At 41.7% G+C, this 230,686-nt stretch carries 193 protein-coding genes, 1 tRNA gene, 12 pseudogenes, 1 CRISPR repeat array and 1 riboswitch (2 of these 208 running past the window's edge); of the genes and pseudogenes, 173 read left to right on the top strand and 33 right to left on the bottom strand.

The window, feature by feature from the left end; all coding sequences use genetic code 11:
• The 7 genes from ftsZ to ileS form a co-directional block, all read left to right on the top strand.
• Positions 1–358 carry the 3' portion of a cell division protein FtsZ gene (ftsZ, locus tag ACFSN5_RS07920; protein ID WP_165211387.1) on the top strand. 944 nt of this gene lie to the left of the window's left edge, so the window shows 358 of its 1,302 coding nt (coding positions 945–1,302); its start codon lies beyond the left edge, outside the window; the stop codon is at positions 356–358.
• Between the two features lie 2 nt (positions 359–360).
• Positions 361–1,035, top strand: a complete 675-nt coding sequence (locus tag ACFSN5_RS07915; RefSeq protein ID WP_165329378.1) for a YggS family pyridoxal phosphate-dependent enzyme — start codon at positions 361–363, stop codon at positions 1,033–1,035.
• A gap of 9 nt (positions 1,036–1,044) precedes the next feature.
• Positions 1,045–1,647 carry a cell division protein SepF gene (locus ACFSN5_RS07910; protein ID WP_165211381.1) on the top strand — a complete coding sequence of 201 codons (603 nt, stop codon included), beginning with the start codon at positions 1,045–1,047 and terminating at the stop codon, positions 1,645–1,647.
• 2 nt (positions 1,648–1,649) lie between these two features.
• Positions 1,650–1,904, top strand: a complete 255-nt coding sequence (locus ACFSN5_RS07905) for a YggT family protein (RefSeq protein ID WP_165211378.1) — start codon at positions 1,650–1,652, stop codon at positions 1,902–1,904.
• Positions 1,904–2,689 carry an RNA-binding protein gene (locus tag ACFSN5_RS07900; protein WP_165211375.1) on the top strand — a complete coding sequence of 262 codons (786 nt, stop codon included), beginning with the start codon at positions 1,904–1,906 and terminating at the stop codon, positions 2,687–2,689. Before ACFSN5_RS07905 ends, ACFSN5_RS07900 begins: the two co-directional genes overlap by 1 nt.
• Positions 2,690–2,952: 263 nt before the next feature.
• The gene (locus tag ACFSN5_RS07895; RefSeq protein WP_004226202.1) at positions 2,953–3,816 is read left to right on the top strand and encodes a DivIVA domain-containing protein; all 864 of its coding nucleotides are present in this window, start codon (positions 2,953–2,955) and stop codon (positions 3,814–3,816) included.
• A gap of 292 nt (positions 3,817–4,108) precedes the next feature.
• Positions 4,109–6,904, top strand: coding sequence for an isoleucine--tRNA ligase (ileS, locus tag ACFSN5_RS07890; RefSeq protein ID WP_165329379.1), 2,796 nt, complete (start codon positions 4,109–4,111; stop codon positions 6,902–6,904).
• 104 nt (positions 6,905–7,008) lie between these two features.
• Here the strand turns inward: ileS and ACFSN5_RS07885 are convergent, their stop codons facing one another.
• The 3 genes from ACFSN5_RS07885 to ACFSN5_RS07875 all read right to left on the bottom strand — a co-directional run bounded on the left by ACFSN5_RS07885 (position 7,009) and on the right by ACFSN5_RS07875 (position 10,600).
• Positions 7,009–7,311, bottom strand: a complete 303-nt coding sequence (locus ACFSN5_RS07885) for a DUF1827 family protein (protein ID WP_165211366.1) — start codon at positions 7,309–7,311, stop codon at positions 7,009–7,011.
• A 66-nt stretch (positions 7,312–7,377) separates the two neighbouring features.
• Positions 7,378–7,830 carry an NUDIX hydrolase gene (locus ACFSN5_RS07880; protein WP_165211363.1) on the bottom strand — a complete coding sequence of 151 codons (453 nt, stop codon included), beginning with the start codon at positions 7,828–7,830 and terminating at the stop codon, positions 7,378–7,380.
• A 481-nt stretch (positions 7,831–8,311) separates the two neighbouring features.
• Positions 8,312–10,600, bottom strand: a complete 2,289-nt coding sequence (locus tag ACFSN5_RS07875; RefSeq protein ID WP_165211360.1) for an ATP-dependent Clp protease ATP-binding subunit — start codon at positions 10,598–10,600, stop codon at positions 8,312–8,314.
• A 219-nt stretch (positions 10,601–10,819) separates the two neighbouring features.
• Between ACFSN5_RS07875 and argF the strand changes: the two genes are divergently transcribed.
• From argF to ACFSN5_RS07820, 11 genes are all read left to right on the top strand, one after another.
• A complete protein-coding gene (argF, locus tag ACFSN5_RS07870) occupies positions 10,820–11,785 on the top strand; it encodes an ornithine carbamoyltransferase (RefSeq protein WP_165211357.1) in 966 nt (321 codons plus the stop codon).
• A gap of 253 nt (positions 11,786–12,038) precedes the next feature.
• The gene (locus ACFSN5_RS07865; protein WP_004228013.1) at positions 12,039–12,269 is read left to right on the top strand and encodes a DUF1797 family protein; all 231 of its coding nucleotides are present in this window, start codon (positions 12,039–12,041) and stop codon (positions 12,267–12,269) included.
• 896 nt (positions 12,270–13,165) lie between these two features.
• Positions 13,166–14,188 carry an alcohol dehydrogenase AdhP gene (adhP, locus tag ACFSN5_RS07860; RefSeq protein WP_165211354.1) on the top strand — a complete coding sequence of 341 codons (1,023 nt, stop codon included), beginning with the start codon at positions 13,166–13,168 and terminating at the stop codon, positions 14,186–14,188.
• Positions 14,189–14,795: 607 nt separating this feature from the next.
• A complete protein-coding gene (locus ACFSN5_RS07855; protein WP_165211351.1) occupies positions 14,796–15,488 on the top strand; it encodes an amino acid ABC transporter permease in 693 nt (230 codons plus the stop codon).
• Entirely contained in the window at positions 15,485–16,219 is a 735-nt protein-coding gene (locus tag ACFSN5_RS07850; protein ID WP_004226865.1) for an amino acid ABC transporter ATP-binding protein, read from the top strand. The genes ACFSN5_RS07855 and ACFSN5_RS07850 overlap by 4 nt, the downstream gene beginning before the upstream one ends.
• A 189-nt stretch (positions 16,220–16,408) precedes the next feature.
• Positions 16,409–16,891 carry a ferrous iron transport protein A gene (locus tag ACFSN5_RS07845; RefSeq protein ID WP_165211345.1) on the top strand — a complete coding sequence of 161 codons (483 nt, stop codon included), beginning with the start codon at positions 16,409–16,411 and terminating at the stop codon, positions 16,889–16,891.
• Positions 16,888–19,041, top strand: coding sequence for a ferrous iron transport protein B (gene feoB, locus ACFSN5_RS07840; protein ID WP_165211342.1), 2,154 nt, complete (start codon positions 16,888–16,890; stop codon positions 19,039–19,041). The genes ACFSN5_RS07845 and feoB overlap by 4 nt, the downstream gene beginning before the upstream one ends.
• A 17-nt stretch (positions 19,042–19,058) precedes the next feature.
• A complete protein-coding gene (locus ACFSN5_RS07835) occupies positions 19,059–19,217 on the top strand; it encodes a FeoB-associated Cys-rich membrane protein (protein ID WP_165211339.1) in 159 nt (52 codons plus the stop codon).
• 506 nt (positions 19,218–19,723) lie between these two features.
• Complete coding sequence (locus ACFSN5_RS07830; RefSeq protein WP_398600561.1) at positions 19,724–20,896, top strand: IS110 family transposase; 1,173 nt, start codon at positions 19,724–19,726, stop codon at positions 20,894–20,896.
• Positions 20,897–21,689: 793 nt separating this feature from the next.
• The gene (locus ACFSN5_RS07825) at positions 21,690–22,547 is read left to right on the top strand and encodes a bifunctional methylenetetrahydrofolate dehydrogenase/methenyltetrahydrofolate cyclohydrolase (protein WP_165209828.1); all 858 of its coding nucleotides are present in this window, start codon (positions 21,690–21,692) and stop codon (positions 22,545–22,547) included.
• Positions 22,544–23,386: an NAD(P)H-hydrate dehydratase gene (locus ACFSN5_RS07820; protein ID WP_165209830.1), complete on the top strand. Its 843-nt coding sequence runs from the start codon at positions 22,544–22,546 to the stop codon at positions 23,384–23,386. The genes ACFSN5_RS07825 and ACFSN5_RS07820 overlap by 4 nt, the downstream gene beginning before the upstream one ends.
• A 15-nt stretch (positions 23,387–23,401) precedes the next feature.
• Here the strand turns inward: ACFSN5_RS07820 and ACFSN5_RS07815 are convergent, their stop codons facing one another.
• Positions 23,402–24,058, bottom strand: a complete 657-nt coding sequence (locus ACFSN5_RS07815; protein WP_165209833.1) for a prepilin peptidase — start codon at positions 24,056–24,058, stop codon at positions 23,402–23,404.
• Between the two features lie 294 nt (positions 24,059–24,352).
• Here ACFSN5_RS07815 and ACFSN5_RS07810 point away from each other — a divergent pair, with 294 nt between their 5' ends.
• From ACFSN5_RS07810 to ACFSN5_RS07615, 40 genes and pseudogenes are all read left to right on the top strand, one after another.
• Positions 24,353–24,877 carry a Dps family protein gene (locus ACFSN5_RS07810; RefSeq protein ID WP_165209836.1) on the top strand — a complete coding sequence of 175 codons (525 nt, stop codon included), beginning with the start codon at positions 24,353–24,355 and terminating at the stop codon, positions 24,875–24,877.
• Between the two features lie 145 nt (positions 24,878–25,022).
• Positions 25,023–25,244, top strand: coding sequence for a YqgQ family protein (locus ACFSN5_RS07805; RefSeq protein ID WP_165209839.1), 222 nt, complete (start codon positions 25,023–25,025; stop codon positions 25,242–25,244).
• Positions 25,237–26,202 carry an ROK family glucokinase gene (locus ACFSN5_RS07800; RefSeq protein ID WP_165209842.1) on the top strand — a complete coding sequence of 322 codons (966 nt, stop codon included), beginning with the start codon at positions 25,237–25,239 and terminating at the stop codon, positions 26,200–26,202. Before ACFSN5_RS07805 ends, ACFSN5_RS07800 begins: the two co-directional genes overlap by 8 nt.
• Positions 26,203–26,274: 72 nt before the next feature.
• Positions 26,275–26,667: a rhodanese-like domain-containing protein gene (locus ACFSN5_RS07795; RefSeq protein WP_165209845.1), complete on the top strand. Its 393-nt coding sequence runs from the start codon at positions 26,275–26,277 to the stop codon at positions 26,665–26,667.
• 90 nt (positions 26,668–26,757) lie between these two features.
• Positions 26,758–26,828, top strand: a tRNA-Thr gene (locus ACFSN5_RS07790).
• A 422-nt stretch (positions 26,829–27,250) separates the two neighbouring features.
• Positions 27,251–28,030, top strand: a complete 780-nt coding sequence (locus tag ACFSN5_RS07785; protein ID WP_004227971.1) for an alpha/beta hydrolase — start codon at positions 27,251–27,253, stop codon at positions 28,028–28,030.
• Positions 28,027–28,965 carry an AEC family transporter gene (locus tag ACFSN5_RS07780; RefSeq protein ID WP_004227149.1) on the top strand — a complete coding sequence of 313 codons (939 nt, stop codon included), beginning with the start codon at positions 28,027–28,029 and terminating at the stop codon, positions 28,963–28,965. Before ACFSN5_RS07785 ends, ACFSN5_RS07780 begins: the two co-directional genes overlap by 4 nt.
• A gap of 50 nt (positions 28,966–29,015) precedes the next feature.
• The gene (locus tag ACFSN5_RS07775; protein WP_004225777.1) at positions 29,016–29,270 is read left to right on the top strand and encodes a DUF1912 family protein; all 255 of its coding nucleotides are present in this window, start codon (positions 29,016–29,018) and stop codon (positions 29,268–29,270) included.
• An 847-nt stretch (positions 29,271–30,117) separates the two neighbouring features.
• A complete protein-coding gene (locus ACFSN5_RS07770) occupies positions 30,118–30,456 on the top strand; it encodes a hypothetical protein (protein WP_165329533.1) in 339 nt (112 codons plus the stop codon).
• Positions 30,457–30,700: 244 nt separating this feature from the next.
• Positions 30,701–31,303 (top strand): DUF1349 domain-containing protein, encoded by a 603-nt coding sequence (locus ACFSN5_RS07765; protein WP_398601185.1) that lies wholly within the window; start codon positions 30,701–30,703, stop codon positions 31,301–31,303.
• Between the two features lie 11 nt (positions 31,304–31,314).
• Positions 31,315–31,899, top strand: coding sequence for a GNAT family N-acetyltransferase (locus ACFSN5_RS07760; RefSeq protein WP_165209854.1), 585 nt, complete (start codon positions 31,315–31,317; stop codon positions 31,897–31,899).
• Positions 31,892–32,536, top strand: a complete 645-nt coding sequence (locus tag ACFSN5_RS07755) for an HD domain-containing protein (protein WP_165209857.1) — start codon at positions 31,892–31,894, stop codon at positions 32,534–32,536. Before ACFSN5_RS07760 ends, ACFSN5_RS07755 begins: the two co-directional genes overlap by 8 nt.
• A 95-nt stretch (positions 32,537–32,631) precedes the next feature.
• A pseudogene (locus ACFSN5_RS07750) lies at positions 32,632–33,181 on the top strand (DUF1349 domain-containing protein).
• Positions 33,182–33,272: 91 nt separating this feature from the next.
• Positions 33,273–33,416 (top strand): annotated as a pseudogene (locus ACFSN5_RS07745) (DUF4336 domain-containing protein); the annotation flags it as partial.
• A gap of 40 nt (positions 33,417–33,456) precedes the next feature.
• Positions 33,457–33,669: a hypothetical protein gene (locus ACFSN5_RS07740; RefSeq protein ID WP_350018441.1), complete on the top strand. Its 213-nt coding sequence runs from the start codon at positions 33,457–33,459 to the stop codon at positions 33,667–33,669.
• Positions 33,670–33,974: 305 nt separating this feature from the next.
• On the top strand, positions 33,975–34,565 hold the full coding sequence (locus tag ACFSN5_RS07735; protein ID WP_165329531.1) for a hypothetical protein: 591 nt from the start codon (positions 33,975–33,977) through the stop codon (positions 34,563–34,565).
• 11 nt (positions 34,566–34,576) lie between these two features.
• On the top strand, positions 34,577–34,972 hold the full coding sequence (locus ACFSN5_RS07730) for a hypothetical protein (RefSeq protein WP_165209866.1): 396 nt from the start codon (positions 34,577–34,579) through the stop codon (positions 34,970–34,972).
• Between the two features lie 12 nt (positions 34,973–34,984).
• The gene (locus ACFSN5_RS07725) at positions 34,985–37,633 is read left to right on the top strand and encodes a valine--tRNA ligase (protein WP_165329530.1); all 2,649 of its coding nucleotides are present in this window, start codon (positions 34,985–34,987) and stop codon (positions 37,631–37,633) included.
• A 263-nt stretch (positions 37,634–37,896) separates the two neighbouring features.
• Positions 37,897–38,949: an ATP-binding protein gene (locus tag ACFSN5_RS07720; protein ID WP_165209872.1), complete on the top strand. Its 1,053-nt coding sequence runs from the start codon at positions 37,897–37,899 to the stop codon at positions 38,947–38,949.
• A gap of 77 nt (positions 38,950–39,026) precedes the next feature.
• A complete protein-coding gene (locus ACFSN5_RS07715) occupies positions 39,027–40,010 on the top strand; it encodes a WYL domain-containing protein (RefSeq protein ID WP_165209874.1) in 984 nt (327 codons plus the stop codon).
• A 242-nt stretch (positions 40,011–40,252) separates the two neighbouring features.
• Positions 40,253–42,652, top strand: a complete 2,400-nt coding sequence (gene cas3, locus ACFSN5_RS07710; protein ID WP_165209877.1) for a CRISPR-associated helicase Cas3' — start codon at positions 40,253–40,255, stop codon at positions 42,650–42,652.
• A 238-nt stretch (positions 42,653–42,890) separates the two neighbouring features.
• Positions 42,891–43,619 (top strand): type I-C CRISPR-associated protein Cas5c, encoded by a 729-nt coding sequence (gene cas5c / locus ACFSN5_RS07705; RefSeq protein ID WP_165209879.1) that lies wholly within the window; start codon positions 42,891–42,893, stop codon positions 43,617–43,619.
• Positions 43,619–45,496 (top strand): type I-C CRISPR-associated protein Cas8c/Csd1, encoded by a 1,878-nt coding sequence (cas8c, locus tag ACFSN5_RS07700; protein ID WP_165209882.1) that lies wholly within the window; start codon positions 43,619–43,621, stop codon positions 45,494–45,496. Before cas5c ends, cas8c begins: the two co-directional genes overlap by 1 nt.
• A gap of 3 nt (positions 45,497–45,499) precedes the next feature.
• A complete protein-coding gene (cas7c, locus tag ACFSN5_RS07695) occupies positions 45,500–46,348 on the top strand; it encodes a type I-C CRISPR-associated protein Cas7/Csd2 (protein WP_165329529.1) in 849 nt (282 codons plus the stop codon).
• A 1-nt stretch (position 46,349) separates the two neighbouring features.
• Positions 46,350–47,021, top strand: a complete 672-nt coding sequence (cas4, locus tag ACFSN5_RS07690; RefSeq protein WP_165329528.1) for a CRISPR-associated protein Cas4 — start codon at positions 46,350–46,352, stop codon at positions 47,019–47,021.
• Positions 47,018–48,043, top strand: coding sequence for a type I-C CRISPR-associated endonuclease Cas1c (gene cas1c / locus ACFSN5_RS07685; RefSeq protein ID WP_165329527.1), 1,026 nt, complete (start codon positions 47,018–47,020; stop codon positions 48,041–48,043). The genes cas4 and cas1c overlap by 4 nt, the downstream gene beginning before the upstream one ends.
• A 10-nt stretch (positions 48,044–48,053) precedes the next feature.
• Positions 48,054–48,347: a CRISPR-associated endonuclease Cas2 gene (gene cas2, locus ACFSN5_RS07680; protein ID WP_165209893.1), complete on the top strand. Its 294-nt coding sequence runs from the start codon at positions 48,054–48,056 to the stop codon at positions 48,345–48,347.
• A gap of 147 nt (positions 48,348–48,494) precedes the next feature.
• Positions 48,495–50,735: direct repeats of the CRISPR family, unit length 32 nt; unit sequence GTCGCACCCCACACGGGTGCGTGGATTGAAAT.
• 62 nt (positions 50,736–50,797) lie between these two features.
• Positions 50,798–51,298: pseudogene (locus tag ACFSN5_RS07675) on the top strand (hypothetical protein).
• A 7-nt stretch (positions 51,299–51,305) separates the two neighbouring features.
• Positions 51,306–52,982 carry an SWIM zinc finger family protein gene (locus tag ACFSN5_RS07670; protein ID WP_165329526.1) on the top strand — a complete coding sequence of 559 codons (1,677 nt, stop codon included), beginning with the start codon at positions 51,306–51,308 and terminating at the stop codon, positions 52,980–52,982.
• A 283-nt stretch (positions 52,983–53,265) separates the two neighbouring features.
• Positions 53,266–53,508, top strand: a complete 243-nt coding sequence (locus tag ACFSN5_RS07665) for a hypothetical protein (RefSeq protein WP_350018440.1) — start codon at positions 53,266–53,268, stop codon at positions 53,506–53,508.
• A gap of 107 nt (positions 53,509–53,615) precedes the next feature.
• The gene (locus ACFSN5_RS07660) at positions 53,616–54,548 is read left to right on the top strand and encodes a TOTE conflict system archaeo-eukaryotic primase domain-containing protein (RefSeq protein ID WP_398600547.1); all 933 of its coding nucleotides are present in this window, start codon (positions 53,616–53,618) and stop codon (positions 54,546–54,548) included.
• 8 nt (positions 54,549–54,556) lie between these two features.
• The gene (locus tag ACFSN5_RS07655; RefSeq protein WP_398600545.1) at positions 54,557–55,981 is read left to right on the top strand and encodes a DEAD/DEAH box helicase; all 1,425 of its coding nucleotides are present in this window, start codon (positions 54,557–54,559) and stop codon (positions 55,979–55,981) included.
• Between the two features lie 713 nt (positions 55,982–56,694).
• Positions 56,695–58,041: an MFS transporter gene (locus ACFSN5_RS07650; RefSeq protein WP_165329525.1), complete on the top strand. Its 1,347-nt coding sequence runs from the start codon at positions 56,695–56,697 to the stop codon at positions 58,039–58,041.
• Between the two features lie 280 nt (positions 58,042–58,321).
• Complete coding sequence (locus tag ACFSN5_RS07645) at positions 58,322–59,254, top strand: TIGR01212 family radical SAM protein (protein ID WP_165329524.1); 933 nt, start codon at positions 58,322–58,324, stop codon at positions 59,252–59,254.
• A 55-nt stretch (positions 59,255–59,309) separates the two neighbouring features.
• Complete coding sequence (locus ACFSN5_RS07640; protein WP_165329523.1) at positions 59,310–59,756, top strand: hypothetical protein; 447 nt, start codon at positions 59,310–59,312, stop codon at positions 59,754–59,756.
• A 127-nt stretch (positions 59,757–59,883) separates the two neighbouring features.
• Positions 59,884–60,585 (top strand): hydroxyacylglutathione hydrolase, encoded by a 702-nt coding sequence (gene gloB, locus ACFSN5_RS07635; RefSeq protein ID WP_165329522.1) that lies wholly within the window; start codon positions 59,884–59,886, stop codon positions 60,583–60,585.
• A 37-nt stretch (positions 60,586–60,622) separates the two neighbouring features.
• On the top strand, positions 60,623–61,186 hold the full coding sequence (locus tag ACFSN5_RS07630; protein WP_165329521.1) for a class I SAM-dependent methyltransferase: 564 nt from the start codon (positions 60,623–60,625) through the stop codon (positions 61,184–61,186).
• 157 nt (positions 61,187–61,343) lie between these two features.
• A complete protein-coding gene (gene relB, locus ACFSN5_RS07625) occupies positions 61,344–61,559 on the top strand; it encodes a type II toxin-antitoxin system RelB family antitoxin (RefSeq protein WP_165209911.1) in 216 nt (71 codons plus the stop codon).
• A pseudogene (locus ACFSN5_RS07620) lies at positions 61,556–61,818 on the top strand (type II toxin-antitoxin system RelE/ParE family toxin). The gene relB and the pseudogene ACFSN5_RS07620 overlap by 4 nt, the downstream one beginning before the upstream one ends.
• A gap of 134 nt (positions 61,819–61,952) precedes the next feature.
• Positions 61,953–62,141, top strand: a complete 189-nt coding sequence (locus tag ACFSN5_RS07615; protein WP_165329520.1) for a DivIVA domain-containing protein — start codon at positions 61,953–61,955, stop codon at positions 62,139–62,141.
• A gap of 68 nt (positions 62,142–62,209) precedes the next feature.
• On the opposite strand, the pseudogene ACFSN5_RS07610 reads toward ACFSN5_RS07615, so the two are convergent.
• Positions 62,210–62,325, bottom strand: a pseudogene (locus ACFSN5_RS07610) (type II toxin-antitoxin system PemK/MazF family toxin); the annotation flags it as partial.
• A gap of 122 nt (positions 62,326–62,447) precedes the next feature.
• Here ACFSN5_RS07610 and ACFSN5_RS07605 point away from each other — a divergent pair.
• On the top strand, positions 62,448–63,953 hold the full coding sequence (locus tag ACFSN5_RS07605; RefSeq protein ID WP_165329519.1) for a type I restriction-modification system subunit M: 1,506 nt from the start codon (positions 62,448–62,450) through the stop codon (positions 63,951–63,953).
• Positions 63,943–64,479 carry a restriction endonuclease subunit S gene (locus ACFSN5_RS07600; protein WP_165329518.1) on the top strand — a complete coding sequence of 179 codons (537 nt, stop codon included), beginning with the start codon at positions 63,943–63,945 and terminating at the stop codon, positions 64,477–64,479. Before ACFSN5_RS07605 ends, ACFSN5_RS07600 begins: the two co-directional genes overlap by 11 nt.
• On the opposite strand, the gene ACFSN5_RS07595 is transcribed toward ACFSN5_RS07600, so the two are convergent.
• Positions 64,464–65,129, bottom strand: a complete 666-nt coding sequence (locus tag ACFSN5_RS07595; protein ID WP_165329517.1) for a restriction endonuclease subunit S — start codon at positions 65,127–65,129, stop codon at positions 64,464–64,466. The genes ACFSN5_RS07600 and ACFSN5_RS07595 overlap by 16 nt on opposite strands.
• A gap of 74 nt (positions 65,130–65,203) precedes the next feature.
• Here ACFSN5_RS07595 and xerA point away from each other — a divergent pair, with 74 nt between their 5' ends.
• From xerA to ACFSN5_RS07555, 8 genes are all read left to right on the top strand, one after another.
• Positions 65,204–66,190: a site-specific tyrosine recombinase/integron integrase gene (xerA, locus tag ACFSN5_RS07590; protein WP_165329516.1), complete on the top strand. Its 987-nt coding sequence runs from the start codon at positions 65,204–65,206 to the stop codon at positions 66,188–66,190.
• 13 nt (positions 66,191–66,203) lie between these two features.
• Positions 66,204–67,313, top strand: a complete 1,110-nt coding sequence (locus ACFSN5_RS07585) for a restriction endonuclease subunit S (protein WP_165329515.1) — start codon at positions 66,204–66,206, stop codon at positions 67,311–67,313.
• Between the two features lie 44 nt (positions 67,314–67,357).
• Entirely contained in the window at positions 67,358–68,185 is an 828-nt protein-coding gene (locus ACFSN5_RS07580; RefSeq protein ID WP_165329514.1) for a macro domain-containing protein, read from the top strand.
• Positions 68,185–68,685, top strand: a complete 501-nt coding sequence (locus tag ACFSN5_RS07575) for a TIR domain-containing protein (RefSeq protein ID WP_165329513.1) — start codon at positions 68,185–68,187, stop codon at positions 68,683–68,685. The genes ACFSN5_RS07580 and ACFSN5_RS07575 overlap by 1 nt, the downstream gene beginning before the upstream one ends.
• 29 nt (positions 68,686–68,714) lie before the next feature.
• Positions 68,715–71,801 carry a type I restriction endonuclease subunit R gene (locus ACFSN5_RS07570; RefSeq protein WP_165329512.1) on the top strand — a complete coding sequence of 1,029 codons (3,087 nt, stop codon included), beginning with the start codon at positions 68,715–68,717 and terminating at the stop codon, positions 71,799–71,801.
• 123 nt (positions 71,802–71,924) lie between these two features.
• On the top strand, positions 71,925–72,323 hold the full coding sequence (locus ACFSN5_RS07565) for a hypothetical protein (protein ID WP_241154275.1): 399 nt from the start codon (positions 71,925–71,927) through the stop codon (positions 72,321–72,323).
• A 175-nt stretch (positions 72,324–72,498) separates the two neighbouring features.
• The gene (locus ACFSN5_RS07560; protein ID WP_241154272.1) at positions 72,499–73,344 is read left to right on the top strand and encodes a type II toxin-antitoxin system antitoxin SocA domain-containing protein; all 846 of its coding nucleotides are present in this window, start codon (positions 72,499–72,501) and stop codon (positions 73,342–73,344) included.
• A gap of 114 nt (positions 73,345–73,458) precedes the next feature.
• Positions 73,459–73,782 (top strand): helix-turn-helix transcriptional regulator, encoded by a 324-nt coding sequence (locus ACFSN5_RS07555; protein WP_165329509.1) that lies wholly within the window; start codon positions 73,459–73,461, stop codon positions 73,780–73,782.
• Between the two features lie 227 nt (positions 73,783–74,009).
• On the opposite strand, the gene ACFSN5_RS07550 is transcribed toward ACFSN5_RS07555, so the two are convergent.
• Positions 74,010–74,792: an ABC transporter ATP-binding protein gene (locus ACFSN5_RS07550; RefSeq protein WP_165329508.1), complete on the bottom strand. Its 783-nt coding sequence runs from the start codon at positions 74,790–74,792 to the stop codon at positions 74,010–74,012.
• 139 nt (positions 74,793–74,931) lie between these two features.
• Between ACFSN5_RS07550 and ACFSN5_RS07545 the strand changes: the two genes are divergently transcribed.
• From ACFSN5_RS07545 to smc, 6 genes are all read left to right on the top strand, one after another.
• On the top strand, positions 74,932–76,269 hold the full coding sequence (locus ACFSN5_RS07545) for a hemolysin family protein (protein ID WP_004226540.1): 1,338 nt from the start codon (positions 74,932–74,934) through the stop codon (positions 76,267–76,269).
• Positions 76,270–77,130: 861 nt separating this feature from the next.
• Complete coding sequence (locus tag ACFSN5_RS07540) at positions 77,131–77,772, top strand: deoxynucleoside kinase (protein WP_004228304.1); 642 nt, start codon at positions 77,131–77,133, stop codon at positions 77,770–77,772.
• A 161-nt stretch (positions 77,773–77,933) separates the two neighbouring features.
• Complete coding sequence (gene pflA, locus ACFSN5_RS07535; RefSeq protein ID WP_206222669.1) at positions 77,934–78,737, top strand: pyruvate formate-lyase-activating protein; 804 nt, start codon at positions 77,934–77,936, stop codon at positions 78,735–78,737.
• Positions 78,738–79,018: 281 nt separating this feature from the next.
• A complete protein-coding gene (locus tag ACFSN5_RS07530) occupies positions 79,019–80,191 on the top strand; it encodes an IS110 family transposase (protein ID WP_398600534.1) in 1,173 nt (390 codons plus the stop codon).
• Positions 80,192–80,932: 741 nt separating this feature from the next.
• The gene (gene rnc, locus ACFSN5_RS07525) at positions 80,933–81,625 is read left to right on the top strand and encodes a ribonuclease III (protein ID WP_277423771.1); all 693 of its coding nucleotides are present in this window, start codon (positions 80,933–80,935) and stop codon (positions 81,623–81,625) included.
• Position 81,626: 1 nt separating this feature from the next.
• Positions 81,627–85,169 (top strand): chromosome segregation protein SMC, encoded by a 3,543-nt coding sequence (gene smc / locus ACFSN5_RS07520; protein ID WP_165329501.1) that lies wholly within the window; start codon positions 81,627–81,629, stop codon positions 85,167–85,169.
• A 543-nt stretch (positions 85,170–85,712) separates the two neighbouring features.
• Here the strand turns inward: smc and ACFSN5_RS07515 are convergent.
• Positions 85,713–86,186 (bottom strand): glutathione peroxidase, encoded by a 474-nt coding sequence (locus ACFSN5_RS07515; RefSeq protein ID WP_165209943.1) that lies wholly within the window; start codon positions 86,184–86,186, stop codon positions 85,713–85,715.
• Positions 86,187–86,423: 237 nt separating this feature from the next.
• On the opposite strand from ACFSN5_RS07515, the gene ppc reads away from it, so the two are divergent.
• The 31 genes and pseudogenes from ppc (at position 86,424) to ACFSN5_RS07360 (ending at position 119,636) form a co-directional block, all read left to right on the top strand.
• A complete protein-coding gene (ppc, locus tag ACFSN5_RS07510) occupies positions 86,424–89,228 on the top strand; it encodes a phosphoenolpyruvate carboxylase (RefSeq protein ID WP_165329500.1) in 2,805 nt (934 codons plus the stop codon).
• A 209-nt stretch (positions 89,229–89,437) separates the two neighbouring features.
• Positions 89,438–90,694 carry a cell division peptidoglycan polymerase FtsW gene (gene ftsW, locus ACFSN5_RS07505; RefSeq protein ID WP_165329499.1) on the top strand — a complete coding sequence of 419 codons (1,257 nt, stop codon included), beginning with the start codon at positions 89,438–89,440 and terminating at the stop codon, positions 90,692–90,694.
• Between the two features lie 306 nt (positions 90,695–91,000).
• Positions 91,001–92,089: an NAD(P)-dependent alcohol dehydrogenase gene (locus tag ACFSN5_RS07500; RefSeq protein ID WP_165209952.1), complete on the top strand. Its 1,089-nt coding sequence runs from the start codon at positions 91,001–91,003 to the stop codon at positions 92,087–92,089.
• 229 nt (positions 92,090–92,318) lie between these two features.
• Positions 92,319–93,515: an elongation factor Tu gene (tuf, locus tag ACFSN5_RS07495; RefSeq protein WP_165209955.1), complete on the top strand. Its 1,197-nt coding sequence runs from the start codon at positions 92,319–92,321 to the stop codon at positions 93,513–93,515.
• A 117-nt stretch (positions 93,516–93,632) separates the two neighbouring features.
• Positions 93,633–94,877, top strand: a complete 1,245-nt coding sequence (locus tag ACFSN5_RS07490) for a diaminopimelate decarboxylase (protein ID WP_165329498.1) — start codon at positions 93,633–93,635, stop codon at positions 94,875–94,877.
• 854 nt (positions 94,878–95,731) lie between these two features.
• The gene (locus ACFSN5_RS07485) at positions 95,732–95,971 is read left to right on the top strand and encodes a YneF family protein (RefSeq protein ID WP_165209961.1); all 240 of its coding nucleotides are present in this window, start codon (positions 95,732–95,734) and stop codon (positions 95,969–95,971) included.
• Positions 95,972–96,023: 52 nt separating this feature from the next.
• Positions 96,024–96,818: a glutamate racemase gene (racE, locus tag ACFSN5_RS07480; RefSeq protein WP_165209963.1), complete on the top strand. Its 795-nt coding sequence runs from the start codon at positions 96,024–96,026 to the stop codon at positions 96,816–96,818.
• The gene (locus tag ACFSN5_RS07475) at positions 96,815–97,786 is read left to right on the top strand and encodes a nucleoside-triphosphate diphosphatase (protein ID WP_165329497.1); all 972 of its coding nucleotides are present in this window, start codon (positions 96,815–96,817) and stop codon (positions 97,784–97,786) included. The genes racE and ACFSN5_RS07475 overlap by 4 nt, the downstream gene beginning before the upstream one ends.
• On the top strand, positions 97,765–98,286 hold the full coding sequence (locus tag ACFSN5_RS07470; protein ID WP_165329496.1) for a metallophosphoesterase: 522 nt from the start codon (positions 97,765–97,767) through the stop codon (positions 98,284–98,286). Before ACFSN5_RS07475 ends, ACFSN5_RS07470 begins: the two co-directional genes overlap by 22 nt.
• The gene (gene cbpB / locus ACFSN5_RS07465) at positions 98,283–98,756 is read left to right on the top strand and encodes a cyclic-di-AMP-binding protein CbpB (RefSeq protein WP_165210540.1); all 474 of its coding nucleotides are present in this window, start codon (positions 98,283–98,285) and stop codon (positions 98,754–98,756) included. The genes ACFSN5_RS07470 and cbpB overlap by 4 nt, the downstream gene beginning before the upstream one ends.
• A complete protein-coding gene (gene xerD, locus ACFSN5_RS07460) occupies positions 98,731–99,480 on the top strand; it encodes a site-specific tyrosine recombinase XerD (RefSeq protein WP_165209972.1) in 750 nt (249 codons plus the stop codon). Before cbpB ends, xerD begins: the two co-directional genes overlap by 26 nt.
• Entirely contained in the window at positions 99,470–100,186 is a 717-nt protein-coding gene (locus ACFSN5_RS07455; RefSeq protein ID WP_165209975.1) for a segregation/condensation protein A, read from the top strand. The genes xerD and ACFSN5_RS07455 overlap by 11 nt, the downstream gene beginning before the upstream one ends.
• Entirely contained in the window at positions 100,186–100,740 is a 555-nt protein-coding gene (gene scpB / locus ACFSN5_RS07450; RefSeq protein ID WP_165209978.1) for an SMC-Scp complex subunit ScpB, read from the top strand. Before ACFSN5_RS07455 ends, scpB begins: the two co-directional genes overlap by 1 nt.
• 15 nt (positions 100,741–100,755) lie before the next feature.
• Positions 100,756–101,481: a pseudouridine synthase gene (locus tag ACFSN5_RS07445; protein WP_165209981.1), complete on the top strand. Its 726-nt coding sequence runs from the start codon at positions 100,756–100,758 to the stop codon at positions 101,479–101,481.
• On the top strand, positions 101,478–101,723 hold the full coding sequence (yidD, locus tag ACFSN5_RS07440; protein WP_165209984.1) for a membrane protein insertion efficiency factor YidD: 246 nt from the start codon (positions 101,478–101,480) through the stop codon (positions 101,721–101,723). The genes ACFSN5_RS07445 and yidD overlap by 4 nt, the downstream gene beginning before the upstream one ends.
• Positions 101,724–102,231: 508 nt before the next feature.
• Positions 102,232–102,597: an EXLDI protein gene (locus ACFSN5_RS07435; protein WP_165209987.1), complete on the top strand. Its 366-nt coding sequence runs from the start codon at positions 102,232–102,234 to the stop codon at positions 102,595–102,597.
• Positions 102,598–103,133: 536 nt separating this feature from the next.
• Entirely contained in the window at positions 103,134–104,030 is an 897-nt protein-coding gene (locus tag ACFSN5_RS07430) for an ABC transporter ATP-binding protein (protein ID WP_165209990.1), read from the top strand.
• Entirely contained in the window at positions 104,017–104,763 is a 747-nt protein-coding gene (locus ACFSN5_RS07425; protein ID WP_165209993.1) for an ABC transporter permease, read from the top strand. Before ACFSN5_RS07430 ends, ACFSN5_RS07425 begins: the two co-directional genes overlap by 14 nt.
• A complete protein-coding gene (locus ACFSN5_RS07420; RefSeq protein WP_165209996.1) occupies positions 104,763–105,860 on the top strand; it encodes a sensor histidine kinase in 1,098 nt (365 codons plus the stop codon). Before ACFSN5_RS07425 ends, ACFSN5_RS07420 begins: the two co-directional genes overlap by 1 nt.
• The gene (locus ACFSN5_RS07415) at positions 105,857–106,453 is read left to right on the top strand and encodes a response regulator transcription factor (protein WP_165209999.1); all 597 of its coding nucleotides are present in this window, start codon (positions 105,857–105,859) and stop codon (positions 106,451–106,453) included. The genes ACFSN5_RS07420 and ACFSN5_RS07415 overlap by 4 nt, the downstream gene beginning before the upstream one ends.
• A gap of 294 nt (positions 106,454–106,747) precedes the next feature.
• The gene (gene pnuC, locus ACFSN5_RS07410) at positions 106,748–107,569 is read left to right on the top strand and encodes a nicotinamide riboside transporter PnuC (RefSeq protein ID WP_165210002.1); all 822 of its coding nucleotides are present in this window, start codon (positions 106,748–106,750) and stop codon (positions 107,567–107,569) included.
• Between the two features lie 759 nt (positions 107,570–108,328).
• Positions 108,329–108,627 (top strand): annotated as a pseudogene (locus ACFSN5_RS07405) (chorismate mutase).
• Positions 108,628–108,946: 319 nt separating this feature from the next.
• Positions 108,947–110,302 carry an anthranilate synthase component I gene (gene trpE / locus ACFSN5_RS07400; protein WP_165210005.1) on the top strand — a complete coding sequence of 452 codons (1,356 nt, stop codon included), beginning with the start codon at positions 108,947–108,949 and terminating at the stop codon, positions 110,300–110,302.
• Positions 110,299–110,868, top strand: coding sequence for an aminodeoxychorismate/anthranilate synthase component II (locus tag ACFSN5_RS07395; protein ID WP_004226843.1), 570 nt, complete (start codon positions 110,299–110,301; stop codon positions 110,866–110,868). The genes trpE and ACFSN5_RS07395 overlap by 4 nt, the downstream gene beginning before the upstream one ends.
• Positions 110,869–110,911: 43 nt before the next feature.
• Positions 110,912–111,916 carry an anthranilate phosphoribosyltransferase gene (gene trpD / locus ACFSN5_RS07390; RefSeq protein ID WP_165210008.1) on the top strand — a complete coding sequence of 335 codons (1,005 nt, stop codon included), beginning with the start codon at positions 110,912–110,914 and terminating at the stop codon, positions 111,914–111,916.
• A complete protein-coding gene (gene trpC, locus ACFSN5_RS07385) occupies positions 111,913–112,680 on the top strand; it encodes an indole-3-glycerol phosphate synthase TrpC (protein WP_165210011.1) in 768 nt (255 codons plus the stop codon). Before trpD ends, trpC begins: the two co-directional genes overlap by 4 nt.
• Complete coding sequence (locus tag ACFSN5_RS07380; RefSeq protein ID WP_004229900.1) at positions 112,667–113,248, top strand: phosphoribosylanthranilate isomerase; 582 nt, start codon at positions 112,667–112,669, stop codon at positions 113,246–113,248. The genes trpC and ACFSN5_RS07380 overlap by 14 nt, the downstream gene beginning before the upstream one ends.
• Positions 113,245–114,453 (top strand): tryptophan synthase subunit beta, encoded by a 1,209-nt coding sequence (gene trpB, locus ACFSN5_RS07375; RefSeq protein WP_165210014.1) that lies wholly within the window; start codon positions 113,245–113,247, stop codon positions 114,451–114,453. Before ACFSN5_RS07380 ends, trpB begins: the two co-directional genes overlap by 4 nt.
• 3 nt (positions 114,454–114,456) lie before the next feature.
• Positions 114,457–115,239, top strand: a complete 783-nt coding sequence (trpA, locus tag ACFSN5_RS07370) for a tryptophan synthase subunit alpha (RefSeq protein WP_165210017.1) — start codon at positions 114,457–114,459, stop codon at positions 115,237–115,239.
• A gap of 885 nt (positions 115,240–116,124) precedes the next feature.
• Positions 116,125–116,382 carry a bacteriocin gene (locus ACFSN5_RS07365; protein ID WP_206222668.1) on the top strand — a complete coding sequence of 86 codons (258 nt, stop codon included), beginning with the start codon at positions 116,125–116,127 and terminating at the stop codon, positions 116,380–116,382.
• Between the two features lie 800 nt (positions 116,383–117,182).
• Positions 117,183–119,636 carry an FtsK/SpoIIIE family DNA translocase gene (locus ACFSN5_RS07360; protein ID WP_165210020.1) on the top strand — a complete coding sequence of 818 codons (2,454 nt, stop codon included), beginning with the start codon at positions 117,183–117,185 and terminating at the stop codon, positions 119,634–119,636.
• Between the two features lie 206 nt (positions 119,637–119,842).
• On the opposite strand, the gene ACFSN5_RS07355 is transcribed toward ACFSN5_RS07360, so the two are convergent.
• From ACFSN5_RS07355 to ACFSN5_RS07340, 4 genes are all read right to left on the bottom strand, one after another.
• Positions 119,843–120,145 (bottom strand): acetate kinase, encoded by a 303-nt coding sequence (locus tag ACFSN5_RS07355; protein WP_165210022.1) that lies wholly within the window; start codon positions 120,143–120,145, stop codon positions 119,843–119,845.
• Complete coding sequence (locus tag ACFSN5_RS07350) at positions 120,138–120,485, bottom strand: cupin domain-containing protein (protein ID WP_165329495.1); 348 nt, start codon at positions 120,483–120,485, stop codon at positions 120,138–120,140. Before ACFSN5_RS07350 ends, ACFSN5_RS07355 begins: the two co-directional genes overlap by 8 nt.
• 12 nt (positions 120,486–120,497) lie before the next feature.
• A complete protein-coding gene (locus tag ACFSN5_RS07345) occupies positions 120,498–121,253 on the bottom strand; it encodes a class I SAM-dependent methyltransferase (RefSeq protein ID WP_165210026.1) in 756 nt (251 codons plus the stop codon).
• A 400-nt stretch (positions 121,254–121,653) separates the two neighbouring features.
• Positions 121,654–121,845, bottom strand: a complete 192-nt coding sequence (locus ACFSN5_RS07340) for a hypothetical protein (RefSeq protein WP_165210028.1) — start codon at positions 121,843–121,845, stop codon at positions 121,654–121,656.
• Between the two features lie 393 nt (positions 121,846–122,238).
• Here ACFSN5_RS07340 and ACFSN5_RS07335 point away from each other — a divergent pair, with 393 nt between their 5' ends.
• The 7 genes from ACFSN5_RS07335 to ACFSN5_RS07305 all read left to right on the top strand — a co-directional run bounded on the left by ACFSN5_RS07335 (position 122,239) and on the right by ACFSN5_RS07305 (position 131,045).
• The gene (locus ACFSN5_RS07335; RefSeq protein ID WP_165210030.1) at positions 122,239–122,946 is read left to right on the top strand and encodes an O-methyltransferase; all 708 of its coding nucleotides are present in this window, start codon (positions 122,239–122,241) and stop codon (positions 122,944–122,946) included.
• A gap of 115 nt (positions 122,947–123,061) precedes the next feature.
• Positions 123,062–124,141 carry a peptidyl-prolyl cis-trans isomerase gene (locus ACFSN5_RS07330; protein WP_165210032.1) on the top strand — a complete coding sequence of 360 codons (1,080 nt, stop codon included), beginning with the start codon at positions 123,062–123,064 and terminating at the stop codon, positions 124,139–124,141.
• A 232-nt stretch (positions 124,142–124,373) separates the two neighbouring features.
• The gene (locus ACFSN5_RS07325) at positions 124,374–124,874 is read left to right on the top strand and encodes an LURP-one-related/scramblase family protein (protein ID WP_165210034.1); all 501 of its coding nucleotides are present in this window, start codon (positions 124,374–124,376) and stop codon (positions 124,872–124,874) included.
• Positions 124,875–124,909: 35 nt separating this feature from the next.
• The gene (gene alaS, locus ACFSN5_RS07320; protein ID WP_165210036.1) at positions 124,910–127,528 is read left to right on the top strand and encodes an alanine--tRNA ligase; all 2,619 of its coding nucleotides are present in this window, start codon (positions 124,910–124,912) and stop codon (positions 127,526–127,528) included.
• Positions 127,529–128,364: 836 nt separating this feature from the next.
• On the top strand, positions 128,365–128,922 hold the full coding sequence (locus ACFSN5_RS07315; RefSeq protein WP_165329494.1) for a DUF3267 domain-containing protein: 558 nt from the start codon (positions 128,365–128,367) through the stop codon (positions 128,920–128,922).
• A 154-nt stretch (positions 128,923–129,076) separates the two neighbouring features.
• Positions 129,077–129,859 carry a carbon-nitrogen family hydrolase gene (locus ACFSN5_RS07310; protein ID WP_165210040.1) on the top strand — a complete coding sequence of 261 codons (783 nt, stop codon included), beginning with the start codon at positions 129,077–129,079 and terminating at the stop codon, positions 129,857–129,859.
• Positions 129,860–129,869: 10 nt separating this feature from the next.
• Entirely contained in the window at positions 129,870–131,045 is a 1,176-nt protein-coding gene (locus ACFSN5_RS07305) for a pyridoxal phosphate-dependent aminotransferase (RefSeq protein ID WP_165210042.1), read from the top strand.
• A 135-nt stretch (positions 131,046–131,180) separates the two neighbouring features.
• On the opposite strand, the pseudogene ACFSN5_RS07300 reads toward ACFSN5_RS07305, so the two are convergent.
• Positions 131,181–131,412, bottom strand: a pseudogene (locus ACFSN5_RS07300) (IS3 family transposase); the annotation flags it as partial.
• Positions 131,413–131,950: 538 nt separating this feature from the next.
• Between ACFSN5_RS07300 and ACFSN5_RS07295 the strand changes: the two are divergent.
• The 3 genes and pseudogenes from ACFSN5_RS07295 to ACFSN5_RS07285 all read left to right on the top strand — a co-directional run bounded on the left by ACFSN5_RS07295 (position 131,951) and on the right by ACFSN5_RS07285 (position 138,651).
• Positions 131,951–132,502: a DUF3267 domain-containing protein gene (locus ACFSN5_RS07295; RefSeq protein WP_165329493.1), complete on the top strand. Its 552-nt coding sequence runs from the start codon at positions 131,951–131,953 to the stop codon at positions 132,500–132,502.
• 881 nt (positions 132,503–133,383) lie between these two features.
• A pseudogene (locus ACFSN5_RS07290) lies at positions 133,384–134,865 on the top strand (putative cross-wall-targeting lipoprotein signal domain-containing proteiin); the annotation flags it as partial.
• Positions 134,845–138,651, top strand: a complete 3,807-nt coding sequence (locus ACFSN5_RS07285; protein WP_398601183.1) for an antigen I/II family LPXTG-anchored adhesin — start codon at positions 134,845–134,847, stop codon at positions 138,649–138,651. The pseudogene ACFSN5_RS07290 and the gene ACFSN5_RS07285, both read left to right, overlap by 21 nt.
• 181 nt (positions 138,652–138,832) lie before the next feature.
• Here the strand turns inward: ACFSN5_RS07285 and thiT are convergent, their stop codons facing one another.
• Positions 138,833–139,405 (bottom strand): energy-coupled thiamine transporter ThiT, encoded by a 573-nt coding sequence (gene thiT, locus ACFSN5_RS07280; protein WP_004227545.1) that lies wholly within the window; start codon positions 139,403–139,405, stop codon positions 138,833–138,835.
• An 85-nt stretch (positions 139,406–139,490) separates the two neighbouring features.
• A riboswitch (TPP riboswitch) is annotated at positions 139,491–139,638 on the bottom strand.
• Positions 139,639–140,019: 381 nt separating this feature from the next.
• Here thiT and ACFSN5_RS07275 point away from each other — a divergent pair.
• From ACFSN5_RS07275 to ACFSN5_RS07245, 7 genes are all read left to right on the top strand, one after another.
• Positions 140,020–144,741, top strand: a complete 4,722-nt coding sequence (locus tag ACFSN5_RS07275; RefSeq protein ID WP_165329491.1) for an antigen I/II family LPXTG-anchored adhesin — start codon at positions 140,020–140,022, stop codon at positions 144,739–144,741.
• Between the two features lie 485 nt (positions 144,742–145,226).
• Positions 145,227–145,634, top strand: coding sequence for a MarR family winged helix-turn-helix transcriptional regulator (locus ACFSN5_RS07270; protein ID WP_398601180.1), 408 nt, complete (start codon positions 145,227–145,229; stop codon positions 145,632–145,634).
• Positions 145,600–145,959: a rhodanese-like domain-containing protein gene (locus ACFSN5_RS07265; RefSeq protein WP_165329489.1), complete on the top strand. Its 360-nt coding sequence runs from the start codon at positions 145,600–145,602 to the stop codon at positions 145,957–145,959. The genes ACFSN5_RS07270 and ACFSN5_RS07265 overlap by 35 nt, the downstream gene beginning before the upstream one ends.
• A gap of 436 nt (positions 145,960–146,395) precedes the next feature.
• On the top strand, positions 146,396–146,824 hold the full coding sequence (locus ACFSN5_RS07260; RefSeq protein WP_165329488.1) for a MarR family winged helix-turn-helix transcriptional regulator: 429 nt from the start codon (positions 146,396–146,398) through the stop codon (positions 146,822–146,824).
• Between the two features lie 4 nt (positions 146,825–146,828).
• Positions 146,829–147,224: a hypothetical protein gene (locus tag ACFSN5_RS07255; protein ID WP_241154268.1), complete on the top strand. Its 396-nt coding sequence runs from the start codon at positions 146,829–146,831 to the stop codon at positions 147,222–147,224.
• A 525-nt stretch (positions 147,225–147,749) separates the two neighbouring features.
• Complete coding sequence (locus tag ACFSN5_RS07250) at positions 147,750–149,306, top strand: DEAD/DEAH box helicase (RefSeq protein ID WP_165329487.1); 1,557 nt, start codon at positions 147,750–147,752, stop codon at positions 149,304–149,306.
• 1,125 nt (positions 149,307–150,431) lie between these two features.
• Complete coding sequence (locus tag ACFSN5_RS07245; RefSeq protein ID WP_165210543.1) at positions 150,432–150,683, top strand: hypothetical protein; 252 nt, start codon at positions 150,432–150,434, stop codon at positions 150,681–150,683.
• Positions 150,684–150,734: 51 nt separating this feature from the next.
• On the opposite strand, the pseudogene ACFSN5_RS07240 reads toward ACFSN5_RS07245, so the two are convergent.
• Positions 150,735–151,028: pseudogene (locus ACFSN5_RS07240) on the bottom strand (transposase); the annotation flags it as partial.
• A gap of 633 nt (positions 151,029–151,661) precedes the next feature.
• Here ACFSN5_RS07240 and ACFSN5_RS07235 point away from each other — a divergent pair.
• From ACFSN5_RS07235 to ACFSN5_RS07210, 6 genes are read left to right on the top strand one after another with little or no spacing between them, the layout of a single operon-like run.
• Entirely contained in the window at positions 151,662–152,363 is a 702-nt protein-coding gene (locus tag ACFSN5_RS07235; protein ID WP_165329127.1) for a lantibiotic protection ABC transporter ATP-binding protein, read from the top strand.
• Position 152,364: 1 nt separating this feature from the next.
• Positions 152,365–153,114: a lantibiotic immunity ABC transporter MutE/EpiE family permease subunit gene (locus ACFSN5_RS07230; RefSeq protein ID WP_165329126.1), complete on the top strand. Its 750-nt coding sequence runs from the start codon at positions 152,365–152,367 to the stop codon at positions 153,112–153,114.
• On the top strand, positions 153,114–153,860 hold the full coding sequence (locus ACFSN5_RS07225) for a lantibiotic immunity ABC transporter MutG family permease subunit (protein ID WP_165329125.1): 747 nt from the start codon (positions 153,114–153,116) through the stop codon (positions 153,858–153,860). Before ACFSN5_RS07230 ends, ACFSN5_RS07225 begins: the two co-directional genes overlap by 1 nt.
• Positions 153,861–153,902: 42 nt before the next feature.
• On the top strand, positions 153,903–154,742 hold the full coding sequence (locus ACFSN5_RS07220; RefSeq protein ID WP_165329124.1) for a TraX family protein: 840 nt from the start codon (positions 153,903–153,905) through the stop codon (positions 154,740–154,742).
• Between the two features lie 38 nt (positions 154,743–154,780).
• Positions 154,781–155,449 carry a response regulator transcription factor gene (locus tag ACFSN5_RS07215; protein WP_165210066.1) on the top strand — a complete coding sequence of 223 codons (669 nt, stop codon included), beginning with the start codon at positions 154,781–154,783 and terminating at the stop codon, positions 155,447–155,449.
• Entirely contained in the window at positions 155,431–156,822 is a 1,392-nt protein-coding gene (locus tag ACFSN5_RS07210; RefSeq protein WP_165329123.1) for a sensor histidine kinase, read from the top strand. The genes ACFSN5_RS07215 and ACFSN5_RS07210 overlap by 19 nt, the downstream gene beginning before the upstream one ends.
• Positions 156,823–156,927: 105 nt before the next feature.
• Here ACFSN5_RS07210 and ACFSN5_RS07205 read toward each other — a convergent pair whose 3' ends face one another.
• Together ACFSN5_RS07205 and ACFSN5_RS07200 are read right to left on the bottom strand one after the other, a co-directional pair.
• The gene (locus tag ACFSN5_RS07205; RefSeq protein ID WP_165329122.1) at positions 156,928–158,199 is read right to left on the bottom strand and encodes a 2-hydroxycarboxylate transporter family protein; all 1,272 of its coding nucleotides are present in this window, start codon (positions 158,197–158,199) and stop codon (positions 156,928–156,930) included.
• A gap of 21 nt (positions 158,200–158,220) precedes the next feature.
• Positions 158,221–159,843, bottom strand: coding sequence for a malolactic enzyme (locus ACFSN5_RS07200; protein WP_165329121.1), 1,623 nt, complete (start codon positions 159,841–159,843; stop codon positions 158,221–158,223).
• 154 nt (positions 159,844–159,997) lie between these two features.
• On the opposite strand from ACFSN5_RS07200, the gene ACFSN5_RS07195 reads away from it, so the two are divergent.
• On the top strand, positions 159,998–160,879 hold the full coding sequence (locus ACFSN5_RS07195; protein ID WP_165329120.1) for a LysR family transcriptional regulator: 882 nt from the start codon (positions 159,998–160,000) through the stop codon (positions 160,877–160,879).
• A 686-nt stretch (positions 160,880–161,565) separates the two neighbouring features.
• Here ACFSN5_RS07195 and ACFSN5_RS07190 read toward each other — a convergent pair.
• Positions 161,566–163,530 (bottom strand): KxYKxGKxW signal peptide domain-containing protein, encoded by a 1,965-nt coding sequence (locus ACFSN5_RS07190; protein WP_165329119.1) that lies wholly within the window; start codon positions 163,528–163,530, stop codon positions 161,566–161,568.
• 677 nt (positions 163,531–164,207) lie between these two features.
• Positions 164,208–165,206: a GIY-YIG nuclease family protein gene (locus ACFSN5_RS07185; protein WP_165210084.1), complete on the bottom strand. Its 999-nt coding sequence runs from the start codon at positions 165,204–165,206 to the stop codon at positions 164,208–164,210.
• Positions 165,207–165,465: 259 nt separating this feature from the next.
• Between ACFSN5_RS07185 and ACFSN5_RS07180 the strand changes: the two genes are divergently transcribed.
• From ACFSN5_RS07180 to ACFSN5_RS07090, 19 genes and pseudogenes are all read left to right on the top strand, one after another.
• Entirely contained in the window at positions 165,466–165,717 is a 252-nt protein-coding gene (locus ACFSN5_RS07180; protein ID WP_165329118.1) for a bacteriocin-type signal sequence, read from the top strand.
• Positions 165,718–165,754: 37 nt separating this feature from the next.
• Positions 165,755–166,117 carry a hypothetical protein gene (locus ACFSN5_RS07175; protein WP_165329117.1) on the top strand — a complete coding sequence of 121 codons (363 nt, stop codon included), beginning with the start codon at positions 165,755–165,757 and terminating at the stop codon, positions 166,115–166,117.
• A gap of 912 nt (positions 166,118–167,029) precedes the next feature.
• Positions 167,030–167,280: pseudogene (locus tag ACFSN5_RS07170) on the top strand (hypothetical protein).
• 951 nt (positions 167,281–168,231) lie between these two features.
• The gene (locus tag ACFSN5_RS07165; RefSeq protein ID WP_165210093.1) at positions 168,232–168,435 is read left to right on the top strand and encodes a hypothetical protein; all 204 of its coding nucleotides are present in this window, start codon (positions 168,232–168,234) and stop codon (positions 168,433–168,435) included.
• Positions 168,436–168,563: 128 nt separating this feature from the next.
• Entirely contained in the window at positions 168,564–168,716 is a 153-nt protein-coding gene (locus ACFSN5_RS07160; RefSeq protein ID WP_241154193.1) for a hypothetical protein, read from the top strand.
• A 1,746-nt stretch (positions 168,717–170,462) separates the two neighbouring features.
• Complete coding sequence (locus ACFSN5_RS07155) at positions 170,463–171,752, top strand: peptidase U32 family protein (protein WP_165210096.1); 1,290 nt, start codon at positions 170,463–170,465, stop codon at positions 171,750–171,752.
• A 105-nt stretch (positions 171,753–171,857) separates the two neighbouring features.
• Complete coding sequence (locus ACFSN5_RS07150) at positions 171,858–172,070, top strand: YdbC family protein (protein WP_165210099.1); 213 nt, start codon at positions 171,858–171,860, stop codon at positions 172,068–172,070.
• Positions 172,071–172,314: 244 nt separating this feature from the next.
• Entirely contained in the window at positions 172,315–173,142 is an 828-nt protein-coding gene (locus ACFSN5_RS07145) for a hypothetical protein (RefSeq protein WP_165329116.1), read from the top strand.
• Positions 173,143–173,508: 366 nt separating this feature from the next.
• A complete protein-coding gene (gene xseA / locus ACFSN5_RS07140; protein WP_165329115.1) occupies positions 173,509–174,837 on the top strand; it encodes an exodeoxyribonuclease VII large subunit in 1,329 nt (442 codons plus the stop codon).
• A complete protein-coding gene (locus ACFSN5_RS07135; RefSeq protein ID WP_165210108.1) occupies positions 174,827–175,051 on the top strand; it encodes an exodeoxyribonuclease VII small subunit in 225 nt (74 codons plus the stop codon). The genes xseA and ACFSN5_RS07135 overlap by 11 nt, the downstream gene beginning before the upstream one ends.
• Positions 175,044–175,910, top strand: coding sequence for a polyprenyl synthetase family protein (locus ACFSN5_RS07130; RefSeq protein ID WP_165329114.1), 867 nt, complete (start codon positions 175,044–175,046; stop codon positions 175,908–175,910). The genes ACFSN5_RS07135 and ACFSN5_RS07130 overlap by 8 nt, the downstream gene beginning before the upstream one ends.
• On the top strand, positions 175,903–176,730 hold the full coding sequence (locus ACFSN5_RS07125) for a TlyA family RNA methyltransferase (RefSeq protein ID WP_165329113.1): 828 nt from the start codon (positions 175,903–175,905) through the stop codon (positions 176,728–176,730). Before ACFSN5_RS07130 ends, ACFSN5_RS07125 begins: the two co-directional genes overlap by 8 nt.
• Complete coding sequence (locus tag ACFSN5_RS07120) at positions 176,717–177,187, top strand: arginine repressor (RefSeq protein WP_004228949.1); 471 nt, start codon at positions 176,717–176,719, stop codon at positions 177,185–177,187. Before ACFSN5_RS07125 ends, ACFSN5_RS07120 begins: the two co-directional genes overlap by 14 nt.
• 13 nt (positions 177,188–177,200) lie before the next feature.
• On the top strand, positions 177,201–178,856 hold the full coding sequence (gene recN / locus ACFSN5_RS07115; RefSeq protein ID WP_165210117.1) for a DNA repair protein RecN: 1,656 nt from the start codon (positions 177,201–177,203) through the stop codon (positions 178,854–178,856).
• A 451-nt stretch (positions 178,857–179,307) separates the two neighbouring features.
• The gene (locus tag ACFSN5_RS07110; protein ID WP_004228956.1) at positions 179,308–179,832 is read left to right on the top strand and encodes a DUF6287 domain-containing protein; all 525 of its coding nucleotides are present in this window, start codon (positions 179,308–179,310) and stop codon (positions 179,830–179,832) included.
• Between the two features lie 201 nt (positions 179,833–180,033).
• The gene (gene argC, locus ACFSN5_RS07105) at positions 180,034–181,056 is read left to right on the top strand and encodes an N-acetyl-gamma-glutamyl-phosphate reductase (protein WP_165210120.1); all 1,023 of its coding nucleotides are present in this window, start codon (positions 180,034–180,036) and stop codon (positions 181,054–181,056) included.
• 233 nt (positions 181,057–181,289) lie between these two features.
• Positions 181,290–182,483: a bifunctional glutamate N-acetyltransferase/amino-acid acetyltransferase ArgJ gene (gene argJ, locus ACFSN5_RS07100; RefSeq protein WP_165210123.1), complete on the top strand. Its 1,194-nt coding sequence runs from the start codon at positions 181,290–181,292 to the stop codon at positions 182,481–182,483.
• Positions 182,484–182,507: 24 nt separating this feature from the next.
• Positions 182,508–183,242 carry an acetylglutamate kinase gene (gene argB / locus ACFSN5_RS07095; RefSeq protein WP_004226142.1) on the top strand — a complete coding sequence of 245 codons (735 nt, stop codon included), beginning with the start codon at positions 182,508–182,510 and terminating at the stop codon, positions 183,240–183,242.
• Between the two features lie 56 nt (positions 183,243–183,298).
• Positions 183,299–184,432 carry an acetylornithine transaminase gene (locus tag ACFSN5_RS07090; RefSeq protein WP_165210126.1) on the top strand — a complete coding sequence of 378 codons (1,134 nt, stop codon included), beginning with the start codon at positions 183,299–183,301 and terminating at the stop codon, positions 184,430–184,432.
• A 536-nt stretch (positions 184,433–184,968) separates the two neighbouring features.
• Here ACFSN5_RS07090 and ACFSN5_RS07085 read toward each other — a convergent pair.
• The 5 genes from ACFSN5_RS07085 to ACFSN5_RS07065 all read right to left on the bottom strand — a co-directional run bounded on the left by ACFSN5_RS07085 (position 184,969) and on the right by ACFSN5_RS07065 (position 190,266).
• On the bottom strand, positions 184,969–185,664 hold the full coding sequence (locus tag ACFSN5_RS07085) for an LrgB family protein (RefSeq protein ID WP_004228315.1): 696 nt from the start codon (positions 185,662–185,664) through the stop codon (positions 184,969–184,971).
• A 299-nt stretch (positions 185,665–185,963) separates the two neighbouring features.
• Entirely contained in the window at positions 185,964–186,326 is a 363-nt protein-coding gene (locus tag ACFSN5_RS07080) for a CidA/LrgA family protein (protein ID WP_004226975.1), read from the bottom strand.
• Positions 186,327–186,684: 358 nt separating this feature from the next.
• A complete protein-coding gene (gene nrdF, locus ACFSN5_RS07075; protein WP_004225500.1) occupies positions 186,685–187,653 on the bottom strand; it encodes a class 1b ribonucleoside-diphosphate reductase subunit beta in 969 nt (322 codons plus the stop codon).
• Positions 187,654–187,775: 122 nt separating this feature from the next.
• Complete coding sequence (gene nrdE, locus ACFSN5_RS07070) at positions 187,776–189,935, bottom strand: class 1b ribonucleoside-diphosphate reductase subunit alpha (RefSeq protein ID WP_165210129.1); 2,160 nt, start codon at positions 189,933–189,935, stop codon at positions 187,776–187,778.
• A 106-nt stretch (positions 189,936–190,041) separates the two neighbouring features.
• Entirely contained in the window at positions 190,042–190,266 is a 225-nt protein-coding gene (locus ACFSN5_RS07065; protein WP_165210132.1) for a redoxin NrdH, read from the bottom strand.
• A 401-nt stretch (positions 190,267–190,667) separates the two neighbouring features.
• Between ACFSN5_RS07065 and ACFSN5_RS07060 the strand changes: the two genes are divergently transcribed.
• The 4 genes from ACFSN5_RS07060 (at position 190,668) to ACFSN5_RS07045 (ending at position 195,075) form a co-directional block, all read left to right on the top strand.
• Complete coding sequence (locus tag ACFSN5_RS07060) at positions 190,668–191,171, top strand: hypothetical protein (protein ID WP_165210135.1); 504 nt, start codon at positions 190,668–190,670, stop codon at positions 191,169–191,171.
• Positions 191,172–191,400: 229 nt separating this feature from the next.
• The gene (locus ACFSN5_RS07055; protein ID WP_004225852.1) at positions 191,401–191,664 is read left to right on the top strand and encodes a phosphocarrier protein HPr; all 264 of its coding nucleotides are present in this window, start codon (positions 191,401–191,403) and stop codon (positions 191,662–191,664) included.
• 4 nt (positions 191,665–191,668) lie between these two features.
• Positions 191,669–193,402, top strand: coding sequence for a phosphoenolpyruvate--protein phosphotransferase (gene ptsP, locus ACFSN5_RS07050; protein WP_165210138.1), 1,734 nt, complete (start codon positions 191,669–191,671; stop codon positions 193,400–193,402).
• Positions 193,403–193,644: 242 nt separating this feature from the next.
• Positions 193,645–195,075, top strand: coding sequence for an NADP-dependent glyceraldehyde-3-phosphate dehydrogenase (locus ACFSN5_RS07045; RefSeq protein ID WP_165210141.1), 1,431 nt, complete (start codon positions 193,645–193,647; stop codon positions 195,073–195,075).
• A gap of 114 nt (positions 195,076–195,189) precedes the next feature.
• Here ACFSN5_RS07045 and ACFSN5_RS07040 read toward each other — a convergent pair whose 3' ends face one another.
• Complete coding sequence (locus tag ACFSN5_RS07040) at positions 195,190–195,948, bottom strand: glucosaminidase domain-containing protein (protein ID WP_165210144.1); 759 nt, start codon at positions 195,946–195,948, stop codon at positions 195,190–195,192.
• A gap of 210 nt (positions 195,949–196,158) precedes the next feature.
• Between ACFSN5_RS07040 and ACFSN5_RS07035 the strand changes: the two genes are divergently transcribed.
• Complete coding sequence (locus ACFSN5_RS07035) at positions 196,159–196,893, top strand: PHP domain-containing protein (protein WP_165210147.1); 735 nt, start codon at positions 196,159–196,161, stop codon at positions 196,891–196,893.
• A 111-nt stretch (positions 196,894–197,004) separates the two neighbouring features.
• Positions 197,005–197,763, top strand: coding sequence for a triose-phosphate isomerase (tpiA, locus tag ACFSN5_RS07030; RefSeq protein WP_165210150.1), 759 nt, complete (start codon positions 197,005–197,007; stop codon positions 197,761–197,763).
• A 259-nt stretch (positions 197,764–198,022) separates the two neighbouring features.
• On the opposite strand, the gene ACFSN5_RS07025 is transcribed toward tpiA, so the two are convergent.
• The 4 genes from ACFSN5_RS07025 to ACFSN5_RS07010 all read right to left on the bottom strand — a co-directional run bounded on the left by ACFSN5_RS07025 (position 198,023) and on the right by ACFSN5_RS07010 (position 202,894).
• Positions 198,023–199,255, bottom strand: coding sequence for an aminoacyltransferase (locus ACFSN5_RS07025; RefSeq protein WP_165210152.1), 1,233 nt, complete (start codon positions 199,253–199,255; stop codon positions 198,023–198,025).
• Positions 199,255–200,466 (bottom strand): aminoacyltransferase, encoded by a 1,212-nt coding sequence (locus tag ACFSN5_RS07020; RefSeq protein WP_165210155.1) that lies wholly within the window; start codon positions 200,464–200,466, stop codon positions 199,255–199,257. Before ACFSN5_RS07020 ends, ACFSN5_RS07025 begins: the two co-directional genes overlap by 1 nt.
• Positions 200,466–201,275 (bottom strand): sugar-phosphatase, encoded by an 810-nt coding sequence (yidA, locus tag ACFSN5_RS07015; protein WP_165210158.1) that lies wholly within the window; start codon positions 201,273–201,275, stop codon positions 200,466–200,468. The genes ACFSN5_RS07020 and yidA overlap by 1 nt, the downstream gene beginning before the upstream one ends.
• A 326-nt stretch (positions 201,276–201,601) precedes the next feature.
• Positions 201,602–202,894 carry an HD domain-containing protein gene (locus ACFSN5_RS07010; RefSeq protein WP_165210161.1) on the bottom strand — a complete coding sequence of 431 codons (1,293 nt, stop codon included), beginning with the start codon at positions 202,892–202,894 and terminating at the stop codon, positions 201,602–201,604.
• Positions 202,895–203,015: 121 nt separating this feature from the next.
• Here ACFSN5_RS07010 and ACFSN5_RS07005 point away from each other — a divergent pair, with 121 nt between their 5' ends.
• The 4 genes from ACFSN5_RS07005 to ACFSN5_RS06990 all read left to right on the top strand — a co-directional run bounded on the left by ACFSN5_RS07005 (position 203,016) and on the right by ACFSN5_RS06990 (position 211,228).
• The gene (locus ACFSN5_RS07005) at positions 203,016–203,408 is read left to right on the top strand and encodes a DUF1934 domain-containing protein (RefSeq protein WP_165210164.1); all 393 of its coding nucleotides are present in this window, start codon (positions 203,016–203,018) and stop codon (positions 203,406–203,408) included.
• Between the two features lie 318 nt (positions 203,409–203,726).
• Positions 203,727–206,408, top strand: a complete 2,682-nt coding sequence (locus ACFSN5_RS07000) for a cation-translocating P-type ATPase (RefSeq protein ID WP_165210167.1) — start codon at positions 203,727–203,729, stop codon at positions 206,406–206,408.
• Positions 206,409–207,112: 704 nt separating this feature from the next.
• Positions 207,113–209,350, top strand: coding sequence for a 5-methyltetrahydropteroyltriglutamate--homocysteine S-methyltransferase (metE, locus tag ACFSN5_RS06995; protein ID WP_165210170.1), 2,238 nt, complete (start codon positions 207,113–207,115; stop codon positions 209,348–209,350).
• Positions 209,351–209,365: 15 nt separating this feature from the next.
• The gene (locus tag ACFSN5_RS06990) at positions 209,366–211,228 is read left to right on the top strand and encodes a bifunctional homocysteine S-methyltransferase/methylenetetrahydrofolate reductase (protein ID WP_165210173.1); all 1,863 of its coding nucleotides are present in this window, start codon (positions 209,366–209,368) and stop codon (positions 211,226–211,228) included.
• A gap of 124 nt (positions 211,229–211,352) precedes the next feature.
• Here the strand turns inward: ACFSN5_RS06990 and ACFSN5_RS06985 are convergent, their stop codons facing one another.
• Positions 211,353–211,991 (bottom strand): MBL fold metallo-hydrolase, encoded by a 639-nt coding sequence (locus ACFSN5_RS06985; protein WP_165210176.1) that lies wholly within the window; start codon positions 211,989–211,991, stop codon positions 211,353–211,355.
• A 154-nt stretch (positions 211,992–212,145) separates the two neighbouring features.
• Between ACFSN5_RS06985 and ACFSN5_RS06980 the strand changes: the two genes are divergently transcribed.
• Both ACFSN5_RS06980 and ACFSN5_RS06975 read left to right on the top strand, forming a co-directional pair.
• Positions 212,146–213,324, top strand: coding sequence for an ATP-grasp domain-containing protein (locus tag ACFSN5_RS06980; protein ID WP_165210179.1), 1,179 nt, complete (start codon positions 212,146–212,148; stop codon positions 213,322–213,324).
• A gap of 55 nt (positions 213,325–213,379) precedes the next feature.
• Positions 213,380–214,132 (top strand): esterase family protein, encoded by a 753-nt coding sequence (locus ACFSN5_RS06975; protein WP_165210182.1) that lies wholly within the window; start codon positions 213,380–213,382, stop codon positions 214,130–214,132.
• Between the two features lie 513 nt (positions 214,133–214,645).
• Here ACFSN5_RS06975 and ACFSN5_RS06970 read toward each other — a convergent pair.
• Positions 214,646–215,476, bottom strand: coding sequence for an alpha/beta hydrolase (locus tag ACFSN5_RS06970; protein ID WP_165210185.1), 831 nt, complete (start codon positions 215,474–215,476; stop codon positions 214,646–214,648).
• Positions 215,477–215,654: 178 nt separating this feature from the next.
• On the opposite strand from ACFSN5_RS06970, the gene ACFSN5_RS06965 reads away from it, so the two are divergent.
• On the top strand, positions 215,655–216,419 hold the full coding sequence (locus ACFSN5_RS06965) for a (S)-acetoin forming diacetyl reductase (protein ID WP_165329112.1): 765 nt from the start codon (positions 215,655–215,657) through the stop codon (positions 216,417–216,419).
• Positions 216,420–216,473: 54 nt separating this feature from the next.
• Here ACFSN5_RS06965 and ACFSN5_RS06960 read toward each other — a convergent pair whose 3' ends face one another.
• A complete protein-coding gene (locus ACFSN5_RS06960) occupies positions 216,474–217,157 on the bottom strand; it encodes a CPBP family intramembrane glutamic endopeptidase (RefSeq protein WP_165210191.1) in 684 nt (227 codons plus the stop codon).
• A gap of 480 nt (positions 217,158–217,637) precedes the next feature.
• On the opposite strand from ACFSN5_RS06960, the gene ACFSN5_RS06955 reads away from it, so the two are divergent.
• The 11 genes and pseudogenes from ACFSN5_RS06955 (at position 217,638) to whiA (ending at position 229,993) form a co-directional block, all read left to right on the top strand.
• On the top strand, positions 217,638–220,109 hold the full coding sequence (locus tag ACFSN5_RS06955; RefSeq protein ID WP_165210194.1) for a bifunctional DnaQ family exonuclease/ATP-dependent helicase: 2,472 nt from the start codon (positions 217,638–217,640) through the stop codon (positions 220,107–220,109).
• A 38-nt stretch (positions 220,110–220,147) separates the two neighbouring features.
• The gene (locus ACFSN5_RS06950; RefSeq protein ID WP_165210197.1) at positions 220,148–220,627 is read left to right on the top strand and encodes a cell wall elongation regulator TseB-like domain-containing protein; all 480 of its coding nucleotides are present in this window, start codon (positions 220,148–220,150) and stop codon (positions 220,625–220,627) included.
• On the top strand, positions 220,624–221,805 hold the full coding sequence (locus ACFSN5_RS06945; RefSeq protein WP_165210200.1) for a pyridoxal phosphate-dependent aminotransferase: 1,182 nt from the start codon (positions 220,624–220,626) through the stop codon (positions 221,803–221,805). The genes ACFSN5_RS06950 and ACFSN5_RS06945 overlap by 4 nt, the downstream gene beginning before the upstream one ends.
• Position 221,806: 1 nt before the next feature.
• A pseudogene (locus ACFSN5_RS06940) lies at positions 221,807–222,179 on the top strand (VOC family protein).
• A 63-nt stretch (positions 222,180–222,242) separates the two neighbouring features.
• The gene (gene asnS, locus ACFSN5_RS06935) at positions 222,243–223,589 is read left to right on the top strand and encodes an asparagine--tRNA ligase (protein WP_165210203.1); all 1,347 of its coding nucleotides are present in this window, start codon (positions 222,243–222,245) and stop codon (positions 223,587–223,589) included.
• Between the two features lie 456 nt (positions 223,590–224,045).
• A complete protein-coding gene (locus tag ACFSN5_RS06930; protein ID WP_165210206.1) occupies positions 224,046–225,140 on the top strand; it encodes an iron-containing alcohol dehydrogenase family protein in 1,095 nt (364 codons plus the stop codon).
• 17 nt (positions 225,141–225,157) lie between these two features.
• Positions 225,158–225,535: a RidA family protein gene (locus tag ACFSN5_RS06925; RefSeq protein ID WP_165210209.1), complete on the top strand. Its 378-nt coding sequence runs from the start codon at positions 225,158–225,160 to the stop codon at positions 225,533–225,535.
• Positions 225,536–226,179: 644 nt separating this feature from the next.
• Positions 226,180–226,938, top strand: coding sequence for a DUF1003 domain-containing protein (locus ACFSN5_RS06920; protein WP_165210212.1), 759 nt, complete (start codon positions 226,180–226,182; stop codon positions 226,936–226,938).
• A 285-nt stretch (positions 226,939–227,223) separates the two neighbouring features.
• Positions 227,224–228,111 (top strand): RNase adapter RapZ, encoded by an 888-nt coding sequence (gene rapZ / locus ACFSN5_RS06915; RefSeq protein ID WP_165329111.1) that lies wholly within the window; start codon positions 227,224–227,226, stop codon positions 228,109–228,111.
• Positions 228,108–229,085 (top strand): YvcK family protein, encoded by a 978-nt coding sequence (locus ACFSN5_RS06910; protein WP_165210218.1) that lies wholly within the window; start codon positions 228,108–228,110, stop codon positions 229,083–229,085. Before rapZ ends, ACFSN5_RS06910 begins: the two co-directional genes overlap by 4 nt.
• On the top strand, positions 229,082–229,993 hold the full coding sequence (gene whiA / locus ACFSN5_RS06905; protein ID WP_165210221.1) for a DNA-binding protein WhiA: 912 nt from the start codon (positions 229,082–229,084) through the stop codon (positions 229,991–229,993). Before ACFSN5_RS06910 ends, whiA begins: the two co-directional genes overlap by 4 nt.
• Before the next feature lie 158 nt (positions 229,994–230,151).
• Here the strand turns inward: whiA and ACFSN5_RS06900 are convergent.
• Positions 230,152–230,232, bottom strand: a pseudogene (locus ACFSN5_RS06900) (IS3 family transposase); the annotation flags it as partial.
• Positions 230,233–230,359: 127 nt separating this feature from the next.
• Between ACFSN5_RS06900 and ACFSN5_RS06895 the strand changes: the two are divergent.
• A protein-coding gene (locus ACFSN5_RS06895; protein WP_165329110.1) for a zinc ABC transporter substrate-binding protein AdcA crosses the window boundary here: on the top strand, positions 230,360–230,686 show its start. Its footprint extends 1,194 nt past the window's final position; the window shows 327 of its 1,521 coding nt (coding positions 1–327); the start codon lies at positions 230,360–230,362; its stop codon lies off the right edge, out of view.

The raw sequence follows: 230,686 nt of genomic DNA, 5'->3' as shown, positions 1-230,686 counted from the left end.
TGTTCGTCCAGATAAGTTTGAACGGGTATCTGGTGTCAGCTCACAGCCACGAGTCTTCAAACAAACTGGGTCTACTAATGAACAAGCGGTTCCAAATAATGGTAGCTTTGAACGTCGTCCAAACAACTTTGAATTTGATATGGCTGAACATCGCGAAATGCCACAAGCAACACCGCGTCATACACAGCCAGCTCAACCAAGTTCGGCTTTTGGTGACTGGGACCTGCGCCGTGATAACATCAGCCGTCCAACCGAAAACCAATTGGATAGCCAATTAGATGTTTCTTCTTTCTCAGCTTCTGATGTTGATACTGGTGATGATGAACTCGAAACACCACCATTCTTTAAGAATCGTTAATCATGGATTTAGAAAAGAATAAAAATTTCGTCTATGAACAAGTAGCAGCTGCGGCTGCTGAAGCAGAGCGCCAGCCTTCTGATATTTCTATTATTGCTGTTACTAAGTATGTTAACAGTCAAGTCGCTGAGCAACTAGTTGATCTAGGTGTGAAACACATCGGTGAAAATCGCGTTGATAAATTCCTTGATAAATATCAGGCACTCAAGGATAGAGATGTCACTTGGCACCTGATTGGAACCTTACAGAGACGTAAGGTCAAGGATGTTATCAATTTACTGGATTACTTCCATGCCCTTGATTCACTCAAACTAGCTGCTGAAATTCAAAAGAGAGCAGACCATACCATCAAGTGCTTCCTTCAAGTTAATATTTCTGGTGAGGAAAGTAAGCATGGCTTTGACCCAGCAGAAGTAGATAGTATACTCGAAGAATTAGCGGCTTTTGACAAACTTGAAATTGTCGGGCTCATGACTATGGCTCCGATTGATGCCAGCGATCAGGAATTGGATGAAATTTTTAAACAGACAAATGATTTGAGACAGCGTCTCAAAGAGAGAAACATAAAGAATATGCCTTTCGATGATTTGAGCATGGGGATGAGCAGAGATTTTCCAATTGCTATCTCAAATGGCTCAACATTTGTCCGAATCGGAACATCATTCTTTAAAGAATAGGAGAGAATCATGGCTATAAAAGATAGATTTGAAAAAATCGTTTCCTACTTTGATACGGATGATGCTAGCGAAGTAGAAGAAACACAGGAGACTGAGCCACAAGGTCCGCGTCCTTTACGTCAACCGGAGCCGCAGCAGGCTCAGCAACGTCCGCAGCGTCAACCACAAGTAGCCTCATCACAGCAACAACCGCAAGTTCGACCCCAACAAAGGCCGCAAGCGGCTCAAAATCGGCCTCAGGCTCGACCCGCTCAAGAAGAAGCTGTCCGCCCAAGCTCTCGCCCTGCAGATGTATCAATTCCGGCTGGAGCAGGGGGAACAACCATCGCTCTTAAGTTTCCTCGTAAATATGAGGATGCTCAAGAGATTGTTGACCTACTTATCAAACATGAATGTGTCTTGATTGACTTCCAATATATGTTGGAAGCGCAAGCTCGTCGTTGTTTGGACTTTATTGATGGAGCTAGCCGAGTTCTCTACGGTAGTTTACAGAAGGTCGGTTCGTCTATGTATCTTTTAACACCAAAGGATGTTGTTGTAGATGTAGAAGAAATGCACCTGTCAAACGCTAGTCAAGAAGTTCCTTTTGACTATGACATGAAACGCCGTTAGTTATGGTATTTTTTCTAGTTGCTTTTAGTTATTTAGTCAGGATACTGACACTTCTTCTGGTTGTCTATGCTCTATTATCCTGGTTTCCAGGAGCTAGAGAGTCTTGGCTAGGTCAGGCTTTGGAAGAGTTCTTAGAACCTTTGCTCAAGCCTTTACGACGTCTACCTCTGCAAATTGCAGGTTTGGATTTTACCATAATTGTGGCGATTTTTATCCTGCAAATGCTCGCGAGACTGTTACCAATTTTATTGTTTTGATGGTTGAAAATGATATTTATCAGCACTTCCGCAAGGAGGAAAGAACCTTTATTGATAAGATGAGGGACTTAGCTGAACGGGTTGAGGATACATATACTTATCAGCTGACGGATTTTTTAGATCCAAGACAGGTAAAAATTGCCGAGAGCGTCTTCGGACAAATGGGGATAAAGTATTACTTATCTACAGCCTATTTGAAAACTGAATATGCTAGAGTAATTGCAGCGCCGGATTATTATGAATTGGAACTGCAAGATTTTGAAATAGCTCTCTTAGAAATTAGCTATAATTCCAAATTCAATCATTTGACACATGCCCAAATCATGGGAAGTTTCATTAACAAGTTAGGTATTCAGCGTAATGTTTTTGGTGATATTATCTTAGCGGAATCTCGGGCTCAAATTATTGTGACGCAACCTCTTGTTAGCTATTTTTCAACGGTCGAAAAGATTGGCCGTGCAGCTGTTAAGATTAAAGAAGTTGATCTTTCACAGCTTTTATCGCCTACCAATAGGGCTAAAGAGCTTGATATTCTAGTTTCAAGTTTGAGGCTTGATAAGGTTATTGCATCAGCTTTTAAATTATCAAGGTCACTAGCCAGTAAATTGGTAGAGCAAGAGAAGGTTAAACTCAACTATGGCCTACTGACCAGACCTGCTGAATTACTAGAGTTGGGAGATTTGGTAAGTGTGCGGGGTTATGGTCGTTTTCAGATTTACCGAGATAATGGCTTATCTAAAAATAAAAAGCATAAGTTAACACTAAAAAAATACGCTAATAAATAAAGAGATTCCCCTAGTCTCACGAAGTCAAACACATGATGAAGTTAGACTTAAACTTGAGTTGAGACTACGAAAAAGAAGGCCAATCAGTTGAACGCTTGAACGCCAATTAAAACTGATAGGCCGATGCAGTAGTGTTAACACGATCTGAAGATGAATGACAATTGGGAGATTGTCGAGGTCTTAGATGGTGTGAACACTACAAAGTTTGTTAGGATGATTTATCGTCAGATAAATGAATATTAAAAATAAATAAGGAGGGTGACATGGCATTAACAGCACTCGATATTAAAGACAAAACTTTTCACACAAAATTCCGCGGCTATAATGAACGGGAGGTTGACGCCTTTCTCGACGACCTTGTAGACGATTTTGAAGATTTAACACGTAAAAACCGTGATCTTGAAGCGAAGATTAAAAATCTTGAAGAAAAACTGGTTTACTTTGATGAAATGAAGGAATCATTGAGTCAATCAGTTATCTTGGCTCAAGAAACTGCTGAAAAAGTTAAATTCTCAGCCAACACACAAGCTACTAACTTGCTCAGCAAGGCCAACTATGATGCTAACCAGCTGATCGATGAAGCTAAGACACGGGCTAACAAGATTTTACGTGACGCAACAGATGAAGCCAAGGCCGTTGCCATCGAAACAGAAGCCCTCAAACGTCAAAGCCGTGTCTTCCACCAACGCCTGTTGAGTACTATTGAAGGTCAGTTGAACATGATTAATTCACAAGAGTGGAGTGAACTCTTGCAACCGACTGCCGTTTATCTGCAAAATTCAGACGAGGCCTTTAAAGAAGTTGTTGAAAAAGTTTTGGATGATAACCAAACCCTTACGAGTGCTGGGACAACAACACCGATTGCAGAATCAGAATCTACTGATGATGCAACTCGCCAATTCACTGAATCTGAAATGGCTGAGCTGCAACGCCGTGTCGAAGAAAGCAACCGTATTCTTGAAGAAACACAAAAACTTGATTTGGGTGAAATTTCTGCAGCGATTGATGCAGCAGATAATACGCCTCAAGCCAAACAAGCCCCAACTATTCAAGATACTTCTGAAATGTCAGCTACAGAATTGGCTGGCGGCGAAGCCCAAACCTTTAAATTGAATATTCAAGACTAAGGAATGTCCCTAGTCTGGAGGAAAACGCGAGCAAGTCCTAATATTTCCAGCGAGCAGGTGATGGTGGAAGACCTGCAGTCCCTTAGGAAAAGCTTATCATTTCCTAGTGTTCTAGCTGAATTTATAGTAGGTTAGGAGGGTGACCCCCTTATCGTCACAAGAGAGAAAAGCTAGTTAAATCTAGTTTTTCTGAATTAAGGTGGTACCACGAGCTTTCGTCCTTATGCAGACGAAGGCTTTTTTATATTTTTCTAAGTCATTAGAAAATCTTATCAAAATGGAAGGTGTATTTATGAAATTAAAAGAGACTTTGAATCTTGGGAAAACAGCATTTCCAATGCGGGCTGGTCTGCCCAATAAGGAACCTCAGTGGCAGGCAGCTTGGTTGGAAGCTAATATTTACGGGAAACGCCAAGCCTTAAATGCCAATAAACCGGCTTTCTTCCTGCATGATGGTCCTCCCTATGCCAATGGAAATATCCATGTTGGGCACGCTCTTAACAAGATTTCTAAAGATATTATCATCCGTTCTAAATCTATGATGGGCTATCGCGCTCCTTATAATCCAGGTTGGGATACGCATGGCCTTCCTATCGAGCAGGTTTTAGCTAAGAAGGGCGTAAAACGCAAGGAGTTAGACCGTGCAGAATATCTTAAACTGTGTCGTGATTATGCCCTTTCCCAAGTAGATAAACAGCGTGAAGATTTTAAACGTCTGGGTGTTTCAGCCGATTGGGACAATCCTTATGTAACCTTGACGCCTGACTATGAAGCTGCTCAGATTCGTGTCTTTGGTGCCATGGCTGATAAGGGTTATATTTATCGTGGAGCCAAGCCAGTCTATTGGTCTTGGTCGTCAGAATCTGCTTTAGCTGAAGCTGAAATTGAATACCATGACCTGGTTTCAACTTCTCTTTACTATGCTAATAAGGTTAAGGATGGTAAAGGAGTTCTGGACAATGATACCTATATCGTTGTCTGGACAACCACCCCATTCACCATCACGGCTTCACGTGGGCTGACTGTGGGGGCAGACTTTAGCTATGTGACTGTTCAAGTGTCTGGTCAAGACCGTAAATATGTCGTAGCCGAGGAACTTTTGGATGATTTGGCTGAGCGTTTTGGTTGGTCCGATTTCCATGTTTTGGAGCGTCATACTGGTGCTGAGTTGGAAATGATTACCACCGAACACCCTTGGGACGGTGAGGTTGAAGAATTGGTCATGGTCGGTGACCATGTTACCCTTGATTCTGGTACAGGAATTGTCCATACCGCTCCGGGCTTTGGTGAAGATGACTATAATGTTGGTATCAAATATGGATTAGAAGTCTCTGTAACAGTTGACAGTCGCGGTATCATGACGCAAGAAGCTGGGCCAGATTTCCAAGGTCAATTCTATGATAAGGTCCTGCCAACAGTTCTTGAAAAATTAGGGGATTTACTCCTTGCTCAAGAAGAAATCACCCACTCCTACCCATTTGATTGGCGGACTAAGAAGCCAATCATCTGGCGGGCTGTTCCCCAATGGTTTGCCTCTGTTTCTAATTTCCGCCAAGAAATATTGGATGAAATTGATAAAACAGTATTCTACCCATCATGGGGAAAGACACGTCTCTATAATATGATTCGTGACCGCGGTGATTGGGTCATTTCACGTCAACGGGCCTGGGGTGTGCCGCTTCCAATCTTCTATGCTGAAGACGGTACAGCAATCATGACCAAAGATGTGACAGACCACGTAGCTGACCTCTTTGCGGAACATGGATCAGTCATTTGGTGGGAATGGGATACTAAAGATCTTCTTCCAGAGGGTTACACCCATCCAGGTTCACCAAATGGTAAATTTACCAAAGAAACGGATATTATGGATGTCTGGTTCGACTCAGGCTCATCATGGAATGGCGTCATGAATCAACGAGAAGGTCTAGGTTATCCAGCTGATCTTTATTTGGAAGGATCTGACCAGTATCGTGGTTGGTTTAACTCGTCTTTGATTACCTCTGTTGCTGTTAACGGGCACGCACCATACAAAGCTATCTTATCACAAGGTTTCGTCCTTGACGGTAAAGGTGAAAAAATGTCTAAGTCACTTGGCAATACTATCCTTCCAAGTGATGTTGAAAAGCAATTTGGTGCTGAAATCCTGCGCCTTTGGGTTGCCTCTGTTGATACAAGCAATGATGTCCGTATTTCAATGGATATCTTGAAACAAACCTCAGAAAGCTATCGTAAGATCCGCAATACGCTTCGCTTCTTGGTAGCTAACACATCTGACTTTAATAAAGCTGATGCAGTCGCTTATGAGGAACTTCGCCCGGTTGACCAATATATGATGATTAAGTTCAACCGATTGGTAGCAACTATCCTCGAAGCTTATAATAATTATGACTTTATGAGTGTCTATAAGGCTGTCAATAATTTCTTGACAGTTGACTTATCAGCTTTCTACTTAGATTTTGCTAAAGATGTTGTCTATATTGAGGCAGCGGACAGTCATGTTCGCCACCAGATGCAAACTGTCTTCTATGATATTCTCGTTAAGATTACTAAGCTTCTGACTCCTATTCTTCCTCATACATCTGAAGAAATTTGGTCTTATCTTGATCAAGAAGCTGAGGACTTTGTTCAATTAGCTGAGATGCCAGAAGCTCAAACCTTCGTAGATCAAGAGCAAGTTCTTGAAAGATGGGAAGCCTTTATGGCCCTTCGTACCCAAGCACAAAAAGCTCTGGAAGAAGCGCGCAATGACAAGTTAATTGGTAAGTCCTTAGAAGCTCATCTCATAATTTATGCAGATCAAGAAACCAGAGAGCTCTTGGATAGCCTTCAAAGTGATATCGCTCAACTTCTAATTGTCTCACAATTAACAGTGACTGACCAAGCAGCACCAGCTGATGCTGTCAGCTTTGACGGTATAGCCTTTAGTGTTGAACATGCAGCTGGAGCAGTTTGTGATCGTTGCCGCCGCACAGATGAAACCACTAAGGAACGTTCTTATGGCGTAACCATCTGTGACCACTGTGCAGAAATTGTCGAAAGCAATTTCCCAGAAGCTGTCGCCCAAGGTTTTGAAGTGAAAGCAAAATAAAAGGCCACTATAGACTATTAAAAAAGGTTTTACAATCTTACTAGGTTGTAAAGCCTTTTTATATCTAATATTTAGAGTAAAAAAGCCACTCATTTAAGTGACTTTTAGTTTGTGGTTGGAATTGAAATTTCAATCAACTTTTCTGTATGACTCGATTTGATTTGATCGGGAATAATGATATCCGGATTAATTTTGCGCTTGAAGAAAAACTCACGAATTTTCTCAATTTCTTCATCTTTGATAGCCCGATGGCGGTTAGAAATCAGGAGTTCATAGTGACCGGGTGCTTTGGAAAAAACAACATCGCTGTTGCCAGCAGAATAAACTTCAACTAATTCAGCATCAGTATTACGCAGCTGATTACGAACAAGTGACGGGTGGCTGCTCGTGGTATTGATTAGTCTCATCGAAGACCTCCTTATCGACTTTGCATAGTAACATTATAGCACGATTTTTTGAAAATAGCGGCTCGCTTATAAGGTTCTATGAGATTTTTTCCACTCTTCAATGCCCCATTTATGACTGCCTCGTTTGAGCTTGCTAATAGCTTCTTCGACTGGGAACCAAGCCAGATGGTTGAAGTCTTCTAAGGGCTTGCCAACAGTTGTATAGCCAGTAACTTCATAGATATAAGCAGGATTGTAAAAGTAGGTATCGCGGTGACTGGAATAGAAATATTCATCAGCCTGGCCATAGTACTGCCCAACCTGTGCCGTAAAGCCCAGCTCTTCAATCAATTCTCGTCCCAAGGCAGTTAGCTTGTCTTCATCAGACTCAATCTCACCGCCCGGCAGGAACCAGGCTCCATTGGGGGCTTGGACCAGGATGATTTCTGTCTGATTCTGATTGGGGATGACAGCATAGACCCCATAGCGGGCAACATAGTTTTTTCCAGCCTCTTTTTGGCCAAAAGTAGGAGTGGACATGGGAATTCCTCATCTTTAGATTTTCTGAGTTTATTATAACATAAGAGAGTCAGATGCTTGCTCATATTTGCCGAAAAACTTGTTAAAAGGAGTCCTTATAAGAGATGCAGAACTGCTCTCTTATTCTCAAGATAAGGATGTTCAATAACTGCTGTGGCAACCATTTAATACTACATAAATAGAATGAATAATAAATAAAAAGGAATGGGATCAATCCAAAAATTGAAAATTTTGGATTGTATTCCCACCCCGCAAGTTGACTAGGTTTTCCGTTTTGGCACAAGGCCAAAACGGAAAAATCAGTTACAGTGGTTCATTGCTGCTAAAGTACCTCAGAAACTGGGTAAGACTAGGTTGGCATGGCCAACAAGTCTTACTCTCACCACTGCACCTAGACAATAAAAATAAGGCTGAGAACTTTTGTCTCAGCCTCACCCTATACAGTTGGCTGTTTTTTGCCCAGCCCTCTAAGGTATTTTACTTAGTCTGTAGAAGAACTTTCTTCCTTACTGGCGATGTTTGCCTCAGCTTTTTTAGCAGCCTTAATGCTAATCTTACCATTTGAGGCCATGACAGCTTTAAAGTTCTTTTCACTTGGATTTTCCAAATAAAAGTCAGTGATCGCATCTTCAATATACTCTTGAATCGTTCGACGCAAAGGCCTTGCTCCCATCTTAGGATCATAACCCAGATCAACTAATTTTTCTTTAACTTTATCCGTTACATCAAGGTGGAGATCATTGCTGGACAGACGCTGATTGACATCGTCTAGCATCAGGTCAACGATATGAAGCAGATTTTCCTTACTCAAGGCCTTGAATTCAATAATACCATCAAAACGGTTCATGAATTCTGGACTGAAGAAGTTACTGAGTTCGCCAAGGACAGAGTTGGTCCGACCTTCACGGGCCGCTCCAAAACCAACAGAAGCTTCTGCTTTACCAGTACCAGCATTAGAGGTCATGATAATAATGGTATCCTTGAAGCTAACAGTCCGGCCTTGACCATCTGTCAGACGACCATCATCCAAGACTTGCAGGAACATGTGCATAACATCAGGATGAGCCTTTTCAACTTCATCTAGGAGGATGAGGGAGTAAGGATTGCGACGAACCTTTTCGGTTAATTGCCCAGCTTCTTCATAGCCAACATATCCTGGAGGGGCACCGACCAATTTGGACACAGCGTGTTTTTCCATGTATTCCGACATATCAAAGCGAATCATGCTGTCGGCTGAACCGAAGAGCTCAATAGCCAATTGTTTAGACAGTTCTGTCTTACCAACACCGGTAGGTCCGACAAAGAGGAAGCTACCGATTGGCCGATTGGGAGCACCCAAACCAACACGATTTCGACGGATGGCCTTAGCAATCTTATCAACAGCATCGTCTTGACCGATAACGTGAGCCTTGAGGTCACTAGCTAGATTAACCAGTTGAGACTGCTCTTTTTCTTTGAGATTACCTACTGGAATATTGGTTTTTTCTTCAACAATGGCTTCAATATGTTTTTCGGTGATGACAGGAATATCTTGCTCATCCAGCTGTTGGGACTGCATTTCCTTATATTTAGCGATTTGATCGCGGAAGTAAGCTGCTTTTTCAAAATCTTCTTCACGAGTGGCTTGGGCCTTGAGATTCTCAGCTTCCACCAACCTTTTGTCAATTTCTTTAGGATCAACAAAATTAAGAGTCAAGTTCATCTTTGAGCCAGCTTCATCCAAAAGATCGATAGCTTTATCCGGCAAGAAACGGTCTTGGATATAACGGTTAGAGAGGACGGCAGCAGCTTCAATAGCGTCATCGGTGTATTTAACATGGTGATAGTCTTGATATTTTGGCTGAATACCACGCAAAATAGTGATAGTTTCTTCCACAGAAGGCTCATCTACCTTGACAGGCTGCATTCGTCGTTCCAGAGCGGCATCTTTTTCGATGATACGATATTCATTGAGGGTAGTTGCTCCAACCAGTTGCAGATCACCGCGAGCTAGGGCTGGCTTTAAGATATTACCAGCATCCATGCTGCCATCTGTTGTACCACCAGCACCTACGATTTCATGGATTTCGTCAATGAAAAGAATAACATCTTGCCGCTGGCGAATTTCTTCCATTAGCTTTTGCATGCGCTCTTCAAATTGACCTCGGATACCAGTTCCTTGAACCAAGCTGACCACATCCAAGCGGATAACCTGCTTGCTCTGCAATTTTTGTGGCACATTACCATCAACGATCTTTTGCGCTAGGCCTTCAACAACAGCGGTTTTACCAACACCAGGTTCACCAATTAGGACAGGATTATTCTTGGTCCGCCGGTTGAGGATTTCAATGACGCGGACAATTTCCTGATCGCGGCCGATGACAGGATCGATATCGCCACGACGGGCCATATCAGTAATATTGATACCAAACTCCTCCAAGATACCTTCGGGTTGCTGAGGCTGAGCCTGAGAACGACGTCCCCTATTAGCTCCACCATTATTGCCTCCACGGTTACCACCATCGCGTCCTGCCTGTGTTTGTGGGGAATTAGGCAAGTCTGGGTTAAAAGCCCTGAAGTTGTTTAAATCGCCAAAGAAATCATCAAAGAAAGAATCCATGGATTGATTCTGTGGATTTTGGCTAGTTAAATTACTGTTGAGAATATTTTCTGGATCAGCTTTCATAATTCGGTAGCAGTTTTGACAGAGATCAATCTGCTTTTGCTGACCATTAACGTTTGCATAGAGATGTATGCTCGCATCGTTGAGCTTACAATTTTGACATAACATAGTAAACCTCCGATCTTGACCTATAGTCAATATTGGTCAAAGTCTATGCTGTTATTATAACATTCAAACTATAGAAAGCAAGCAAAAAGATTGAATTTTAGCAGACAAATCTCAAGAGTGCTAAAAACAAAAGCTAAATGAATAAAATACAGATATTCCTTGACAAATAGCTGAATTATTGTAAAATTATTGTATAAAAATACAAGAAAGAGAAAATATATGGCTAAATCATTTTTAAAAGAGATAGATTTTACTAAAGAAGAGCTGCTGGAACTGATTGAATCAGCTGCTAAATTTAAGAAGCTTAAGAAACAAAAGCAGGTTCACAGATACTTGGAAGGACTCAACATCGCCCTAATCTTTGAGAAAACGTCAACCCGGACACGTTCCGCCTTCACAGTAGCCGGTCAAGATTTAGGAATGAATGTAACCTATTTAGGAGCAGGTGAAACCCAGTTAGGCAAGAAAGAGTCGGTGACTGATACGGCCAAGGTCTTGGGCTCCATGTTTGACGGTATCGAATATCGGGGCTTTAAACAGGATGATGTCGAAACCTTGGCTAAATATTCTGGCGTACCTGTTTGGAATGGCTTGACTGATACCTGGCATCCAACCCAGATGATTGCAGACTTTCTAACCCTTAAGGAGCATTTTGGAAGCTTGGAAGGTCTGAGTATCGCTTATATCGGAGATGGCCGCAACAATATGGCTAATTCTCTCCTAGTCACCTCTGCCATCCTTGGTGTTAACTGCACCATTATTGCTCCTGAGAGTCTGCAGCCGGATCAAGCGATTGTCGATCTGGCCAAACAGCACAATACTGGAGCCAAACTGCTGATAACTGACGATCCAGCAGCTGTTAAGGGTGTAGATATGATTTACACTGATGTTTGGGTTTCTATGGGAGAAGATATAGATTTTAAGGATAGAATCGATTTGCTTCTGCCCTACCAAGTTAATCAGAAACTCCTAGATATGACGCAAAATCCAGAAACCATCGTCATGCACTGCCTACCTGCCTTTCATGATCTCAATACAAGCATTGGTCAGGAAGTCTACGATAAATATGGTTACAGCGAGTTAGAAATCACCGACCAGATTTTTCAAAAATTTAGCCCAATCATTTTCCAAGAGGCTGAGAACCGCCTGCATGCCATCAAGGCCATTATCTACCAATCTTATTAATAGGAAAGAATTGATCCTTAAAACCTTGTGTATGGTTCTGCTTTACAGAGAATAAGTGAATTTCAGTTTAATATAAAGGATAATACTGGCAAAACAGGGCAAATTTGGCTATTTTAGGGTTTCCACCTATCCCATTCTCCTAGTTTATGGTAAAATGAAATTGATTAAAAGATTAATGGAGCAAGGAGCAAAAGTAGTAGCTGGAGATATTTAGATTTCCAAGCTCCTTGTATCTTAGCTAAGGAGAATTTACATGGAATCACATTTGGTGAGAATCATTGATCGTCTCAATTTGATGACGACAGATGGGAGTAATCTGAAACGAAATTTTGAACGTGACGGTGTTGTTGTTGCGGAAGTTTCTTTTGCGAACGATCCTGAAAATGGTCCTGTTTTCACGTTGCGTGATGTCAAGGCACGTGAGACTTACACCTTCGATAGCATTGACCTAATCGCTATGGAAATCTATGACCTGCTTTATTAAGATAATCATAGAAAAATCGGGCTTTTTAGTCCGATTTTTTTATGGCTTCCAGCCAGTTTTTCTCAGAGAGAAAAACAAGAAAACCACCAGCTAGGCTGGTGGCAGATAAGGCTTTTAGTTTCCATTTATTTTTAGTCCGAGAGTGGGGCTCAATCAGTAAATTGTGATAATATCGCGATTTTGATTTTCCCCGTTCTCTATTTTAGGGCTCAGATCTCTGCCACATTCTTGTTTTTAGGTGGCAGGCTTTGGCAGTCTATCCCCAGACTACCAAAGTCCACTGGAGTATTTCAATCCCACCTAGGTACAGTTGATCTTGGTTTTCTCAAACAGTCTCCCAGACTGTTTGACCTATCACTTGCACAGTACTTAAACCAGTTACAGAAAGCCAATCAGCAGTGGTTCATTGGTGCTAAAGCACCTCATGAACTTGAACTGTGCAGAGATGAGACTTCTTGGCGTATCCAACAAGTCCTACTCCCAACAACTGCATCGATCTGGTAAATCTAGAACAATGTTAACGAGTCTGGACTTTTGCCCCAGACGCAAATAAACCGCCTATTTAAAGGAGAATCATAATTAGATGTTCATCAAGAAATAATAACAGGCAAATTTAAGTGGTTATCCTTATCTAAAACTATTGTGGACTTGGAGGTATCTTAGCTAATGGTAGATTTGAAGTTTTAGCAATGGCTGTTTTGTATGATTAATGATACAAGAAAAACCAATCTTTACGAGAAATTTTAGTACCTAGATCTCTTGTTTTAGATGAAATTTGGAGCAGTATGATTCTGTTCCTCTGCTGATTTACAGAAAATACTTGACAGTATTGTGAAATAATGTACAATATTCCTGTAATCGATTACAAAAAATAATTATATATAGGAGGAAGTGATATGAAAGCAGTTGTTGTAAACCAAGCATCAAATGGTGTTGAGGTAGTGGATCATGCTTTACCGACGGTTGAATATGGAGAGGCACTTGTGAAAGTTGAGTACTGTGGTGTTTGTCATACCGACTTGCATGTTGCTCATGGAGATTTTGGTCAAGTGCCTGGACGTATTCTTGGTCACGAAGGTATTGGTATCGTCCAAGAAATTGGCGAAGGTGTTGAATCGTTAAGAGTCGGTGATCGTGTCTCTATTGCATGGTTCTTCGAAGGATGCGGCCATTGTGAATACTGTACAACAGGTCGCGAAACCCTCTGTCGTTCTGTTAAAAATGCTGGCTATAACGTGGATGGCGGTATGAGTGAATATGCAGTTGTTACTGCTGACTACGCTGTCAAAGTGCCTGAAGCTTTAGATCCTGCTCAAGCCTCATCGATTACCTGTGCAGGTGTAACTACTTACAAAGCTATTAAAGAAGCAGGAGCAGCTCCTGGTAAATGGATTTGTATCTTTGGGGCTGGTGGTCTTGGCAACTTAGCGGTTCAATATGCTAAAAAAGTTTTCAATGCGCAAGTTGTCGCTGTAGATATCAACCAAGATAAGCTCAATCTGGCTAAAGAATCTGGCGCAGATATTATTGTCAATGGCAAAGAAGTTGACGATGTTGCTGCCTATATTCAAGAGAAAACAGGTGGTTGTCACGGGGTAGTGGTAACCGCAGTTTCAAAAGTTGCCTTTAACCAAGCTATTGATAGTGTCCGTGCGGGCGGTACAGTAGTGGCTGTTGGCCTTCCATCAGAATATATGGAACTTTCTATTGTAAAAACTGTTCTTGATGGCATTCGTGTTGTTGGTTCGCTCGTAGGAACACGAAAAGATTTGGAAGAAGCCTTTGATTTTGGTGCGCAAGGATTGGTTGTACCGATTGTTGAAACAGTTGATGTGGATACAGCACCTGATGTCTTTGATGAAATGGAAGCAGGCAAAATTCAGGGTCGCAAGGTTCTTGATTTCACTAAATTAGCTTAAGCATTAACCAGACTGCCTAGTAATTTGTGGTAATCCACGATTAATACTGGTGAGCAGCACTTACCCATTCCGTATCACTGAAAAACGCTCTAGGTATTTATCCTTAAAGTTGGACTAAACTATAATCTAACAGTGAGGATACAGTCCATAGTGGAGCGTTTTTTTTTACGATTGTCAAAGAATATTAAAAGGTTTCTTGTTGTAGATGCAACGACAAGAAATGGAAATATAGCCATGCATAGGAAAACACGGCTGCTGACAAAGAGGGAGAAAATGAAGAAAGAATCGCAGATCCAATAAAGGCAGAGGGACACTTTGTCTTCTAAATCCATCTAAGTTAACAATAAAATACTACAAAGGCAATTGATGATTTTCTTTGCGCCAGCTCAGAAAAATTCCCAATGGCTTTTTATTTACCTTCTAGTTATTTTTTCCAGAAAAATATGCAGGAATTTTGAGGAATTTCGAAAATTATAAAATAACATTGTATTATTATACATTTTATGGTAGAATGATTTACAAATTTATTGATGAGGCGTCTTCTTTTAAGTCAGTTGCCCGTCATTAGGAAACAGCCGATTGGCTATTTAAAAATAGGAGTAAATCTGTGCATTTCGATTTTTCTTTTTTACCCAAGTATTGGGGTTATTTTAACTATGGTGTTCTTGTCACCATTATGATTTCTATCTGTGTGGTTTTCTTTGGGACCATTCTTGGTGTACTGGTAGCTCTTGCTAAGCGTTCGTCTATCAAAGTTTTGAACTGGTTGGTGAGCTTTTATGTCTGGGTCTTTCGCGGGACTCCTATGGTGGTGCAAATCATGATTGCCTTCTTGTGGATGGACTTTAAAAACGCACCTTCTATTGGATTTGGAACAGTCGAACTAGACTTTTCACGCCTAATTCCAGGTATCATTATCCTCTCGCTTAACAGCGGGGCTTATATCTCTGAAATTGTTCGAGCAGGGATTGAAGCCGTGCCTAAGGGACAAACTGAAGCTGCCTATTCTTTGGGAATTAAGCCTGGAAAGGCTATGCGCTATGTGGTCTTACCACAGGCCTTTAAAAATATCCTGCCGGCCTTGGGTAATGAATTTATCACCATCATTAAGGATAGTTCGCTCTTGCAAACCATTGGAATTATGGAATTGTGGAATGGTGCCCAAACTGTTTTGGCAACGACTTACGTTCCTTTGGAGCCCCTCTTGTTTGCAGCCTTCTACTACCTCATGCTGACAACCATCTTAACGGCTGGTCAGAAGTGGCTTGAAAATCGTCTCGGGAAAGGACAAAAAGCATGACAGATACCTTGATTAGCATTAAAAATCTGCATAAGTATTTTGGACAAAATGAAGTTCTTAATGGGATTGATTTAGATATTAAAAGAGGCGAAGTTGTCGCTATTATTGGTCCGTCAGGATCTGGTAAATCAACCTTTCTTAGGACCATGAATCTGTTAGAAGTTCCTACCAAAGGGACTGTCAGTTTTGAAGGTGTTGATATCACTGACAAGAAAAACGATGTTTTCAAAATGCGCGAAAAAATGGGGATGGTTTTCCAGCAGTTTAACCTCTTCCCAAATATGAATGTACTGGAAAATATCACCTTGGCGCCAACTAAAATCAAGGGCCAATCCAAGAGTCAGGCGGAAAAGAAAGCCTATGAGCTATTGGAGAAAGTCGGACTCAAGGACAAGGCTAAGGCTAATCCAACCTCACTTTCAGGTGGTCAGCAGCAGCGGATTGCTATTGCCCGTGGTTTAGCTATGGATCCAGATGTTCTTCTCTTTGACGAACCCACTTCTGCCTTAGACCCTGAAATGGTCGGAGAAGTTTTGGCGGTTATTCAAGATTTGGCCATGTCTGGTATGACCATGGTCATCGTCACTCATGAAATGGGGTTTGCCCGTGAGGTCGCTGATCGTGTTATTTTCATGGACGGCGGTATCATTGTCGAAGAGGGCAGTCCTCAAGAAGTATTTGAAAATACTAAGGAAGAGCGGACTAAGGACTTCCTCGGGAAGGTCTTATAAGCAGCCTAGAGATTAGAGTGATCTAGTTTTTGGTCTAGTTTGGATAATAATCGGAAAAAGGAGCGAAAGATTATAATTTTTCGCTCCTTTTTGAAATGATTCCAATCTTCTTTAAACGCCTATCTAATGGGCTTTTCTATGGTATAATAGTAACAGTAAAATTTTTTCTTGTCAGCAAAGGAGGTCCTGATGATTTTACAAGAGGCAGACTTAAATAAGTCCTATCAAGTTGTCAGTATTAATCTGCCAGAAGATAGCCTGCGTCACCTCTCTAATCTGGGCCTCAGGGTAGATACGACCTTAAAAGTCCTGTCTAAGACCAAGTCCAGTGCCATTATCCTCTTAAAAGCTAATCGTTTGGCTTTTGACACATCAATATTAGCTAATATTGATGTAGCTGATTTAGCTGAGGAGGAAGAAATTCTCCCCTTATCGGAATTGAAAGTCGGTCAGTCTGCGTATGTTGAAAATATATATGCTCTCAATGAGGCCAAGCGCCGCTTAATGGATATGGGCTTGACCAAACATACTAAGATTTATTTGCGTAAAGTAGCACCGCTTGGGGATCCTATCGAAATCAGTCTGCGAGGTTACGAATTGACCTTGCGGAAATCAGAAGCTCAAATGGTTAGTGTTATTAGAATCAAGGATGAGGAAGGAGACAGGGAATGACAGAAATTGCTCTTATTGGGAATCCCAATAGTGGTAAAACCAGCCTGTTTAATCTGCTGACGGGAACCAACCAGCAAGTGGGGAATTGGCCTGGTGTTACCGTTGAGAGAAAAAGCGGTCAGGTTAAAAAATTATCAAGTGTAACTGTTCAGGATTTGCCAGGCATCTATTCGCTTTCTCCTTATAGCCCAGAAGAAAAGATTGCCCGCGATTATCTCCTTAGCAACCATTCGGATGCTATTTTAAATGTGGTTGATACAACTAATTTGGAACGAAATCTCTATCTGACGACCCAATTGATTGAGACAGGCATTCCAGTTACCCTTGCTCTCAATATGAGTGATGTGCTCAAGAGTCAAGGGAAGGCTATTAATGCTGAAAAACTATCCTATCAATTAGGCTTACCAGTCATCGCAACCAGTGCCCTGAAGAATACTGGTGTTGACAAGGCCATTAAAAAAGCCAGTCAGACTACCAAGGCTAGTGTGGAGACCATCCAGTATCCAGCCTATGATGATAAATTTGAGGCAGCTTTGGCCCAAATTATTCAAGTGCTTGGTCAAACAGTACCTCAGAGGTCCAGCCGCTTTTATGCCATCAAACTCTTTGAGAGGGATCAACTGGTTCAGGCAGAAGTCAACCTCTCCCCTTTCCAAAAGAAAGAGATTGATGACATTATCAAGATTACTGAAGAAGTCTTTACCGAAGATTCAGAAACGATTGTTGTTAACCAGCGTTACGCTTTTATTGAACGTGTCTGTCAGATGGCTCAGAGTCAGGATGACGACTTTAAGATGACTCTTTCTGACCGTATTGATAAGATTGTGACCAATCGGATTTTAGCCTTGCCGATTTTTGCTATGGCTATGTTCATGGTTTATTACCTCTCTATTCAGACGGTGGGCACCTTTGGAACAGATTGGGTCAATGATGTCCTCTTCGGTAGCTATATTCCTGATTTAGTCACCAACATTTTACAGGATTTACGGGTGGCCGACTGGCTCCAGTCCTTAATTGTGGATGGGATTGTTGCTGGGATTGGGACTGTACTGGGGTTTTTGCCCCAAATTTTTGTTCTTTTTGTCTGTCTAGGCATTCTGGAAGACATTGGGTATATGAGTCGGATTGCTTTCGTCATGGATCGAATTTTCCGACGTTTTGGTTTGTCAGGAAAGTCCTTCATTCCGATGCTGATTTCAACAGGTTGTGGTGTACCGGGAATTATGGCCAGCCGAACTATTGAAAATGAGCGGGATCGTCGTATTACTATTATGACAGCAACCTTTATGCCTTGCTCAGCTAAACTGTCCATAATTGCCCTGATTGCAGGAGCTTTCTTTCCCAACAGCCCTTGGGTTGCTCCAAGTACCTATTTTATGGGGATGCTGGCTATCATTTTTTCAGGGATCGCCCTTAAGAAAACCTCCTTCTTGGGTGGTTATACCAGTCCCTTTATTATGGAATTGCCTAGCTATCACCTGCCTAAGACTAGAGCCGTGTTGCGTTATGCCTTGGGGAAGGCTATGAGCTTTGTCAAACGAGCTGGGACTATCATCTTTAGCTTGACTGTCCTGATTTGGTTTATGTCTTCCTATAATTTTGCTTTCCAAGCGGTTGAAACTGACCAAAGTATCTTGGCCAGTCTCGGTCGTCTCTTAGCTTGGATTTTCACACCGCTGGGATTTGGAAACTGGAAAGCGACAGTTGCAGCCATTACTGGTCTAGCAGCCAAGGAAACAGTGGTAGCGACCTTTGGGATTCTCTACCACAATCCAGATGCGACCGAGACCAGTCATGCTCTTTGGTCCAGCCTTCAAGGAGATTATACAGCTCTAGCTGCCTATTCCTTCCTGACCTTTAATCTCCTCTGTGCTCCATGCTTTGCGGCCATCGGAGCTATTCGCCGGGAAATGGGCAACCTCAGATGGACCTTGCTGGCCATTGGTTTCCAAACTGGTCTAGCCTATTTAGTCAGTCTAGTTATCTATCAATTAGGTTTGGTCTTGCTTTATGGTAGGACTTTCACTGTTTGGACAGGTCTAGCTCTATTGATTGTTGGGGGCATGGTTTATTTTATCCTGAGGAAACCGAGTCAGGTCAAGGAAAAAGTCATTACCTTGGAAAATCTTCCTTTAGCAGATAAACTATAAATGTGGAGGTTTAATTTATGTCAACCTTTATTATTGCAAGCTTGATTGCCCTAGCTGTTCTAGCTGGTCTGCGTCATTATATTAAACAAAAAGGATCCTGTGGCGACTGCGATTGTGCCTGTCCTATTAAAGATGAAATGCATAAGGTTAAAAAAATCAACCAGAAGATTTCTTAATCAGAAGGGTCCTAGCAGGGTTAGCCTATCAACACGAACGAGGATAGACAGCCATGATGATTTAGCTCTCACCTATGAAGTATTGTAACCTCTGAAGAGTTACAAAAGATTGGTAAATCTTCATAAAATGGCGATTGCGATTTTCCTAGCTCTCCCATTTTAAGGTTCTAACTTCTACTGTTCTCTTGTTTTACGGCAGCAAGTTTTGACAGCTTATCTCCAGACTGCCAAACGCTCCTTAAGCCAATAAGTCCATGAGGTTGGGCAAGACATCCATGATGGCTCCGCCCTCACCCACAGAATAATGAAAACGGACACACAGCCCTCACTAGGTGTATAATCTTAGTGAGGGCTTTGTGGTTGACGAGTTAATGATTCTAGTAATCGAGGGCAAAACTGATCCACTCTACTGACGAGCACCCCAAAATATGCGATAAGCATGAGTATAAAAATACGACTAAAATTCGGTAGATAAGCTCTCTTATTTTAGGAAGGAGGGAATTGTCATGGATGTTCTCTATCAATCTTGTGCAGGTATTGATGTCCATCAAGCCAATATTGTTGTTTGTATTTTACATGGGTCACTCACCTCAACTCGTCCAAAGCGTGAGATGGCAACTTTTGATACAACAACTAAAGGCCTACGTGCTTGCCACGATTTTCTTAGACAATTTCATGTGGAAGCCGTTGGTCTGGAAAGCACCGGTGTTTATTGGCGACCTGTCTGGCATGCTCTATGTGATGACTTCGAGTTGATACTCGCTCAACCAGCTCACATGAAGGCCATTCCGGGTCAGAAAACCGATAAGAAAGATGCTCACTGGATTGCTAAATTAACACGGATTGGTCTGCTTCCTCGGAGTTTCGTTCCCGATGAAACCATCCAAGAATTGAGAGAGTTGACCAGACAACGAAAACATTATGTGGAAAGCCGTAATCGTGAAACCAATCGTATTCATAAAATTCTTCAGTCAGGCGGCATTAAGATAACGACGTATATCGAAGATATTATGGGTGCTTCTGGTCGTCATCTCCTTCAACTATTGATTGATAAGACGCCTATTACTCCTCGCATTGTCCATCAATCAGTTTATACCACCTTGAAGAAGAAAGTGCCACAACTTCTGGAAGCCTTGGATGGTTATTTCTCTGACCATCATTGCTTTATGTTAAAGCAGTCCTTGGAGATTTATGATTTTTATCAGAAGCAGATTGAGTTGTTGGAAGAGCGAATCAATAGCTATCTATCACAATACGAGAAACAAGTAGAAGTTTTGGATTCTATTCCTGGTATCGATGTGATTACAGCTTCTGTCATCATTTCTGAGGTTGGTGTTGACATGAGCCAGTTTCCAACTGCTGGACATTTAGCCTCTTGGGCAGGACTTTGTCCTGGTAATAATGAGAGTGCTGGCAAGAAACGCAGTACCAAGATTCGACATGGTAATTCCTATTTGAAAAAATGCTTATGTCAAGCCGCTTTTGCCGCTAGGAATCAAAAAGGAAGTCCCTTAGTGGAACGATTTTATCAGATTCAAAATCGGCGTGGTCCACAGAAAGTAACAATTGCCCTAGCACATCAATTATTAAAAATAGCCTATATCCTCTTAAAAGGACAGATGACTTATTCTGAATTTTTAGCACAGAAAAAGACTACTAGGGACGAGCTAGTAGTCTAAATATAATTTTTTTCGCTTTGATTATATCATAGGGAGGGAATTTTTGCATTCTTTGTAGTTTTCGTATAAAAAATTTGTCCAGGCTTTCTGCTTTGGAATAAATTTTTGACGCAGTAGTTGGGAGTAAGAATTGTTAGTTATGCCAAGAGTCTTACCCCTGCACAGTTCATTAGGTTCTTTAGCACCAATGAAACACTGCTGGTTGGTTTTACTTTTGTCGCAAGGCTAAAACGAAGCGGAAAGCCTAAACGAATGTGATGAACAGCGTTCATCTTATTTCCCACCTCCGCATAGCTGATATTGGTTTTCTCAAACAGTCTCCCAGACTGTTTGACCTATCTCTTGCGTGGTAGTTAAACGGTCCAGTGGACTGTTTCAGGGAGTACCTGACGATGGGACTACACCCCAAGATAAGGACTGCCAATCAACCACTGCTCAATCTGGTAAATCTCGAACAATGCTAATGAGTCTGGACTTTTGTCCCAGACTTTTTGAGCTGTGTGGGGGTGGAGTGAAACGGTCTGGGGAGAGACCGTTTCAGGTCACCACTCTAAAATCAGGACGTTGTGAGAATCAAAATTTTCAATTTTTGGGGTGATTCCACTCCCTTTTTGGTATAATAAAAAAACAAGGTCAAGCTGGTAGGCTTTGGAAGATTTGACTTCAAGTACAGAAAAAGACTTTCTTGCCTAGAATAAGGCCATTCAGCAGATTCTGCGTACTGCTTGCCGTGGCAAGCACATAAAGTTTGCGCAGTCTGCATGCACGATAATATAAAATATTGGGAGTAACAATGACAGCGAAAATCATTGATGGTAAGGCTTTGGCCAAGAAAATGCAGAGCCAGTTAACAGAAAAAGTAGCTCAGCTAAAATCTAAGCATGGTATTGTACCAGGTCTGGTGGTCATTTTAGTGGGGGATGATCCTGCTAGCCAAGTTTATGTTCGCAATAAGGAGCGGTCTGCCTTAGCGGCAGGATTTACCAGTAAAACTATCCGTCTATCAGACAGCATCAGTCAGGAAGAGCTGCTGGCTATTATTGAAAAATACAACCAAGATTCCAACTATCATGGGATTTTAGTCCAGCTGCCCCTGCCTAACCATATCAATGACAAGAAGGTGATTTTGGCCATTGACCCTAAAAAAGATGTTGATGGTTTCCATCCTATGAATACTGGTCACCTTTGGTCTGGTCGTCCTCTTATGGTTCCTTGCACGCCAGCCGGCATCATGGAAATGCTGCAGGAGTATCAGGTTGATTTGGAAGGTAAGAATGCTGTTATCATCGGTCGTTCCAATATTGTCGGTAAACCCATGGCTCAGTTGCTCCTAGATAAAAATGCGACAGTCACCTTGACCCATTCCAGAACTCGCCATCTGGCTGAAGTCTGCAAAAGAGCAGACGTTTTAATTGTGGCTATTGGTCAGGAAAATTTTGTGACCAAGGACTATGTTAAGGAAGGAGCTGTGGTCGTCGACGTTGGCATGAATCGTGATGATAATGGCAAGCTGGTTGGTGATGTTAAATTTGATGAGGTGGCTGATCTTGCTAGCCTGATTACTCCAGTTCCGGGTGGTGTCGGCCCTATGACCATCACCATGCTTCTGGAACAGACCTACCAAGCAGCCTTAAGAAGTGTGAGCTTATGATTATTGATGAAAAATTAGTCGCAGACCTTATACAACCCCGTCCCCTTAAAAGCCATAAGGGGACTTTTGGTCGTACCCTCCTTATCGGTGGCATTTATCCTTATGGTGGGGCTATTATTATGGCTGCCTTAGCTACGGTCAATAGCGGAGCAGGTTTGGTGACAGCTGCTACTGACCGGGCTAATATCACAGCCTTGCATAGTCACCTACCGGAGGCTATGGCCTTTGATTTGGCAGACCAGTCACTCTTAAAGAGACAAATCCATGCGGCTAATGTCATTCTGATTGGCCCAGGTCTGGGAAATTCCCCTCTAGCTCAGAAAACTTTAGAGCTAGTCTTGACCCAAGCTGAATCAGAGCAAACCCTTATTATTGATGGATCAGCCTTGGATTTACTGGCTCAAAAGGAGCAGATTGATTGGCCTACGGAAAAAATTGTCCTGACGCCCCACCAGAAAGAATGGGAGCGCCTGTCAGGCATAGAAATTTCTCAACAAGACCAAGAAAATACCCAAGCAGCTCTAGTCCGCTTTCCCAGTCAAACGGTTCTAGTGGCTAAGTCCCACGAAACAAAAATCTATGATCAGACTGGCCATATCGGTCAATTGACAGTTGGCGGCCCCTATCAGGCAACTGGTGGCATGGGTGATACCTTAGCCGGCATGATTACAGGTTTTGTAGCGCAGTTCACAGATAACCTCTTTCAGAGTGTCGGCGCAGCCAGCTACCTTCATTCGGCCATTGCAGAGGATCTGGCCAAGGAAGCCTACGTCGTCCTCCCAACCAGCATCAGTCAAGAAATTCCCAAGTGGATGAAAAGGATGAGCGATGAGACGTAAAAAGGCTGCCAACTTTTACCACATCCTCAGCAAAATCAATTCAACCAAATAAGCAAGACTCAAAAAGGGCAGGAAGGGAACAGCCCTTTTTTCTTTGCGGCTAATGATGAACAGGATGGCTAGCAGACTCCCCAGTTGAATTAGCCAGAGAAGGGAATGAAGGTCCGTAGTCAGGGCCAAGAGGGCCAAATAATAGAGGTCTCCCTCTCCGATTCCCAAGGGCAGAATTTGAGCCAAGACTCCCAGTAGAAGAAGAATCAAAGCTGTGGTATTACTGCCGCAGAAAGAACAGGTAACTAGGCCTGCTAGTAAAATAATAACCAAGGGGTAGTTCTGGTTTTTCAAATCGTAGAGACTCAGTAAAAGACTGATCAGGATTAAACAGACCTGGTTCCAGCTCAGTCCGCCAATCCAGCCCAACCAGAAGGTCAGAGCAGAGGCAATTTCTAAGAGACAATAGCTGATCGGCAATTTTGTCCCACAGAAACGACAGGCAAAACCGTTGCCTATCTCCGAAAGAATGGGAATCAAATCTCTGATGGCCAAAGCTCGGCCGCAGCTGTCACAATGACTGGGAGGCCAGATAATAGATTTTTCTGGGAAGCGATCCAGCACCAACCCCAGAAAGGAGCCTAAACTGGCCCCAAGAAAAAGTATTAAAAGAGTTTCCATACTTATTATTCCGAAAATAATTCAAATATTTGCATATTTGCTAAGCTTGAATTAGAATAAAGATGTCAGTAAATAAGAATCATTCTAAATAAGAATCCCTTCAATTACCGACAAGATAACTTGAGACTGAGCAAAAACTTGTCCGATATTCCTATTTTGGAATAAACTCTTGGTGCAGTGGTTGGGAGCAAGACTTGTTGTCTATGCCAACTTAGTCTTTTTCTGCAAGTTCATTAGGCGCTTGAGGCGCTTAACGTAACGGCTTAGTAACTTAAATAAATAGGAGGTTATATCATGTCATATTCTGTAGATGCAATTGCAAAACAAGTAGCTCAAGCTGCTGATAGCCAATCTGGTTCTCGTCCAAAGACCAAGGCCGTCCTCAACCAAGCTGTTGCTGATTTGTCTAAGGCCTATTCAATCGTTCATCAAATTCATTGGTACATGCGAGGACGTGGCTTCCTTCATCTTCATCCCAAAATGGACGAATACATGGATGCCATCAATGCCAATCTTGACGAAATCAGCGAACGGCTGATTACTCTGGGTGGCTCTCCTTATTCTACTTTGGCTGAATTTGACCAAAATTCAAACTTGACTGAAGAAAAAGGTACATGGGATAAATCTATGGAGGATCACCTGCGTCGCCTCGTTGACGTCTATACCTACTTGGATAAACTCTATCAAGTTGGTTTGGATGTTACTGATGAAGAAGAAGATGCTCCAACCAACGATATCTTCACAGCGGCTCAGGCTGATGCTGAAAAGACTCTTTGGATGGTTCAGGCCGAACTTGGCCAAGCTCCAGGGCTGGAATAAGCTTGATGCGTTTTATAGATATAGGACGGCCTTTCTAGGTCGTTTTATTTTTGTGAAAATTTTTGGTTTGATTTTCCTCAGAAAATTTCAGAAAACGCTTTCTAATCAACTTGAAAGCGTTAGCTTTTTTTGTTACAATTTGCTTATGAAAACTTTGTATGATGTTCAGCAGCTACTCAAACGCTTCGGGATAATCGTTTATCTGGGCAAGCGGCTCTATGATATCGAAATGATGAAAATCGAGTTAGAGCGGCTCTATCAGTCTGGCCTTATAGAAAAACAGGATTACCTGACAGCCGAATTGATTTTACGGCGGGAGCATCGTTTGGAAAAGCAAAGAATAGAAGAAGGAAAAACACATGACTAAAAAATTATTGGGTATTGACTTAGGTGGTACAACCATCAAATTTGGTATTTTGACAACAGAAGGAGAAGTCCAAGAAAAGTGGGCAATTGAGACCAATATTTTGGAAGAAGGCAAGCATATTGTGCCTGATATTGTAGAATCTCTCAAGCACCGTTTGAACCTCTATGGCTTGACAGCTGAGGACTTCATTGGTATTGGTATGGGATCACCTGGTGCTGTTGATCGTGAGAAAAAGACGGTAACTGGGGCCTTCAACCTCAATTGGGCTAAGACTCAAGCAGTTGGTTCGATCATCGAAAAGGAGATTGGTATTCCTTTTGCTATTGACAATGATGCTAATGTTGCAGCTTTAGGAGAGGCTTGGACCGGTGCCGGAGGCAACAATCCCGACGTTATTTTGGTGACGCTAGGGACTGGTGTTGGCGGTGGTATCATTGCTGATGGCAACCTCATTCATGGAGTGGCCGGTGCTGGTGGTGAAATCGGTCATATCAATGTCCAACCCCTTGATGGATTCGAATGTACCTGCGGTAACAAGGGTTGCTTGGAAACTGTTGCTTCCGCAACGGGTGTCGTGCGTGTGGCTCGTCAGCTGGCAGAAGAATACGAGGGTGATTCACTAATCAAGAAAGCTATTGACAACGGGGAAACTGTGACCAGTAAGGACGTCTTTGTCGCTGCACAAGCTGGTGATGCCTTTGCCGATTCTGTCGTTGAAAAGGTAGCCTTCTACTTGGGGTTGGCAGCAGCCAATCTTGGGAATACCCTCAATCCGGATTCTCTCGTTCTGGGTGGCGGTGTTTCAGCAGCAGGTGAATTCTTACGCAGTCGGGTTGAAAAATACTTCCTGCAATTCGCCTTCCCAGCTGTTAAGACGTCAACGAAGATTAAGATTGCTGAGCTGGGAAATGATGCTGGTATCATTGGCGCTGCCAGTCTAGCCCGTCAATTTGCCTAATCGATTGAAAATGGTCCGCTAGTGTTATTGGCGGATTTGTCTAGCCTAAATTTATTAAAGGAGAATTTTTTCATGAGGTCACAAATGCTTATCAACTGGATTTTAGTTGCTGTTATTGTTCTTGCCTTTCTGGGCTGGTCAGCTTGGCGGTATTTGCGGATTCGTCGTGCGGCTAAATTTATTAACAACAGCGAATTTCAGCAGCTCATGCATCAAGGACAAATTATTGATCTGCGGAGTTCTAAGGCCTTTCAGGATAAGCATATCCTAGGAGCCCGTAATTTCCAAATTCAACAGTTTAAGGAGTCTCTCTCTGCTCTTCGCAAGGATAAGCCTGTTTTGCTCTATGATAATATGCGCAGTCAGGCAGTTGCTCGGGCTGTTCCAATTCTTAAAAAGGCTGGCTTTACCAATGTCTATGTCCTTGAATCTGGTTTTGAAAATTGGGATGGCAAGACCAAGTAAATACTTGAAAAAGATAGCTTGAAAATCTTGTAAAATTTTTCAAATTTATATCTTGTCAGGAAATAGGGACTATGGTATTATAAATAGGTAGCCGCTGTAGTTAAATGGTATAATAGAGCAATGGTAATGCTCCGTTCCGAGTTCGATTCTCGGTGGTGGCAGATCTAGTGAGAGGAGACTGGGACAATAGTTACCAGTCTCCTTATTTTTTAGTGTAAGTAGCAAGCTGCAGTGGTTGGTTTGTGATGATGAGCTTGATGCTTTAGTTTTTAGCCTATCATGTGCCAGCGGCGGTAAAGTCAAGTTCTCATCCCTTGTCAAGTAAGATGAGCAAACAGGCTGGAAGACAGTTTGAGAAGGCTAAAATCAACTATGGGGAGGTGGGATGACAAAATCGATGGTTTTGCCGTATCCATACCGATTTTTGTCTCACGCCCTTCTCTTGCTATTGATTTTGTTTAATTGAACAGGCTTACAACTCTGTGGAAAAAGATAACCATTTTAGATGCTAGTGTATCTTCGGCAAGGTTCCTATTTTCCTTTGAGTTGTTTAACAGCTTAGTATCTTACGAGGAGGTGCAAGATGACTGTCCAGGATTTATGGCTCAAACGAGATCAGTTCAATCTCTATGGTAAATTTTATCTACCCGATCAAAGAAAAGGGAAACTTCCCCTAGTTATCATGTCCCATGGCTTTAGGGGAAATCATTTAGGAACACAAGTTTATGCTCAGCAGGCTTATGAAGCTGGCTATGCCGTTTATTCCTATGATTTTGCTGGCTCTGGGGATGGCTCAGAGAAGCAAAGTGATGGTAATTTCCTTGATATGTCAGTACTGACTCAGGCTGATGACTTACAGGCTGTTTTTGAGCAACTGCAGGAACGGCCTGAAATTAATCCCAATCGAATTTACCTTATGGGTGAGAGCCAAGGCGGATTTGTATCAGCCTATGTGGCTGGTCAACTTTCTGAGCAGCTTGCAGGTTTGATTCTCTTTTATCCTGCCTTTGTACTTCAAGATGATGCCAAGGAACGTCTCGCGAAATACGGTCTCGGACCTGAATCTCGTGTTGTCATGGGAACTCAAATTGGAGCCATCTACAATCAGGATGCGACTTCTTTTGACATCTATCAAGAGATGGTGGCCTATCAAAAGCCTGTGCTTATCGTCCACGGAGACAGCGACAAAATTGTCCCCCTCAGTTATTCTGAGCGGGCAGAAGAAACCTACGCTCAGGCTGAACTGCTGGTCTTGCCCAATGCTGGTCATGGCTTTCATGGCGATGACGTTCGTAAGGCTGGTCAAGCTATGTTGGCCTACCTGAACCAAAGACAAGCGGACTTGCGAGGTGAGGAAATTTGAGCGTCTTTCTGCAGAGTATTTCAGGTATTGTTACTATCCTGATTATGGTGTTGGTTGGTTATGTTTTAGCTGAGCGGGGATGGTTTGATGATAAATCTTCCAGTATACTGGCTCGCTTGGTCACTCAAATTGGTCTGCCCTGCTACATGATTGAAACCATCTTTGGACGATTTTCGGCCCATGATCTTAGAGTTATGCTGCCTCAACTGCGTTATCCAGCCCTGTCCATGGTTATCCTCCTAGGGATTGCTATGGCTGTCGCCCAGATCTTTCAGGTCAAGAAGTCTCACCGCGGTCTCTTTACCTCTATGTTCTTCAACTCCAACACGGTCTTTGTTGGTCTGCCGATCAATCAGGCTCTCTTTGGCGACAAGAGTATTCCCTATGTTTTGGTTTATTATATGTGCAATACGACCTTCTTTTGGACGATTGGTCTCTACCTGATTCAGCGAGATGGTGAAACAGAATCAGGGCTTAACTGGCAAAATAGCTTGAAGAAGATCTTCTCCGCTCCCCTGCTTGGCTTTATGGCCGGTGTAGCCTTGGTACTCTTAAAAGTCCAGCTGCCAGATTTTCTCTTGTCAGACCTGACCTATTTGGGCAATATCACTATCCCTCTGTCTATGATTTTTATCGGCCTATCCATTTCCAAGGCGGGCCTCAGCCACCTGCGCCTAGGGAAGGACCATCTTCTGATTCTTCTGGGACGCTTTGTGGTGGCTCCTCTGCTCATGACCCTCATGGTTCTGCCAGCCAAGATGCCTCATCTGATGAAGGAAGTCTTTATCATCCAGTCGGCCATGCCTGTTATGACGAATGCCCCCGTTGTTTCCAAACTTTACGGTGCTGATGCAGACTATGCAGCTATTATGGTAACAGAGACAACGCTCATGACCTTAATTGTCATTCCAATCTTAATGGTCTTGCTGGGGTAGGGATATGATATAATGGTGATTAGCCAAGGCAAAAGAAAAGGAGTCGTCAGATGACCTACGAACAAGAATTTTTAAAAGACTTTGAAGACTGGCTCAATAGCCAAATTCTAGTGAATCAGACAGCTGTTAAAACCAGTCAGGACGTTTGGAAAGAAGATGGGGATGAGCGGGCTAAAGAAGCTGCCATCCGCTATGAGAGCCGTCTAGATGCCTACCGATATTTGCAAGGGAAATTTGCCAATTACCACCAAGGCAAGTCCTTCCACGACCTGCCAGATAATTTGATGGGGAAACGGACCTATTAAGCCCTAGTGCGTATCAGCGAAACGATAATATTCAACAGACCTCAGCAGAAACCGCTGCTCAGGTCTTTTATCTATTCCCAAAAACGATTGGTAGTGATTGCTTGTTCAAAAGCTGTTTACAAATACTTAAGAAGTCAAAGTCAGACTGGGAGAAGAGCCAGAGACAGCTTAAACTACCCAGTGGATAGCTTAAGTTTGGAAATAAGATAGGCCTAGTTTGTGTTATTGAAGGATAGCAAGGTGAAGTCAACAAAATAGTATTGTGATTTTGAAAAAGTATAATAGTTGCCAGCTGAAATAGCTGTTTTACGATAAATGCCTAAAAGAGTTTAAGTCCAAGTCGCATAGAATGAAGCAGGCGCGATAACTATTCTTAAAAAGATGAGCTTGTTCAGTGCTTGACTCTAGGGTATTGTTCTCTTTCGTTTTTAACTCAGTTTGACAAAATATATGATAAATAAGATTCTGACCCTGAAAGCCTAGGCAGTCAGAAAGAAAGCGGAAGTTTTCATAAGGTAGAAGGTGGTACTAAAATCTATCAGACCTCACTCCATAAGCAAGGTTTCCGATTATCATAACCACCAAGCAACTGTTTTTATCATATCAATAACCACAAAACTTTCTCCCTTGAACCATGGTGATCATTCTCTACACAGCGCACTATCTTGTCAAAAATTTGATTGGAGTGCTATTTTGGCAGGTTATTTAAGAAAAATGTAAGTATTTGTCTGGGTTTTAGATTACAATTTTGTAAAGAATGGCCTGAAATTGCCATTTCTAGGCCTTTTGGTGTTTATTTTCTGAAAAGAACCTGCTATAATAATAAAAAAAGTTTTTGGAGTATAAGATGTCTCAAAAGAAAAATCGCAAAAAAGCATTGAAGTTGAAAATGAAACGTCAAGGCCTGCTCAAAGGCCAACCAGCTCAAGAAGCTGCCCCTGCTAAACCAGCGGCTCCTAAGAAACCAGCTCAAACGACAGCAGAAGTTAAGCCAGCCCCTAAAGTAGACCAAGTCGATATCTTTGCTGGTCTCGGTGCTGCTAAACAAGCCAGTCTTGAAGAAGCAGGTTTTAAGACTTTGGCCGATTTTGAAAAGGCTTCTGAAAAAGATGTTTTGGCTGTTAAGGGTATCGGTCCAGTAGCAATCACTAGCTTGAAAGAAAACGGGGTCAGCTTCAAAGCCTAAGTTTTGAAGTCATCATCTATATCAGAGGAGTAGAGCAGATATCTGTCACAGAGAGCGGTGAGGTTGAGAAATCCGCACAGGTAGCTTTTACGGGTTGCTGATATATCATAAACAGCATAGCAAAGTTGCAGATAGAGCTCAGCTCCATTTCTGAATATGGGTGGTACCGCGGATTATACATTCGTCCCTGTCTGGCATGATGCCAGATAGGGACTTTTTTGTTGTGAAAGGAGACGATAGAATGATGTCCTTAGATCTAAACCAATTCAAATGGACACGCCAGCCAAAATCTTATCAGATATCTGATAAGGAAATTACCATTGAAACCCTGCCTCATACTGACCTTTGGCAGAGAACCTACTATCATTTTTGCAATGATAATGCACCGGTTTTGCAGATGTCTACGGATGAGCAGTATTTTTCCTTTGTCGTTAAGACTAGCTTTGACAGCCAGCACCGCTTTGACCAATGTGGTGTGGTGGTTTATCTGGACAGTGACAACTGGATTAAGGGGTCAATTGAGTATGAAAATGAAACCTTTCAGCATCTAGGTAGTGTTGTCACTAACCAAGGCTATTCAGACTGGGCGACAGTGGAAATTCCTGCTGAAACCAACAGCATGTGGTACCGTCTCAGCCGCCGCGGTCAGGATTTTCGGATTGAAAATTCGCTGGACGGTGTGACCTTTAAGCAGATGCGAATTGCCCATTTAGCTAAAGCAACAGATGAGATTGCTTTTGGCATCTATGCCTGCAGTCCAGAGGATTCCTCTTTTAAAGCCACATTCACCGATTTTGCTTTGATGGATTGTCAATGGCAGGCTCATGATGGGCAGCAGCCGGATTAGAGAAAATTGCCATGCTAAAGATTTTAGAAGAATTTGATGGAAAGATTCTGCCCAACGTGGAAACGGAACGTCTGAATTTGCGTCAGCGGACAATTGCAGATGCTGCAGATATCTTCACTTATGCCAGTTTGCCAGAAGTAGCCTACCCAGCGGGATTTCCGCCGATTGAAAAAATTGAGGATGAAGTTTATTATTTGGAGCATGTCCTGCCTAAAAGTCAAGCAGAGCAGCAATTGCCTTCTGGCTATGGCATAAAGCTAAAAGGAGAGGATAAAATGATTGGCTCTGTGGACTTTAACCATCGTCATGCAGATGATGTGTTGGAAATCGGCTATACCCTGCATCCGGATTATTGGGGACAAGGTATTGTGTCGGAGGCATCAGCAGCTCTGATTGAACTGGGCTTTACCCTCCTCAACCTTCATAAGCTTGAATTAAATTGCTATGATACGAATAAACAAAGTCAGCGTGTGGTAGAGAAATTGGGATTTACCTTAGAAGCACGAATTCGAGATCGTAAGGATGTCCAAGGAAATCGCTGTGATGACTTAAGATATGGGCTGCTTAAAAGTGAGTGGGAGTCAGCTCATGGATAAGGAAAAGATTCTTGCCAGCACGCGCCAATTCGTGAAAGCTACTTTAGCTGGTGAAGCCAGCGGTCACGACTGGTGGCATATTGCGCGTGTCACTAAGACTGCTCTGACTATCGGTCAGGCTGAGAATGCCGACCTCTTCACCGTGGAGATGGGAGCTCTCCTGCATGACATGGCTGACAGTAAGCTCTTTGATGAAGGTAAGGCTCTGGCTGAGGTTGAGAATTTTCTTACTGAGCAAGGTTTATCACAAGTCCAAATCACTGAAATCACCAGTATCATGACAGGTATTTCCTATAAGGGCGGGCACAACACCGCCCAGCTTTCCCTAGAAGGTCAGATCGTTCAAGATGCTGATCGCCTCGATGCCATCGGCGCTATCGGCATTGCGAGGACTTTTGCCTATTCAGGCAACAAAGGACGCCTAATCCATGATCCTAACATGAAGCCAAGGGAAAATCTTAGCCTAGAGGACTACCGCAAGGGCGAGGACACCGCCATCATGCACTTCTACGAAAAACTCCTCAAACTCAAAGACCTCATGAACACAAAAGAAGGCAAACGCCTAGCCCAAGACCGCCACGAGTTTATGGAAAGCTACCTCCAGCAATTTTATGCTGAGTGGGAAGGGATGCGTTAAAGTCTCGCATAACTGTGCCCCATAAAAAGGAGGAGAATATGGAAAAATTTGATACCAAGAAACTGATCTAGACACGCCAGCTCAAAGCCTATGAAATTCCAGAGGATAAGATTGTCATCGAAATCCTGCCTCATACTGATCTCTGGCAGCGAACTTATTACCATTTTCAAAAAAATGATAATGCGCCGGTCTTGCAGCTGACAACAGGTGAGTAGTATTTCTCCTTTGTCGTCAAGACCAGTCTTGACAGTCAGCACCGCTTTGATTAATGTGATGTGGTGGTTTATCTGGACAGCAAAAATTGGATTAAGGGGTCATTGAGTATGAAAATGAAGACTTTCAGCACCTAAGCAGTGTCGTGACTAATAGCGGTTACTTGGACTGGTCAACCGTTGAAATCCCTGTGGAGACTAACAGCATGTGGTACCGCCTCAGCCGCCGTGGTATGGTTTTCCGTATCGAAAATTCACTGGATGGTGAGACCTTCAAACAGATGTGCAGGCCCATCTAAACAAAGTGACCGATGAAATTTCTTTCGGTCTCTATGCCTGTAGCCCAGAAGACTCCTCCTTTAAAGCTATCTTCACTGACTTCCAAATGCTAGACTGCCAGTGGCAAGCCCATGATGGGCAGCAGCCGGATTAAAAAGAAAATCCCTATTAAATGATACCATCCTCTAAATCCTTTGAAGTCTGTCGCGCAAAATATCTGGATTGTAAATGAAGATATTGCGGAGATGAGCGCGAGGATAGCTAAGATTCCCTTTTCTACTCGTATGACAGTTGTACGCTTATCAGACAGCAGGCTCTGGTGCCATTCTCCCATCAATCCCCATGCAGAGTTTTTTCAGGCTTTGGAACAACTGGGAGAAATCAGCTATCTGATTGGCCCAAACAGATTTATTATGCCTATATCGAAGCTTGGACAAGGCGTATCCCAAGGCAGAGGTCTGGCTGGCACCGAGGATTGCCGATCGTGCCCAATCTCAGAAAATTACTCTGTCAGCAGGACAAGAATTAACAAATCGAGCATCCGTAGCTTGGTCAGCTAATCTGGAACAGCATCTTTTCAAGGGAAACCGCTATATGCAGGAAGCTGTCTTTTTCATAAGGCAAGCAAAACGCTCATCTTGACTGATGTGATTGAAAATATTGAAACACAGGAAATCTCACCAGCGGCTGCTTTATAAAATCGTAGGCAATGCTTATCCCAACGGCGTGACCTGCGCCTAACTTTTACAGGATATAAAAAGAAGCTAAAACCAGCTTTCAAACTCTGAAAATTGGGCGCCTAAAATATCATTCTAGCCTATGGTCGCTGTCAATTTGGCAATGGACAGGAAGCATTGGAGAAAACTTTTGAGTGGGTGAAGTAGGAAAAATGCAAAATTAGTATGGTTGAGATTTGGACTATTAAAAGGTGAGTGGAGAGAAATAACATGAATACTTTAAAAAACCATAAAAGAATGATTAAAAATTGCTTTAATACTATGCTTAGTTGGTCTATAAATTTTTTAAATGGATTAAGAAATAATATTTTAACTTTGTTATTTAGTATTTCATTAGGAGGAGGACTCAGCCTAGAATTATCTGTATTACTAAGAAAACTAAATTTAAATCACATGAAAACACTTATATTTACTTTACCATTCAATAGTGTTGAGTTAAGTACTATAATTGTAGCACCGGTTCTACTAATTATAGCTTTTTTAAAACTTCCAAAAATTAAAAAAAGATTCAAAGTCTCTATAGTAAGTCTGTCAATGATTTTAGTGGTATTTGGAATCTACACGATTATTTATTTAAATAATACAGAACATAATAAAATTAGTGTGGGTAATTCATTGTCCATATTGTTAATTTATCTATGCTTTAAAATTATTTATATTATAATTGAATTATTATTATATTTATATAAGCGGATGTATGATTGGCTACTAGATACAAACAGTACTGTTGAACCAGCAAAACTAACCTTAATATGGACAATTATAGCATTTATATTAGGGATATTTATTTCAAAGAAATGAGGTGATTTGTTATGAATATAAAGGATATTGAAAAATATATATCAAATATATGGTTACTTGGTTTTACTACATTAATTGAAATAGGTATCAGTTTTTGGACTTGGTCTTTTAAGAATAGCCAGTTGGTTAAAAATATAACTAGTGATGAGAGTCTAAATACAATTTCAAAATCTTTTAAAATAATTCAATTAAATGGTTATTATTTTCATTTGATTTTTGGAATAATTTGGATATTTTTCTTGTTAGGATTGATTCTATACTCCTTAAAACAAAGGAAGTATGTAGGAGTATTATGGTATATTTTATTTATCGTTATTTTTTGGCTGATTTTTTGGGATCCTATTTTAACTTCATTCTTAATAGTAGGTTCCCTAGGAATAGCTGCAATGTATTCGTTTGACAATTAGAGGAGAACTAACATGAAACAACTTTCACCAAAATACAATCCAGCCGAGGTTGAGGCTGGGCGTTATCAAACTTGGTTAGACCAAGATGTTTTCAAGCCATCTGGCGATAAGAAAGCCCACCCGTATTCTATTGTGATTCCACCACCAAATGTCACAGGTAAATTGCACTTGGGACACGCTTGGGACACGACACTTCAAGATATTATTATCCGCCAAAAACGCATGCAAGGCTTTGATACCCTGTGGCTGCCCGGTATGGACCATGCGGGTATCGCCACGCAGGCCAAGGTCGAAGCCCGCTTGGCTGAAGATGGCATTTCTCGTTACGACCTCGGTCGTGAGAAATTCTTGGATAAGGTCTGGGAATGGAAGGACGAATATGCCGCAACCATCAAGGAACAGTGGGGGAAGATGGGAATTTCTGTCGATTACTCACGTGAGCGCTTCACCCTTGATGAAGGACTGTCAAAGGCTGTTCGTAAGGTCTTTGTTGAGCTTTATAAAAAAGGCTGGATCTACCGCGGTGAATTCATCATCAACTGGGATCCTAAGGCTCGGACAGCCCTGTCTGACATCGAAGTCATCCACAAGGATGTGGAAGGTGCTTTCTACCACATGAACTACATGCTGGAAGATGGTTCACGCGCCCTTGAGGTTGCAACGACCCGTCCGGAAACTATGTTTGGGGATACGGCTGTCGCTGTTAATCCAGAAGACCCACGCTACAAGGACTTAATTGGCAAAAATGTTATCCTGCCAATCGTTAACAAACCAATCCCAATCGTGGCCGACGAACACGCTGATCCAGAGTTTGGTACAGGTGTCGTTAAAATCACACCTGCCCATGACCCTAACGACTTCTTGGTCGGTCAGCGCCATAACCTGCCGCAGGTCAATGTCATGAACGACGATGGAACCATGAATGAACTGGCTGGTGAATTTGCCGGCATGGATCGCTTCCAAGCCCGCAAGGCGACGGTTGCAAAATTAGAGGAAATCGGCGCCCTTGTCAAGGTCGAAAAGATGACCCACTCGGTCGGTCACTCAGAACGTACCGGTGTCATGGTGGAACCCCGCCTGTCCACCCAATGGTTCGTCAAGATGGATCAGCTGGCTAAAAATGCCATTGCCAACCAAGAGACTGATGATAAAGTGGACTTCTATCCGCCGCGTTTCAACGACACCTTCCTGCAATGGATGGAAAACGTCCACGACTGGGTAATCTCCCGCCAGCTTTGGTGGGGTCATCAAATCCCTGCTTGGTATAATGCAGACGGTGAAATGTATGTCGGTGAGGAAGCACCGGAAGGCGATGGCTGGACACAAGACGAAGATGTCCTTGATACGTGGTTCAGCTCTGCCCTCTGGCCCTTCTCAACTATGGGCTGGCCTGATACGGATAGCGAAGACTTCAAGCGTTACTTCCCAACCTCAACCCTTGTGACAGGTTACGACATCATTTTCTTCTGGGTGTCTCGCATGATCTTCCAATCTCTGGAATTCACAGGCCGCCAACCGTTCAAGAATGTCCTCATCCACGGTCTTATCCGCGATGAGCAAGGACGCAAGATGTCCAAGTCGCTCGGAAACGGAATCGACCCTATGGATGTCGTTGATAAATACGGTGCAGATGCCCTGCGCTGGTTCCTTTCAAACGGTTCTGCGCCGGGGCAAGATGTCCGCTTCTCTTACGAAAAGATGGATGCTGCTTGGAACTTCATTAACAAAATCTGGAATATTTCCCGCTATATTCTCATGAACAATGAAGGCTTGACTTTGGATCAAGCGACAGCCAATGTCGATAAGGTCGCTGCGGGAACGGCAGGCAACGTGACAGACCGCTGGATTCTCCACAACCTCAATGAAACGATTAGCAAGGTTACGGAAAACTTTGACAAGTTCGAGTTTGGTGTGGCCGGTCACATCCTCTATAACTTCATCTGGGATGAATTCGCCGACTGGTACGTGGAGTTGACCAAGGAAGTCCTCTACAGTGACAATGAAGACGAAAAAATCATCACGCGCTCAGTCCTCCTCTACACACTGGACAAGATCCTGCGTCTGCTGCATCCAATCATGCCGTTTGTGACGGAAGAAATCTTTGGACAATATGCAGATGGCTCAATCGTGACAGCAACTTACCCAACCGTTAACCCTGCTTTTGAAAATGAAGCTGCGCATAAAGGTGTGGAAAGTCTCAAAGATCTGATCCGTTCAGTGCGAAATAGCAGAGCCGAAGTCAACGTGGCACCAAGCAAGCCAATCACCATCCTTGTCAAAACCAGTGACAGCGACTTGGAAAGCTTCTTTAATAGCAATGTCAACTACATCAAGCGTTTCACCAATCCTGAAAAGCTTGAAATCAGCTCAACCCTTGACACACCTGAACTTGCCATGTCAGCAGTTATCACAGGTGCTGAAATCTTCCTCCCACTCGCAGACCTGCTCAACGTCCAAGAAGAGTTAGATCGCCTCAACAAAGAGTTAGCCAAATGGCAGAAAGAACTGGATATGGTCGCCAAGAAACTCAGCAACGAAAAATTCGTCGCCAACGCCAAACCAGAAATCGTTCAAAAAGAACGCGACAAACAAACCGACTACCAAGCCAAATACGATGCAACAGTCGAGCGGATTAAAGAGATGGAGAAGCTTGAAAAATAAGATTTGCTTATCACCCATCAACCCCATGTTCAAAATGAGCATGGGGTTTTTGATCCATGAATAATCATTTTAATTTGGAAAAAGTTATATAAAGTTATATAATAAAGTGAAAGTTATATAAAGTTATATACGAAATAAAAAGTTATATAATTAAATATCAGTAGCGAATTGTGCAAAAAGGGAAGATTTTTCTATTTCGCTTGATCCGTAGGCGTCCTAAATTTCTTTGGGTCGCTTAATATCTTAATATAAGGAGAATTTAGATGGCAGCTAATCCTTTTACATTGGGCTTTGGAAAACGCCCTCATACCTTCATTTCTCGAACATCTGAGATTCAATCGGTTATAAATGACTTTAATGAAGAGAATTCCGCCTCCCAATCCTATCTTATAACCGGTGTACGCGGATCGGGTAAGACAGTAACCATGACGGCTATTGCTAATAGTTTAAAGGAGTCCGGTGACTGGATTGTTATCAATCTTAATCCTAATCGCGACTTACTTAAAAGTTTAGTTGCCAAACTTTATGACATTCCCGAACTCCATCAGTTATTTATCAAAGCTAAGTTTAATCTTACTTTATTTGGTATTGGTGCTGCTATTGAGAATGTGCCTCCGATCAATGATATTGAAGTGGCGTTGGAGAAGATGCTGGCTCAAGTAAAACTATTAGATAAGAAAGTTCTTGTCACTATAGATGAAGTAACGAAGACTGAAAATATTAAAATTTTCACCAGTAGCTTTCAGCTCTTGATACGTGAGGATTATCCTATTTTTCTACTTATGACGGGGCTTTATGAGAATATCTATGAGTTGCAGAATGATGCCACACTTACCTTTCTTTACCGTTCGCCTAGACTGGATCTAGCTCCACTGGATAAGATTTCTATCAAGAAGCGTTATCGTAAAATCTTTAATCTTACCGACGAAAAAGCAATCAATATGGCCAATCTGACTGCTGGCTATTCCTTTGCTTTCCAAACTTTAGGTTATCTCTGCTGGAAAAATAGAAACTATTTAGATAATCGTAAAGCCTTGCTTGAAGCTTACGATGAAGCCTTACAGAGTTATGTTTATCAAAAGATCTGGTCAGAACTCTCAGGTCAAGATAAAAAAGTCTTGAAAGCCTTGTCTAGGCAGTCAAAGACTCGTGTTAAGGATCTCAGAGAAAGTCTCAATTTTACCCCAAGTCTTCTATCTGTATATCGTGAACGCCTCAAACGCAAAGGTCTAATTGATACGTCAGAATATGGCTATATTTCCCTGACGCTACCCCGCCTAAGCGACTTTATCCTAGAGTATGAAGGGTTGGAGTAGAGCAATAACACTATGATATGAATTAGGCCGTTGGTAATAGAATAATTTGTATAAAAGAAATAGCGAGGTTAAATGATATGGCTGAGTCAAAGACGAAACGATTACTTTATTTTATGTCTGAGTTAGAAAAGGGAAATCAGATCAATAAGGATGCGTATCTGTCTAAGTTCAAGATTAGTGATCGAACAATGAAGGAAGATATCAGTGAACTGAAAGCCAATTTAAAAGAATTGCGTCCTAACATGCATATCAAATTTTCACGAAAATATGCATGCTATTATGCAGACTATGAACAAGGGTATGGAAATTTAAAGTATAATCAAGCAGTCATTCTCTCAAAAATCTTATTGGAGAGCCGAGCCTTACGAAAAGATGAAGTCTCTGAAATCATTAATATTTTTGTGGAACGCGCAGTTGATGATAAAGAACGTACAAGAATTAAAAAATTAACTCAGTTTGAGCTCAATAGCTATCAGGAATTAAAGTTTTATCGAGAATCTAATAAGTCTATTTTGCCGATTATTTCCGCTATTTTTGATGCGATTGTTGATCAGCGTCCACTAGCTTTTAGCTATGCAAAGCCCTCTAGCAAGATTGAAGAGTACATTGTTTTGCCGATTTCTGTTATTTTTGATAGTCATTATTTTTACTGCATTTCTTACAAATTAGATGAGAATTTTAAGAGTCAATATAAACTGCAGGAATTAAGGTATTTTCGGGTGGATAGATTTAAAACTATTCATAAGTCTACTGTAAATTCTGCCTTTTCACTAACTGAAGAAGAGCAAAAACGTCTTATTAAGGATGAACAAGTTCGATACCAGACTTTCTCAATGTTTTCTGATCAGAAATGGGTGAAGATTCAGTTTAAGTATACGGGTAAATTTAGGGATGTATTAGAAGCGGATATTCCAAAATTGAAAATCATTAATGAGTTGGAAAATGGTATTGTCTATGAGATAGAAACCCTGAGTTTATTTGGCTTTCAGAAATATATTCAACGTTTTGATGGAGATTTTATATTTCTGGATATAAAAAGCATAAAAAATAACTATGATTAATACAGAAAATATTTTTTGAGATTCAAGTAGAAGTACATATTTTATGTGCTTCTATTTGTATTTTTAAGGGAAAAGTTATATAGAATACGTAATTTAAACTAAGATGCCGAAAAACATGTTTATTTAATGTATTTTTCTGATATACTTTAGATGTTGAAAGGATATAGGCCTATACGAATCATTTCGATATTGTTTATTTAAAGTGTCGATTTGTTTATATAAGTAGTTTGTGAGGTGGATGAATGATTTTAGCACATTATGAAGATGAAACAGGTAAGAAACAGTCATTAGAGGAACATTCTTTTAATGTAGCTAACAAAGCAAGAGAAGATGCTGACTCTATTGGGCAGGGAGATTTGCTTTTTTTGCTAGGCCTTTATCATGATCTAGGAAAAGCCGATCAAAAATTCCAAGATAAATTAACCAAGAATCCCGCTATGCATGTTGACCATTCCTATGCTGGCGCTAAGTATTTGTTTGAAAAAATCAAAATAGGTCTCTCTGCAAAGGGGGTTGACAAGGCAGCGCGTTTACAATTCAACGATATTATTGCTTATGCCATTTCTGCCCATCATGGTATGTTTGATATTTACTACTATGATGAAGAAGCGAATCAATATAATTATAATAAACTTAGAAATCGCATTACTAAGCAGATGTCAGATTATCATTTTGATAGTGATGTAAAAAATTATGCTACCTTTTTAGAATTAAAATTGAAAGATTATGGCTATCAAGATTTAGATGATTTGATTTTAAAAGCCTTTGAAAATTATCAAGAAGCTACGTCAAAGTTGGACTGTCGGGATAGCAGTGAGGAAGCTTATTATCAATCATGTTTTGTACGGCTATATCTATCATTATTAAAGAATGCTGATATTCTAGACACAATCAATGCTTATGGTTTACTCATTAATCCTTTAAAACGAAGTGAGAAAATAAAACTAAATGAATCCTATCTAAAATCTATTGAGGAAAAATATCGCAGTTTTAGTCACCCAACGACTAAACTAAATGTCATTCGTACACAGATTGCGGACCGTGTTAAAAATAGAGGAGAAAGCGATTCGACAGGTATCTATCGCTTAGATTTACCGACCGGTGCGGGTAAAACGAATCTCAGTATGAGATATGCCTTTCACCAAATGGTTAATCAAAATAAGACTAAATTTTTCTACATTACACCATTTTTATCTGTTTTAGAGCAAAATGCCGCTGAAATTAGGAAAGTAATTGGTGACGCAGGTGTATTAGAACATCATTCTAATGTTATTAGGCAGGTTAATGATAATGACGAAAAAGAAACATTAATGTCTGACTATTTGATTGATAGTTGGGATAGCCAGGTTGTCTTGACATCAATGGTGCAATTTTTTCAAACCTTGTTTAAAACAAAGTCATCTAATATCAGACGTTTCTCAAGTCTTATTGACAGTGTTTTGATTTTAGATGAGGTGCAATCCTTGCCTATCGAAGTGACCACTTTATTTAATCTCACTATGAATTTTTTAAATAAAGTGATGAATACAACCATTGTTCTATGTACAGCTACACAGCCAGCCTATGATTCTGCCGCCATTAATCATAGAATTGTTTATGGAGGTAAAAATGATGAATCTACTGATATTGTTGATTTAACACGTGACGAAAAAGAAGTCTTTTCAAGGACGGAGCTTAGAAAATTTGATGAAAATGATCAAAACTCAAAGCTATCAGATTTAGTAGATTTTGTTTTGGAGAATAATGAATCAACCCTTGCAGTTTTCAATACTAAAAAGACAGTTGATAAATTTTATACTCTACTTGAAGAGCTGACAGAGAGGCCAATTTATCAACTGTCAACTAATATGTGTGCACAGCACAGATTAGATATCATTTCGGAAATGAAGCAGCAATTAAAAGATGACCTACCTATTATTTGTATCAGTACACAGCTAATTGAAGCAGGTGTTGATGTCGATTTTAATCGTGTCATTCGCTCTTACGCAGGAATTGATTCCATTGTGCAAGCTAGTGGACGTTGTAATCGTGAAGGTAAGCGTAACACGGGCCAAGTTACCTTAGTTAATCTAACAAATGAAGAGGAGAATATCTCATCACTCAAAGAAATAAAAGCTAAGAAAGACGCAACAGAATATATTTTACATAAGATTTCATCGCCCATTGATACTTCTCTTTTAAATCGTGATTTCTTTGAATATTATTATGCTAATAATCAAGATTCAATGGACTATCCTTTGGAACATGATAGTGAATCTGTTTATGATTATCTGAGTATTAACGAATATCAAAATAGGCCAAGGTTTAAAGGTAAGTTAAAGCAAGCTTTTAAAACTGCGGGTTCAAAAATGAATTTGATAAATAATGACACTATAAGTGTATTAGTTCCTTATGGCGATGCAATTGAAAAATTATTGGTTTTGGAAGAGTTATGTGGCTCCGATTATCCATCTGTTGAAGACTATCAAGCTATAAAAGGCCTTCTAAAGGAATTGCAGCCTTATACGGTAAATGTTCGTGAGCACGATCAAATACTTGAAGCAACAAAATCTTATCTTCATGAACAAATTTATATTTTATCTGAGGGTTATTATAATGAAAGAAAGGGTATCACACTGGAAACAGGCAGTTTCCAGTTTTAGATGAAAACAGGCCAACGAAAGTTAGTAGAGAACTCCGTTGACCTGATATTCAATATAAATAATCACTAAATATAATTTCAATCCACATAGGTACACTATGATAATTTAAATTATAATAAAAATATTTATTTAAATCAATTGTTTTTTTCATAAACACTAAATATAGAATAAAAATTTTGACTTTTGAAATTCCAAGTGCTAAGATAGGTTTATAAAATCACAGAAGGAGGTTTTAACTTTGTACAGATCAAGAAATTTTTATGTCAGAATTCGTGGCGATCGGGGACTCTTTACAAACCCGGCCACTAAAGGAGGCTCAGAAAGATCATCGTATTCTGTACCTACGCGACAAGCTTTGCAAGGAATAATTGATAACATCTATCATAAGCCAACATTCACAAATGTTGTTACGGAAGTTAAGGTTGTCAATCAAATTCAGACAGAGTTGCATGGCGTCCGTGCTTTGTTACATGATTACAGCGCAGATTTGAGCTATGTTTCATATTTGAGTGATGTTGAGTATCTTGTAAAATTTCATTTTATTTGGAATGAAAATCGTGAAGATTTAATTCAGGATAGGCTGCCTAATAAGCACGAAGCTATTATGGAACGCTCCATTCGAAAAGGAGGACGACGAGATATTTTTCTCGGCACAAGGGAGTGCTTGGGTTTGGTCGATGAAATTAGTCAGGAAGAGTATGAAACTATCCCTTCTTACTACGATGGCATTACTATTGATTTAGGTATCATGTTTCATTCTTTTGCCTATCCAATAGATAAAACAAGGCCGTTGAAATCTTATTTCACCAAAACAGTGATGGAGAATGGAGTGGTTAAGTTTAAGCCTCAGTCTGAGTGTGAGATTGAAAATACCCTGTCTAGTTATGCCTTTAAAGCGCCTGGCCAGATTAAGTCAGCTGATGATGAATACAATGAATATGAAGACATGGAGAAAGGGGAAAATTAATGGATTTTTTTACTTCTCTCTTAAATGCTTATGAAAAAGCAGAAGAAATAGGCTTAGTTGACCAACAAACGGGCGATAATGAGGCCGTTTTGCTTCCGATTTATCATACCAGTTTAAAGTCAAATGGGAAAAATATTATTACAGTCAAATTGGATCAGAACGGTAGCTTCTATAAGGCTGAATTCATGGCTAATAACCAAATGATTATTTTTCCTGTGACTGCGGATTCTGTCGCGAGATCAGGCAACAAACCTGCTCCCCATCCTCTTGTTGATAAGCTTTCTTATTATGTTTCAGAGGTGAATCAGTCACAGTATGATGATTTTCATAAGCAATTGACTGCTTGGATTGATTATTGTGAGGAAGGTAAGGTTAAAGAATTTTTAATGGAAGTCCAGCATTTTATCCTTCAATCGGATTTTTTAAGTAATATTCTTCATTCTTTATTTGGGGAGCATTATCGAAGAGAAGGCCTGAAAATTACCTATCCTGATTCTAGTGGAAAAGATAAAACCATTGATTTATCAGCCTATTTCCTAGAATTTTCAATTGTACAATTTCACAGCCTCAAAGACGAATCAGTGACCAGCTACAAGGCACTACATCAGTCGTTTATTTCGTTTATAACTGCCAACCAAGATAATTTAGGAACTTGTAATATTAGTGGACGCACAGAACAGATTACCAATAAACATCGGGGACTAATGGGGAATGCTAAAATTATTTCAGTTAGTAATAAAATAGAAGCCTATAAAGGGCGCTTTAAGGAGCGAGAAGATGTTTTTAGCGTTGGCTATGAAACTTCTGAAAAAATTCATTTAATGATCAAGTATCTCTTGGAAAATAAAAACAGCAGTACTTGGCTAGGTTCGTCACAGTATCTCATAAATTGGTTTAGTGATGATTTAGCAAACAAGAGTCAACTGGATATTGTGAAGCCAGTATTTAATGATTTTTTTGAAGATGATGAGGACGAAGAAGACAGTCTGGTTTCCATTAAACCGAATGAAGAAAATAAACAAATAGGTTCTTCGTTCATTAGGGGGCAAAAATTATTTGGTAATGATGCAACCTACTATGTTGCAATATTGAATAAAACAAGTAATGGTCGTATTGCTTTAAAATATTTCCGCCAACTTAAAGTTTCTCAGTTGTTGAAAAATTTGGAAACGTGGCAAGAAAATTATTCTTGGGTAGTAAGAACTAACTCAGGAAAAAAAGTACCTACCTTTAATGAAATAATCAGTGCTGCCTATGGTGTTGACAGAGAACGTTATTTGGAATTGGATAATGACAGTTTTCAAAGCGATCAATATCAACAATTAGTAACAGCTCTGATTGATGGACGCCCTTTACCAAATACAATTGTCAAAAAATTCGAGACTAATATTAAACAACGTCAAAGATATCCTAAACACTGGTACCAAGTCCAACAAGTTAGTCTTGGAATTTTACATAAACAATATGGAAAGGAATTTACACCAATGTTAGACCACCAAGAAACAGATCGTTCTTATTTATTTGGACGCTTGCTTGCCATTTATGAACTGTTCGAGGCGCAACGCTATGCTTTAGATGGTGGCAGCCAGGAACGCATCACGAATGCTGAGCGTTATTGGAATGCCTATACAGGTCAACCAGCCAAGATGATGAATCATTTAGAAAATAAAATTAAGCCTTATGAGGAAGTTTTGAAGTTGAATAAACCTGGTATTTGGCATAAATTGGATAAGGAAAGAAAAGAAATTATTCAACTATTGACACCAATGTATGCTTATAAAGAGTTTACACAGCCTTTGGACTATAAATTTATCTTTGGCTACTATGCTGAAAAGCAATTTTATTACACTAAACAAACTAAAGAAAACGAGGAATAAGATATGCTAGAACACAAAATTGATTTTATGGTGACCGTTGAAGTGAGAGAAGCTAATGCAAATGGAGATCCCTTATCAGGGAATATGCCAAGAACAGATGCTAAAGGTCATGGCTTGATGAGTGATGTTTCAATTAAGCGCAAAATCAGAAATCGTATGCAAGATATGGGACAGTCTATATTTGTACAGGCAGGAGACCGTATCGAAGATGAATTCAAATCTTTAGAAAAACGCTTTTCAAATCAGTTTACGTCTAAAACTCCTGACAGTGAAGTTGAGGAAAGGGCTAACCAATTATGGTTAGATGTTCGTTCTTTTGGCCAAGTCTTCACTTACTTGAAAAAATCAATCGGTGTAAGGGGGCCAGTTTCCATCAGCATGGCGAAAACCTTAGAGCCGATCGTAATCTCCAGTCTGCAAATCACTCGCAGTACCAATGGTATGGAAGCTAAAAACGAAAACGGCCGTTCATCTGATACCATGGGAACCAAGCACTTTGTCGAATACGGTGTCTATGTCATCAAGGGGTCTATTAACCCTAATTTTGCTGAAAAAACCGGATTTTCTGATGAAGATGCTGAGGTGATTAGAGAAGCGCTCGTTAGTCTTTTTGAAAACGATGCGTCATCGGCTCGTCCTGAAGGGTCAATGCGTGTGCGTGAGGTCTTTTGGTTTACGCATAGCAGTAAGTTAGGGAATGTATCCAGTGCACGTGTCTTTGACTTGTTAGAATTCGATAAAGAAAAACAGGACAAAGACAGCTATGAAGACTATGCTATCCATCTCAATCAAGAAAAACTGGCAGACTATGAAGCTAAAGGATTGAAAGTTGATATCTTAGAAGGACTTTAATATGGTCTATTCAGAGAATGATTATCTGATGTTATCGGGAATTCAGCACTTCCAATTTTGTAAAAGGCAATGGGGACTGATCCATATTGAGCAGCAATGGGCTGATAATGAAGCAACAGCCCATGGGCAGATTTTGCACCAAAAGGCAGATAATCCCTATATTAAGGAAAAACGAAAAGATGTTATCACTTCACGAGCTATGCATGTCTCATCAAAAATGCTTGGTCTTTATGGCATTCTTGATGTTGTGGAATTTCATAAAAATGACAATGGTGTTGTTCTGAATGGTAAACGAGGGAAGTGGCTACCCTGTGTTGTTGAATATAAACGAGGGAAACCTAAAAGAGATACTCGTGATATTGTTCAATTGGTAGCGCAGACTATTTGCCTTGAGGAAACTTTTGGGTGTCAGATTGAGACTGGCTGTCTTTATTACCATAGCGTGAATCAAAAGAAGATAATTGAAATCACTGAAGAATTGCGCCAAAAAGTTTTTGATTTAGCTGAACAAATGCATTATTATTATGATAATAAAATCATAGATAAGGCAGAGTATTTTAAAAATTGCCCTTTGTGTTCTTTAGTGGATATTTGTAAACCACGTCTGAGTAAGAAGTCTCGCAATGTGGAAAATTACATTAAACGGTCTTTAGCAAGTGAGGATAGTTTATGAAAAAATTGCTAAATACTTTATATCTCACGCAAGATAACTTTTATTTAACGCGTGAGCGGGATAATATTGTTGTCAAACAGGAGGGAAAGGTTGTTAGTCGTTTTCCTTATCGGATTATTGACGGTATTGTTTGCTTTTCATACCTAGGTGCCTCACCATCTTTGATCGAACTTTGTGCAAAAAATCAAATTAACCTTTCTTTTCATACACCTCAAGGTCGTTTTTGCGGTCGTTTTGTAGGTCCGACTAATGGCAATGTTTTGCTCAGGCGTGAGCATTATCGCTTAGCGGATCATGATCTTTCGACGGAATACGCTAAGCGCTTCATCTTGGCAAAGGTATCTAATTCCAGAAAATATTTACTTCGTTTTAAGCGTGATCATCGTGATAAGATTGACACTCAATTATTTGAAGATATCAATACAGAATTGACTTGGGCTTTGGAGCAAATTCAATCTGCACCCGACAAGGAAACTTTGTTGGGAATTGAAGGCCAGGCAGCTAATCAGTACTTCAGGGCATTCAATGAGTTAATCCTAACGGATAAAGAGACCTTTAAATTTAATGGCCGGACACGAAGGCCACCACAGGATTACGTCAATGCTCTGATGTCATTTGGCTATAGTTTGCTGACTTACGAATGCCAATCGGCTTTAGAAGCAGTTGGATTGGATAGTTATGTTGGATTTTACCATACAGATAGGCCGGGTCGTGCCAGTCTAGCTCTGGACTTGGTGGAAGAATTTCGTTCTTATATTGTTGATAGATTTGTTTTTTCGCTGATAAACAAAAGGCAATTAAATAAAAAGCATTTGGACATCAAAGAAAATGGCAGTGTTATTCTAACAGAAAAAGGACGTGCTATTTTTATTGAAGCATGGCAGAAGCGTAAGCATACAGAAGTTGAACATCCTTTCACTAAGGAAAAAGTCAAGTTAATGCTCTTGCCTTATGTTCAAGCTCAGCTATTGACTAAAGCAATTCGTGGGGAATTGGAATCCTATCCGCCATTCTTAATTTAGGAGTCAGTTTATGATGGTTTTAGTGACTTATGATGTGAATACAGAGACTGCTGCAGGCAGGAAACGTCTCCGTCACGTTGCGAAGCTCTGTGTCGATTATGGTCAGCGCGTGCAGCATTCAGTCTTTGAATGTTCTGTGACACCGGCTGAATTTGTCGAAATAAAAAATAAACTGTTGACAATCATTGACCAAGAATCAGATAGTATACGATTTTATCTTCTTGGCAAAAATTGGCAAAATCGTGTAGAAACTCTTGGTCGAAACGACAGTTATGACCCTGATGCGGGGATATTACTTTTATAAAAACTTGAGTGCGAACCTAGGTTGCACATCAAAACCTAGGACACTCGCGCACAAAAATACAGAACTGAGTGGCAAAAAGTGTTTTTTACTGATAAAATACCATCAGTGACTAATAACATTTAGCCCCAAACGGTGCAACTACGCGCCGTCGCACCCCACACGGGTGCGTGGATTGAAATACTTTAAAGCAAGCATCGACTTTGATATCCAATCGGTCGCACCCCACACGGGTGCGTGGATTGAAATGTTTTGAGATAAACAGTGTTTTCGTCACTTCGCGTCGCACCCCACACGGGTGCGTGGATTGAAATAGTGAAAGTAAAAACGCTTTAATTAAAGCTACAGGTCGCACCCCACACGGGTGCGTGGATTGAAATGACAGCAACCATCATACTAGGTTTATCAACTACAGTCGCACCCCACACGGGTGCGTGGATTGAAATTAAAGACATTTTTTTACTCCTTTTTTATGTCATGTCGCACCCCACACGGGTGCGTGGATTGAAATTCGTCCTCCCTAGGCTTTTTGCTATAAGTCTTATGTCGCACCCCACACGGGTGCGTGGATTGAAATCAGCACGCGATTGCCAAGCCTGTGGACAGCGAAGGTCGTCGCACCCCACACGGGTGCGTGGATTGAAATAGGATCTGCTAAAATTTTTAATTTTATTTTTTTGTCGCACCCCACACGGGTGCGTGGATTGAAATACCAAAATATCGAGTCCGTAGCCTTGTTTAGCTAGTCGCACCCCACACGGGTGCGTGGATTGAAATACTTTTGCGAAAACTTAAGAGACACCGAAGGTTACGTCGCACCCCACACGGGTGCGTGGATTGAAATGTCACGGTCATCCAGGAGATTTTGCATAAGCACATCGGTCGCACCCCACACGGGTGCGTGGATTGAAATAACAACTGGCTAAAAAGCAAACAGACCCTATGCTTGTCGCACCCCACACGGGTGCGTGGATTGAAATAGGTCCACTTTTACAGGTTGTTGAACTCGCTGTCGTCGCACCCCACACGGGTGCGTGGATTGAAATACCAGTAGGAGATACAGCGTATAACCGTTACGGTGCGTCGCACCCCACACGGGTGCGTGGATTGAAATTGACGTTTCTCCACGCTTTTGTCTTATAAAACTTGTCGCACCCCACACGGGTGCGTGGATTGAAATTGTCGCTCTATAAACAAACATATTATCCGCTCCTGTGTCGCACCCCACACGGGTGCGTGGATTGAAATCTGGGCATAATAATATCCGTAACGGGTATGACAATCGTCGCACCCCACACGGGTGCGTGGATTGAAATCAGATGAGAGTTATCCTAAGCCGCCCGTCGGAGTTGTCGCACCCCACACGGGTGCGTGGATTGAAATCAAAACACGATGAAATTCGGCGGCTTTGGTAACAGTCGCACCCCACACGGGTGCGTGGATTGAAATAACACGCGATTGCCAAGCCTGTGGACAGCGAAGGTCGTCGCACCCCACACGGGTGCGTGGATTGAAATATACAATTTAGTGTCTTTGATACTACCAAAAATCCGTCGCACCCCACACGGGTGCGTGGATTGAAATATTTTATAATATAAAAAAAAACAAAGGGAAGTAAAAAGTCGCACCCCACACGGGTGCGTGGATTGAAATCAAATGAGAGTTATCCTAAGCCGCCCGTCGGAGTGTCGCACCCCACACGGGTGCGTGGATTGAAATTTGTAAATGGCCGACACCATTGTTGTTGCTGTTACGGTCGCACCCCACACGGGTGCGTGGATTGAAATATAGTCTCCATCTGTGCCTTTTTTGTAGCCCAAGATAGTCGCACCCCACACGGGTGCGTGGATTGAAATAAGGTCAAAATAGAGTTAGGCACTGTATCTACAGTCGCACCCCACACGGGTGCGTGGATTGAAATAAGGTGACAAGTGTCGAGAGCGACCCAATCGCAACTGTCGCACCCCACACGGGTGCGTGGATTGAAATCTGTTGATCCTCTGTCGCTTGGGCAATAGAAGGGAGTCGCACCCCACACGGGTGCGTGGATTGAAATCTTTTGGGTTAGGCCAGCTTCTAAACGTAGGGCTTGTCGCACCCCATACGGGTGCGTGGATTGAAATTATCAAAAAGATTATGAGCAGGCGCTTTTAAAAGGTCGCACCTCATACGGGTGCGTGGATTGAAATATAATAAGACATCAGGTCTATGGGAGCTTCTGCAGTCGCACCCCATACGGGTGCGTGGATTGAAATAGAGTTTGAGGGATGTTTTTGTTACGTTAGATTTAGTCGCACTCCACACGGGTGCGTGGATTGAAATCCATAGCAAGGCTCAAAGCGTTATTGAAGAATTTTGTCGCGCTCCACACACGGGTGCCTAGATTGAAATTTGGTGGCGGGATCATTTACAAGTGCACGGCTTCGTTGTCCCCCTACCTCAAAAAACAGTCTATGTTCCACCAGATCCTTAACAGAAAAATACGGTATTTAGCCGTATTTTTTGCTATAATGATGGCAAAAAATAGAGGGAGAGCATGGATGACACAGAATAAACAGGCTTGGATGATTTCGGTTAAACTTGGAAAGGGCTGTTATCGTCATTTGCAGGTTCCCAAGACGACGACTTTAGAGGATTTGGCGGAGATTATTTTACAAGTTTTTGACTTCTATAATGATCATGCTCACGCTTTCTTTATGGATAATCGTGTGTGGAGCGATGATGCCTATTACTTGACTGCTGTTGATTTAGACTAAGAATTTCTGCATACAGAGGATTATAACCTAGAGGTTTTGAGTCTGAGGCAAAAGTTCAAATTTCTTTTTGACTTCGGAGACTCTTGGGAGTTTGACTGTCAGGTTTTACGTGAAGTGAGCGATGACGGGGAGGTCTATATTATCCGCTCAGTAGGGCAGCCGCCTGAACAATACCCTGAATACGATAAAGATGAGTAGGAGTTTTATGACGAATGACACAATGTGGTTTGATAAATTTTCAAATAAGATATTAGAGAGGGGATTTGATTATTATCAAGCCGGCTGTGTTTTTGGTCTGGCCAAAACTTCAAGGGGTTATCACGCCTTTGTGTCTGGAAGTGAAGATTACGAAGTTATTCTAGAGATTGATGATGATACTTTGGAGCAAATGTGGTGTGACTGTCCCTATGCCTTAGAAGGGCATCATTGTAAACACATGGCTGCGGTTTTATACGCCATCGACGATGATGATACTGAAGTCAAGAATTCAGATATAGAAGAAACTGACGCTGCAATTGAGCTAATTGCGCAGCTGACGGAAGAAGAGTTACGAGATGCTCTGTCTTATTTATGTCAAACAGATCAATCACTTGAAATGTTACTTGTGACGCGTTACAGTAACAAGATTAGCCAAAAACAGATTGCTCATTTAAAAGCCGAGTTTACGTCTTTGTCTAATAAATACAGCGACCGGTATGGCTATATTGATTGGCCTAAAGGGAAAAGCTATAAACGTGATGTTGTTAACTTTCTCAACCAGAAGATTTTAAATTTGATTCAAAAACAGTTTAATAGAGAAGCATTTGAATTGCTTGGCTTTATATTTGCAGAAATTGACGAGCAACAAATTGAAAATGGTGAGATTATCGGAGCGCTTTTCAGCCATTGTTCCCAGCTTTGGGAGCAGATCTATCATCAGGCTGACAGCGATTTCAGACAGGAGATGTTCATCTGGTTTAATCAGTATCAGCTTAGCCATTTGAACGATAGTTTTGCACAAGAGTGTGTTCAAGATTTTTTGGAAGAACACTTTCAGACACCAGAATATTTGGAAGAAAAACTAGTGGCTCTGGATCAAGTTATTGCGCATCTGGAAGAGCGGCAGGCTGATAATGACTCACGGTATCCTTCTTATCAATTTGAGGATTTCGTGGTAAAACGCTTGAAACTGATGGAGGATCTTGGTTATAGTCAAGAAGCCATTGAATCTTACCAAAAAGACTATTGGTTTATCCCACAGGTTCGTATGGCAGCGGCTCATAAAGCCTTGTCTGAACAGCGATTAGATCGTGCTGTTGCCATCCTTAAAGAGAGTAAAATCTTGGATAATCATTATAAGGGGCTGGTGCTTCGTCACAGCGAGCTTTTAATGGCTATTTATCAGAAGCAAGGGGCTGGTAAAGATTATAAGGATGAGCTGGTTAAATATGTCTTGGAATATGATGAAGATAACTTAGATAAGATTGGAGAACTAAAAGAGGTCTCCAGTCACGACGAATGGCTAGACTATCGTTCGCGTTTACTGTCTCAGATGAGCATAAGGGGACGTTTAGCGCTGTTAGACAAAGAAGGCTTATATCGTCAGCTGCTGGATGCCATTCTATCTATACCTTTTCAGCGACACTATTACCTTGATCAGTATGAACAAACGTTAAAAAATTTATTTCCAATCCCAGTCAGGGATGCTTACGTTAAAGAGGTGTCGAAAATGATAATGTCAGCCTCTGATCGGAAGACCTATAGACTTTTGGCTGACTACTTAAAAAAGATAGCCACCTACCCTGATGGTCAAGTGATCGGCAGTAAAATAGTCCATAATTGGAAGGAGACTTATCCTCGTAAGCGTGCCCTGTTAGAAGAACTACGTCAGGCTGGGTTTTAATGGGGGTACTCTATGCTCCTATGGAGTCTAGCAGCTTGGAGATAGGCTAGTGCAGCTTGTTGCCTAAAAATAAGAAAGCAGCAAGGGCTAAAAGAGAAAATTGACTGTTTATGAAGTTTCATTGAGCAACTTCCCTTAGGCCTTTCAATGATCATTGTCCGCAAACCTTATTGACCACCTTGAATAGTTCATTGGACTCTTTGAGTAGTCTCGTATCTTGATGAAGCCTAGTGGTAATGCCTCTTAAGTTATCAGATGTTAAAGAGTGTTTTTATATGGCTGATTGGGAGTTTCAGTACTATTTAATAGGCAGTCTGATAGCCTTTTACGGATTAATGACAATAGAGTTAAAGGAACAATTAATGAGTATATTCCTTTGCCAAGCCAATTTGATATTGACGACTATAAAATGATGGCGGATTTTATTGAACAGTTGCCATCAGGGAAAGCTCAAGAATCCTTAACAAAAGCAGTACAAGGGCGTGGTGCTTTTAGGTGCTTCAGAGAGCTGCTTGTATTCCTTTGATTTAGAAGAAACGTGGTAAGCTTTTCAAGAGCAAGACGATGTCAAGATTGCACGAGATTGGTATCACGGGTATGGTATTAGAGTGATTGAAGAGTGATGAGGAGGAGATGTTAATGACGGCTGTATATTACGAAAAATCCACGGGCAGGCAGGTTAAACAGCTTGCCCGTTTTCCATATTATAAGAGCGATGAGCAGCTGAATTTATTGGAATATCAAGATAACAAGGAAAGATTTCTTATTAACGATAACCAGCTACAAGCCGACTTTGCACTCCAGTATTCACAGTTTACGACTCGCCAAAAGCTGCAACTATATTTCTCTCTTTTCAAGGGGCGTAGAGATGTCTATGCTAAATCCTATATTAACCAAGAGGGGAACATTCAGTATTATCCTTCTTATCACTACGGTTGGCGCAATCTTCCTCCTGAAAAAAGGATCTATGCTCCTTTAACAGATGAGGTACTGAAAAATCATTTGCGCGACAATAGCAGAATCGGCCTCTTCCCTATCAGCCAATCAGACACCTGCTCTTTTTTAGCTATTGATTTTGATAAGAAAGATTGGCGTGATGCAGTAACGGCTGTAAGACAAGCGGCTGATCAGCAAGGCGTAGAAGCTTATGTAGAAATTTCGCGTTCAGGAAATGATGCCCATGTCTGGTTTTTCTTTGACAATGACATTCCTTGTAAACAAGCTCGAGATTTTGGAAAGACCATAATAAAACTAGCCATGCAGAAGTCTAAATCCATCTCATTTTCTTCTTTTGATCGTATGTTTCCTAATCAGGATCTTCTTCCTAAAGGTGGTTTTGGAAACCTGATTGCTTTGCCCTTGCAAGGAGACAGTTATAAGGAAGGGCGGACTGTATTCGTTGATCGTGATTTTAAACCTTATGAAAATCAGTGGAAGTACTTACAAGATGTTAATAGGATAAGTTCAAAACAGTTGGAAAACGTGCTAACTATAGAAAATGAATCAAAAAAGGATAGCAAAGAACTGTCCCTTGCGCAGAAACGGGATTTGGAAAAACCGTTTTAGGAGCAGCTTTGATTGCTCGTCTTCAAAAGAGAACGATTGTTTTGGTTCATAATCGTCAACTACTAGAACAGTGGTTAGATAGACTTTCCGATTTCCTCTACTTTGAAGAAGATGAAGCTGTGCGCTATACACCATCTGGACGAGAAAAACGGATTGATCATATCGGACAATACCAAGCTGCTAAAAAATGGACAAGCGGACTTGTTGATGTTGTTATGATTCAATCGCTTTTTAAGCATGATAATATTGATAAATTTCTTAGCTCCTATGGGATGATGATTGTAGATGAATGTCATCATATAACCGCTCGCCAGTTTGAGAGAGTTGTTGCTCAGTTCTCTGGACAGTATCTTTATGGTTTAACAGCAACACCAGAACGCAAGAATGGACATGAACCTATTGTTTTTCAGAGAATCGGTGAAATCTTACATATTGCAGATAAAGAAGACACTAATTTTGAAAAATACCTTGCCCTTCGTTTAACGTCTTTTGGGAAACTGAATATTGAAAAATCTAAGAGTACGAATTTTTCAGAACTCAACCGATGGATTGCTGAAGATGTCACCCGGAATAAAATGATTGGTCAAGACATCTATCGGTCCTATCAAGAGGGAAGAAAAATTCTGGTACTTGTCAATCGTGTCGAACATATCGAACATTTAAGAGAATTACTTCAGCAAAAACAGTTGATGCATGTTTTTTATTTGAGTGGTAGAACAAAGAGAAAAGATGTGCAAAAAAATTTGGAAAACATTAACGGTTTAGACGACAATCAAGCATTTGTCCTTTTATCAACTGGCAAATTTATTGGTGAAGGATTTGATTTACCAAAATTGGATACTCTTATTTTAGGGGCTCCTTTATCTTGGAAAAATAATCTTATCCAATATGCTGGAAGATTGCATCGTCCATATAAAGGGAAAGATAAAGTAAAGATTTTTGATTATCTTGATATTTACATCCCTTACCTTGAAAAAATGTATCAAAAGCGGCAAGTTGCTTATAAAAAGATGGCTTATCAACTAGAAGGAGATAAGAGGGAACAAAGTCTATTCGATGCATCTTCCTATGAAAAAGTATTTAAAGAAGACTTACAAGAGTTGCAGTCAAGTATTTTACTAAGAATAAACTCTTTTACCTCTCGTAAGGTATATGACTTACTGCGACTTTTATCGGGGAAAAAGCTAGAATTCCAAATTCCTAAGGAACACCGCCTAGCTTTATGGTTAAAAGGCTTCGAACAAAAAATGGTAAGAGTAAGTCTAATAGACGAAAAATTTTCAACGAATTTGTTAGTCATTGATGAAAATATCGTATGGTATGGCAGTCTTTCGCCATTAGCTGACAATTTTAAAAACGATATGAATTTATTGAGACTGGAAAGCCAAACAATTGCTAGAGAATTTTTAACTGAAATAGATAAGAAAAGGTGAGAAGAGACTAGGATGAATGTTCTGTTTCATGTTAACTATTTTAGATAGAACAGTTTAACGCAGAACAGGTGATGGTTAAACAATATCTCGAGGAACAGAACACCCTGTAACATTGGCTTATCTTGTGAAGATGGGCAAAAAACTCGTCCAGTCTTGTTGTTTTGTAATAAAATTTTGGCGCAGTGGTTGGCTGATTTCCCCTTTGCCACAAGGCCAAAGCGGAAAAACTAGCTAACTGCTCGGGAGTGGGGTAAAAAGGTCTGGGAGACCTTTTTAATCGGGAAATGAAGTTTGCAGAGCAAGTGTCAAAAACGGTCTGGGGATCGTTTTAGATCATTTCAGGTCGCCACCTTAAAATCAGGACGTGGTGAGGACCGAAATTTTCAATTTTTAGGTTGATGCCACTCCCTTTTTAGAAAAAATAGAATGTTTTCGTTTGTGTAATTTTTGCTCATGCTTTGTTGAAAAACGAATTAGTAAGCACTATAATGAATGCGCATACATCCTAGAGGGTGAAATCCTAAAACTCTGATTATCCCTGATTAGGGGATAAGGACTGACACTTTCGCGTGATGAAACGGACACGGGCCTAATTTCCTCGAGGAACAGAGAACACTCCTTGTGTGCCAGCACATGGCGCCGTTCCCTCATTTTCCTGTCGAACATTTTCGCTAAAGCGAATCGGCCCCTAGTTATCTTATAGGAGGCAGCTTATGTTTTCATTTTTGCAACCGTCACCTGATGCTACAGAAAAAGTTCCTGCTGAAAAAATAGCCCGCAGCTATCGCTGGCACCAGATTGGCGTTTTAGCCGCACTGTGCTTAGGCTATATTGGCTATTATATTATTCGTTTGATCTTCACCACCGAGCAAAATGATATTATGAAGGTCTACGGTTATACAACCGCTCAGATTGGTCTTGTTTTGTCTTGTTTTGGCGTAGGCTATGGCATTTCAAAGCTTTTTATGGGAGCCCTCAGTGATAAAAGTAATACCATCCGCTATTTAGCAACTGGATTGATCATTTCGGCTCTTCTTAATCTAGGTCTGGGGTCAACGCGCAATTTTTATGTCATGATGGTGCTCATGCTGGTGATGTCAATCGCTCAGGGCATGGGAGCAGCGGCCTGTCAGCGAACCATCCAACTTTGGTGGGGCAGGCGCTGGCGTGGAACCATTTTTTCCATCTGGTCCTCGGCTCATAATGCGGGTGCTTTTTGTTGTGTTGCAGTCGTCCAGATCGCCAGCTTCCTTTTTTCAGGCTCTATCACAGCCGTCTTTTACACAGCCTCAGTTGTTTCTTTCTTAATAGCGGCTTTTGTGCTTTGGGCTGGTTCGGAAAGACCTGCTGCGGTGGGACTTCCTTCTATTGCTGAATATACAGGTGATGCGGTTGTTTTAGAGAGCGGAGAAGCAGCTGCGGATGACTTAACAGACCTTCAGCTTTGGAAAATTTTTGTCCAATATATTTTAAAAAATCCTATGGTCTGGGCTGTAACATTAACCTCAATGTCCCTCTATATTGTTCGCTACGGCGTCATGTCTTGGATTCCTAGTTATTTGGTTCAGTCAAAGGGCTTTGAGCCTAGCTTTTCCAAATGGTTGGTTGGTATTTTTGAGTTAGCCTCTGTACCTGGTGTGATTCTCCTAGGAGCAATTTCTGATTCTCTAAAAAATCGCCGTGCCTTGGTCTGTTTAGCGAGTGTTATAGGATTACTGATTTGTTTAACGACTTATTTCTATAGTAAAAATGCTACCTTGATTGTTGTTGTTCTCTTTATTATGGGGACTCTAATTTATGCTCCCCTAACATTGGTAGGGCTGATGGTCAATGAAGTCGTTCCTAAATTTGCCGTCGGTTCCTCGACAGGCTTCATGGGCTTTTTCCAATATATATTTGGTGAAACCTTAGCAACCGCCCTGATTGGTATTTTAGTTGCGAGATTTGGCTGGGTAGCCAGTGATACTGTCCTTTACGGTGCCTGCATCTTAGCGGTATTTTTACTGATCTACATCATGATCCATGAAGCGCGAATGAGGAAAGCTTTGGCCAATCATTAGTTGGGTTAATGCTGAAAAATAGAGCAGATTTAATTGGGTACATATCGATGCCTGATGGCATGTGAGAGGCTGGATATTTAGTATTTGTCATCTATGCTATCAAACTTTAAAAACAGAGGAGGCGGGGCATTTTTCTGTCCTGCCTCTCTTTTTAGTCCCTTATAGTAACGAACTGAATTCAAGTGCTGTTTAAGCAGACTGTTTGCGCAATTCTCTTGAAAAGGAATAAGGCTTGTGAATAGATTTTTGTCTCAAAAATGAAAGTGTTATAATAAGAGGTATGAAAAAACGTTATAATACTGTCAATGATTATTACCGTCAGTTGTTTGGCGAAAAGATTTTTAAGTTGCCGATTGACGCAGGATTTGACTGTCCCAATCGGGATGGTACGGTCGCTCATGGCGGCTGTACTTTTTGCACCGTATCGGGTTCAGGGGATGCCATTGTGGCACCAGAAGCACCCATTCGCGAGCAGTTTTATAAGGAAATCGACTTCATGCACCGCAAGTGGCCAGATGTTAATAAATACCTCGTTTATTTTCAAAATTATACCAACACGCATGACAAGGTCGAAGTCATTCGTGAGCGCTATGAGCAGGCTATCAATGAGCCGGGTGTCGTTGGTGTCAATATTGGGACGCGCCCTGACTGTCTGCCAGATGAAACCATTCTCTACCTAGCTGAGCTCTCAGAGCGTATGCACGTCACGCTTGAGCTAGGATTGCAAACGACTTACGAGAAAACTTCCGAGCTGATCAACCGTGCTCACAGCTACCAGCTCTATATCGATATTGTCAAGCGCGTGCGGGAGCTAGCTCCCAAGGTAGAAATCGTCTCCCACCTCATCAATGGTCTGCCCGGAGAAACGCATGAGATGATGGTGGAGAATGTCCGCCGTCTGGTGCGGGATAATGATATCAATGGAGTCAAGCTCCATCTCCTCCACCTCATGACCAATACCCGCATGCAGCGCGACTACCATGAAGGACGCCTCAAACTCCTCAGTCAAGAGGAGTATGTCTCTATCATTTGCGACCAGCTGGAGATTATCCCTAAGGATATCATCATTCACCGCATCACAGGCGATGCCCCGCGCGATATGCTCATCGGCCCCATGTGGAGCCTTAATAAGTGGGAAGTCCTCAACGCCATTGATAAAGAAATGGAAAGACGAGGGAGTGTACAGGGGTGTAGGGCAGAGGTAAGAGCCTAGAACGAACTTATTTTATGAGATTAGTACTGCAAAGGATAAGATGTGGGGAAGGCTTATGTTCTATGATTTAACACTGTTGCTGACGGCTGTGATTGCTGGGTTTATGCTGTCCTATTCGGTCACATTGGGTGCTTATTTTAATTATTTATTGCGCCAAGAGCTAGATCAAGGTTTTTCACATTTTTACAGCCAATTTAGACGGAATACTGCAGTTGCCAGCCTCTATCGTATGTGTGTCGGTTTGCAGTTTTTCTTAGGGTTAGTGTCTCTTTTAGTAAGCAGCCCTTTAGTAACCGTTCGTGTATTAGGGATTATTCCTCTAATGGTATTACTGGTTTGCCATCATGTGACAGGCTTTGCAAAAAGTGAAGAGGCCATCAATAGCGGTAAGCCAATTTCAACTGATATGAGACAGAATTATCTCAAATGGAATTTACCCCTTCATTATTTCTACTTTGTTATCTATTTCGTGAGTGCCTTACTGCAATTGTACTATCGTTAAATCCCAAATAAGGGAAATGGTTTGTCTATTCCCCTTTTGCACCTGATAAGGAACCGTGCTCATGAGGTTAACCGCAGAATGTGAACCATAAACTATGCCAAAAGTAAGAACAAATTAGGAGAAATTTATGAAACTCAATGCAATACCAGCCTTAGCCGATAATTACATTTGGGTATGGTCTCAGGGGGACGAAGCCATTATCGTTGACCCCGGGGAGGCCAAGCCAGTCTTAGATTATTTGGAAGAAAATCATCTCAAAGCGGGTGCTATCTTAATCACTCATGTTCATGCTGACCATGTCGATGGCATGGGTGAGATTGTAGCCCAATATCCTAACGCCAAAACTTATGGGCCCAAAGAAGTCAGTCATTTGGTAGACACTGTCCTGAAAGACGGCGACACCATTGAACTCTATGGCTCTCAAATAGAGGTCTTTTTAACGGGAGGCCATACGGAAGACCACATTTCTTATCTTGTGGATAAGCAGCACCTCCTGTCTGGTGACGCTCTTTTCTCAGCAGGATGCGGCAGAGTCTTTACAGGAGACTATAAGGCTCAGTACAAGTCCATGGTCTTCTTCAGAAATTTAGCGGATGATGTTAAGGTTTATGCAGGTCATGAATACACACTGACCAATTTACAATTTGCTCTGACACAAACGACAGATGTTTTCGTCAAAGACTATTATGACAAGACGAAAGCCCTTGTCGAGCAAGGCCTTCCAAGCCTGCCACCTACCATAGGAGTAGAAAAACAGATCAATGTTTTTCTCATGGCCAAGGATGTCCAAGAATTTACAAGGCTGAGAACCTTGAAGGATAATTTTTAGAAAAACATACCAAGAACGAACAAGTAAGGAAACTTTTATGATCAAACGCCCTATTCAGCTCTCCCATGATTTTTTGGAAGAAGTATTAGACCAAGACAGTATCGCGGTCGATGCGACCATGGGAAATGGTAATGACACTGCCTTTTTGGCTAGTCTGGCTAAAAAAGTCTACGCTTTTGATATTCAGGAGCAGGCCCTTGAGAAGACGCGGGAGCGCTTGGCGCATCAAAACCTGACCAATGCCCAGCTGATCCTAGATGGCCATGAAAAAGTGGATACTTATGTTTCAGAGCCTATCCGCGCAGCTATTTTTAATCTGGGATATCTGCCCAGTGCTGACAAATCGGTCATCACCAAGCCAGATACAACTTTGATTGCTATTGAAAAGATTTTAGAGCGCCTAGAAGTTGGCGGCCGCTTATCCATCATGATCTACTATGGCCACAAGGGTGGCAATCAGGAAAAGGATGCTGTCCTAGACTATGTCCGCCAGCTGGACCAGAACCGCTTCACAGCCATGCTCTACCAGCCTCTTAATCAGGTTAATACCCCGCCTTTTTTAGTCATGATGGAGAAGTTGAATAAGGCAACCCCCCTTTGAAAATCAAAACGATAGGCTGTTGGCTTCAGCTTACCCTACAAAAACACTGTGATGCCTTATCTATTCTTGATTTTCTTTTGTCAGGCTATTGAAGCTTGGAAATTTAGCGTAAGCTCATTTATAATTGAAATACAATGTATCCAAGGAGGCGATATTGATGGCTACAATGACTTTAAGGATCAATGAACAAGATAGTGATTTGATCAAAAATTATATTCACCTGCACGGTCTCACTATTTCTGAATTTGCAAGGCAAGCTATGCTAGAAAGAATAGAAGATGACTACGATTTACAGGTTTTACGTCAAGCAATAGCAGAAGATGATGGAAAGCGACTATCTCATGAAGACATCATGAAAGAATTTGGATTATGAGCTATAAAGTTACCTACACTAAAAAGGCTTTGAAACAGCTAAAAAATTAGACGTTTTTACACGTTCATCTATCTTGCTTTGGGTAGATAAAAATCTTCAAGGAACGCATAGTCCAAGGCAACATGGGAAAGGACTGACTGCCAATCGATCTGGGGAGTGGCGTTATCGTGTAGGTGATTATCGAATACTAGCCAATATTCTTGAAGATGAAATCATTATAGAAGTGTTTGCGGTTGGTCATCATAGAGATATTTATTAGCGGGTATGTTTACTCTTGCCATTAACGACAGGCCTGCTCTGTCCTAGTGAAAAAGTGTTTCCTAGCTAGGTTAATAGAGCTTTAAAGGAAGCCTATCAGAAGATAAACAAAGGCATTATTAAGGAGGAGCCCAAATGATCACCAAGCAGGAAATCTTGGATAAAAAGTTCTCTACAGAATTTAGAGGCTACAATAAGGAAGAAGTTGACGAATTTCTCGATGAGATTATAGCCACCTTAGATGCTTTGGAGCAGGGAAAGCCATCCTCCAACGATGGCATCAAGGCATTGAAGTCGGAGATAAATGATTCTCTGTTTTATTAGATTTGATAACCCAAAAAGCTGTCAGAGCAATGACTCTGGCAGCTTTTGTGATGTAGCGTTAAGAGAAATCATCTCTCTTTAAAAATATAGGTGTAGAGTGGCACTACCTTTTGAAAGCCCAAGTATCCAGCTGCCCGATTTTCTGAATATCACGAGCTCTGTAGTCAAATGTGCGAAGTTGAAAAATCAAATGGTTTTCAGAGGGAGTGTTGAGGAGCTAAGCAAAAATAGTCAAGTCTTGATATAAATAGCATTTTATAGTGCTATAATAATAGGTGTAATAAAATTGTTAAAAAGAGGAAAATAATGGCAAAAAAGACAAATGCTAATATTGGATTTGAAAAAGAATTATGGAATGCTGCAGATGCCTTGCGGGGACACATTTCTGCATCTGATTATCGAAAAGTCGTTATCGGGCTTATTTTCTTGAAGTACGTTTCAGATGCTTTTGAAGAAAAGTATAACGAGCTAGTGGCTGAGGGTTCTGGTTTTGAAAATGATCCAGATGCCTATGCTGAGGACAATATTTTTTATGTACCGGAAAAAGCTCGCTGGAAATTTGTTGCCAGCCATGCACATTCGTCAGAAATTGGAACGATTTTAGATGAAGCCATGCGTGAGATAGAAGACGATAATCCAAGTTTGGACAACGTTCTTCCTCAAATTTATGCTAGCCCCGACTTGGATAAACGGGTCTTAGGTGAAGTCGTTGATATTTTTACTAATATCAATATGTTTGAAGGCTCAGAAGAAAAAGATCTGCTAGGCCGCGCTTATGAATATTGTATTGAACAATTTGCAGCCCATGAAGGGAAACGCGGTGGTGAATTTTATACACCGACCAGCATTGTTAAAACGATTGTTGAAATTCTAAAACCTTTCCGCGGGCGTGTCTATGATCCTGCCTGTGGTTCAGGAGGTATGTTTGCGCAGTCAGCTAAATTTGTAGAGAGCCACAGTGGTAATATTGCCAACTTATCTATTTTTGGTCAAGAATCTAATGCAGATACTTGGAAAATGGCTAAGATGAACATGGCCATTCGAGGCATTGATGCCAACTTTGGCGAACACCAAGAAAATACTTTTTATAATGACCTGCACCCAACCCTAAAGGCTAATTACATTATGGCTAATCCGCCCTTTAATATTTCAGGCTGGGGTGCGGACAAGCTCAAAGATGATATTCGCTGGAAATATGGGACTCCACCAGATGGTAATGCTAACTATGCTTGGATTCAGCACATGATTCATCACATGGATCCAAGTAATGGAAAGATTGGTCTAGTGTTAGCTAATGGCTCTCTGTCTTCCACCACAAAAGGTGAAGGAGACATTCGTCAAAAGATTATTGAAGATGATTTAATTGAGGGGATTATTGCCTTGCCATCTAACCTTTTTTACAGTGTGACTATTCCAGCTTGTCTCTGGTTTATCAGTAAAAACAAAAAGCAAAAAGGGAAAACAGTATTTATCGATGCTCGCAATATGGGTGAAATGGTTGACCGCAAGCACCGTGATTTTAGTGATGACGATATTAAAAAACTAGCTGATACTTTTGAAGCCTTCCAAAATGGGAAATTAGAAGATGTTAAAGGCTTCTGTGCAGTAGTTGACACATCAGAAATTGCTAAGCAGGATTATATCTTAACACCGGGACGCTATGTCGGTATTGAAGAGCAAGAAGATGACGGTGAGCCCTTTGAGGAGAAAATGGAGCGCTTGACCAGTGAACTATCAGAACTCTTTACCAAATCGCATGAGCTAGAAGATGAGATTCGTGAAAGACTGGAGGCAATTGGGTTTGAAATCTGAAAAAACAAAATTATCCGATATCCTAGAAATAATTGGTGGAGGTACTCCTAAAACCACCATAGCTGAATATTGGAATGGAGATATTCCATGGCTTTCAGTGAAGGATTTTGGGAATGATGATAGATATGTTTATAAAACAGAAAAGACAATTACTAAAAGTGGTCTGGAAAATAGTTCAACAAAACTTCTTCAAAAAGACGATATAATAATATCAGCTAGGGGAACGGTAGGTGAACTATCTATGATTCCCTTTCCAATGGCCTTTAATCAGTCGTGCTATGGACTTCGTCCCAAAGATGATAGTGTTGACAAAACTTTTTTATATTACCTTCTTAAAAATAGTTTGCGGACTTTGAAGAAAAGTGTGCACGGATCAGTTTTTGATACTATTACTCGTGATACGTTTAAAAGTATAGAAGTCACTATTCCGCCATTTCGTGAACAGTATATAATCGCCAAAGTATTAAAAGCTTTAGATGACAAAATTGAGAATAATAAAAAGATAAATCATCATTTAGCGGCTTGATCGATGGAAAGCTCCCCAGAGAGAAGTTTTGGTAGAAGGGTATCACGTATTGATTGAAGTTTAAAAATCTCTGTTATATTTGATCGAATTTCCTCAAAAATTGGTGCGATAATTTCATGGAAATTTCTAAGAACAATATCACTTGGTTTAGTAAAAGGCATACTTTTAATTGTCTTTGAATTTACAGCTGTTGCAATCGATGAAGTGTTTCCAAGTGTTTCAAATTCAAATTGTTTAAGATAACAATAAAGATATTCTAAAATATTAGTATCAGTAGTTTTAAAATGCGCTATTGCTTCATTACTTACCATTTCTGTGTCTGTAATAGCTATTCTTCCAATTGTTAATTTAAAACTAAGTAATACTGTCTTTTTGGGAATAGTTTTAATATTAAATCGTTCTACAGCTTTTTCCGTCAAGTATTCAGAACTATCACTGATGAACATTCCACAACTTCCCATATCAGATATGGATACCCACTTTACACTATTTGAGTCGTTAGTAAACCACTCAGTCTCCTTACGGGGAGGAGTCTTTCCAATTCCAATTTCAAAGTACTCTTCAGCTTTTCCTGTATTAAAATCAGACGGCTGAATACCACCAAACGGTTCAAAATCAACAAACCAAGATTTAAAAATAGCTTGCGCCATCTCTTCTAAATGATGATTTATCTATGTGCCTACCTGTGAACTGTAATAAAATAGTGGAGAAAGGTAGGTTGCTTATGAAAGATAAATTAATTACACAAATCACATCTAACATGGCGAAAAGCTTGACAGTAAAGCAGTTAGAGGATTTAAAAAAGGTTTTAACGGCCGTATTTACAAGGGTAGAAGTGGCAGAAGTCAAATCTGTTACAGAGCAGGAAACTAACAGCCATTTGCTAGAGTTATTTATTTCAGCGAAACGAATTGAAGGATGTAGCGAAAAGTCTCTAACCTATTATAAAATGGTTATTAAAAATATGTTGGTTAGTTTAAAAAAGGCGATAAGAGATCTTACTACCAGTGATTTACGGTCTTATCTCGCGGATTATCAGCAGGATCGCAATTCTAGTAAGGTAACGATTGATAATATGCGTCGGATTTTTAGCAGTTTTTTCAGTTGGTTAGAAGATGAGGACTATATTCTTAAAAGTCCTGTTCGTCGCATTCATAAGATAAAAACGGATAAAACGATAAAAGAGACATTTTCTGATGAAGGTCTTGAACTTTTGAGAGATGCCTGTGACGAGATTCGTGATTTGGCCATGATTGATCTACTGGCTTCAACAGGCATGCGTGTAGGTGAGTTAGTAGGGTTAAACAGAGAAGACATTAATTTCTATGAAAGAGAATGTGTGGTCTTCGGCAAGGGAAATAGTGAACGGATTGTTTATTTCGACGCTAGGACGAAAATCCATTTGATAAACTACCTAGATAGCCGAACTGATGATAATCCCGCTCTATTTGTTTCCTTGTCTTCTCCTCATGATAGGTTATTGATTGGTGGAGTAGAGACAAGATTGAGACAATTAGGACAAAAAGCGGATTTAAACAAAGTTCATCCGCACAAATTCAGACGGACATTAGCAACCAGAGCGATAGATAAAGGCATGCCCATCGAGCAAGTTCAGCACTTGCTAGGTCATGTCAAGATAGATACAACCATGCACTATGCCATGGTCAACCAAGCGAATGTCAAAAATTCGCACCGAAAATATATAGGGTGAGGAGAAATAAAAATTGAATAATTGGAAGAAGGTAAAACTTTCGGATATTATAGATTTTAATCCAACAGAGCGTTTACCTAAAGGAACGACAGCGAAAAAAGTAGCTATGGAAAAAATAGAACCATTTACTCGTGATATTCCTGAATTTGAACTATTAGAGTATAAAGGTGGAACTAAATTTAGAAATGGTGATACTCTAATGGCTCGTATTACACCTAGTCTTGAAAATGGTAAAACAGCTAAGGTAAGCTTACTGGGTGAAGGTGAAATAGGTTTTGGTTCAACGGAATTCATCGTAGCAAGGGCAAAAAAAGGAATCAGCGACGAAAATTTTGTTTATTATTTAATGCTTGACCCAAATGTTAGAGAAGTTGCTATCAAATCAATGGTAGGAACGTCTGGAAGACAAAGAGTTCAACTAGACGTTGTTAAGAATTATGAGATTTCATGTCCTCCATTGGAGCAGCAGATTGAAATAGGCTTAACACTAAAAGCAATTGATGACAAAATTGAAAATAACAAAAAGATAAATCATCATTTAGAGCAGGTAGCTATCTCAATATTTGAAAATATGTTTCCAAATGCTTCTTCAGGAGAATTCACAATTGGTGAATATCTTACTCCCAAACGTGGCAAAAATTTACTTTCAAAAGATGCAATAGATGGAACAGTTCCAGTTGTAGCTGGAGGTCTACAACCTTCAACTTTTCATAATATTGCAAATACAAAATCACCTGTTCTTACCATTTCAGCTTCTGGTGCTAATGCGGGATATATTAATTTATGGCATGTCCCAGTTTGGTCATCTGATTCCTCATATATTGATTCTAGTATGACTGATGATGTTTATTTTTGGTATGTAATGCTTAAAAAGCGCCAACAAGAGATATATGACTCTCAAACGGGTTCGGCACAACCTCATATTTATCCTAAGCATATTGAAATTATGCCAACTATCGAATTAAAAGAAGAAGATATTAGGAGCTTTACAAAACAAGTGACGCCTTTGTTTGAGACTATTGGAGACAATTTAGATGAGATTAACAGACTTAAGAATCTTCGAGACACTCTTCTCCCCAAACTTCTTTCAGGTGAAGTCTCCGCTAATCAAGCAGCTAAATGATGATTTATCTGTCATCTTGACTATATTCTTAAAGAGGTTAAAAAATGAAAGTAAGTATCTTTGATAAGGATATTTTAAAGCAGTTTTCTAATATATGTGCTACGATTACTGCGATTTTATCGGCCGTATTGATTTTTCTTGATATTCCTAATCAATGGAGGATTACTTCTGGCGTTGTATACGTTGTATTTCTCAGTGTTATCTATATCTTTTTATGGATAAGGGCAAATAGATTAAGACAAATTGATATTAAAATAGGTATTACAACCGTTGTTATAAAATCAGGCGATATTTTTAAAGAAGATGGGCTAAAAGCAATCGCTTTTAATGAATATTTTGATACGAGAGTTGATGATGAAATAATTGCTAAGAAATCTTTGAACGGACAGTTTATTTTAAATCATATTGATGATGTTGATAAATTAAATTCCGACATTGAAAGTGATGATGATTTAAAAAATAGTATTATAGGGAAGGAAGTAAAACGAAAGCAAGGAAAAACGACTAAATACAAGTTAGGAAGTTCCATTTTGATAGATGATGAATATATTTTAACTGCTTTTAGCCGATTTAATAAAAATAATCAAGCAGAACTGACTATTCAGGAATACGTCAATTTTCTTTTAACGTTTTGGAATGAGATTAATAGATTGTATGCTCAAAGGTCAGTTACAGTTCCAGTATTTGGTGCAGGAATAACGAGATTTAAAAATGGTTTTGAAGATATTGATATTAATGAACTACTGCGTATCATGATTTGGACTTTCAAAATCAGCAAAATAAAATTTGCGTATCCTGCAAAGCTAACTATTATTGTACATGATGACTTACTTAGTCAAGTGAACTTATATGAATTAAGGGAGAATGAATAATGGCTTATCGGAATAAAACTTATGTTGCTTTTGATGGTGATAATGATATGCGTTATTACCAGTTAATGAAAGCTTGGAAACAAAATGACAATACGTCATTTAATTTTTATGATGCTCACGATATTAATAACTCTAGGGATTCTAGTCAGGAAGAATCCATTAAACGACAACTTCGTGAAAGAATGGCTAATAGTAAGGTTTTTGTCCTATTGATTGGTGAACATACCAAATATTTAAGAAAATTTGTAAAATGGGAAATTGAACTTGCTATTAAAAAAGGCTTACCAATTATCTGTGTCAATCTGAATGGGAATAGAAGTAAAGATTCATTATGCCCATCAAGTTTAGATGGACAGTTAGCTATATTTATTCCTTTTGGAAGTAAAATTATGCAGTATGCTCTTGAAGACTGGCCGAGTTCACATGAGCAATATCGAAAAGAAGGCAAAACGGGAGCTTATTCTTATAAAGATATAGTTTACCAACGATTAGGCATTTAAATTTAGAATTTATCTAGGAGACAGATCTTATGGGATTCACTGAAAACAACTACGAAAATGCGGTTATGGAGCTTTTTCGTGATGGTCTGGGTTATTCATCTATTTATGGACCGGATGTGGAGCGCGATTATAGGGACCCCCTCTATTTAGATGAGCTCTATCCTGCCTTGGATAGGATTAATGCCACGTTGCCTGATGTTGCTATTAGAGAAGCGATTGACAAACTGCGGCGTTTTGAGACAGGCTCCTTACTTCAAAAAAATAAGGCTTTTACGGATTATCTGCAAAACGGTATAGAAGTTTCTTATTTTTATCAAGGTAAAAGGCAATCTAGTCTTGTTTATCTGGCTGATTTTGAAAATGTTGATAATAATATCTTTACCGTTATTAATCAGTGGACAGTTGTAGAAAAAAGTAATAAGCGTCCGGATGTTATCGTATTTTTGAATGGCTTACCCGTTGTTGTTTTTGAGTTGAAAAGTCCGTCTCGTCAGGAAACAGATGCTTCAGCGGCCTATCGTCAGCTTAAAGCTTATCAGAAGGAAATCCCAAGTTTATTTACTTACAATGCCTTTTGTGTCATGACTGATCTCGCAACTTCAAAGGCAGGGACGATTACTGCTGGTGAAGATCGTTTTATGGAGTGGAAGACTACAGATGGCAGTTTTGAAGACAGGGAGTATGCTAATTTTACGACCTTTATTGAGGGAATATTTGATAAGACAAGGTTCTTAGATATCCTAAAGAATTTCATTTGCTTTTCTGAGGATGCAAAGATTTTAGCGGCCTACCATCAGTATTTTGCCGTTAATAAAGCTGCTGTTTCCACCTTGAAGGCCACTAAAAGCGATGGTCGTGGCGGTGTCTTTTGGCACACACAAGGAAGCGGAAAATCCTTATCAATGGTTTTTTACGCTCATTTATTACAGAAGGTTCTGGATTCACCGACTATTGTTGTCTTAACAGATAGAAATGATTTGGATGACCAACTCTATGGTCAATTTTCAAAATGCAAAGACTTCCTCAGACAAACACCTATTCAGGCAGAGAGTCGTCTCCACTTGAAAGAATTGCTGGCAGGACGACAGGCTAATGGGATTATCTTTACCACTATGCAGAAGTTTTCAGAATCTGCCGAAGCTCTTTCTGAGAGAAGAAACATTGTCGTTATGGCAGATGAAGCGCATCGCGGTCAGTATGGTTTGGAGGAAAAGGTTGATGCGAAAAGCGGTCGCTTAGTCATTGGTACAGCTAGAGTTATCAGAGACAGCCTGCCAAATGCGACTTACATTGGCTTTACTGGGACACCGATTTCCAGCAAGGATAAGTCAACAACCGAAGTGTTTGGCAATTATATTGATGTCTATGATATGACCCAAGCGGTTGAAGATGGTGCTACGCGTCCTGTCTACTACGAGAGCCGTGTTATGCATCTAAAGCTTGATGAAAATATTTTGCGCCTGATTGATGCTGAGTACGATTTAATGGCAGAAAATGCGGAATCTCATGCGATTGACAAGAGTAAAAAAGAGTTAGGACGCTTAGATAGTATTTTAGGAGCAGATCAAACAATTAGTGCGCTATGTGATGATATTATCCAGCATTATGAAGAAAATCGTGCACAGGAACTGACTGGCAAGGCGATGATTGTTGCCTATTCGCGTCCTATTGCTATGAAAATTTACCATCAATTACTCGAAAAGCGTCCTCATTGGACAGAGAAAATTGGTGTTGTCATGACCTCCAGTAATAATGACCCAGAAGAATGGCACGATATTGTTGGTAACAAACGCCACAAGGAAGAAATGGCTAAAAAATTTAAGGATAATGACAGTCCATTTAAGATTGCCATTGTTGTTGATATGTGGCTGACAGGATTTGATGTACCAAGTCTGGCAACTATGTATGTTTATAAGCCTATGCAAGGCCATAACTTAATGCAGGCTATTGCGCGGGTTAATCGTGTTTATCAAAATAAAGAAGGCGGTTTAGTCGTTGATTATATTGGTATTGCCGGAGCTTTGAAACAGGCTATGAACGATTACACTAATCGGGATAAAGGGAATTTTGGAGATACCGATATTGCTAAGACGGCCCTGCCAAAATTCATTGAAAAACTAGAAGTTTGTCGGGATTTGTTTTATGGTTTTGATTATTCAGCATTTATGAATTCAGAATCGGGCGATTTGGTCAGAGCACAAACGATTAGTGGCGGAGTTAATTTCTTATCGGCTGTCGATAAAGAAAAGAAAAAAGAGCTGTTTATCAAAGAAGCCATGCTGCTGCGTCAAGCTCTATCACTTTGCCGCTCTTTGCTGACACCTGAACAACGATTTGAAGCAGCCTATTTTGAGGCAGTGAGAACCTTGTTGACACGAATTACAGGCGATACTAAAAAATTATCCTTGAAGGATATTAATGACCATATTAACGAACTCCTGAAAGCTTCGATCAAGAGTGAAGGTGTCATTAACCTATTTTCAGATATTGATACAGGATTTTCTTTATTTGATCCAAAATTCTTAGATGAAATTTCTAAGATGAAAGAGAAAAATTTGGCTGTTGAACTTTTGAAAAAACTATTGGCTGAACAAATTGCCCTGTACCAGAGGACAAATTTGGTAAAGTCAGAGAAATTTTCAGAGATTTTATCGCGTTCTATGCGGGCTTATCTAAATGGCATGCTTTCAAATGAAGAAGTAATTGCTGAATTGATGAAGATGGCCAAAGAAATGGCAACAGCTCATAAAGAGGGGGACTCTCTAGGTTTATCAGATGAGGAATTAGCCTTCTATGATGCCCTGACACAGCCGCAGGCTGTCAAAGATGTCTACGAGAATGACGAATTGATTGCTCTTACTCATGAGTTAACTGATATGTTAAGAAAGAGTAGGACAATTGACTGGCAAAAAAAGCAATCAGCGCGTGCTCGGATGCGAATGCTGGTCAAACGCCTCTTGAAAAAATACAAGTATCCACCAGAAGGTGAAGAAGAAGCCCTTGAAACAGTAATCAGTCAATGTGAGTTATGGGTTGATAATGGAGAGGATAACTATGAAAACTATGGTCAACCCGAAGAATTAATGGTTGCAGAAGAAAATGCAGATTTATTGTGAAAGTAAAATCCAAAGGAATAAAAGGTACTATTTTTATAAAATAGTGCTTTTTTGTTGAGTTTAGAATAAAAAATGTTAAAATTATAGTACAAAGTCTAGCAAAGGAGTCATAATTTATTGTCAGTGCAAGAATATTCAGAACAGGAAATTGAAGATATTTTAGGACAGATTAAACTCTTGATTTCAGAAGGAAGGTTTATCATCAGCACTGGCGAAAATAGACGAAAGAATGATGAATTTGCCGATGAATTTAATCTGGATATTACTAAGCGAAAAGAGCTTATTTTAAGGATAGAGGTTAAGGATTTCTGTGATTGTGTTCAGTCATCTAATGTCTACAAAAATCATGATGATTATTTTATCTTTGGACCTCGATTTACTTTAGAAGACTTTTTAGGAGATGAGAGAGAAGTACAGGTTTACGCAAAATTTGTACTTGCGACTAGCCGAACCTCTGGCCTAAAAACAATTGTTGTTTCCTTTCATGAAGCTGAAAGGCCGCTGAGCTATTATTTTCAATGATGATAATAAAGGAGTTGAACATATCATGGCAGAAAAAAGAGTTTTTTGTGAACATTGTTTAGATGATGTGACTTATCATGTTGAAGAACGCAAGTTCACGCGGAAATTAAAAGGAGAAAATTATACTTTTAAGGGGCAGGAAGCTATTTGTGATAATTGCAATAAGCCTGTTTTTGTGGAAGAAATTGATAATGCTAACAGAACAGCTCTTTATGCTTCTTTTAAAAAGGAAAACAATATTATTTCTGTTGCTGAAATTAAAGCTATTCTTAAAAAATATAATATTGGAGCTAAGCCTTTATCGGAACTTTTAGGTTGGGGTATTAATACCATTCCTCGATATTTAAAGGGGGATATTCCTAAAGCAGATTATTCAGATAAGCTTCGCAGGATTGCTGTTGAGCCAGATTATTTCTTATCTCTTTTGAAAGGAGCATCTGATATTTTAAAACCAGTAGCCTATGAGAAAAGCATGAGAGCTGCCGAGGAAGCGATCAAAGCAGGAGGGGTAAGCAAAGAATCTTTAGCAGCGGATTACCTGCTGTCTAAAAATGATGAGATAACACCACTGGCTTTGCAGAAACTGCTTTATTATGTTCAAGGCTTTTCTTATGCCTTTACTGGGAAATTCATGTTCAAGAATGATTGTGAAAGCTGGGTGCATGGACCTGTATACAGAGATATTTATAATAAATATCAAGAATTTGGCAGAGAACCGATTGTTTTAGAAAAGAGTTATGATTTCAGTCATTATTTCACGTCTCAGGAAATACAGCTGTTAGACAGTATTATCAAACATCTCAGTGTTTATAATGGTAAGGTATTGGAGAAATTCACTCATGAAGAAAGTCCTTGGCTGTTAGCTCGAGGAGATTTGAAAGAAGATGAGTCTTCCACTAATATTATTGACAAGGAAACTATTGCGGATTTCTTTACCAAAGTCAAAGAAAAGTATAATATGCTCACAGCAGATGATATCTCATCTTATGCACAAGCACGGTTTGACAGTTTGAGTATTTAGACCGTTGAAAAAATTAAGGCTTGTCACCTATATGATGAGCTGTCGGTTGAGAAATCTGAGATCGTCACCTTATCTATCCTTGGTATTGAAGATTACCATTAGGAGGGCTGCTTTATGTTGAACAAAAACAATAGAATTATAACTCCGGCTGTGACGTCTGCCGCAGATACTTTGGCGGAACTTTTAGCTTACCACCATATCAATCAGGGTGATTTTGCTGACCGTATTGGTGTCTCTCAAAAACATGTATCTGATTTGCTGAATCGTAAAAAATTTCTTACGGCAGATCTGGCTGTTCGGGTGGAACAGGTGACAGGACTTTCGGCAGGTTTCCTACTTCGTTTGGATATAGCCTATAAATTAGCACATCGCAAGGAAGATAACCTTGGCTCTGGTCACTCAGATAAGTTTTTGCAAGCCTATGATTGGGTCGTGTGAATGATTTTTCCATAACAAAAACGCTCCTAGTTCTAGTTTACTAGATTTCAACAGGAGTGTTTTTCTTGTGTCTCATTTGTTGGGTGCAGTACCTAGTACCGTTGTTTTTAGTTAGTTGAGATTGTTTAGGCTCCCAATCTCCTACGAAATTTATAGCAAACGTTCTTAGGTACAAGTCGCCATAGACAGATTTTCTATCTTCGTCCGATCTGCATTCGCCCTTTGTATCATAGTTCCGGCTTGATAAAAAAGCGATGGTCGTCAATCGGAATGATAGAAACCTGATTATCAAAGAATTCGGTCAGGGTTGGCAGGGTAATGATGTCCTCTTTCTTGCCTTGAGCAATGATTCTCCCTTGTTTCAGCAGCAGGACATGGTCCATCTTTTGGGTGATTTCTTCGGCGTGATGGGTGACGTAGAGAACCGTAGGTGCCTGCGGCAGGTCGGTGATCCGATCGATTTGCTTGAGTAGTTTCTCTCTGGCAAAGAGATCCAGCCCTACAGTAGCTTCATCAAGGATGATGATATCCGGCTCTTCCATGAGACAGCGGGCAATCATGATCAGCTGGCGCTCCCCCTGGGATAAGGTGTGAAGTCGGCGTCCGATGAGCTTTTCGCCATCTAAACGTGTCAGCATGTCTCTAGCTTCCCCTAGCTCTTTTTTCCCATATTCTTTATAGAGTATGGAAGACTTGTACTTACCGGTTAAAACGGCCTGTTCGGCCACCATCTGCAGGGAGAGGCGGTCGCTGATAAAGCCCGAGACAATACCAATGCGCTTGCGGATTTCAGAGATGTCTCCTTGGCCAAATGGAACGTCTAAGATCTCCGTTTGACCATCGGTAGGGTAATGCTCAGCCATGATGAGCTTGAGCAGGGTTGTTTTACCAGCCCCATTAAGTCCCAGAATAGCCCACGTTTGACCTTTCTCGACAGTCCAGTTGATACCTGTCAGCAGATTTTTCCCTTGCTTACGTAAGCTGACATTTTTCATGGAAATGATAGCCATACATTACCTCCGACTATAAAAAATTAGCTACATTATAGCATGCTTTGTCTGAAAAATTAAGGGCTGGGGCGACTTTTCAACATGCTTTTTGAAATTATGCTATAATGAAGGCAATCTACATTTTAGGAGAAAGAATTTAATGGAAGACCCGAGCAGTCAGCATTTGCTTTTTCAATTGCTTTTACTTGTTGTCCTCACATCGTTGAATGCCTTTTTTGCAGCATCCGAGATGTCCATGGTATCACTCAATCGGGCACGTGTGGAACAAAAGGCAGAAGAGGGCGATAAAAAATATATCCGTCTGGTCAAGGTACTGGACAAGCCCAATAATTTTCTATCAACCATTCAGGTGGGTATCACCTTTATCTCACTCTTGCAGGGGGCTAGTTTATCCGCTTCTCTGGGTAAGGTGATTGCAGGCTGGTTTGGCAATTCTGCTGCTGCCCAGACAGCAGGTAGTATCATTTCGCTGATTTTCTTGACCTATATTGCTATCGTTTTAGGGGAACTCTATCCCAAGCGCATTGCCATGAACCTCAAGGATAATCTGGCCATCTATTCTGCCCCTGTTATTGTGGGACTAGGCAAGATTGTCAGCCCCTTCGTCTGGTTCTTGTCAGCCTCGACTAATCTGCTCAGTCGGATCACACCGATGACTTTTGATGATGCGGATGAGAAGATGACGCGTGACGAGATTGAGTACATGCTGACCAATAGTGAGGAGACTCTTGATCAGGAAGAAATCGAAATGCTGCAAGGGGTATTCTCGCTGGATGAACTGATGGCGCGTGAGGTTATGGTTCACCGGACCGATGCCTTCATGGTTGATATCAACGATGATCCTCAGGAAATTATCAAGGAAATCCTAAAGAAAAGCTATTCACGAATTCCTGTTTATGATGATGACAAGGATAAGGTTCTCGGTTTGATTCATACCAAGAAACTGCTGGAAGTGGGCTTTAATAACGGATTTGAGACCATTAATCTGCGCCGTATTTTACAGGAGCCCCTCTTTGTACCGGAGACCATCTTTGTGGACGATCTGCTTAAAGAATTGCGTCGGACGCAAAATCAGATGGCGATTCTGCTGGATGAATACGGCGGTGTGGCTGGTCTAGTGACATTGGAAGATCTCTTGGAAGAGATTGTCGGAGAAATTGATGATGAAACCGACCAAGCTGAGGTTGAGGTTCGTGAGATTGCCCCTGATACCTATATTGTCCTCGGTACCATGACCCTCAATGATTTCAACGAATACTTTGAAACCGAATTGGAAAGTGATGATGTGGATACTATTGCCGGCTACTATCTGACTGGTGTCGGCAATATTCCATCACAAGAAGAAAAAGAAAGCTTCCATGTGGACAGCGGTCAACGTCACCTAGAAATCATCAATGATAAGGTCAAGGAAGGCCGAGTCACCAAGGTTAAGGTGCTTGTCAGTCCGCTCGAAGAAGCAGACGACGTGAAAGAATAAAATAGGACTCGTAGTCGCTGGCTGCGAGTTTTTAGTGATAAGGATGAGGCTGGACAAAAACTTGTCCAGTATTCCTGTTTTGGAATAAATTCTTGGTACAGGAGTTGGGAGCAAGGCTTGTTAGCTAGACCAAGAAGTTTTACCCCTATACAATTATTAGGTGCTTTAGCACCAGTGCCCCGCTGCTGGCTGGTTTTTTCTCAAAGAGTCTCCCAGACTGTTTGATCTATCACAGGGGGATAAGGACTTCCAATCAACCACTGTGTCAATTGTTTATTACTGTACAAAAGAATCAAGCTTAGGACTTTTGTCCCAAGCTCTGTTTCTAACCTCAAAAGGCCCTCCAGACCTCTTGAGCTGTGCGGGAGTGGGTTAAAAAGGTCTGGGAGACCTTTTTAATCGGGAAATGAAGCTGGCAAAGCAAGTGTCAAAAACGGTCTGGGGAGAGACTGTTTCAGGTCACACCTTAAAATCAAGACATGGTAAGAATAAAAATTTTTAATTTTTTGGTTGATCCCACACCCAAATAATGAAAATCATTTTCATAGTTTTGGTGCTTGAATTACCCCCGCAAATCAGATAGAATAAAATAGCTAAAAGGAGCTGTCTGGACTTTGCCGCCTTGTCTATTTTTGAGTATTACTTAGTAGGGCGTGAAGACGGATGGTTACTGACAGTGTTTAACGGCTTAGTATTTTTGTAATTGAACACGGACTAAAAGCCTAGTGAAAAAGATGAAGGTCTTGAAAATCAGGATTTTACATCCCTTCCCTATTTTCATACGGCTTTTGTAACGCCCTTTGTATCGTATGTAATTGAACACGGGCTAAAAGCCCTTTGTATTTTATTTTTAGGAGCATAATGTTGATAGTTTTAGCAGGCACAATTGGTGCTGGTAAGAGTTCGTTGGCGGCATCTTTGGGGGAACACTTGGGGACGCAAGTGTTCTATGAAGCAGTTGATAATAATCCTGTTTTGGATCTCTATTATCAGGACCCTAAGAAGTATGCTTTTTTATTGCAAATATTCTTTTTGAATAAACGCTTCCAGTCCATCAAGGAAGCCTACAAGGCTGATAATAATATCCTGGATCGCTCGATTTTTGAGGATGAACTTTTCTTGACCCTCAATTACAAGAATGGTAATGTCACTAAGACAGAGCTGGATATTTACAAGGAGCTCTTGGCTAATATGCTGGAAGAATTAGAAGGCATGCCTAAGAAGAGTCCTGATTTGCTGGTCTACATTGATGTTTCCTTTGATAAGATGTTGGAACGGATTAGCAAGCGGGGACGCAGCTTCGAACAGATTTCTGACAATCCTGAACTCTATGAATACTATCAGCAGGTTCACGGAGAATATCCAGATTGGTATGAAAATTACAGTATTTCTCCCAAGATCCGCATCGATGGTGACAAGCTGGACTTTGTCAAGAATCCAGAAGATTTGCAGACTGTCTTCGATATGGTTGATCAGGAATTGAAAAAATTGAATCTGCTCTAAGCTTTTTCTCAAGCACCTTAGTCCTATTGGGTTAGGGTGCTTTTATGGACACAATGCTAGATTTTTAAAGGGAAAAACGCTATAATGAAATTACCGTAAAAACGGTTACAAATGTTTTCACTAAGGGACTTCCTCTAGTCCTTTCTGATAGAAAAGAGCTTATTATGGCAGATGAAATAGATTACCGGCAAGTGACCGGCATGATTCACTCGACTGAGAGTTTCGGGACTGTTGATGGCCCCGGTGTGCGTTTTGTTGTTTTTATGCAGGGCTGTAAGATGCGTTGCCAATACTGCCACAACCCTGACACTTGGGAGATGGAGACCAATCGTTCTACCGTACGGACGGTAGATGATGTCCTTAATGAGGCTCTCCGTTATAAAGGCTATTGGGGCAACAACGGCGGTATTACAGTGTCTGGCGGTGAAGCCATGCTGCAGATTGATTTTGTGACGGCCCTTTTCACCGAAGCCCAAAAATTAGGTATCCACTGTACCCTTGATACCTGTGGTTTTGCCTATCGGCCAACGCCTGAGTATCATAAAATCGTAGATAAGCTTTTGGCCGTGACAGATCTAGTGCTTCTCGATATTAAAGAGATTGACCCTAAGCAGCACATTGTTGTAACCCGCCAGCCCAATAAGAATATCCTGCTCTTTGCCCAATACTTGTCTGATAAACAGGTACCTGTTTGGATTCGCCATGTCTTGGTACCGGGTCTGACCGATTTTGATCAGGATTTGATTGACTTAGGAAAATTCGTTGAGACCTTGAATAATGTGGATAAATTTGAAATCCTACCTTATCATACTCTAGGTGAATTCAAATGGCATGAGTTGGGCATTCCTTATACTTTGGAAGGGGTTAAGCCACCGACCAAGGAGAGGGTACAAAATGCTAAGGAACTCATGCATACCGAGACTTATCGGGATTATATGAAACGAACCAAGCGTGTCCAGGCTTAAAAGAGTCTGACAGTAGAAGAAAAATATCTAGGAGGCCGAGCAAGACATCCATGATGGCTCCGCCCTCACCCACAGAATAATGAAAACGGACACACAGCCCTCACTAGGTGTATAATCTTAGTGAGGGCTTTGTGGTTGACGAGTTAATGATTCTAGTAATCGAGGGCAAAACTGATCCACTCTACTGACGAGCACCCCAAAATATGCGATAAGCATGAGTATAAAAATACGACTAAAATTCGGTAGATAAGCTCTCTTATTTTAGGAAGGAGGGAATTGTCATGGATGTTCTCTATCAATCTTGTGCAGGTATTGATGTCCATCAAGCCAATATTGTTGTTTGTATTTTACATGGGTCACTCACCTCAACTCGTCCAAAGCGTGAGATGGCAACTTTTGATACAACAACTAAAGGCCTACGTGCTTGCCACGATTTTCTTAGACAATTTCATGTGGAAGCCGTTGGTCTGGAAAGCACCGGTGTTTATTGGCGACCTGTCTGGCATGCTCTATGTGATGACTTCGAGTTGATACTCGCTCAACCAGCTCACATGAAGGCCATTCCGGGTCAGAAAACCGATAAGAAAGATGCTCACTGGATTGCTAAATTAACACGGATTGGTCTGCTTCCTCGGAGTTTCGTTCCCGATGAAACCATCCAAGAATTGAGAGAGTTGACCAGACAACGAAAACATTATGTGGAAAGCCGTAATCGTGAAACCAATCGTATTCATAAAATTCTTCAGTCAGGCGGCATTAAGATAACGACGTATATCGAAGATATTATGGGTGCTTCTGGTCGTCATCTCCTTCAACTATTGATTGATAAGACGCCTATTACTCCTCGCATTGTCCATCAATCAGTTTATACCACCTTGAAGAAGAAAGTGCCACAACTTCTGGAAGCCTTGGATGGTTATTTCTCTGACCATCATTGCTTTATGTTAAAGCAGTCCTTGGAGATTTATGATTTTTATCAGAAGCAGATTGAGTTGTTGGAAGAGCGAATCAATAGCTATCTATCACAATACGAGAAACAAGTAGAAGTTTTGGATTCTATTCCTGGTATCGATGTGATTACAGCTTCTGTCATCATTTCTGAGGTTGGTGTTGACATGAGCCAGTTTCCAACTGCTGGACATTTAGCCTCTTGGGCAGGACTTTGTCCTGGTAATAATGAGAGTGCTGGCAAGAAACGCAGTACCAAGATTCGACATGGTAATTCCTATTTGAAAAAATGCTTATGTCAAGCCGCTTTTGCCGCTAGGAATCAAAAAGGAAGTCCCTTAGTGGAACGATTTTATCAGATTCAAAATCGGCGTGGTCCACAGAAAGCAACAATTGCCCTAGCACATCAATTATTAAAAATAGCCTATATCCTCTTAAAAGGACAGATGACTTATTCTGAATTTTTAGCACAGAAAAAGACTACTAGGGACGAGCTAGTAGTCTAAATATAATTTTTTTCGCTTTGATTATATCATAGGGAGGGAATTTTTGCATTCTTTGTAGTTTTCGTATAAAAACTTGTCCAGTATTTTTGTTTTGGAATAAACTCTTACTCTTGCACAGTTCATTAGAGAGTGGAACAGAAGTCAATTTATATAAAAAATTGACTTCTGTTCCACTCCAATCAACTATTGCGTCAAACTGTTATTACTGCACAAATAGAAGGTTGGAATACCTTTTACCAGCCTCGATAAACCGCTGCTGAGCGTCTTTCCTTTTACCACAAGGTCAAAGTATAAGCCTAAACGAATGTGATGGCCATCGTTTATCTTATTTCTAAGCTCAACAGGTCTGGAAGACCTGTTGAGCTGTGCAAAGGTGGGGTAAAAGGCTTGGGAGACCTTTTAATCGGGAAATGAAGCTTACAAAGCAAGTGTCAAAAACGGTCTGGGGAGAGAGCGTTTCAGGTCACCGCTTTAAAATCAGGACGTGGTGAGACCCAAAATTTTCAACTTTTAGGTTCTTTCCCACTCCCTTTTTGATATAATAAGAAGGTCTGTGTAAATAGACAACATGCAATGAGTAACTTTCCGATGAAGGGTGAGAAGAAGTCACCAATTCAAAGTGATTTCCTTTATCAGTTCCAAAACTCAGGTGGATATGGGGAATGATCGATCTCCAGATTAGTTTATATCCAGTCCTGCGGAAAAGAACTCAATATGTTACGAAAGGCTGATGATTGAATAATGCAAGCGTTAGAAAAAAAATTACAGGAAGACTTTGGGATTGTTTTTAAGGATAGCTCCCTTTTGGAAACTGCGTTTACCCACACCTCTTATGCCAATGAGCATCGCCTCCTAAACATTTCACATAATGAACGTCTGGAGTTTTTAGGAGACGCCGTTCTGCAACTTTTGATTTCGCGCTACCTATTTGCGAAATTTCCTAAGAAACCAGAAGGCGACCTGTCAAAGATGCGTTCGATGATTGTGCGCGAGGAAAGTTTAGCTGGATTTTCTAAGGACTGCGGTTTTGAGTCTTTTATCAAATTGGGCAAGGGTGAGGAAAAATCTGGCGGTCGTGACCGCGAAACCATCCTAGGTGATCTTTTTGAAGCGTTTTTGGGGGCCTTGGATTTAGACCAAGGGATCGGCGTTGTTGAAAAATTTCTCAACCAAGTTATGATTCCTAAGGTGGAAGCTGGCGACTATGAGCGAGTTAAAGACTATAAGACAGCTCTCCAAGAGAAATTGCAGGTCAATGGCCCTGTCCAAATTAGTTACAGGGTCATCAATGAAACGGGACCGGCCCACAATAAGAAATTTGAAGTGGTTGTATCTGCTGATGGTCAAGACCTCAGTCAAGGGCAAGGAAAATCCAAAAAGTTGGCCGAACAAGCGGCTGCTAAGACAGCTCTTGACCAGCTAGGACGAGGTTAATATGTTTCTAAAAGAGATTGAAATGCAGGGATTCAAGTCGTTTGCGGACAAGACTCGCATTGAATTTGACTCTGGCGTAACAGCAGTTGTTGGACCCAATGGTTCAGGAAAATCGAATATTACTGAGAGCTTGCGCTGGGCTTTGGGAGAATCTTCAGCGAAGAGCTTGCGCGGTGGTAAGATGCCCGATGTCATCTTTGCCGGAACCCAGGATCGCAGTCCCTTAAATTTTGCTCAGGTGACAGTGGTTCTGGATAATGCTGATCACTTTATCAAAGACAGCGGCGATGAGATTCGTGTTGAGCGGCATATCTACCGCAATGGGGACAGCGACTATCTGATTGATGGTAAGAAAGTGCGCCTGCGGGACATCCACGACCTTTTTATGGATACTGGTTTGGGGCGAGATTCCTTCTCCATTATTTCCCAAGGGCGTGTTGAAGCCATCTTTAATAGCCGACCAGAGGACAGACGAGCGATTTTTGAGGAGGCGGCAGGTGTCCTCAAGTATAAAACGCGTAAGAAAGAGACCCAGAGCAAACTGGATAAAACTCAGGATAACCTCGACCGTTTGGAAGACATTATCTACGAATTGGAAGGCCAAATTAAGCCACTGGAAAAGCAAGCGGCGACTGCCAAGCAATTCTTGGTTTTGGACGAAAAGCGCAAGTCCCTCAATCTTAACATCCTGATTGAAGATATTAAGACTTATCGGTCTGACTTGGATGAGCGCAATCAGCAGATTGCAGCGGCTAAGAATGATTTAAAGGATTACTATAGCCAGCGTAATCGCTTGGAGATGGAGAATCAAAGGCTTAAGGAACGCCGCCAAAATCTATCGCAAACCATGGATGCTCAGCAGTCAGAATTGCTAGAAGTGACTCGTTTGATTGCAGATCACCAGCGGAAAATCGAAGTCATTTCTCTTGAATCCAGTCAGAAAGCTGAGAAGAAAGCTGATGCCCAAGGACGATTAGCGGATTTGGAAAGCCAAAAACAGGCTCTGGAACAGACTCTGGCAGATAAGCAGGCCCAGCAGACTCAGCTCGCTGAAAAGTTAGCGGATTTAAGACAAGAAATTGCTAAGTTGGAAAAGGAGCAGTCCCGCTTTTCGACTAATCCTGACCAAATTATTGAGGACTTGCGAGAAGAATTTGTCGGTCTCATGCAAAAAGAAGCCGACCTCTCTAACCGTTTGACGGTTCTTCAAGCTGATATTGAGCAAGAAAAAGCAGCTCAAGCCGAACAGTCTGCCGAACGCCAACAGGCTGAGAAAGACTTAGCGCAGGCTAAGGAGGTGGCTCAGACAGCCCTAGCAGAATTCCAAACAGCGAAGGACAGGGTCAAGGAGCTTTTGGAAGCCTATCAAGCCCAGGCTAAGGCATTGAGTCAAACTGACAGTAGCTATCGTCAGGAACAGACCCAAATGTTCGCTCTTTTGGATCAGATCAAGGAAAAAGAAGCCCGCCAGCGTAGCCTAGAAGCTATTCAGAAGAACCACTCTAATTTCTTTGCTGGAGTCAAGGCAGTCCTCCAAGAAGCTGCTCGTTTGGGTGGGATAATTGGGGCAGTCTCTGAGCATCTGACCTTTGAACAGGATTACCAGACGGCTCTGGAAATTGCCTTAGGCGGCAGCAGTCAAAATATTATCGTAGAAGATGAAGCGGCAGCCAAGCGAGGGATTGCCTTCCTGCGGCAGAATCGTTCAGGTAGAGCGACTTTCCTACCCTTAACAACGATTAAACCGCGTCAGATAGCCGCCCATAATCTGACTAAGATTGAAGCGGCTCCTGGTTTCCTAGGTCTAGCCAGCGATTTGGTAAGCTACGATCCTAAGCTGACTAATATTTTTCAAAACCTACTGGGTGTGACAGCCATTTTTGATAGCATTGATCATGCCAATCAAGCAGCCCGCGAAGTCCGCTATCAGGTCCGCATGGTGACTTTGGACGGCACAGAATTGCGCCCGGGCGGTTCCTTTTCAGGTGGAGCTAATCGTAGCCGTAACACGACTTTTATTAAGCCGGAATTGGATAGCTTAACGGCTGAAATTTCAGACTTGAAGGAAAAGCTGACTCAACAAGAAGCTGCTGTAGCCAATCTCAAAAGAGCTAAGACCCACGGGGAAGAAGAACTGACCGGTCTTAAGGAAGCGGGTGAAGCGGCCCGTTTGGCTGAGCAGAAGGCAGAACTGGCCTACCAAAGTCAAGCCAGGCATCTGGCCGATTTGAAGCAATTGCTTGCTGGTTTTTCAGCAACCGATACAGAGGATACCGCCACATCCTTGTTGGAAGAGAAGGCTAAGGTTGAGTCTGGCCTTCTTGATATTCAAAATCAAAAGGCTCATATTCAAGAACAGCTGGACCAAATCAAGGATGATAAAGATACTATCACGGCTCAAGTGGCTAAGCTTAATGAAGATCTATCTCAAGCCCGCTTGAGCGAGCGTGACCTGTCTGGTGAAGAACGCTTTACCAAAAATGAGTGCAACCGTCTCAATTTGGAATTGGCTGACTTGGAAAGGGAAATTTCTAATCTGACTCAGCTGCTCTCCAGCCAAACTGGCGATCTCTCACAAGAGGAACTGCCTAAGTTGGCTCAGCAGCTGGAAGAAGCAGAAGCCAAGAAGTCTGACTTGGAAACTAGCCTCATTCGCCTTCGTTTTGAAATAGAGGACTGTGATGGCCAGCTGGAAGATATTGAAGAACAAGTTCAGGCGGCTGGTAAACGCAATGAAGAATTAATTCGTCGGCAAGCTCATCTGGAAGCTGAAATTGGAAACCTGTCAGATAAGCTGCGTGGATTTGCCCGCCAGTTAACCGAAGATTATCAGATGAGCTTTGAACAAGCTAAGGAGCAGGCTCAAGCAGTAGAAGATTTACCGGCTGCTCGCCAGAACTTGACTCAGCTTAATCGGCAGATTAAGGCCTTGGGTCCAATCAATCTGGACGCTATTGAGCAGTATGATGAGGTCAATAGCCGTCTGGAATTTCTCAACAGCCAACGTTCCGACTTGGTAGAGGCCAAGAACCTCTTGCTTGAAACTATTAACGATATGGATGATGAGGTCAAATCGCGTTTTAAGACGACCTTCGAGGCCATTCGGGAAAGTTTCAAAGAGACTTTTGTCCAGATGTTTGGCGGAGGTTCTGCTGACCTGATTCTGACCGAGGGTGACCTTCTAACAGCTGGAGTAGAAATTTCAGTTCAACCGCCTGGTAAGAAAATTCAGTCCCTCAATCTTATGTCAGGTGGGGAAAAGGCGCTTTCAGCCTTAGCTCTGCTCTTTTCCATTATCCGAGTTAAAACCATTCCTTTTGTCATTCTGGATGAAGTTGAAGCGGCTTTGGATGAGGCTAATGTCAAACGCTTTGGGGATTACCTCAATCGCTTTGATAAGGCTAGCCAGTTTATCGTGGTTACCCACCGGAAGGGAACTATGGCAGCAGCCGACAGTATCTACGGGGTTACCATGCAAGAATCTGGTGTCTCAAAAATCGTCTCTGTTAAACTCAAAGATGCTCAGAAAATGGTGGAAACGTAAAAGAGTCTGTAACAGACAGTTCTGCACTCCTATCCATAAGCTGACAAAAAGTCCGATAGTAAACATAAAAACGAACAAGGTTAGATTCCTAATAATGGAAGTGCTAATGTTGTTCGTTTTTTTGATTTTCTGGATTAAGAAACATGGATGCCAAGTCTTTTCCAAGTAAAAGCCTTGCTGTCTTGACGCATTATTAAAACTTACTCGGAGCCCCAAAAACTGCCAGCATTGTGAAATGAAAACCTTCTGGGAAAAATGCAAAGCTCAGATTAGAACAGTCAGCCTATTGTTGGGAGCATAGCCTGGATAGGTTGATCATTCTTTCAAATGAACCTTTTGAAAGAATGACGGGACTGTGTGCTTCTTGATTGTGATATAAACTAAATGATCGAACATTGTGTACAGATGCGAAAAAATTTCAAGATCCAAACAATTAATAATCGGAGAGATACCGAACTGTAAGAAAGTATATCTTCTTTACTGTTAAGAATAAATAGAGACTGAGATAGTTTTATCTCAGCCTCTATTTAAGGAATAGTCTTACTATAATAATTGTTCAATGTCGCTGGCAATAGTTTCAGGCTCTGTCTTCGGAGCATAGCGATTGATAACCTGACCTTCGCGGTCGATTAAGAACTTAGTGAAGTTCCATTCGATAGGCTCTCCGACTAAACCACGTTTTTGCTCTTTAAGCCAGCGATAGAGAGGATCAGCTTCCTTGCCGTTGACCTTGATCTTAGCAAAGCGCGGGAATGTCGTTTGGTAGTTGAGACTGCAAAATTGATTGATTTCTTCTGCACTGCCAGGTGCCTGACCAGCAAATTGGTTGCAAGGAAAATCTAGAATTTCAAACCCTTGACCTTGGTAACGATCATAGAGAGCCTGAAGTCCATCATATTGGGGTGTAAAGCCACAGCCTGTTGCCGTATTAACAATTAAGAGAACCTTATCTTTATAATCGCTCAAAGAAATGGATTGTCCGTCTTGTCCGGAAACGGTAAAATCATAAATGGTCATGGTTTTCCCTCCTCATTAAGTTTTTCTTTAGTGTAACAGAAAAAAAGAAATTTGTCTCTATAAATAAATGAGTTTATGCGAAGAAACCCGAACGTCAGGGCTTTTCTTTTGAAAAAATCTTTAGTTTTAAGGTTAAAAGTGATATGATAGGGAAGAATTGTGAGAAGCTAAATAAACTGATGCTTCTATCCCGATAAAGCTACAGTGCTTGGGACATTTAGATAATGGAGGAAGAAGATGACCATTAAAAAATTAGAGGCCAGCAGTGATCAGACCATTGTCACTGAAGAGGTTCAGATTTTAAAGGGGATTCTCGATGATACGACGCGCCAGATGATCGGTGATGAGGTCTTCGCTAAGATTCAAATCTTGATTGATTTATCTAGCAAGGAAAAATACGGCAAATTAGAACAGGCCATTCACACTATTTCTAATGATGATATGGTCGTGATTGCCCGGTATTTCTCAATTTTGCCTTTGCTGATTAATATTTCAGAAGATGTTGACTTGGCTTATGAGGTTAATCACCAAAATAATACGGACCAAGATTATCTGGGTAAAATTTCGACCACCATTGATTTGGTAGCTGAGAAGGACAATGCTCAAGACATTCTGCAGCACGTCAATGTAGTTCCAGTCTTGACGGCCCATCCGACACAGGTACAGCGCAAAACTATGTTGGAACTCAACACGAAGATTCATGACCTCCTGCGCAAGCACCGCGATGTCAAAAGAGGCTTGATCAATAAAGACAAATGGTATGCTGATCTGCGCCGCTACATTGAAATCATGATGCAGACCGACATTATTCGAGAGCAAAAGCTCAAGGTCACCAATGAAATCACCAATGTTATGGAGTATTACAACAGCTCCCTGATTAAGGCTATCACTAATCTTTCGACTGAGTATCAACGCTTGGCGGCTGAGCGAGGCATTAAACTGGATAATCCTAAGCCTATTACCATGGGGATGTGGATCGGGGGCGACCGCGATGGGAATCCTTATGTGACTGCTGAAACACTCCGGATTTCAGCTACGGTTCAGAGCGAGGTTATTCTCAACTACTATATTGAAAAACTCAACGATCTGTACCGTTCGTTCTCCCTGTCCACTCACCTAATCAAAACCTCTGAAGCAGTTGAACGTTTGGCTGCTCTGTCCAATGATACCTCCATCTATCGAGAGCATGAACCTTACCGAAAAGCCTTCAATTATATCCAATCCAAGGTGATTCAAACCCTCTTGAATTTACAGGATCGTGCTGATCACAATCAGGAGCGTAAGCAGGCTAAATTTGCCGGTCCAAGCAGTAGCATCATAGCTAGCTATGTCCCAAATAAAGCTTCTCAGGCTGTATCTGATCTGGAAGATGAGCAACCGGATTATTATCAGACGGCTCAAGAACTTAAAGAGGACTTGCTGGCTATTAAGGAATCCCTTATTGGCAATGGTGATCAAGCTCTTTTGTCTGGTGATTTTGAGGAACTTTTGCAGGCTGTAGAAGTTTTTGGTTTCTACCTAGCTAGTATTGATATGCGGCAGGATTCCAGTGTTCAGGAGGCTTGTGTGGCAGAGCTGCTCAAGTCAGCTAATATTGTTGCCGACTACAGCAGCCTCTCCGAGGAAGAAAAGTGTCAGGTTCTGCTCAAAGAATTATTGGAAGACCCTCGAACCTTGTCTTCGACCCATGCGCCTAAGTCTGAGCTCCTGCAAAAGGAATTGGCTATCTACCAAACAGCGCGTGAGATGAAAGACCTGTTGGGTGAAGATGTTATCAAACAGCATATTATCTCGCATACCGAATCGGTCTCCGACATGTTTGAGTTGGCTATCATGCTCAAGGAAGTCGGCCTGATTGATAAGGAATCTGCCCGAGTACAAATTGTTCCTCTCTTCGAAACCATCGAAGATCTGGACAATTCTACAGGCATCATGGAAGACTATCTGAGCTACGATATTGTCAAGAAATGGGTGGCTTCCAAGAACAATTATCAAGAAATCATGCTGGGCTACTCTGACTCCAATAAAGATGGCGGCTATCTAGCTTCTGGCTGGACCCTCTATAAGGCACAGAATGCTCTGACTAAATTAGGTGACGATCACGGTATCAAGATTACCTTCTTCCATGGCCGTGGAGGAACGGTTGGCCGTGGAGGTGGCCCATCTTACGAGGCTATTACCTCACAGCCTTTTGGCTCAATCAAGGACCGAATTCGTTTGACCGAGCAAGGTGAAGTGATTGGCTTTAAGTATGGCAACAAGGACGCTGCCTACTACAATCTGGAAATGCTGGTATCGGCCGCTGTCAATCGGATGGTCACTCGGATGTTGGCTGATCCTAATGAGATTGAAGGCTTCCGAGCTGATATGGACGCTATCGTAGCTGACTCTAATGTCATCTATCGCGATTTAGTTTTTGGGAACCCGCACTTCTATGATTATTTCTTTGAAGCCAGTCCGATTAAAGAGGTCTCCAGCCTTAATCTGGGCTCTCGTCCAGCTGCCCGCAAGACCATCACGGAAATTTCTGGTCTTCGAGCAATTCCATGGGTCTTCTCGTGGTCACAAAACCGGATAATGTTCCCAGGTTGGTACGGAGTCGGTTCCGCCTTCAAGCACTTCATAGATGCGGACGAAGGTAACCTTGCTAAGTTGCAGCACATGTATAAAACATGGCCCTTCTTTAATTCTCTCCTGTCCAACGTTGATATGGTGCTGTCCAAATCCAACATGAATATCGCCTTTCAGTACGCTAAATTAGCAGAACAAGAGGAAGTACGAGATGTCTTCAATGTTATCTTAGACGAATGGCAGTTGACGAAAAACGTTATTCTGGCCATTGAAGGAGAAGAGGACTTCCTAGCGGAAAATCCAGCCCTCAAATCCAGCTTGGATTACCGTCTGCCTTACTTCAATGTCCTCAATTACATCCAAATCGAATTGATTAAACGTCTGCGCCACGAAGGCTTAGATGAAGATACTGTTAAATTGATTCATATCACCATCAATGGTATTGCCACAGGTCTGCGTAACTCAGGCTGATGAAGGTAAACAGGTTGGCTCACCTAACTACTTTGTGAATAAAATCAAGAGAGCTTGACTGAGTTCAGGCTCTTTTTGTACCTGCTGAAGAGGTCCAGCGGGCACTTTGCAATGCAGTCGGAAGACCGAACCGCAAGTCTCCGTCTTTAATTTTACTCTCAAACATGGTATACTTTTAAACGTATGATTTGTTAAGTATTGGAGCATTCATGAAAATAGATAAAAAGCACTTGTTGAATTATTCCATATTAATTCCTTATTTGGTGCTATCTGTGCTTGGCTTGATTGTGGTTTATTCCACGACCAGTGTCTCTCTGATTAAGTTCGGTCTGAATCCTTTTAGTTCGGTTCTTAACCAAGGAGCTTTTTGGCTGGTCAGTCTTTTTGCCATCACTTTTATATATAGATTAAAACTAAACTTTTTAAAAAATAAGCATGTCCTAACAGCCGCTCTCTTAGTTGAAGTGGTCCTCTTAGTTGTCGCTAAGTTCTTCTCGGAAGAGATCAACGGAGCTAACGGCTGGATTTCTTTAGGCCCTATCACCTTCCAGCCTGCCGAGTATCTCAAACTCATCATGGTTTGGCTCTTGGCTTTTACCTTTTCCAGACGACAGACAGATATCGAGACCTACGATTATCAGGCCCTTACGAGACGGCGCTGGTATCCTCGCAGCCTAGATGACCTCAAGGATTGGCGGGTCTATTCTGCCATTATGGTTGGTTTAGTTGTCATCCAGCCTGACTTGGGGAACGCCTCTATCATTGTTTTATCCGGTGTTATTATGTTTGCGCTCAGTGGGGTTGGTTATCGCTGGTACACCGCCTTGATGGGACTAATCGTAGCGGTATCCGGTATCTTTCTTAGTATTATCGGTGTCGTTGGTGTTAAGACCATGTCTAAGGTGCCAGTCTTTGGTTATGTCGCTAAGCGTTTTGCCGCTTTCTTTAATCCTTTTAAAGATCTGGCTGATTCTGGTTTACAGCTGGCCCATTCCTATTATGCCATGTCTAATGGCGGTTGGTTTGGCCGAGGATTGGGCAATTCTATTGAGAAGAATGGCTATCTGCCTGAAGCAACGACAGACTTCGTTTTTTCTGTAGTAATCGAGGAGCTGGGACTGATTGGTGCCGGGCTTATCTTAGCATTGGTTTTCTTTCTCATTCTGCGGATTATGCTGGTTGGCATCAAGGCTAAGAATTCTTTTAATTCTATGATGGCCTTAGGTATCGGTGGTATGCTCCTGATGCAGGTCTTTGTTAATATCGGCGGCATCTCAGGCCTGATTCCTTCAACAGGGGTTACCTTTCCCTTCCTTTCTCAAGGCGGAAACAGCCTCTTGCTCTTATCGGTTGCTATCGGTATTGTTCTCAATATTGATGCCAATGAAAAACGTGAAGAAATCTACAAGGAAGCAACTGAAGAAATTCGGCGAGCTGAAACCCAAGAATTCAAGGTCATTAGTTGAAGTAGGAAGTGGGACATTGCATATGATGGTATATCATATCTATGTTCCAACTTCCTTTTATTATGGCTTCAGGTCAGTTTTCTAATAGAGAGAAACAGTCATAACTACCAGTTCAGCTGCTAACTGATAAGACTTAGAACGTCCCTTGATTTCCTGATTTTAAGTGCAACCTTCAAGAAGGAAGGAGCAGAACGAGTAGAACTATAGACATAGATATTTTTAGTTGCAACTGTAGATTAAAGATGCTATACTGCTCACGAAAACGCATTCATAAAACGCACTTAATTAAGCTAGGAGGCCATAGAAATGAAAATTACAGCCGCACTTGCTAAAGAACAAGGGCAAGATCTAAAAACAGAAGAGCTTGAACTTCGTGAACCTCGAGCTGATGAGGTATTGATTAAAATCGTTGCGACCGGTATCTGCCATACAGACGCTATTGGACGTGATTTCGGTGTCACCCCTTATCCGGTTTTACTGGGACATGAAGGATCTGGAATTGTTGAGAAGGTTGGGGACTTTGTTACTAGTGTTGAACCGGGAGACCATGTTGTGCTGTCTTTTGCCTATTGCGGTCACTGCGTCAACTGTTTAAGCGGTCATCCAGCCAACTGCATTCACTGTGGACCAATAAATTTTGGGGGACGTTTCTTGGATGGTACAACCCCTCTGACTCAGAAGGGTCAGGAAGTCTCTAATTTCTTTGGGCAATCGTCATTTGGAAGCTATTCTATTGCCAAAGAGAATAATGTTGTTAAGGTAGATAAGGAGGTTGACGTCGCTCTCTTGGGCCCGCTAGGCTGTGGCATTCAAACCGGAAGTGGTACCGTTTTGAACCGTTTAAGACCTGAATTTGGTTCTTCAATTGTGGTTTATGGAACTGGCGCGGTTGGCTTGAGTGCCATAATGGCTGCCAAACTCATTGGCTGCAAGAACATTATCGCTGTAGATATTCATGATAATCGCTTGGCGTTGGCCAAAGATCTAGGTGCAACTCACACTATTAACAGTAAAACCGAAGATATTGTTGAAAGTGTTAAAGCCATTACAGGAGATGGTGCAGAGTATGGTGTTGATACGACAGGAGTCCCTATTGTTGTCAGATCAGCCTTACGAGCCTTGATGCCTATGGGTAGTCTCGCGGTTGTTGGCTTTACGCCTGAAATGGAAATCGATATTCACAATGAAATTATGGCAGAAAGCAAGTCCTTGATTGGTGTTGTAGAAGGCGACGCTGTACCGCAAATTTTCATTCCTAGTTTAGTGGACTTCTATAAAGAAGGGCGCTTCCCATTTGATAAATTGGTTAAATTTTATGATTTTAATGAGATTAACCAAGCCTTTCTGGATTCTGCTGATGGTTCGGTCATTAAGCCTATTGTCAAAATGTCCTAGAGAGATAACGCTAACCCCTTGAGCCGCTAACCTAATTTTTCTGCTTATTTGGGTCGAAAGAAGTGCAAGGGATTTTTGAGCCTGCCATCTTATTTTTTGATAAAAAGCCTTTGACAATTATGTAAAAAGCTTGCAATTCTAAAACAATTTGTTAGAATAGTAGGGTAAAGTTAGACTGTATTGCCTACCGTCTATCTATAAAATATATTTTATTGGAGGCTTTTCCTAAATGGCAAAAGAAAAATACGATCGTAGTAAACCACACGTTAACATTGGTACTATTGGACACGTTGACCATGGTAAAACTACTTTGACAGCAGCAATCACTACTGTATTGGCACGTCGCTTGCCTTCAGCAGTGAACCAACCAAAAGATTATTCATCTATTGACGCTGCTCCAGAAGAACGTGAACGCGGTATCACAATCAACACTGCACACGTTGAGTATGAAACTGAAAAACGTCACTATGCTCACATCGACGCTCCAGGACACGCGGACTATGTTAAAAACATGATCACCGGTGCTGCCCAAATGGACGGAGCTATCCTTGTAGTAGCTTCTACAGATGGACCAATGCCACAAACTCGTGAACACATCTTGCTTTCACGCCAAGTTGGTGTTAAGAGCCTTATTGTCTTCATGAACAAGGTTGACTTGGTTGATGATGAAGAATTGCTTGAATTGGTTGAAATGGAAATCCGTGATCTTCTTTCAGAATACGATTTCCCAGGTGATGATATCCCTGTTGTTCAAGGTTCAGCTCTTAAAGCTCTTGAAGGTGATACAGCTGCCGAAGACAAGATCATGGAATTGATGGACATCGTTGATGACTACATTCCAGAACCAAAACGTGATACTGATAAGCCATTGCTTCTTCCAGTCGAAGACGTATTCTCAATCACTGGACGTGGTACTGTTGCTTCAGGACGTATCGACCGTGGTACTGTTAAAGTCAACGACGAAGTTGAAATCGTTGGTATCAAGGACGAAATCCAAAAAGCAGTTGTTACCGGAGTTGAAATGTTCCGTAAACAATTGGATGAAGGTCTTGCAGGGGATAACGTTGGTGTGCTTCTTCGTGGTATCCAACGTGATGAAATCGAACGTGGTCAAGTATTGGCTGCGCCTGGTTCAATCCATCCACATACTAAGTTCAAGGGTGAAGTTTACATCCTTTCTAAAGATGAAGGTGGACGTCACACACCATTCTTCAACAACTACCGTCCGCAGTTCTACTTCCGTACAACTGACGTAACTGGTTCAATCGAATTGCCAGCAGGTACTGAAATGGTTATGCCTGGTGATAACGTGACAATTGACGTTGAATTGATCCACCCAATCGCTGTTGAACAAGGTACTACCTTCTCTATCCGTGAAGGTGGACGTACTGTTGGTTCAGGTATCGTTTCAGAAATCGAAGCTTAAGAAATTTAAGTTCCCGTTAAAACGATTAAAAGTCAGACAATGAGAAAGCCATGGCCTCTTGGGTCCTGGCTTTTTCTATGCTATAATGGACTAAATAGTTTTGAGGAGAATCCATATATGAAGACACCTTTTGTCAGCAAAGAACAATTAGACCAGATTACAAAAAAATTCCCGACACCTTTTCACCTCTACGATGAAAAAGGTATCAGAGAAACAGCCAGAGCTGTTAATAAGGCCTTTGCCTGGAATCCTGGTTTCAAGGAATATTTTGCCGTTAAGGCGACGCCTAATCCGTCTATTTTGAAAATTCTCCAAGAAGAAGGATGTGGAGTCGACTGTGCAACTGATGTTGAAGTCATGATGGCTAAGAAGTTGGGCTTCAAAGATATCAGCTTTACTTCCAATGATACCCGTGCTGAAGAGTTTGTCTATGCCAGAGAAGTAGAAGCGATGATTAATTTAGATGCCTATGAGCATATTGCTTTTTTAGACGAAGTGGCAGGTCTTCCTGAAACAGTTTCTCTTCGTTATAATCCAGGCGGTGTTTTCTCCTTAGGGACTGATATTATGGATCATCCAGAGGACTCCAAGTTTGGTATGACCAAGGCTCAATTGTTGCAGGGCTACAAAGATCTTAGGGCTAAAGGAGTTAAGAACTTTGGACTCCATGCTTTCTTGGCTTCGAATACGGTCACCAATGATTATTATCCAACCTTAGCTGGTCAGCTCTTTGAACTGGCCTTGGAAATTAGGGAAAAAACTGGTGTAGAGCTCAGTTTTATCAATCTGTCTGGCGGTATCGGCGTTGACTATAGTCCAGCCGATAAGCAAAATGATATTGCGGTCATTGGTCAGGGAGTCCACGAGAAATTTGATCAAATTCTAGTGCCAAATGGACTGGGAGAAATCAAAATTTTCACTGAGCTTGGTCGCTTTATGCTGGCTTCCCATGGTCACTTAATCACTAAGGTTCTCCACCTCAAGGATACCTATCGCCATTATGTCGGTGTTGATGCATCAGCTGTTAATCTTCTGCGTCCTGCTATGTATGATGCCTACCACCATATTACCAACATCAGCAATCCTAACGGTAAAGTGCAAGTAGTAGATGTGACTGGCTCCCTCTGTGAAAACAATGATAAATTTGCCAAAAACTGCGAATTACCCGAGGCTAGGGTTGGTGATACTTTAGTCATTCATGATACAGGAGCCCACGGCTTCTCCATGGGCTATCAATACAATGGCCGACTTCGCTCAGCTGAAATTCTCTTACAGGAGGATGGCACAGCCAAAATGATTCGTCGAGCAGAAAGGCCAGAAGATTATTTTGCCACCCTCTATGGATTTGGGTTGGACGAGTAAAATCAATAAAGATTTTAAGGCAGTCGAGGCAGCAGTCTTGGGTGCTTTTTTGATGCGTTAAAAAATTAGTTAAGTCATAGTGGGGTATCTGCTTTGCCCGCTGAGACTCGGACTGAACAAGGCAACAATTAGTCATCGTAAGGACGAGAAGAAAACAGTCCCAGTACTTTCTCTAGCCAGTCCAAATTGGAAAGGAGAAGACCTGCCTTGTCTGTTGGGGAACATGAAACCTAGGCTATCGATGTTACTATCTGGTTTGAGTTAGTAGGGTGGAGAGGGAGCAGGAAAGAAACCAAAAATTGAAAATTTTGATTCGCTCTCCCATTCCAGTATAGTTGATCAGATTATCAACTTTGGTCTTGCGGTAAAAAGAAATGCTCATTGATGCTAAAGCCTCTAATGAACTGTGCAGGGGAGGACTTCTTGGCCTAGTCAACAAGTCTTACTCCTAACCACTGCGCCAAGAGTTTATTCCAAAAGAGGAATACTGGACGAATTTTTATCCAGTCCCTTTTGTATCAAGCGTCCAAAGCTTTTAGGTAACATTCCAGAATTGTGACCCGAAGTTTAACAAGTCAATAATATTGATTAGACGAAATCAGTGAAGGGTGCAAAAGCTCCTCGTAGAAGTTCTTTCAGTATCATTTTTAAACTAAGGAAGAGTATTCGCTTGTTGCAATCTGGCATCTGTCTAGTCAATACTACTAGCTAAACGCAGAGTTAGTAAAAACCTAGAGCATTGTTCTAATAATTTTCATAGTAGGCTTAGTAAGTGAGCTAGCGTTGTTCGTTGTTTTTATAGGGCTTTTCTGCTATAATCAGTTATGTAAAAAATTACTAGGAGTTATACAAACATGGCACTTTGGTTAGCTATTTTATTGATTGCTGTTGCCCTTATGGGTGGTGTTCTTTTGGGAGCCTATTTAGCTCGTCGTCAGTTTATGAAGGAAATTGCGGAATACCCTCGTCTGACACCTGATGCTATTCGAGAAATGATGTCTTCTATGGGACAAAAACCTAATGAAGCGAAGGTCCAACAAACCTACCGCAATATTATTAAACAGTCGAAAGCACAAGCAAGCAAGAAAAAGTAGGCGCAAGAGAGAAGGCTGGGTGAAAACTCAGCCTTGTTTTAGAAAGAGAACTATGGATAACAGACCGATTGGCTTTTTGGATTCTGGTGTTGGCGGTTTGACGGTTGTCCGTGAGCTGATGCGCCAGTTGCCCCACGAAGAGATTATTTATATCGGCGATTCGGCTAGGGCTCCCTATGGCCCAAGGCCAGCCGAACAGATTCGAGAATTTACTTGGCAATTGGTTAATTTTCTCTTGACCAAAGATGTTAAGATGATTGTCATTGCCTGCAATACAGCGACTGCTGTTGCTTGGGAAGAAATTAAAGAACAATTGGATATTCCTGTGTTAGGTGTGGTTCTGCCGGGTTCCAGTGCAGCCATTAAATCAACAAGTTCGGGTAAGATTGGTGTCATTGGTACCCCTATGACGGTCAAGTCTGATATCTATAGGAAAAAGATTGTAGATCTGGCTCCTCAGATGCAGGTGACTAGTCTGGCCTGTCCTCGCTTTGCCCCCTTGGTTGAATCTAACCAGATGACTTCTAGTATTGCTAAAAAAGTAGTTTATGAAAGTCTGGCTCCCTTGGTTGGCAAGGTTGATACCCTAATTTTGGGCTGTACCCACTATCCTCTTTTACGGGGTATTATTCAAAATGTTATGGGGCCCTCGGTCAAACTGATTGACAGTGGAGCAGAGACTATCCGCGATGTTTCTGTTTTACTCAATTATTTCCAGCTTAATCGCAGCCGGGACGTCAGTGCCAGCCAGCACCGTTTCTATACAACGGCGGGAGTAGCAACGTTCAAGGAAATTGCAGAAAATTGGCTGGGACAGGATTTAAATGTGGAGCATGTTAAGCTATGACAGATAAGATTTATGAATACAAGGACCAGACCGACTGGTTTGTCGGCAAATGGCGCGACTTGACCAATATCTATAATCTGGGCGGAGAAAAGGATTTTTTTCAAATTGAGCAGGAATTAGCCGGCCTCATCTCTGGTAAGCAAGGCTTTGATGTGTCAGTTCTCCGCTATTCTTCAGATTTTCGCCTGATGGCTTTTATCATTGATATGATTAATGAGGAATTAGATCGGAATCTAGAAATTAAGCCGTACAGGGGAGCCATCATCATTACCGAAGGCCAGCTCTTGCGTTTAGTTCACCTGCCTGAGCAAGGCTTGTCTCTGGATAGCTTTTTTAGTCAAGAGACTAAGCAGAGCTTAGGTGATAAAATTCTGATTGCCACCCGCAATGATGGTAAGACCAAGGAATTTCGTCAGATGTTTAAGAATCTGGGTTTGGATGTTGAAAATCTCAATGACCACCCCGACTTGCCGGAGGTAGAAGAAACAGGGACAACCTTTGAAGAAAATGCCCGCCTCAAGGCTGAAACCATTGCTCAATTGACTGGGCAAATGGTTTTGGCGGATGACTCAGGTCTCAAGGTGGACGCCCTAGGCGGGCTTCCTGGTGTTTGGTCGGCTCGCTTTTCAGGGCCTGATGCCAATGATGAAAAGAACAACGCTAAGCTCTTACATGAGTTGGCCATGGTCTTTGAAGAGAAAGATCGATCGGCTCAATTCCATACCACTCTAGTTGTAGCGGCACCTGAGCGCGAAAGTTTAGTGGTAGAAGCTGATTGGCCGGGCTATATTGCGTTTGAAGCCAAGGGAGAGAATGGTTTTGGATATGATCCTCTCTTTCTGGTAGGAGAAACAGGCCGAACGGCAGCCCAGTTGGCAGCAGAGGAAAAGAATGCTCAGTCCCATCGTGGCTTAGCTGTTAAGAAGTTGATGGAGGTATTTCCAGCATGGCAACAAAAACAATCGTAGTGATGAGCGATTCTCATGGAGATCGTGAGATTGTCCAAAGTATTAAAGCTTATTATCAGGGAAAGGTCGATGCTATCTTTCACAATGGAGATTCTGAACTTCCTTCTAATGATTCAATCTGGGAGGGAATCAAGGTAGTGCGTGGGAACTGTGACTATGATAATGGCTATCCAGAGTCCTTGGTCACTCAGGTCGGTGATGCGGTTATCGCTCAGACCCATGGCCATCTCTACGGCATCAATTTTACTTGGGAGCGTTTAGATCTTTGGGCTCAATCAGAAGATGCTGACATTTGCCTCTATGGCCATCTGCATCGGGCAAGCGCTTGGCGCAATGGCAAAACTGTCTTTGTCAATCCCGGATCTGTTTTACAACCGAGGGGTGAAATCACAGAGAAGCTCTATGCTAAAATTGAGATTTCAGAGACGCTAATCAGAGTGAGTTATTACACTCGTGACCACCAGCTCTATCCCAGCTTAACACAGGAATTTGAACGATGATAGCGAAAGAATTTGAAGACTTCCTTACCCCCTTTCAAGAGGACTACCTGACACCAGCTGAGGATCTGGCCCTAGTCATGTCTAATCATAAGGCGGGACATGTCATGCTTTTATTGACCAGAAATGGGTATTCCAGAATCCCTGTCATGTCTACGGACAAACGCTATATGGGTACTATTTCCATGTCGGATATTCTGTCCTATCAAGCTCGGAATGGCTTGTCTGATCAGGAGATAGCAGATGTTGAGATTCTTGAAATGCTCAATCACAAGATTGATATCCTGACAGATGATGCGGATTTGACCGAAATCTTGCACAAGATTGTTGATTTTCCCTTTCTGCCTGTGATTGATAAGCAAGGGATCTTCCTTGGTATTATCACCCGTAAGAAGGTTCTCAAATCAATCAATAGCCTACTGCACAATTTTACAGAGGAGTATCAGATTGAGCCCATTGATCCAGAGTCTTAATGATTTTATTGCCAGCAAGGACCTATCCGAGAATTCCCGCAAATCCTACCAGTATGACTTGCAGCAGTTTGTCCAGCTGATTGATGCTCAGGTTTCTTCAAATAAGCTCAAGCTCTACCAGCAGTCTCTTGCTAACCTCAAGCCATCGGCCCGTAAGCGCAAGTTTTCTGCTGTCAACCAGTTTCTCCTTTATCTCTATGAAGAAGGGCAAGTGGCGCATTATCATCATTTAAAAAATCATGAGAAAGTGAGACCAGAAGCAAAACCGCAGGACCTTTTGGACCTTGCTTGCTTTAGGCAAGCCCAGCCCAGTCATGGGAAGTGGATTGCCCTCTTGATTTTGGAACTTGGTTTAACCCCAAGTGAGATTGCAGGAATTAAGCTGACTGATGTGGATTTGGAATTTCGTGTGATTCGCTTGAAAAGGGCCGAACAGGTGAGGATTCTTCCCCTATCAGAGGAGCTGCTGCCTTGGCTCAGTCAGCTCAGCGATGGTCTTTATCTTTTTGACAAGAAGGGACAGCCTTATTCGCGGCAGTGGTTTTTTAATCAGCTCAATGACTTTTTAGCTCAAGTCGGTTTTCCAGATTTGACCGCTCAAAAATTGCGGGAGCAATATATCCTAAGAGAAGTCAAAGAAGGAACCTCAATATTGGACTTAGCGAAAAATTTGGGTCTTAAAAGTCCCCTAACCTTGGAGCACTATTACAAGCATGGATATTAAATTAAAAGATTTTGAAGGACCGCTAGATTTACTCTTGCATCTGGTCTCAAAATATGAAATGGATATTTACGATGTGCCCATTGTGGAGGTCATCGAACAGTATCTGGCCTATATTTCCACCCTGCAGGCCATGCGGTTGGAAGTGGCCGGTGAATATATGGTTATGGCCAGTCAGCTCATGTTGATTAAGAGCCGCAAGCTTCTGCCAAAAGTGGTGGAAGAAACGCCACTGGAAGAAGATCCGGAGCAAGAACTGCTCAGTCAGTTGGAGGAGTACCAAAGATATAAGGAGCTCAGTCAGGAATTAGCTGCCCAGCATGACATTAGGGCTCGTTTTTTCTCCAAGCCCAAGCAGGAATTGATTTATGAGGATGCTGAGCTGTCCCATGATAAGACGACACTGGATCTCTATCTGGCTTTTTCTAAGGTCATGGCAGCTAAGCAGGAAGAGATAAAAAATAGTCATACCACTATTGAACGGGATGACTATAGAATTGAAGATATGATGGAGTTGGTTTCAACCCGTCTAGTTGGCCACAAGTCTGTCGAACTGGGAGAAATCTTTTCAGAAGCCCAGTCTATGAATGAGGTTATCACTATTTTTTTAGCCACTCTAGAATTAATTAAAGTCGGTCGGATTCAAGCCCGACAAGCTGAGAATTTTGGACAAGTCACCTTGATTAGCATGGAAGGAGAGCAGACTTAATGTCTTATTTAGCACAAATTGAAGCTCTACTCTTTGTGGCGGGAGAAGATGGTCTCAGCCTGCGCAATCTGGCCGGTTTACTGGATATCTCAGTCACGGCAGTCAGCCAGCAGCTGGAAAAACTGGCTGAGAAATATAGGATGGATCAGGATTCTGCACTTTATCTGCTAGAGTCTTCCAATACCTACAAGATTGTGACCAAGGAGGAACACGCTGAGCTCCTGCGGCAGTATTCCAAGGCTCCCATTAATCAGAGTCTGTCCCGAGCCAGTCTGGAAGTTCTTTCCATCGTAGCCTACAAGCAGCCCATTACTCGGGTTGAAGTGGACAGCATCCGCGGTGTTAATTCCAGTGGAGCTATTTCTAAGCTGCAGGCTTTTGGTTTGATTCAGGAAGTCGGCAAGAAGGATGTTATCGGCCGGCCCAACCTCTATGCGACCACTGATTATTTCTTGGATTATATGGGAATCAACAGCTTGGATGAGCTGGTTGATGCCTCTGCGATCGAATTAGTGGATCAGGAAATGACCCTCTTTAGTGAGGATGATATTTAAAACAGAAAGAAAATCATGAGAATTAACAAATACATTGCCCACGCTGGTATAGCCAGTCGCAGAAAAGCAGAAGAGCTGATTAAAAAAGGTCTGGTTAGTATCAATGGTCAAACAGTGACAGAGTTGGCTACCAATGTCAAAAATGGTGATTTAGTCGAAGTCTCTGGCCAGCCCATTTATAATGAAGAAAAGGTCTACTACCTCCTAAACAAGCCTCGGGGCGTGATTTCTAGCGTCTCGGATGATAAGGGACGTAAGACCGTCATTGACCTTCTGCCAGATGTCAAAGAGCGCATTTACCCTGTCGGCCGACTGGACTGGGATACCACTGGTCTCTTAATCTTGACCAATGACGGCGATTTTACCGACGAGATGATTCATCCCCGCAATGAGATTGATAAGGTTTATCTGGCACGGGTCAAGGGCATTGCGACTAAGGAAAATCTGCGGCCCCTGACACGGGGCGTGGTGATCGATGGTAAGAAAACAGGACCTGCCCGCTACAATATCATCAAGGTTGAGCCTGATAAGAATCGCTCGGTCGTTGAGCTAACTATCCATGAAGGCCGCAACCATCAAGTGAAGAAGATGTTTGAAGCTGTCGGCCTCTTAGTAGATAAACTGTCCCGCACCCAATTTGGCACCCTTAACTTACGCGGTTTGCGCCCAGGAGAATCCCGCCGCCTTAATAAAAAAGAAATCAGCCAGCTCCACAATGCGGCTGTTACAAAGACCAAATGAAAAAACTCTTGATCGCTCCAGTTCGCCTCTATCAAAAATTGATTTCCCCTCTAACACCGGCTTCTTGCCGCTATCATCCCACTTGCTCCAACTATATGGTTGAAGCTATTGAAAAGCATGGCCTGCTAGGCCTACTCATGGGAATCGCCCGAATTTTACGCTGCCATCCCTTCGTCGAAGACGGTGATGACCCCGTACCTGATCATTTTAGTTTAAGAAGAAATCACAAGTCTCAGAAGTAGAGACTTGTTTTTTATCGGAATTTTTTTAATAAAAATATGAAAAATGAATCAGTGAATAAACCAAAGCGTAGTAAAGAGTACAAATGGACATGGATAACGAATCGGTTGTAATGTAGATTTCCTAACGCTAGTTAATGCATTTAAGTGGTTCTTCAAGTCAACATTTTATTTTCAAATATGACAAAAGTCATATCATGTCATGACATTAGGTGCTGAAAAGTTTTGCTCTTTTTCGATAAACTTAAACCAGAAAGAAAATATTATGAAAATCAAAGTATCTGATAGCATTTATACCCTATTGGAGTGGTTTGCGCAGTCTTGAGTGTCTTTACAATTGTTTTTGAATAGTTGAAGATTGAGTGGCCTTTTCATATTTGGAAGATTTATGGGCTTGTTAATTTCAGCGATTGTTCTAATTGGTATTACTCAATTTCTTATCGAAGAATTAACAGACTAGGAAGAAAGGACAACCTTCTCCTACCTTAATAGTTACAAAGGAGGGACTAAAATGACCTATGAGGAGATCAAACTTAAACTTTTAGAAGATGGTATCCGCAGCTATAAAGTCTTTCAAGGGATTAAAATTTACTCCCACATTGTCAAAACTGAGGATGAACAAAAACAAATCTCAAAAAGAGTTTACCTGACAAAAAAGCAACACTATGTTTATTATGAGCGAACAGATCCTAACTGGTATTACTGGAATAAAGATAGGGAAAACGCAAACTTTGATCCAAGTGATATTCATGAAAATACCCTTTTTGAAGTGGCAGATGATTTGGAAACTTTAACAAAATATTTGGGAAAAGATATCATTCACAAACTGGCGGAAAAAGTTCAGCATGGTGAAGTCACCGAATATCTAGATATTTAGAATTATCAGCAAACATACCATCTAAATAAACTTACCCTAAAGCCTGTGTAAAAAGATAAACCGTCTAGAAAGTCAGGATTTTCTGCTAATTTCCTATTTTTGCTTTGCCTTTTAGGGGTTTGGCATTATTTCAAAAATGAACATAGGCTGCGGATGGTGGTGTCAAAAAGACGATTTCTTCTAGAGTTTTCTCTTGACTCTGTGTCAAAATTCCTATTTTGACGGTGTTCGCGGATGTCCTTTGCGACACGAAGTTTAGTTAGTCGATTTTACGAACCAAACGAAGTTAGTGGGAGAGGTAGGGAGTGGGAAAGAACCCAAAAATTGAAAATTTTGGTTCGTCTTCCCACCTCCGCACAGTTGGCTAGGTTTTCCGCTTTGGCCTTGTGGCAAAAGGAAAGCCAGCCAACCACTGCGTCAAGAGCTTATTCCAAAACAGGAATGTTGGACAAGTTTTTGTCCAGCCTCGTTTGGTATCAAGTGTGGAGCACTTAGATAACAAGCCTCTGCCGTATCTTAGTAAAAGGAGTATAGTGATGGCAACTACTGTTATAAGCGTTTCAAACTTATCCAAACAATTTAAATCGAAAAAGGTTCTGGAGGGTATTTCCTTTGACGTTAAGGAAGGCGACTGCTTAGCCCTGATTGGACCTAATGGTTCAGGCAAAACAACACTCTTTAACTGCCTGCTGGGGGACTATGCTCCAACAGAAGGTAGCGTTACTGTACTGGGGCAGAATACCCAGTCTTCACAGCTTAAAAGAAAGGTGGGCATTCTTTTTCAGGAGAACCTGACAGAAGAAAAGATGAAGGTTTCTGAACTTCTCAATTTTCAAAAAGCTGTCTACTCAAATCCTCTGTCTGATAAAGCAATTGATGCCTTGCTGCAATTTTCTGACCAGCAGAAAAATCAGTTTGCTGAAAAATTATCTGGCGGTCAAAGACGACTTCTGGCTTTTGTGCAAGTCTTGGTCGGTCAGCCCGACATCATCTTCTTAGATGAGCCGACGGCTGGCATGGACACGAACACACGCAAGCGTTTTTGGGAGATTGTTGCAGATTTGAAAATGACAGGCAAGACCATCATTTATTCCAGCCATTATATTGAAGAGGTTGAACACACGGCGGACAGAATTTTGGTCTTACACCAAGGAAAATTGCTGCGTGATACCACGCCTTATCTGCTGCGCTCAGAAGAAAAAGAGAAGGTCTTCACCTTGCCTGCTGATTACCTCTATGCTGTTGAAGGGCAAGATATTAAGGGCTTGACTGTTAAAACAGACACTATTTCTTTTAGCAGCAGACAACCGCAGCATATTTGGGATTTACTGACAGAAGCTAAGTGTCCTATCGAGGATATTCAAATGACCAATCGTACCCTTTTAGATACTATTTTTGACATGGCAAAGGAGAATGATTATGAACACGCTTAAAGCAATCCTGCATCAGGAATATCTCATTAATAAACGTTCCCTGTCCAACCTAATAATGGGAATTGGCATGCCGATTGCTTTCTTTTTGCTCTTTACCAGCATTTGGGCCAGTGACGATAATATGCCTAAAGAACAGGTAGCCTATTGGGTACGTCAATATATGATACAGATGACAGCCTTTTCCAGTCTTAGTTTTGCCTTTTATTCCCTGCCCTTCGCTTTTCAGGAAGATAGAAATGGCAACCGTCTCAGAAGTATTCAGCACAGCCCAATCCCTATATGGCAATACTATTTTAGTAAAATCTTAGCTGTTCTCGTTCACTTTGTTTTAGCTATTATGGCTGTTTTTGCGGTAGGGTACTTTATCAAAGGAGTTGATATGCCTGCGATCGATTGGCTGACTAGTGCGGTGGTTTTATTTGCTGGAGCGGTCTGTTTTATGCCTTTTGGTGCCCTTTTTGCCCATATCAAATCTTCGCAGACTCTCTCTTTGGTTTCCAATATTTTCTATCTTGGCTTGGCTGTCTTGGGCGGCCTCTGGATGCCAGTACAGACTTTCCCAGATTTTATGCAGAAACTAGCCAAGGTGACCCCGACCTATCATCTCAATAATCTCTTAATTTCTTATTTCAAAGATGATTTTTCCATCCAGTCTCTGGTTATTCTGCTAGGATATGCTATTATAGTTTTAATAATTGCTCTGGCAGCTGGAAAAAAATTTGAGGTAAATTGATGTTTCGCCGATTTCAAAAGACGGATTCGCTCTTTTATGTAGGGCTAGTCTTCATGATCTTTCCTTGGGGAGGGGTGCTGTGGTTCGGCTATCCTAGCTGGACCTTAATCCCTTCAATACTTTTTGGAATTTGTTATATTTTGATTATTCATCTTCGCGATCAGTATAAAAAGTTGATTGCCCTCCTGTGGTTCTATCTGCTCGGCTATATTCTTGGGATGACTTTTGCGATTGAGCCTAATATGATGTGGTTTTTATTCTATTTAGAAAATCTTTTAGTTTGGCGATTTGAGGGTGATATCCGAAGTTACCGCATGGTATCCTACGTGTTTGCTCTTTCGGCGGTTATGCTGTGGGGGTTATTCTTTGCTCAGCCCTTAATAGCAAAAGTAATGACGGTACTGATTACCATCTTTATCATTGCCATGCATTTTTTTCAGCGACAGACCTATATGGAAAATAAAATTCAAGAAGAAATTTATCAGAAAAATAAGGAAATTAATCTCCTGTCCGCCGAAAATGAACGCAACCGAATCGGCCGCGATTTACACGATACGCTGGGACATACCTTTGCCATGATGACCTTGAAAACAGAACTGGCTCTCAAGCAGCTGGATAAGAAAAATCTAGCTGCTGTTAGTAAGGAGCTGCTGGAGCTTAACCAGATTAGCCAAGAATCGATGAAGAATGTCCGCGAGCTAATTAATAATCTCAAATACCGTACAGTGGCAGAGGAATTAGATAATATCACTGAGGTGTTTGCCCTGTCAGACATTGGCCTGACAGTAGATAATCAGTTGAACTTAGATACTTTATCACCAGTTATCCAGTCCAGCATGACCATGATTTTACGAGAATTAACCACTAATATTATCAAGCATGCTGGGGCTAATCAGTGCCGTATCAAGTTATTTAGGTCTGACAACAAACTGGTGGTAGAGGTCAGTGATAATGGCTGCGGTTTTGCCCAGCTGACTGGTGAGGAGTTGCATTCTATCAAAGAGCGCCTACAGCTGGTTAAGGGGGACGTTGTGATTCTATCCAGCCAAAATCCAACGCTTATTCGTGTGACCTTAGAAGAAGGAGATAGGCTATGAAATTATTAGTTGCAGAAGATCAGGCCATGCTGCGGGATGCGCTTTGTCAGCTTCTACTCATGGAGGATGGTGTGGAGGAAATTTATCAAGCTACAGATGGGGACGAAGCGATAGCTCAGCTGCAAAAACAGGCTGTTGATGTCGCTATTTTAGATGTTGAAATGCCAAAGAAAACAGGACTTGAAGTCTTGGAATGGATTCGCGCTAATGCGGATATCAAAGTGATCATCGTGACCACTTTCAAGCGTGCAGGCTATTTCAAACGCGCTTTAGCAGCTCATGTAGACGCTTATGTTTTAAAGGATCGCTCAGCTTCGGAACTCATGAAGACTATTGATACGGTTTTAGCAGGTCACAAAGAATACTCACCAGAGCTAGTTGAAGAGGTGACTTTTACGTCAAATCCTCTCAGTCGGCGCGAACAGGAAGTCCTAGAATTGGCAGCTCAAGGTCTGTCCAATCAAGATATTTCTGAAAAACTGTTTTTATCGAATGGGACCATCAGAAATTATATGACCAGTATTTTTAATAAATTATCGGCCAGCAATCGTACCGATGCCGTCCGCATTGCCAAGGACAAGGGCTGGGTGTAGGAAAAAATTAAAGCCGTTTTAAAAAGCAGTGTTATTTGTCTAAACCAGCAAAACTTCAGTTCCTGCAAGGGTCTGAAGCTTTTTTATGCGTAAGGAACGATTGACATTCACTTATTTGGAGACTATAATAGCTTCCAATAATAGGCATCTTACGATTATTGAAAGTTGGACGAGTGAACAGACAGCTAGGAGGATTTCGCCATCATAACTGTCTGCCCCAGCCTTCACTTAGTCAATAGAGCGTTGCATCCGCAAGTCAATGGACACGGCTCTCTAAAAACAAAAGGAGTAACCATGCATTTTATTGAAAGAAAAATTAAAGGTATCCGCACAACCTGGCAAGAAATGTCGCAGGGGCTGCAACTGATCATCCGAGGATTAAAAGAGCATTCTCTAGCAGAGAGCCTCAAGATCTTTTGGGATGATTTGTTTGCCAACCGCAGCCTCGTTCAATGGCTTTACTTGCTGATCCTCGGCAGTTTTCCGCTCTGGCTGGAACTTTACTACCATCATCAAGTGAGAGACTGGGTAGGAATGACTTGCAGTCTGACCGGTATTATCTGTGTCATTTTTGTATCAGAAGGTCGGGCCAGCAACTATCTATTTGGTCTAATTAATTCGGTTATTTATTTGATTTTAGCCTTGCAAGAAGGATTTTATGGTGAGGTACTGACAACCCTGTACTTTACGATTATGCAGCCAATTGGTCTTTTTGTCTGGATTTACCAATCTCAGTTTAAAAAGCAGGAGCAGACGTTCGTGGCTCGTAAATTAAACTTGGCCAACTGGCTCAAATATCTTCTGGTAACCGCCCTTTGGTGGCTGAGCTTCGGTCTCATCTATCAGTCCATCGGAGCTAGACGGCCTTTCAGAGATAGTGTCACCGATGCGACTAATGGGGTAGGCCAGCTCCTGATGACTGCGGTCTATCGCGAACAGTGGCTCTTCTGGGCAGCTACCAATATTTTCTCCATCTATCTTTGGTGGGGAGAAAGTTTGCAGATACAAGGAAAATACTTTATCTACCTCATTAATAGCTTAGTCGGTTGGTACCAGTGGTCTAAGGCAGCAAAGAAAGGTGGGGCAGCCACTATTAGTCGTCAAGATGCTGTCTAGCTCTAATGGTCAACTTTGAAGAATGCCCAGATTATCAAATTCTTTCATTGATGATGAATGAGAATCCGCCTATCAGCAGATTAGATAGTACGATGAAAACTATGGTGATACAGTTTATCAAAAAATGGACGGAAAGTTCGGGCTTGATTTGCCTTGGTAAGTAGGGATAGCTCTAGGACAAAAGGCTAGTACAACTGAAAAAATTAAAGAAAAAATCCAAAAATTTTTTACAGAAAACGCTTGCCATTTTCGGGGGACTGATTTATAATATAAACCAATCAGAAGAAGTACTTTAAGAGAGGTTTTCAGGAAGTTGCCGGTTACTGTGAGGCAATAGCAGCTCTTTTGGGAAATGGGCTGATGGCTATAAAAGCGGAGATAAACAATAGTCTCCCGGTTAGGCACCCCTTATCGTGCAGCTTGTTGTTGGACAAGTATGAGATGATGGGAAATATTGACAAATCCTATCAATCGAGGTGGTACCGTGTTTTGACTTTGTACTAAACGCCCTCGCACAGATTTTTCTGTGCGAGGGTTTTTGACGTTTATCTCAAGAATTTGAAGCCAACCATTTTTCAGAAAGCCGATTCCGTAAGTAAATACCCAAAGAAAATCAAAAATAGACAAGGCAGCGAAGTGCAGGCAGTACTAGTGTACGGCAAGCTGAAGTCAACGATGTATAGTTTTGATTTTCAAAGAGTATAAGAAAGGACTTCTAAAACTTTGAACATCAGATAATGGCTGTAAAGGAGGAATGCTATGCCCCAGACACTAGCTGACGTTCGTCAGAAAATAGATAGTTTAGATCAGGAAATGATTAAATTGTTGGCCGAGCGGCAAAAATTAGTAGAGACAGCGGGACGTTTAAAAACCAGCCAAGATACTGCCGCTGTGGCTGCCCCTCATCGTGTAGCCCAGATAATCCGTGAACGCCGCAGTAGGCCGCAGAGGCAAACCTATCACCAGCTGTTGCGGAAGCTGTATGGCGGTCAATGATAGAAGCTTTTATCCTATTAGAGACTGAAATTAATGAGGAAAAACATCCTCATACCAGTTAAACTATTTGCAAAAAGGGGTAGGATCAACCCCAAAATTGAAAATTTGGGGGCTCACCACTCCCTAGTTTCAAAGTGGTGACCTGAAACGGTCTCTCCCCAGACCGTTTCACTCCCACTCTGCACAGCTCAAAAGGTCTGGGAGACCTTTTGAGGTTGGAAATAAAATGAACGATGTTCATCACATTTGTTTAGGTTTTCCGCTTTAGTTTTGTAGCCAAAAGAAAGCCTGCTGACGCCTGCGTCAAAAGTTTATTCCAAAACAGGAATACTGGACGAATTTTTGTCCGGTCTCCGATCACATAGACAGAAAGGAATCATTATGCAAAAAATTTTACCGGCAGATACGCTGACCCCGATTTTAGCTTATATGCGCATTAAAGGTCAGCATAAGGTCATTTTGGAATCTATTCCCCGCGAAAAGGAAAATGCCCGCTTTTCAATTGTGGCCTATAATCCCGTTTTTGAACTGCGTTTTGAAGAAGGCCGCTTATTAAAAAACGGAATAGTAGTTGATGATGATCCGCTTGATTATCTCAGCGCCGTAACACTTAAATCGAATCAATCTGCCCTTCCTTTTGGCGGCGGCGCCATCGGTTTTGTTGGCTATGATATGATGAATCTTTATGAAAATATTGGTCAGATTCCCCAAGACACTATCGGGACACCGGATATGCACTTCTTTATTTATGAGTCATATTTGGTCTTTGATCACAAGAAGGAAAAGGTCTATGTGGTAGAGGATAATATTTACAGCGGCCGTGATAATGATGCTAGCCGTCAGGCATTGGGACAGGTCATTCAGGATTTGCAGACTCAGGCTCCGAATGAATTCAGCCCGCAAGAGCTGCACCGACTGGATTTTAAGAACCACCTAGAAAAGGAAACGTTTGAAGCTATGGTCACCAAGGCTAAAACACTTATTCGTCAGGGAGATATGTTCCAATGTGTGATCAGCCAGCGCTTCTCCAGCGATTTTCAAGGAGATCCGCTCGATTATTACCGAAATTTGCGCGTGACCAATCCGTCAAATTATCTCTATTTCTATGATTTCGGAGATTATCAGATTATCGGAGCCAGTCCTGAGAGTTTAGTCTCCGTTAAAGACGGTCAGGTCGTGACCAATCCGATTGCCGGCACTCGTCCCAGAGGTAAGGATGAAGCAGAAGATCAGGCCTTAGCGAAAGATTTAGCCAGTGATGTCAAAGAAACGGCCGAACACCGTATGCTGGTCGATCTAGGCCGCAATGATATCGGTAAGATTGCTGAGATTGGCAGTGTTAAGCTGACCAAGTATATGGAAGTGGAATATTTTCGCTATGTGATGCACCTGACCAGTGTTGTCAAAGGAACTCTGTTGTCTCAACTGACAGCTATTGATGCTCTAAAATCAACCTTACCAGCAGGAACCGTATCAGGTGCTCCTAAAATTCGTGCTATGACGCGTATCTATCAGCTGGAAAAAGAAAAAAGGGGAATCTATGCCGGTGCCATCGGTTACCTATCTGCGACAGGCGATATGGATTTTGCCATTGCTATTCGGACAATGATTCTCAAAAATAACAAGGCCTACGTTCAGGCTGGAGCTGGTATTGTTTACGACAGTCAGCCTGAGAATGAATTTTACGAAACAATCAATAAGGCCAAGGCTATGACAAAAATAGGAGATGCCCAATGATTTTACTGATTGATAATTATGATTCTTTTACCTATAACTTAGCTCAGTATCTTGGGACTTTCGCAGAGGTTAAAGTGCTGCGCAATGATGCTGAAAACGTGTATCAAGAGGCGCAAACAGCTGATGCCCTAGTTTTTTCACCAGGTCCCGGTTGGCCAGCTGATGCTGGGAAAATGGAAAGTCTGATCAAGGACTTTGCTGGACAAAAGCCGATACTGGGTATCTGTCTGGGACATCAGGCTATTGCTGAGAGTTTTGGCGGTAAACTGGGGCTGGCTAAAAATGTGAGACATGGGAAGCAATCGCCTCTGGAACTGCAAGCACCTTCTCCTCTTTTTGAAGGTATTGCAGACGGCGTACCTATTATGCGCTATCACTCAATAGTCGTTGAAGACCTGCCTCAGGATTTTGAAGTGACGGCCATCACTAGCGATGATCATGAAATCATGGCTATGCAGCATAAGGAACTGCCCATTTACGGTCTCCAATACCATCCGGAAAGTATCGGCTCACCGGATGGCTTGAAAATGATTGAAAACTTTGTCAAGCTTTCAGCCAAAGAGTAAGAAGCAAACAGTAGACGTATAAAATGTAAGAGGAGAACAACAGATGAAAGAGATTTTTATGAAATTAAGTCAGAGACAAGACCTAAATCAAGAAGAAGTTCAGGAACTTTTTGAAAATATCTTGCAGGGTCAAGTGTCAGAAGCACAAATCGCCGCTTTCTTGTTAGGCTTGAAAATTAAGGTTGAAACACCAGAGGAGATTACAGGGGTGGTCAAGGCTCTAAAAAATCGAGCAGCCCAGCTTCCTCAGACTTTTGAGGATGCCATGTGCAACTGCGGAACTGGCGGTGACCAATCCTACAGTTTCAATATTTCGACAACAGCCTGCTTTATCTTAGCAGCTGGCGGTGTCCGCATGGCCAAGGCAGGGAATCGTTCGGTCTCATCTAAATCAGGTTCAGCCGATGTTCTGGAAGAATTAGGGATTAACATTGCAGCAGAACCTGAAACTCTGTCTAAGGCTTTGGATGAGGCAGGCTTAGCCTTTATCTTTGCGCAAACCATGCATCCAGCCATGCGTTACATTGGTCCAGCCAGACAGGCACTGGGGATTCCAACTATTATGAATTTGGTAGGGCCTCTGGCTAATCCGCTGGATTTAGAAACTCAGCTTATGGGGCTCTATCGTGTAGAATTGCAGGACATAGTTGCTCAGTCACTGCAGCAGCTGGGCCGCAAACGTGCCCTAGTCATTACAGGACCTGACAATATGGATGAGGCTGCCCTCTATGGTACCAATACCTATACTTTATTAGAAGACGGTAAAATCAGCCAGCACACATTTACCTATAAAGATTTGGACATGGATAAGGTTGAATTGGCCGATATCACAGGCGGTGATGCTAAAGACAATGCTCAAATCTTGCTCAGCGTCCTAAACAATGAACCGAGTCCTTATCTAGAGACGACCGTCCTAAATGCAGGCTTGGGCTTCTATGCCAATGGTAAAGCTGACAGTATCAAAGCCGGCGTAACCCTAGCCCGTCAGCTTCTAGCTGACGGTTTGGCTCTAGCCAAGCTTCACCAGTTACAAGAGGTACAAGTATGAGTCAAGAATTTCTCCCCACCATCCTAAAGCAAAAAGCCAAGGAAGTTGCCCAGCTTACCATGGAAGAACTGCACCCCTTACGTCAGGCCTATCGTTTCTATGATTTTCTCAAGGGTCACCAAGACAAATTGCAAATCATTGCCGAAGTCAAAAAAGCCAGTCCCAGCCTCGGTGATATCAATGTGGGTGTTGATATTGTGGCTCAAGCTAAGACCTACGAACAAAATGGTGCTGCTATGATTTCTGTACTGACAGATGAGATTTATTTCAAGGGACATCTAGATTATTTGCGACAAATTTCTAGCCAAGTGGCTATTCCGACTCTGGCTAAGGATTTTATCATTGATGAAAAGCAGATTATCCGCAGCCGAAATGCTGGAGCAACGGTGATTCTATTGATTGTAGCAGCCCTGTCAGAGGGACGTTTAAAGGAACTGTATGATTTTGCGACGGGCCTAGGTTTGGAAGTTTTAGTGGAAACGCATAATTTACCAGAACTTGAGGCTGCTCACCGTATTGGTGCAAAGATTATTGGAATCAACAATCGCAATCTAGTCACTTTTAACACGGATATCAACACGAGTTTGCAGCTATCCACCCATTTTAAAGAAGGACCTGTTTACATTTCTGAATCAGCCATTAGCACCGAAGAAGATGCGCAGACAGTTGCTCCTTACTTTAATGCTATCTTAGTAGGAACAGCCCTGATGGCAGCTGACAATGTTGCAGACAAGATAAAGGAGCTAAGAATTGACAAGGGTTAAAATTTGCGGCCTATCCGACCCAGAAGCAGTAGCAAGGGCCGTCACCAGCGGTGCGGATTATATCGGCTTTGTTTTTGCTCCCAGCAAGCGTCAGGTGACTCTGACTCAGGCTCATAATTTAGCAGCAGCTGTCCCCGAAAGGGTTAAGACGGTGGGTGTCTTTGTCTCTCCCAGTCTAGAGGAACTGCAGGCCGCCATTGCAGCTGTCCCTCTCGATCTGGTCCAGATTCATGGGGACTTTCCCGATTCCCTGATCCGTCAGGTTTCAGTACCGGTTATCCGTGCCTTGCAGGTCAGCAATTCAGCGGACTCAGTCAGGAGTTCGGCCGCTTACCTGCTTTTCGACGCTCCTCTGGCTGGCTCTGGGAAAACCTTTGATTGGCAAAAATTAGATACTAGCCAAGTTAAGCAGCCCTTTTTCATTGCTGGCGGTCTTAACAGCGGCAACGCTCAAGCGGCTATCGCAGCCTTCCATCCTTACGCCCTCGATGTTTCATCAGGAGTTGAAACCGAGGGCAGGAAGGATCTTCGCAAGATTAAAGAATTTATAGAAAGTGTGAAACAATGACCTATAATCAACCAGATGCTAAAGGATTTTACGGCAGTTTCGGCGGTCAATTTGTCCCCGAAACACTGATGACAGCCGTTCTGGAATTGGATCAAGCCTACCGTCAGGCTAAGGATGATCCAGATTTTCAAGCGGAATTGGATCAATTGCTCAAAAATTATGTTGGCCGTGAGACCCCGCTCTACTATGCCAAACGCCTGACCAAGCATATTGGCGGAGCCAAGATTTACCTCAAGCGCGAAGACCTCAATCATACCGGTGCCCACAAGATTAATAACGCCCTCGGTCAGGTGCTGTTGGCCCGGCGTATGGGGAAGAAAAAAGTAATTGCAGAAACCGGTGCCGGTCAGCATGGAGTAGCTACAGCAACGGCGGCAGCTCTCTTTGATATGGAATGTACCATTTACATGGGAGAAGAAGATGTCAAACGTCAGGCCCTCAATGTTTTCCGCATGGAACTGCTGGGAGCCAGAGTTGAGGCAGTTACAGATGGCTCTCGTGTCCTTAAAGATGCGGTCAACGCAGCCCTGCGCGCTTGGGTAGCCAATATTGACGATACCCACTATATCATGGGGTCAGCCTTAGGCCCAGCTCCTTTCCCTGAAATTGTACGTGATTTCCAATCCGTCATCGGTCGGGAATCTAAACGTCAGTTTGCCCAGCTTTCTGGCGGTAAGCTGCCAGATGCTGTTATGGCCTGTATTGGCGGTGGATCCAATGCCATCGGGATGTTCTATCCTTTTGTTGATGATGAGTCAGTTGCCCTCTACGGTGCAGAAGCATCCGGTTTAGGTCTAGACAGCGATAAGCATGCGGCAACTTTTGCTAAGGGACGTCCGGGCGTGCTGCACGGCGCTTTGATGAATGTCTTACAGGATAGGCATGGGCAGATAATGGAAGCCTTCTCTATTTCAGCAGGACTGGACTATCCAGGTGTTGGACCTGAGCATTGCTACTTCAATGAAATCGGCCGTGCCAGTTATGATTCCATTACGGATCAGGAAGCCTTGGAAGGTTTCACATTGCTTTCCCGTCTTGAGGGAATTATTCCTGCTCTGGAATCCAGCCATGCCATCGCTCTGGCGCAAAAAGTCGCGAAAACCATGCAGCCGGATCAATCTCTAATCATCTGTTTATCAGGGCGTGGAGACAAGGATGTCTCACAGGTTAAAGAGCGCTTGGAAGCTGAGAAAGAAGGGAAGTAGATTATGACAAAGACATTAACCAACCACCTGCAAGCTATAAAAAATGCTCGAAAAGGTCTCATCCTTCCCTATATCATGGCCGGTGACCACGATAAGGGATTGGACGGTCTCTTCGAGACCTTAAGCCTCTTAGAAAAAGCAGGAGCTTCTGCCATTGAGGTCGGTGTCCCTTTCTCAGACCCTGTCGCAGACGGTCCAGTCATTGAAGAAGCAGGTTTGCGCAGCTTAGCACACGGTACCACACTTGACGGCATTGTTGCCAAATTGCAGGAGCAACGTCTTCAAATACCGTTGGTCTTAATGACCTACTTTAATCCGGTCTACCAATATGGTGTGGAAAAATTAGTAGCAGACTTGGCTGAAACTTCTGTCAAGGGGCTGATTATTCCCGACCTGCCACATGAGCACGCTAATTTTGTCGAACCCTATCTGGTCGATAGTGATATTAGCCTCGTTCCCCTTGTCAGCCTAACGACCGGTCTCAAACGCCAGAAAGAGCTTATCAAAGATGCTCAGGGCTTTATCTATGCAGTTGCCATCAATGGGGTAACTGGAAAATCAGGAAGTTACCGTCAAGATTTAGACCAGCATCTAAAGCGTCTATCAGCCATGGCCGATATTCCAGTGCTGACAGGGTTTGGTGTTTCCAGTCAGGAAGATGTTGCCCGTTTCAATCAAGTATCCGACGGTGTCATTGTTGGCTCAAAAATCGTCTGCGACCTTCATGCTGGCCAAACCAAAACAGTAGAAGACTTTATCCAAGCAGCCAGCCAGTTTGAAAAATAGATTGATTTGGAAACTAAGAACTTGTATTCACATTTTTTGACAATTAGTCTTATGTGGTAGGGACGCAAGCGACCTCCTAACGGAGTTCCATTGCTCATTTTCAAGCCTAGGGTCTTGAAAATCCCCTCGACGATTGACTTAAATAGGGTCAATCGTCTTTTTACCACGGCGGCAACTGTCTGTTTTGAACGACCTTATGGTCGCTTTTTCCAGCTGATGCTAACTTGTGAATACAGTTTCTAATACCTTGCAAATGATGAGTCCGCAAAGTCCGTAAATTATTTCAGAACCTATCCAAACGATTCCTACTCGTTGCGATAGGGATGAATCATGATTTTGTAAGGTTTTAAACTTGGCATTAAAATGCTCTCCTCAATACAACTTGAATAGCCTCCTGTAAACTAACTGACAGGAGGCTCAACCAGCAGCCATCTCCTTCTTGAGCTGCTTTTATTTTGGAGGGGGTCAATGGTAGTAATATTGGAGGTATTCAAACGTCATATATCCGTTGAGAATTCAGGTGATACATCGTTGACTTTAACTAGCTGTACAAAAGTACTGCTTGCATCTTGTCGCCGTGTCTGTTTTTGATTATTTTGACTATCAATTGTTTCTTTTTTTGGATACCAATCAAGAAGTGGGGTGAATTCTTGCCAAATATAGTTTTCCTATCTTTAGTTTCTCATTCTTGTATTTCTAAAAAATTCGATAACAATAACCAGAATTTTTATTCTTCTTTTTCAAAAGATTACCTTTGATGTTAAATATTTCAAATTTCCTTGCATAAGTAAACTTTAAGCGTTAAAATAGCCACATAATTTTTTAAAAAGGAAAACTTTTTATGAACACAGTACTTTAGACACAATGGCATTTGAGGAATACACGTTGGCGAATATGGAAGTTCTTTCTGAGACCGAAGGTGGAGGAAAAGTATTAGGTTGGGTCTTTGGAGGAGCTGGTTCTGTACTTGGAGAATCAATTGGTGGTATGATTGACGGAGCACTTGGCACAGTTGCTGAACCTGGAGGAGGTACAGTTGCTGGACTTGCTTGGGGTGCAGGTATTGGAGGTGCTATTGGCGGAGGTATTGGATCTGAATTTGGAAATTCAATTCATATACCTGGTACGCCATCTTGGTTGTAATAAATTGGATAGAGGTACAATAGAAATGATTTCACTCAAGTATTTAATCCCATTTATATTATTATTGATGCTGGGGATTTTCAGTTATTTTGTAATCAGGCCAATGGAAAAGGGAAGGACTAAACAAATTTTAGCCTGGATTTCCTTTATTATATTAATTGTTTTATCAATCTATACAACGTTTTTCGCCTAAATTCAAGTGAGATTAATATATAAAAATAGGATAACAATATGGAATGCTTTATTATGGGAACGATTGCTGGTGTAGTATCAGGTGGCTATCTTGGAGCGAACGTCAATAAAGGTGGTCTCCTTTAAATGTTAGATGTACCTAATATGTGAGAATAGCTATATAATTTATCAAAAGTAAGGACTAAAATGAAAACACCAATTGATATCATTAATGCAATAGTTATTATTGCTATGTTTTTTTTTTAGCTGATCGAGGACTTAAAAGTATTAAATCAAAAAAGATTAGATTTTGTGTTTCGGGTTCTTTACCGCTCTATTTGATTGTGATGGCGATATATTATTATTTACGTAATAAATAATAGCAGTTTGAATGACACCTATCATTGCATGCCGCTTAGCACTGCCCAACTGCATTAGAACTTGGCAACTTAGAATTTAAGCCAAGATTTTCCAATAACAGACTGCTCATTCTAAGAATAACTGGGCGCAGATATGTCTGTGCCGATCAACTCAACCTTCATAAACAAAAGGGCCTGGATTTTCTTCCGGCCTTTTTGTAGTTATCTCTCCTCATCAAATCTCATAAAACATGCTATAATAGTGGTATTATGGCAAAAGCAAAATCAACAAAATCAGCTAAAAAAAATAAGAGACAGGGTAGGAAAAACAGCCGCCCGACCAAGAAGGAAAGAGAGCATAAAAAAGCTGTTCGCAAAATGGTAGTTGCCTTTTTGACAGCCTTTATTCTTTTTTTTGCAATTATTCGTTTGGGAGTTTTTGGTATCACGGCTTACAACCTCATTCGTCTAGCCGTTGGAAGTCTGGCCTATCCAGCTATTTTTGGCGTGCTCTTTTACCTCTTTGCAGGGAAATGGCTGCAAAAGCATGCAGGCTTTATGTCAGGCTACATATCTGCTATGGCCGGCCTCATGCTGATCTTCCATGCTTATTTCTTCTCTATGGATGTGATGAAGAAACGTGATATCTTTGAAGGGACTTTTCGTTTGGCAACGGCAGACCTCAAAAATGTGGATGTCACCCATTTCCTAGGCGGTGGCATGGTTGGGGCTGTCCTTTACAAGCCAGTTGTCTTTCTTTTTTCTAACATCGGTTCTTATCTAATCGGCGGACTCTTTATCGTCCTCGGTCTTTATCTGATGAGCTCCTGGGATGTGTATGACGTTATGCGTTTCTTTAAAAAGACCGGCAGCAGTCTCAGTGATAAGATCGACCAAACCAGCCTTCAAATGGAATCGCGCCGCGAGCAAAAGCGCCAGGCCAAGGTCCAAGCTAAAGCTCAGGCAGCTAAGGAGCAAGAAGCAAGTCAGCCGGAAAAGGATGATGACTTTGCTGGCCTAATTGATCCTGAAACAGGCGAAATCCTATCATCAGACCTAGCTCAATCCACTCCGAAAACTGAGCCGGAAATTCTGGGAGGATATGATGAAGAAGTTCAGGACAGCTATTCTCAGCAGGACTTCAAGAATTATCACTTCCACTATCCTGATGAGGAAGAAGCTGAAAATCCAGCTTCCGCATCAGCTCAAGCAGCCAGCTCCAATCTAGATCAAACCCAAGATCAAGAAGATGATGATGAACCTGTTCAGGTTGATTTCACTCCTAAACAGCATCTGCTTTATAAGTTGCCAACCATTGATCTCTTCGCTCCTGACAAGCCTAAGAACCAAACCAAAGAGAAAAAGATTGTTCGCCAAAATATCAAGATTTTGGAAGAAACCTTCGCCAGCTTTGGTATTAAGGCTAGTGTTGAACGGGCAGAAATCGGACCATCCGTCACCAAATATGAAATCAAGCCAGCTGTTGGGGTTCGGGTTAACCGCATTTCCAATCTGGCGGACGATCTGGCCCTTGCTCTGGCAGCCAAAGACGTGCGGATTGAAGCGCCTATTCCTGGAAAATCTCTAGTGGGTATCGAAGTCCCTAACTCGGAAATTGCGACGGTTACCTTCCGTGAACTTTGGGAGCAGGCCAAGACTAATCCTAGCAAACTTTTGGAGGTTCCGCTTGGCAAGGCTGTCAATGGAACGGCGCGTAGCTTTGACTTGGCGCGAATGCCCCACCTTCTGGTGGCTGGTTCGACCGGTTCTGGTAAGTCTGTTGCAGTCAACGGTATTATTGCCAGCATTTTGATGAAGGCCCGTCCGGATCAGGTCAAATTCATGATGATTGATCCTAAGATGGTTGAGCTCTCTGTCTACAATGATATTCCCCACCTCCTAATTCCTGTTGTGACCAACCCTCGTAAGGCTGCCAAGGCTCTACAAAAAGTTGTTGATGAGATGGAAAACCGCTATGAGCTCTTCAGTCATGTCGGTGTTCGCAATATTGCTGGTTACAATGCTAAGGTTGAGTCCTTCAATGCTCAGTCTGAGGAGAAGAAGATTCCTTTGCCTCTCATTGTTGTCATTGTGGATGAGCTGGCTGATTTGATGATGGTAGCCAGCAAGGAAGTTGAAGATGCTATTATCCGTCTGGGACAGAAGGCGCGTGCAGCTGGTATTCACATGATTTTAGCCACCCAGCGGCCATCCGTTGATGTTATCAGCGGTCTCATTAAGGCCAATGTCCCATCACGGATTGCCTTTGCGGTTTCGTCAGGTACAGACAGTCGGACTATTCTCGATGAAAATGGGGCAGAAAAGCTGCTTGGTCGGGGGGATATGCTCTTTAAGCCGATTGATGAAAATCACCCTATTCGTCTGCAAGGTTCGTTTATCTCTGACGATGATGTGGAACGGATTGTTGACTTTATCAAGGACCAAGCTGAAGCGGATTATGATCACAGCTTTGATCCCGGTGAAGTTTCCGAAAATGATGGTGATTCTGGCTCAGGCAGCGGTGCTTCCGAAGGAGATCCCCTCTTTGCTGAAGCCAGAGCTCTAGTCTTGGAAACGCAAAAAGCCTCGGCTTCTATGCTCCAACGACGACTGTCTGTTGGATTTAACCGAGCGACTCGCTTAATGGAGGAATTAGAAGAAGCAGGTGTTATCGGCCCAGCCGAAGGAACTAAGCCGCGCAAGGTCTTGATAACAAACCAATAAAAATTGTAGCAAACAGCTCTATCTAATAAGTTAACACGAGGCAGAATATTTGTTCTAGCCTCGTGTTTTTTTGTATATGGTAGCAGCAAGAGCAATTCAAAAAATAGAGAGATGGTGCCTGAGTGGCAACTGCCCTTACTTTTTTACAAGCTTAGCTTATAAATCTGTTCAAGAATCAAGCTCTACTGTTTGAATTTTAAAGAGTCTCACAAATCAATCTGTAGCAGTTTGCTCGGCTTAGCAGCCTCTAGGGCTATTACCTGTCCTTTATGGATGGCGACCAAACTATCGGCTTCCAGTTTGATTTTCTGGTTATCTAAAGACAGCAGCAGCCTGCCCTCTAATACTTGTAAGAGTTTATCGGCTGTGCTGACCTCTGGACTGATGCTCTCTCCTTGATCAAAAGCATAGAGCGTGACCGCTCGCTCCAATCCTAGTTTCTGGCTGAGCGAGCGACTGGCAATTTGCTGCTCATGGTAATGAACCAAATTTGGAAATGACTCAATCATGGTCAGCCTCCGGTTTAACAACAATCAACAGCATCTGAAAGGCCTCTTTAGCAAAGAGGGCATGGGGAATATTGGCAGGTAAAATAATTGATTGACCTGCCGTGACGTCGAAATCTTCTTCAGCAATGGTAATCCTAGCAGTTCCCGATAAAATATTGACCATAGCATCACCTGGTGAGGAGTGGCGGCCAATCTCCTGCCCCTTATCCAGAGAAAAGAGAGTCATTCCCAAGTCTTGGCGCTGAACCAGAGTTTTACTGAGCATTTGCTCTTCAGCGATAGGAACTTCCTTGGTTAAATCCAGAATATGTGCAGGCTCTAATTTATCAATATAACGCATGATATTTCCTCCTTATTTTTGACTGGCTACAGCGATATAACGCAGATCTTTCCCTGTTTGGTTAAAAAAGCGGTACATCTTCCAAAACTGCTGACGATTTTCCTTTTTCATACCTCGGTAGAAAATTTTGCACGTTCCCCCAAGGCCTTCGTCTCTGATCATTCCTGACAGAGACATCAGGGACATTTGGCCGTAGGTCGTCTGTACCTGTTTAAACCCCATTTCCTGATAAAGATTTTTCCAATCATTGACTTGAAGGGGCTGGACATTAGCATTAATGGTGGTTCTCAGCTTTTCTAAAGTCTGTTCCAATCGAGGATCCTCGTAGGCAACATCATGTGTCAACAATAGGCCTCCCGGTTTTAGGACGCGTCTGTACTCCATGATTGCCCGCTTCTTGGCTTTGTCTTGGAGCATAGTCAGCATAGCCTCATTGATAACAATGTCAAAAGAGTTATCATCAAAGGGCAATTTCATAGCATTAGCCTCTTGGACCTGAATGAATTTCTCAAGACCAGCCTGAGCAACAGCTTCCCTAGCTTTTTCCAAGGCCCCAGTATCGGTATCAACTCCTATGACATGGCAGCCATACCTCTGAGCCAAATCAATAGCAGTCGTTCCCTGATTGCAGGCAACTTCTAGAACCTCTTTGTCCTTGCTGAACTGTCCCTGTTCAATTAGCCAATTAGTAGCTGTAACGCCACCAGGACGCAGCCGCTTTTTCCCAAGTCTAGCTAAGAAATGATGACCTAGTTCTTTTTGTGCCATTTACCTCACTCCTTTATTCAAGATACTAAGGGCAGGTTCGCCTTGCTTATCCCATCAAATGAACGGAACTTCATTAGTTTATTTCTGAATTCAAAAGCTCCCCTAGGCCTTGTAAGTTATGCAGGGTCGTAGACCGACTCAGTTTTTAGAAATATATTTAGGTTTAGACCTTCATTCTAACAAAAAGAAGTCAGCCCAGTAAGCATTTACTGGATAAATCCATTCATTGGAATCATTACAAAAAAAACTAATAGAGCATTTAGGGTCGGCAGGTAGAAGTAGGCTTATTTGAAAAATTGATGTCTATGAAATCACGACCTTATCTTGCTTTCGGAGTGTCAAAAAGCGCTTAGGAACTACAAAAGAGTTTAGAACTTAACTGTCCTAAACTCCTTATGACTTATTTATCCTTATTTAGCCATTCTTGGTATTTTTCAACCAGATTAACGGCGTACTGCGTGGCTAATGCCAGTGAAAAGGCTTCAGTTCCTTCTGTTTCTTCATCGGCCACTTCAATTTTTGTCTCATCGTAGATAGCCTTGAGGCTCTCGGTTGACAGAGTATTCTTGAAAGCTTCAAATCCTTTATTCATAAGTAGTTTTTCCTTTCTAAACATACCGTTACTTTATTATAGCATGTGAGAGCGCTGAGGGCCTTTTCAAACAGTAAAAGTATAAGGAAAAGCACGGTTGTTAGAACTTGTACTCACATTTTTTGACAGTTAGTCTTATGTAGTAGGGACGCAAGCGACCTCCTAACGGAGTTTCATTGCTCATTTTCAAGCCTAGGGTCTTGAAAATCCCTTCGACGATTGATTGAATAGGGACAATCGTCTTTTTACCACGGCGGCAACTGTCTGTTTTGAGCGACCTTATGGTCGCTTTTTCCAGCTAACGCTAAGAATTTAAACTTGTAAATACAGTTTCTTAGAATTTCCCTTTTACTTGTCTTTACAAATCCCTCTTGCCTTTGTTATCATAGGATCATGGTTCAAACGTACAGTAAAAATGCTAATCACAATATGCGCCGTCCCATAGTCAAAGAAGAAGTTGTTCGCTACATGCGGACACATCAGAAAAAGGAGACAGGACATCTAAGAGAACTGGCAGACTTTGCCCATCAGGAAAATATCCCTATCATCCAACCAGAGGTGGTGGCTTATTTTCGCTTTCTTATGCAGGCTCTAGCTCCCAAATCTATTTTAGAAATCGGAACAGCCATTGGTTTCTCGGCTCTTCTTATGGCTCAATATGCACCTGAAGCTAAAATTACAACGTTGGAACGTAATGAAGAAATGCTGGGCTTGGCTAAGGAAAATCTAACCAAGTACGATAGTCGGCGGCAGATCAAGTTGTTAGAAGGAGAAGCCCTCGATATTCTACCGACACTAAGGGACAGATACGATTTTGTTTTTATGGATTCAGCCAAATCTAAGTATATCGTCTTTTTACCCCAAGTTCTGGAGCGGCTGGAAGTCGGCGGTGTCATCGTTATTGACGATGTTTTTCAGGGAGGCGATTTAGCCAAGCCGATTGCAGAGGTTAAGCGAGGACAAAGAACCATCTACCGCGGTCTCCAACGGCTTATGGATGCCACTTTGAATAATCCGGATTTGACAGCTAGTCTCTTACCGATTAGTGATGGCCTATTGCTGATTCGCAAAAATGCTATAGATGTCACTCTTCCAGACTAGGCAAGATAGAAGAAAGTATGTTATAATAGGTGAGTTAATGTTTGGGGCAGGATACAAAATCGATTGTGCTGCACTACCGATTTTTGTTCCAGTTCCCAATAAGAAGGAGTAGAATATGGCGAATAAAAAAGCATTTCAGGATGAAGTAAAAAATAAAAACCGACGTGCTAGAAAAGACCAAAGAAAGAAAAAGAAGAAAACCCAAGGCAGTTTATGGAATTCTCTTGCGACCATCTTTGGAAGCAAGGTTTTCCGCAGTCTCCTGACCTTTGTTTTAGCTATGGCTATCGGTGGTGTAGGGACCTATCTTTATATGAATAGTCGTCCTTCCCAAGAAACTGTTCTGGTTCGGATGAAGGGCAAGACTATCACGGTTGCTGATCTCTATGAAAGTTCTAAGGGTTCAGATGCAACTAAGAGTGCTCTCTTGCAAAAAATCTTCTCAACAATGCTGGAAGACAAGTATGGTAAGAAGGTCTCTGACGACAAGGTTAATGACAAGTATCAACAATACGCTAAGCAATACGGAAATCAGTTGACTACCCTCTTGTCACAAAATGGCTTGACAACAGATACCTTCAAACAAAATCTTCGCGTTCAAGCTTTGCAGGAATATGCCTTTAGGGATGCTGCTAAGAAGGATTTGAACGACAAGAAATTGCAAGAACTTTATAAGGATTATAATCCAGAAATTACTGTCAGCTACATCAAGACAGATGATAAGGATAAGGCTTCTAACCTGCATGATCAAGCTGCAGCGGACGGAGCTGATTTCAGCCAAATCGCTAAAGATAATAGTGGTCAGGAAAATGTCTCCTTCGATTCTGGAACATCTTCCGACACCAATGCAGCCCAAAACCTTCCACCAGAAGATGTCCAAAAGGCAGCCTTCAAGTTGGACAATAATGCTGTATCAGATGTCATTGAATCCGAAGGTAACGATGGTTCTAAGAGTTACTATGTTGTCAAAGTAACCGCTAAAAATGAAAAGAATCCTGATTGGAAATCTTATAAGAAACGTTTGACAGAAATTTACGTCAACAAAAAGATTGGCGATTCTAAGTTTACCAATAACGTTATCGCTAAATTGCTCAAAGAATACAACGTCACAATTGAAGATAAGACCTACAGCTCACTGCTTTCAAACTATGGTTTAGACGGCAGCACAGCTTCAAGTTCTAAAAAGTCTAAATAAGACAGTTTAAGACGGAAAAATAAAATTGAGAATTGTTTAGAATTGACCTGTTCAGAAATCTGGCGGTTGCTGCGAGCCAGACAGGTAATCTAACCATGCTGCTCAATTTCAAAACGAAATAGTTAATGAAGAATGACAAGTTCATTAAATGGAGGTGGTACCGCGGCCATGTTCGCCCTCCCCATTATTGAACTTGTCTTTTTATAATTTCTTATGATATCGAGGAATCTGTATGAAAACATTTCAAATTAAACAAAAAATGTGGTCCTTAGGTGGAAAATTTACCATTAATGACGAGTTAGGGATGCCAGCCTATCAGGTCGAGGGCAGCCTCTTCAAAATTCCCAAGACCTTTAAAATCATGGATATGCAGGGAAACCTGATAGGTAAGCTTGATAAGCAATTCTGGAGTTTTTTGCCCAAGTTTCAGGTCAATTTAGCCAATGGTCAAAGCTTTACCATCAAGAGGGATTTTACCTTCTTTAAACCCCACTATTCTCTCGAAAATCTGAATATGGAAGTTCAGGGTAACTTCTGGGAGATGAATTTTAACCTGCTGCAGAACGGGGAGCTTGTAGCCCGCATCTCACAGGAATGGCTGCGTATGACTTCAACCTATAATATTGAGGTGTATAACGAAATTTATTCAGACTTAGTCATCGCTTTAACAGTAGCGATTGATTATGTAAAAGCTCGGAAATCTGGGGGAGCAGCTAACTCAGCTGCTAATTAACTAAGACTAAAGATATAGAAAGGTTATAAATACTCATGAAAGCACTAACTTCTGCACAAATTCGTCAAATGTGGCTTGATTTCTGGAAATCCAAAGGTCATGCCGTAGAACCATCAGCTAACCTAGTGCCGGTCAATGATCCCACCCTCCTCTGGATTAACTCTGGGGTCGCTACCCTCAAGAAATACTTTGATGGTTCTGTCATTCCAGAAAATCCCCGTATTACCAATGCGCAAAAGTCTATTCGGACTAACGATATTGAAAACGTTGGTAAGACAGCCCGCCACCACACTATGTTTGAAATGCTGGGGAATTTCTCAATCGGAGATTACTTCCGTGATGAGGCGATTGAGTGGGGCTATGAGCTCTTAACTAGTCCGGACTGGTTTGCCTTTCCTAAGGAAAAACTTTATGTAACTTATTATCCAGATGACAAGGATACCTATGACCGTTGGGTTGCCTGCGGTATGGACCCCAGTCACATGGTTCCAATCGAAGATAACTTCTGGGAAATTGGTGCCGGTCCTTCAGGCCCTGATACAGAAATCTTTTACGACCGTGGTGAGGACTTTGACCCAGACCATATTGGTCTACGTCTCTTGGCAGAAGATATCGAAAATGACCGTTATATCGAGATCTGGAATATCGTCTTATCACAATTCAACGCAGATCCTAAAGTTCCACGTAAAGAGTATAAAGAACTCCCAAGTAAAAATATTGATACGGGTGCTGGCTTAGAGCGTCTGGCAGCAGTCATGCAGGGGGCTAAAACTAACTTTGAAACAGACCTCTTCATGCCAATCATTCGCGAAGTTGAAAAGCTCTCAGGGAAGACCTACGATCCAGACGGCGACAACATGAGTTTCAAGGTCATCGCTGACCATATCCGTGCCCTTTCTTTTGCTATCGGTGACGGTGCCCTTCCTGGTAATGAAGGTCGTGGTTATGTTCTTCGCCGTCTCCTCCGTCGTGCTGTTATGCACGGACGCAAGTTGGGTATCACGAATACCTTCCTCTACAAACTTGTTCCAACAGTTGGTAAGATTATGGAATCTTACTATCCAGAAGTGTTGGAAAAGCAAGACTTTATTGAAAAAATCGTTAAACGTGAAGAAGAAACCTTTGCCCGCACCATTGACGCTGGTAGCGGTCACTTGGAAGAGCTCTTAGCTGATCTCAAAGCGGCTGGTAAGGATACTTTGGAAGGTCAGGATATTTTCAAACTCTATGATACCTACGGATTCCCAGTTGAACTAACAGAAGAGTTGGCAGAGGATGCTGGATATAAGATTGACCATGCTGGTTTCCAAGCTGCCATGAAAGAGCAGCAAGAGCGAGCCCGGGCTGCCGTTGTCAAGGGCGGTTCTATGGGGATGCAAAACGAAACCCTCGCAGGTATCGTTGAGCCATCAACCTTCAGCTATGAGAAGGAAGTCCTAGATAGTAAGCTTTCAGTTATCATTGTGGATAACGAGCGTGCAGACTCAGTAACTTCGGGTCAAGCTCTTCTTGTCTTTGAAGAAACGCCATTCTATGCTGAAATGGGCGGACAGGTAGCTGACCATGGTGTCATCACAGATGTTGCTGGCCATGTCCTAGCCCGTGTGACAGATGTGCAAAAGGCACCAAATGGTCAAGCCCTTCATACCGTTGAGGTTGAAGGCGAATTGACTCTCGGTACAGAGTATCACTTGGAAATCGACCACAAACGTCGCTATGCGGTTGAGAAAAACCATACGGCCACTCACTTACTCCATGCGGCCCTTCACAATGTCATCGGTGAACATGCGACTCAGGCTGGATCGCTCAATGAAGAAGACTTCCTGCGCTTTGATTTCACTCACTTTGAGGCTGTAACAGCTGACGAACTCCGTCGTATTGAAGAAGAGGTCAACCAACAAATCTGGAAGGCTATTGCGGTCAAGACGATTGAAACTGACCTTGATACGGCTAAGGAAATGGGAGCTATGGCTCTTTTCGGTGAGAAGTATGGCAAGGATGTGCGCGTGGTTGTCATTGGTGATTATTCTATCGAGCTCTGTGGCGGTACTCATCTGGGTAATACCTCTGAAATCGGCCTCTTCAAGATCGTCAAAGAAGAAGGAATCGGATCAGGTACTCGCCGTATCCTCGCCCTGACCGGTCAACAAGCGTTTGAAGCCTTCCGTGAGGAAGAAGATGCCCTCAAGACAGTGGCTGCGATTGTCAAAGCACCCCAGCTTAAGGAAGCGCCAACTAAGGTGCAAAACCTGACCGAACAAGTTAAAGATCTGCAAAAAGAAATCGCAGAACTCAAAGAAAAAGCCGCTGCTGCCGCAGCAGGCGATATCTTTAAGGATGTCAAAGAGGCACATGGTATCCGCTACATTGCTAGTCAAGTAGAGGTTTCAGATGCTGGTGCTCTGCGCACATTTGCGGACAAATGGAAACAGGCGGATTACTCAGATGTTCTTGTTCTAGCGGCGAGCATCGATGCCAAGGTCAATGTCCTTGTCGCCAGCAAGGCTAAGGATATCCACGCTGGCAACCTCATCAAGGAACTGGCTCCAATTGTCTCAGGTCGCGGTGGCGGTAAGCCAGACATGGCTATGGCTGGAGGTTCAGACGCCTCAGCTATCCAAGCTCTTCTAGCCGCTGTGGCCGAAAAGCTCTAAGCTGAGTTAGCTGACTGTCTCAATGCAATAGGAATAAAAAGAAAGCGGGACAAACCGCGATGATTGTTGTGCAATCACCCACAAAGCATTGTAATCTCTGAAGATTACGTATAAGAAATCAATCATTCGAAGAATTTGATTGTCCTCGCTCTCTTATTTTAAGGCTCAGAGCTCTGCCACTCTCCTGTTTTTAGGTGGCAGGCGTTTGGCAGTCTATACCTAAACCGCCAAAGTCCACTGGAGCATTTTGACACTTGCGTTGCAAGCTTTATTTCCCGATTAAAAAGCTCTACCAGAGCTTTTTAACCCACCTCCGCACAGTTGATTAGGGATTGATATGAACTAACGTTCATAGAATTGGACATTCTCCAACAGTTCCCTAAACTGTTGGAGCTATCACTTGCGTAGCAGTTAAACAGTCCAGTGGACTGTTTAAGGGGGGCACCTGAAAATGGGACTGCCCCCAAAGATAAGAATTATCCAACCAGCAGTGGTTCATTGGTGTTAAAGCACCTCATAACTGTGCATGGGAAAGACTTCTTGGCAGAGCCAACAAGTCTTACTCCCAACCACTGTGCCTAGCAAATAAAATTGACCAAAGAATAAGGCTGAGAACTTTTGTCTCAGCCTCTTTTTGGTTAGCGAAAACCACCAGTTATGTGGCTGCTTCCAGAGAGCTTTGAACCTCGTATTAAAAGTCCTAAGATAATTAGTTTCGATTTCTTGTAACCTCTGGTTCAGAACTTTTTCAATTTAGTAATTTTTCAGTAGAAGCTTGTTAAAGTGACCCCAATCATATAAACTATAAGTGAAATAAACTGAAAGAGGGCAGATCTATGACCTTACTTCAAGAGATTAATATTAGAGATAATAAGCGTCTGGTATTAGGGCTGAATCTCGCCTCTCTCCTACTCTGGTTTCCTTTTCTTTATCTATTCGCTAAGCTTATTCCCATAGTAACTGGTAGCTCAGGAATTCGCCTTAATATTAGGGCCTGGGAACCCTTCGCTCTCATTGCTTTGATCATGACTATCTTTATCCTGCATGAGGGCATTCATGGTATCTTCTTCAAACTTTTTAAGCCTAAAAGCAAGGTTAAATTTGGTGTGATTTGGAGATTCTTCATACTCTATACTACCTGCTCAGGTTCCTTTTATAGTAAGGGCAAAATGCTAGTCATTGGAACTAGTCCTTTTATTATCAATAGTCTCCTATTAACTGTTGTTCTAGCACTAGGTTGGCTATCGGATCCCATTTACCTCTTTATTGTCAGCTTGCATGCGGCTGCTTGCAGTGGCGATTTTTACTATGTGTATATCATGACTTGGAAATATCGTAACAATAAGATTCTAGTAGAAAATAACGAAGAGGGGATTAAGATTTTTCAGGGCTAGTCTTCTAAGTCAGGTCTAACTAGCCAGTCATCTACCAAGTCTATCCGAACTTGGTTTTTTTGCTAAAAAATCGATGAATTACTGAGTTCAGAATAATCAGATAATAATAATTGTGTTAAAATATAGGCAACATCGGCGTGAAAGGTGGTATTTTATGCGTATTTCCCTAATTCAAATGGATATTTTATATGGACAGCCTCAAACTAATTTCGAGAAGGTTTTGGAGCTCCTAGAGCAGGCTGCCCAAGAAAATCCTGATGTTATTGTTTTACCTGAAATGTGGAATACAGGCTATGCCTTGTCCGATTTAGACCGGCTGGCTGATAAGGATGGCCGGCAGACTCAGCAACTGCTTAGTAAGTTTGCTAGAGAGAATAAGGTAGCTCTTGTCGGCGGTTCAGTGGCTGTCAAAGAAGGCAGTCATTTTTTCAATCGAACCTATATCTATAACAAAGAGGGGCAACTCTTAACAACCTATGACAAGGCTCACCTTTTTGGTTTGATGGCAGAGGATCGCTATCTGACAGCAGGATCTGACCGAAGCCTCTTTGAAGTAGCTGGCATTAAAGCAGCTTCTGTTATTTGCTATGATATTCGTTTTCCTGAATGGTTGCGGACCCTCATGTCTGATGGGCCTCAAATTCTCTTCGTCGTAGCAGAGTGGCCTCAAATCCGAGTGCAGCAGTGGGAGCTTCTCTTAAGAGCCCGTGCTGTTGAAAATCAGGCCTATGTGGTGGCGGTTAATCGAGTAGGAGATGATCCTGACAATCATTTTAGTGGGCATTCCATGGTTATTGATCCTCTGGGGAATGTCATCCTTCAAGCACCAGATGATGAGACAGGGATCTTTACGGCCGACTTGAACTTAGCCCAAATAGCTCAGGTCCGTGGAAATATTCCAGTTTTTGAGGATCGCAGACCAGAACTCTATCATTAGGAGGATAGCTATGAAATTTGAAACATCTGATTTATTAAAAGACTTACCCAAACAATTTTTTGCAGATCTAGTGGCCAAGGTTAATGCTAAGATTGCTCAAGGGGCTGATGTCATCAACCTCGGTCAAGGGAATCCTGACCAGCCAACCTACGACTTTATTGTGAAAGCCTTGCAGGATTCTGCAGCCAAGCCAGCCTCCCATAAATACTCCCTCTTTCGCGGGAATCCTCCTTTCAAGGAGGCAGCAGCTGACTTTTACAAGACAAATTATCAGGTTGATTTAGACAGCCAAACAGAAATCTGTGTTTTAGGAGGATCTAAAATTGGCTTGGTCGAATTACCCTGGGCCTTAATGAATCCTGGTGACCTCTTGCTCTTGCCTGACCCAGGCTATCCAGACTATCTCTCAGCGGTTGCTTTGGGGCAGGTGGATTGTGAGACTTATCCTCTACTGGTAGAAAATGACTTCCTGCCTGATTTGACTGCCATTCCCGAGGAGACTGCTCGTCGTGCTAAATTCATCTATATTAACTATCCCAATAATCCAACAGGCGCTGTGGCCACTCCGGAATTTTATGAAAACTTGGTGGCGTGGGCCAAGAAATATGAAGTCGGTGTCGTCAGCGATTTTGCTTATGGGGCTCTGGGTTACCAAGGCTATAAAAATCCTAGCTTTCTATCCACACCAGGTGCTAAGGATGTTGGCGTTGAGCTCTATACCTTCTCCAAAACCTTTAATATGGCTGGCTGGCGTTTAGCCTTCGCAGCTGGTAATGCAGATATGATTGAGGCCCTCAATCTCATTCAGGATCACCTCTTTGTCAGTATCTTTCCTGCCATTCAGGATGCGGGGGTGGCGGCCTTATCGGATCCAAGAGCCAAAGAGGCCATTGTAGCCCTCAACCAGAGATACGACCAAAGACGGAAGGCCTTCGTCCAAGCAGCTGCCCAGATTGGTTGGCAGGCCTTCCCGTCTAAGGGGTCCTTTTATGCCTGGATGCCTGTGCCTGAGGGGTTTAATAATCAAAGCTTCGCGGATCTCCTGTTAGAGAAAGCCCATGTTGCCGTTGCCCCAGGAATAGGGTTCGGTCAGGAAGGTGACGGCTATGTCAGAATCGGTCTTTTGGTTGAGCCAGACCGGCTGGTTCAAGCTGTTGAGCGTATTGGACAGCTAGACTTGTTTTAAACGAACCAAAGTATAAGCTGTCCCACTGGGGCACTGGGGGCCAGCAACCCTGATCAAAATCATGTATTAGGGTTCCTTTAGACTTGTTTTTTTAAGCACCTATCATGTACTGATCCCAAAAAGTTAGATAAGAAATTATCGAAAGGATTTAGTTCTGTATTGGACAGGGCTAAGTCCTTTGAATTTTATTTTAAATCGCTTGTTGGTGTAGTAAAAAATGTAGTCTGTAATAGCTTGTTCAAGTTCGTCAAGTTTGATAAGATTTCTCAAAACCGTAGAACATCTCAGATTTGAGAATACCGAAGAAAGATTTCATCATACCATTATCAGGACTATTTCCCTTACGTGACACAGACAGATGAATGCCTTCATCGGGTAAAAGCCTGAGGATATCCTGATATCCTTGATGATATCGAAGACAATCGGCAGTTCTGGTTTTTGCCCAATCAGGCACTTTCCAATGGTCTCTATGTCTCTATGGTGACCGAATATTACAATTCCTGATCAGATTTATAATTTTTTTGCTCGCTATAGCTGGTTCTACCTAGTTCTTAGGCATAATCTATGGCATTTGGACTGGGTCATTAACCATACGTTTTTTTTAATATTTTTGCGGACAGGAGAAATCTTGGCAAGATGATTATCATAAACGCTTTTAAGGTCTCTACAAGTTTTTATAAAAATAAGCATTGGAACTTTACCACTAGCTGCTGCCTCCTATAGAGGAAAAAGCAGCTTTTCTTTTCAATTTATTTTCGAAAGTTCCTCCTAATCTTTTCAGTCTGTCATTGGCAAATTAAATCTCTCATGGTACAATTAGAGAGTGAAATCAGAAAATATTAACCAATAATAACAATAACGATGATAGGAGATAAGTTACTAGAGCGCAGGGGGAAAGGCCTATTATGAAATTGATTGCCGAGTTAAATATCTTAAAGCGAAAGGGGCTAATCGTTTGCTTAAAACTATTGGGGCTCCTGCTCTGTTTCCCTTATTACTATCTCTTTTCTCGACTGGCTGTCGCTATCACAGGCACTTCTTCCTTTTATATCAACTGGTGGGAACCTTTTTTCTTTCTCTTCGATTTAGTCCTCCTGTTAGTCATTCACGAGGGGATTCATGCTTTCTATTTAAAGTTGTTTAACCCCAATAATCCTGTAAAATACGGTTCCAAATGGTATCTAGGCTTTTTTAATGCTGCCAGTCCAGGTTCCTACTATCCCAAAGGGCAGATGCTGATTGTTTATTTGGCTCCTTTTGTCCTAACCAGTCTCGTTTTAACCCTCGTTTTAGCTCTGGGTTGGCTTTCTTCTTTAACCTATCTCGTTTTGAGCGTTCTGCATACGGCAGCCTGCACTAAAGATTTTTATTTTGTCTACCTTATTTTTTGGAAATACCGCAAATATCAGCTCTTGATTGAGATTAAAGAGCTGACAATCAAGTTTTATCAGGCTTGAGAATTGGCATAGAGAAAATCTAAAATAATATTTTGAGTCAATTTTTCACAGGCCAAACTTAGTTTTAGAGCAATGAATGCTCTTGGTTACAATATTGAACGAAACGGCAAGAAAGACCATCATTTCAATAAAAGAAATGAGAGGCTTTTTTATTTATATGCAGGCAGTCATGCAGATTTGTTTAAAATGTGAAGGCAGTTCTTGATGAGCTGTCTTTTTGCTTTCTGTGTTCCTAAGCTGATGAGACAGTCCAATCTATTCTAGAAAATTGAGGAAAAAATATGATGAATCAAGTTTTCTGCTATGCTAGAAAATTACTATTAAAGTAAATGCTTGCACAAACGACAAAAATTTCCCAAACTTACCAAAAACAGGAATTCCAAGTTATTAACTGACTCGATAAATCATGACACATTTAAATTGAAATGGATAGGATGAAGAAAGGATGAGCAGTGACCTATTCTGAAAAAACGAATTGCTCATAGTGACTGCACTCATCCTTACATCTATCGTAAAAGAGAGACTCATAAGAAACATAATGCTTGATTTGACACTGGTTAGCTAAGGGGACAAACAGCCATGATAGCTTAGCCCTCACCCACAAAGCATTGTAATCTCTGAAGATTACGTATAAAAAGTACGATTGAAGATCTGACAGTAATTGAAAACAGACTTAACAATCTTTCTAAAACCTCCTTGATGACACATCTTCTAAGATATTTTTAGAGACAGGCTAACTTAGAATTTGGTAAATTTCTAAAAATGATCAGTTGCCAATAAATAAAAGCCAATTAGCTTGTTTAGTTCCTCATAAAATGGTAATATGACATCAATGTCATCAAAAAAACTAGAATGTTACAATTCGATTAAAAGGAGTAGAGATGAAACGCAAAGAAACGTTTGGTTTTCGCAAGAGTAAGATCAGTAAGAGCCTTTGTGGTGCCTTGTTGGGAACTGCTATTGTTGTGTCTGTAGCAGGTCAAAAGGTACTAGCTGAAGATATGATGAACAGCACAACATCAAGTATTGATACAACAGCAGTTGTTGGAACGGAGACTGGGAATCCCGCAACCAACCTGCCTGATAAACAGGCAGACTCTAGCAGTCAAGCAGAGACCAGTCAGGCTCAGGAGGGAGAAAAGACTGGTTCGATGCCTGTCAATGTAGCGACCACTGAGCTTGACGAAGCCGTGAAATCCGCTACTGAAGCTGGTGTAACAGTATCACAAGATGAAACCGTTGACAAGGGAACTGTGGGGACGTCCCAAGAAGCAGATGAAAAATCAAGTGAAATCAAGGCAGACTACAGCAAGCAAGCGGAAGCCATCAAAACCACAACAGAAACCTACAAGGCTGATGTGGCTGCTAATCAAGCAGAAACCGATCGTATCAATCAAGAAAATGCCGCCAAGAAGGCCCAGTATGAACAGGCTTTAGCCGCTAACAAGGCTGAAGTTGAACGCATAACCAATAAAAATGCTCAGGCCAAGGCCGACTATGAAGCCAAATTAGCTCAATATCAAAAAGATTTGGCAGCTGTCCAACAAATTAATACAGATACTCAAGCTGCCTATGCAGCGGCTAAGGAAGCTTATGAAAAAGAGTTAGCTCGCGTACAACAAGCCAATGCAGCTGCCAAGAAGGCTTATGAAGAAGCTGTCGCAGCCAATAATACCCAAAATGCAGCTATCGCTGCAGAAAATGTCGCCATCAGGCAGCGCAATGCCCAAGCCAAGGCTGACTACGAAGCCAAAATGGCTCAATATCAAAAAGACCTAGCGGCAGTCCAAGCAGGGAATGCGGCTAATGAAGCCGACTACCAAGCCAAAAAAGCGGCTTACGAGCAAGAGCTAGCCCGTGTGCAAGCGGCTAATGCGGCTGCCAAAACAGCCTATGAGCAAGCAGTCGCTGCTAACACCGCCAAGAATGAAGAGATTAAGGCGGCAAATACTGCTATCAGGCAGCGCAATGCCCAAGTCAAGGCTGATTACGAAGCTAAATTAGTCCAATATCAAAAAGATTTGGCTGCTGTTCAAAAGAATAATGCAGACAATGAAGCTGACTACCAAGCTAAACAATTAGCCTACGAAACTGAATTGGCTCGGGTGCAAAAAGCCAATGCCGATGCCAAGGCAGCTTATGACCAAGCTGTTAAGGACAACCAAGCAAAGAATGCTGAGATTGCAGCGGAAAATGCCGCTATCAGGCAGCGCAATGCTCAAGCCAAGGCTGATTACGAAGCCAAATTGGCTCAATATCAAAAAGATTTGGCTGCTGTTCAAAAGAACAATGCAGACAATGAAGCTGACTACCAAGCTAAAAAATTAGCCTACGAAACTGAATTGGCTCGGGTACAAAAAGCCAATGCCGATGCCAAGGCAGCTTATGACCAAGCTGTTAAGGACAACCAAGCAAAGAATGCTGAGATTGCAGCGGAAAATGCCGCTATCAGGCAGCGCAATGCTCAAGCCAAGGCTGATTACGAAGCCAAATTGGCTCAATATCAAAAAGATTTGGCTGCTGTTCAAAAGAACAATGCAGACAATGAAGCTGACTACCAAGCTAAAAAATTAGCCTACGAAACTGAATTGGCTCGGGTACAAAAAGCCAATGCCGATGCCAAGGCAGCTTATGACCAAGCTGTTAAGGACAACCAAGCAAAGAATGCTGAGATTGCAGCGGAAAATGCCGCTATCAGGCAGCGCAATGCCCAAGCCAAGGCTGATTACGAAGCTAAATTAGCCCAATATCAAAATGACTTAACCCAATACCAAAAAGATTTAGCTGACTATCAAACCAAGTTAAAAGCTTATGAAGATGCTCAAGCCACTTATAAGGCTGCCTTGGCGGAACTGGAAAAACACAAAAATGATGATGGCTATTTACCATCACCAGAATCGCAACCCTTTATTTTTGAGCAAGAAAAAAATGCCACCCTCGAAATTACATCGGGAGATAAAGTCTATAATGCTGACGAATTTTATGCCGAAGCAGATAAAATGGACTATATTAAGGCAGATACGCCATTTAATACAGAAAAGAGACGAGTGGCCTATGACCACTTTTGGGGTGGAATTCAAGATAGTGCAGATTGGCCGGGCAAGCGAGTATTTTTGCCAAAAGGTAAACCTGTTGTTGCACGGTACAGCAACCTAAAGAATTCAGAGTTGAATGGTAAAAGGATTGCGTCTGCCGAATTCATATATACGTTAAAAGATACCAGTCTTAATGCTGATAAAATACCTGCGATGCTATATGATGATCCTACACAAACAATATATTATTTTGAGTTCTTTGGCTCACAGAGTATTGATGTCGACATTAAGTTTTATGATGAAGATGGAAATAAGATCGATGCAACGGGTGCCTTGTTAGATTTCTCTTCACTTAACAGAGGACATGGCTGGCCGCAGTATAATGGTATAAATACAATTGAAAAGGTTAATTATCATACGGGAACGGCCATTGAAATAAACGGCTCTTCTGTAAAAGACAATGGGGATGGCTTATATGCTGCTACTCCAAACTATACTAAGGCCAATCAGTCAAGATTTGAAAGCGGTGAATGGGATAGTTCGGATTCCCCATTGAATTGGTATGGAGCTATTGTTGGTAAACAAACTGGTCCCGATATTAAATTTACGCTTTCTGCCGAAAACGCTTCGGGAATATGGTTCGCTTTTGATTCTAAGATAAAGGCAAAGGACATTCCTAATAAACCGATGGAATCTGAACCAACACCGCCAGTAGCCCCAACTCAGCCCTCAGAACCTGTTTACGAGGTCGAAAAGGACTTGGAGCCAGCTCCGGTAGAACCAAACTACGATCCAGAGCCAACACCGCCGACTCGTACGCCGGATCAGCCGGAACCAAACAAACCAGATGAGCCTAACTATGAAGTAGAAAAACCATCAGAACCGGCCCCAGTCAAACCCAACTACGATCCAGAGCCAACGCCGCCAACTCGTACGCCGGATCAGCCGGAACCAAACAAACCAGATGAGCCTAACTATGAAGTAGAGCAGCCTCAGGAACCAGCACCGGTAGAACCCAACTACGAATCGGAGCCAACGCCGCCGACTCGTACGCCGGATCAGCCGGAACCGAATAAACCGGCTGAACCCAACTATGAAGTGGAGCAGCCTCAGGAACCAGCCCCAGTCGAACCCAAGTACGATCCGGAACCAACACCGCCGACTCGTACGCCGGATCAGCCGGAACCGAATAAACCGGCTGAACCCAACTATGAAGTGGAGCAGCCTCAGAAACCGGCACCGGTCGAACCCAACTACGAATCGGAGCCAACGCCGCCAACTCGTACACCGGACCAGCCGGAACCAACTAAGCCATCTGAACCCAACTATGAAACTCTGCCAACCCCACCTGTTGACCCTGTTTATGAGAAGGTACCTGATCCAGTCAGCGTGCCAAGGGTTCGCTATCACTACTACAAATTAGCGATTCAGCCAGGTGTAACCAAGACAATCAAGAATAGCGATAATCTTGATATTGATAAGACTTTAGTAGCTAAGCAATCAACTGTTAAGTTCCAATTGTTGACCGCAGATTTACCAGCTGGTCGTCCCGAAACGACTTCCTTTGTTCTGGTGGATCCATTGCCAAGTGGCTATCAATTTAATTTAGAAGCTACAAAGGTTGCTAGTCCTGGCTTTGACACTAGCTATGATGAAGCTACGAATACAGTAACTTTCACGGCCACTTCAGAAACATTAGCTAATCTCAATAACGATCTGACTAAGGCGGTTTCGACCATTTACCCAACGATTGTTGGCCAGGTGCTGAATGATGGTGCTATCTATACCAATAATTTCACTCTGACGGTCAATGATGCCTATGGTATTAAATCAAATATCGTTCGGGTAACCACTCCAGGGAAACCAAACGACCCTAAACATCCAAACAACAACTATATCAAGCCGCACAAGGTCAATAAAAATGAAAACGGCGTGGTGATTGATGGGAAGGCTGTCTTAGCTGGTTCAATAAACTACTATGAATTGACTTGGGACTTGGACCAATACAAGGGTGATAACTCTGCTAAAGAAAGTATTCAAAAAGGATTCTTCTATCTAGAGGATTATCCAGAAGAAGCCCTCGACCTGCGTCCAGATTTAATCAAAATCACTGATGCTAGTGGCAAGACCGTAACAGGTATTAGCGTGACTGATTATGCTAACCTTGAAGCAGCTCCAGAAGTGGTTCGTAACATGCTTCAAAAGGCTAATATCGCACCAAAAGGTGCTTTCCAGCTTTTCACAGCCGATGATCCGCAGGCCTTTTATGATGCTTATGTGGTTACCGGAACAGACTTGACCATTGTGACACCAATGGTTGTCAAGGCTGCAATGGGTAAAACAGGTGGCGGCTACGAAAACAGGGCCTATCAAATTGATTTCGGTAACGGCTATGAGTCCAACCCAGTGATTAACAATGTCCCTAAGATTGATCCGAAGAAGGATGTGACACTGACACTTGATCCCGCCGACTTGACTAATATTGATGGGCAAATGATTGCTCTCAATCAAACCTTCAATTATCGTCTGATTGGTGGTATCATTCCACAAAAGCATGCTGAAGAGCTCTTCGAGTATAGCTTCGAAGATGATTATGATCAGACAGGTGATAAGTACACGGGCCAATATAAGGCCTTTGCCAAGGTTGACCTTACCCTCAAAGATGGTACTGTCATCAAGGCAGGTACGGACCTGACCCAATATACTAAAGCCCAAGTCGATGAGGCTGATGGTCGGATTCTTATCAGCTTTAAGGAAGACTTCTTACGGTCTGTCTCTGTTGATTCGGCCTTCCAAGCGGAAGTTTATCTGCAAATGAAGCGGATTGCCGTTGGAACCTTTGAAAATACCTATGTTAATACGGTTAATGGCATCACTTATAGCTCAAACACGGTTCGCACCAGCACACCGGAGCCTAAGACGCCAGAAGATCCTAAGACTAGCCATACGGTCCTCTATCGTCCGGTTAAGGAAAAGGCTTATCAGCCGGCTCCGCCACAAACCGGTCACCTGCCAGCTACTGGCGATACTAACAATGCTTACATGCCTCTATTAGGATTAGTTAGCCTGACAGCCGGCTTTAGTCTGCTTGGCATTCGCCGTAAGAAAAACTAAGATATATTGCAAAAAAATGAGAAAGCACACCTTTCTCATTTTTTCTGTATTTTGAAGAAAAAACGAACAAAATGAGTTTTCTATTATTTAGAAAGTCATCCTGTTCGTTTTTTATTTAATTTACCATTTTACGGGGCTTGACGATTCTTGAAATCAAAACCTTTTGGACCTAAGTTTTTCTTTAATTTATTAGCAGAAAACGTTTAATAAAGGGAAAGAGCAGACTTAGAGCAATGATGCAGGCTAAGGTTTCACCCAAGCAAGAAGAACTATTGATAATAGCAGAGTAGACGAGAGCTGACTGCCCCTTAGGAGCGTAGCTTCCCCAGAAAATAATTCCAGCAATAAAATGGATGATATAGCGAGACAGGCTGCCGATTAAAATCCCAAGAACCATAATGGCCCAGCTCCTTAAGGGCTGATTTTTTTTAAGAGTTTGATTGAATAAAGGCCTGATGATGCCGGCAAAGCCGATCAAACTAAAGGCAACGAAGTATTCTAAAAAACCTTGCCAGAGATTGAGCCAACCCCCAGCTGCCTGACCAAGCGCAACTTGCAGGATCCCCCAGATCAAGCCTGCTACGATAGCAGGCTTGGTGCCTCGGCGAAAGGCGATTAAAAAGATAGGGACCATCTTAAAGGATAAGGAAATCCAAGGACCGATTGACATCGGCTGGGTAAAGAAATCCAGTACCATGGCCAGACCAGCAAAGATAGCTATTTCAGCCATCGAAGCAACATTTGTTTTTTGCATAAAAAATCCTCCTTAGCCCAGTCTGACTGGGCAATTGATTTGATTTGCCACAATCAAAACTGAGATAAGCAGGACTTTGACTAATCCACTTATTTCTGCACATCCCTTACGCAAGCATTACCTTGTTCAGGTTCAAAGAGTTTAGACACCCAGACTTTACGCAAAACTCCAATGTTATGGAATTTACTTAAAACTGGGGGTCATTCTCAGCAAAAGCTCCTCTTGTGACGCCTACATCATAGCAGAAATCTGCTCATTTAACAAGTTCCTACTCTTGCTACATTTCCTAAATCATCAGCAGATCTGCTAAATTAGTGGCAAATGACCTGGCAAAGTACTTTTCCCTATAAATATATATTCAAAAAACTACATTAAACAAAGTGACAATATGCAGATGCTTCAAAAATAGCTTAAATAAAGCAAATGCATCGTATTAAGTTTTTTAGGAGGGAGGAATTAGAAGCTGAATTATAATCATTCTGTAATAAACAGAAAAATGTTATATATTTTTCAAAACCATGGCGTAGCAAGACAATAATATTTCTTAATCAAGGGAATTATGTTACAATATTCTAGGCAATATTATTTGCTTAGAAAAATATTGGGAGAAAACAATGAAAGCAAAACAAGTTTACGGTTTTCGAAAAAGTAAGGTTGTGAAGTCTCTATGCGGTGCTGTGTTGGGAGCCACAGCACTGGTGTCACTGACAGGCTATAGAGCAGCAGCCGAGGAAGTATCGGAAACAACATCGACAAGCGGTGTTGACACGGAGGTTGTCGGGACAGCAACAGGCAATCCAGCGACCAATCTGCCGGAAGCTCAAGGCCCAGCTAGCGACCAAGCCAGCCAGAGTCAGGACCAAGCCGGCCAGAACAATGGGGAGAAGCTGGTTGTAGAAGCCCCATCACCAGAATTGGAGCAGGTGGTTAAGGAAGCCTACCAAGCCGGTGTGAGGGTTCAAGAAGACGCCAACGTAGACGCAGGGACTGTTCAGACTTCAGATCAAGCCGATGCTAAGCAGGCAGAGATTGATGCGGATTATGCCCAGCAAGTAGAAGAAATTAAGACAACCGTCGACTCTTATAAGGAAGACATTGCTAAGCACAAGGCGGAAGTTGAGCGAATAGATGCAGAAAACAAGGCCGCTGTAGAGCAATATGATAAAGATTTGGCTGCTCATCAGGAAGAAGTTGAGCGGATTAATGCTGCTAATGCTGCTGCCAAGTCTGACTATGAAGCTAAATTGGCTCAGTATCAAAAAGATCTGGAAGCTATTCAAAATACGAATAAAAATAATGAAACCGCTTATCAGGCTGCACTTGCAGCCTACCAAGCTGAATTAGAACGGGTTCGGAAAGCCAACGGGGATGCCAAGGCAGCCTATGAGCAAGCTGTAAAGGACAATAACGCTAAGAATGCTGAGATTGCAGCCGAAAACGCCGCGATTAAGCAGCGCAATGCCGATGCCAAGGCTAAATATGAAGCGGCCTTGAAGCAATATGAAGCCGATTTGGCAGCAGCTCAGCAGGGCAATAAGGATAATGAAGCTGACTATCAAGCTAAGAAACTAGCTTACGAAACTGAATTAGCCCGCGTTCAGAAGGCGAATGCCGATGCCAAGGCAGCCTATGAGCAAGCTGTTAAGGACAACAACGCTAAAAATGCTGAGATTGCAGCCGAAAATGCCGCTATTAAACAGCGCAATGCTGATGCCAAAGCTAAATACGAAGCTGCCTTGAGGCAATATGAAACAGATCTAGCAGATGTCCAACAAAAGAACAAAGATAATGAAGCCGACTATCAAGCTAAAAAATTAGCCTACGAAACTGAATTGGCTCGCGTGCAAAAAGCTAACGCTGATGCTAAGGCCGCTTATGATCAAGCTGTTAAGGACAACCAAGCTAAGAATGCTGAGATTGCAGCGGAAAACGCTGCTATTAAACAGCGCAATGCTGACGCTAAGGCTGACTATGAAGCCAAATTAGCTAAATATGAAAAGGACTTAGCCAAATATCAAAAGGACTTGGCTGAGTATCCTATCAAAAAACGGGAATACGAAGAGGAACAAGAGCGAATTAAAAAAGCTCTGGAAGAACTTGAGAAGCATAAGAACGAAGATGGTAACTTGACAGAACCATCTGCCCAAAGCTTGGTCTATGACCTTGAACCAAATGCTCAATTGGCGTTGACAACCGAAGGTCAGTTTTTAAAAGCATCAGCTATGGATGATGCTTTTAGCAAGAGCACTTCAAAAGCTAAGTATGATCAGAAAGTACTTCAGATGGATGATTTGGACATCAGTAATTTACAACAAGCTGATGATGTCTCTTCTTCAATGGAGCTCTTTGGTAATATTGGCGATAAGTCAGATTGGACGACAACTGTAAGTAACACAGGTGAAGCTAAGTGGGCTTCTGTCCTTTTAGAACGCGGACAAAGTGCTACAGCTACTTATACAAATTTAGAAAACTCTTACTACAATGGTAAAAAGATTTCCAAGATTGTCTTTAAGTATACTGTTGATCCAGATTCAAAATTCCAGAATCCAGAAGGTAAGGTCTGGCTGGGGATCTTTACCGATCCAACTCTAGGGGTATTTGCGTCTGCTTTCACTGGAAATACAGAAAAAGATACATCTATCTTTATTAAAAATGAATTCACCTTCTACGATGAAGATGGCAATCCGATTGACTTTGATAATGCGCTTTTATCGGTAGCATCATTAAACCGTGAGCATAACTCTATCGAGATGGCTAAGGACTATACTGGTACCTTCGTTAAGATTGCCGGTTCATCTATCGGTGAGAAAAACGGTCAGATTTATGCTACGGACACGCTTAACTTTAAACAGGGTGAAGGTGGTGCCCGTTGGACTATGTATAAGAATAGTCAGCCAAACTCAGGTTGGGATTCATCCGATGCACCAAATTCTTGGTATGGTGCAGGGGCTATCAGGATGTCCGGCCCAAATAACAGCATTACCCTAGGTGCCACTTCGGCAACAAATGTTATGCCGCTTTCTGAAATGCCGATTGTTCCAGGTAAAGACAATGCGGAAGGTAAACGGCCAAATATTTGGTATTCTCTCAATGGTAGAATTCGTGCGGTAAATGTGCCTAAAGTGACCAAGGAAAATCCAGAACCACCAGTAGAACCTACCAAGCCAGAAGAACCTAAGTATGAAGTCGAAAAGGACTTAGAGCCAGCACCGGTAGAACCCAAGTACGATCCAGAGCCAACGCCGCCGACTCGTACGCCGGATCAGCCAGAACCTAATAAACCACAAGAGCCAAACTACGAGGTCGAAAAGCCATCAGAGCCAGCACCGGTGGAACCCAAGTACGATCCAGAGCCAACACCGCCAACTCGTACGCCGGATCAGCCGGAACCTAATAAACCACAGGAGCCTAACTACGAAGTAGAAAAGCCATCCGAACCGGCACCGGTAGAACCTAACTACGAGCCGGAGCCAACACCACCGACCCGTACACCGGATCAGCCAGAACCAAACAAACCGCAGGAACCTAACTATGAACCGGAGCCAACGCCTCCAACGCCACCGATTCTAAAACGCTTCCCTGGAGCACCCGCTGTTCCAACGGTTCGTTACCACTATGCAAGATACGCTATCCAGCCTCAGGTTAACAAGGGTATTACCAATAACATAGGAGTCGATATCGACAAGACCCTGGTCGCTAAGCAGTCAGTGGTCAAGTTCCAACTGAGAACGGCTGAGTTGCCGGCCAACCGTGAGGAAACCACCTCCTTCGTCTTGGTCGACCCTCTTCCAAGTGGCTATCAGTTCAATCTGGAAGCGACCAAGGTGGCCAGCCCAGACTTTGATGTTACCTATGATCAAGCGACGCATACGGTGACCTTTACGGCCACAGCTGAAACACTGGATCTGCTCAATCGGGACTTCACCAAGGGCATCACCGCCCCAGTCCCAACCATTGTCGGTCAGGTCATGAACGACGGGGCTGTCTACAAGAATAACTTCACCCTAACAGTGAATGACGCTTATGGGGTTAAATCCAATATCGTTCGGGTAACCACCCCAGGTAAACCAGAAGACCCAGATAATCCAGGGAACAACTATATCAAACCGCACAAGGTCAATAAAAATGAAAAGGGTATCGTCATTGATGGCAAGACCGTCCTAGCTGGAACCATCAATTACTATGAATTGACGTGGGATCTGGATCAATACAAGGGCGATAAGTCTTCCCCAGATACTATCCAAAAAGGCTTCTTCTATCTGGATGATTACCCAGAAGAAGCGCTGGATCTGAAGTCAGACCGCGTTAAAATCGTCGACGCTAATGGCAAAGCCGTTGAAGGGATCAGTATCACTGATTATGCCAGCCTTGAGGCGGCCCCAGAGGACGTTCGGACCATGCTCCAAAAGGCTAACATCACACCAAAAGGCGCCTTCCAGCTCTTCACAGCCGATAATCCGCAGGCCTTCTATGAAGCCTATGTGGTTAAAGGAATTAATCTGACTATTGTCACTCCAATGACCGTTAAAGCCGAGATGGGCAAGACTGGCGGTTCTTATGCGAACAAGGCCTACCAAATTGATTTTGGCAATGGCTATGAATCCAATATTGTGGTCAATAACGTGCCTAAGGTGGATCCTAAGAAGGACGTGACCCTGACCCTAGATCCCGCCGATACGTCTAATATCGACGGTCAGACCGTAGCGCTTAATCAAGTCTTCAACTACCGTTTGATCGGTGGGATCATCCCAGGCAACCGCTCAGATGAGCTGTTTGAGTACAACTTCTACGATGACTATGACCAGACAGGCGATCAGTACACCGGACAGTATAAGGTTTACGCCAAGTCTGACATCACCCTTAATGATGGGACTGTAATCGCAGCGGGAACGGATATGACTGGTTATACGACGGCAGACGTCAATGAAGCTGAGGGGCTCATTGTCATCAGATTCCAGGAAGCCTTCTTGCGTTCGGTTTCGCTGAACTCTAGTTTCCAAGCCGAAAGCTATATTCAGATGAAACGGATAGCTGTCGGCACCTTTGAGAACACCTATATCAATACGATTAACGGTGTGACCTACAGTTCCAATACGGTTAAGACGACAACGCCGGAGGATCCAGCTGATCCTACGCCGCCGGCACCAAATCGCGACCGGATGCCGCTAACGGTGACCTATCACTTTGAGGATGCGGCACCGCAGCCAGCAAAAGCCAGCCTTCTGCCGCAGACTGGCAGCAAGGACAGTGCTTATCTGCCACTCTTAGGCGTGAGTGCGATTCTGGCCGGTCTTGGTTTACTAGGCAGTCAACGCCGTAAAAAAGAAGAAAACTAAAAGAATTGGAAGAGCTTTTAGTAATAAACTCTGTTAGAAATCTTCTATATCTTAAGTAAAAACACAAGTAAGTCTTACTTTTGGCGTCTGCCATTTTGGACTTGCTTGTGTTTATTTTTTATGTTCTTAGATTTTATATGCGAGTACTAGAAGCTAGCAGATGACATACCTTATGAGCATTTGAAATCAAAAGCTCGTTATGCATAGCATAGGGCTTTAAAACTAATCACTGCTAGCCAGCACATTAAGGTTAAGAAGTACTTTTGAAGTGGCAGAGGTCTATCTTTACAGCACATCATTTTACAAGGTACATGTATAATCCACTATCAATATCTTATTTGTGGATCTTTGTAAAATTTTAGGATCTATTCTTGACAAAAGTTATCGCATTAGATATAATCAGTTTATCTGATAATCAGAAAGGGTGATTATTTTTGAAGGTTGAAGAATCGTGGGGATTTGCTATCAGTAAAATTGGCCAAGAGATGGATCGGTGTTTCAGTCGGCAATTAGAAGCAGTGGGATTGAAATATAGGGATTCCAGATATTACGGAGTCCTTCTGGCTGTTTATAATTATCCTCAGCTGACTCAGCTGAAAATTGGGGAGAAGCTCAGTATTGACCGCACAAGTATTGGGCAGCTGATTGACGAACTTGAGAGGAAAGGACTGGTTCATCGCGAAAAAAATCCTGAGGACAGAAGACAGAATGTCCTTACATTAACGTTAGAAGGAGAAGGGTTAGTCAAAAATATGTGGCCTAAACTCAAAGCCGCCGAACAACAAGTGATCAGAGACTTACCTGACAGTCAAAAAACTATTATCTTAGAAATCGCTGAACAAATAAAGGAGAATAACCATGACAAAACTGGAATTACTAGAAACCTACCTTAGCCTGTATATTAACCATTTTGACGTATTGAAGGCCATGGAAAGAGACGAGTCACCTTATGTGATCTTGGATGTCCGCAATGCACCAGCTGCTGTCAAAAAAGACCAGATTAAGGGCGCTTTGGCGATACCTGCTAAGGACTTAGCTAATGAGCTTGAGCAGTTAGACAAAGAGAAAATCTATGTTGTCTATGATTGGAACAGCGGAACAACCTTAGGCAAGCAAGCACTCTTCATACTGTTATCCGCTGGTTTTGAAGCCTACGAGCTCTCAGGAGCTCTTGAAGGATGGAAGGGTATGAATCTGCCAATTGAAGAAGTTCACTAATCTTTAAGGGCCAATCAGCAATCAGCCATGGAGAGATTGATGCCATCTTGTCTGCCAAATCAAGCACTGCGCTAATTGGTTAAAACAATAGACTTGTTCAGTAACCAAAACTAGTATGCCAAACTCATGAAAATCGTATACAAAAACAAAAAGCCCTAAAACTTTACTCAGAATATTTAAATAGTTAAGCTGAGTTGATTTGTGGCATTATCAATTATAAATGCCTTAGTTTTCGAACAAGTCTAATATAAAAAAAGAGTTTGCAGCAATTTGATATACTCCCCTCATAGTGAACAGTGAAAAAATTAAAAATTTCACTGTTCACTATGAGGGGAGTTTTCGGATCTTCAAACTTTTTTTCTTGATACTTAGACTAAACCTTTGTATAATATGTATACAAATAGTTGGTGTACATATTATTTTAAAAGGGGAACTGATGGAGTTACATGAATCGTTGGGCTTTTTGCTAAATTACAGCGCACGTTTGATAAAGAGAAGGCTTGATCAAGAGCTTAAGCAGTACCATCTGACAACGTCACAATGGGCAGTTTTAAAAATACTATCTGAACACAGTCATATATCACAAGCGGAATTGGCAGATTTGACTGGAACCGATCGTGCCAATTGCGGCGCTGTGCTTGATAAATTAATCGCTAAACAGTTTGTCGAAAAAACACTGTCGCCCCAAGATCGCAGAAGTTATGTTGTTTCAATAACACCGTCAGCACTTGAGTTGGTTGAAAACATTGTCGCCTTAGTTAATCAGACAAATAGACAGGCGCTGAAAGGATTCTCAAAAGACGAGCAACAGCAATTTGTTAATAGCCTAAACCTTGTCATAAAAAATTTGCTGAAAGCGAGGTAGAAGTATGATGTTAACAAAGCTAATAATGGGTTCTTTTGGTTCAATTGAAATAGTGGCTAATCTTATTTTTTTGCTAAGATTTTTTGAGAAAAGGGATTTTCAATATGCTCAAGTGTTTCACGGAGACCTGCCTAAATCCGCCAGTCAGAAGGCTTGGCTTTTAAAAATAACAGCTTCTTTTGTACTAGGACTGATAGCTTTGGCAGGGACTTTGCTTCTCCTAGTTCATTTGACATCTGTGGGATTAGTTTTATATTATTTATTTATTCGGTCTGGGGATGCTAGTCATGACCTTGGTGCAGACGCTGTATTATGGGAAGCAGTATCCGCCTGCAAAATTTGCTTTTATTTTAGGAATAGGCATTCTGGTGCTAGTCTTTTTCCACCCCTAAGCAGCTAATCTGCCTTTAAATAAGAAGTTTTACTCTCTTTTTAACCTTTATAAGCACCTGATATGTCTTTTTTGTACTAGGCAAGACGTTATTCACCCACTTGACTGTCTATTTTTTAAAAGAAGTAGGCTTATTAAAACAATTTAATAGCTGAATTCACAGATTAAGTCCTGAGGACCTTTTGAAAAAAACTGCATGAAATCATACAGAAGTTAGTCTCAGACTAGGTTCTGTTTTTTACTAAAAAGCTAGTACCATTGCTTTTCTCAGAACTAAGTGTTTTATAAATAAGTATACAAAAGCTCCTAGGTTTGAGATATCCTATAATCAATTTTCTGCCTTAGACTAATGTCTGGTTTTACAACTAGCTAGGACGTATTCTGGGAATTAACCATGTTAAAAATAATGCTAAATTAAAAGATTAAGCTACCATTTTCATTCATAACGTGTTATACTGAATAGGTTGCACAATTGCACACGATTATAGGCTTTATAAGGCAGCCTCGCACTGCCTTTTAGAAAGAAGAATACTATTGAAATTTACAGAATTAAACTTAGCAGAAAATATTCTGCAGGCTGTTGAAAAAGCAGGTTTCGTTGAACCCTCTCCTATTCAGGAGATGACTATTCCCTTGGCTCTTGAAGGCAAAGATGTTATCGGCCAAGCGCAGACAGGGACTGGTAAAACGGCAGCTTTCGGCCTGCCAACCTTAAATAAGATTGACACTGCTAATAATGTCATTCAAGCTTTAGTTATTGCGCCAACACGGGAATTGGCCGTTCAAAGTCAGGAAGAGCTCTTCCGTTTTGGCCGCGAAAAGGGTGTCAAGGTTCGCTCAGTTTACGGTGGGTCAAGCATTGAAAAGCAAATTAAGGCTCTGCGTTCAGGTGCCCATATCGTAGTTGGTACACCAGGGCGTCTGCTGGACTTGATCAAACGTCGAGCTCTTAAGCTCAATACAGTTGAGACCTTAATTCTTGACGAAGCCGATGAAATGCTTAATATGGGCTTTTTGGAAGATATTGAAGCCATCATCAGCCATGTGCCAAACGAACGCCAAACCCTGCTCTTCTCGGCTACCATGCCAGATGCGATTAAACGTATTGGTGTGAAGTTTATGAAAGATCCTGAGCATGTCAAAATTGCAGCTAAGGAACTAACCAGCGATATGGTTGAGCAGTTCTACGTTCGCGTTAAAGAGCGGGAAAAATTTGATACCATGACTCGTTTGATTGATGTCGAACAGCCTGAGCTATCTATTGTCTTTGGTCGGACTAAACGGCGGGTAGATGAATTGACTCGCGGTCTCAAACTGCGAGGCTACCGGGCAGAAGGTATCCATGGAGATTTGGATCAAAACAAGCGTTTGCGAGTCATCCGCGACTTTAAAAATGATAATCTAGATATTCTAGTAGCGACCGATGTAGCTGCACGTGGACTCGATATTTCAGGCGTGACCCATGTCTACAACTACGATATTCCGCAAGATCCCGAGAGCTATGTCCACCGCATCGGGCGAACTGGCCGTGCAGGTAAATCAGGTCAATCCATCACTTTTGTCTCACCTAATGAAATGGGTTACCTTTCTATCATTGAAAATCTAACCAAAAAGCGCATGAAGGGCCTTAAACCGGCAACTGCAGACGAAGCCTTTCAAGCTAAGAAACAGGTTGCTCTCAAGAAGATTGAGCGTGACTTTGCCGATGATAGCATCCGCTCTAACTTTGATAAATTTAAAGGAGATGCGGTCAAACTGGCTGCTGAATTTTCACCAGAAGAACTGGCCCTCTATATCCTGTCCTTAACGGTACAAGATCCAGAAACGATGCCAGAGGTAGAAATCAGCCGTGAAAGACCGCTGCCATTTAAACCCTCAGGGTCTAATCATGGCAAAGGCGGCCGCAGTAACAAGCGTCGTGGTAGCCGCGATCGCTACCGCCGTGACAACACTGGCAATAGCCGTCGTGAATTTAAACGCAAGTCTAATAAGAACTTTAAAGATTTTGATAAAAAGGACAACAAACGGCCGCATCGCACATCAAGTGAAAAGAAAAATGGCTTCGTTATCCGCAATAAGGGTGACCGCTAATAAGTAAAGAAGAGAGTGAGACAAACCGCGATGATTGTTGTGCAATCACCCACAAAGCATTGTAATCTCTGAAGATTACGTATAAAAATCGTAAATCGTGATAAAATCACGATTTTGATTTTCTTCGCTCTCTTATTTTAAGGCTCAGAGCTCTGCCACTCTCCTGTTTTTAGGTGGCAGGCTTTGGCAGTCTATTCCCAGACTGCCAAAGTCCGCTGGAGCATTTTGACACTTGTTTTGCAAGCTTTATTTCCCGATAAAAAAGCTCTACCAGAGCTTTTTAACCCACCTCCGCACAGCTCCAAAGGTCCGGGGGACCTTTGGAGGTTGGAGATAAGATGAACAAAGTTCATCACATTAGTACAGGTTGACCGCTACCCCTTGCTACGAAAGGGATAAGGACTGCCAATCAGCAGTGGTTCATTGGTACTAAAGCACCTAATGAACTGTGCAGGGGTAAGACTTCTTGGCATAGCCAACAAGTCTTACTCCCAACCACTGCGTCAATATAGTAAATCTAGAACAATGCTAAGGAGTCTGGACTTTTGTCCCAGACTCCTTTTTTCTTTCAAAAGATAACTAATTTTAAGAAAAATTAAATTTAACAAAGAATAAAGAAAAGGCTTTCATAATTATCTGCAAATGAATATAATGTAAGCGTAAGGAAGTTATAAACTCTCAAGGATAGATGCCTTAGTCAAAAAGAAGGAGGTGGTTCTCATGCCAAGTCGTCAAGATAGACACCATCCTAAAGAAAGGAAAAGTCTCTGGAAGTGGATTGCTGGTCTAGTAGGTCTTGTTCTAATAGCTTTGGCTGTTTCTATCTTTACTGGCCAAAAGGGAAGAAGTGATCAGACAGCTAAGGAAGTCAAAACTGCCCAATCATCTAGTCATCTTTCCAAGAAATCCGATAGTAAGAATCAGTCAGTTTCAAGTTCTACAGGTTCTGCTAGCAATGGAAAGACAGATACCCAATCTTCGGATCAGATTATTTCCGGTGACCTAGTCGGTACCTGGCAGGGTCAGACTCCTGTCAGCAATTATGCCGTTACTATGACCTTTCAGGAAAATGGCCAGATTGATGTGACGATTGACCAAACTGCTCTCAGTTTTACAGTTGGCAGTTTGAAAGAAATTTCACCTGGCCTATATCTCTACCAAGATATCAGTCCTGCGGATCAGGCTCACTACTTGTTACCGGGCGCTGAACTCGGTGGCACTGGTGGCCAAGTCAAGTTTGGCTATGGAGTATCTGTCAATGGTGATACCATTAAGCCTGTCTTCTGGCAGGTCCAACCAGATCAAGATTTCACAGCCGATAACATGTCCAAGGAAGCCGGCTACCATGGAGAATTCACCCTTAGTCGTAGCCAGTAAACGATATTCATGTATAAAGGCTCATTGTCAACTGTAGCGGGTGACTTATAGCTAAGTGCGAGAGGAGACAAATTTTGTCTTCTCTTTTTGTTTCTTTTGAATTTTTAGGAGACCAGCTAAAACGATCCTTTCCCAGATCGTTTTACTGTTGTTCAAAGAGAGGAAAATGCATTTTTTAAAGTTGTCAAAGTTCTGATACCCAAAAGCATTGCGCTTAATGTCTTTGATAAGTTTGTTGGTTGTTTCTAACTTAGCGTTAGAATAAGGCATTTCCATGGCATTGGTGATATTGTAGCCTTTGTAGCGTATAAAGATGCTCAAAGCAGTTTTATTTGCATAATTAATAAAAATTGTGCTGGAGCATAGGAGGTTTTTATAAGATTTGGAAATAAAAATATTTTTCCTGATAAAGTCCTTAAATTTTTACTTTATAACTAATATAGGCGATGGAATCCGAGGTAAAAGCGTCGTTAAAAACTGTATTGAAAAAGGGTTGCTTCAATCTCTCCTTAGCGTAGCAGACGGGGACTTTCTTTGCTTTTATCTGTGAAAGTCTTCATACATCTTTGAAATCACAGATTTTGGATCTACCGCCTATTTTAACGTTATTCGTGATGCCCTTTGCGCCACGGCATTTGGATGGTCGATTTTACTAAATTAATGGGAGAGGTAGCCATGATTGGTATTTGTTATCAAGTCTCTGCTGTACTGTATCTTGAGAATTGCGACACTTCGAACCTACGTTCGATCATACCGAAGGTTCGAAGTTAGTAATTGGCATAGCAAACCATTATAGTAGTTTGTGTAGTAGAGCAAGACAAGACCTAAGGTCTTAGCGATACTTTGTCAATTAAACACGCCTACGACTCTGTGGAAAAAGATAAAGTTGCTTCGAATCTTCGGTGATTCGTCGTCGTCCCCCCTATTTTGACTTTATCCACGGACGCCCTTTGTATCTTATATAAGGAGGAGAGCATAATGGATTATATGCTAGAAACGAAAAATTTAACCAAACAGTTTGGTAATCAGACAGCGGTTAATCAGCTGAACTTGAAAGTTGAACGGCAGTCGATTTATGGTCTGCTAGGTCCCAATGGTTCTGGCAAATCAACAACTTTAAAGATGGTTACAGGAATGCTGAGAAAGACATCTGGCCAGATTTTGATTGACGGACATGATTGGAGCCGCAAGGATTTAGAAAATATCGGGGCTCTGATTGAATCACCGCCGCTTTATGAAAACCTGACAGCGCGTGAAAATCTAAAGGTAAGAACTTTGATGTTAGGACTACCAGATAGTCGGATTGATGAAGTCTTAAAGATTGTTGACTTAACTAATACAGGTCAAAAAAAATCTGGTCAGTTTTCCGTGGGAATGAAACAGCGATTGGGTATTGCGATTGCTCTGCTTAACCATCCTAAGCTCTTGATTTTAGACGAGCCGACCAATGGACTTGATCCTATTGGTATTCAGGAACTGCGTGAGCTTATTCGTTCTTTTCCTGAACAAGGGATTACAGTTATTATTTCCAGTCATATCTTATCTGAAATTCAGATGACAGCAGATCATATCGGGATTATTGCCAATGGTGTGCTTGGCTATCAAGATAAGATTCATCACGGTGAAAATTTGGAAAAGCTCTTTACCGATGTTGTCATGAAGTATCGAGGAGGTGAGTGAGATGCTGGGAATGTTTCAGGCAGAAAGGTTAAAACTGAAGCGGACAATGGCAAAGAAGTTGTTGGTTTTTGCTCCTATATTAGTGATTATACACGGTTTTATGGTGCCTCAGTATTTGATTACGAATGCTTATAATTGGTGGTATGTCATGATTTCGCCAGGCCTGTTGACTTTATTTGCCGCTTTAGTAAATACTTATGAAGAAAAAAAATTACGTTATCGGGCTGTATTTCCTTTGCCAATTTCCTTAAGAAAATTTTGGACGTGTAAGATTATGACTTTGGCTTATTACTTGACTCTGAGCAGTTTCTTGCATTGTTTTGTTTTAATCTTGTTGAAATATTTTGTTTTTCCTAACGCTGGAGAAACTTATCCTATTGGCCAAATGCTCCTTGCTTCTATGGCTTTATTGCTCAGTGTGCTTTGGCAGCTCCCGTTTTGTTTATGGCTGGCAAAGAAATTAGGCTTAATTGTCACCTTGTTAGTCAATTTCACAGCTAATATTATCTTAGGAGTTGCTTTTTCGACAACTGCTTATTGGTTACTGTGTCCTTATGCTTGGGGGATACGATTGATGATCCCCATTATGAAAATATATCCTAATGGACTGAAAGCTGGTTCAGAAGCTGCGGCACCGCTATTAGCAACTAGCAACTGGTCTGTTATGCTCAGCTTAACTCTGGCGCTTGTCCTTTTTGCAGGGCTGATCTGGCTAACGGCTCTTTGGTTTGAAAAACAGGAGGTTAAGTAATGGTTAAATTGATTTGGGCAGAGTTTTTAAAATATAATCATACCTTTTTGCCTTGGATACATGTACTTTTACCAACTGGTATCGCTGTTTTAACGGCTGTCTTTGGTGTGGTGACACCTGCTTATTCTTGGGCAAATATTACGAGTGGTTATTTACAGATGCTGGGAATTGCTTTTCCGTTAGTCATTGCTGTTATTTGTAGCAAAGCCGTTGAATTAGAGGCGGAAGCTGGCCATTTTCAGACTGTCTTAGCAAGTAGTCAACGAAAAATCCTCTATTTTGTAAAGTTTGTCAGTCTTATCGTAATGGAACTTGTTGCTATCTGTTTAGCATTGGTCATCTTTGGCCTCTTATATCGCTCTAATGCAGATGTTCCTTATCTTGCTTTTTATGGTTATGTGGGTCTTTTTTTATTGACATCAACAGTTATCTTGTATTTGCTTCATTTGTTAATCGCTTTTTTATTTGGCAGTGGTGCAACGATTGGCTTAGGGATTTTTGAAGTCCTAGTTTCAGCCTTGCTTCTAACAGGCTTAGGTGATGGCATTTGGCAATTTGTTCCTTGTGCTTGGCCAGCACGGTTGATGGTGACTTGGTTTAATATGCTGCAATACCCAGATAAAAATCCTGTCTTTGCCCAGCAGCTTCTCCTATGGCTGGAAGTGGCCTTTCCAATGACCTTGCTTGGTTTATTTCTCAGTCTTCTTTGGTTTGACCGATGGCAAGGAAGAAATGATGGGGAGTAGGATTGCCTATTGATTTACTAACGAAAGGAAATTGACTTATTTATGGAAAAACTTAAAAAGCTGACAGGCTTTCAGCTCAAATACATCGCCTTGGTGCTCATGCTGCTAGACCATATTCACTACTTTTTTGACTATACAGGAAAGATTCCCCTGTGGTTCAGTCAGCTAGGGAGATTATCAGCGCCTTTATTCTTATTTGCGATTATTGAAGGGTTTATCCATACGCATGACCGCAAGAAATACTTCCTGAAGATTTACGGTTTGGCTATTGCCATGGGAGCTATCCAGTTTGGCTTTTCTAATGTGCTGCACCCTTTGGTACGGGGAGATGGCTTCTTTCCGCATAATATGATGCTGTCTTCCTTTGCCATTTTGCTGGTTGCTTTGCAGGGGATTGCTTGGATTGAGGAGAAGAAGTACCTTCGAGGCATTCTGACCCTTCTTTTTCCGATTCTTCTGCCCTTTCTTTTCATGCCTTTCTACCGTATTTTTATGGGTTCTGGTAATCAACTGGGCATGTTCGTTATTAACTTACTCAATTTCACAATCTTGCCGCTGCATTTTTCCATTATGGATGGTGGAACAGAGACTTTGATTGTAGGCATTGCCATGTATCTCTGCCGAAAAACACTCAAAAGGGAAGTTCTTGCCTTTGTCATTGTGTCTCTAATAGTTAATTTAGGTCGTGGTTTCCTTGTAGGTGCTCCGTTGACGCTTCACACATTTTTATTTCTTTATTTTGAGTGGATGGAAATCTTTGCAGCTCCGCTCATGCTTATGTACAATGGGCAACGAGGCAAGGGTAGTAAACATCTCTTTTATATTTTCTATCCGCTGCATATTTACTTGCTCTACGGCTTGTCAGTCTTGCTTTACGGATGATATGATAGGAGTTACAAATAATAGAAAAAGGAAAAAAGATGACACGCATTTTGGTAATTGATGACGAGGCAGATATTCTGACTTTGATAAAAAATACCTTAGAGTTGCAGAGATATCTGGTAGAGACTTTTACCAGTGCTGAACAGGTTGACCGTTCAAAGTTAACAGATTATGATTTAATTTTACTAGACATTATGATGCCTGATGTAGATGGGCTTAGTTTTTGTCAGGAGATTCGTCCTTTGGTAGACTGTCCCATTATTTTTCTGACGGCGAAAGCACAAGAAGCAGATATTGTCACGGGCCTTAGTTACGGAGCGGATGATTATCTAGTTAAACCCTTTGGTATCCAAGAGCTTTTAGCGCGTGTTAATGCCCACTTACGCCGGGAAAGGCGTGAACATCATACCAGTCTAGTTTTAGGAAATATTCGGTTTGATCTGTCTGCCAAAGAAATTTCTATTAGTAATCAAGTACTTGCTTTGACGAAATCAGAGTACGAAATTTGTGAGCATTTGGCCAAACACCGCGGTCAGGTTTTCTCTAAAGAGCAGCTTTATGACTATCTCTATGGATTTGAAGAACGCGGGGCACCTGCGGCCATTGCCGAGCATATTAAAAATATTCGAGCAAAATTTCGGATGGCTGGAGCAGAGCCCATTGAAACAGTTTGGGGAATTGGTTACAAATGGCAAACAAAAAATTAAACCAGTCCTTGACCAGTATTTTCATGACTTATTTCATGAGTGTTGTGCTGGGAATAGTAGGAATAGGGATTATAGCTTACATTGGTTTGGTAGTGGCTTTTAGAACCGGATTTATCTTGCCAGCTAATCAGACAGAAAACGAGTTGATAAGCTTAACAAGATCAATTGAGACAGATTCGCATTTTAAGCTATCCAATCTTCCACAAGGGACTAGCTATCTGCTCGTAGATAAAGGTGGACAGGAACTACAAACTAATATGAGCTCTTCATTGAAGAAGGCGGCGACGTCATCTCAAGATTCTTACCGTCTTGACCATGGTCACTATGGGTATTTCAAAACCTTTAGGAGGCCTGACGGCAGCCATCTTATTGTCAGTTATCAACTCAGGCAGCGTTATCGTGATCCTTGGTTAGAGCAGCATTTGCCCCGTCTGAGCACGGTTATTATTGGTTTGTTTAGCTTAGGGCTCTTGCTCTATTTTGTCTTGATCAGCCTTTTCTTTGGCCGTTATGTCAAGCGTCAGTTGGAGCCTATTATAAGGATGACAGATAAGATTCAAGAGGAGGAGTTAGAATTTTCTTTACCGAAGACTAGAATCAGGGAGTTCGACCAAATTATCCAGAGTTTGGACAGATTGCGCACTAGTTTGCGAGATTCCCTAATGCGCAGCTGGCAATTGGAGCAGGAAAAGCAGAACCAGATAGCTGCCTTAACGCACGATATCAAGACGCCCTTGACTGTCATCAAGGGCAATACGGATTTATTAGAAATGACAAATCTGACGGATCAGCAGTCTGAATTTTTGGCCTATACTAAGCGCAATGCTCAGTTGCTGGATGACTATGTGCAAGCGCTCAACCAATTGACTAAAAGTCAGAAACGACAAGACTACACACCGAATCCGATATCTCTTAAAGCCTTTTTGGATGACTTGGACAAGGATGCTAAGGGGTTATCTCTGGCTAAAAAGGTCACTTGGGAACCGCAGGTTCTATCTAGTCTGCCCGATATCCAAGTCAACTGGGATCAGACTCTTCTTAAGCGAGCTCTCATAAATGTTATAAGCAATGCTATGGAATATTCACCAACAGGAAGTGTGGTCAGCTTGACCTATGAATTGCAGGATAGTCAGCTTTTATTGTGCATCACTGACAGTGGTTCAGGGTTTAGTCAAAATGCCTTGGAATCGGCTAAAATGCCTTTTTATACTTCTAATACCAGCAGGAATAAAAGCCAGTATCACCAAGGATTGGGCTTGGCTGTTGCGGATAATATTGTCCGCCTGCACGGCGGAAGTCTGGAAGTGTCAAATGCTAGGCAAGGCGGCGGCCAGGTCACGATCACCTTACCTATTATAAAAAAACAAGTTTGAGACACTTTTGATCCCAAACTTGTTTTTTATGTGACTTCAACCCGCCTCGCTTCGATAAGTGGAGGAAAATAAACACCCGTAAAGCAGGTAGTCAAGATTGTATTTTTAACTAAACAGTTGAATTAGAATACCACCTAGGATAAGGATGATAGCACCGCCAAGACGGTTGGCCATTTGGGCAAAGGCAATCATTTCCATACGGTCGGCAGCCGAGAGGACGGCGATATTGCCTGTGCCTCCCATTGAGTTGTTAATCATACCAGCTCCGATGGCTGTTTCAACTGGAAATAGTCCGAAAATCTTACCAAGGAACCAGCTGGCAAGCCCCATAGCAACAACTGATGTCAAGCTGAGGATAAGGAATTGCCAGGTCATAGCTTGTGCTAGTTTAGATAGATCCATCATAGCCAAACCGATACCAGCTAAAACAGCGTGAGTCAAGTTGGTCATGACGACTTGGTTGAACATAACAACACAGTCTTGAAGTGCTTTGGGTACAGTATCAGTTGCTTTCAGGATAAATACAATAATAATCATAAAGGCATAACTGTGAATTTTTGGTACAAAAGCATTGAGGATAACCCCGATGAGAAAGAGGCCAAATGCAAACATCAGTCCGACACCGATCTTGGTAGCATCGAGGGTTAAGTGTGGTCTTTCCAGTTCTTCCTTATTAACTTCGATAAGGACACCATGACCATTGTATTTTGTCTTGGCAAAGGCCTTGGCGATAAAGATAGCACCGATAATAGCAAAGAGGTTACCAAGGGTTGTCGCAGGTGCTAGATGATTGAGAATATCACCTGCTGGGACATGAAGTTGGCTGGCATAGATTTTAGATAATGGGACGATACCAGCCCCCATCCCTCCTGCCATCTGTGCCATAGAAATATAGAGGACAGAATGGCTAAAGCCTTGTCCAAGCAAAACTCCCATACCACCAGTAGCAAAGAAACCAATGACCATAGTAGCAAGTGAGATGGGAATGAAACGAGCCGAAGCCCTAACCAAGAGGTTGCGGTTCATCCCAAGGATAGCACCACAAATTAAAGCGGCGATATAGAAATCCAGAAATCCCCAATCTTGCATAAATGCCGCAGTCGCTTGTACAACAGTTTTGGGCATAATTCTTAAACTGTTAAGCAGGGCCGCCAGCAAGAGGGTCATGACCGAACCTCCACCTAGATAAGTATTAAAGAAAGGTGTTTTTTGACCAATCCAGTAGAAGAGATGGCCTAGAAGAACCAACATGAAGGTAATCCCCAACATGTTTAGTGGGAGTTTCCCCATCCAGATAGTGACAGTCAAGATGAGCACTAAGACTACATACAAGGGGAGACCAACACCAGAAATTTTGATTGTATTCAGTTTATTCATGATTGCTGAAAGCCTCCGATATTAGTATTCTGGATACCATTTGAGGTCACGGACAGCCTTAGCCATATCAGTTTCCTTTGCTTGAGCCAAGCCCTGTTCTTGAGCTTTTTGGGCAACGGCTTCAGCTACCTTAATAGAAACGTCAGCTACATACTTAAATGGTGGAAGGACAGGTGCCCCTGGCTGACCTGGATCTACCAAACCACTGAGTGAGTGAGCAGCAGCACCAATCATTTCGTCTGTCAAGAGTTTAGCTTCTGATGCAAGCATACCAAGTCCGAGACCTGGATAGATAAGGGCATTATTGGCTTGACCAATTTGATAATCAACCCCCTTATAAGTAACCGTACCAGAAGGAACACCTGTTGCTACGAAGGCCTTACCATCTGACCATTGAATGACTTGCTCAGCAGTAGCTTCTAATTTCTTAGTAGGGTTAGAGATTGGGAAGATGACTGGGCGTTCAGTATTGTCACACATAGCCTTGACAACATCTTCAGTGAAGGCACCAGCATCTGTAGAAGTACCAACCAAAATAGTTGGCTTAACAACCTTAATCACATTAAGGAGGTTAGTCATATCCCCAGCATTTTCAAAGTCCGCACGTTTCTTAGCAAATGGTTTTTGGGCAGGTGTCAAGTCTTCCATATCATCGAAGAGAAGCCCTTGCTTATCGATCATGAAGAAATGCTTGTAGGCTTCCTCTTCTGACAATCCTTCGCTGACCATTTCAGCATGAACTCGAGAAGCGATACCAGCACCAGCAGAACCGCCACCGTAGCAAAGGTAGATTTGGTCAGTGAGTTTTTCGCCAGTGATATCAAGGGCACCGAAGATACCGCCGAGAACAACAATACCAGTACCTTGAATATCATCATTGAAAGTTGGAATGTCATTCTTGTAGCGGTTCAAGATGTCAGCCGCAGTTGAGCGCCCGAAATCTTCCCAGTGAAGGTAGAGTTTAGGGAAAAGTTTTTCTGCGGTTTGAACAAATTGGTCGATAAATTTATCATATTGTTGGCCACGGACCCGTTCATGACGGTTACCGAGGTACATTGGGTCGTCCAAAAGTTCTTGGCGGTTGGTACCAGCGTCGATAACCAAGGGCATTACAGATGATGGGTCAATACCAGCAGCGGCTGTATAGACCATCAATTTACCGACAGAGATATCTACCCCTTGGACGCCCCAGTCACCGATACCAAGGATTCCTTCAGCATCTGTTGCCACAATCAAGCGAATATCACGGTCGCCAGCCGCATTTTTCAAGGTTTCTTCGATATTTTCTGGATGGTTAATATCAAGGTAGGCCGCGTACTGAGGATCTACAAAGAGTTGACTGTAATGTTCAATTGTATCTGCAATTGTGGGATCGTAAACGATAGGATTGAACTCTACGATATGCTGATTAAACAAGTAGTAAAAGAGGGTGCGATTGGTGTTGAAAATTTCCATCAAGAAGAGGCGTTTTTCCAAATCTGATGGCTTTTGCAGATAGTGCTGATAAGCTTGATCTGCCTGTTCTTCAATGGTTTGCACATAAGGTGGCAAGAGACCAATCAGGCCGTGTTCCTTACGTTCTTCCATAGTGAAGGCTGTTCCTTTATTTAAAAAGGGGTTGTTTAAAATATCATGTGCTTTCATCTTATTCTCCTCTATAATAAGTTGTATTACTCGCAAAGAGCGACCTTATTATAGGTTTGCCGTCTTCTTATAGTCAACTGTCTGCCTTATCATAAATTTTATTTATAAGACCGGTTTTTGTGATACAATGATGACGATACAAGGGAGGTTCTGTATGAATATCAGGGATTTAGAATATTTTCAAGAGTTATCGAGACTAAATTCATTTACAGCGGTTGCCCAGTCTTTTAAGGTCAGTCAACCCACTATTACCTATGCTATCAAGCGTTTAGAACATCAGTTTGCCTGTGAGCTTTTTATTAAAGATCCTTCTCATCGCTCAGTCGTTTTAACCCATCAAGGGGAGATTCTAGCTAGGCATATTGAGGCCATTTTAGCGGAACTGACTATTTCACAAAAAGAGATAGACCGCGCCAATCGTCAAGAAGTCAAGGTCGGATTTCCGCCGATTATCAGGGCACGAATCTTATCACAGCTTATCCACAAAGGAGCAGATCTCAGTTTTATGTCTAGCCTGCAAATGGTGGGCGGCGGCTCTGTCGACCTGCTCCAGCAGTTGGTGGCTGGTGACTTGGATTTCAGCTTTATCGGCAGCTTGCACCCTTTAGATCATCCTAAATTAATAACGAAGGAACTTTATCAACGTCCCTTTTATATTGTCGTATCTGAAAAACATCCCCTAGCTAAAAAGCGGTCGGTCTCCTTTGGTGAGGTATTAAATGAACCCTTTCTTATCTTGGATGAAGGCCATACGCACTTAGAAGCCTTTAATTATCTGAATGACAAATACCGGCAGCGCGCCAATATCTTCTTGAAATTGAGTGAGATTTCTATTATCGGACAGATGGTTGGAGAGAATCTTGGCATTACTCTACTGACCGATTTTCTCCTCTTTTCAGAATTGGAAGGCTTGGTCAAAATCCCTCTTACCGATGATGATAATGTCAGCTTTCATGTCAGCTATGCCTACTCAAAAAGCACAGTTTTGCCTCCATTGATTGAGTATCTGATTGAGTTACTAGGAAAAATTAAGTAGACTGTAAAAGGGGGATGAACAACCTGAAAATTGAAAATTTTGGTTCTCCCTATGCCCTAGTTTCAAGGTGGTGACTTGAAACAGTTTCTCCCTAGACCGTTTCACTCCACTTCCCGTACAGTTCAAAGGGGAGGGGGATCTTTTGAGGTTGGAAATAGAGTTCTACACTTGATTCTTTTGGCAGTAATAAACAATTGACGCAGTGGCGGATTAAGAGTTCCTTACCCCTTGCCTTGCACGTGATAGATCAAGCAGTCTGGGAGACTGTTTGAGAGAACTAAGATTAACTGTGCAGAGGTGGGATAGAAATCCTTCAGTTGAGGATTTCTACTTGAACCTTAAAATAAGAAAGCAAGGAAAATCAATTTCTTCGAAATACTGATTTCTTATACGAAAACTTCAGAGATTACAATACTTTGTGGGTGAGGGCTAAGCTATCATGGTTGTTTGTCCCACTCTCTTAGTTTTTCTGCTTTGGCCTTACGGTAAAAGGAAAATCTGTCAGCAGTGGGTTATTGGTTCTAAAGTACCTAATGAACGGTGCAGGAGTATGGCTTGTTGGCTACGCCAAGAAGTCTTGCCTCTGCATCAAGAGTTTATTCCAAAACAAAAATACTGGACAAATTTGCCCAGTATCTTTTATTTATAGATGTAATCTGTGTGAACTTATCGGTTATGACAGCCAGTTAATTAGCCAGAGTACCATCAGGATTAAAGACATACTCCTGACCATTGATCGTTTGATTGCCAGTTACCCCTCTACCATCAGCACCAAAGTAATAAGTGTTTCCGTCCACTTCTACGAAGCGATTCGTTACGGCCTTACCACTTTCATCGAAGTAATAAAAATCACTGGTAAAGGTAGTTGCTGATGGATTTTTGTAGTAAGCTTTTTCAGGTGTATGGCTATAGACACTACCAGATGGAGCATAAAGGCGGTAGAAGACCAGTTGATTTGATTTTGCAGGATAGTTTGTGACGGTACCAAGGCCATTTTGATCAAAGTGATAGGTTACCCCATCAATAGTAATATCAGAGTTTGTCTTAGTTTCGCCACTGTCAGCATCAAGGTAATAACGCTCTCCCTTGAGTGTAGAAATCATTTTACCTTTGACTTGACTCCCATCTTCGGTGAAATAGTAAGTTTTTCCATCGATGGTTTGCAAGCCAGTAAGAGCCTTTCCGTCTTTACCAAAGTATTTATAAACTTCGCCTATTTGGACAAATTGATTGCTAACGGCACTGCCATCTTTACCGAAATAAAGGCGGTAGCTATTATCATGGTTATCATACTTATTTGTTGGGATATGGTAGTGAGGTTGACCATTTGCTTCAAACCAGACCTCACCATGGTACATAGCATTGTCGCTGCCTGTCACTTTCGCTGGGGCATTATACTGCCATTCTTTAACAATACCAAAATAGTAGGTTTTCCCATCGATTTCTTGAAGACCAGAAGCTAATTTCCCATCAGCATTCACATAGTAAGTCTGACCATCTTGCTCTACCCATTGGTTTTTGACTTCTGTGTTTTCAGTCAAAATGCCATGTTTATCAGGGGTGTAAGCCTTACCGTTATAAACAGAGACTAGCGGTAGAGAGTCGTAAGAACTAGTGGTAGCTGAAGTAGGTCTATAAACATTTCTAACGGTAAGGTAGCCATTTTCCGTGAAATGATAGAGTTTCCCGTCAATTTCTTGGAAGCCTTTCACAGCTTTACCATCAGCATCAAAGTACATGGTGTAGGTAAGGCTGGGTCCTACTGGGGCATAATTAAAGTTGGCATATCCCCAGCCATTTTTGACCTTGATACCGGTGTCTTTATCATAATAGCTAATCGTATCATCCTCATTACGGAGAATCTTACCCTTGTACTCCTGACCAGTGCTTGAGAAGTAATACTCATTGCCATCGATGATTTGTTTACCAGTGACACGAGCACCGTCAGCACCGTAATAAACCCACTTGTCTTCTGGGCTTCGTCGAGGGAAACTAATCACCTCAGCCAGTCGGAAACGATTTTTCCACATGTGACCGGTATCTTGGTCGAAATAATAGGTTTTATCATTAATTTGAACATCAACGCCTTTGGCTTGCTTCCCGTCCTCGTAGAAGTAATGAGGAGCACCGTCGATATCTTTAAGTCCTGTAACATTTTGACCGTTTTGATCAGCATAATACCAATTGCCTTGGTCATCAGAGTGGAATCCAATTGCAGCTGCTTTGTCAGCCTCAGCTGCTACTTGCAGATCCGATGAAGTCTGAGCTTGAGGGGCGGTTGATTCAAAATTTTCTGATAGAGCAGGCTGTTGCTCAACAGTTTCCTCTACAGGAGCAACAGTAGTGTCAGCTTGGACAGGCTCAGATGTTGCTAATGGTGATGATACAACCGCAGTATTTTGATGCTCTGCAGCAGCTGGCGCCTTAGTTGCATTAGCTATTGAGACGGTTTCAGTAGCAGGGGGTGTTGTACCCTGTACAGGGTTTGGGGTGGTGACTTGCTCGGCTGCAGCAGCTACTTCATCGGCAGAGACTCGCCCTTCAGTTACTGCTAATAGACCAATACCAGTTAACAAACTAGCACTGGATACAGCAATAGTTACCCACTGTTTTTTGACCTTGTGGAGTTTGTAATGCAATTTTCTTTCCATTTGACTCTCCTTAAAAAGTGATAATTTGACTGGTTAAAAATTATTTAAAAAATAACCCTTAACTTCAAACAATATTAACATTTCCCGACTCTTTTTACAATGGTTTAAGTTATTGTTTAGTATAGAATAGTTGATTTTGACGGATAACAAGAGAGCAGGACAGACAGCCGTAATTCGAAGAACTTAATTTCATCGTTCATTTCCGTCCAGTTCAAAAGATCTGAAGACTTTTTGAGGTTAGAAATAAGATGAACGGTATTCATCCGTTCATCACATTCATTTAGGTTAGGCGTTACTACTTGTGTAGTACTTCAACAGTCCAGTGGATTGCTGAAAGAGGACGCTTAAAAACTAAGAAGCGTCAGTTACAGAAAAACAATCAGCAACGGTCCATTGGACTGTGGGTGGCCTAGCCGACAAGTCTTACTCCCAACCACCGCGTCAACATGGTAAATCTAGAACAAGACAAAAATGACAAAATAAAGTGTTGCTTTTGTATACTGTTTCGAGCCATTAAATCATAAAAAAAGACAATAGCCTTAAAGTGACTACTGTCTTAAAAATAGTTCTTGTCTAAACTCTTGATAGGCTTGACAAATGATAGAAAAAAGGCAGAATTGTTGTCCTAACCTTTAGCCTCGGTATTATTATTTTTAGGTGGCAATGAGTTACTTCCCTTATCTTTCATGTTCTTTGATGTAAGCTAGCTTTTGCTGACGGGTTTTATTTTTAAATTTAGCCTCAGCACTCATAGCGGCATTTTTGTGATTGAAAGTTTCCGAGTAGATAAGTTTAACAGGGAGACGTGCCTTAGTATACTTGGCACCTTTACCAGCATTATGTTTGGCTAAGCGTTTGTCTAAGTCGGTTGTATAGCCGGTGTAGAGGCTGCCATCCGCGCATTCAAGGACATACATATAAGCTTTGTGATTCTTACCAAAATAGATATCATGAATCTCGTCAGTGTAGTCGCCATTACCTTTATGGACAATGAGTGGCGGTAGGAACTTCATACCATCGATAGAGCCGTCTTTAATAGCTTCAATCAAAAGCATATTAGCTTCCTTATTAGCCTTGGGGTAGACAAATTGGATCCGTTTGGGAGCCAGTTTGTAGCGTCTCATTGTATCGATAATTTCTAAAAAACGTTCCGGCCGATGCACCATTGCCAACCGCCCCTTGGTTTTAAGTGCCTGCTGGCTAATTTGGCAAACTTCTTCAAGGTCAGTTGTAATCTCGTGACGGGCTAGAAGATAGTGCTGACTGGCATTTTTCTTGGAGGTTTCGGTTGCCTTGAAATAAGGAGGATTACAGAGGATAAGATCGACTTTGGAGCGAGGAGCATGATCCATGAGATTTTTCAGGTCATCATTAATCATGGTGACCTGCTCAGTTAAGCCATTGAGCTCAATCGAGCGCTGTCCCATATCAGCTAGTCGCTCTTGGAGTTCAATTTCTAGGATTTTGGCCTTAGTCTGGGTTGAGGCAAAGAGACCGACGGCGCCGTTGCCACTGCAGAGATCAACAATCAATCCTTTAGAAGGAAACTTTGGAAAGCGTGACAGCAAGACACTGTCGACAGAGTAGCTGAAAACTTCCTTGTTTTGGATAATTTTAACATCAGTAGAAAAGAGCTGATCGATGCGCTCTCCCTTAAGCAGATTTTTCTTCGTCATGGAAATCATTATAGCATGATTTAGGAATGAAAAATAGTAGGTCTTGTCGTAGGTCAGTGATCGTCTTGTGAAAATAGCAAAATTAACTTAACCTTTCAGAAGAAGTAAAGTTATAATTATCAGAAAGATTGTTATTTATTTTCAAACGATTACTATTTGTGTTAAAAATTACAAAATTACTCTGATTCCCCTTGCATAAGTAAATTTTAAGCGTTAAAATAGCTGCGTAAACATGATTTTTAGAAAGGGAGAATTTTTAATGAACACATTAGCTTTGGATTCAATGGCGTTTGACAGTTTTGAGGTGGCAGATAACCAACTACTCTCTACTGTAGAGGCTGGAAAGGGTGTGGATTCTATATTAGAAGGCGCAGCTACTTATGGTGGTGCAACGATGGCATTTCTTTCGCTTACTGGTCCAGTTGGTTGGGGAGTTGCTTGTGCTTATTTAGCTACATCCGCCGTTGCAGGAGCAATGATAGGTTACGGTGCAGCAACATATGGAGAATAAATTATTTGGCTATTTCCATTTGGAAGAGGTATAGATAATGACAAAAAGATGGTCATTGATTTTATTTTCATCTCTGAACGTTATCGCTAATTTATTAATGATTTGGCCGTTCAATAGTGAAGAAAAAATATTTTCTAATCTATTTTTGATTATTATTACTTTAGTGTTGCTTCCTAGCTTTTTAAGAATTGTTGACCGTAAAACTGCCTCTCAGATTAGGCTTGAAATTTCATTGTTAATCATACTTACAGCAGTTTCAATTATGCGGTTATTATATAGACTTGGTGTCATCTCGGACATGTTGGCTATTATAGTAGGATTAACAGCTATTGGTTTAATAACAGTGCTTCTGATTGCTGGAATCATCAGGTGGATAAAGATAAATAAAAACATTGATTGATATCTTTTGGTCTTTAGTTACAGTTCTTTTCAGTTAAAAAGCTGAAGAACTTACTACAGATATAAAAGTTCATTAACTATGCTCTAACAAAAGTTTCCCCGCCTCCATCATGGTGTCGGGGGCTTTTTCTAACCCCCTAATGTAAGAAAAAAATGAATTCACCTACGACTTTGTGAATTAGATGAACCGTCCCAGAAGTTTTGGTGCTTCGTGGAAGATATACTTACTTCGCCAGTTCTATCGCAACTTCGAAAGTGGTTCATTGGTGCTAAAGAACCTAATAAACTATGCAGGGGGTAAGACTTCTAGGCCTAGCCAACAAGTCTTATTCCCAACCACTGCGTCAATCGTTTAGTACTGCACAACAGAATCAAACTTGGAACTTTTACCCCAAGCTCAAGTCCTAAAATTCTTTGAGTCGTAAACGGCTTGGCGACACGAAGAAACTTCGGACGAAAAGAAGTTTCACAGTTAATAAGGTGCCTAGCCACTCCTACTTTGCACGCCGTATCTTTGGAAGGAATTTGATGAAACAAGAACAAGTCACTTATATTATTTTAATTATAGCGCTTGTCATATCTATTAATATTATTTTAAAGGCTGTCAGACGCTACTTTAGATCCAGTCCTGTTTCTCAATCCGCAACTAAAGCTCCCAGCTCTTCCATCAGTTTTATTTACAGTTCCAACTGCTAATTTTATTTATGATGGATATCAATATTTATCGGGTAAATTAGCTTATGCGTAATTTAGTTCTCCTGCTTTGTTATGTAAGTTATTTGATACTCTGTGGGATATTTTTATACCTAAATTGGGAGTATTCTAAACTGAGGTCTATCATAGAGTTTATTATATTTATAGGATATGGTACAGTTCTATATATAATCTTCCGTAAGCAAAATTGGAGGTAGACATGAATTTTATCGCATTTAGTGATTTTGAAATTGTAGATAGTGAAAATCTTGCAGAAATTGGCAGTGAATTTAATGCTTGAGAGCTGCGATAGGCTTTGCAGGTGGAGTAATTGACGGTGCGGGTAAAGGTTTAATCACCGGTACAGCTGTAGAACCAGGAGCTGGAAGTGTTGTAGGTGCTGTTCTTGGCGGTGTTGGTGAGGGAATGGTAGTAGGAACTACCTGTGGTATTGCTGGTTCACAGCTTTAATTATTGTTATGAAAAATTTTTTAAAAGAAAATTTCCTGATCTATTTAATCGTTTTATTAGCCCTTGTTGCTGTTTGTTCGCCAAATAAGCATTTTGGAAAATTTGTGTTTATCTTACTGGCATTAGCGGTTTTAAGTATAATAATCATTTACTCAATAAGGTTTTTTCAACTTTTTAGAAAAAAGTAGTCCACACTTGGATTTCCCCGCCTCCATCATGGTGTTGGGGTTCTTTTGATAATGATTCAAGGATGTTAGGAGCTGGATCGTTTGACTGCGGAATGTGACAGCCTGTACTTTTGCAGCAGCCTTAGCAATAAGGAGTTATCGCTATCAATATGGAGCTTACGGCAGGATATTGCTATAATAATGCAGATTGGATTATTGGTAATAAAATATGAATAGGTCTGGAAGAATACTCAGATTATTTTCAGGATTAGGGTTGTCCGTACTTTTTCCCATGATACTATGGAAATACCTCAATGTTTGGTCGTTGTTTCTTTGTCCTATTATCGTGGCATTAAGTATCTATGAATTTTATTCAGAAAAACGCGCTGAAGAGCACGATGATAAAAAATAAAGAACAATCATTATTCTATACATTTTCAATTGTTTAAGAAAAAGTAGTCTGTACTAATCTTTCCCCACATCTATCATGGTGTCGGGGGCTTTTGATAATGATTATTATTTTTATAGTAGTTGCCTTAGTCACATCGGCTTTATCCACATTTCAAGAAGTGATTGGTACTATAGCTAGGCTTATAGCATGAGCTTTGTTGCGAGTCTTGTCGGAGCAGTTGGTGCTGTTGGCTAAGTTTTAAATATTTACCCAAACATAGTCCATTATTGATTCCACTATCTTAAAATAGGGATACTAAGACAATGTACTCAAGAGCATTTAAAATTTCTAATGGTACGCAAATGATATACAGATTGATTTAATGGAGTTATTATGAAAAATCCCAGTAATGCTATCGTGATGTGTGGCTTGTATGCGAGTACTATAGTCATTATATTTTTTCTACGTAAAATAATAACAAATGAGAAAGTAAAAATTTTAATTTCCCTTATTGGGCTAGTTTTCACCTTGTATATGTTGTTAAGATATGGTAAAGATGCTCGTAAGATACTACAATACTTATTCACAAAAAAATAATTTTAATAAAGCTTAAGTAGTACAATTGACAAGATTTATAGTGAATACACTAACATTAGATTCAGTGGCATTTGATGATTTTAAAACAGTAAATGAGGACAACCTTTCCATCGTTGAAGGAGGGATAAATGGACTTGGATTTGCAGCTTCATATCTTCTTGGTGAATGGGGGTGCACTTGGAGCAATGACTGCTGCTATTCCTGTCGGAGCAGCTCTTTATGGGGAGTGGCTCTTTGTATGGCTGGTGCCGCTGCATATTATGCATTCGAAGAATAACTAGGGGAACTGATATGTTATTTAATACTAAGTTTAGAAGATGGTATACGCTATTCCTATTTCTAGTAGTAGCTATAATATGGGCGGTGACTTTTTGGTCCTATAGTAAACTGTTTGCAGTTTTATCTTTTATCGTAATTATGGCTGTCAATCTTCTTACCTTTTTTGCAGTAAAGGGTTCAGATAACTAACGTCAATAATTTTGTACTTTATAAAATAGTTATGAAGTCCATCCTTTTGACTCTTTGTCAACTGTAATAGGTGTCGAATAAGTTAGATACGAGAGAGGATCATAGCTCTCTCGTGTTGTCTTTCTTAAGTTTTTAGGCGACAAGTTAAAATGAACAGCTGCCAGGTTGTTTTACTATTCAAAGCAAGAAGAATTTTGTCTTATTTTAGAGTTATTAAAATAGCGAAGGAATAGGAATGAAGACTTTCGGAGCTATTGCAGGTGGTGTTACTGAGGGAGTAAGTGGTGCAGTTTTAGGATACAAAGCAGGAGATTGTTTGACTAATTAGTTATGAAATATGTGATTATTTTTAGCCTTTGGATAACCTTGGTTATTTTAGATACGATTTTTATAAGTTTTTCTAAAAACCAGAAACTCAAAGCCTTATCTTCTACATCGGTCTTGTTGATAACAGTTTTGTTGGCTCTTTATGAACTGTTTTGGTCTTAGGCTAATGTTATAGTTGATAGTCTGAAACTATATTTGGAGGAGTGACAATGACTTAGGGAATCTAGTCAAAACGAGGTTTCTTTTTTGATGAATGTCCCTTGTTTTATTGCTGTTCTAGTACCTGCGCTTTCTTGATTTTTAGAGAGATTTGCTTTAAAATAAGGGAGCTCAAAAATTGAATCAAGTTTTTCTTTTCCAAGGAACGCTTGATTATAGGAGTTACCATGCCAACAAATATCAAAAAACGTCCTGAGGTTTTGTCGCCTGCAGGAGTCTTAGAAAAATTAGCGGCCGGTGCTTACCATGGCTGGAAATATGGATAGTGATGCTGATGTGGGATAAACTATACATTTTTGGTATTATAGCTTTCTTCGCACTTGTAATGATGTCATCCTATAGTAAAAATCCAAAGGTTTGATTAGTGATATGGGGACTTTTTATAGTGCTTTGTGTAGTCATGATCGCTTTCACACTATATACGGCCTTCAACAGCTGATACGACATCAGAACTGTTCTATATAATATCAAATATCAGGAAATATCGAATCCTAGTATAAAGTTTATGGGACAAATAGGACTGTATCTAAGGTTTTTAGTTGAGACAATCTATCATTTACTTTATCGTCAAGAGATTGAGGAATAGCAATCAATAAACGTCTTAGTCTAAGCTCATTAAAAAATTTCAATCTAGATAACTTATGAAGAAAAGGCTGGAATTATTAAGGTTACTGAATTGTTGAGGTTAATATGAACTATTGCATTACGGGAGCTATTACAGCGTTAGTTGTGATAATAATTATACAGTTGGTGAATCGGAAAAACTCAAAATAACTTGTTGTGTAGATTAACTTTGGTTACCTCAAGGTAGCTAGCTATCTGCATGAAAATTAATGATAAAGTGCTTGGAATCTAGTCAAAACTAGGTTCCTTTTTTACTAGAACGCTCTGTTTTTCCAGTTAGTCTGGTTCTTTTTATTTCCTTGATTTTTAGGGGGATTTGCTTTAGAATAAAAGAGCTAAAGAATGAATAATGACAGGCGATGGTTAACAGCTTGTCTAGGAGATAGATTATGTCAACAAGTATCAAAAAACGTCCTGAGGTTTTGTCACCTGCAGGGACTTTAGAAAAATTAAAAGTGGCCGTTCTCTACGGGGCTGATGCAGTCTTTGTCGGCGGCCAGCAGTATGGACTGCGCAGCCGCGCTGGCAATTTTAGCATGGAGGATATGCAAGAAGGTATTAACTTTGCTCATGAACACGGGGCCAAGGTCTATGTGGCCGCTAATATGGTAACGCATGAGGGCAATGAACAAGGAGCCGGCGAATGGTTCCGCCAGCTGCGTGATATGGGCCTCGATGCGGTTATTGTTTCTGACCCAGCCTTGATTGAAATCTGTGCGACAGAAGCACCGGGATTGGATATTCATCTGTCGACCCAAGCATCAGCGACCAATGTCGAAACTTTTAAATTCTGGAGCAATTACGGCCTGACTCGTGTCGTCTTGGCGCGTGAGGTCAATATGGAAGAGCTGGCAGAAATTCGCCGTCGGACTGATGTTGAGATCGAAGCCTTCGTCCACGGTGCTATGTGTATTTCTTATTCAGGTCGCTGTACCCTATCTAACCACATGAGTCACCGCGATGCCAATCGTGGCGGCTGTTCACAGTCCTGTCGCTGGAAATACGACCTCTACGATATGCCATTCGGTCAGGAGCGTCGCAGCCTCAGGGGGGAAATTCCTGAAGAATATTCTATGTCAGCGGTTGATATGTGCATGATTGAACACATTCCTGACATGATTGAAAACGGTGTTGATAGCTTAAAGATTGAAGGCCGGATGAAATCGATCCATTACGTTTCAACTGTAACGAACTGCTATAAGGCCGCAGTCGATGCTTATATGGAGAGCCCAGCAAAATTTGAAGCCATCAAGGATGATTTGATTGATGAACTCTGGAAGGTTGCCCAACGTGAATTGGCAACAGGTTTTTATTACGGTACCCCTACAGAAAACGAGCAGCTCTTCGGGGCTCGCCGTAAGATTCCTCAATATAAATTTATCGCTGAAGTTGTTTCCTTTAATGAAAAAACGATGACAGCTACCATTCGTCAGCGTAATGTTATCAAGGAAGGGGATCGTGTTGAATTTTACGGTCCGGGTTTCCGCCATTTTGAAACCAATATTGAAGATCTTCACGATGCCGAAGGCAATAAGATTGATCGAGCACCAAATCCAATGGAACTTTTGACTATCACGGTTCCTCAAGCAGTTCAGCCGGGTGACATGGTTCGTGCCTGCAAGGAAGGTTTGGTTAACCTCTACCAAAAAGATGGTTCCAGCAAGACTGTCCGAGCTTGAGATTAACTGGACTGGTCATTTACGAATAAATAAATGAAGTCGTCTGCATGTTCTAGATTAGAAGTTGCTGGGCGATTTTATTCTTTAAAGTAGAAAGGGAATATTATGGCAGATTTTACATTTGAAATTGAAGAAAAGCTTTTGGTCCTCTCTGAAAATGATAGGGGCTGGACCAAAGAACTTAATCGTGTTAGTTTTAACGGTGCCCCTGCAAAGTATGACATCCGTGCATGGAGTCCTGACCATACCAAAATGGGGAAAGGGATTACTCTGACCAACGAGGAATTTCAAGTCCTTGTTGACGCTTTTAAAAATTAAATAGGATTAGGGCTGCTGTTTTGCTTTTAGAGCAAAACAGCAGCCTTAATCTTTTTTTGTTAGGGAAGCTTAAAGACTGCAACTTCTATCATATTTGGCTTTTAGTAAAATGTTTTTAGGGATCGTCTTAGGCTAAAATTTTTTGATCATTAACGCTGCCCTTTGACAGTATTATCTTGACAAAGGTTTCTGAAAGAGGTTACAATATGAGAAAATAAGCCATGGAAAAAGGAACAGGTACCAAATGAAAAATTTTGAGGATGATTATAGACGGGGTATCGGTAGAAGTGGTATTCAAGGGCTGGGCAATCCCCGTGTCAAAAAGGAACTGGAAGATCGCATAAGCCGTCTGCAAGAAGCCTTGACCACAGCTGAGGATGATCAATCCCGTCAAGAGGTTCAGTTCCTCTTGGACCGGGCAAGAGGTGATTATCAAAAATATGTGACAGCTGAGAAGCAAATGGCACAAAAAATTCATTACGATAGACAATTTCAAAGGGTCTATGCGCAAAAGAAAAAGAAGCAGACCATTATTTTGACAGCTTCAGTTGTCGGGACAATTCTGCTAATACTTTTTCTTGTCCTCCATTTCAATGCCTCCCACCGTGCGGCTAAAAATGAGGCAGCGGCTAAAGCTGCTTTCCAACAGAAATCTAATCCGGCAGAATCAAAACCAGATCCTGATAATAGGCTGGGTGATGATGAATTGCTCCCTAAAAATTTAATTGGGACTTGGACAGGAACCCAAGGTGGAGCTACCATCACCTTGACTTTTGAAGAAGATGGGACAGTGACGGTTAATACTGAGCTAAGTGACGGTAGCTATACCGAGAATTCTGGTGCTATCACTTCAACCTTACCAGTCGACGATACTACCTTTAGAATCGTTTATTCGTCTGGCAATGTTTTCCCAGGACAATCAACCCAAGGGTTAGGCTATGAATTAGGCTATAAGCTCAGCAATGATGGTAAAACCCTCTATCCCATCCAATGGGATGTCCAGAATGGTCAAAAGCCAGATTACAGCCAATATAAATACGATAAAGACAATGCCCTTACGAAATCGGAATAAGAAGTTGATAAAGATGGTGGAAGGGGTAAGATTTATCCAGCTCTCAAGACCTATGTTATGGTATCCAGAAAGATAGACAGTTATCCTTTTGAGTTTCTATTTTCTAAGAAAATAAGGTAGCAAAGACACTAAAGAGTATGGATAATAAGAGAAATACTGCAGATTTAATGCTACCTTCGAGAATCCCTAATAAAAGATGTGGTTGAGTAAAAACATTTGCTCAACTTTTTTAATGCTCCTTTTGTATATTTTCTACTATATTTTCCTGCTTAAGTTTGATAATATACATTTTTATGGCTCTCCTAACTAAAATTTGCTATAATATAAACTAACATTTACCCTTTCAAGCAGGTCGGAGGTAGCCTTTTGTCGGATTATTTATCAGTCAGTTCTCTGACTAAATATCTAAAATTAAAATTTGACCGCGATCCCTATTTGGAACGGGTTTATTTGACAGGGCAGGTTTCCAATTTTCGCAAGCGGCCCAACCATCAATACTTTTCACTCAAGGATGATAAGGCTGTTATTCAAGCAACCATTTGGGCAGGAGTCTTTCGCAAACTGGGATTTGAATTAGAGGAAGGCATGAAGATCAATGTTGTTGGTCGTGTCCAGCTCTATGAACCCAATGGTTCCTATTCAATCATTATTGAACGGGCTGAGCCAGATGGTATTGGAGCCTTAGCGGTTCAGTTTGAACAGCTAAAGAAGAAGTTAACTCAGGCTGGCTATTTTGCGGCTGAGCATAAGCAGCCTCTACCTCAATTTGTCAGAAAAATTGGCGTAGTTACCAGTGCTAGTGGAGCCGTTATTCGTGACATTATCACAACTGTCAGCCGACGCTTCCCAGGTGTGGAGATTCTTCTTTTTCCGACTAAGGTTCAGGGAGAAGGCAGTGCTCAGTCTGTCGCTGAAAATATTGCAGCAGCCAATCAGCGAGCCGACCTCGATCTTTTGATTATCGGCCGAGGAGGTGGCTCTATTGAAGATCTTTGGGCTTTCAATGAAGAAGTCGTGGTTCAGGCTATCTTTGAATCTCGACTGCCAGTCATTTCTAGTGTCGGTCATGAGACAGACACAACCTTGGCAGACTATGTTGCTGACAGACGGGCAGCTACCCCAACAGCAGCAGCTGAATTAGCCACTCCTGTCACTAAGGCAGATATTCTAGCCTGGCTAAGCGAGGCCGGACAACGGGCCTATCAAGCCACCAGTCGGCGCATTCGGCAAGAAAATGATAGACTGACTAAACTCAATCAATCGGTTATCTTTCGGCAACCTGAGCGGCTCTATGATGCCCACAGTCAGAAATTAGACCGCTTGATGGTTGATTTGACTAATCAGATGCGCTATCGTTTAGGTCAAGCTAAACAGGAACAAGGATTGCTCAGTCAGCGGCTGACCAGTATTGATCTGCAGGGACGCTTGGAGCGTTTGCAAGAGCGATTATTTCAGCAAGAACGCTTGCTCAAGGCCAATATGGCCAATCAGTACGATAGTCTTTTGGCTCGTTTTGAGAAAGCACAGGATGCTCTCATCTCTTTGGATACCAGTCGAATTGTGGCTCGGGGTTATGCCATTGTTCAAAAAGATAATAAACTGATTACCAGTGTTAAGGATATCCAACAAGGTGATCAGCTGACCTTGCAATTGAAGGATGGCCACGTAGAAGTAGAGGTAAAAAATGCCAAGTAAGAAAAAAACATTTGAAGAAAATTTGCAGAACCTAGAAGCGATTGTCACTAAGCTGGAAAATGGTGATGTGCCTTTGGAAGAAGCCATTGCAGAATTTCAGAAGGGCATGGTGCTATCTAAGGATTTGCAAAAAACGTTAGAAGATGCTGAAAAGACCTTGGTTAAGGTCATGCAAGCTAATGGAAGTGAAACAGAGTTAGAAAATAATGGTTAAAGTCGAAAAAATTGACGCTGCTCTGATCAAATTTTATGAGCAGGGTCAGGTTTCACAAAGATTGCAAGAGGCCATTTTATACTCTGTTAATGCGGGTGGTAAGCGGATTCGTCCCTTGATTTTATTGGAGACTCTGGAAGGTTTTGGAATAAACCTAAAAGAGCCTCATTATCAGGTTGCTGCTGCTTTGGAAATGGTTCATACTGGTAGTCTCATTCACGATGATTTACCTGCTATGGACAATGATGATTATCGGCGGGGGCGTTTGACTAATCATAAGCAGTTCGACGAGGCGACAGCTATTTTAGCAGGGGACAGCCTTTTTCTTGACCCTTATGGCCTGATAACTCAGGCAGATTTGAAGTCTGAGATTATTGTGGCCTTGATTGCCGAATTGTCTCAAGCTGCAGGAACTTTCGGTATGGTCGGCGGTCAAATGCTGGATATTGAAGGCGAGGAGCAGGCTCTGACTCTTGAACAGGTCTATGCTATTCATAGCCATAAGACTGGTAAACTATTAGCCTTTCCTTTTAAGGCGGCTGGCATAATAGCCGAGCAGGATTCTGATATTCTAGCAAAACTGGAGAAAGTTGGCCTTTTAGTAGGAACAAGCTTCCAGGTTCGAGATGACATTCTGGATCTGACGGCTTCTTTTGCTGACTTGGGCAAGACCCCACAGAAAGATCTGACGGCTCAGAAAGCGACCTACCCTAGTTTGCTGGGCTTGGATGAATCCTATCGCATCTTGAATGATTCTTTAGATCATGCAGAGGTAATTTTCCAAAAATTAAAAGCAGATAAGGGATTCATACCTGATAAGATTTTAGAAATACTAGAAAGGTTGCGTCTTTATGCCTAAGGAAAGAGTGGACGTTCTGGCTTATAAGCAAGGTCTCTTTGATACTAGGGAGCAGGCCAAGCGAGGGGTCATGGCTGGTCTGGTTGTAAGCCTGCTGGACGGTCAGCGTTTTGATAAGCCTGGAGAAAAGATTCCCGATGATACAGAACTTCGGCTCAAAGGACAAAAGCTCAAATATGTCAGTCGTGGCGGTCTCAAATTAGAAAAGGCGCTTCAGGTTTTTAACCTTTCTGTTACTGGCCTAACGACCATAGATATTGGGGCATCAACAGGTGGCTTTACCGACCTTATGCTGCAAAATGGAGCTGACTTGGTTTATGCAGTTGATGTCGGCACCAACCAGTTGGTCTGGAAACTGCGTCAGGATCCTCGGGTTGTCAGCATGGAGCAGTATAATTTCCGCTATGCTCAGGCTGAAGATTTTAAGCAGGGACTGCCTCATTTTGCCAGTATTGATGTCAGCTTTATTTCCCTCAATCTTATTCTCCCCGCTCTGACTGGTCTCTTGAGTGAGGGCGATAAGGTCGTTGCCCTTGTAAAACCTCAATTTGAAGCTGGTCGTTCTCAAATTGGCAAGCACGGGATTGTCAAAGACAAAGCCATTCACCGTTCTGTCCTAGAGGCGGTAACAGATACTGCCCCAGATTACGGATTTACTGTTAAAGGGATAGATTTTTCCCCTATTCAGGGAGGTCACGGCAATATTGAATTTTTGATTTGCCTAGAAAAGTCAGCTCAGGCCCAAAATTTGGTTAAAACTGCGATTGTATCAACTGTAGAAAAAGCACACGAGGAATTTAAAAAGAATGAAGAAGCATGAACGTTTAGAACTTCTGCGCAAAATTGTTTTGGAAAATGAAATCGAGACCCAGCATGACTTAGTCGCTAAGTTGGAAGCACACGGTCTTAAGTCAACTCAGGCAACTATTTCCCGCGATATTAATAATCTGGGGATTATCAAGGTACCAGGTAAATCCGGCAAGTATGTTTACGGCCTTTCCAAAGAATCAGCTCGCAAGCTGATGACGCCCTTGCAGCAAGCTTGTGAATATATCACGAGTCTTTCTGAACAGGTTACAGGCTTGGAGCAGATGATTGCTATTTCTGTCGTACCAGGGAATACCAGATATCTGAAGCGCCTCTTAATCAAGGATTATCAAGAGGAAATTTTTAGCATTATTGCTGACGATGATGCTATCCTAGTGGTTATGAAATCAGCAAAGCAGGCTGATCAACTGGTTCAAAATTTGCGAAGCTGGATGCAGCAGCACCACTGATTGGGGCAAGCCTATGTTATTAGAAATTTCCATTAAAAATTTTGCTATTATTGAGGAAATTTCCCTCAATTTTGAAAAGGGGATGACTGTTCTGACTGGTGAAACGGGTGCAGGAAAGTCCATCATTATTGATGCCATGAATATGATGCTAGGAGCTAGGGCTAGTACGGAAGTTATTCGTCATAATGCTCCCAAAGCTGAAATTCAGGGCTTTTTCGCGGTGGAGGAGAGTCCTGCCCTCAGTCAGGTTATGCAAGAACATGGGATTGAATTCAGTGATGAGCTGATTATCCGACGTGAAATCCTCCAAAACGGCCGCAGCGTCAGCCGTATCAACGGTCAGATGGTCAATCTATCAACCCTCCGTTCGGTTGGTCAATACCTTGTAGACATTCATGGACAGCATGATCAAGAAGAATTGATGAAAGCGACTCAGCATATCAAGCTCCTTGATGAGTTTGGCGATGAGGATTTTCAAGCCATAAAGAAAACTTATCAGTCGACTTTTGATGCCTATCGAAGTCTGCGCAAACGTGTCATTGAAAAGCAAAAGAATGAGCAGGAACATAAGGCGAGGATAGAAATGCTGGAGTTTCAGTTGGCTGAAATTGAAGCAGCCGACCTCAAAGCTGGTGAAGATGATAAGCTGAATCGAGAGCGAGACAGATTACTCAATTACAAGAATATAGCAGACACACTTAACAATGCTTATGCGATGCTGGATAATGAGGATTTCTCAAGCCTAGCTAATGTTCGCTCTGCCATGAATGATCTCCAGACCATTGAGGAATACGATCCAGATTATAAGGAACTTTTTACTAGCCTATCAGAGAGCTACTATATCTTAGAGGACGTTAACAAGCGTCTATCCGATATCATTGACAATCTTGATTTTGATGGGAATCGTCTCAATGCCATTGATGACCGCCTTAATGTTATCAATACTATTACCCGAAAATATGGCGGAAATGTTGACGATGTCCTAGATTATTTTGCTACGATCAGCAAGGAGTATAATCATCTGACGGGGAATGATTTAGATAATGATGATTTGGAGGGGCAGCTCAAGAATTTAGAGAAGAAATTGCTGATGTCCAGTCAAGCGCTGAGTGATAAACGGCATTTCCTAGCCCAGACTCTGGAAAGTGATATTAAACATGAGTTGACAGACCTTTACATGGAAAAGGCAGACTTCCAAGTGCAGTTTAGCAAGGCTAAGTTTAGTCATGAGGGAAATGAGCACGTAGAATTTTACATTTCTACCAATCCCGGAGAAGGCTTTAAGCCACTGGTTAAGGTAGCCTCTGGTGGTGAATTATCCCGTCTCATGCTGGCCATTAAGTCTGCTTTTGCCCGTAAGGAAGATAAGACTTCTATCGTCTTTGATGAGGTTGACACAGGGGTGTCAGGTCGGGTCGCTCAAGCCATTGCCCAAAAGATTTATAAGATTGGCAGTCACGGTCAAGTCTTGGCCATTTCACATCTGCCTCAGGTTATTGCGGCAGCTGATTATCAATTCTTTATTGAAAAGGAAAGCAAGGATGACTCAACCGTTTCCACTGTCCGTCTTTTGACAGCAGAAGAAAGAATTGAAGAAATTGCTAAGATGTTAGCTGGTGATCAGGTTACTCAAGCAGCCTTGAGCCAGGCGAAAGAACTCTTGAAATAAAAATTAACTACTGAAATAAATATTAGAAAGAGACTGGGCAAAAATTTGTCCAGTATCCTTGTTTCAGAATAAGCTCTTGGCGCAGTGGTTGGGAGTAAGACTTGCTAGCTATACTAAGAAGTCTTACCCCTGCACGGCTCATTGGCGCTTAGCACCAATGAACCACTGCTGATTGGCTTTTTCTGTAGCTGGACGCTTCTCAGTTTTTAAGAGAGTGGGACAGAAGTCGATGTTTTATATAAATTGACTTCGTTGTCCCACCTCTTTTTTATTTTTAAAAGTAAAAAATATTTTAATACTACTTGTCAAATCAAGGAAGAGATGATAGAATATCATTTGCATTTAAGGGAGAAAGAATAAATAGCGAAAATAGTATTGAAATACTAATTTTGAATTAAGTATTTTGCTTGAACCACAAGATATAGTATTTCATGTTTGGGGGTGACACAGTATGTTGATGCAGATGGTGAATATCGTAAAAGGAAGTAAGGATAAAGAAAAGAAATTACGTTTTGACCTACAATTAGCCATGTTAATTATAGGTGGAATTATTTTGGCTTTCTCACTAGGAGCTATTGAACAAAAGGTAAGTTCAGATACCTCATCATCTGATCAGCCAGTTGCCCAAACAACTGGGGAAATCTTACCATTGGATACCAATGGTGTCCTCAATGGCGATTATTCCAGTGTAGTCGGAACTTGGAAATGTGATAATGGAGCTAGCATTACTTTTGATACAGCTGGCCAAGTCAGTTATAAATCCAAAAAAGGAAAAATCAGCAAAGGATTGATTTACAATGCCCGCCTCCTAGATGGACGACTGGAAGCCCAATTTCAAACTAAGGGCGGAGAGGTTGTCAGCATTTTCTTGATTCCAACTGGAACCACTAGTAAATATGAAAACCAAAGCTATCAATCTGATGCTGTTCTGGTGAACTCTAAGACATCAGATGATAATCATCCCTTCTATAGATAAATTTAGCTTTCCCATTTATGAGTTAATGAGCTTGAGCTCGTTGGCTCTTTTTTTGTATTCTTCTAACATCAATTGGTAGAAATTGAAATGATAGGAAAGGATAAATTCTGTATAGAATTTCATTTTTTACAAGAAAAACTTGACAATTATACATTTATCATTTAGAATGATCACATATTTATTCAGTTAGAGGTGATTAATATGAAAGTAGCCATTGTCGGTGTTACAGGGTATAGCGGACTTGAATTAGTCCGGTTGCTGGCTGGCCACAGCCAAGCCCAGGTAGCATCCGTTCATGCGACTAAAGATGTTGGGCAAAAGTTATCCGCTCTCTACCCCCACCTAGCTGGTATCTGTGATTTGGAATTACAAGCCTTTCAAGCTTTGAATATTATTCAAAATACTGATCTAGTCTTCTTTGCCACACCAAGTGGTGTCGCTAAAGAAGACTCAGAAATCTTTGTTGAGCATGATTTTCCTATGATTGATCTTTCAGGTGATCACCGCTTGTCTGCTCCAAGCTATGAAAAATGGTATGGGAAGCAGGCAGCTAAACCAGCTGTTTTAGATAAATTCACCTATTCCTTGGCTGAATTTGCGGACGGGCACTCAGGAAAGTTCATTGCTAATCCTGGCTGTTATGCCACCGCAACAGAATTGGCCCTGATTCCTCTGATGAATTGGGGGAAGGTCGATTTAGATTCCATCATTGTAGATGCTAAGAGTGGCTTGACTGGGGCAGGGAAAAAGCTGGCTGAATCTAGCCACTTTGTCAACGTCCATGATAATTACATGACGTACAAGATCAATAAGCATCAGCATATTCCTGAAATTGCGCAGGAGCTAAAGAAATTCAATCCTAATTTTCAGCACCTACAATTTTCAACTTCTCTTTTACCAATCAATCGAGGTATCATGGCGACAGCCTATATCAAGATGACAGAAGATGTCAGTCAGGAGGAGGTTTATCGACGTTATCAGGATTTTTATGACGATAAACCTTTTGTTCGTCTGCAAGGCAATTTACCTAACTTGCACGATGTTCTAGGCTCTAACTATACCGATATCGGTTTTGCTTACAATCCGATAACTAAGGTCTTAACCGTAGTCTCTGTCCTTGATAATCTGGTCAAAGGGGCTGCCGGTCAGGCCATTCAAAATATGAACATAGCCTTTGGCTTTGCTGAGACAGATGGCTTGCTATCAGGTCCCAGCTACTTATAAATAAGGTAGTCAGCCGATAAACACTCCGAAGAAAATTAGAAAAACTAATGAAGAAATCTTAGGAAGTTTTCTCTATTTTAGAAGTGTAGGCATGGCAATTGAAGAGTTTCATTAAACCTTTAAAATACTTGTTCAACTGCGAAATTTTCTAAGGAAAGTTTCTAGTTTACTTATCAAGTCGTTATTTGATCACCCAATAATAACAACTGCCGTCATTTAAGGAGGAGGAAATCTTGGAAATACTTAATGGAAATATTGCTAGTCCGCTAGGCTTTTCAGCCGATGGTTTGCATGCTGGCTTTAAAAAGCGGAAATTAGATTTTGGTTGGATTGTTTCAGAATGTCCTGCAAGTGTCGCAGGCGTCTATACCACCAATAAGGTCATTGCAGCACCTTTGATTGTTACTAAGCAGTCGGTGGAAAAGGCTGGACAGCTGCAGGCCATTGTTGTTAATTCAGGGGTAGCCAATTCCTGCACTGGTGTCCAAGGGATGAATGATGCTTGGGAAATGCAAAAGCTGACTGCCGAAAAACTCAGTCTAGCTCCTGAACTCGTTGGCGTTGCTTCGACCGGTGTGATTGGTGACCTTCTGCCTATGGCTACCTTGAAATCAGGCCTGTCTAAGATTGTAGTAAATGGGAATGCTGATGATTTTGCCAAGGCCATTTTGACAACTGACACTCAAACCAAGACAGTGGCAGTTAGTCAAGACTTTGGCCGTGATACGGTTACCATGGCTGGCGTTGCTAAGGGGTCAGGTATGATTCATCCTAATATGGCCACCATGCTGGGGTTTATTACCTGTGATGCTAATATTTCAAGTACTGCCTTGCAAAAAGCCCTGTCAACTAAGGTTGAAACCACTTTTAATCAAATTACGGTTGATGGTGATACCTCAACTAATGATATGGTTTTGGTCATGGCTAATGGTTGTGCCAAAAATGTTGAAATCTTACCAGATACACCTGAGTTTGAGCAATTTGTAGAGATGTTGGAATATGTTATGGCAGATTTGGCTAAGAAAATTGCTCAGGATGGAGAAGGTGCTACCAAACTTATTCAGGTTGATGTTGAGGGTGTAGCAACAGCCCTCGATGCACGAATGCTGGCCAAGTCAGTTGTTGGGTCTAGTCTCGTTAAGACAGCCATCTTTGGCGAAGACCCTAATTGGGGCCGGATTCTGGCAGCCCTCGGTTATGCGGGTGTTGATATTCCGGTTGACAATATTGATATCTATCTAGGCCAGCTTCCCGTTATGTTAGCTTCCAGTCCGGTCTCTTTTGACAGTGAGGAAATGGATGAGGTTATGCAAGCAGATACCATTCAGATTAGGGTTGATATCCACGCCGGCAATCAGTCCGGCCGGGCTTGGGGATGTGATCTCTCCTATGATTATGTGAAAATCAATGCCCTCTATCGAACGTGATAGCAATTTAAGAAAGGACATTAAATGTCAGATACAATTGTGATAAAAATTGGTGGCCGAGCCAGCCAGAATTTAACTGGTGATTTTCTCGAACAGCTGGCCTCTTGGAAGTCCCAAGGGAAGTCTCTCATCATTGTTCATGGTGGAGGCTATGCCATCAATCAGCTTATGGAAGAAGCCGATATTGCCGTTAAAAAAATTGATGGATTGCGGGTAACAGACAGCCAGTCGCTTAACCTCGTCAAACAAGCCCTCGTTGAGATTGTCGGAAAAAACATTCTTACCAGTCTGAGTCAGGCTGGTCTTGACGCTCAACAGCTGATAGAGGAACTCCCAGCCCTGGTTGAGGCTGATTTTCTGAACCAAGCTAAATATGGCTATGTCGGACAGGTCAGTCAAATTCACAGTCATGTCCTACAGTCCCTTCTAGAACAAGGGGTTATTCCTCTTATTCCGTCTCTGGGTTATCAAGGAGGTCGGATCCTGCTCAACATTAATGCTGATTATCTGGCAACTAGTCTTGCGGTCGCCCTGCAGGCAGAAAAGCTGATTCTGATGACTGATGTTTCTGGCGTAAAGGAGTCAGGGCAGGTCTTATCCAGCCTGAAAATTGGGGATATTCCTGATAAGATTGAACAGGGAATCATCACTGGCGGTATGGTTCCTAAACTACAGAGTGCTGCTCAGACGGTCAAATCAGGTGTGGCTCAGGTGTTAATTGGTGACAATTTGACCAACGGCACCCTGATTGAAGTTTAAATAGTACTAAAAAATCAAACATAAAAAAGAAAGTCAGTATCCATCTGGAGGTTAACATGACTAAATTATTTTCAAATTATAAACGGTCGACGATCGAATTTGTCAAAGCACAGGGCAATGAATTGATTGATAGTCAAGGCAAGCACTATCTAGATTTTTCAACGGGCATCGGAGTAACCAACCTTGGCTTCCATCCGCAGGTTAAGGCAGCTTTGGAAAATCAGGTACAAGAAATTTGGCACACGCCCAACCTTTATCAAAACAGTCTGCAAGAAGAAGTCGCCCAAAAGTTGATCGGTGACTATGATTATCTGGCCTTCTTCTGTAATAGCGGGGCCGAGGCAAATGAAGCAGCTATTAAGATCGCCCGCAAGGCCAGCGGTAAACAAGGTATTATTACTTTCCAAAATTCCTTTCATGGTCGGACTTTTGGGTCCATGTCTGCGACAGGCCAAGATAAGATTAAAACAGGCTTTGGTGATGGAGTTCCCCACTTTAGTTATGCCAAATTCAATGATTTGATGTCTGTCAAAAGCTTGGTTGATGAGCAAACAGCAGCAGTGATGTTGGAAATGGTTCAGGGAGAATCAGGTATTCTCCCTGCGGATAAGACCTTTGTTCAAGACCTAGCCGCCTTCTGCCAAGAAAAAGGAATCTATCTGATTGTCGATGAAGTTCAAACCGGCATGGGACGCACGGGTAAGCTCTTTTCCTTTGAGCACTACGGTATTATACCTGATATCGTCACCTTAGCTAAGGGCCTAGCCAATGGTGTCCCTGTCGGTGCCATGCTGGCTAAGACAAATCTCGGTTCAGCCTTCTCTTACGGCAGTCATGGATCAACCTTTGGCGGCAATAAATTAGCTATGGCGGCCAGTTCGGCTGTCTTGGATATCCTGACTTCACCAGGTTTTCTCGACCAAACTTGGGAAAATGGTAATTATCTCCAAGACCAATTGAAAAAAGTCTTAGCGAATAATCCTAAAATCATTCAAATTCGCGGATTAGGCTATATGATAGGAATTCAGACGACCGAGAATTTAGCAGATTTAGTTCAGGCTGCGCGTGATAAAGGATTGATTGTTCTGACAGCCGGTACCGATGTCATTCGTCTCCTGCCGCCGCTGACCTTGACCAAGGATGAGATTGACAAAGGCGTGGCCATTCTTGCAGATATTTTTACTGAGTAAGACTAAGGAAACTTACCAGAGGACAGCAAGTTTTAATTTGCTACTGCCTAGTATAAAAGCGCTTGGAACAAGAGGTTCCAAACGCTTTTTTAATAAGATCGCTAGGGGATACAGCAGTTACATAAAGATATCAAGTACCCAAGGACTGATAGGAGGTGGGTCCAGATAATAATTAACTATAGACTCGTGTTAGGGGCGATGTAGGTCGTCTCCGTCCTCACCATCAACAGTCGCCAGTGCCTGAGTGTCCATCACAACAAATTGTTCAAAAGCTTGTGTTGTCATAAGAGATTTCTTCTTTCTGCTAGACTTGACCTAACAAAATTAGTATAGAATTTTTTTAGAAGCTTGTGAACCCTAAAAATCCTGATGTTAGGGGAAAACAATAGTTCCGTTAAAGAAGATATCCCTTGTCAACTTCAGCGCAAAAATTCTTTCAAATGAAACTAAATGATAAAAATTATAAGGTCGATTAATTAGGAGAAATCTAGCTTATCTAGCTAAGAGCAGAAGTCTATCAGTTGGAACTTACATTCTCATCTCAAAATCAGCTGAGCCACAATCGGACTGATAATGACATACATGACACCGGTAACTCCGATAGCCAAACCTGCCATGGCTCCTTGGATCTGTCCATATTTAAGGGCAGCCCCTGTCCCGATAGCGTGACCGGTACCGCCAAGAGCCAGCCCAAAGGCAATGGGGTCTTGAATTTTGAAGAATTTTAGAACAGATGGGCCGATAACACTTGTTAAAATACCAGTCATAACCACAACCGCAAGAGTCAAAGTAGTAATTCCCCCCATCTTTTGGCTGATACCAATGGCCATGGCAGTAGTGACGGATTTTGGAAAAAGTGAGATAGCAAAGAAAAAGTCTAAGCCAAAACACTTAGCTATCACCGCTGTATAGCAAGTATTGATAATAGTTGATATAGAAGTCCCCAAGAGAATACTGCGATAGTGATGTTTCATCAAGGGAAAATTACGATAAAGGGGAATGGCCAAAGCAACCGTCGAGGGAACAATCAAGGTGTTAAGATAAATGCCACCTTTATAATAGTCAGCATAAGAAATTCCTGTAATTTTCAAAAGAACGATCAAGGCAATGGTAGCAACTAAAAGAGGCGTAGTCGCTGGATGAGGAAAACGCCTAAAAATTAAAAGCCCAATAAGGTAGGCAAAAATTGACAATGATAGACCGAAAATGGGATTGCTGTAAATATCAGCCATGATAACCTCCTATAAGATACAAAGCTGTTAAGCGACTCAAAGAATTTAGGGGTCGGGAGTAGGAACGAACCCTAAAATTGAAAATTTTGGTTCCTATTTCCCCCTAACAAGTTGGCTGGTTTTTTCGCTTAAAAGGGAAACCAGCTAGCAGTGGTTCATTAGGTGCTTTAGCATCAATAAACTGTGCAGGGTCAAGACTATGCTGACTTAGCCAACAAGTCGTGCTCCCAACCACTGCTGGACGAATTTTTGTCCAGCTTCAGTGTACATAATTTCACAGAGTTCTAGGTGAGTTCAATTTAATCTTTATAGTCGCCTTCAAAACGATTCTTAATCCAAGTGACAATCAAGCCAATCGTTAATAGATTAATGACTAGAGCTCCTAAAGTAATGATAAGAATTGGCAAAAGATTGGGGATAATAACCTTAAAATATTGCATAATCCCAACACCAGCCGGTAAAAAGAGAATCGTCATATTATCCAGCATGAATTTCCCGACAGTATAAATATGCCGCAAACGAACGAGTTTGACCTCCAAAGCCACAAAAAGCAAAATCAAGCCAATAATGCTGCCGGGAATAGGTAAATTAAAGACAGTAGAGATAATCTCACCGACCAAAGAAAAAATGAGAATAATCATAAACTGAACATAGAGTTTCATGCAGAAGTTTCCCCTTCATTAATTCTGAGAACTTGTATTCACATTTTTTTGACAGTTAGCCTTATGTGGTAGGGACGCAAGCGACCTCCTAACGGAGTGCCATTGCTCATTTTCAAGCCTAGGGTCTTGAAAATCCCCTCGACGATTGACTTAAATAGGGTCAATCGTCTTTTTTCCAACTGACGCTAAGAATTTAAACTTACGAATACAGTTTCTGAATACTTATAACCAGTTTACTACTATGAAAATATATTGCAATATAATGAAACGTTTTCAATAAAAAATGAAAACATTTCAAGAAATACCTTGGGCACATTAAAACCCTCCCTAGGTTCCTAAGAAGGGTTAAGATAGCTATTTATTGCATCTCACGTCCGTAATTATAATCATCGTCCTGCATGGCTTCAACACTACCAAGAAGATAGCCATTCCCAACTTGTGAGAAAAAGTCATGGTTGCTAGTACCAGTCGAAATTCCATTCATGACGATAGGATTAACATCATCAGCCGTATCCGGGAAGAGAGGATCTTGCCCCAGATTCATCAGAGCCTTATTGGCATTGTAACGCAGGAAGGTCATGACCTCTTCGGTCCAGCCTACTCCATCGTAGAGGGTTTTGGTGTAAAGCTCTTCGTTTTCATAGAGTTGATAAAGGAGATCGTACATCCAGTCACGAAACTCGCTTTGTTCTTCTTCTGAAAGTTCGTTAAATCCTAATTGAAACTTATAGCCGATATAGGTTCCGTGAACAGATTCATCACGGATAATGAGTTTAATAATTTCTGCAACGTTAGAGAGCTTATTGTTTCCCAGGTAGTAAAGTGGGGTGAAAAAACCAGAGTAGAAGAGGAAGGTCTCTAGGAAAGTTGAAGCAACCTTCTTTTGGAGGGGATTACCATTGAGATAAATTTCATTGATAATCTCAGCTTTTTTTTGAAGGTATTCATTGTTGTTGGTCCACTCGAAGATCTCTTCAATCTCAGACTTGGTATTGAGAGTTGAAAAGATGGATGAGTAGGATTTGGCATGGACAGATTCCATGAACTGGATATTGTTGAGAACGGCCTCCTCGTGGGGAGTACGAACATCTTTACGAATAGCCTCAACACCAGTCTCTGATTGCATGGTATCAAGCAGCGTCAAGCCTCCAAAAACCTTGCCGACCAAGTCTTTTTCTTCATCAGATAGCTTACGCCAGTCATCCAAGTCATTTGATAGTGGGATACGGGTATCCAGCCAAAATTGCTCAGTGAGCTTTTCCCAAGTTGACTTGTCAATTAGATCTTCAATTTCGTTCCAGTTAATGGCTTTGTAGTATGTTGTCATGAGTTTCTCCAAATTAAGAGGGGGATAATATGAGTCAAGAGTTTAGTCAGCGAACTAGGCAAGTAGTCCTAGCGGTTGGCGTGTCAAACATAGGAGCTTTAGCTCCAAGTTTGACTGTTCAGTTAAATCACACAGCTTTCACACTGATTAGCGCCGACTTCATCTCCATCATCTGTGAAGGTGCGGACATAGTAGATTGACTTAACGCCTTTATTGAAGGCATAATTACGAAGGATCGATAGGTCGCGAGTGGTCTGCTTGCTTTCTTGTTTCCATTCATACAGTCCTTCAGGGATATCACTGCGCAGAAAGAGTGTTAGTGACAAACCTTGATCAACATGCTCAGTAGCAGCTGCGTAAATGTCAATGACTTTGCGCATATCCATATCATAAGCAGATGTGTAGTAAGGAATGGTATCAGTCGACAAGCCACTGGCTGGATAGTAGATTTTACCAATTTTCTTTTCTTGACGCTCTTCAATCCGTTGGGTAATAGGGTGAATGGAAGCGGAGACATCGTTAATGTAAGAGATAGAACCATTTGGTGCAACAGCCAGACGATTCTGGTGATAAAGTCCATCTTTCATTACGGCTTGACGAAGGGCTTCCCAGTCCTCAGCCTGAGGAATAAAGTGATCTTCGAAGAGTTCCTTAACCTTGGCCGACTTTGGAACATATTTGCCGGTGATGTACTTGTCAAAGTAAGTACCGTCAGCGTATTTTGATTTTTCAAAACCGACGAAAGATTCACCGCGCTCACGAGCAATATTGTTAGATTCGACCAAGGTCCAATAGTTCATTAACATGAAATAGATGTCAGTGAACTCGATCGATTCAGGACTGCCGTACTCAATGTGGTTGCGAGCAAGGAAGGAGTGGAGCCCCATAGCCCCCAAGCCAAACGTGTGAGCTTGCTCGTTACCGGCCTTAATCGTTGGGACAGCATCGATACTTGATGAATCTGTCACAAAAGTAAGTGCGCGAGTCATAGCCTTGATAGACCGACCAAAATCCGGAGATGCCATCATGTTCACCACATTGGTAGATCCAAGGTTACATGAAATATCAGTTCCCATCTGTACAAATTCTTGTGCATCATTAATCAAGCTAGGCTTTTGAACTTGTAGAACTTCAGAACACAAGTTTGACATGATGATGCGACCATCAATAGGATTTGAACGGTTAGCAGCATCGACATTGATAATATAGGGATAGCCAGATTCTTGCTGTAATTTAGAAATCTCAGTTTCTAAATCGCGGGCAGAGATTTTTGTCTTAACAATCTTAGGATTAGCCACCAGCTCATCATACTTTTCGGTAATATTAATATAGTTGAATGGGACACCATACTCTTTTTCTATAGAGTATGGGCTAAAGAGATACATATCCTCATTTTTGCGGGCCAATTCATAGAACTTATCAGGAACGGTAATCCCTAATGATAAAGTTTTAACCCGAACCTTTTCATCTGCATTTTCTTTCTTAGTTGATAAGAAAGAAAGAATATCAGGGTGGAAGACATCCAGATAAACCGCCCCGGCTCCCTGACGTTGCCCTAGTTGGTTAGAGTAGGAGAAGCTGTCTTCAAAGAGTTTCATCACAGGTACGACACCAGATGCTGCGCCCGCATAACCCTTGATTGGCGCTCCAGCTTCACGCAGATTACTGAGCGAAATCCCAACACCACCTCCGATACGCGATAGCTGCAAGGCTGAGTTGATGGAACGTCCGATAGCATTCATATCGTCAGTTACTTGAATTAAAAAACAGGAGACTAATTCACCGCGGCGGCTACGTCCAGCATTTAGGAATGATGGCGTTGCCGGTTGGTAGCGTTGGTGGATCATTTCTGTTGCTAAGTCTTTAGCCAGTTGTTCATCACCATCCGCAAAGTAAAGGGCATTAAAGAGGACGCGATCTTCAATACTTTCGAGGTAGAATTCTCCGTCATTCGTTTTTAAAGCATACTGCTGGTAGAACTTATAGGCTGCCATGAAGGATTGAAAATGAAAATCTGCTGCCTGCAATTCCTGTGCCAGCTCCTCAATAAATTCGACCGAATATTTTCCAATAAAACCAGACTCAATGTAGTCGTTATCAATTAGGTAACGCACTTTATCTGTAATGGAATCAAAGGCCATAGAATTAGGAATAACATTTTCCCTGAAGAAAGCCTGCAAGGCTTCCTTATCTTTATTGAGAGGAATTTGGCCATTAACAGGGCGGTTAATTTCATTGTTGAGGCGGAAGTAGGAGACTTCGCCCAAATCTTTAAGACTCATAAGTGTTTCCTTCTTTGTTTATCTATAACAATTATAATGTAGAATGCTAAACTTAAACGGCCAAGCAGCTTTGGCCTGCTTGGTCAGCGTGTTCTTATTCCAGAAATTAAACAATCTCTTTTAATTTGGCAGGCTGAAAACCTGAAAAGGTGATATCACCAGCTTCGATAACCGGAGCAGCGGTAAAACCTAAGCTCTTAACATAATCAATTTTTTCTGGCTGCTCATCAATATTGATTTCTTGATAGTCAGCACCGTTTTGTTCCAAGAATTTCTTGGTCATCTTGCATTGCATACAGTTGTTTTTTGAAAATAATGTGATTTGTGACATTGTACTCTCCTCAAAATTAATACCTAATTAGGATAACCAAATCAACTTAAAAAATCAAGCGATTTTGCTCGGAAAACACAATATTTTGTGTTTAAGGAAAAATCAACCCCCAACATCTTGTGGTCGCTTTGAGCCATTAAACAATCTGCTAGAAAGCTAGAAACAGCAAGGGTTAACTCAAAATCGGAAGCCCAATCACGTAAATATAATTTCTGCAATATTTGGAAAATCAGACTAATAAATAATATCCTACCGATATGAGGTTACTGTTTGCACGTAATTTCCTTCACTTAGGCTTTTTAGTTGCGAAATGTTGCAAATAAATTAAGAAACTGCGGCAGTCTTGCAATAATGTCTTTTTTTTGTAAACTAAGGCTGAAAAAATTTTTAAGGAGTTTCTTATGAAAAAAGCATCCAAATTATTTCTAGGCTTAGGAATAGCCTTTACTCTCATAGTTTTAACAGCTTGTGGCCATGGTTATGATAAAAATGGTATTCCAACAGAGCTGAAGAAGTCTTACACTGGTTCAACAGATATTGAAGACTATGATGCCAATATCCCTTCTGGGGGTTCAACACTAACATTTAATATGAAATCCCATACTATAAAAGTAAAGACAGATGATGAAACAAAAACTGTTTACTTTAAAGTTTTATCCAAGAAGAATATGACAAGGGATACAAAAGGAAAATTGAATAAAGTTAAGTCTAAACTTGAAGGGGATAAATATTTTATTATGGTCCTAGCCAATAGCAAAAGTGATTTAACTCAGAAGATCAAATCACAAAGCTTCCCAATTTTTGTCAGTGTTAGCGATAGTGGTAAAAAAATTCACATGTTCGAATACAACGATGGTTATACAAGATCCGAATACTTTGATTATAGCGGTGAATCCGATACCTAAGCTCAATAAGCACTATAAAGTAGTTACAGAACTTGGGCTCTTTTTATGCCTTTTCAATTAAAAAAGTTTCTTGAAAACTCAGGTTGAAATATTTAGGAAAAGGGTTTCATTTTTTATGGAAAATAGGGTTAAGTCTTGAAAATGGAAGGGTGATATGATATAATTCTATTTTGTAAGGGTTATCATAAGATGATCTAAAATATTTACATTAGAAAAAAGGAGAACCATTATGGCTTCTAAAGATTTCCACATTGTTGCAGAAACAGGTATCCACGCTCGCCCAGCTACTTTGCTCGTTCAAACAGCTAGCAAATTTGCTTCAGATATCACTTTGGATTACAAAGGTAAATCAGTAAACCTTAAGTCAATTATGGGGGTTATGAGCCTTGGTGTTGGTCAAGGTGCTGATGTGACAATCTCAGCTGAAGGTACAGATGCTGACGATGCTCTTGCAGCTATCGACGAAACAATGACAAAAGAAGGATTGGCTTAAAATTATGACAGAAATGCTTAAAGGAATCGCAGCATCCGATGGTGTTGCTGTTGCTAAGGCATATCTGCTGGTTCAACCGGACTTATCATTTGAAACTGTATCCGTTACAGATACAAATGCAGAGGAAGCTCGTCTAGACGCAGCTCTAGCAGCGTCTCAAGACGAGCTTTCTCTTATCCGTGAAAAAGCAGTAGGAAGCCTTGGTGAAGAAGCCGCAGCCGTATTTGATGCTCACTTGATGGTTCTCGCTGACCCAGAAATGATTGGTCAAATTAAAGAAACCATCCGTGCCAAAGAAGTAAATGCGGAAGCTGCCTTGACAGAAGTGACTGATATGTTCATCACTATTTTTGAGGGTATGGAAGATAATCCATACATGCAAGAACGGGCTGCTGATATTCGCGATGTAACCAAACGCGTTTTGGCAAACTTGCTCGGTAAGAAGTTGCCAAACCCCGCTTCTATTGATGAAGAATCTATCGTCATCGCTAATGACCTGACTCCTTCTGACACCGCTCAGTTGGACAAGAAGTTTGTTAAAGCCTTTGTGACTAATATTGGTGGACGTACCAGTCACTCTGCCATTATGGCGCGTACGCTGGAAATCGCTGCCGTACTTGGTACCAATAATGTTACCGAAGTGGTTAAAAACGGCGATGTAGTAGCTGTTAATGGTATTACTGGTCAGGTTATCGTCAACCCAAGTGATGATCAAGTAGCTGAATTCAAGGCTGCTGGAGAAGCTTACGCTAAGCAAAAAGCTGAATGGGCTCTTCTTAAGGATGCTGAAACAGTAACAGCTGATGGCAAGCATTTTGAATTGGCTGCTAATATTGGTACACCTAAGGACGTTCAAGGGGTTAATGACAATGGTGCAGAGGCTGTTGGTCTTTACCGGACTGAATTCCTCTACATGGATTCTCAAGACTTCCCAACTGAAGATGAGCAATATCAAGCTTACAAGGAAGTTTTGGAAGGCATGAATGGTAAGCCAGTTGTGGTTCGTACTATGGACATCGGTGGTGATAAGGAATTGCCTTACTTCGACCTACCTAAAGAAATGAACCCCTTCCTTGGTTTCCGTGCTTTGCGTATTTCTATTTCAGAAACTGGCGATGCTATGTTCCGTACGCAAATCCGTGCCCTCCTTCGTGCATCAGTCCATGGTCACTTACGGATTATGTTCCCAATGGTTGCCCTACTTAAGGAATTCCGTGCTGCTAAAGCTGTCTTCGATGAAGAAAAAGCAAAATTGCAAGCAGAAGGTATTCCTGTTGCTGACAACATTGAAGTGGGTATTATGATTGAAATCCCTGCTGCAGCAATGTTGGCTGATCAATTTGCCAAGGAAGTTGATTTCTTCTCAATTGGTACTAACGATTTGATTCAATACACTATGGCTGCTGACCGGATGAATGAACAGGTATCCTACCTCTATCAACCATACAACCCATCAATCTTGCGTTTGATTAACAATGTCGTTAAGGCAGCTCACGCAGAAGGTAAATGGGCTGGTATGTGTGGTGAAATGGCTGGTGACCAAAAGGCTGTTCCACTCCTTGTAGGTATTGGACTTGATGAATTCTCAATGTCTGCAACATCTGTCCTTCGGACTCGCAGTTTGATGAAGAAACTTGATACTAAGAAGATGGAAGAATTGGCACAACGTGCGTTGACAGAATGTTCTACCATGGAAGAAGTTCTGGAACTTGAAAAAGAATACGTTGATGTTGATTAAGTCATCATAAAAGGTTAGAGCTCAGCTCTGGCCTTTTTTGCTAAGTCAGAAGTTAAAAAACTTGACTGATTGACCTTAATCAGATAATCAATTTCTAATCTAGGAGCCTAAAAGAGTAAGACTGTTTCTCTTCCTTATCAAGAAAGTAGCTTTCGAAATATTCAGATTATTAACATAGTAGATATTGGAAAATTACATAAAAAGTGATAGAATAGGTCTATCACAAGTAAAAGGAGAACTAGATGACTAAACAATACAAAAACTATGTCAATGGTGAATGGAAGTTATCAGATGAGGAAATCACAATCTATGAACCTGCGACTGGTAAAGAGCTGGGTACAGTTCCAGCTATGAGCCATGAAGAGGTTGACTATGTTTACGCGTCAGCTAAAGCAGCTCTTCCGGAATGGCGGGCACTCTCTTATATTGAACGTGCCGCTTATATCCATAAGGCTGCTGATATTTTAGAACGAGATGCTGAAAAAATCGGTTCTGTTTTGTCTAAGGAAATTGCCAAGGGTCTAAAATCAGCCATTGGTGAGGTCACTCGGACAGCAGAAATTGTTAATTTCGCTGCTGAAGAAGGTGTGCGTGCTGAAGGTGAAGTCCTCGAAGGCGGTAGCTTTGATGCAGCCAGCAAGCGTAAAATTGCAGTAGTTCGTCGCGAACCAGTTGGCTTGGTCTTGGCTATCTCACCATTTAACTACCCTGTTAACTTGGCTGGTTCCAAGATTGCCCCTGCCTTGATTTCCGGTAACGTTGTTGCCTTCAAACCACCAACGCAAGGCTCAATCTCAGGTTTGCTCTTGGCTGAAGCCTTCGCTGAAGCCGGTCTGCCTGCTGGTGTCTTCAACACTATCACGGGTCGTGGTTCGGTTATCGGTGATTACATCGTTGAACATGAAGCTGTTGATTTTATCAACTTTACAGGATCAACACCGGTCGGCGAAAACATTGGTAAGCTGGCTGGTATGCGCCCAATCATGTTGGAACTCGGTGGTAAGGATGCAGCCATTGTGCTCGAAGATGCTGATCTTGAGTTGACGGCTAACAATATTGTTTCTGGTGCTTTTGGTTACTCTGGACAACGTTGTACAGCCGTTAAGCGTGTGCTTGTCATGGATAGTGTAGCAGATGAATTGGTTAAATTAGTCACTGGGAAGGTTGAGCAGCTCTCCGTTGGTATGCCAGAAGAAGATGCTGACATCACACCATTGATTGACACTAAGGCAGCTGACTTCGTGGAAGGTTTGATTAAAGATGCTGCTGATAAGGGTGCTGTAGCTACGACCCCAATCAAGCGAGAAGGTAATACGATTTATCCAACCGTCTTTGATAAAGTGACAACTGATATGCGTTTAGCTTGGGAAGAACCATTCGGTCCTGTCTTGCCAATTATCCGTGTCAAATCAGTTGATGAAGCTTTGGAAATTGCTAATGAATCTGAATATGGCCTGCAATCCTCAGTATTCACTCGAGACTTCCCATTGGCTCTTAAGATTGCCGAACAATTGGAAGTTGGGACAGTCCATATTAATAATAAGACCCAACGTGGTACCGATAACTTCCCATTCTTAGGAGCTAAGAAGTCTGGTGCTGGTGTTCAAGGGGTTAAATATTCTATTCAAGCCATGACGAATGTTAAATCTGTTGTATTTGACATTGCTAAATAAGGCATTATGAAAGAGCTGTTCTCTAGAATAGCTCTTTTTTCGTTCTCGTTAAAAATGGTTTGGCTCCAGTACTTTTCTGGGTAAAGCGAAAAAGAATTTTACCTCCTAGCAGGTCTAGTTGGTCAGCTGATTTTTAGCCCAATTATTATCTTTTTCAAGTGTATTAACATCAGTATAGGCTTGTCTGTAGACATTATAAAGTAAGCCTGGCTTATAAGGACTGACCGGTTGGTCATAATCAGTTAAGTGATAAAGTTTAATTAAGTAGTTAAGTTTAGTATTATAGCTAGTGTCAGTTGCATAGCGGCCGGTTAAAGCCTGGGTCGCATCCTGATAGTTAGTAGTATTAGATTTCCTAGCGTCTGCATAGAGATTCTTACTGAGAATATCAGCATAATCCTCTAATGATTCCTTGTAAGAAGGGTATTTCCGAAAGGCAGCATCAATTTTATAGGCATTGCCCTTGCCATCATCCTCCCAGGTTTGGAAGGTAGCTGAGCTCCCTTTATAATCCCCTTTAATCCCAAAGAGATTGTAATTAGGATCAGAACCAAGCTTAGATGTACCATGATTACTTTCTAAAATAGCTTGAGCAATCATGACAGAAGCATAGAGATCATGATCCTGAGCAATGGACCTAGCCTCCTCGCCAATATTATTGATGAAGTAGAGGACAGCAATATCACGGTCATCTTGTCTGACTTGGGGAGGCTTAGTGTTGATAACAGTCAGCCGACTGAACAGGCCATAGCCTGTAAAAAGCAGGATAGCGAGAATAAGAATTAAGGTAAGAGCAAACGATTTGCGATTTTTCTGTTTAATTTTAAAAAGCTTTTTCCACTTACTTTGGCGAGATTTCTTTTTGTTGGCCATGTCGTCCTCCTTTCATTAATTGTCTTTAAGCTCTTAAAAACTAGTATAGCATAGTTAAGAGAATTTCGGTGGTCAAAACAAGGAACAACGTTGGCTCTCATTTCTGTTATCTTCCTCATGTTCTTGCTTATTTCGTTTAGCTAATTGAAGGCTAGTTAAACTTCGTGCCGCAAAGTATGGTATGATAAAATAAGAACAAGGAGGTCAGTTATGCGGGATAATCACCTACACACTCATTTTTCTTACGATTCCCAAGCTAAATTTAAAGATTATTTGGAAGCTTATTCTGGCGACATTGTCACAACCGAACACTTTGATTTGTCCAATCCCTATACAAAAAAGGATGATATTCCTGATTATAGCGCATATAGTCGAGAAATTGACCAACTCAATAAAGACTATGGGAACCGCATCAAACGAGGTATTGAAATCGGTTATTACCAACCCAGAGAAGCGGATATTTTGACTTATTTGGCAGATAAGGCATTTGACCTCAAGTTATTATCGGTTCACCACAATGGACAAAATGATTATCTGGATGACGAAATAGCTGAGCGAGATAAGGATGAAGTCATCTCTGAGTATCTGGATCTACTAGAGGCTGCTATTGGGCGAGTGGATGCCCATGTCTTGGCTCATTTTGATTATGGCTTTCGACTCTTTGAACTTAGCCCTGCTGACCTGCAGGTTTACGAACCACAACTGATAACCATTTTCCAAAAGATGATTGAGAATAACTTGGCTTTTGAGCTAAATAGTAAATCCATCTATCTTTATCACCATGAAGATCTTTATCGTTACGCACTCGGTTTAGTCAAAGATCTTGGTTGCCAAAAATACTCTCTAGGGTCAGATGGTCATAAGTTGGAGCATTTTCGCTTGAATTTTGATAAATTGCAAGCTCTCTTGAAAGAGTTTGATATTGATGAAAGTCAACTTATTTAAACTTGGAAGCGCTGTTTGGATTTTAGAGAAAATTCTGGCAAAATCTTTCAATGACTTGGGATTTATGATAGAATGAAATGGTAAATAATTTTAATAGAAGAGGTATGTGAAATGTCACGTAAACCAATTATCGCTGGAAACTGGAAAATGAATAAGACGGCTGCAGAAGCACGTGAATTCATTGATGCAGTGAAAAACAACATTCCATCAAACGAACTTGTTGATACTGTTGTTGGTTCCCCTGCCCTGTTCCTTGAAGGCATGAAAAAAGGTGTTAAAGACACTGAACTACAAGTGGCTGCTCAAAACTGTTACTGGGAAGATTTTGGCGCTTTCACTGGTGAAACAAGCCCAGCGGCGCTTGCAGCTCTCGGTGTTGAATATGTTATCATTGGTCACTCTGAACGCCGTGATTACTTCCATGAAACAGACGAAGAAATCAACAAAAAGGCTCATGCTATTTTTAACCACAATATGACTCCAATCCTTTGTTGCGGTGAGTCTCTTGAAACTTATGAAGCTGGTAAAACAGCTGAATGGATTGAAGGTCAAATCACTGCTGACCTTAAAGGCTTGAGTGCAGACCAAGTTGCCAGCATGGTTATCGCTTATGAACCAATCTGGGCTATTGGTACTGGTAAATCTGCTGATGCTAACATTGCTGATGACATCTGCGGTGTTGTTCGCTCAACTGTTGAAAAACTTTACGGTAAAGACGTTGCTGATAAGGTGCGTATCCAATACGGCGGTTCCGTTAAACCTGAAAATGTTGCGGAATACATGGCTAAAGAAAATGTTGATGGCGCTCTCGTTGGTGGTGCTTCACTGCAAGCAGATAGCTTCTTAGCTTTGCTTGACTTTGTAAATTAATCGGTTGATTTGATTCATAATAAAACGGCTAGATGTACACACATCTAGCCGTTTTTGACTGTGGTAAGATATAATCCGTTTTCCTTTTGAATCTAAAAAGGGAGTAGAAAGAAATAAGATAAACAATGGTTATCACCACATTCGTTTAGGTTTTGTGCTTTGGCCTTATGGCAGAAGGAAAACCTAGCCAGTACTGCGCCAAGAGTTTATCCTAAAACAGGAATACGGGATGAGATTTTCTCAGCCTCTTTGTTTGTCATTAGCGTCCTAGAAGTCTCTTGATGCCCTTCAAGACTTTAAATTTGAAGGGATTTGGATAATAGCGGAAAGTTCCCATCTTCCGAGTGATGTAACCATTGAAGTTCTGCTTGAAGCGGAGAACACCGTCGGAACCATCGAAAATTCCCTGAATGCCAAGGAAATTATAACTTGGGATACCACGTTTGATAGCTTCCAGCATGACATACTCTTGCAGGAGGGCTGGGGCATAGAATTTGTTAAATTCGGTATAAGAGCCTGAAAATAAATAGATGGCTTCCTGCTTGGTATAGACAAAGAGACTGCCAGCTAAAACTACGTCTTGATCTCCATGCTTAGTAATTAAATCCTGAGCTTCTTCCAGACGTTTATCAAAGGTCGCTAACTGTTGTTCCAATTCCCTCTTTTGCCGCAGGTATTTGTTAGATTCAGGATTTTTAGCATGGGTCTGAGCGAGTTTGTCTAATTTAGTTTGAAGATTGGTCTTGCCTTCTTTGAGGTGGTTAGCGTAATCCTGAAAATTAAGGCTGGCAATCATGAATTCGGCCTGATTCCCCCAACTATCATAGAAGTCTTGGTAGTATTCCAGGTCTTTGTCAGTATAATCTCGCCGATCAGAGGTTGATGAGGTAATTTCTTTAAAAATTGGAAGTTCTTCACGAGTCAATTTTTTCAGCTTGGTTCCGAAGGTCTTGGATTTCTTAACCAGAGGCCGTCCCTTTTTGCTCAAGGATTTCATGAGATTATCGGCAGTAATCTCCCGCATATCTTTGACATAATGCCAGTCGGGTTCCCCATCAGGATAACCTGTCTGCAGGCCATCATGGACAAAGCCCAAATCGGTAAAGGTCTTAATCAGGTCTGGTTTGGCATCATCATTTGGCTGGCCATCGCTATCGAAGGTTTGATAGGTATCATAGGGCTTGACAATTAGCTCTAAAGCGCCTTCGCTTTTAGCGTAATCCTGTAGACCGCGGTAGAAATCGCTTAGATATTTTGTATCTGTTGAGAAAGGGCCTGAGTTGATTTCCATGTGGAGGCCACCGGTCATGGGTATAGAATAGACCAAGGCAGCTACTTGGAGATTACCATCAGCTCTGAGGCCGACATAAGCGATTTTATAGCCCCGCTTTTTAAAAAGATCAGCCATCTGGGGTGACTGCATAAAGGACTTGTAAGCAACTTTTTGGCTAAAGGTCTCAAAGACATCTTTGCTTAAAATCTCAAAAGTCATTAGTGGTTACTCCTTGCTTGTTTACGTTTATTGTAAGCGTACATAGCTGGTTTGTAGAGAAGACTGACGGGAATGTTAAATTCACCAATAAATTCCTCAATGGTTGGATTGAAGTTAGATTTAAACTTTGTCAGACCATCGTCCAAAGTCCCTTCGACACCCCCCATATTGGCCCAGATGATACCATCAGCATAGGCATCTTCAAAAACTTTAGGGTAGAGCGAATATTGTGGATAGAATTTCTTAAATTCATCATTCATACCGGCATAGAGCATTTCCATGACATTACCAAAACGGACGGATAAAATCCCTGCAATAATGAGCTCGTCATCATATTTATCAACAAATTCTTCAAATTCGGTGATGTATTTTTGGACGGAATTTTTTTGCTGGGTCAACTTAGTCAGACGTTTCTTTTGATTTTCAGCAGTCTCTGACAAATCCTTTTCAATTTGGGCTAGTTGTTCCTTGTATTCGGCCAGACGTTTAGGCAAGTTGACCTTGGCCAGATGAAGATAGGCATCATCACCATAGATGGTCATCATCTTCTTAAAATAGTCGTAGTTGCGCAGTGCCACGCCCTTACGATTTTCGGTCAGGGCAACAACATCAGCGAAAGCTTGCACATCATCGATAGTTCCTCGGCTGGTAATAACCCCTCTCTTTTGGGCATCCTTCATCAGCCGTTTAGTATGTTTAGGGAAGGTCGTCAGCATATCTTCCTGCGTATAGACATTGGCTTGGAAACGTGGCTGAATACTTTCAGCAATTTCCATGGTTCGGCCAGTCCACTCAGCTCCTGCTTTTTTGAGGTTATCAATAACTGCCAGAGTTTTTGAATTTTCCTCGGTTTCCTCGCCAATCTTATAGGCCTTAAGCAACAGAGCCGGATCAAATTTGATAAAGAGGGCGTGTTTTGATTTACCGTATTTCTTGAGGGACTTGATAACGAAATCTACGACGTCCTGATTTTGGTAATCCATGATTGGTCCACGTGGAATGTAGAGCATAGTCATCCCCAGAGGCAATCGTTTAATCAGGATAGAAGCAGAGGCTACCATTTTATCGTCCTGATAAAAGCCAAGGCGTTCGTTATCCCAGTTGTCCTTGACCTGAGCCCAATTGGAGCTTTGCAGTAAATTGGTTTGGTTACTGGCCTTGGCAAATTGGTCATGTTCTTGAGCAGAAATTCCCACTTTATAAGTAAACATTAATCTAAAACCCACTTTCTAATGGCGTATGCAACACCGGATTCGTCGTTTGATTTGGTAATGTGCTGAGCAATTTTTTTCAGTTCAGGATTACCATTTTCCATGACAATTGGATGGCCAACCACTTCTAACATAGCTCTGTCGTTCTCTTCATCGCCGATAGCCATAGTTTCTTCAACTGAAATACCTAATTTTTCAGTTAAATGGAGGATTGCGGTCCCCTTATTAGAAGTCTTATTCAGCACTTCTAGGTAAAAGGGGCGAGATTTAACGATGGTAAAACGGTCGTAAAATTCTTGCGGAATTTTAGCAATGGCTTGATCCAGAATTTCAGGTTCGTCAATATACATAGTCTTGACAAATTCCTTATTGCGATTTTCTTCAGGAGTCCGATAAAAAATTGGCATGCTGACTAGGGTAGCTTCATGGACTGTATAATTACCGATATTGCGATTGCTAGTGTAGATACCATCTTTGGTAATGGCGTGGGAGTGAATACCTAATTTCGTTGCTAGGTATTCAATGTCTAAGTAATCTTCATAGCTAAGCGCATCTTTGATGACTTCTTGGCCAGTAGAGGTTTCTTGCACCAAGGCACCATTAAAAGTGATGACATAATTCCCGGGTTCGTTTAAATTGAGCTTGTTTAGAAGCTCTTGGACGCCGGCGATTGGTCGACCCGTTGTGATAACGATCTTAACCCCAGCAGCCTTAGCCTCTTGAATAGCCTGATAGACCTCAGGTGTGATTTCGTGTTTACTGTTAACCAGTGTGCCATCAATATCGATGGCTACAAGTTTAATTGACATGGTTTTGTTTTCTCCAGTTTTAATTTATAGAATAAAATAAAAGCCCAAGCACTCAGTGGCCTAGGCTTGAGGGCTGATACATCCCTACTATTTTACTAAAAATCAGGCTATTTGTCAGCTGGCACTATAGGAGTGGAGAAAAACTAAAATTGAAATTTTTACTTTTTTCCACTCCCCGCACAGCTCAAAAGATTTGGGGCAAAAGTTCAGACTCGTTAGCATAGTTCTTGATTTACTCGATTGACGCAGTGGTTGAGAGTTTATTCCAAAAAAGGAATACTGAGTGAGATTTTGCTCAGCCTCATAGGTCTTTTTTGATGCTGAGATTACAGCAGGCGATCATTGTTAATGTATCCGAGAAACGCTTTTTTTTCACTGCTAAAAAGGTCATCGGTAGCCAACATTTCAGCTGGAAAATAGAAACGACTGTCGCCGTGAACGGTGCCTGTTAGAGCCATGACCAAGTCAGATTCTTGACTAAGCTCCTTGAGGCTGCCGTCCTTTTGCAGAAGTTCAATCTGAGTACGAGGATTTTCTTTTTCAGGTCGGTAAATATCGTAAGGCAGATCAAAATTCTTATGTTCGGCTGTATAATAGTCAGGGTCATAGCCAATAGCTGCAACCAGTTTTCGTAGTTCTGTAAGAGATGTCTGGCTGGTCTGTGTTAAAATGACAGATTTGAAGAGCTTGCGATTAATGAAGCGATTGGCTAAGTCGGCCAAAATAGCATCATCAGAGGTCATCCAGCTCTGGAAATAGGTGTTCATCACCCCATCGTCCAAATAAAGATAATCCTGTAGGCTGTAGCTCTTCTCAAAGAAGGGAATTAAACAAGGCGATGTTTTCTCAAAATAAGCCTTTTGCTGAGGATAGAGTGCTTTGGCCCGCTTAAGAAGATTTTGTAAGAGGACTTCCATGGCTCGACTGGCCGGGTGGAAATAAACCTGCATGTACATCTGGTAGCGGCTGACAAGATAGTCTTCAATAGCATGAGTTCCATTAATGGTAAAGGCAATACCATTGCCATGTGGACGAATGACACTAAGAATTCGTGTTAAATCAAATTGGCCATAACTGGCCCCTGTGTAGTAGGCGTCTCGCAGAAGATAGTCCATACGGTCGCAGTCAATTTGGCTGGAAATCAACTGTTCCACTTGTTTATTGGGGTAAGTATGGTTAATAACGCTAGCAACCTTATCGGGGAAATCTGGAGCTATTCGGCGCAAAACGGCATTGACCTCAGTCTGATCATTGGTAATAATCTCTTGCGTAATAACTTCATGATTAGTGCCAAAAAGTCGTTCAAATGTATGGGAATAAGCTCCATGCCCTAAATCATGAAGGAGAGCGGAAGCCATAGTCAGTAGACTGTCTTCTGGATTCCAATCGTTAGGATAATGCTTTTCGAAATAGTCAACTACTCGGCTGGCAATATGATAAACACCTAAGCAATGAGAAAAACGGCTATGCTCGGCCCCATGAAAGGTATAACTGGTCGTGGCCAACTGCTTGATCCGCCGCAGGCGCTGAAATTCACTGGTGTTGATCAGGTCATAAATCAGGGAATCAGTGACAGATATATAATTGTGAACAGGATCACGAAAAATTTTTTCATTCATGATTTTAGTATAGCAAAAATTGCGAAATTAGGCTGAAATTGATAGAATACTAGAGCAAAATAACGAGTTTTAGAGAAGATTTGAAAATTAGAAGGTACATCATTATTTTTGGAGGAAAACCGTGCAGATTAAGATTTACAATACCATCCAAATAGAGGACCAGACAGAGTTTATTGAAGAAATTCATGACTGTCAGTGGACCAATAAGGGGGATTATGACTACCTCATTCATCAAAACAGTCAGGAAGAAAAGGTAGTCATCAAATTCAATCATAAGGAACTAGTCATGACTCGCTTTTCTAATCCTAAGTCCATCATGCGTTTCCTTAAGGGAAACCTTGATTTTGCGGCCATTCCAACTTCAATGGGGACTCAGCATCTTGTAACGAGGACAAAGACTTTTCAGCTAGATCGAGACAGCCATCAGCTCCATCTGGTCTATGATCTTTTAACTGATCCGGAAGCAGACATCCCCTTAGCCTCTTACGATATGCAAATCGCTTGGAGAGATTGAAAAGTTCCAACCCCAATGAATCTTTTGAGTGACTGGAACTAGTTATCCAGCCATAAAATAAAGAACTTTTCCTTGAGCTTCAACCTGATTTTTTATATAATAAGAAGCATATCAAGGGAGTAGCAGACGTTTGAAGGGACATGAGAACCTTGAAAACGTGTCACTGTCGTCATTACGAAAGCAATTTCCGGCACTGACTTAAACAGCGAGACTTGTTTTTTAAGCAGGTCTCTTTTTTATGAAAAAAAGAGATAAAAATTTAAACTGCGGCAGTCTAATCAAACTGCCCTTATATCTATTAATTTAATGGAGGAAACTATGTCCAAAGAACAAAGTAGGCTCTCTTATCACGTGCAAAGTGTTGAGGAAGTCCTAAAAGAAGTTGACAGTTCAAAAGAAGGTTTGACATCTGGTCAGGCTCAAAGCCGTTTAGAAGCTTATGGTAAAAATGAGCTGGATGAAGGCGAAAAAAGAGGATTGATTGCTAAGTTTATTGACCAATTCAAGGATTTGATGATTATTATTCTTTTGGTAGCGGCTGCTCTGTCTGTTGTTACGGAAGGAATGGACGGTTTAACAGATGCCTTGATTATCTTAGCTGTTGTGGTGCTGAATGCCGCATTTGGTGTTTATCAGGAAGGCCAGGCAGAAGCAGCCATCGAAGCCCTTAAGGATATGTCCAGCCCTCTAGCTCGAGTTCGCCGTGATGGCCATGTGACTGAAATTGACTCCAAGGAATTGGTCCCAGGGGATATTGTTCTTTTGGAAGCTGGTGATGTAGTTCCAGCTGATATGCGACTGTTGGAAGCTGCTTCATTGAAGATTGAAGAAGCCGCTTTGACAGGGGAATCCGTTCCAGTTGAAAAGGACCTGAATGTTGATGTTGCGGAAGATGCTGGAATTGGTGACCGCCTCAATATGGCCTACCAAAATTCTAATGTCACTTACGGGCGTGGTTCTGGTGTTGTGGCCAACACAGGTATGTACACCGAAGTCGGTAAGATTGCTAATATGCTGGCCAATGCGGATGAGACTGAGACGCCGCTCAAACAGAGTCTGACTCAGCTTTCCAAGGCTTTAACTTACTTAATTGTCGTTATCGCCTTGATTACCTTCTTAGTTGGGATCTTCGTCCGCGGTGAAGAACCTTTAAACGGGCTTATGGTAGCCGTGGCTTTGGCTGTTGCAGCAATTCCCGAAGGTTTGCCTGCTATCGTTACCATCGTCTTATCGATGGGGACTAAGACTTTGGCTAAACGTAACTCTATTGTGCGTAAATTACCAGCTGTTGAAACACTAGGCTCAACTGAAATCATCGCCTCAGATAAAACCGGTACTCTGACTATGAATCAGATGACTGTCGAAAAGGTATATACCAACGGTCATCTCCAATCTTCGGCTGCCGATATTTCTGCAGAAAATAACACTCTGCGGATTATGAACTTTGCCAATGATACTAAGATTGACCCTCAAGGTAGGTTGATTGGTGACCCAACAGAAACTGCTCTAGTTCAATTTGGTTTTGACCATAATTTTGATGTGCGAGAAGTCTTGCAGACTGAACCCCGTGTAGCTGAGCTGCCGTTTGATTCAGACCGCAAGCTTATGTCAACCATTCATAGAGAGACGGATAATTCTTACTTTGTTGCCGTCAAAGGAGCCCCTGATCAGTTACTTAAACGGGTGACCCAAATTGAAGAAAATGGCCAAATCCGTCCCATCACGGACACTGATAAAAAAAATATTTTGGCTATGAATAAGGATTTGGCTAAGCAAGCCCTGCGGGTTCTGATGATGGCCTACAAGCGAGTAGATGAAATTCCTACTATGGAATCTGAGATTGTCGAAGCTGATTTAATTTTCTCTGGCTTGGTCGGCATGATCGATCCTGAGCGGCCAGAAGCCGCTCATGCGGTTGAGGTGGCCAAGGAAGCCGGTATTCGTCCGATTATGATTACCGGAGACCACCAAGATACTGCAGAAGCTATCGCTAAACGCTTAGGAATTATTGAGGAAGATGGCCAAGATCACGTCCTGACCGGAGCTGAGCTCAATGAACTGTCAGACGATGATTTCCAAAAGGTCTTTAAGAAATACTCAGTCTATGCTCGAGTATCACCAGAGCATAAGGTGCGTATCGTTAAAGCTTGGCAAAATGAAGGCAAGGTTGTTGCCATGACAGGTGATGGTGTCAATGATGCTCCATCTCTTAAGACAGCTGATATCGGTATTGGTATGGGAATCACCGGAACGGAAGTATCTAAAGGCGCTTCTGACATGGTTCTGGCGGATGACAACTTCGCAACGATTATTGTTGCGGTTGAAGAAGGGCGCAAGGTCTTCTCCAATATCCAAAAGTCTATCCAGTACCTGCTTTCAGCCAATATGGCCGAAGTTTTCACCATTTTCTTGGCCACTCTCTTTGGTTGGGATGTTCTCCAGCCTGTCCATCTCCTATGGATTAACTTGGTAACCGACACCCTACCAGCCATTGCCCTTGGGGTCGAACCAGCAGAACCTGGTGTTATGACCCATAAGCCACGTGGCCGTAAGTCTAACTTCTTCGACGGTGGGGTCTTTGGAGCTGTCATCTACCAAGGTCTTCTGCAGACAGCTCTGGTTATCGGTATTTACGGCTGGGCTCTAATGTTCCCAGAACATACTGATAGTCAGATGATGCATGCGGATGCTTTGACCATGACCTTCGCAACCCTAGGATTGATCCAACTCCTTCACGCTTTTAACGTTAAGTCAGTTTATCAATCAATTTTCAAGGTTAGACCATTTAGTAATCCAACCTTTAATTGGGCGATTCCAGTAGCCTTTCTAATTCTCATGATGACTATCGTAGTGCCTGGCTTTAATAAACTCTTCCACGTTTCCTACCTCGATACGGCTCAATGGTTAGCTGTTATTATTGCCAGTCTCCTTATTGTCGTTCTAGTTGAAATAGTCAAGGCTGTCCAAAGAGCCTTAGGACAAGATAAAAAAGCTATATAATGTTTAAAACACACTAGTGACTGAAACGCTTCTTAGAGCAATGGTCTAGGTGTGTTTTTTTATACACTTAATTAACTGAGATGTTCAAACCACTTTCTTCAAAAATATATCAATATGTCGAATTAAACGCACTTACAACTTGGATAAGAAAGATAGACTGAAACTGGGGATAGATTGCCATAGGATTGCATCCCCTTCTATAAACCTTCACAATCTCTGATGCGTTCCTATAAGAAAACAGTAGACCAAGTCTTGACTTTACTCTCTCTTTAAGTTCCAGCTCAGGTTGAAATCCTCCGTTGTGGAATATTTCGGACCCGATTCTGCGTAGTTCACCAGACTCCACCAGTTTTCCAAACTATTGGCAAAGAGATGAGGAACCTAATCAATCACTGTCTAAGTAATAGTCACCGCATATTTTAAAGAATATGAAGCCATCCTGTTCTCTTTAATTACCTCCGTTTTATCATCATTTTTATTTTTTGGATTAACAGGAAATCCTAAGTATTAGATATAGTTAAAACTTATAACTGAACCTATTTCTATAGTTTCTAGCTATAGAAGAAGATAGAAAATCAAAAACCATAATTTATTGATTTAACAAGGAATATCTAGTATGATTTTTATCATCAAATAAAAAATAGATTATAGTTTTAAGTTAAGTAATTTCTTTATATTAACTTAAAACTATAAGGGAGGGTGCAATGACAAAAATTTCTAATTTAGGTTATCCGCGTTTAGGAGAAAATCGTGAATGGAAAAAGCTGATTGAATCTTACTGGTCCCAAAAAATTAGCCAGCAGGAACTGTTTGCAGGAGCAAAAGCGCTGCGCACAGATTTCTTGAAAAAACAGTTAAATGCGGGGTTAGATTTAATTCCGGTTGGTGATTTTTCCTTTTATGATCACATTTTGGACTTGTCTGTGCAGTTCAATATTATCCCTAAGCGCTTTTCTAAAGAAGCGGCAGATATTGATTTATACTTTTCTATTGCTCGGGGCGACAAGGAAAATGTCGCTTCCTCTATGAAAAAATGGTTTAATACCAACTATCACTACATTGTTCCTGAGTGGACAAAAAAACGTCCCAAACTGAATAATAATCGGCTTTTGGAACTTTATTTAGAAGCAAGAGAGATTGTAGGGGACAAAGCAAAGCCCGTTATCACAGGCCCTATTACCTATGTCGCTCTATCATCGGGCGTTGAAGACTTCACTGTAGCCGTAAAAAGTCTCCTACCGCTCTACAAACAAGTTTTTAAAGAGTTAGTTGATGCAGGTGCCGTCTATATTCAGATTGATGAGCCTATCTTTGTTACTGATGAGGGCACTGATTATCTTGAAGCAGCAAAAGGTGTCTATGGCTATTTTGCTAAGGAAATTCCTCAGGCTAAATTTATCTTTCAAACTTACTTTGAAGCTTTGATCAATGTCGAAATCCTGTCGCAACTCCCTGTTGCAGCTTTTGGACTTGATTTTGTTCATGGTCTGAAAGAAAATCTTGCTGCTTTGACTTCGGGACTTTTCAAAGATAAGGAAATCTTTGCAGGAGTGATTGATGGCCGTAATATCTGGAGTTCCGATTTTGTGAAGACTGCCGAACTTTTGAAGATTATCAAAGACAATGCTTCCGAGGTGACCGTCCAGCCTTCTTGTTCGCTCTTGCATGTCCCCGTAACGGCTAGAAATGAAACGGATCTTGAAGCTGTTTTGTTAAACGGTCTGGCCTTTGCTGATGAAAAATTGCAGGAAGTCAAACTTCTGACTGAAAAGCTGGATGGCCGAGAAACTCCCGCCTATCAAGAGCATATCGCTCATTTTGAAGCACTCCAGGCTGCTGATTTCAGAAATATTGAATTGGAAAATGCAGAGCAAGCAGCGACTAAGCGCATCAGCAGTTTTAAAAAGAGAAGAGATCTACAGCAGAAAAAACTACAGTTACCGCTTTTGCCTACGACAACCATTGGCTCTTTTCCGCAATCGCAGGAAATCAGACGGACACGCTTAGCTTGGAAACGCGGCAACATCAGCGATGAGGACTATCAAGACTATATAAATGCTGAGATTAAACGCTGGATTAAAATTCAGGAGGATTTAGATCTTGATGTTTTAGTTCATGGCGAATTTGAGCGGGTTGATATGGTCGAATTCTTTGGTCAGCAGCTGGCTGGCTTTGCTACGACGAAGCTTGGCTGGGTCCAGTCTTATGGTTCTCGGGCTGTGAAACCACCTATTATTTACGGAGATGTCCAGCATATTAAACCCTTGACTGTCCGTGAAACGGTTTATGCGCAGAGTCTGACTGACCGTCCGGTCAAAGGTATGCTAACAGGCCCAATCACGATTACTAACTGGTCTTTTGAACGCACAGACATTCCGCGAAGACAGCTCTTTGATCAAATCGGTCTAGCTATCAAAGACGAAATTAAGCTTCTAGAAGATGCCGGTATTGCTATCATCCAAGTTGATGAAGCTGCTCTTCGTGAGGGATTGCCGCTGCGCAAAGCTAAACAAAAAGCTTACCTTGATGATGCCGTTCGCGCTTTTCATATCGCAACATCGTCTGTCAAAGATGAAACGCAAATCCATACGCACATGTGTTATTCTAAATTCGATGAAATCATTGATTCTATTCGGGCACTTGATGCGGATGTCATTTCCATTGAAACCAGCCGCAGTCACGGAGATATTATCGAATCCTTTGAGACAGCAGTTTATCCGCTGGGTATAGGTTTAGGCGTTTACGATATCCACTCTCCGCGCGTGCCGACTAAAGAAGAAGTTATTGCTAATATTGAAAGGCCTTTGCGTAGACTGTCTCCTAAGCAATTTTGGGTCAATCCTGACTGTGGATTGAAAACCCGTCAGGAACCTGAAACGCTTGCTGCTCTTAAGGTTTTAGTTGCAGCAACCAAGGAAGTTCGTCGGAAATTAAGAAGTTAATTAAGGAGAGTATCCATGTCCAAATTGCTAGATAGACTAAAAACCGATATTTTAGTAGCTGACGGCGCTATGGGAACCCTTCTTTATGCTGATGGCTTGGAGTCCTGCCATGACTATTATAATATCAGCCATCCAGAACGTATATCAGCCATTCATAAGGCCTATATTGATGCCGGTGCTGATATCATTCAGACCAATACTTACGGCGCTAAGCGTCACCGCCTTAAAAGTTTCAGCTATGACAATGATGTTAAGTCAATCAATCAAAAAGCAGTTGAGATCGCTCGTCAGGCTGCTGGGGAAAGTGTTTTTGTTCTGGGAACAATAGGAGCTTCACGGGGGCTAAGACAGTGCGAGCTTAGCCTAGAAGATATTGTCAAAGAGACTGTTGAGCAGGCGCAGGTACTTTTAGAAACTGGGCAGCTGGACGGCTTGCTGTTTGAAACTTATTATGACAGGGAAGAGTTAGAGGCTGTTATAAAAGCGATAAGACCACTGACTGATTTACCCTTGATAACCAATATGGCACTTCATGAAGCAGGCATCACAGAAGATGGCCGTCCTTTGGTGGAAGCCCTTAGTCAATTGGTGATGTTAGGTGCCGATATTGTCGGACTGAACTGCCATCTGGGACCTTATCACATGATTCAGTCCCTCAAACAGGTGCCGCTTTTTGCACAAAGTTATCTGTCTGCTTATCCTAATGCCAGCCTTTTATCATTTGCTAGTGACAATGAAAAAGGACAGTATCATTTCAGTCAGAATGCGGACTATTTTGAATACTGCGCCCGACTATTTGTGGAAGAAGGAGTCCGTTTAATTGGTGGTTGCTGTGGAACGACTCCAGATCATATAAGAGCTATTAAGCGGGGTATCAAAAATTTAAAGCCAGTTGAACGTAAGACTATTACCCCGTTGATCACTGAAGAAGAACTCATCGATGAAATTAGTAAAAAAGAAACGTTAGCAGATAAGGTTAAAAAAGAAGTTACCATCATTGCTGAGATTGATCCCCCAAAAACCTTAGCCATTGAAAAATTTATTGAAGGTATTAAAGCCTTAGATAAAAAGAATATTGCTGCGATTACTTTAGCAGACAATTCCTTAGCCAAAACGCGTATTTGCAATCTCAGTCTTGCTTCTCTCTTAAAAAATGAAATAACAACGCCTTTTTTACTCCATGTTGCTTGTCGCGATCATAATATGATAGGTTTGCAGTCACGCTTGCTGGGAATGGATGTACTGGGTTTTAATCAACTTCTGGCTATTACAGGCGACCCCACAAAAATTGGTGATTTCCCCGGAGCTACTAGTGTTTATGATGCTACCAGTTTTAAATTACTTTCCCTAATTAAGCAATTAAACCACGGAAAAGGTTATAGTGGAGCCAGTTTAAAAAGGGCAACTCATTTTACAACGGCAGCAGCTTTTAATCCTAATATCCGTCAGCTCGACAAAAGCAGTCGCCTTATTGAACGTAAAATTAAAGCAGGCGCAGATTATTTTATTACACAACCTATTTTTAGCGAGGAAATTATCCATCAAATGGGACATTTAACAAAAGCTTATGACCAGCCTTTTTTCATCGGCATTATGCCTATAACTTCCTATAACAATGCCATTTTTCTGCACAATGAGGTTCCGGGCATTTATTTATCAGAAGTGTTTTTGGAAAAGTTAAAAGCCGTTAAGGATGACAAAAAGGCTTGTCAGGCCATTGCTTTGGCAGAAAGTAAGAAATTAATCGACTGCGCATTGGAGCATTTTAATGGAATCTATCTGATTACGCCCTTTTTACGCTATGATTTGACCTTGGGTTTAATTGACTATATTCAAAAAAAGAAAACCCGAATACAACACCAAGAGCAAAGAAAATAGGAGACATCAAAAAAACGAATGAGCCTGAAAGTCCAATGATAGGCAATCAGAATCATTCGTTTTTATCACGGTTAAACGTAAATTTTGTAAGAGTGTCTTAAACTATTTTCGTTTAACCTAACGATTAGTCCCTAAAAAAAGGATTGAAAGTTTTTTCATGGCCGATAGTGGTATCAAAGCCATGGCCAGGATAAACTTGGTAGTGGTTAGGAAGCGTAAAGAGTTCTTGGCGAATGGAGTCCAGAAGCTGCTGCTGATTTCCGGTTGGAAGATCCGTTCGGCCGATAGTTTCGCAGAAGAGGGCATCGCCAGAGAAGACAATCTCATCAGCTTTAAAAATGAGGGAGACGCTGCCCCAAGAGTGACCGGGCGTTGGAACAACTGTGAAATTAAAGCCAGCCAACTCGTAGGTCTGGCGATAACGGTAGAAGTGGTCAGCAGGCCTTGCTGTGACATTCGCCATATCATCGTGGCGGGAGAGGCCTGACAGGTTATCAACAGGGCTGGTTAACCAATCTGCCTCTTTTTCTGAGATGTAAGCTGGAGCCTGTCCAAACTCATCACGAACAGCATCCAGACTCATGATATGGTCATAGTGGGCATGGGTTAAAAGCACTGCTGCGACAGGCTTAGCCAAGTCATTTAGCTTAGTCAAAATGTCTTGATTATTGCTGCCGGGATCAATAACGAGAAGGGCTTGTTCATTTTCCAGAATATAGGTGTTTTCAAGAGCAACGTGATTTTTAATAGTATAAATTTTCATAGGGACCTCCATTGAATGGATTTGCCTTTATTATAACGCAGCCGCTGATAAAAGTCTTTAGCTAGAGATCTTTACCGGGAGAATTTTCAGAAAAATCTGTCAAAATAGCTTGAAAGATGGTAGAATAAAGGTAATGATAATAGAGGAGGCTCAAATGACAAGACCCTTAAATTTTGTAATGATTTCCCCTCATTTCCCAACGAACTTTGAACCCTTTGCCCATCGTCTAAGGGCCAATGGTTTTAACACTTTGGGAATTGCGGATACCCCTTATGAGGAACTGAGTGATAGCTTGAAAACTGCTTTAACCGAATATTACCGTGTAGATAATATGGAGGATTACGATCAAGTCTACCGAGCAGTAGCCTACTTTGCTCATAAGTATGGTCGTATTGACCGCATCGAATCTCACAATGAATATTGGCTGGAGTTAGATGCCCGTTTGCGGACAGACTTTAATGTTTTTGGATATAAAAATGATGATATGCTGTCCATTAAGACCAAACGGCAGATGAAAGAAATTTTCCGCCAAACTGGTATCAAGGTTGCCCGAGGAGAAGTTTTTCACAGTGATGATGAGGCACGCAATCTGGCTCAGGAGCTTGGCTTTCCAGTTATTATTAAGCCCAATTCAGGAGTAGGAGCTTCTGACACTTATAAGATTAAGTCACAAGCTGAACTGGAGGATTTTTTGAGTCACCAGACGCCCGGTGTTGAGTACATCATGGAAGAGTTTATTGACGGTGATATTATCACCTTTGACGGCTTGACTGACCATGATGGAAACATCGTCTTTTACTCTGGTTTAGAATACTCTGAAGCTGTCCTAGATACCTTAGACCATGATAATGACATGTTCTATTATATTCCGAGGGAATTTTCACCAGAGTTGATTGAGCTAGGAAAGCAATGTGTCAAGGCTTTCAACGTAAAAGAACGTTTCTTCCACTTTGAATTCTTCCGCGTTAAGAAAACCAAAGACCTTATGGCTCTTGAAATCAACTGCCGTCCACCAGGTGGCTTGACTATTGATATGTGGAACTATGCAGATGATTTTGATATCTTTGACCAGTATGCCAAGATTGTACGGGACAATCAATTTACCGCCGATGTTCAGCATCGTTATAATGTGGTTTATATCTCTCGTAAGGCCAATCGTAATTATGCTCATAGCTTAGAAGATATTCAAGCTCACTTTGGTGATCAGATTATTTTGATTCAGTCTGTTCCGGGTGTTTTCGCTCAAATCATGGGAGAAGTTGGTATCCTAGCTAGAACCCAAACTATGGATGAGCTCAGAGAATTAGTCAGTTATGCCCAAGCTAAGGTTTGAGATTTTTAGAAAGGAAACGGCAAGAGATTTTCATTATCTCCTGTTAGAGTAAGTTATGCATTTTGAAAGAAGAAGTCAGTGGTCGGGGGAACTTGGCCGTGAGATGTATTTTAATGTCTATGGTCATGCTGGTAAGCCGGTTGTTGTTTTTCCCTCATCGGGTGGCAGTCAGGATGAATACGGCGACTTCGGCATGATCGAGGCCTGTCAGGACTTTATTGACCGTGGCTTGGTTAAATTCTATACGCCAGATTCTTTTGATAATGAATCTTGGCTCTGTGAAGGAAAAACAGCTCATGATATGGCTTTGGCTCACGAAGCTTATGATCGTTATATCGTTAATGAATTGGTACCTCTGATTCGTTATGAATCTAACTGGACAGGGGGCATGATGGCGACGGGTTGCTCCATGGGGGCTTTCCATGCTATCAACTTTGCCCTGCGGCATCCGGATCTTTTTGATGTAGCTGTAGCTCAGTCCGGCGTCTATGATGCCCGTTTCTTTACGGGAGAATACTATGGCGATCCAGCTGTTTATTATAATTCACCTTTAGATTATCTCTGGAATCAGGAAGACTCTTGGTTCTTGGATCGCTATCGGCAGAATGCCTATATCGTTTCAGTTGGTCAAGGTGACTGGGAAGCTCCCCATATCGTTGATACCATGCGCTTAGAAGAAGCTTTTTCATCCAAGTCCATCCCCGGCTGGTTCGACTACTGGGGTAATGACGTTGCCCATGATTGGCCGTGGTGGCGTGTGCAGATGCCATACTTCTTAGGAAAATTAGAAGAAGACGGAAGGATTTAATTATAAATAAAAATGGGAGTGACAAAGAGAGAGTGGGACTCAATTAGTAAATTGTGATAAAATTACGATTTTGATTTTCTTCGCTCTCCCATTTTAAGGCTCAGGCCTCTGCCACTTTCTTGTTTTTAGGTGGCAGGCTTTGGCAGTCTATCCCCAGACTGCCAAAGTCCACTGGAGGATTTTGACACTTGCTTTGCAAGCAAGCTTTATTTCCCAATTAAAAGGGTCTACTAGACCTTTTTAACCCACCTCCGCACACCTCAAAAGATCTGGGAGGTCTTTTGAGGTTGGAAATAAGATGAACGATGACCATCACATTCGTTTAGGTTTTCCGCTTTGGCCTTGTGGCAAAAGGAAAATCAGCCAGCAGTGGTTTATTGGTGCTAAAGCACCTCATGAACTGTGCAGGGTAAAACTTCTTGGCATAGCCAACAAGTCTTACTTCCAATCATTGCGTCAAGCTGTTATTACTGCAAAAAAGATAAGGATGGAATACTTTTCCAACCTTATCTTTTATTCTTTTAACGTAAACTGTAAAAATTCAAGGAAATGGTTCGCCCAGTATTTTTCGTGGTGGATTTCATTAGCCATAACTCGCAATTGAATATGCTCCATAGGTGTTCCTGATTTGAGCAGAGATTGGTAGTAATGTAGACTGCAGTCAATGTAGGCTTGATTCATGTTAGGCGCGAAAGCTTCATCTACTTCGTCACCTTCCTTGGTGCCCACTTGAATATAAACCTTAGTATCTTTTTCCAGTGGGTGATTATTACAGTAACGTAAAAAATCACGTTCGCTGAACCAAGAAGCTAGTGAGAAGACTCCCAAACCACCAAAAACATCTGGATAGGCAGCTCCCATATAAGCAGTAATAATACCGCCCATGGATGAGCCGGCTAGCAGGGTATGCTCAGGGTCTGATTTAGTGCGATAGGTTTTATCGATAAAAGGTTTAACAATGTTGACTAGCCAGTCTCCGTAAGCCATGCCGTCCCCCCCGACACTGGCGGTTTCAGGCGTGGTACCGACATCTGTCATCCAAGGGGCATATTCATTGAGACGGTTGCCCTCGGCATTGTCAATTCCTACAACAATGACCTTAGGCAACTCCTTATGATTCTTGAGGGTTGGGATAATTTTCCAAGAGTAGCCGGAGAAGGATTCCTTGCTGTAAAAAATATTTTGGCCATCATGCATATAGAGTACAGGGTAGCTGGCCCAGTCTTCCTTAGCATAATCTTTAGGCAGAAGCACTCGGATACGGCGTTCTTCATCATAGTAGGGAACATGCAGGTAATGTTCTTCCATTTCCAGATAGTAATTGTTGAGTTTGGTAGGTCGCATAATCTGCCTTTCTCTGTTTATTTGTGCTTATTATAGCATAAAACAGCACTATCTAAAAAAGATTAAAATTTTTTAAACCATAAGGGAATGATTACAAATTCTTAAAATTGTAAGCCTTTTCTTGTCAATGAGAACAGAAAAAGATACAATAAGCTCATAAAATTTTGGAGGTTATGTTATGTCTAAAGTTGCTATTGTTACCGGAGCTGGTCAAGGTATTGGATTTGCCATTGCTAAGCGCTTGCACCAAGACGGATTTAAGATTGGAATCCTTGATTATAACGAAGAGACTGCTCAAGCAGCCGTTGAGCAATTGTCACCTGACACGGCACTTGCTGTTGTAGCAGATGTGTCTAAGCAAGATCAAGTGGCGGCAGCTTTTGATAAAGTTGTCGAACATTTTGGTGATTTGAATGTTGTAGTTAACAATGCTGGCGTTGCTCCGACAACACCTCTGGACACTATCACACCAGAGCAATTTGAACGGACATTCGCGATCAATGTTGGAGGTGTTATCTGGGGTAGTCAAGCTGCCCATAAGGTCTTTAAGAAACTTGGTCACGGTGGTAAAATTATCAATGCAACCTCACAAGCAGGTGTTGTTGGCAATCCTAACTTAACAATCTATGGTGGAACAAAATTCGCAGTACGTGGGATTACCCAAACCTTGGCGCGTGATTTAGCTGATGATGGTATTACAGTCAATGCTTATGCACCGGGTATTGTAAAGACACCGATGATGTATGATATTGCCCATGAAGTTGGTAAAAATGCTGGTAAGGATGACGAGTGGGGGATGCAGACCTTTGCTAAGGATATTACTCTTAAGCGTTTATCTGAACCAGAAGATGTGGCTAATGCTGTAGCCTTCCTTGCAGGTCCAGATTCTGACTATGTTACAGGTCAGACCATCATTGTAGATGGTGGAATGCAATTCCACTAATTTTAAAACAGTAAAAGCGACCTCTCTAGTTTAGGAGGTCGTTTTTCAATATAATTATTGAGCGATTTGCATGAGCAGAATAAAGAAGACAGCGATAGCATTGTTAATGACATGAATGCTATAACCAAATTCAATACGCTTGTTCATCATGGTAGTAAAGCCAATGACTAGCCCCATGCCTGCATAGGTAATCCAAAGTCCTAGGGACATCAGATTGTCAAGAGAAGACCACAGATGCAGTAGGCCAAAGAGAAAGCTGGTTACGATTAATCCCAGCCACTTCCAGCGGCCAAAACCAAAGAGTTTTTCAAAAAGACACTTGCGGAAAATAATCTCCTCAAAAATGGGAGCGAAGACTACTGCAAAGATGAAGTAGAGGTAGATTGGCATTCCAAGACTATCAATAGCTGCCTGATTAGCTGAGGTGGTTGTGTGGGTCATCAGCTGGTGAATAATGCCTCCAATTATTTTGATGACAAATAGGATAACCGTGCCGATACCAACATAGAGGGCGTACATATCCCATTTAATCTTTTTAAAGGTTATGGGTTCTTTTAAAAGTCGTAAGCTCAACCAAGCCAGAACGGCAACGGCGGTTAATCCCAGACTAGCTATCAAGGCAGGTCCTGTATGTGACAGTTGTTTGTGAGCCAAAAACAAGGTTTGAGCCAGAAAGTCAAGGAATAGAAAAGCAAAGGCTAGGCCAATCCATTTAAGTTTGTCGAGTAGGGTTTTCATGAGACCCCTCCAATCTGTTTGAATTCAGGATTTGGTCTGATTTGTCGTCAAATCTCAATTACCTATTACCTTAACGGAAAATGCAGAAGAAATCAAGTTGATTTGAAAGATTTTTGTAATTTGTAAACAAATACATCCGGCTGGTTAAGAATATTCAAAGAGTGGGACAAGCTCTAGCGTTGTGCAGTTCATGGAACAGTTGCACTGGCACAGCTGCTTTTGACTTTTGCCTTCAGTCTATCTAGTGTCTAACGGAAATACAGCAGCGCCTGAGTTAGGTTGGTAGGGTCAAGGGTTTTTGCTCAAGCTTCTACAAGTGCTTTAAATTTTTTTCATTTTTCTGCGGGTAATATGAGGTAGTCTTATCAAGAACTTTTAATTTCTGAAGCCACTCTAAGGTGTCGTATAGAGTGGCTTTATTTGTGTATCTTAGATTTACGACTTCTTTCCAACTCCTATTCATGCTATAATAGAAACACTATGACTGACAAGAAACTTGGACGAAAATATGCCGTGGTTGACTTGGAAGCTACCAGTGCTTCGACGACGGCTCAGATTATTCAGGTTGGGATTGTCATTGTTGAGCAAGGTCAAATCGTCCAGACCTATGAGACCGATGTCAATCCTCATGAGTACCTGACCAATCATATTATTGAGCTGACGGGAATTACAGACCAACAGCTGTCTAAGGCTCCAGACTTTTCTCAGGTGGCTGAAGAAATTTTTGATCTGATTAAAGATTGTATCTTCGTTGCCCACAATGTGAAATTTGATGCTAATCTCTTGGCAGAACAACTCTTTTTAGAAGGTTATGAATTGCGGACCCCCAGAGTGGATACAGTGGAATTATCACAGGTTTTCTTTCCTACTCTGGAGCGTTATCGTCTGTCGGATTTGGCCTGGCATTTAGAGTTAAATTTAGAACAGGCCCACACGGCTATAACCGATGCCTATGCTACCGCTCAACTTTTGCTCAAGCTTCAGGAAAAAATTGCTAGCTTACCTCGCTTAACGGTTGAACGGATTTTGGATTTTGCAGACCATTTGCTTTATGAGTCTCGTCTGGTAATCGACGAAATTTATGCTGGTATGGCAGCCGAAGTACCTAAGGAGTTTCTTGATGTCAATAATCTACTTGTGAGAAAAGTAGCTTCCTTGCTGCAAGAGCGTCATTTATCCGCGGATTTTGCGACCAATTTGGCTCTCTTGGATTTGGAAGATAGGCCAGCTCAGGCGACTTTTGCTCAGGCAATCAGCGATAATTATGACCGTCCCAAACCTCTTTTTATTCAAGCTCAGGCTGGGTTGGGGAAAACTTACGGCTATTTATTGCCTCTTTTGACCAAGGTTAGGAATGAAAAAATTATTGTGACAGTACCAACCAAGGTTTTGCAGGATCAAATCATGGAGCAAGAAGGGCAGCAGTTGGCTCAGGTTTTTCATGTCAATTTGCACAGTCTCAAAAGTCCACGAAATTACATCAAATTAGATGCTTTCGCTAAAAGTTTGGCCAAGGATGATAGTAATCGATTGGTCAATCGTTATAAGATGCAACTCCTAGTCTGGCTGACACAAACCCAGACAGGGGATCTTGATGAAATCAAGCAGAAACAGCGTTTTGAGGCCTACTTTGACCAAATTCGTCACGATGGCAATCTCAGCAAAAAATCTCCTTTTTGGGATTGTGATTTCTGGAAAATTTCTTACGAACGTGCTAAGCAAGCACGGGTTGTCATTACCAACCATGCTTATTTTCTGACTAGGGTTGAAGATGACAAGGAATTTGTCAAGGGGCAGGTGCTGGTAGTTGATGAAGCCCAAAAACTCTTTCTCAATATGGAGCAATTCTCCAGACGGCAGGTTAATCTCAATCAGGTTATGAAACACTTGCATGAGGCCTTGGAGCATCCAAACAATCATCTTCAAGGTCGAATTCTGGAGAGCCTCCAGTATGAATTGTCCAATTTAAACCAGCAATTTTATCAGAATAGGCAGCTAACTATTCCAGACTGTCAGGTTGAAAAAATTCGACAAGATTTGTTGGAGCTAGATGAGCCTGACTTGTTTGAACTCAAGGAGCTGTTTGCCCCTGTTTTTTCTGATTTTTGGCTCAGTCAGGATTGGTCTCAAGAACATCGTATCACTAAGCTGAATAGTGCTCGCCTGGATTTTATGAATCTCAAGGATTTTCTGCCAGAGACGGCCAAAACTTATTTTGTTTCAGCCAGTCTGGATATTAGCGAGCAGGTTTCCCTGCCTGATCTGCTAGGCTTTAAGGTTTACGATTATCAGCGATTAGCTCAAGAACGCCAGATGGGACAAGAAATCTGGCTGGATAGCTCTATGCCAGCTATTCCTGACTTGTCTGCTCAAGACTACGCCCAAGAAATTGCTAGCCGCTTGATAGAGTTAAGCCGACTGAATAAACCCATTCTGGTACTCTTCAATGCTAAAAAACCTATGTTCGATGTCTCTGAAAAACTGGATGAAGCAGACTTATCCCACCTCTGTCAACACAAGAACGGTCTGGCAGCTAATGTCAAGCGACGTTTTGATAAGGGGGAAGCAAGTATTCTCCTAGGAACAGGCTCCTTCTGGGAAGGGGTAGATTTTAACAATCAAGAGAATCTGATTGAAGTTATCACCCGACTTCCCTTTGATAATCCTGAAGACCCCTTCACAAAAAAGCTCAATCGTCAGTTGATCCAAACTGGAAAACATCCATTCTATGATTACAGCCTGCCGGTAACTATTTTGCGGCTTATGCAGGCTATTGGCCGCAGCAAGCGACATCAGTCTCAAAAGTCAGCAGTAGTTATTTTAGATAAGCGAATCTTGACTAAGGGTTACGGTCGTTTAATTTATGATACTCTTGCCCAGAGATTTCCTGTATCAGAAGGAAAATTTGTAAGAATATTGCCAGAATTGACTCATTTTTTCAAAAATATTTGATATAATAGATTCTATTAATGTATGAGAAGGTTGATCGTATGGAAGAGCCTAAAAAAAGGCATTTTTGGCGGTATTTTATCAGCGTTTTGCTAATCCTAGTCTTAGCTCTTGCCGGAGCTATTAGTTTCTTAATAGGGGCTACCAAGCCTCAAAAAGAAATGAAGACCGAGGCGATTAAGACAGCTAGACAGTACGCAGATTTCAGTTCTATTAGCACTGTTCAACAGTACAATGGCAAGGAAGTTTTTTATACAGTCTTTGGTCAGGATGAATCTGGCCAAAGGATTATGGTAACTATCAATAAAAAGCATTCTGGTCAAGTTTATGTTTATCATGCTGATCAGGGTATCAGTTCTAAGGATGCCCAAAGAGTAGCTAAGTCCAATGGTGCTGAAACCATCCAAAAGACAACCTTTGGCATGGCAGAAGGTGTCCCAGTTTGGGAAGTCCGTTCTGATGGTGCCTATTATCTTGTTAATTTTGAAACAGGTGATCTTATAAAAAGGGAGGGACTATGACCTATTTATCAAATCGTGTTTTAGAGATGGAAGAAAGTATTACCCTTGCTGCGGGGGCTCGTGCTAAAGAACTCAAGTCACAAGGACGTGATATTCTCAGTCTAACTTTAGGACAGCCTGATTTTGTAACACCCAAGAATATCCAAAAAGCTGCCATTAAAGCTATCGAGAATGGTCAGGCTTCCTTTTATACAGTCGCTTCTGGTTTGCCTGAGCTTAAGGCTGCTATCAATACCTATATGGAAAAATTCTATGGTTATTCAGTGGAGACCGACCAGATTGTGGCAGGAACAGGGGCAAAATTTATTCTCTATGCCTTCTTTATGGCTGTCCTTAATCCAGGTGATGAAGTGATTATTCCGACACCTTATTGGGTATCTTATGCTGATCAGGTTAAGGTCGCTCAGGGTCGATCTGTCTTTGTTCCAGCCAAGGAGGAAAATAATTTTAAGGTGACTGTTGACCAGCTAGAGGCTGCTAGAACAGATAAAACCAAGGTCTTTCTTCTCAACAGTCCATCCAATCCAACGGGGATGATTTATGAAGCTGATGAATTGCAGGCTATTGGCGATTGGGCTGTCCAACACGATATCCTGATTTTAGCTGATGATATCTACGGACGTCTGGTCTACAATGGGGCTGAATTTACACCGATTTCAACCTTGTCTCAGGCTATCAGGCAGCAGACTATTGTAATCAATGGAGCTGCCAAATCTTATGCCATGACAGGTTGGCGGGTTGGCTTTGCCGTTGGCAACCCAGAGATTATCGGAGCTATGGGTAAAATTATCAGTCAGACGACCTCTAATCTTACGACAGTTTCCCAATATGCAGCTATCAAAGCTTTTACAGGGGACCAGTCTACGGTTGAAAACATGCGGCAGGCCTTTGAGGAAAGGCTCAATACCATCTACCCTCTGCTCAATGAAATTCCTGGTTTCAAAACAGTCAAGCCACAGGGTGCTTTCTACCTCTTTCCAAATATTAAGGAAGCAATGAAAATAAAGGGTTACGATGATGTGACCGACTTTACCACAGCTATCTTGGAAGAAACAGGTGTTGCCCTAGTAACAGGTGCCGGATTTGGGGCACCTTACAATGTCCGACTCAGCTATGCAGCCGATTTGGATACGCTCAAGGAAGCTGTCCGTCGAATTAAAGCATTTATGGAGAAATAAAATGATTGATCATTTTGGGATTCAAGTAAAGGATTTGCAAGTTTCAAAACAATTTTATCAAAAAACGTTAGCGCCCCCTGGTTACGAATTGCAATTTGATAATGAGTACGTGGTTAGCTTTGGAGAAGCTTGTAGCACTGATCCAGGTGGCGACTTCTTGTTAGGAGTTGGGCAGCAAAAAGACCATGCACTTTGCTTTTAATGCCAAGACACATACGGAAGTAGATGCCTTTTATCAAGCTGGTTTGGTTGCTGGTGGTCAGGACAATGGTGCACCAGGATTGCGCTCGCATTACCATCCTAATTACTATGCAACTTTTTTGATAGATCCAGATGGAAATAATATTGAAGCTGTCTGCCATAAGGAAGAGTAAATTTTTGGCTCGAAAATAAAATATAGTAAAGTAAAGATAATAAAGAAAAGGGAAAAGAAATTAATGACTAAAGATTTAGTAAGCATTATTGATGTACCAAAGCATGTTGGGGAAGAGGTTACCATCGGTAGCTGGGTTGCCAACAAGTCTGGTAAAGGAAAGATTGCCTTCCTCCAACTCCGTGACGGAACTGCTTTTTTCCAAGGTGTCGCTTTCAAGCCAAACTTTGTCGAAAAATACGGTGAAGAAGTAGGTCTTGAAAAATTCGATACCATCAAGCATTTGAATCAAGAAACTTCAGTTTATGTGACGGGAATCGTCAAAGAAGACGACCGTTCAAAGTTTGGTTATGAGCTGGATATCACGGATATCGAAGTGATTGGTGAATCAAAAGACTATCCTATCACACCAAAAGAACACGGGACAGATTTCCTCATGGACAACCGTCATCTTTGGTTACGTTCGCGTAAACAAATGGCCATTATGCAAATCCGTAACGCCATTATTTATGCGACCTATGATTTCTTTGATAAAAATGGCTTCATCAAGTTTGACAGTCCAATCCTATCCGGCAATGCTGCTGAAGATTCAACTGAATTATTTGAAACGGACTACTTTGGTACTCCAGCCTACTTAAGCCAATCTGGTCAGCTTTACCTTGAAGCTGGTGCCATGGCTCTTGGACGTGTCTTTGACTTCGGACCTGTTTTCCGAGCTGAAAAATCTAAGACTCGCCGCCACTTGACTGAGTTCTGGATGATGGATGCAGAATATTCCTTCCTCAACCACGACCAGTCTTTGGATCTGCAAGAGGCTTATGTCAAGGCTCTGATTCAAGGAGTAATTGACCATGCTCCGCAAGCCTTGGAAATTTTAGAACGTGATGTTGACCTGCTTAAGAGCTATATTGATAAGCCTTTCAAACGTGTCACTTATGACGATGCGATTGATCTTTTGCAAGAACATGAAAATGATGCAGATACGGACTATGAACACCTAGAGCATGGTGATGATTTTGGCTCACCGCATGAAACTTGGATTTCAAATTACTTTGGTGTACCAACCTTTGTGGTTAACTATCCGGCCAGTTTCAAGGCCTTCTACATGAAGCCTGTTCCCGGTAAGCTGGACCGCGTCCTCTGTGCTGATCTTTTGGCTCCGGAAGGTTACGGGGAGATCATCGGCGGCTCGATGCGTGAAGATGATTACGATGCTCTCGTTGCTAAAATGGATGAGCTGGAAATGGACAAGTCAGAGTATGACTTCTATCTTGACTTACGTAAATACGGTTCTGTCCCCCATGGCGGTTTCGGCATCGGTATCGAACGGATGGTGACCTTCGTAGCAGGCACCAAACACATCCGTGAAGCTATCCCCTTCCCACGAATGCTCCATCGGATTAAACCGTAACGAAAGAGCAGAGCTAACCACTTGTGGTTTAGCTAGGTTCCTCACTAACACCGAAAATTCAGTATCATGACCGAATTTTCTTTACACCGTAAAATACTAGAGTGCTAAGCAACTTGAAGAAAAAATAGAAAGCCACCTGAAAAATCAATATTTTTTAGGTGGCTTATATTTTTTGTCAAAGAGATTCAATGTCTTCAATTGGTGATGAACAAATCAAAAGCGCAGCAAGCTGATATTAACGACCGATTATTTTGCTTTTCGGAGCGTATTCATTGGTACGTCAAGGTAAGAAAACGGTGTTTTGTTCCTTTTGTACGATTTTCTTGTCGCGCTATTGTTTTAATCTTCTGAATATTTTGCTATAATAGGAATATCGCGGGAGCATGGAACTCCCAAAAAATGATACTTGTCACCGCCAATCAGACGATGACCAATGATTGATTTGGAGGATAATAAATGACAACTAACGTAATGGCTAATTACAGCTATGGAGAAGACTGCTACCAAGAAATTCCCACGGTTCTCAAACCGTATGGTATTAAAAGTGTTGCTCTGATTGGGGGAAAGCGGGCCCTGGCTGCGACGGAGAGTGAAGTCCGAGCTATTTTAAGCAAGGCTGGCATTAAAGTGACAGGAAGTTTTGTCTATGGGGTTGATTCGACCCAAACTAATATTGATAAGCTGGTGGCTAATCCGGATGTGCAAAAGGCAGATGCCCTCTTTGGTTTCGGTGGCGGACGAGCTATCGATACGACTAAAATGGTTTCTAAGGCGTTAGATAAGCCAACCTTTACCTTCCCGACTATTTGTTCTAACTGTTCAGCCGGTACGGCTATTGCTGTTGTCTACAAGGATGATCACTCTGTACTCCGCTATGGTTACCCAGATTCACCCTTGCATATTTTTATCAATACTCGTGTTATTGCGGAAGCACCAAGTAAGTACTTTTGGGCTGGTATTGGTGACGGAATTTCTAAAGCTCCAGAAGTGGAGCATGCGGTAGCAGAAGCTAAGAAAAAGGGTTTAACTGAATTACCTCATACGGCAACTTTAGGGCATGCTGTTGCTCTGTCTTCCAAAGATGCTTTCTATGGCTATGGTAAGCAAGGACTGGAAGATGTTAAAAATAATAAAGCTTCTAAGGCAGTTGAAGAGATAGCTCTGGATATTGTTGTCTCAACGGGCTACGCTTCAAACCTAGTTAATCAGCCTGACTTTTATTACAATTCTTGTCATGCTCATGCCTTTTACAATGGAACAACGGCTGTTCAACGTCAGGGAGAATATCTTCATGGTGTTGTGGTTTCCTATGGTGTTTTGGTCCTTCATGCCTATTTCAAAGAACAAGACGAATTGATAAGAGTAGCGAAATTCAATAGAGAGCTGGGACTGCCAACTAGTCTTAAGGAGTTGGGCTTGACAGAAGCCGATATTCCAAAAATTGTCGAAGTGGCCCTAACGACCAATGAATATAAAAATACACCTTTTGATGCCGATAAATTTGCTCAGGCTATCCGAGACGTTGATAAACTGGGACAAAGTCTAGACTAAAAGAAAGTGTGATTTAGATGAAAACCTTCCATACCGATAATGCTCCCAAGGCCTTAGGCCCCTATGTTCAAGCTAAACAAGCGGGCAACCTTCTCTTTGCTTCTGGTCAGGTTCCTCTTTCCCCTGAGACAGGACAAGTAGTCGGAACTAGTATTGAAGCACAGACGCAACAGGTTCTTAAAAATATCAAGGCTATCTTGGCAGCGGCTGGGACTGATTTTGACCATGTGGTCAAAACAACCTGTTTCTTGAGTGATATCAATGATTTTGCTGCTTTCAACGATGTTTATGCGACAGCTTTCAAAGAAGAATTTCCAGCTCGCTCTTGCGTCGAAGTGGCTCGTCTACCTAAGGATGTCAAAGTAGAAGTTGAAGTAATTGCTTATTTAGACTAGATTATTAAAACCATGATTAAAGACCGCTGGTTCTTCAGCGGTCTTTAATAGACTCTTAATGGGTGATAAAAAAGAAGCCGTCACACCTATGTTTGACCACTTCAAGTTACAAGGCACAGTACGGGGAAAGAATAGGTAATATGACGCTTAAACAAAAACAGAAAAGTAGCTAATAGAAAGATGGCTGCCATTCACAGTGTGGTGAACTATTTCAATGCTAAAGACTTTTCCATCATGGCTCAAGTTTATTATAACCGAAAGAAACAGCTTGAGTTATGAGCTAGATTAATTTGTGGTTTTATCATGTTGAGAAAAATCAGTTTCTGATGGTAGTTGCGAAAGAAAAAATTAGTCAACTTTTGCAGTATAGGCTCACCTTCTAGCTAAGCTCAGACTTTGAGACTTAGGTCGGTCCCGATAGATTTTATCTCAGCCTATCTTATCAGTATTTTTAATGGGACTCTTATTGGTGGATTAATGCTGGTTTTGCCATACCAGTAAAGGGTGAACCTACTTGATCATTCCCAAATTAGCCATGCTTACCTGCTAATTATGGAGCTATTATCAACCACACGGAAGCTTGTTGTCTATCCTCTAAAGGTTATTTTTGCTATAATAAACTGGTAAAGAAAGAAGGTCAAGCTATGCCAGAAGACAAGCTCGTTTACGATGCTTTAAACCATCACCCCTACCACTTAACAGAAGGGGTCTTTCTATCGGAAATTGATGGCCGACTCAAACATCTGATTACGCACGATCATCCTCATTTGGAGGACGGTGATTTTATCTCCAACAAAGACCTCCTCCATTACCGCTTACTCTTTCTCAATCGAACGATTGAACGGGCTCAGGATAAAAATGACCGTGTGCGTGAGACCGTCTATCAGGTTTCTAAGAATAAAGACTACCAGACTGTTGATGTGCCCGAAGCTTGGGACCGCAAGGTAACCTTTGGCCAGCGGATAGCTGATGATGTTGCTCGTTTTGGTGGTTCGTGGACCTTTATTATCAGCTTTACTCTCTTTATGGCAGCCTGGATGGCTATCAATGTTTATCAGCCCTTTGGAATTCATTTTGATGCCTATCCTTTTATTTTGCTCAATCTGGCTCTATCAACTCTGGCAGCTATTCAGGCTCCCCTGATTATGATGAGCCAGAACCGAGCTTCTGATTATGATCGCTTCCAGGCCAAAAATGATTTTAATGTCAATAAAAAATCTGAGGAAGGTATTCGCCTACTCCACACCAAGATGGACCACTTAGTTCAGCAAGACCAATCAGATCTTTTGGAAGTGCAGAAATTGCAAACTGAAATGTTAGCTTCTATTACCCAACAGTTGGATAATTTGCAACGGACCAATTATGAGCTTAAGGAACAGCTAATCACAAAAAATCCTTCCTAATTAAAATAATTGGCAAACTTTTGGGTAAAAGCAGAAGAAAAGTTAAAAAAATAAAAACTTCCAACTTTTATTTACTCCTGCATTTTCAGGATTTGGCTATTTAGTCCGCTGACTGTCTGATCTGGCATTTGGTGCAATAAGGATAAGAACAGCGCGTCTTCTTAGTCAATATGTGAAAGGCTAATACTAAAGCTTTTCTCCTGTCAACTGCTGCCCTAAGATTTAATTATAGTAAAAACGGGACTTAATAAGCTTTTGTCCCAACCCGATGAAGGGAGAAGATTCATGATAAATCCGATTAATCTAGTGATTGTAACAGGAATGAGCGGTGCCGGAAAGACGGTCGCCATTCAATCCTTTGAAGATATGGGGTACTTTACCATTGATAATATGCCACCAACCCTAGTGCCTAAATTTATGGAATTGGTCAGCCATAGTGAGGATAATGACAAGGTGGCCCTTGTCGTCGATATGCGGAGTCGTCTCTTTTTCAAGGAAATCAATTCCATTTTGGATGAATTGGAAAAAAATTCAGCTATTAATTTTAAGATTCTCTTCTTAGATGCGACAGATGGGGAATTGGTAGCCCGCTATAAGGAAACGCGCCGCAGTCACCCATTGGCTGCCGATGGTCGCGTTATGGACGGCATCAAGCTGGAACGTGAGCTTTTGGCTCCTCTCAAGAGTCTGAGCCAGAATGTAGTGGATACGACAGAGCTAACTCCACGTCAACTGCGTAAAACCATCTCTGAGCAATTTTCTTCAGATAATGATGCGGCACCTTTCCGGATAGAAGTCATGAGTTTTGGTTTTAAGTACGGCTTGCCTCTGGATGCTGACCTCGTTTTTGATGTACGTTTTCTACCCAATCCTTACTATATTCCCGAATTGCGCAATCAAACGGGACTGGATCAAAACGTGGCTGACTACGTCATGAACCATGCGGCATCCGAAGATTTTTACAGGCATCTCTTGGCACTGATACAACCAATCCTGCCGGGCTATCAAAAGGAAGGCAAGGCTATTTTGACTATTGCCATTGGTTGTACAGGTGGTCAACACCGTAGCGTTGCCTTTGCCCATCGACTGGCTCAAGATCTCAAGCAGGATTGGACTGTCAATGAAAGCCACCGCGATAAAGACCGACGGAAGGAAACGGTGAATCGTTCATGAGAAAACCTAAAATTACAGTAATTGGTGGTGGAACTGGAATTCCAGTCTTGCTCAAGAGCCTTCGCCATGAAAATGTCGATATCACAGCCATTGTGACCGTAGCTGATGATGGCGGCTCCTCGGGGGAGCTCCGTTCAGCTATGCAGCTGACTCCGCCTGGTGATCTGCGTAATGTCTTAGTTGCCATGAGCGATATGCCCAAATTCTATGAGAAAATTTTTCAATATCGTTTTAATGATGGAGACGGAGCTCTGTCGGGTCACCCTCTGGGAAATTTGATTATTGCTGGAATTTCTGAGATGCAGGGATCAACCTACAATGCCATGCAGATTCTTAGCAAATTCTTCCATACAACGGGCAAGATCTATCCCGCGAGTGAAGATGCCTTGACCCTCCACGCTGTCTTTAAAGATGGTCATGAAGTAGTCGGAGAGTCTAGTATAGCAGACTATGATGGCATGATTGACCATGTTTTTGTTACCAATACCTACAATGCCAAACAACCCTCAGCCAGCCGTAAAGTTGTGAAAGCAATTATGGACAGTGACATGATTGTTCTCGGTCCTGGCTCCCTCTTTACCTCTATTCTGCCCAACTTAGTCATTCCTGAAATCAAGAAGGCTTTATTAGAAACACAGGCAGAAGTAGCCTATGTCTGCAATATCATGACCCAGTATGGTGAAACAGAGCAATTTTCAGATGCTGACCATGTGGCAGTTCTCAATCGTCATTTAGGTGCTGATGTTATCGACACCGTTTTGGTCAATATTGAGCCTGTTCCTAAAGACTACATGGACACCAATAAGTTTGATGAATATTTGGTTCAAGTTGACCATGATTTTGAAGGGTTGCAGAAGCTGGTTAAGCGAGTAATTTCTTCTAATTTCTTGCGTTTAGAAAATGGTGGAGCTTTCCACCATGGTGAGTTGGTCGTTGAAGAATTGATGCGATTAACTAAGAGGAGAAAACGATGAGTTTTACCACCCAAGTCAAAGAAGAAGTGCTGAATTTAACGGATGCTGACCGCAGCCAGCTATCGGCCTTCATTAAAATGTCAGGAAATCTGGGATTGACTAGCAATGGTCTGACCTTGTCCATTCTCACTGAGAACGCTAAAATTGCCCGTCATATCTATTCACTTTTAGAAGACCTCTATGGTATTCAACCGGATACTCGCTACCATCAAAAGCCTAATTTGAAAAAAAACCGTGTCTATATGGTTTTTGTCGATCAAGAAGTTGAAACGATCCTTTCTGATTTGCAGCTGGCAGATTCTTTCTTTGGTATTGAAACAGGGATTGCTGATGCTATTCTCCACGATGATGAGGCAGGTCGGACTTACTTGCGAGGAGCCTTTTTAGCTAATGGCTCTATCCGTGATCCTGAATCGGGTAAGTATCAATTGGAAATTTTCTCAGTCTATCAGGATCATGCTGAGGATTTGGCCCAGCTGATGCAAAAATTCATGCTGGATGCTAAGGTCATTGAACATAAAAATGGTGCTGTGACCTATCTGCAGAAGGCTGAGGATATCATGGATTTTCTCATCGTTATTGGTGCTATGCAAGCTAAGGATGCTTTCGAAGAGATTAAAATTATGCGGGAGACCAGAAATGATCTCAATCGGGCCACTAATGCAGAAACGGCTAATATTGCTCGCACGGTAACAGCCAGTATGAAAGCCATCAATAATATTATTAAGATTATGGATACAGTTGGCTTGGATATTCTGCCGATAGAATTGCGGCAAGTGGCTCAGGTTCGGGTGGATCATCCTGATTATACGATTCAGCAGATTGCCGATAGTCTAGAAATTCCCTTAACCAAAAGTGGTGTTAATCATCGCCTCCGCAAAATCAATAAAATCGCCGATGAACTCTAACAGATAAGAGCTGTAAAAAAATTTCTATGACGTTGATAGAGCTGTCTGAAAATCCTATTTTTCAAGGCAGCTCCCCGATTCTTTAGCCTGTGTTTAACAGTATAAACGAAGGAAGCGTCTAATACTGTACTGACCCCAAAAAGTTGGACAAGAAATTATTAAAAGGATTTAGTTCTGTATGACACAGGGCTAAACCCTTTTAGTTTTACTTTGATTTTTTTGTTGTTGTAGTAAAAAATAATCCAGCTATTTGATAAAAACTTGCAAATAGTAAGTTATTTTTTACAAAGGACTTGCACTTCTATTTATTTATGATATACTTAACCAGTAAACAATTTGATTAACCAGTTAAGGAAGGTAAGTGATATGACAAAAAAGAGAATGACAATAGTTGGAATCTTGCTGATTGTAGCTTGTGCCATTGTTGGCGGCATCTGGTTCAATGAACAAGAGAAGCAAAAATCTGGTGATATCGAGGTGGTTGCAACTTTCTATCCGATGTATGAATTCACTAAAAATGTCTTAGGAGATCAAGGACACGTTAGCTTGCTCATAAAGGCAGGTAAAGAGCCTCATGACTTTGACCCTTCGACCAAGGATGTGGCAACAATCCAAAAAGCTGACGTACTCGTTTATGATAACGAGAGTATGGAAACTTGGATACCTAAAGTGAAGAAATCTATCGGTAAAGAT

The organism is Streptococcus tangpeifui (assembly GCF_044503215.1).
Taxonomy (GTDB): domain Bacteria; phylum Bacillota; class Bacilli; order Lactobacillales; family Streptococcaceae; genus Streptococcus; species Streptococcus tangpeifui.
This window is presented reverse-complemented; position numbering and strand designations above follow the sequence as displayed.

Excerpts from the sequence above, each read along its gene's own strand:
- ACFSN5_RS07145 (WP_165329116.1), top strand. The coding sequence starts at position 172,315 with ATGAAAAATTTTGAGGATGATTATAGACGGGGTATCGGTAGAAGTGGT.
- ACFSN5_RS06985 (WP_165210176.1), bottom strand. The coding sequence starts at position 211,991 with ATGAAAATTTATACTATTAAAAATCACGTTGCTCTTGAAAACACCTAT.
- ACFSN5_RS07260 (WP_165329488.1), top strand. The coding sequence starts at position 146,396 with ATGGAGTTACATGAATCGTTGGGCTTTTTGCTAAATTACAGCGCACGT.
- ACFSN5_RS07730 (WP_165209866.1), top strand. The coding sequence starts at position 34,577 with ATGAATATAAAGGATATTGAAAAATATATATCAAATATATGGTTACTT.
- ACFSN5_RS07470 (WP_165329496.1), top strand. The coding sequence starts at position 97,765 with ATGGCAACAAAAACAATCGTAGTGATGAGCGATTCTCATGGAGATCGT.
- ACFSN5_RS07345 (WP_165210026.1), bottom strand. The coding sequence starts at position 121,253 with ATGGCACAAAAAGAACTAGGTCATCATTTCTTAGCTAGACTTGGGAAA.
- argF (WP_165211357.1), top strand. The coding sequence starts at position 10,820 with ATGGCTAAATCATTTTTAAAAGAGATAGATTTTACTAAAGAAGAGCTG.
- cas1c (WP_165329527.1), top strand. The coding sequence starts at position 47,018 with ATGAAAAAATTGCTAAATACTTTATATCTCACGCAAGATAACTTTTAT.
- ACFSN5_RS07905 (WP_165211378.1), top strand. The coding sequence starts at position 1,650 with ATGGTATTTTTTCTAGTTGCTTTTAGTTATTTAGTCAGGATACTGACA.
- argB (WP_004226142.1), top strand. The coding sequence starts at position 182,508 with ATGTCAGATACAATTGTGATAAAAATTGGTGGCCGAGCCAGCCAGAAT.
- ACFSN5_RS06930 (WP_165210206.1), top strand. The coding sequence starts at position 224,046 with ATGACAACTAACGTAATGGCTAATTACAGCTATGGAGAAGACTGCTAC.
- ACFSN5_RS07055 (WP_004225852.1), top strand. The coding sequence starts at position 191,401 with ATGGCTTCTAAAGATTTCCACATTGTTGCAGAAACAGGTATCCACGCT.
- ACFSN5_RS07760 (WP_165209854.1), top strand. The coding sequence starts at position 31,315 with ATGCTAAAGATTTTAGAAGAATTTGATGGAAAGATTCTGCCCAACGTG.
- ACFSN5_RS07485 (WP_165209961.1), top strand. The coding sequence starts at position 95,732 with ATGGCACTTTGGTTAGCTATTTTATTGATTGCTGTTGCCCTTATGGGT.
- ACFSN5_RS07850 (WP_004226865.1), top strand. The coding sequence starts at position 15,485 with ATGACAGATACCTTGATTAGCATTAAAAATCTGCATAAGTATTTTGGA.
- ACFSN5_RS07350 (WP_165329495.1), bottom strand. The coding sequence starts at position 120,485 with ATGCGTTATATTGATAAATTAGAGCCTGCACATATTCTGGATTTAACC.
- ACFSN5_RS07800 (WP_165209842.1), top strand. The coding sequence starts at position 25,237 with ATGACTAAAAAATTATTGGGTATTGACTTAGGTGGTACAACCATCAAA.
- nrdE (WP_165210129.1), bottom strand. The coding sequence starts at position 189,935 with ATGAGTCTTAAAGATTTGGGCGAAGTCTCCTACTTCCGCCTCAACAAT.
- ACFSN5_RS07025 (WP_165210152.1), bottom strand. The coding sequence starts at position 199,255 with ATGACTTTTGAGATTTTAAGCAAAGATGTCTTTGAGACCTTTAGCCAA.
- ACFSN5_RS07825 (WP_165209828.1), top strand. The coding sequence starts at position 21,690 with ATGACAGCGAAAATCATTGATGGTAAGGCTTTGGCCAAGAAAATGCAG.
- ACFSN5_RS07000 (WP_165210167.1), top strand. The coding sequence starts at position 203,727 with ATGTCCAAAGAACAAAGTAGGCTCTCTTATCACGTGCAAAGTGTTGAG.
- feoB (WP_165211342.1), top strand. The coding sequence starts at position 16,888 with ATGACAGAAATTGCTCTTATTGGGAATCCCAATAGTGGTAAAACCAGC.
- ACFSN5_RS07715 (WP_165209874.1), top strand. The coding sequence starts at position 39,027 with ATGGCTGAGTCAAAGACGAAACGATTACTTTATTTTATGTCTGAGTTA.
- ACFSN5_RS07395 (WP_004226843.1), top strand. The coding sequence starts at position 110,299 with ATGATTTTACTGATTGATAATTATGATTCTTTTACCTATAACTTAGCT.
- ACFSN5_RS07820 (WP_165209830.1), top strand. The coding sequence starts at position 22,544 with ATGATTATTGATGAAAAATTAGTCGCAGACCTTATACAACCCCGTCCC.
- tpiA (WP_165210150.1), top strand. The coding sequence starts at position 197,005 with ATGTCACGTAAACCAATTATCGCTGGAAACTGGAAAATGAATAAGACG.
- ACFSN5_RS07155 (WP_165210096.1), top strand. The coding sequence starts at position 170,463 with ATGTCAACAAGTATCAAAAAACGTCCTGAGGTTTTGTCACCTGCAGGG.
- rnc (WP_277423771.1), top strand. The coding sequence starts at position 80,933 with ATGCAAGCGTTAGAAAAAAAATTACAGGAAGACTTTGGGATTGTTTTT.
- ptsP (WP_165210138.1), top strand. The coding sequence starts at position 191,669 with ATGACAGAAATGCTTAAAGGAATCGCAGCATCCGATGGTGTTGCTGTT.
- ACFSN5_RS07515 (WP_165209943.1), bottom strand. The coding sequence starts at position 86,186 with ATGACCATTTATGATTTTACCGTTTCCGGACAAGACGGACAATCCATT.
- ACFSN5_RS07805 (WP_165209839.1), top strand. The coding sequence starts at position 25,023 with ATGAAAACTTTGTATGATGTTCAGCAGCTACTCAAACGCTTCGGGATA.
- ACFSN5_RS07540 (WP_004228304.1), top strand. The coding sequence starts at position 77,131 with ATGTTGATAGTTTTAGCAGGCACAATTGGTGCTGGTAAGAGTTCGTTG.
- ACFSN5_RS07255 (WP_241154268.1), top strand. The coding sequence starts at position 146,829 with ATGATGTTAACAAAGCTAATAATGGGTTCTTTTGGTTCAATTGAAATA.
- trpD (WP_165210008.1), top strand. The coding sequence starts at position 110,912 with ATGAAAGAGATTTTTATGAAATTAAGTCAGAGACAAGACCTAAATCAA.
- ACFSN5_RS07910 (WP_165211381.1), top strand. The coding sequence starts at position 1,045 with ATGGCTATAAAAGATAGATTTGAAAAAATCGTTTCCTACTTTGATACG.
- ACFSN5_RS07125 (WP_165329113.1), top strand. The coding sequence starts at position 175,903 with ATGCCTAAGGAAAGAGTGGACGTTCTGGCTTATAAGCAAGGTCTCTTT.
- yidA (WP_165210158.1), bottom strand. The coding sequence starts at position 201,275 with ATGTCAATTAAACTTGTAGCCATCGATATTGATGGCACACTGGTTAAC.
- ACFSN5_RS07060 (WP_165210135.1), top strand. The coding sequence starts at position 190,668 with ATGAAAAAAGCATCCAAATTATTTCTAGGCTTAGGAATAGCCTTTACT.
- ACFSN5_RS07110 (WP_004228956.1), top strand. The coding sequence starts at position 179,308 with ATGTTGATGCAGATGGTGAATATCGTAAAAGGAAGTAAGGATAAAGAA.
- ACFSN5_RS06955 (WP_165210194.1), top strand. The coding sequence starts at position 217,638 with ATGACTGACAAGAAACTTGGACGAAAATATGCCGTGGTTGACTTGGAA.
- ACFSN5_RS07040 (WP_165210144.1), bottom strand. The coding sequence starts at position 195,948 with ATGGCCAACAAAAAGAAATCTCGCCAAAGTAAGTGGAAAAAGCTTTTT.
- ACFSN5_RS07310 (WP_165210040.1), top strand. The coding sequence starts at position 129,077 with ATGCGTATTTCCCTAATTCAAATGGATATTTTATATGGACAGCCTCAA.
- ACFSN5_RS07085 (WP_004228315.1), bottom strand. The coding sequence starts at position 185,664 with ATGGCTGATATTTACAGCAATCCCATTTTCGGTCTATCATTGTCAATT.
- ppc (WP_165329500.1), top strand. The coding sequence starts at position 86,424 with ATGACCATTAAAAAATTAGAGGCCAGCAGTGATCAGACCATTGTCACT.
- ACFSN5_RS07305 (WP_165210042.1), top strand. The coding sequence starts at position 129,870 with ATGAAATTTGAAACATCTGATTTATTAAAAGACTTACCCAAACAATTT.
- ACFSN5_RS06975 (WP_165210182.1), top strand. The coding sequence starts at position 213,380 with ATGCATTTTGAAAGAAGAAGTCAGTGGTCGGGGGAACTTGGCCGTGAG.
- cbpB (WP_165210540.1), top strand. The coding sequence starts at position 98,283 with ATGATAGCGAAAGAATTTGAAGACTTCCTTACCCCCTTTCAAGAGGAC.
- ACFSN5_RS07335 (WP_165210030.1), top strand. The coding sequence starts at position 122,239 with ATGGTTCAAACGTACAGTAAAAATGCTAATCACAATATGCGCCGTCCC.
- ACFSN5_RS07200 (WP_165329121.1), bottom strand. The coding sequence starts at position 159,843 with ATGAAAGCACATGATATTTTAAACAACCCCTTTTTAAATAAAGGAACA.
- ACFSN5_RS07315 (WP_165329494.1), top strand. The coding sequence starts at position 128,365 with ATGACCTTACTTCAAGAGATTAATATTAGAGATAATAAGCGTCTGGTA.
- ACFSN5_RS07220 (WP_165329124.1), top strand. The coding sequence starts at position 153,903 with ATGGAAAAACTTAAAAAGCTGACAGGCTTTCAGCTCAAATACATCGCC.
- ACFSN5_RS07215 (WP_165210066.1), top strand. The coding sequence starts at position 154,781 with ATGACACGCATTTTGGTAATTGATGACGAGGCAGATATTCTGACTTTG.
- ACFSN5_RS06910 (WP_165210218.1), top strand. The coding sequence starts at position 228,108 with ATGAGAAAACCTAAAATTACAGTAATTGGTGGTGGAACTGGAATTCCA.
- ACFSN5_RS07725 (WP_165329530.1), top strand. The coding sequence starts at position 34,985 with ATGAAACAACTTTCACCAAAATACAATCCAGCCGAGGTTGAGGCTGGG.
- ACFSN5_RS07770 (WP_165329533.1), top strand. The coding sequence starts at position 30,118 with ATGTCTCAAAAGAAAAATCGCAAAAAAGCATTGAAGTTGAAAATGAAA.
- ACFSN5_RS07045 (WP_165210141.1), top strand. The coding sequence starts at position 193,645 with ATGACTAAACAATACAAAAACTATGTCAATGGTGAATGGAAGTTATCA.
- ACFSN5_RS07225 (WP_165329125.1), top strand. The coding sequence starts at position 153,114 with ATGGTTAAATTGATTTGGGCAGAGTTTTTAAAATATAATCATACCTTT.
- metE (WP_165210170.1), top strand. The coding sequence starts at position 207,113 with ATGACAAAAATTTCTAATTTAGGTTATCCGCGTTTAGGAGAAAATCGT.
- ACFSN5_RS07325 (WP_165210034.1), top strand. The coding sequence starts at position 124,374 with ATGAAAACATTTCAAATTAAACAAAAAATGTGGTCCTTAGGTGGAAAA.
- trpC (WP_165210011.1), top strand. The coding sequence starts at position 111,913 with ATGAGTCAAGAATTTCTCCCCACCATCCTAAAGCAAAAAGCCAAGGAA.
- ACFSN5_RS07180 (WP_165329118.1), top strand. The coding sequence starts at position 165,466 with ATGAACACATTAGCTTTGGATTCAATGGCGTTTGACAGTTTTGAGGTG.
- smc (WP_165329501.1), top strand. The coding sequence starts at position 81,627 with ATGTTTCTAAAAGAGATTGAAATGCAGGGATTCAAGTCGTTTGCGGAC.
- ACFSN5_RS06965 (WP_165329112.1), top strand. The coding sequence starts at position 215,655 with ATGTCTAAAGTTGCTATTGTTACCGGAGCTGGTCAAGGTATTGGATTT.
- ACFSN5_RS07475 (WP_165329497.1), top strand. The coding sequence starts at position 96,815 with ATGACAGATAAGATTTATGAATACAAGGACCAGACCGACTGGTTTGTC.
- ACFSN5_RS07210 (WP_165329123.1), top strand. The coding sequence starts at position 155,431 with ATGGCAAACAAAAAATTAAACCAGTCCTTGACCAGTATTTTCATGACT.
- ACFSN5_RS07190 (WP_165329119.1), bottom strand. The coding sequence starts at position 163,530 with ATGGAAAGAAAATTGCATTACAAACTCCACAAGGTCAAAAAACAGTGG.
- ACFSN5_RS07160 (WP_241154193.1), top strand. The coding sequence starts at position 168,564 with ATGGACTTGGATTTGCAGCTTCATATCTTCTTGGTGAATGGGGGTGCA.
- ACFSN5_RS07150 (WP_165210099.1), top strand. The coding sequence starts at position 171,858 with ATGGCAGATTTTACATTTGAAATTGAAGAAAAGCTTTTGGTCCTCTCT.
- rapZ (WP_165329111.1), top strand. The coding sequence starts at position 227,224 with ATGATAAATCCGATTAATCTAGTGATTGTAACAGGAATGAGCGGTGCC.
- ACFSN5_RS07865 (WP_004228013.1), top strand. The coding sequence starts at position 12,039 with ATGGAATCACATTTGGTGAGAATCATTGATCGTCTCAATTTGATGACG.
- cas3 (WP_165209877.1), top strand. The coding sequence starts at position 40,253 with ATGATTTTAGCACATTATGAAGATGAAACAGGTAAGAAACAGTCATTA.
- ACFSN5_RS07875 (WP_165211360.1), bottom strand. The coding sequence starts at position 10,600 with ATGTTATGTCAAAATTGTAAGCTCAACGATGCGAGCATACATCTCTAT.
- cas2 (WP_165209893.1), top strand. The coding sequence starts at position 48,054 with ATGATGGTTTTAGTGACTTATGATGTGAATACAGAGACTGCTGCAGGC.
- nrdF (WP_004225500.1), bottom strand. The coding sequence starts at position 187,653 with ATGACAACATACTACAAAGCCATTAACTGGAACGAAATTGAAGATCTA.
- ACFSN5_RS07360 (WP_165210020.1), top strand. The coding sequence starts at position 117,183 with ATGGCAAAAGCAAAATCAACAAAATCAGCTAAAAAAAATAAGAGACAG.
- ACFSN5_RS07020 (WP_165210155.1), bottom strand. The coding sequence starts at position 200,466 with ATGTTTACTTATAAAGTGGGAATTTCTGCTCAAGAACATGACCAATTT.
- ACFSN5_RS06990 (WP_165210173.1), top strand. The coding sequence starts at position 209,366 with ATGTCCAAATTGCTAGATAGACTAAAAACCGATATTTTAGTAGCTGAC.
- ACFSN5_RS06970 (WP_165210185.1), bottom strand. The coding sequence starts at position 215,476 with ATGCGACCTACCAAACTCAACAATTACTATCTGGAAATGGAAGAACAT.
- ileS (WP_165329379.1), top strand. The coding sequence starts at position 4,109 with ATGAAATTAAAAGAGACTTTGAATCTTGGGAAAACAGCATTTCCAATG.
- ACFSN5_RS07555 (WP_165329509.1), top strand. The coding sequence starts at position 73,459 with ATGTTGAACAAAAACAATAGAATTATAACTCCGGCTGTGACGTCTGCC.
- relB (WP_165209911.1), top strand. The coding sequence starts at position 61,344 with ATGGCTACAATGACTTTAAGGATCAATGAACAAGATAGTGATTTGATC.
- ACFSN5_RS07435 (WP_165209987.1), top strand. The coding sequence starts at position 102,232 with ATGACCTATGAGGAGATCAAACTTAAACTTTTAGAAGATGGTATCCGC.
- ACFSN5_RS07195 (WP_165329120.1), top strand. The coding sequence starts at position 159,998 with ATGAATATCAGGGATTTAGAATATTTTCAAGAGTTATCGAGACTAAAT.
- ACFSN5_RS07650 (WP_165329525.1), top strand. The coding sequence starts at position 56,695 with ATGTTTTCATTTTTGCAACCGTCACCTGATGCTACAGAAAAAGTTCCT.
- ACFSN5_RS07785 (WP_004227971.1), top strand. The coding sequence starts at position 27,251 with ATGACTGTCCAGGATTTATGGCTCAAACGAGATCAGTTCAATCTCTAT.
- recN (WP_165210117.1), top strand. The coding sequence starts at position 177,201 with ATGTTATTAGAAATTTCCATTAAAAATTTTGCTATTATTGAGGAAATT.
- thiT (WP_004227545.1), bottom strand. The coding sequence starts at position 139,405 with ATGCAAAAAACAAATGTTGCTTCGATGGCTGAAATAGCTATCTTTGCT.
- ACFSN5_RS07835 (WP_165211339.1), top strand. The coding sequence starts at position 19,059 with ATGTCAACCTTTATTATTGCAAGCTTGATTGCCCTAGCTGTTCTAGCT.
- ACFSN5_RS07130 (WP_165329114.1), top strand. The coding sequence starts at position 175,044 with ATGGTTAAAGTCGAAAAAATTGACGCTGCTCTGATCAAATTTTATGAG.
- trpA (WP_165210017.1), top strand. The coding sequence starts at position 114,457 with ATGACAAAGACATTAACCAACCACCTGCAAGCTATAAAAAATGCTCGA.
- ACFSN5_RS07670 (WP_165329526.1), top strand. The coding sequence starts at position 51,306 with ATGACGAATGACACAATGTGGTTTGATAAATTTTCAAATAAGATATTA.
- ftsW (WP_165329499.1), top strand. The coding sequence starts at position 89,438 with ATGAAAATAGATAAAAAGCACTTGTTGAATTATTCCATATTAATTCCT.
- ACFSN5_RS07455 (WP_165209975.1), top strand. The coding sequence starts at position 99,470 with ATGGATATTAAATTAAAAGATTTTGAAGGACCGCTAGATTTACTCTTG.
- scpB (WP_165209978.1), top strand. The coding sequence starts at position 100,186 with ATGTCTTATTTAGCACAAATTGAAGCTCTACTCTTTGTGGCGGGAGAA.
- ACFSN5_RS07915 (WP_165329378.1), top strand. The coding sequence starts at position 361 with ATGGATTTAGAAAAGAATAAAAATTTCGTCTATGAACAAGTAGCAGCT.
- ACFSN5_RS07545 (WP_004226540.1), top strand. The coding sequence starts at position 74,932 with ATGGAAGACCCGAGCAGTCAGCATTTGCTTTTTCAATTGCTTTTACTT.
- ACFSN5_RS07885 (WP_165211366.1), bottom strand. The coding sequence starts at position 7,311 with ATGAGACTAATCAATACCACGAGCAGCCACCCGTCACTTGTTCGTAAT.
- ACFSN5_RS07340 (WP_165210028.1), bottom strand. The coding sequence starts at position 121,845 with ATGAATAAAGGATTTGAAGCTTTCAAGAATACTCTGTCAACCGAGAGC.
- ACFSN5_RS07010 (WP_165210161.1), bottom strand. The coding sequence starts at position 202,894 with ATGAATGAAAAAATTTTTCGTGATCCTGTTCACAATTATATATCTGTC.
- ACFSN5_RS06945 (WP_165210200.1), top strand. The coding sequence starts at position 220,624 with ATGACCTATTTATCAAATCGTGTTTTAGAGATGGAAGAAAGTATTACC.
- asnS (WP_165210203.1), top strand. The coding sequence starts at position 222,243 with ATGACTAAAGATTTAGTAAGCATTATTGATGTACCAAAGCATGTTGGG.
- yidD (WP_165209984.1), top strand. The coding sequence starts at position 101,478 with ATGAAAAAACTCTTGATCGCTCCAGTTCGCCTCTATCAAAAATTGATT.
- ACFSN5_RS07490 (WP_165329498.1), top strand. The coding sequence starts at position 93,633 with ATGAAGACACCTTTTGTCAGCAAAGAACAATTAGACCAGATTACAAAA.
- ACFSN5_RS06980 (WP_165210179.1), top strand. The coding sequence starts at position 212,146 with ATGACAAGACCCTTAAATTTTGTAATGATTTCCCCTCATTTCCCAACG.
- ACFSN5_RS07065 (WP_165210132.1), bottom strand. The coding sequence starts at position 190,266 with ATGTCACAAATCACATTATTTTCAAAAAACAACTGTATGCAATGCAAG.
- ACFSN5_RS06920 (WP_165210212.1), top strand. The coding sequence starts at position 226,180 with ATGCCAGAAGACAAGCTCGTTTACGATGCTTTAAACCATCACCCCTAC.
- ACFSN5_RS07235 (WP_165329127.1), top strand. The coding sequence starts at position 151,662 with ATGGATTATATGCTAGAAACGAAAAATTTAACCAAACAGTTTGGTAAT.
- ACFSN5_RS07765 (WP_398601185.1), top strand. The coding sequence starts at position 30,701 with ATGTCCTTAGATCTAAACCAATTCAAATGGACACGCCAGCCAAAATCT.
- ACFSN5_RS07270 (WP_398601180.1), top strand. The coding sequence starts at position 145,227 with ATGGATCGGTGTTTCAGTCGGCAATTAGAAGCAGTGGGATTGAAATAT.
- ACFSN5_RS07275 (WP_165329491.1), top strand. The coding sequence starts at position 140,020 with ATGAAAGCAAAACAAGTTTACGGTTTTCGAAAAAGTAAGGTTGTGAAG.
- ACFSN5_RS07420 (WP_165209996.1), top strand. The coding sequence starts at position 104,763 with ATGTTTCGCCGATTTCAAAAGACGGATTCGCTCTTTTATGTAGGGCTA.
- ACFSN5_RS07830 (WP_398600561.1), top strand. The coding sequence starts at position 19,724 with ATGGATGTTCTCTATCAATCTTGTGCAGGTATTGATGTCCATCAAGCC.
- tuf (WP_165209955.1), top strand. The coding sequence starts at position 92,319 with ATGGCAAAAGAAAAATACGATCGTAGTAAACCACACGTTAACATTGGT.
- ACFSN5_RS07165 (WP_165210093.1), top strand. The coding sequence starts at position 168,232 with ATGAAAAATCCCAGTAATGCTATCGTGATGTGTGGCTTGTATGCGAGT.
- ACFSN5_RS07530 (WP_398600534.1), top strand. The coding sequence starts at position 79,019 with ATGGATGTTCTCTATCAATCTTGTGCAGGTATTGATGTCCATCAAGCC.
- ACFSN5_RS07135 (WP_165210108.1), top strand. The coding sequence starts at position 174,827 with ATGCCAAGTAAGAAAAAAACATTTGAAGAAAATTTGCAGAACCTAGAA.
- ACFSN5_RS07185 (WP_165210084.1), bottom strand. The coding sequence starts at position 165,206 with ATGACGAAGAAAAATCTGCTTAAGGGAGAGCGCATCGATCAGCTCTTT.
- cas8c (WP_165209882.1), top strand. The coding sequence starts at position 43,619 with ATGGATTTTTTTACTTCTCTCTTAAATGCTTATGAAAAAGCAGAAGAA.
- ACFSN5_RS07445 (WP_165209981.1), top strand. The coding sequence starts at position 100,756 with ATGAGAATTAACAAATACATTGCCCACGCTGGTATAGCCAGTCGCAGA.
- ACFSN5_RS07845 (WP_165211345.1), top strand. The coding sequence starts at position 16,409 with ATGATTTTACAAGAGGCAGACTTAAATAAGTCCTATCAAGTTGTCAGT.
- ACFSN5_RS07630 (WP_165329521.1), top strand. The coding sequence starts at position 60,623 with ATGATCAAACGCCCTATTCAGCTCTCCCATGATTTTTTGGAAGAAGTA.
- ACFSN5_RS07895 (WP_004226202.1), top strand. The coding sequence starts at position 2,953 with ATGGCATTAACAGCACTCGATATTAAAGACAAAACTTTTCACACAAAA.
- ACFSN5_RS07570 (WP_165329512.1), top strand. The coding sequence starts at position 68,715 with ATGGGATTCACTGAAAACAACTACGAAAATGCGGTTATGGAGCTTTTT.
- ACFSN5_RS07645 (WP_165329524.1), top strand. The coding sequence starts at position 58,322 with ATGAAAAAACGTTATAATACTGTCAATGATTATTACCGTCAGTTGTTT.
- ACFSN5_RS07500 (WP_165209952.1), top strand. The coding sequence starts at position 91,001 with ATGAAAATTACAGCCGCACTTGCTAAAGAACAAGGGCAAGATCTAAAA.
- ACFSN5_RS07230 (WP_165329126.1), top strand. The coding sequence starts at position 152,365 with ATGCTGGGAATGTTTCAGGCAGAAAGGTTAAAACTGAAGCGGACAATG.
- ACFSN5_RS07615 (WP_165329520.1), top strand. The coding sequence starts at position 61,953 with ATGATCACCAAGCAGGAAATCTTGGATAAAAAGTTCTCTACAGAATTT.
- ACFSN5_RS07090 (WP_165210126.1), top strand. The coding sequence starts at position 183,299 with ATGACTAAATTATTTTCAAATTATAAACGGTCGACGATCGAATTTGTC.
- ACFSN5_RS07580 (WP_165329514.1), top strand. The coding sequence starts at position 67,358 with ATGAAAGTAAGTATCTTTGATAAGGATATTTTAAAGCAGTTTTCTAAT.
- ACFSN5_RS07330 (WP_165210032.1), top strand. The coding sequence starts at position 123,062 with ATGGCGAATAAAAAAGCATTTCAGGATGAAGTAAAAAATAAAAACCGA.
- ACFSN5_RS07205 (WP_165329122.1), bottom strand. The coding sequence starts at position 158,199 with ATGAATAAACTGAATACAATCAAAATTTCTGGTGTTGGTCTCCCCTTG.
- alaS (WP_165210036.1), top strand. The coding sequence starts at position 124,910 with ATGAAAGCACTAACTTCTGCACAAATTCGTCAAATGTGGCTTGATTTC.
- ACFSN5_RS07775 (WP_004225777.1), top strand. The coding sequence starts at position 29,016 with ATGACCTACGAACAAGAATTTTTAAAAGACTTTGAAGACTGGCTCAAT.
- ACFSN5_RS07035 (WP_165210147.1), top strand. The coding sequence starts at position 196,159 with ATGCGGGATAATCACCTACACACTCATTTTTCTTACGATTCCCAAGCT.
- trpE (WP_165210005.1), top strand. The coding sequence starts at position 108,947 with ATGCAAAAAATTTTACCGGCAGATACGCTGACCCCGATTTTAGCTTAT.
- ACFSN5_RS07355 (WP_165210022.1), bottom strand. The coding sequence starts at position 120,145 with ATGATTGAGTCATTTCCAAATTTGGTTCATTACCATGAGCAGCAAATT.
- cas4 (WP_165329528.1), top strand. The coding sequence starts at position 46,350 with ATGGTCTATTCAGAGAATGATTATCTGATGTTATCGGGAATTCAGCAC.
- ACFSN5_RS07175 (WP_165329117.1), top strand. The coding sequence starts at position 165,755 with ATGACAAAAAGATGGTCATTGATTTTATTTTCATCTCTGAACGTTATC.
- ACFSN5_RS07755 (WP_165209857.1), top strand. The coding sequence starts at position 31,892 with ATGGATAAGGAAAAGATTCTTGCCAGCACGCGCCAATTCGTGAAAGCT.
- ACFSN5_RS07425 (WP_165209993.1), top strand. The coding sequence starts at position 104,017 with ATGAACACGCTTAAAGCAATCCTGCATCAGGAATATCTCATTAATAAA.
- ACFSN5_RS07575 (WP_165329513.1), top strand. The coding sequence starts at position 68,185 with ATGGCTTATCGGAATAAAACTTATGTTGCTTTTGATGGTGATAATGAT.
- ACFSN5_RS07415 (WP_165209999.1), top strand. The coding sequence starts at position 105,857 with ATGAAATTATTAGTTGCAGAAGATCAGGCCATGCTGCGGGATGCGCTT.
- ACFSN5_RS06960 (WP_165210191.1), bottom strand. The coding sequence starts at position 217,157 with ATGAAAACCCTACTCGACAAACTTAAATGGATTGGCCTAGCCTTTGCT.
- ACFSN5_RS07295 (WP_165329493.1), top strand. The coding sequence starts at position 131,951 with ATGAAATTGATTGCCGAGTTAAATATCTTAAAGCGAAAGGGGCTAATC.
- ACFSN5_RS07640 (WP_165329523.1), top strand. The coding sequence starts at position 59,310 with ATGTTCTATGATTTAACACTGTTGCTGACGGCTGTGATTGCTGGGTTT.
- ACFSN5_RS07595 (WP_165329517.1), bottom strand. The coding sequence starts at position 65,129 with ATGGCGCAAGCTATTTTTAAATCTTGGTTTGTTGATTTTGAACCGTTT.
- ACFSN5_RS07735 (WP_165329531.1), top strand. The coding sequence starts at position 33,975 with ATGAATACTTTAAAAAACCATAAAAGAATGATTAAAAATTGCTTTAAT.
- ACFSN5_RS07660 (WP_398600547.1), top strand. The coding sequence starts at position 53,616 with ATGTTAATGACGGCTGTATATTACGAAAAATCCACGGGCAGGCAGGTT.
- ACFSN5_RS06925 (WP_165210209.1), top strand. The coding sequence starts at position 225,158 with ATGAAAACCTTCCATACCGATAATGCTCCCAAGGCCTTAGGCCCCTAT.
- ACFSN5_RS07265 (WP_165329489.1), top strand. The coding sequence starts at position 145,600 with ATGACAAAACTGGAATTACTAGAAACCTACCTTAGCCTGTATATTAAC.
- ACFSN5_RS07550 (WP_165329508.1), bottom strand. The coding sequence starts at position 74,792 with ATGGCTATCATTTCCATGAAAAATGTCAGCTTACGTAAGCAAGGGAAA.
- whiA (WP_165210221.1), top strand. The coding sequence starts at position 229,082 with ATGAGTTTTACCACCCAAGTCAAAGAAGAAGTGCTGAATTTAACGGAT.
- ACFSN5_RS07120 (WP_004228949.1), top strand. The coding sequence starts at position 176,717 with ATGAAGAAGCATGAACGTTTAGAACTTCTGCGCAAAATTGTTTTGGAA.
- gloB (WP_165329522.1), top strand. The coding sequence starts at position 59,884 with ATGAAACTCAATGCAATACCAGCCTTAGCCGATAATTACATTTGGGTA.
- trpB (WP_165210014.1), top strand. The coding sequence starts at position 113,245 with ATGACCTATAATCAACCAGATGCTAAAGGATTTTACGGCAGTTTCGGC.
- pnuC (WP_165210002.1), top strand. The coding sequence starts at position 106,748 with ATGCATTTTATTGAAAGAAAAATTAAAGGTATCCGCACAACCTGGCAA.
- ACFSN5_RS07900 (WP_165211375.1), top strand. The coding sequence starts at position 1,904 with ATGGTTGAAAATGATATTTATCAGCACTTCCGCAAGGAGGAAAGAACC.
- racE (WP_165209963.1), top strand. The coding sequence starts at position 96,024 with ATGGATAACAGACCGATTGGCTTTTTGGATTCTGGTGTTGGCGGTTTG.
- adhP (WP_165211354.1), top strand. The coding sequence starts at position 13,166 with ATGAAAGCAGTTGTTGTAAACCAAGCATCAAATGGTGTTGAGGTAGTG.
- xerA (WP_165329516.1), top strand. The coding sequence starts at position 65,204 with ATGAAAGATAAATTAATTACACAAATCACATCTAACATGGCGAAAAGC.
- ACFSN5_RS07815 (WP_165209833.1), bottom strand. The coding sequence starts at position 24,058 with ATGGAAACTCTTTTAATACTTTTTCTTGGGGCCAGTTTAGGCTCCTTT.
- argC (WP_165210120.1), top strand. The coding sequence starts at position 180,034 with ATGAAAGTAGCCATTGTCGGTGTTACAGGGTATAGCGGACTTGAATTA.
- ACFSN5_RS07430 (WP_165209990.1), top strand. The coding sequence starts at position 103,134 with ATGGCAACTACTGTTATAAGCGTTTCAAACTTATCCAAACAATTTAAA.
- ACFSN5_RS07080 (WP_004226975.1), bottom strand. The coding sequence starts at position 186,326 with ATGAAACTCTATGTTCAGTTTATGATTATTCTCATTTTTTCTTTGGTC.
- cas7c (WP_165329529.1), top strand. The coding sequence starts at position 45,500 with ATGCTAGAACACAAAATTGATTTTATGGTGACCGTTGAAGTGAGAGAA.
- ACFSN5_RS07795 (WP_165209845.1), top strand. The coding sequence starts at position 26,275 with ATGAGGTCACAAATGCTTATCAACTGGATTTTAGTTGCTGTTATTGTT.
- ACFSN5_RS06950 (WP_165210197.1), top strand. The coding sequence starts at position 220,148 with ATGGAAGAGCCTAAAAAAAGGCATTTTTGGCGGTATTTTATCAGCGTT.
- ACFSN5_RS07810 (WP_165209836.1), top strand. The coding sequence starts at position 24,353 with ATGTCATATTCTGTAGATGCAATTGCAAAACAAGTAGCTCAAGCTGCT.
- ACFSN5_RS07880 (WP_165211363.1), bottom strand. The coding sequence starts at position 7,830 with ATGTCCACTCCTACTTTTGGCCAAAAAGAGGCTGGAAAAAACTATGTT.
- ACFSN5_RS07605 (WP_165329519.1), top strand. The coding sequence starts at position 62,448 with ATGGCAAAAAAGACAAATGCTAATATTGGATTTGAAAAAGAATTATGG.
- ACFSN5_RS07720 (WP_165209872.1), top strand. The coding sequence starts at position 37,897 with ATGGCAGCTAATCCTTTTACATTGGGCTTTGGAAAACGCCCTCATACC.